Here is a 230,686-nt window from a genome sequence, read left to right as displayed (position 1 = left end):
CGCGGCCCCGGCCCAGCTCGCTGCCCCGGATGGTGATGACCTCGATGCCGTTGTCGCGCAGGAAGTTGTTGGTCGTGGTGTTGCGCTCGTAGGCGACGACCACGCCGGGCTCGACGGCCAGCGCGTTGCAGCCGTCGTCCCACTGCTCCCGCTCGGCGGCGTACACGTCCTGGGTCGGCGTGAGCACCTTGATGTCGTCGAGGCCGAGCGCGCGGGCGATGGCCCGGTGCATGTCCTCCGGCGGGTGGTCGGTGACCTTCAGCTCCTTCTCGGTGTCGCCCGGCTCGATCGTGTACGACGGCAGCATGCCGAGCCCGGCGTACTTGGTGAACACGCCCACGTCCACCATGGTCATGACCGTGTCGAGGTGCATGAAGGCGCGCGCCTTCGGCATGTTCAGCGCCACGATCCTCGTCACGGAGCCGGCCTGGAACAGCCGCTGGGCGAACATCTCGACGGCCTGCGGGCGGGTGCGCTCGCTCATGCCGACCAGCACGGCGCCGCGGCCGATGACCAGCACGTCGCCGCCCTCCAGCGTGGCCGGCGCGACCGCGTGGCCGGGCAGCCAGACGTGGAAGCCGCCCTTCTGCGGCACGCCGAAGCCGTCGGCGAACGTGGGGTGGTACTGGTAGACCGCCTCCATGTTCACGGTCTCGCGCATGCGGGCCTTCTTGCGCATCGCGTTGATCGAGACCCCGTCGTACACCCAGCACGAGGTGTCGCGCGTGAACAGGTGGTTGGGCAGCGGGGGCAGCACGAAGCCGTCCTCCGGCAGCGAGTGGTAGGCGACCGACTTGGGGTCGCAGCCCATCGCCGCGAGCTCCCTCTTGGTGATCCCGCCCGTCAGGTACGTCTGCAGGGTGGCCGAGTCCATCGCGTCGAGCGTGTTGCGCACGTCGTCCACCGCCAGGGGACCCATGAACCGCTCGTCCACGATCGCGTCCAGGATGTGCTTGCGCGCCTCGGGGATCTCGACCGTCTCGCGCAGCAGGTCGGCCAGGATGTGCACCTCGACGCCGCGACGGCGGAGCGCGTCCTGGAACTCCTCGTGCTCCTCCATCGCCCGCTGCACCCACAGGACGTCGTCGAACAGGAAATCGTCCTTGTTGGTGGGCGTCAGCCGCTTGAGCGCCAGGTCGGGCTTGTGCAGCAACACCTGCCGGAGCCGGCCCACCTCCGAATCGACATGGAACGTCATTGTCTGTCTCTTCCCCGAGGAGCGCGGTGTCACGCGGATGGCCCCGCCCTGTTGTGGCTGGTGACGCCTGGTAATGTGAGTGCGGCCAACACCCTTTAAGACCCGTCCCGTGAGGCGGGAAAGGTGGTGAATTCCCCATGTCCGAATCCAGGGCCGTCCTCGAGGGCCCGGACATCCATCGGGCGCTGACCCGCATCGCGCACGAGATCCTCGAGCGCACGAAGGGCGCCGGCGAAGTCGTCCTTCTCGGCATCCCGACCCGAGGCGCCACGCTGGCGCGCCGCCTCGGCGACCGCATCGAGCAGTTCGAAGGGGTCAAGATCCCCGTCGGCTCGATCGACATCACGATGTACCGCGACGACCTGCGGCTCAAGCCCGCCCGGCCGCTCGGCCGCACCGAGCTGCCGCCCGACGGCATCGACGGCAAGACCGTGGTGCTGGTCGACGACGTCCTCTACTCCGGCCGCACCGTGCGCGCCGCGCTCGACGCGCTCAACGACCTCGGCCGGCCGACCTCCGTGCAGCTGGCCACGCTCGTCGACCGGGGCCACCGGGAGCTGCCCATCCGCGCCGACTACGTCGGCAAGAACCTGCCGACCGCGAAGAGCGAGAAGGTCAAGGTCTACCTGGAGGAGACCGACGGGCGCGAGGCCGTCCTGCTGATCAAGGAGGGCGCCAAGTGAACCGCCACCTCATCTCCGCCGGCGACCTCACCAAGGACGACGCGCTGCTCATCCTCGACACCGCCGAGGAGCTGGCGAGGGTCTCGGAACGTTCCATCAAGAAGCTGCCCACGCTGCGCGGACGCACCGTGGTCAACCTGTTCTTCGAGGACTCCACCCGCACGCGCATCTCGTTCGAGGCCGCGGCCAAGCGCCTGTCGGCCGACGTGATCAACTTCTCGGCGAAGGGGTCGAGCGTCTCCAAGGGCGAGTCGCTCAAGGACACCGCGCTCACCCTGGAGGCCATGGGCGCCGACGCGGTCGTCATCCGGCACGGCTCCTCAGGCGCTCCGCACCGCCTGGCCACCTGGGTGCGCGGCAGCGTCGTCAACGCCGGCGACGGCACCCACGAGCACCCCACGCAGGCGCTGCTCGACGCGTTCTCGATGCGCCGCCGCCTCGGCGGCCTCGACGGGCGCCGCATCACGATCGTCGGCGACGTGCTGCACAGCCGGGTCGCCCGCTCCAACGTGCTGCTGCTGGCCACCCTCGGCGCCGACGTCACGCTGGTGGCGCCGCCCACGCTGCTGCCGGTCTCGGTCGGCAGCTGGCCCTGCGAGGTCTCCTACGACCTCGACGCGGCGCTGCCGAAGTCCGACGCGGTGATGATGCTGCGGGTGCAGAAGGAGCGGATGAACGCCGCGTACTTCCCCAGCGAGCGCGAGTACTCCCGCCGCTACGGCCTCGACCGCGACCGGTTCGCCAAGATGCCCGACGAGGCCATCGTGATGCACCCCGGCCCGATGAACCGGGGCATGGAGATCGCCGCCGAGGTGGCCGACTCCCCGCGCTCGACCATCGTCGAGCAGGTCGCCAACGGGGTGACCATCCGCATGGCCGTCCTGTACCTGCTGCTCGGGGGAGAGACCGTAGCATGATCATCAAGAATGTGCGGGTTCTCGGCGGGGAACCCGTGGACATCCGTGTCGAGGACGGCCTCATCGCCGAGATCGGGCCCGGTCTGAGCGGCGGCGAGGTCGTCGACGGCCGCGGCGCGATCGCCCTGCCCGGCCTCGTCGACCTGCACACCCACCTGCGCGAGCCCGGCCGCGAGGACGCCGAGACCGTCCTGACCGGCACCCAGTCCGCCGCCCGCGGCGGCTACACCGCGGTCCACGCCATGGCCAACACCTCGCCCGTCGCCGACACCGCCGGCGTGGTCGAGCAGGTGTGGCGGCTCGGCCGCGAGCACGGCCACTGCGACGTGCAGCCGGTCGGCGCGGTCACCGTCGGCCTGGAGGGCGTCCGGCTGGCCGAGCTGGGCGCGATGGCCGACTCCGCCGCCCGGGTCCGCGTCTTCTCCGACGACGGCAAGTGCGTCAGCGACGCGGTGCTCATGCGGCGCGCCCTGGAGTACGTCAAGGCGTTCGACGGCGTCGTCGCCCAGCACGCCCAGGAGCCGCGGCTGACCGAGGGCGCCCAGATGAACGAGGGCGTCGTCTCCGGCCGGCTCGGCCTGACCGGCTGGCCCGCGGTCGCCGAGGAGGCGATCATCGCCCGCGACTGCCTGCTGGCCGCGCACGTCGGCTCCCGCCTGCACGTGTGCCACGTCTCCACCGCCGGCTCGGTCGAGATCATCCGCTGGGCCAAGTCCAAGGGCTGGAACGTCACGGCCGAGGTCACCCCGCACCACCTGCTCCTCACCGACGACCTCGTCGAGGACTCCCCGGTGGGCGCCTACAACCCCATCTACAAGGTCAACCCGCCGCTGCGCACCCGCGCCGACGTCGAGGCGCTGCGCGACGCGCTGGCCGACGGCACGATCGACGTGGTCGCCACCGACCACGCCCCCCACCCGGTCGAGGACAAGGAGACCGAGTGGTCGGCCGCGGCCATGGGCATGATCGGCCTGGAGACGGCGCTCAGCGTGGTCCAGGAGGCCATGGTCGACACCGGCCTGCTCGACTGGGCCGGCGTGGCCGAGCGCATGTCGGCCGCCCCGGCGCGCATCGGCCGCCTGCCCGGCCACGGCCTCGCCCTGGAGGCCGGCGCGCCGGCCAACATCACCCTCTATGACCCGTCCGTCCGCACCCCGGTCGATCCGTCCGGCTACGCGTCCAAGAGCAGGAACACGCCCTACGAGGGCATGACGCTGCCGGGCCGCGTGGTGGCGACGTTCCTGCGCGGCCGGCCCACCGTCCTCGAAGGGAAGCTCACGTGACTCAAGCGGTGCTCGTACTGGAAGACGGCCGCGTCTTCCACGGGACCCCCTACGGCGCCGAGGGCGAGACGTTCGGCGAGATGGTCTTCAACACCGGCATGACCGGCTACCAGGAGACCCTGACCGACCCGTCCTACCACCGGCAGATCGTCGCGATGACGGCCCCGCACATCGGCAACACCGGCGTCAACGACGAGGACCCCGAGTCGGGCCGCGTGTGGGTGGCCGGCTACGTCGTGCGCGAGCCGTCCCGCGTCGTCTCCAGCTGGCGGGCCAACCGCTCGCTCGACGACTACCTCAAGGAGCAGGGCGTCGTCGGCATCGCCATCCCCGGCACCCGCGCCCTGACCCGCCACCTGCGCGAGCGCGGCGCCATGCGCGCCGGCATCTTCAGCGCGCCGCGCGAGCCGGTGGAGGCCCTGGTCGAGCGCGTACGCCAGGCGCCGGTCATGGAGGGCGCCGACCTGGCCGCCGAGGTGGCCACCGCCGAGCCGTACGTGGTGCCCGCCATCGGCGAGAAGCGCTACACGGTCGCGGCCGTCGACCTGGGCATCAAGGGCATGACCCCGCACCGCATGGCCGAGCGCGGCTGCGAGGTGCACGTGCTGCCCGCGACCGCCACCGCCGAGCAGATCCTCGGCCTGCGGCCCGACGGCGTGTTCTTCTCCAACGGCCCCGGCGACCCGGCCACCGCCGACGTCGAGCCGCTGCGGGAGGTGCTGGCGAGCGGCACCCCGTTCTTCGGCATCTGCTTCGGCAACCAGCTCTTCGGGCGCGCCCTCGGCCTGTCCACCTACAAGCTGCGCTACGGCCACCGCGGGGTCAACCAGCCGGTCCAGGACGTGCGCACGGGCAAGGTCGAGATCTCCGCGCACAACCACGGGTTCGCGGTCGAGGCGCCGCTCGACGGGCCGTTCGACACCCCGTTCGGTCCGGCCGAGGTCAGCCACGTCAACCTCAACGACCGCTGCGTGGAGGGCCTGCGCCTGCTCGACGGCCGCGCCTTCAGCGTCCAGTACCACCCGGAGGCCGCCGCCGGCCCCCACGACGCCGCCTATCTGTTCGACGAGTTCTGCGAGGTCATGAACCGTGCCCAAGCGTGAGGACATCAGGTCGGTCCTGGTGATCGGTTCCGGGCCGATCGTCATCGGACAGGCGTGCGAGTTCGACTACTCCGGCACCCAGGCCTGCCGCGTGCTGCGGGCCGAGGGGTTCCGGGTGATCCTGGTCAACAGCAACCCCGCCACGATCATGACGGACCCGGAGTTCGCCGACGCCACGTACGTCGAGCCGATCACCCCCGAGTACGTCGAGAAGATCATCGCCAAGGAGCGGCCCGACGCGCTGCTGCCGACCCTGGGCGGCCAGACCGCGCTCAACACCGCGGTCGCGCTGCACGAGTCGGGCGTGCTGGAGCGCTACGAGGTCGAGCTGATCGGCGCCGACTTCGACGCCATCCAGGCCGGCGAGAACCGCGAGCGGTTCAAGGAGATCGTCGCCAAGGTCGCCCGCGAGCACGGCCTGAACGCCGAGTCGGCCCGCTCGGTCATCTGCCACACCATGGACGACTGCCTGGCCGCCGCGGGAGAGCTGGGCTACCCGCTGGTGGTGCGGCCGTCGTTCACCATGGGCGGCGTGGGCTCCGGCTTCGCCTACGACGAGTCCGACCTGCGGCGCATCGCCGGCGCGGGCCTCGACGCGTCGCCGACCACCGAGGTGCTCCTGGAGGAGTCCATCCTCGGCTGGAAGGAGTACGAGCTGGAGGTCATGCGCGACAAGGCCGACAACGTCGTCATCGTGTGCTCCATCGAGAACATCGACCCGATGGGCGTCCACACCGGCGACAGCGTCACCGTCGCGCCCGCGCTGACGCTGACCGACCGCGAGTACCAGAACATGCGCGACGTGGCCATCGCGGTCATCCGCGAGGTCGGCGTCGACACCGGCGGCTGCAACATCCAGTTCGCGGTGGACCCGCGCACCGGCCGCATGATCGTCATCGAGATGAACCCGCGCGTGTCGCGCTCGTCCGCGCTGGCCTCCAAGGCGACCGGCTTCCCCATCGCGAAGATCGCCGCCAAGCTGGCCATCGGCTACACCCTCGACGAGATCCCCAACGACATCACCCGCGAGACCCCGGCCTCCTTCGAGCCGACCCTCGACTACATCGTGGTCAAGGTGCCGCGCTTCGCCTTCGAGAAGTTCCGCGGCGCCGACCGCACCCTGACCACGCACATGAAGTCCGTGGGCGAGGCCATGGCCATCGGCCGCTCCTTCCCCGAGGCGCTGCAGAAGGCGCTGCGCTCGCTGGAGAAGTCCGGCTCGGCGTTCTCCTGGGCGCCCGGCGAGCTGCCCGCCAAGGAGGAGCTGCTGGACGCCTGCCGCACCCCGCACGACGGGCGGCTGCGCACCATGCAGCAGGCCATCCGGGCCGGCGCCACGGCCGCGGAGCTGTACGAGGCGACCAGCGTCGACCCGTGGTTCATCGACCAGCTCTTCCTGCTCGACGAGGAGGCCGCCGAGCTGGGCGCGGCGACCGAGCTGACCGCCGCCGTGCTGGAGCGGGCCAAGCGCCACGGCTTCAGCGACGCGCAGATCGGTGAGATCCGCGGCGTCGGCGAGGCGCGGGTGCGCGACCTGCGCCACGCCCTCGGCGTCCGCCCCGTCTACAACACGGTCGACACGTGCGCCGCCGAGTTCGCCGCGAAGACCCCGTACCTCTACTCGACCTACGACGAGGAGAACGAGGTCCCCGCCGGCGAGCGGCCGAAGGTGATCATCCTCGGCTCCGGCCCCAACCGCATCGGGCAGGGCATCGAGTTCGACTACGCGTGCGTGCACGCCTCGTTCGAGCTGTCGCGGGCCGGGTTCGAGACCGTCATGGTCAACTGCAACCCCGAGACGGTCTCCACCGACTACGACACCTCCGACCGGCTCTACTTCGAGCCGCTCACGCTGGAGGACGTCCTGGAGGTGGTCCACGCCGAGCAGCAGACGGGCCCGGTCGTGGGCGTCATCGTCCAGCTCGGCGGGCAGACGCCGCTGGGCCTGGCCCAGGCGCTCAAGGACGCCGGCGTGCCCGTCGTCGGCACCTCGCCCGAGTCGATCCACCTGGCCGAGGAGCGCGGCGCGTTCGGCCGCGTCCTGGCCGAGGCCGGCCTGCCCGCGCCCAAGCACGGCACCGCCACCACCGTGGCCGGCGCGCTGAGCGTGGCGGGGGAGATCGGCTACCCCGTGCTGGTGCGGCCGTCGTACGTGCTGGGCGGCGCCGGCATGGCGATCGTCTACGACGACGAGACGCTGAGCCGGTACATGGCGGCCCAGGAGGGCGGCCACCCCGTGCTGGTCGACAAGTTCCTCGACGAGGCCATCGAGATCGACGTCGACGCGCTGTTCGACGGCGAGGAGCTCTACCTCGGCGGCGTCATGGAGCACATCGAGGAGGCCGGCATCCACTCCGGCGACTCGGCGTGCGCTCTGCCGCCCATCACGCTCGGCAGCCACGACATCAAGCGCATCCGCGCCGCCACCGAGGGCATCGCCCGCGGCGTCGGCGTGCGCGGCCTGCTCAACGTCCAGTACGCGATGTCGGCCGGCGTGCTGTACGTCCTGGAGGCCAACCCGCGGGCCAGCCGCACCGTGCCGTTCGTCTCCAAGGCCACCGCGGTGCCGCTGGCCAAGGCGGCGGCCCGGGTCATGCTCGGCGCGACGGTCGCCGAGCTGCGCGCCGAGGGCATGCTGCCGGCCGAGGGCGACGGCGGCACGCTGCCCATGGAGGCGGCCATCGCGGTCAAGGAGGCGGTGCTGCCCTTCAACCGCTTCCGCGGCGTCGACACCGTGCTCGGGCCGGAGATGCGCTCCACCGGCGAGGTCATGGGCATCGACCGGTTCTTCGGCGTCGCCTACGCCAAGTCCCAGGCCGCCGCCTACGGCGAGCTGCCCACCAAGGGACGCGCGTTCGTGTCGGTGGCCAACCGCGACAAGCGTGCGATGATCTTCCCGGTGCGGGCGCTGGCCGACCTCGGCTTCGAGATCCTCGCCACCGAGGGCACGGCCGAGGTGCTGCGCCGCAACGGCGTCCATGCCAAGATCGTGCGCAAGCACAGCGAGGGGCCCGGGCCCGGAGGTGAACCGACGATCGTGCAGTGCATCCTCGACGGCGAGGTGGACCTGATCGTCAACACGCCGTTCGGCAGCCCGGGGCAGTCCGGCCCGCGTCTCGACGGGTACGACATCCGCACCGCGGCGGTGCTGCGCGGCGTCCCGTGCATCACCACGGTCTCCGGACTCGCGGCGGCCGCCGCGGGCATCCAGGCCATCGTCCGGGGCGATGTGGGCGTACGGTCCCTCCAGGAGCACGCGCAGGCGCTGCGGGGCTAGCAGGGGGCCCAGGGCGGCCCACAGGAGGTGAAGGAGACTGGCCGGCACTCCGGTGCAGGTGACGGGCACGGTGCTGACGACGCGCCGCGTCGACGCCTACCATGCGCTGACGGTGGTGGCGCCCGGCATCGCCGAGCGCCACCGGCCCGGCCACTTCGTGTCCGTCGCCGTCGGCGGGCCGCGCACGTCCATGATCACCCGCCGGGCGTTCACCGTCCACGACGTCAAGCCCGACTACGGCGGCACGGTGGAGCTGGTCTTCACCGTGCGCGGCCCCGGCACGGCCTGGCTGGCCGAGCGGCGCGCCCGCGACACGCTCGACCTGGTCGGGCCGCTCGGCCGGCCGTTCCCGCTGCCGCGCGACCCCGTCCACTGTGTGCTCGTCGGCGACGAGTACGGCGCGGCGGTGCTGTTCCCGGTGGCCGACGCCCTCATGGAGCGCGGCTGCCGGGTCGACTTCCTGCTCGGCGGCGCGAGCGCCGACCGGGTCTTCGGCGCCATGCGGGCCCGGCGCATGGCCGCCACCACCACGCTCACCACCGAGGACGGCTCGCTGGGGCTGCGCGGCAAGGTCACCGACGCGCTGCCGTCGGTGATCGCCGACACCCGCGCCGACGCCGTCTACGCCTGCGGCCCCATGGACACGCTGCGGGCGGTCACGGCCGTGGCGATGGAGTTCGACATCCCGGTGCAGGTGGCGGTGGAGGAGGCGATGGCCTGCGGGATCGGCGTGTGCATGACGTGCGTGCTGCCGGTCATCGGCGACGACGGGGTGACCCGGATGGTGCGCGCCTGCGCCGACGGGCCGGTCTTCCGGGGGGAGCGGGTGCGCTTCGAGGACGTCGGGACGATCCCGTTCGACGCCCTGGGCGCGCCCGGGGGCGGTGCCCGCCATGCCGGCTGAGCACCGGGGGGTCGTGCCCGACACGTCCCTGGAGCGCCGGGGATCGTGTCCGCCGCGCCGGTCGGGCGCCGGAGGGGCGTGCGCGACATGCCGGCCGGCGACCGTCCCGCGCGGGCGCGGGCGCGGGTGAGGTGACATGCCCGTCGACATGCGCACGTTCCTCGCGCACGTGGAGCTCGCCAACCCCGTCACCACCGCCGCCGGCTGCGCCGCCTCGGGACGCGAGCTGGCCCAGTTCTTCGACCTGCACCGGCTCGGGGCGCTGACCACCCGGTCCGTCACCATGGCGCCGCGCGCGGGCCGTCCCACGCCGCGCATGGCCGAGACCGCCTCCGGCATGCTCAACGCCGTCGGCCTCCAGGGCCCCGGCATCGACGCCTTCCTCGAACGCGAGCTGCCCTGGCTGGCCCAGCGCGGCATCAGGACCATCGTCTCCGTCGGCGGCGGCACCGTCGCGGAGTACTCCGAGCTGGCCCGCAGGCTCGCCGACGCGCCCGGCGTCACCGCGCTCGAGGTCAACCTGTCGTGCCCGAACATCGAGGACCGCGGCCGGGTCTTCGCCCGCGAGGGGGCCGCCGCGGCCGAGGTGATCGCCTCTGTGCGCTCCATCATGCGCTACGACGTCCCGGTGGTGGCCAAGCTGGCCCCGGACGTCGCCGACATCGTGTCCGTCGCCCGCGCCTGCGTGGACGCCGGCGCCGACGCCCTGTCCATGATCAACAATCCGCTCGGCATGGCCATCGACACCGTGGCGCTGCGGCCGTCGCTGGCCGCCGTGACCGGCGGGCTGTCGGGTCCGGCCATCCTGCCGCTGGCCGTACGGTGTGTGTGGCAGGTGCACGCCGCGCTGCCCGGCGTGCCGCTGATCGGCGTCGGCGGCGTCATGACCGGCGACGACGCCTTCCAGCTCATCCTGGCGGGCGCCTGCGCGGTCGGGGTGGGCACGGCGCTGTTCCACGACCCGTACGCGTGCCTGCGGATCGAGCGCGAGCTGGAGGACCTGCTCCAGGCGCGCGGATTCCAGCGGCTGGCCGACGCCGTCGGCCTGGCCCACCGTCCGCCGGGGAGCGCCCCCCGGCACCTGCTCGTCGACTCTGAGGAGAGCTCCCCGTGACGCCCGCACCCATCGCCGTCGCCCTCGACGCCCCTGACCTGGAGACCGCCGCCCGCTGGGCCGGGCTGGTGACCCCGCACGTCAGCACCGTCAAGGTCGGCCTGGAGCTGTACCTGCGCTACGGGCCCGACGTCATCGCCTCCGTACGCGGAGCCAGCGGCGTGCGCGTCTTCCTCGACCTGAAGCTGCACGACATCCCCAACACGGTCGCCGGGGCCGCCAGGGCCGTCTCCCGGCTGCGCCCGGCCATCCTGACCGTCCACGCGACGGGCGGCCCCAAGATGATCCGGGCGGCCGTGGAGGCCGCCCCGCACACCCAGATCGCCTCCGTGACGGTCCTGACCTCGCTCGGCGAGGCCGACCTGGCCGCCATCGGCCTGGCGGGGCCGGCCGACGACGCGGTGCGGCGGCTGGCCGCCATGTCGGTCGAGGCCGGCGCCACGGCGCTCGTGTGCAGCCCCAACGAGGTGGCGGCGGTCCGGGCCGAGGTGGGGCCGGACATCACGCTCATCACGCCGGGGGTGCGCCCGGCGGGGGCCGACGCGCAGGACCAGGCCCGGGTGGCGACGCCGGAGCAGGCGCTCGCGGACGGCGCCGACCTGCTGGTGATCGGGCGGCCCATCACGGCCGCCCCGGACCCGGGGGCCGCGGCCGCCTCGATCGCCGCCGCCCTGCGCCGCACGACGCCCTCCTGAACCGCGGGCGATCTCTCGACGCTCTCCTGAACCGTCGGCGGCCCCTCGACGCCTTCCTGAACCGCCGGCGGTCTCTCGACGTCGTCCTGCACCGCGAGCGGTCTCTCGACGCCCTCTGAGCCCGCGCCCTTGGCGAGCCCTGCGCCCCAGGGGCCCGTGCCGCGTCGTGCCGTGCCGTGCCGCGAGCCACGCGCCGCCGAGAGCCCCGCTTCAAGCCGCGCGCTGCCGGGCGCGCCGCGTCAGTGTGCGCCGCTTCAGTGTGCGCCGCGTCCGTGTGCCCGGAGGCGGCTCCAGGCCGACGCTCGGGGCCGTCGGGCCTCCGGGTGAGCGCGGGACGTCTCAGCCTCGCCCTGGGCCCTCTGAAGGCCGCTACCGGTGCCGCCGCACCTCGCCGACGCCGTCTCGGGTCGCCCCGGAGCCGCCGCCCCGCGTGCGGACGGCGCTCAGAGTCGCGTACCGGAGCGGAACGGTGTGTCGCGGAGGGTCGCGGAGGGTCGCGCCGCGGAGGACGCCGTGCCGGTCCCGGAGGGCCGGTCCGCCGCCCCGCCGGCGGCAGACCGCGCCGCGAAGCACGGTCTGCCGGACGCCGTCCCCACGCGCGGCCACAAGATCGACGCGAAGGCGTGACGAGGCCGCGCGGAGCCGGCGTCCCCCAGGCCGGGGAGCGTCCCCACGAACAAGATCAAATCTTGCCACAAGCCTCGCCGGAACGCGACTCCGGCGGGTTTGGGACGCCGTCCGACGTGGGGTTTCGGACATAGAGATCGCCAATAATGCGATCATCGTCCCTTTTCGCGCCGGAGCTCCCGAGCGTCGCGGGACGTCGGAAGTGCAAGCGATTTCATCAGCACACCGTAGTGTCATGGCCACACAAAGTGACGAAGTTGACTTTGTCAGGAGAGAAACTGGACTTGGCGTTGCTTAGGGGCTGATGACCAGCTAGTTTCCAGTGCCGTCCGAGTACGTCGACAAGAAATTCGAGGTGACCCGGCGTGGCTCTTCCTCCCCTGACCCCTGAGCAGCGCGCCGCAGCCCTGGAGAAGGCTGCCAAGGCCCGTAAAGAGCGTGCCGAGGTCAAGAACCGGCTCAAGCACGGCGCGGTATCTCTGGCTGAGGTGCTCAAGGATGGGCAGACCGACGACGTCATCGGCAAGATGAAGGTCTCGGCTCTGTTGGAATCGCTCCCCGGCGTGGGCAAGGTCCGCGCCAAGCAGCTCATGGAGCGGCTCGCCATCGCCGAGTCCCGCCGCGTGCGGGGTCTCGGCGCGAACCAGAGGGCTTCCCTCGAGCGCGAGTTCGGTGGCAACGAGAGCTAGTCTCTGTTCCACACGAAAGCGCAGGTTCGACGGGGGGTAGGAAGGTGACCGAGAGGTCCTGGTCCGGCGATGCAAGGGCCCGAGAGGCGGTCCGCGCCGGGACGAAGGTCGACTTCCTCCCCTCCGGTGACAGGCGCCTGACGGTTCTCTCGGGACCGTCGGGCGTCGGCAAGTCCACGGTCGTCGCCGAGATCCGGCGGGCACACCCCGAGGTGTGGCTGTCGGTCTCGGTGACCACCCGCAGGCCCCGGCCCGGCGAGGTCAACGGGCTGCACTACTTCTTCGTCGACGGGGCCGAGTTCGACCGGCTCGTCGAGGCGGGGGAGCTGCTGGAGTGGGCCGAGTTCGCCGGCAACCGCTACGGCACGCCGCGCGCGGCCGTGCTGGACAAGCTCGCCGCGGGCGTCCCCACCCTGCTGGAGATCGACCTGGAGGGCGCCAGGCAGGTCCGCCGGACCATGCCGGACGCGCTGCTCGTCTTCCTCGCCCCGCCCAGCTGGGAGGAGCTCGAGAAGCGGCTGCGCGGACGCGGCACCGAGCCCGAGGACGTCATCGCCCGCCGCCTGGAGGCGGGGCGGATCGAGATGGCGGCCGAGCAGGAGTTCGACCTCACCCTGGTGAACACGGATGTCAAAGACGTGTGCCATCGGCTGATAGCCTTGATGACCGACCCTCTGGGGGTCACGACAACCACCAACCGAGAGGTCTGACCATCGTGGCAAGCACGGCCCCGGTCGCCGAGGGCATCACCAACCCTCCGATCGACGCGCTGCTCGACATCGTCGACAGCAAGTACTCCCTGGTCATCATGGGCGCCAAGCGCGCTCGCCAGATCAACGCCTACTACTCCCAGCTCGGCGAGGGCCTGCTGGAGTACGTCGGCCCGCTGGTCGAGACGCACGCCCAGGAGAAGCCGCTGTCCATCGCGCTGCGCGAGGTCTCCGAGGGCCTGCTCAACGCCGAGCCCATCGAAGGCGCGGTCTGACCCCTTCGATGAAGGTCGTCCTCTGATGAAGGTCGTCCTCGGCGTCAGCGGCGGCATCGCCGCCTACAAGGCGTGTGAGCTCCTGCGGCTCTTCACCGAGTCGGGACACGAGGTGCGGGTCGTGCCGACCCGTGAGGCGCTGCGATTCGTGGGCGAGCCCACCTGGGCCGCCCTGTCCGGCCATCCGGTGTCGTCCGAGGTGTGGGACGACGTCCACGAGGTGCCCCATGTCCGCATCGGCCAGGGCGCCGACCTCGTCGTGGTCGCGCCCGCGACCGCCGACGTGCTCGCCAGGGCCGCCCACGGGCTGGCCGGCGACCTGCTCACCAACACCCTGCTGACCGCCCGGTGCCCCGTGGTGTTCGCCCCCGCGATGCACACCGAGATGTGGCAGCACCCCGCCACCCGCGCCAACGTCGCGACGCTGCGCGAGCGGGGCTCCATCGTGATCGACCCGGCCGTGGGTCGGCTCACCGGCGCCGACACCGGGCCCGGCCGCCTGCCCGACCCGGCCGAGATCTTCCAGGTGTGCCTGCGCGTGCTGCGCGGCCGCCCCCGCGACCTGGCGGGACGCAAGGTGGTGATCTCCGCCGGCGGCACCCGCGAGCCCATCGACCCGGTCCGCTACATCGGCAACCGCTCCTCCGGCCTGCAGGGCTACGCCCTGGCCCGCACGGCCGTGGCCAGGGGCGCCGAGGTCACCGTGGTCGCCGCCAACGTCGCCCTGCCCGACCCGGCCGGCGCCACGGTGGTGCGCGTCGAGTCCACGGCCGAGCTGCGCGACGCCGTGCTCACCGCGGCGCCCGGCGCCGACGTGGTGGTCATGGCGGCGGCCGTCGCCGACTTCCGGCCCGCCGTCCGGCACGACTCCAAGATCAAGAAGACGGACGGGGAGCCGGAGGCCATCGCCCTGGTCAAGAACCCGGACGTGCTGGCGGAGCTGGGGCAGTCACGGGGGGCGCGCGGGCCGTACCCGGAGGTGATCGTCGGCTTCGCGGCCGAGACCGACGACGTGCTGGCCAACGGCCAGGCCAAGCTCGCCCGCAAGGGCTGCGACCTGCTCGTCGTCAACGAGGTCGGCCCCGGCCTCGCCTTCGGCACCCCTGACAACGCCGCCGTCGTCCTCGTCGCCGGTGGAGAGCCCGTCGAGGTGCCGCGCGGCCCCAAGGAGGACGTCGCCGACGTCGTCTGGGACCTCGTCGCCTCCCGTCTCGCCTGAGCGTCGCTGGAGCCCCGCTTCCGGACCGGTCGATTACCGGATCGGCTGTTGCGGCACCCCTTCGGGCTGCGGATACTTGGCACGAGGGGGGACCCGATGCCGGTGAGTTCCGCTGTCAGGGATCGTTGCAGGACGCTGCTCGGCCAGCAGGAGCAGATCCTCTACGTCTTCCCCGCGCTGTCCATCGGCCCGCCCGGAGCCGCCAACTTCCTCATCGTCGTCACGGACAAGGCCATCTCGGTGCTCGCCACCCGCATGCTCAGGACCGACCGTCCCGTCTCCGTCCACGCCGCCTTCCCGCGCCACACCCGGCTCGGGCCGATCATGCAGGCGCCACGCCCCGTGATCGAGCTCGGGTCCATGGCGTTCGAGGTCGACGAGGAGTACGCGGCGGTCGTGGCCGCGGCCGACGCCGAGATCTTCGCCCCCGAGACCCTTCCTCCCGATCCCTTGCCCGATCTGTGAAGTCCCTGTTCGCGTGGCGGTTTCGCGACCGGAGTGCGGGTAGGGCTAGACTTTCGCGAGGCCCTGGCCCGTACAGCAGCCGGAGCCGCACATCCGTCAGCAGCCGCTGCATGAGGAGCCACTGAGTTGTCACGCCGCCTGTTCACCTCGGAGTCGGTCACCGAGGGCCACCCGGACAAGATCGCTGACCAGATCAGTGACGCGATTCTCGACACCATGCTCAAGGACGACCCCAAGAGCCGGGTCGCCGTCGAGACGTTGATCACCACCGGCCAGGTCCACGTCGCGGGCGAGGTGACGACCGAGACCTACGTCGACATCCCCGGCGTCATCCGCGAGAAGATCCTGGAGATCGGTTACGACGCCTCCCACAAGGGCTTCGACGGCGCCTCGTGCGGCGTTTCGGTGTCCATCGGCGCGCAGTCGCCCGACATCGCCCAGGGCGTCGACGACGCCTACGAGCACCGCGTCGGCGGCGACGGCGACGAGCTCGACCGGCAGGGCGCCGGCGACCAGGGCCTCATGTTCGGCTACGCCTGCCGCGAGACCCCCGAGCTGATGCCGCTGCCGATCACGCTGGCCCACCGGCTCGCCAAGCGCCTGGCCGACGTGCGCAAGTCCGGCACCGTGCCCTACCTGCGTCCCGACGGCAAGACCCAGGTCACCATCGAGTACGACGGCGACCAGCCGGTCCGCCTCGACACCGTCGTGGTCTCCACGCAGCACGCGGCCGAGATCGACCTCAAGGAGATGCTGACGCCCGACATCAAGGAGCACGTGGTCGACCCCGTGCTCGCGGGCCTCGACATCGACACCGAGGGCTACCGCCTGCTGGTCAACCCGACCGGCCGCTTCGAGATCGGCGGCCCGATGGGCGACGCCGGCCTCACCGGCCGCAAGATCATCATCGACACCTACGGCGGCATGGCCCGCCACGGCGGCGGCGCCTTCTCCGGCAAGGACCCGTCCAAGGTGGACCGCTCGGCCGCCTACGCGATGCGCTGGGTCGCCAAGAACGTCGTGGCCGCCGGCCTGGCCGACCGCTGCGAGGTCCAGGTCGCCTACGCCATCGGCAAGGCCCAGCCGGTCGGCCTGTTCGTCGAGTGCTTCGGCACCGAGAAGCTGGCGGTGGAGAAGATCCAGGAGGCCGTCCTCCAGGTCTTCGACCTCCGCCCGGCCGCGATCATCCGCGACCTCGACCTGCTGCGCCCGATCTACTCGGAGACGGCCGCCTACGGCCACTTCGGCCGCGAGGGCTTCTCCTGGGAGTCCACGGACCGCGCCGAGGCTCTGCGCGCCGCCGCCGGCCTCTGAGCCCGCGGCTCTTCCGCGACGGATGCCGCGTTCCGCTTCGGCGGGGCGCGGCATCCGCGCGTCCGGCTCCGCCGCCCCCGACCGGAGGGTCGGGGGCCGGCGCGGCCTCGTGGCGCCGGTACGTGGTGCGGGACGGTGTCGCGTGGGCTGGTGCCGTCTTCGGGTGATAGGCGGGTATCCGGTGGTCTCCTCCCCTCCCGGCGGCGACGGGCGCTCCTGGGGCGGGGGAGTGCGGTCACGGGCTGGGCCTGGAGCCGGTTCGTCCGGGCGGCCCTCACGCGCGGCCGGGCGGGCCGTGCGCCCGGGGTGGGCCGCCCGCGGGCGGACGGGGAACCCTGGCGTGGTCTTGCAGGTGGCGGGGTTCTGGTAGACGTAGTCCGTGACCGACTCAGACGACGCCCTGCTGCCGCTCGACGCCGTGCGGCCCGCGGTGGCGCCGTCCAAGGGGGCGCCGGTTCCCGCCCCTGACCTGCCGGTGGCCAGGGTGGCGGTCGACAACCCGCTGCCCCACCTCGACCGGCCCTTCGACTACCTGGTGCCCGCCTCGATGCACGAGAGCGCGCAGCCCGGGGTGCGGGTGCGGGTGCGGTTCGCCGGCAAGCTGGTCGACGGGTTCCTTCTCGAACGGGTCGGGCAGAGTGAGCACGCCGGGGCGCTCACCGCCCTGGAGCGCGTGGTCTCCCCCGAACGGGTGCTGACGCCCGAGATCGCGGGCCTGGCCAGGGCGGTCGCCGACCGGTACGCGGGCACCCTGGCCGACGTCCTGCGCCTGGCCGTCCCGCCGCGCCACGCCAAGGCCGAGGCCGAGACCCCGGCCCCCGTTCCCGCCTCCTCGGAGGTCCCCGAAGCACCGGCTCCTGTCTCGTCGGGGGTCTCCGAAGCACCGGCTCCCGACTCCTCGGGCTTCCCCGGGCGGCCCGCTCCGGGGACTTCCTCGGGCGTTCCCGACGTACCGGCTGCCTCTTCCTCAGGCGGCTCCGGAGCACAGGCGCACGCCACCTCAGTCATCCCCGAGGCGCACACCGCCTCAGACATCCCCGAGGCGCACGCCGCCTCAGGCGTCCCCGAGGCGGACGCGGGCGAGGCGGCGGGCCCCTGGGCCTCGTACCCCGCCGGCACGTCCTTCCTGGCCGCCCTGCGGGACGGCAGGGCACCGCGGGCCGTCTGGCAGGCCCTGCCGGGCGCCCGCGGGTGGGCGCCGGAGATCGCCCAGGCCGTGCGGGCCACCCTGGACGGCGGCAGGGGCGCCGTCGTCGTCGTCCCCGACGGCCGTGACGTGGCCCTGGCCGACGCCGCCCTGTCCGAGGCGCTGGAGCCCGGCGACCACGTGGCGCTCACCGCCGACCTCGGCCCCGCCGAGCGCTACCGCCGCTGGCTGCGCCTGCTCCGCGGCCAGGCGCGGGCGGTGGTGGGCACGCGGGCCGCGATGTTCGCCCCCGTGGCCGGGCTCGGGCTGGTGGCCATCTGGGACGACGGCGACGACCTGCACGCCGAACGGCTCGCCCCCTACCCGCACGCCCGCGAGGTGCTGGCGCTGCGCGCCCACCGCTCGGGCGCGGCCATGCTCATCGGCGGCCACACCCGCACCGCCGAGGCCACCCAGCTCATCGCCGCCCGCTGGGCGCGGCCGATCGTGGCCGACCGCCGGACCGTGCGGAGCCTCGCCCCCCGCGTACGTCCGGCCGGCGAGGACGCCGAGCTGGCCAAGGACCAGGCGGCGCGCGCGGCGCGGCTGCCCAGCCTGGCCTGGCGGGCGCTGCGCCAGGGCCTGGAGGAGGGGCCGGTGCTGGTGCAGGTGCCGCGGCGCGGCTACCTGCCCGCCGTGGCGTGCCAGCAGTGCCGCGCGCCGGCCCGGTGCGCCATGCCCCCCACCCGCCTCGCCGACCGGCCCGCCCAGCTGGGCGTCTCCGGCGACGCGCAGCTGTGTCACGGACCTCTCGCCCTGCGCGCCGGCCACGCGGCCCCGTTCTGCCGCTGGTGCGGGCGCGTGGATCCCGGCTGGAGGTGTCCGCACTGCGGCGGGGCGCGGTTGCGGGCCGTGGTCGTCGGGGCCCGGCGCACCGCCGAGGAGCTGGGCCGCGCCTTCCCCTCGACCCCGGTGCGCACGTCGGGCCGTGACGGCGTGCTGGCCTCCGTGCCCGCCGCGCGTGCCCTCGTCGTCGCCACCCCGGGCGCGGAGCCGGTCGCCGAGGGCGGCTACGCCGCCGCCGTCCTGCTCGACGCGTGGTCGCTGCTCGGCCGGGCCGACCTGCGGGCCTCGGAGGAGGCGCTGCGCCGCTGGATGAACGCCGCCGCCCTGCTCCGTCCCGCCGCCGAGCTGGTGGTGCTGGCCGACGCGGGGCTGCCGGCCGTCCAGGCGCTGCTGCGCTGGGATCCGATCACGCACGCCGAACGCGAGCTGGCCGACCGTGCCGAGCTGGGGTTCCCGCCCGCGGTGCGGATGGCGACGCTCACGGGCGCCTCCGCCGCGGTGCGGCAGATGCTCGACGAGGTACGGCTGCCCGCGGAGGCGCAGGTGCTCGGACCGGTGCCGATCGACGAGGCCGGACAGGAACGCGCCATGATCCGCGTGCCACGCCCGGGAGGAGCGGTGCTGGCCGCGGCGCTCAAAGGGGCCAGCGGAGTGCGCGCGGCGCGTAAGGCGCCGGATGTCGTGAGGGTGAGTGTCGACCCGCTCGACCTGATTTAGGCCGTTTCCCCGATTCGCTCATCCGTAAGTCAGCCGTTAGCGTGCCTTTGTGTCGATCGAATGGGTGAACCAGGCCATCGACGACCTGCGTGCTTGGGGACGGGCGCGGGGAGTCGAGGTGGACGCGGACGAGGTCCGTCTGCTCTGCGACTACGCCAGCGACTACCTCGACGTCAACGAGCCGGGCGACTTCACCCCCGCGACCTTCGACGAGCTGCTGCTGTCCATCTACCCGCGCAAGGTGATCACCCCGCCCGAGAGCGCCCCGCAGACCGTGGCCGCCGCCCGCACCCTGGTCGACTACCTCCAGGACAACGGCGAGGTGAGCGCCGCCACCGCCGGGGCCATGCGCGAGCGCATCGACGACATCGCGCCCCGCATGTCCGAGGCGCTGGCCGACGAGTCCAACTTCGGCATGGCCAAGAGCCTGTTCAGCTCCATCGGGCCCGAGTCCCTGGAGCAGTCGGTCGCGATCCCGTCCGGCGAGCTGCCCGACCTGGGGGAGGCGCCGTGCGACTGCCCGGGGTGCTCGCCGCTGCCCGGCGTCCGGCTCGCCGCGCCCGGCGAGCTGCTGGAGGCGCTGGCGCGCGTGCCGCTCTGGACGGCGCTGCGGCAGGACGCTCCGGAGGAGCCGTACCGGGAGCTGGCGGTCGGCCTGCGACGGCACCTCGACGCGTACTACGACGCCGGCCGCTTCGGTGACGAGGGCGACGACGAGGACGGGAACGGCGGCGAGGACGGGGACGAGGCGTTGCGGCTGTGGGCCGGCGCGGTCGCCTACCTCGTGGACCAGGACACCCGCGGCGCGGTCACCGGCAGCGCGGAGCTGGACGAGGAGCTCTACGACCTGTTCGACATGCTCTACCGGCTGCGCACCCGGGTGCCGGTCGCCGTCATCGGCGACTACCTCCAGGAGGTCGTGGACGACGGCGACGTGGACGTGCCCGCGACCCTCGACCGGCTGGCCTGGTGCGGGCTGATCGAGATGGCGCCCGACCCGCCCGGGACGCTCCCGCCCCGGGGGACGCGGGCGGGCGGTGGAGGCGCCGCCCCGCCGGTCGGCACGGGCACGGCCCCGGGAGGCCGGCCGATGGCGCCCGTCGCGGGCCGCATCGGCGTCGCCGTTCTCCCCGGGGCCGACGCCCCGCACACGGCCGGGGGCCGCCGGGTCCTCGGCTTCCAGCGTGGGACGTCCGCCCACCGCGGCCCCGGCCGCCCGCCCAGGAGCGGCGGGCAACCGGCCGGAGCGGGTGGGCAGGCGTCCGGATCGGGCGGGGAACCGGCCGATGGCGATGGACGTCGCACTGGCCTCGGCGCAGAGGAGGCCGCGTCGGGCGGACGGCCTGCCGGCCTCGGCGGGGAAGCGGCTGCATCGGGCGGACGGCCTGCCGGCATCGGCGGGGAAGCGGCTGCACCGGGCGGTCCGCCCGCCCGCTTCGGCGGGGAGGCGGCCGCGCGGGGTGGACGACCGGAGACGGCCCGGGGTGCGACCCGGTGGAGCGGCTCGGCCGGGCTGACGCCCCTCGCCGTGTGGGCGCTGCGCGAGCACTACCTGGCGCTCGGCATCGACGCCCCCGAAGCGCCCGACCTGGCCGAGTCCGACGCCACCGGCCTCGTCGGGGGCCTGCTCGACGGCGTGCCCACCGAGATGGCCGAGGACGACATCGCCCGCTGGCTCAGCCGCCGCACCCCCGGCGAGGCCGCCGCCCAGCTCCTCACGGCCGCGTCCGGCGCGCCCGCCGTGGCCCGCGGCATCGCCGTCACCATCGTCGACCGCCTCGGCGCCGAGGCCGAACCCGCGGTGCGCGCCTGCCTCGACGACGCCGAGCTGCGCCCGCACGCCATCCACTGGCTCACCTCCCGGGGCCTGCCCGCCCCCGCGCTCACCCAGGACGAGCTGCTCTGGGTCAGCGTCGACATGCTGGCCCTGGCCATGCCCGCGGCCCAGGAGGACCCCGACGTCTTCGCCGAGAACATGGCCGCCTCCGGCCCGCCCGCCCACCTCATCGAGGAGATGTGGCGGGTCGACCACCCCGACGTGGTGGACGTGCTCGAACTCCTCGGCCGTTCCATCCCCGACGGGACGGTCGCCAAGGCGGCGCGCAAGGCCGCCTTCAAGGCCCGATCCCGGGCCATCAGGTAGAACCCCGGCGAACCCGGCCGGGATCCGCGATGAGTACGTCCCTGTGACTCGTGTGCAGTAAGTTTCCTGGGTGGCCAACAATGTCTTCGACCTCGCCGAGCTGCGCAAGCTGATCGATGAGCAGCCCGCCATGCCGCCGCGGCCGCCGCAGGAGGCGGCCGAGGAGCACGAGGCCCTGACGTTCCCGCCCGTGACGCTCGTGCCCGACGCCCGGCTGGCCCGCCTGGTGCCCGCCGTGCCCCTCGTGGCCGACGCCATCCGCCTCACCGCGTGGACCGGCACCCGTCCCGTCACCCCCGAAGGGCTGCTCGCCGAGGCCGACGCCGCCGCCGCTGCCGAGACCCTCGGCGTCGACGCGGCGCGGCTGCGCCTCATCTGGATCGTCGCGGTCAACACCGGCCTGCTGCAGATCGTCCGCGGCCAGGCCCTGCGCGGCCCGCTGCCCGAGATGCTGACCGTCGAGGCGACGCTGGAGTTCTGGGACGGCGTGGTCATGGACGTCCTCGACCGCGCCGACGAGGGGCTGACCGGCTCGGCCGTGGTCGACGAGCACCTCGCCGAGATGCTGGCCACCATCTACTCCGTGCGCTCCGGCGTGGCCGTGGCCAACCTCGCCCGCGGCATCCTCCAGTCCCACGAGGTCGCCTGCGAGCCCGGCACGGTGCAGCTGCGCCGCCTGGCCGCCTCGCTGCCCGCCGAGCTGCTGGAGGCGCTGTCCCTGCTCGCGTACTGCGGCCTGGTCGAGCAGACCGAGGCCGGCCGTACGGCGCTCACGCCGCTCGGCGTGTGGGCGATCCGCCGCGACCTGGTGCGCGAGGGCCACGACGCGCCCACGGCCGCCGAGGTGGAGGTGTTCGCCGACCTGTCCGCCGCCGAGCTGGTGGAGGCGCTGGTCAAGGGCACGGCCACGCAGAGCGCCGTGGCGGGCTGGCTGGAGCGGCGTCCCCCCGAGGAGGCCGCCCGCGAGCTCATCGAGATCGCCGCCGAGGGCACGGCCGGGCAGCGTGGCGCCGTCGGCGCGATCCTGGAGGAGCTCGGGCCCGAGGCCGAGAAGCCCCTGCGCGAGGCCCTGGAGCTGCCGCTGATGCGCCGCTACGCCGCGTCCTGGCTGCACATCCGCGACCTCGACGCCCCGGCGCTGAGCGCCGACGACCACACCTGGATCGCGGTCGACTCCCTCGCGGCCCTCATGCACCTGTCCGGCCACGCCGCCGGGCGGCTCGACCCGCCCGAGCCCGGCGAGGACCTGATCCGGCTCGTCGGCGAGATGCCCGCCGTCGGCCATCCCGACACGATCGCCGTCCTCGACATGCTCGCCTCCGCCCACGACGACCCGGCGGTCGTCAAGGCGGCGCGCAAGGCGGCGATGAAGGCGCGATCCGTCGAGCACACTAAACTGGGCTCACCCCATCCAAGCGAAACGGAGTGACCCCTTGGCGATCCAGTCGATCCGGCTGTTCGGAGACCCGGTGCTGCGCACCCCGGCGGCCCCGGTCGTCGACTTCGACAAGGAGCTCCGCAAGCTGGTCAAGGACCTCACCGACACGATGATGGACGCGCCGGGCGCGGGCCTGGCCGCCCCGCAGATCGGCGTCGGGCTGCGCGTGTTCACGTACTACGTGGACGACCAGCTCGGCCACCTGATCAACCCCGACCTCGACCTGTCGTCCGAGATGGACGAGGAGGGCGAGGAGGGCTGCCTGTCCTTCCCGGGGCTGACCTACCCGACGCCGCGCGCCGTCCGCGCCGTGGCCAAGGGCTTCGACATGCACGGCGAGCCGGTCGTCCTCGAAGGCACCGACCTGATGGCGCGCTGCTTCCAGCACGAGACCGACCACCTCGACGGCATCCTGTTCATCGACCGGATGGACCCCAAGCAGCGCAAGCTGGCCATGAAGGCCATCCGCGAGGCGGAGTGGAGCGGCCTGTCCGCGCCGACGGTCAAGTTCTCGCCGCACGCCACCGGCGGAAAGGCGCTGTGAGCCGATGCGCCTGGTCTTCGCGGGCACGCCCGACACGGCGCTGCCGTCGCTGCGCGCGCTGATCGACTCGCCGCGGCACGACGTGGTGGCCGTCGTCACCCGCCCCGACGCCCAGTCGGGCCGGGGCCGCAAGGTCCACCCGTCGCCGGTCGCCGAGCTGGCCGAAGAGGCGGGCATCCCGGTGCTGCGCCCCGCCAAGGCCGGCGACCCCGAGTTCCTGAAGCGGCTGGCCGAGCTGGAGCCCGACTGCTGCCCCGTGGTCGCCTACGGCGCGCTGCTGTCCCAGTCGGCGCTCGACGTGCCCCGCCACGGCTGGATCAACCTGCATTTTTCGATCCTGCCCGCCTGGCGCGGAGCCGCCCCCGTGCAGCACGCCATCCTGCACGGCGACGAGATCACCGGCGCCTCGACGTTCCAGATCGTCAAAGAGCTGGACGCCGGACCCGTCTACGGCGTGGTCACCGAGGAGGTGCGGCCCGACGACACCAGCGGCGCCCTCCTCGACCGGCTCGCCCAGTCCGGGGCGGGGCTGCTCGCGGCCACGCTCGACGGCGTCGAGGACGGCACCCTGGAGGCCCGCCCGCAGCCGTCCGACGGGGTGAGCATCGCCCCCAAGATCAACGTCGTGGACGCCGAGATCGACTGGTCGGCGCCCGCCATGCGGGTCGACCGGCTCGTCCGGGCCTGCACCCCCAACCCTGGGGCGTGGACCACGTTCCGTGGCCAGCGGCTGAAGGTCGGCCGCGTCACTCCGGCGCCGTCCGCCGGAAGCCTCGCCCCGGGCGCCATCGCCGCGGGCAAGCATTCCGTGCTCGTCGGCACCGCCACCCACCCGGTCGAGCTGGGCGAGGTGCAGCCGCAGGGCAAGCGGGTGATGAGCGCGGGGGAGTGGGCGCGGGGCGCGCGCGTGGAGAGCGGCGACCGGTTCGAGTGACCGGAGCACGCCGCTGACCCCGTGGCCCTCGGGAGTGCCGCGCCGCCGCGCGTCGCGGGCGTTCGATGGTCATCGGCCCGCGCGTGAGGCGCTCGGCCTGAGCCGGCCGAGCGGTGACCGGTGGGCGGGGACGACGGCGGCAGGGCGTACCGTTGGCCGACATGTGTCCGGCGGGCCTGCCGGGTGGTGACGGCACACAGATGTGGTGACGGCACACAGATGAGGGAAAGCCGGAGGGGATGAGCACCAGCGGGGGCCGTGGGCCCGAGGACCGCGGCACCGGCCGCGAAGGCAGCGGCGGAGCGGGCCGGGACACGGGGCGCGAAGGCGGCCGCGGTTCCGGACGTGACGCGTGGCGCGACTCCGGCGCGGGCCGAGGGTCGGGAACGGGCCGAGGGTCCGGCACGGGCCGGGGAGCCGGTGCGGGCGGACGGGCCGGTACGGGCCGAGGAGCCGGTGCAGGTCGCGGGGCCGGTGCAGGTCGCGGCGCCGGTACAGGCCGAGGAGCTGGTACGGGCCGAGGAGCCGGTGCGGGTCGCGTGGGCGGCACCGGAAGCGGCGCGGGTCGTGACGCGGGTCGCGGGTCTGGCGCGGGTCGTGACGCGGGTCGCGGGTCTGGCGCGGTTCGTGATGCGGGTCGCGCGTCTGGTCAGACCGGTCGGCGGGGCGGTGCGTCCGGTCAGCAGACGCGTTCGTCCGGTGAATCGGGAGGTTCGTCGGGTCAGCAGGGTGATCACTCCAGGCAGCGGGGTGGTCTGTCCGGTGGACGGGGCGATGCGGGAAGCGGGCCGCGTGGGGGCGGGCGTGGTCGTGGCGGGGCCGGGCGGGCACAGCGTGACCCCGCGCGCAACGCCGCGTTCGACGTCATGCGCGCCGTGGACGAGCGCGACGCCTACGCCAACCTCCTCACCCCGCGCCTCCTGCGTGAGCGCGGGCTGAAGGGCCGCGACGCCGCCCTGGCCACCGAGCTCGCCTACGGCACCCTGCGCGGCCTCGGCACGTACGATGCGATCATCGCGATCTGCAGCGACCGCGCGCCCGACCCCGCCGTGCGCGACGCCCTGCGGCTCGGCGCCCACCAGCTCCTCCGCATGCGCGTCCCGCCGCACGCCGCCGTGGGCACCACGGTCGACCTGGTACGGCAGCGCGTCGGACCGGGCGCGGCCAAGTTCGTCAACGCCGTGCTGCGCAAGATCGCCTCTCGCACGCTCGAAGAGTGGCTGCCCATCGTGGCGCCCGACCTCGCCGACGACCCGTCCGGGCACCTCGCGGTCGTCCACAGCCACCCGCGCTGGGTGGTCAGCGCCTTCCGCGACGCGCTCGGCAGCGGCATCGAGGAGACCGCCGAACTCCTCGCCGCCGACAACGCCCGGCCCCTGGTCACGCTGGTGGCCCGGCCGGGACGCGCCACCCGTCGCGAGCTGCTGGACGCGGGCGCCGAGCCCACCCGCTATTCGCCGTACGGCGCGTACCTGACAGAGGGCGACCCCGGGCAGATCGCGGCGGTCGCCGAGACCCGCGCGGCCGTGCAGGACGAGGCCAGCCAGCTCGTGGCCCTCGCCCTGACCCGCGTCCCGCTCGGCCCGCCACCCTCGCCACGGCCCGGTTCGGCCGAGGGCGAGCTGTGGCTCGACATGTGCGCCGGTCCCGGCGGCAAGGCGGGCCTGCTCGACGCCGTGGCGGTGTACGGCGACACCGCGTACGGCGACACCGCGTACGGCGACACCGCGTACGGCGACACCGCGTACGGCGACACCGCGTACAGCGACACGGAGCACCGGCACACGGCGAGTGTTCCCGGCGACGTAGAGGACGTCGCCGGAAGCCGATCTGCCGAGGGCGCACAGGACGGGCGTCCCGCAGCGTCGCCGGCCGCTGGTGCCGAAGGCGGCCCGTCTGTGCCGGGCTCCGAAGGCGCCGAGGGGGGTGGGGCCGTCTCCGGGGTGGCTGAGGGCGGCCGGGGTGTGCCGTTGCGCGATGGTGCCGAGGGCGGGCGGCCCGTCGCGTTCCCCGGTGGGGCGCGGTTGCTCGCCGCCGATGTGCAGCAGCACCGGGCTCGGCTCGTGGCGCAGACCACCGCGCACGCCGGAGTGATCACCGCCGACGGCGCGCGGCCCGCCTGGCGGCCCGGCGCGTTCGACCGCGTCATGCTCGACGCGCCCTGCACGGGTCTGGGCGCGTTGCGGCGCAGACCCGAGGCACGGTGGCGGCGCGACCCCGCCAGCGTCGCCGAGCTGGGACGCCTCCAGCGCACCCTGCTGAACACCGCCCTGGACGCCACCCGTCCCGGCGGCGTGGTCGCGTACGTCACCTGCTCCCCGCACCTCGCGGAGACCCGGGTCGTGGTCGGCGACGTGATCGCGCGCCGCGACGACGTGGAGCAGCTCGACGCCCGCGACTACCTGCCCGAGGTCGACGGCCTGGGCGACGGCCCGCACGCCCAGTTCTGGCCGCACCGGCACGGCACCGACGCGATGTTCCTGGCGCTGCTTCGCAAGCGCGCGTGACATCGCCGCCCGGGTGGGGCCGCGGTACCAGGGGGAGCCGCGGTATGGGGGAGCCGCGGTATGGGGGCGCGGCGCCCCCACGGTGTGCGGCCCCCCGAGGTGAGCGCGGGAAGGGGCTCGGCCCCCCGAGGTGAGCGCGGGAAGGGGCTCGGCCCCGCGAGGTGAGCGCGGGAAGGGGCTCGGCCTGCGGCGTGTGCGGGAAGGGGCCCGGCCTGCGGCGTGTGGGGGAAGGCGCTGGAGGAAGGGCGGGGGCGCGCGCCGGGGCGGGGTTCAATAGACTCGGCACATCATGGCCGTACAGATCTCGCCCAGCATCCTGTCCGCCGACTTCGCCCGGCTCGCCGACGAGGCCGCGGCGGTGCCCAACGCCGACTGGCTGCACGTCGACGTGATGGACTACCACTTCGTGCCCAACCTCACGCTCGGCCTGCCCGTCGTGGAGTCGCTGCGCAAGGCCACGTCCCTGCCGCTCGACTGCCACCTCATGATCGAGGACCCCGACCGATGGGCGCCCGCCTACGCCGAGGCGGGGGCGGGCAGCGTCACCATCCACGCCGAGGCCGCCAAGGCGCCCGTGCGCACGCTGCGCCAGATCCGCTCCCTCGGCGCGCGGGCGGCGCTCGCCCTCAACCCGGGCACCGCCGTCGAGCCGTACGAGGGGTTGTTCGGCGAGATCGACATGCTGCTGCTCATGACGGTCGAGCCGGGGTTCGGCGGCCAGGAGTTCCTCGACATGGTGCTGCCGAAGATCCGCACCGCGCGCTCCCTCGTCGAGCGGCACGGCGGGCAGATCTGGATCCAGGTGGACGGCGGGGTCACCACCGAGACCATCGAGCGGGTCGCCGAGGCGGGGGCGGACGTCTTCGTCGCGGGCAGCGCCGTGTACGGAGCCAGCGACCCCTCCGCGGCCGTGGACGCCCTCCGTGCCCAGGCCGAGACCGTCACCGGCTGAGCCGAGCGCGCCGGCGCCCAGGCGGAGACCGTCACCGGCTGAGCCGAGCGCTCCGGCGCCCAGGCCGAGACGCCGGGATCGCGGCGCGCTGACGTGCGGGTGCTCGCGCCGCGACGGCTTCGTGACCCGCCAATGTGACCTACGCCATTGCGCCCGAGCCCGTACCCCCGGATCATCATGATCTCCGGGTGATCGGCGGCACAGTGGCTGCGGAGGTGCGCGAGTGGAGTACGTGCGGGTCGGGTGCGCCTGGCTGATCGCGGTGGTCTTCGCCATCACGGCGGTGTCCAAGGCGCGGGATCTGAGCGGGTTCGCCCGTTCGCTGCCGGATCTCGTCCCCGTGAGCCGCGCCCTGAGACGCCCTCTGGCGGTGCTGGTGGCGGCGCTGGAAGGGCTCGTGGCGCTCCTGGTGGCCGTGCCGCTGCTCGCCGGGGCGCCCGATGTCGCGGCGTTCGGCCTGGCACTGGCCTTCGTGCTGCTGGCGGCGTTCACCGTGGCGATCGCGGTGGCGCTGCGGCGCGGACGGCGCGCCCCCTGCCGCTGCTTCGGCGCGTCCGCCGCCCCGCTCGGGCCCCGCCATCTCGTCCGGAACGGCCTGCTGATCACCGCCACGCTGCTCGGCCTCGCCCTTCCCCTGGGGACGCCCGCGCTGGCCGGGGCCGTCGTGGCGGGCGTCGCGGGGCTGATCGGCGCCATCCTCGTCGCCGCGTTCGACGACCTCGTCGACCTCTTCGCCGGCGCCTGACACCCGGCGGCGCCTACCCCGTCACCGACGCGTCGGTGACGGGCGGCACGTGAAGCGTGACGCGAACGCCGCTGTCACCTGGCGAAGTGACATAAAGCCCTCCAGACCTGGGTAACTGCCCACTTATGGCGGATCATGGCCTTTTCGGCCCCCGTTCGGTGACCTGGCGGGTGATGGGGGAGCCGATCCTGCTCGTCGGCGGCCTGCGCGCGCTCCTCATGCAGGGGCTGCACCCCCGCGCCATGCGCGGCGTCCTCCAGCACTCCTCCCTCATGGACCCCTCCGAGGCGTGGTCGCGGTTCGTGCGCACCACCGAGTTCGTCCGCATCCGTACGTACGGGAGCCACGCCGAGGTGGAACGGGCGGCCCGGCGCGTCCGCAAGATCCACTCCAGCCTGACCGCGTACGACCCGGACACCGGGGAGGAGTACCGCCTCGACGAGCCCGAGGCGCTGCGGTGGGTGCACGTCGGCGAGGTGGACTCCTACCTGTCGGTGGCGCGGCGCGGCGGGGTCCGGCTCACCGACGCCGAGGCCGACACGTTCGTGGCCGAGTGGCGGCGCGCGGCCGAGGTGGTCGGGCTCGCGCCCGACAGCGTCCCCGGCACGGTCGCCGAGATGCGCGACTACATCGAGGCCCAGCGTCCGGGCCTGCGCTTCGTGCCCGAGGCCGCGCATCCCCTGCGCCTGTCGCTGAACGCCCCGCTCCCGCTCATCCTCACGCCCCTGCGCCCGGCGCTGCCGGCCCTCACCCTGCTCGCGTTCGCGACCATGCCGCGCTGGGCGCGCCGCCTGTACGGGCTGCCCGCCACCCCGGTCGGCGACCTGTGGGCGACGGCCACGCTGCGCGCCCTGCACACCGGGCTCGGAATCATCCCGGCCCAGGTCCGATACTCCCCGGCGGCCCGCGAGGCCCGGCGCATCATGGCCGCGTGAGCCCCTTCCCTTCATTTGACCAAGCGACCGCTTGGTTGCCATAGTGGGGGGTGGGCGCATGTCGCTTCGGCGGCATGGCAAACTGGTACAAGAACAGAGCTAGCGTGCTCCGGGGTCGGTGAAACTCCGAACCGGCGGTTACAGTCCGCGACCCGGCCGATGCCATCGGCCGGTTGACCCGGTGGAATTCCGGGACCGACGGTCAAAGTCCGGATGGGAGGAAGCGCGCGGGTGTCCGGCGATCGCCGGGCGCCTCTGTGATGCGTACGCGCATCGTCCGATCCCCCGGGGCCCGCCATGGCCGAGAGCCGATGGCGAGGAGGAGACCCGGGGTGGAGACCAGGGACACGGCGCGCACCACCGACCCCGCACGCGACCCCCATGTCGCCGAGTCCGCGACCCGTGAGCACGTCGCCGAGTCCGCGACCCGTGAGCATGCCGCCGAGCCGGCGACTCACGAGCATGTCGCGGATGCCGCGAATCCCGCGACCGATGCCGGCGTAGCCGCTCCCGCGACGGACGCCGGCGCCGTCCCGGCTGACGCCCCTACCGCCGCCGGTTCCGCCGGCGACGCCCGCCACATGGCGCGCGCCGTCGAGCTCGCCGCCCGCGGTCACGGCGCCACCAGCCCCAACCCCGTCGTCGGCTGCGTCATCCTCGACGCCGCCGGCCGGGTCGCGGGCGAGGGGTTCCACGCGTACGCCGGCGGCCCGCACGCCGAGGTCGTCGCGCTGCGGCAGGCCGGAGAGCGGGCGCGCGGTGGCACCGCCTACGTGACGCTGGAGCCGTGCGACCACACCGGACGCACCGGGCCGTGCAGCCGGGCGCTGCTCGCCGCCGGGATCGCCCGCGTGGTGGTCGCCGTGCCCGACCCCACCCCGAAGGCGGCCGGGGGGACGGCCCGGTTGCGCGAGCACGGCGTCGCCGTCGAGACGGGGCTGCTCGCCGAGGAGGCCGAGCGGGTCAACGCCGAGTGGCTGACGTACGCGCGGCTGGGCAGGCCCCACGTCACGTGGAAGTTCGCCGCCACGCTCGACGGGCGCTCGGCCGCCGCCGACGGCAGCAGCCAGTGGATCACCTCGCCCGAGGCGCGGGCCGACGTCCACCGGCTGCGGGCCCGGGCCGACGCCATCATGGCGGGCATCGGCACCGTCCTCGCCGACGACCCTCGCCTCACCGCCCGCCCGGAACCACCCCGAGCAAGCCCGGAACCGCCCCGAGCGAGCCCGGAACCGCCCCGAGGACGGCCGCCGCTGCGGGTGGTCGTCGACTCCGAGGGCCGCACCCCGCCCACCGCCCGCGTCCTGGACGGCGAGGCCCCCACGCTGCTGGCCCTGGCCCCCGAAGCCCCCGCACCCGTACCCGACGGCTCCCGGTCCGACGGCTCCCGGTCCGACGGCTCCCGGTCCGACGGCTCCCGGTCCGACGGCTCCCGGTCCGACGGCTCCCGGTCCGACGGCTCGCGGTCCGACGGCTCCTGGGCCGTCGGCGTCGTCCGCGTCCCCCGCCACCCCGGCGGCGGGCTCGACCTCGGCCTGCTGCTGCGCGAGCTGGCCCGGCGCGAGATCGTCAGCGTCTTCCTCGAAGGCGGCCCGGCCCTGGCCGGCTCCTTCCTCCGGCAGGGCCTCATCGACCGGGTCGTCGCCTACGTCGCGCCCGCCCTGCTCGGCTCCGGCGCCGCCGCCCTCGGCGACGCCGGCGTCACCGGCATCGCCGGCATCCACCGTCTCGTGCTGGACGACGTCACCCGCGTCGGCCCCGACCTCCGCCTGACCGCCCGCACCGCCGGGCCCGGCCTCCCCCGTAAGGAGCAGTGATGTTCACCGGAATCATCGAGGAGAAGGGCGAGGTCGCCGCCCTCGTCCAGGCCGGCGGCTCCGCCCGGCTGTCCGTGCGCGGCCCGCTCGTCACCTCCGACGCCTCCCACGGTGACTCCATCGCCGTCAACGGCGTCTGCCTGACGGTGGTCGAGGTCGACGGCGACGTGTTCACCGTGGACGTGATGCGCGAGTCGCTCGACCGCACCTCCCTCGGCGCGCTGGAGGAGGGCGCGGCCGTCAACCTGGAGCGGGCCGTGCGCGCCGACCAGCGCCTCGGCGGCCACATCGTGCAGGGCCACGTGGACGGCACCGCCGTGCTGCTGTCGCGCGACCCCGGCGAACGCTGGGACGACCTGCGCTTCTCCCTCCCGCAGGCGCTCGCCCGCTACGTGGCCGAGAAGGGCTCCATCGCGATCGACGGAATCAGCCTGACCGTCACGACGGTTGACGACGACAGCTTCGGCGTGAGTCTCATCCCGACCACGCTGCAGCTGACCACGATGGGCGAGCTCAAGGTCGGCGACCTGGTCAACCTCGAGGTCGACGTGATCGCGAAGTATGTCGAAAGGCTGGTGGTCAGGCAGTGAACTGGGCAGAGGCCGGATTCAACGTGTTCGGCACCCACGTGCTCTATACGGACCTGGTCGGCAACATCGCCGCCCTGGCCACGGTGGTGCTGGCGATGCGCAAATCCCTGTGGACCTGGCCCGTGCAGCTCACCGGCGCGGTGCTGCTGTTCGTCGCCTCGATCAACGCCCACATCACCGGCAACGCCCTGAAGCAGGCGCTGTTCGGGGTGCTGGCGATCTACGGCTGGTGGGCGTGGCGGCGCGGCACCCAGCAGGGCTCCGGCCTGCCGGTGCGGCCGGCGACCGCCAGGGAACGCACCTGGCTGGTCACCGTCATGCTGGCCGGCACCGCCGTCGTCGGCGTGCTGTTCTACGTGACCCACCTGTCGTGGGGGGCGGCCGTGCCGCTGCCCAAGGGCGCCTTCCTGGTGGCCGCCGACGCCTACATCTTCGTCGGCAGCGCGGTCGCCACCTGGGCGCAGGGCAGGGCCCTGGTCGACTTCTGGATCGTGTGGGTGGCCGTCGACCTCGTGGGCGTGCCGCTGGCGTTCAGCTCCGGGCTCGTGGTGTCCGGCGCCGTGTACGGGGTGTTCTTCCTGCTGGTGCTGTGGGGGTTCGTCAAATGGCTCAGGGAGTACCGGGCGCGCGTGGCGACCGGCGACGCCGTGGCGGTGGCGTCGTGAGCGGCATCAGGCTCGACCCGGTCGAGCGGGCCATCGCCGACATCCGCGAGGGCCGGCCGGTCGTCGTCGTGGACGACGAGAACCGCGAGAACGAGGGCGACCTCATCTTCGCCGCCGGCCGGGCCACCCCGGAGCTGTGCACGTTCATGATCCGGCACACCAGCGGCATGATCTGCGTGGCCATGGAGGGCCGCGACCTCGACCGGCTGGGCCTGCCGCTCATGGTGGCGCAGAACAACGAGCGCATGCGCACCGCGTACACGATCACCGTGGACGCCCGCGACGGCGTCACCACCGGCATCTCCGCGGCCGACCGCGCGAAGACCATCCGGACCCTGGCCGACTCCGCGACCGAGCCGAACGAGCTGGTCCGGCCCGGCCACATCTTCCCGCTGCGCTACGAGCGGGGCGGCGTGCTGGCCCGGCGCGGCCACACCGAGGCGGCCGTGGACCTCGCCCGGCTCGCCGGGCTGTCACCGGCCGGGGCGCTGGCCGAGATCGTCAACGACGACGGCACCATGGCCCGGCTGCCCCGGCTGCGCGCCTTCGCCGATGAGCACGGCCTGGCCCTCATCACCATCGAGCAGCTCGTCGACCACCGGCGCCGCGCCGAGAGCATGGTCACCCGGGTCGCCGAGACCAACGTGCCCACCGCGTACGGCATGTGGCGGGCCTTCGGCTACGCCAGCGCCGTCGACGGCGGCGAGCACGTCGCCCTCGTCTACGGCGACCTGGCCGGCGGCGACGACGTCCTCGTCCGCGCCCACTCCGAGTGCCTGACCGGCGACGTGTTCGGCTCGCTGCGCTGCGACTGCGGCCCGCAGCTCGACCACGCGATGGCCGCGATCGCCGAGGAGGGCCGCGGCGTGGTCGTCTACCTGCGCGGCCACGAGGGCCGCGGCATCGGCCTGCTGGCCAAGCTCAAGGCGTACAGCCTCCAGGACAACGGCAGCGACACCGTGGACGCCAACCTGGAGCTGGGGCTGCCGGTGGACGCCCGCGAGTTCTCCAACGCCGGGCAGATCCTCGCCGACCTCGGCGTCAAGTCGATCCGGCTGCTCACCAACAACCCGGCCAAGCTCGCCGGCATGGACGGCTACGGCATCGAGGTGCTGGGCCGCGAGCCCATGCCCGTGGCCATGAACCCCTACAACGAGCGGTACCTCAAGGCCAAGCGCGAACGCCTCGGCCACGACATCTCGGAGGCTTCATGAGCGGCGAGGGACGTCCCGCGGGCACGGCGGCGCCGGACGCGTCCGGACTGAGGGTCGGCGTGGTGGCCGCGAGCTGGCACGCCAAGATCACCGACCAGCTCGTGGCGCGGGCCGTGCGGGCGTGCGACGACAGCGGCGCCACCGCCACCGTCGTGCGGGTGCCGGGGTCGCTGGAGATCCCGGTCGTGGCGCAGGCGCTGGCCCGCCGCTGCGACGCCGTCGTGGCGCTCGGCGCGGTCATCCGCGGCGAGACAGCCCACTTCGACTACGTCTGCGACTCGGTGACCGCCGGGCTGACCCGGATCTCGCTCGACGAGAGCACCCCGGTCGGCAACGGCGTGCTCACCTGCGAGACGCTCGACCAGGCCCTCGACCGGGCCGGGCTGCCCGGCAGCAAGGAGGACAAGGGGTACGAGTCGGCGGTGGCGGCGCTGGAGACGGCACTCCTCCTGCGGGACCTCGCCTGAGCTGTTGTAGGTTCGACGCGTGCCCGAGCCCGTGCCCGTCCCGAGCCTGCCCGTCACCTGGCGTCCGAGCCGGGGAAGGATCGTCCCGTACGTCTTCGCCGTGGTCGTCGTCGTGGGGGCGGTGCTGATGGCGCTGTTCATCGCCGAGCCGTTCATGCTCGCCGACCGCGTCGCGTTCGTGGTGTTCGGTCTGGCGGTGGCGTGGGTGCTGCACCTGCTCGGGCGGGTGCGCGTCCAGGCCGACGAGGAGGGCCTGACGATCGTCAACGTCCTGCGCACGCACCGCTACACCTGGCCCGAGGTCATCGACGTCACGCTGCTCGTCGGCGACCCCTGGCCCCGGATCGACTTCTCCGACGGCCGCACGATCGGCGCGATGGGCATCCAGGGCTCGGAGAAGGCCCGCGCCCGCCGCGCCACGGCGGAGCTCGCCGCGCTCATCCGCGAGCGCGGCGAGGCCGGCGAGGAGTGATCCCTCCTCGCCGGGCTCAGCGCTCGTCGACGAGCCGGCCGTTCAGGGCGGTGGCGTCCCTGGTGAGGGCCATGGCCAGCGGCGCCTCCGGGAAGGTGGGGATGGCGGCGAAGGCCGCGCCCATCTGCTCGCCGGTCTCCCAGTGCCAGGTGTCGCTGTAGGTGCCGTCCTCCAGCCGGATCAGCACGGTGTGGGTGAGGCCGGGGTGTCCCTTCCGTACGGTGGCGATCAGCGAGGCGCGGCGGGCCAGGAACTCCTCGAGGTCGGCGTCGGCGACGGAGTAGCGGTGCGAGCGGACGACGGACATGGCGATGTCTCCTTCGGGTGCGGGGGGTGGGTTCACCAGCTGCCGGCGACCTGGCGGATCGGGGCGTTGAGGCGGTTGAAGAGGTTGGTGACCGCGGTCATGAGCAGGATCGAGGCGAGCTGCCGCTCGTCGAAGTGGTCGGCGGCGTTGTCCCAGATCTCGTCGGGGACGGCGTCGGCGCGGTCGGCCAGCCGGGTCGAGGCCTCGGCCAGCTCCAGCGCGGCCCGCTCGGCGTCGGTGTAGTACGGGGCCTCGCGCCAGGCGGCGACCAGGCCGACGCGCTCGTCGCTCGCGCCGAGCTTGCGCAGGTTCTTCAGGCCGGCGTCGACGCAGAAGCTGCAGCCGTTGATCTGGCTGACCCGCAGGTGGATCATCTCCATGAGCTCCTGGGGGAGGCCCTGCGACTGGGCGGCCTTCATCAGCTCCATGATCGGCTTCATCGCCGTGGGGATGATCGTGGCGGGGTTCTTCATCCGGGCTTCCATCGTGTGCTCCTCTGCCGTGTTCCCGGTCGTTCCGGTGGGACCAGAGTGTCTGCCCGGATTGATACATTCGCGATGCGCGCACGATGCGATGGTGATGGGGGGACGATGCTGCGCTTCACCCTTCTCGGTCCCGTCCAGCTGGTCGCCGGCGACGCGCCGGTGACGGGCGTCGCCCCACGTCACCGGGCCGTGCTGGCCTACCTCCTGCTCAACGCCGGCCGGGTGATCAGCATCGAGCGGCTCATCGAGGCGATGTGGGGGCACGACCGGCCCGACACGGCCCGTTCGCAGATCCACGCCTCGATCACCGCGATCCGCAAGGTGCTGCGGGGCGCGGGGGCCGGCGGGCTCCTGGAGACGCGGGCCGGCGGCTACGTCGCCCAGCCGGAGCCCGGCCAGGTCGACGCGCACGCGTTCACCGAGCGGGTGGCCGCCGGCGACCTGCGCGCGGCCCTGGACCTGTGGCGCGGCGAGGCGCTGGAGGACGTGCACGCGCACTACGTCACCGGTGTCCGCGACCTCTGGAACGACCGGCGGCTGTCGGCGTACGAGCGCCTGGTGGAGGGCGAGCTGGCCGCCGGGCGGCACGGCGACCTGCTCGACGAGCTCGCCGCCCAGGTGAGCGCCAACCCGCTGCGCGAGAGGCTCAACGGCCACCTCGTGCTGGCCCTGCACCGGGCGGGCCGGCAGGCCGACGCTCTGGCGGCGGCGCGCGCCTACCGGACGGCTCTGGCGGAGGAGCAGGGGCTGGACCCCGGGCACGCGTTCACCGAGCTGGAGCGGGCCGTCCTGGCCGACGACCCCGCGCTGCGCCCGCCCGCCGCGACGCCGCCCGCCGCGACGCCAGTCGCCCCGGCCCCGCCCGCCGTGGCGCCGCCCGCCTCCGGCCCGCCGCGCCGCTCCACCTACCTGCCGTACGACATCCCCGACTTCTCCGGACGGACCGCCGAGCTGGAGCGGCTCGTGACCGAGCGGTCGGCGGTCGTCACGATCGACGGCATGGCCGGGGTCGGCAAGACCACGCTCGCCGTCCACGTGGCCCACCGGCTGGCCGAGCGCTATCCGGACGGCCGGCTGTTCATCGACCTGCAGGCCCACACCGCCGGCCGGGAGCCGGTCGACGCCGCCGCCGCGCTGGAGACCCTGCTGCGCCAGCTCGGCGTGCCCGCCGACCGCATCCCGCCCACCCCGGCCGAACGCGGCGCCCTGTGGCGCGCCGAGCTGGCCGGCCGCCGCGTGCTCGCCGTCCTGGACAACGCCCTCGACGCCGACCACGTACGCCCCCTGCTGCCGGGGCACTCCGACACCCTCGTCCTGATCACCAGCAGGCGGCGGCTCGTCGACCTCGACGGGGCCCACGCGCTGTCGGTCGACACGCTGGGCGAGCAGGACGGCGCCGAGCTGTTCGAACGGATCGTGGGCGAGCGCGCCAGCCGCGAGCCCGGCGCCGTGCGCGAGGTGCTGCGGCTGTGCGGGCACCTGCCGCTCGCCATCCGCCTGTCGGCCGCCCGCCTCCAGCACCGCCCGCGCTGGAGCGTGTCCTACCTGGCCGACCGGCTGCACGACCACCGCCGGCTCCTCAACGGGGTGTCGGCGGCCTTCGCCCTGTCCTACGAGCAGCTCGACCCGGCCGAACAGCGCATGTTCCGCCTGCTCGGGCTGGTGCCCGGGCGCGACATCGACCCGTACGGCGCGGCGGCGCTGGCCGGCGTCCCGGAGGAGGAGGCGGAGGAGCTGCTGGAGGGCCTGCTCGACGCCCACATGCTGCTGCAGCTCGAACCCGGCCGGTACACCTTCCACGACCTGCTGCGCGAGCACGCCCGCTCGATCGCCGAGGACGACGGCGCGGTCCTGCGGCTGCTCACCTACTACCTGCACCGCGCCCGCGCGGCGATCGACCGGCTCTACCCGCACAGCGTCGCCCAGCGGGAGGGCATCCCGCAGCCGGCCACCCCGGTCGCGCCCGTCCGCGACGCCGCGCAGGCGCTCGCCTGGCTCGACGCCGAACGCGCCAACATCATCGCCACCGCCGTCCACGGCCCCGAGGTGTGCCTGGGCATGCTCGCCCTGGCGATGCGCCCCTACCTCGACCGGCAGGCGCACCACGACGACGCCCTGACGCTGCACACGCTGACGCTCCGCCGCAGCCGCAAGCTGGGCCAGCGCGAGGTCGAGGAGCGGGCCCTGACCGACCTGGCGTGGACGTACTGGCGGCTCGGCGAGTACGAGCGGGCCGAGGAGCACGCGCGCCAGGCCCTCGACGCGTGCGAGCGGGCCGGCGACCGGGCCCGGGCCCTGCTCACGCTGGGCAACGTGGCGCTGCGCCGGCGCCAGGACGCCCAGGCGGAGCGGTACCTCGCGCAGGCGCTCGACCTCACCCGGATCGGCGCCGACCCCTGGGGCGAGGCCCACGTGCTCGGCATCCTCGCCCTCGCCCTCGACCGGGCCGGCCGTCCGGAGGAGGCCCGCCGCCATCTCGACCTGGCGCTCGCGCTGCACCGCAAGGTCGGCAACCCGGCCGGCGAGGCGCTGATCCTCGACCACCTCGGCGTCGTCCTCCGCCGCCAGGGCGACCTGGCGCGGGCCCGCGCCCGGCACGCGCAGGCCGCGGCCCTGCACCGCGGGCTCGGCAGCGCCGGCGACGAGGCGTCCGCGCTCAACGGGCTGGCCGAGGCGGCGGGCGACCCGGCCCGGGCGGTCGAGGAGCACACGGCCGCGCTCGCGCTCGCCGACCTGACCCGCCACCGGCCGGAGCAGGCGCGCGCCCACGACGGCCTGGCCCGCGCCCACCTCGCCCTCGGCGACGAGGAACGGGCCCGCGAGCACGGACGGCTGGCGCTGCGCCTGTACGAGGAGCTCGGCGTCCCGGAGGCCGGGGAGGTCCGCTCCTTCCTGGAGGAGTCTTTGCGTGAGCGATGCCTTGCCGTGAGTAGTCGGGCCCTGTGACGAATATCGCCACGGCGGCTCGGCGCGTAGCCTGAAAGCGTGCTGGGGCGGACGGGTGAGGCGAAGGGCGCGGCCGGCGTGGCGGCGGGCATCGAATCGCCGGGCAGGCTCGCCGAGCTGCTCGACCGGCAGGCGTACCTCGCCGACGAGGGGCTGGCCACGGCCGCGTTCCTGGCGCTGCGGATGGGCCGGCCGCTGTTCCTCGAGGGCGAGGCCGGCGTCGGCAAGACCGAGCTGGCCAAGGCGCTCGCCGCGCTGCTGGAGGCGCCGCTGATCCGGCTGCAGTGCTACGAGGGCCTCGACGCCGCCCAGGCCCTGTACGACTGGGACTTCGCCCGCCAGCTCCTCCACCTCAAGGCCGCCGAGGCCGCCGGCGTCACCGACGTGGGCCGCCTGGAGGGCGAGATCTACGACCGGCGCTTCCTCATCGCCCGGCCGCTGCTCAAGGCCCTGGAGACGGGGCCGAGCGTGCTGCTGGTGGACGAGATCGACCGGGCCGACGACGAGTTCGAGGCGTTCCTGCTGGAGGTGCTGTCCGACTACACGATCTCCATCCCCGAGCTCGGCACCGTGCGCGCGGCGACGCCGCCGGTCGTCGTGGTCACCTCCAACCGCACCCGCGAGGTCCACGACGCGCTCAAGCGCCGCTGCCTCTACCACTGGCTGGAGCACCCGGGCTTCGACCGGGAGGTGGCGATCCTGCTGCGCCGGCTGCCCGGCTGCACCGAGACGCTGGCCGCGCAGGTCGCGCGGGCCGCCGCCCGGCTGCGGGGCGCCGACCTGGTCAAGCCGCCGGGCGTGGCCGAGACGCTCGACTGGACCGAGGCGCTGCTGACCCTCGGCGCCAAGGAACTGGACCCCGACCGGGCCGCCGCCACCCTGGGGGCCGCGCTGAAGTACCGCGAGGACGTCGAGAGCGTCCTGTCGCGTGGGCTGCTGCGCCATGAGTGAGGCCGCCGGCGGGCTGGCCGCCACCATGACCGGGTTCGCGCGCACCCTGCGGGCGGCCGGGGTCGGCGCCGACCACGAGCGGACCCGCGCCCTGCTGAGCGCCCTGTGCCACCTCGACGTGACCCGCCCGGCGGACCTCTACTGGGCCGGCCGCCTCACGCTGTGCGCCGGCCCCGACGACCTGCCCCGCTACGACCGCTGCTTCCAGGCGTACTTCGGCGGGCGCACCGCCTCCCGGAGGCCGGCCGGGACGGTGACCGTCACCCGCCACACCCTCGCCCTCGGCGAGGAGGCCGGCGACGACACGGGGGAAGGCGAGGACGCGGGCGCCCCGGGCAGCGCCAGCCGCACGGAGCTGCTGCGCCACCGCGACGTCGCCGCGCTCACCGAGGCCGAGCGGGCCGAGGTGCACCGCATGCTGGCGATGCTGAGCGCCGGGCGCGCGGTGCGCCGCTCCCGGCGCTTCGAGCCGGCCGCCCGGGGCCGGCTCGACCAGCGGCGCACCATCCGCGAGGCGCTGCGCAAGGGCGACGTGGCCCGCCTGCTGCGCAGGAGCCACACCGTGCGGCCGCGCGGCGTCGTGCTGTTCGTGGACGTCAGCGGGTCGATGGCCCCGTACGCCGAGACGCTGCTGCGCTTCGCGCACGCCCTGGTCAGGAGCCGGCCGCGGGCCACCCGCGTCTACTCGGTCGGCACCCGGCTCACCCCGATCACCGCCGAGCTGCGCCACCGCGACCCCGGCACGGCCCTGGACGCGGCGTCGCGGGCCATCCCCGACTGGAGCGGCGGCACCCGGCTCGGCGAGGAGCTGAAGGAGTTCCTCGGCCGGCGCCACGCCCGCGGCGACATCGTGGTGATCGCCTCGGACGGCTGGGAGCGCGGCGACCCGAGCCTGCTCGGCGCGCAGGTGGCCCGGCTGGCCCGCCAGGCGTACCGGGTGATCTGGGTCAACCCACACAAGGGGTACGAGGACTACGAGCCGCTGACGGGGGGCATGCGCGCCGCCCTGCCGTACCTCGACGACCTGGTGGCCGGGCACAGCCTGGCCGCCTACGAGGCCCTCAGCGAAAGGCTCGCCCATGCGTGACGTGCTGCCCGAGATCATGCGGTGGTGGAGGTCGGGACTCAGGTTCGGGCTGGCGACCGTGGTCAGCACGTTCGCCAGCGCGCCCCGGCCCCCCGGTGCCGCGATGGCGGTGCGGGGCGACGAGGTGGTCGGCAGCGTGTCGGGCGGCTGCGTCGAGGGCGCGGTGTTCGACCTGGCCGCCGAGATCGACGAGCCGGTCCTCCAGCGGTACGGCGTGACCGACGACGACGCGTTCGCCGTGGGCCTGACCTGCGGCGGCATCATCGACATCCTGGTCGAGCCGGTGTCCATCGAGACGTACCCGGAGCTCGGCGACATCGCCCGCTCGGTGGCGGCGCACGAGCCGGTCGCGGTGGCCACCGTCGTGTCCGGGCCCGGCCGGATGGGCGCCCGCCGCGTCGTCTGGCCGGACCGCTCGTCCGGGACTCTCGGGCTCGACCGGCTCGACGAGGCCGTGGACGACGACGCGCGCGGCATGCTGGCCCAGGGCGTCACCGGGATCAGGAGGTACGGCCCACGGGGCGAGCGGCGGCTGGACGAGCTGGCCGTGTTCGTCCACTCGTTCGCGCCGCCGCCCCGCCTGCTGGTGTTCGGCGCGATCGACTTCGCCGCCGCGGTGGCCCGGCTCGGCAAGTTCCTCGGCTACCACGTGACCGTCTGCGACGCCCGGCCGGTCTTCGCGACGCCCAAGCGCTTCCCGGAGGCCGACGCGGTGGTGGTCAAGTGGCCGCACGACTACCTCGCCTCGACCACCGTGGACGAGCGCACGGTCATCTGCGTGCTCACCCACGACCCGAAGTTCGACGTGCCGCTGCTGGAGGTGGCGCTGCGCACCCCCGCCGGGTACGTCGGGGCGATGGGCTCGCGCCGCACCCACGAGGACCGGCTGGCCCGGCTGCGCGAGGCCGGCCTGGCGGAGGAGGAGCTCGCCCGGCTGCGCTCGCCCATCGGCCTCGACCTGGGCGCCCGCACCCCCGAGGAGACGGCCGTGTCGATCGCGGCCGAGCTGATCCAGCTCCGGTGGGGCGGCTCCGGCCGGCCGCTCAGCGACACCGCGGGCCGCATCCACCACGAGGCGTCGTGAACGTGCGGGGCTCGCGCGTGGCCGGGCTGCTGCTCGCGGCCGGCGAGGGCTCCCGGCTCGGCACCCCGAAGGCGCTGGTCGAGCATGAGGGCGAGCGGCTGGTCGACCGGGGGGTGCGGCTGCTGGAGGAGGGCGGCTGCCACCCCGTGGTCGTCGTGGTGGGCGCGGCGACCGTCCAGGTGCGCGGCGCGGTCGTGGTGCGCAACCCCGGCTGGCGCTCCGGCATGGGATCGTCGCTGCGGGTCGGGCTGGCGGCGCTGCCCGAGCAGGCCGAGGCGGTCGTGGTGGCGCTGGTGGACCAGCCGTTCATCCGCCCGGAGGCGGTGCGCGCCCTGGTCGCGAGCGGCGCGCGGCTGGCCGTCGCCACCTACGGCGGGCGGCGGCGCAACCCGGTGCTGCTGTCGCGGGGCGACTTCGCCGAGGTGGCCCGGCTGGCGGTGGGCGACGTCGGCGCCCGGCCCTTCATCAAGGCGCACCCGGAGCTGGTGAGCGAGGTGCCGTGCGACGGCCTCGGCGACCCCGCCGACATCGACACCCCCGCCGACCTCGGCAGGCTGACCCAGGACGGCTAGAGGCGGAAGGACGCCGTGGCCGCGCGGTGGTCGCTGCCCGTCGCCGGGGCCACCCCCGCCTCGGTCGCCGTCATCCCCTTGTACAGGATGTGGTCGGGCCGGGTGATCGGGAACGACGACGGCCAGGTGAAGCCGAACCCCCGTCCCGCCTCCTGCTGCGCGTCCAGCAGCGGCGGCGTCAGCCCCCGCATGCCGCGGTCGGTGGTGGCGGTGTTGAGGTCGCCGAGCAGCAGGATCCGCTTGCTCGTGTCGGCGTCGATCAGCCGGCGCGCCGCGGCCAGCGACTCGTCGCGCGAGGCGGTCTGCCCGGGCCGGGCCGAGGCCAGGTGCATGACGTACACGGTCACGTCGCCCTTGGGGGTGTCGACCACCGCGCGCAGCGCCCGCACCCAGCCCATGCCTACGTCGAGCGGCTTGGAGCGGCGGATCGGGTGGCGGCTCCACAGCCCGACCGTGCTGACCGTGTAGTGGTGGGGGAACAGGGTGTTCAGCCGCTTGGCGGCCGGCCCGCCGGATGTCAGCTCCTGCGCGGCCAGCAGGTCGAGGCCCTCGGCGATGGAGCGGACGGCGGCGCCGGAGGAGTCGTTGGTGACGCCGACGTTCACCGTGCCGACCGACAGGTCGGAGCGCCCGCCGGGCGAGGACCGTAAGAGGGCCGGGCCGAACATCACCGCCCACACCAGGCCCGGCACCAGCGCCGCCACCGCGGCCAGGCGCGAGCGGGCCAGGGCCGCCGCGCCGAGCAGGACGGGGACGGCCCAGCCGAGCCAGGGAAGGAGGCTCTCCAGGACGGGCGTGAAGCCCCCCATCGCGGGGATCAGCCGATGCCCCGCCAGCACCACGGCCACCACGGCCGCCCCCGCCACGACGATCCGCCCGACGATCCTCTTCAGCATCGGCCCCTCTCCGAGATCCGCACCAGGCTAGCCGGTCGCCGCGCCGCGCGCGGACACGCTAATCTGTTGCCCTCGCAACGGAATAACATTCGGTATCGGGAGCCCGGCAATGCGCATCGGTATGGCACTCAACTACTCGGGCGGCTTCAAGGAGACGGTCGCCGAGCTGGCCGACTACGAGAAGGCCGGGCTCGACATCGTCTTCGTGGCCGAGGCCTACAGCTTCGACGCGGTCAGCCAGATGGGATACATCGCGGCGCGGACCGAGCGGCTGGAGATCGCCTCCGGCATCCTGCCGATCTACTCGCGCACGCCCACCCTGCTCGCCATGACGGCCGCCGGCATGGACTACGTCTCCGACGGGCGGTTCACCCTCGGCCTCGGCGCCTCCGGCCCGCAGGTCGTCGAGGGCTTCCACGGGGTGCCGTACACCGCGCCGCTCGGCCGTACCCGGGAGGTCATCGAGATCTGCCGCCAGGTGTGGCGGCGCGAGCGCGTGCGCTACGAGGGCCGCCACTACACGCTGCCCCTCCCGCCGGAGCAGGGCACGGGGCTCGGCAAGCCGCTCAAGCTCATCAACCACCCGGTGCGCCCGCGCATCCCCATCGTCGTGGCCGCCATCGGCCCCAAGAACGTCCAGCTGGCCGCCGAGCTCGCCGAGGGCTGGGAGCCGATCTTCTACCTGCCGGAGAAGGCCGGCGCGGTGTGGGGCGAGGCGCTGGCGGCGGGCAAGGCCCGGCGCGATCCCGAGCTGGGCGAGCTCGACGTCATCGCCCAGGCGTCGCTGGCCATCGGCGACGACGTGGCCGGGCTGCTGGAGTTCGGCCGGCCGATGGCGGCCCTCTACATCGGCGGCATGGGCGCCAAGGGCAAGAACTTCTACAACGACCTGGCCCGCCGCTACGGTTACGAGAAGGAGGCCGAGCAGATCCAGGAGCTGTACCTCGACGGCAAGAAGGACGAGGCCGCCGCGCTCGTGCCGGACGAGCTGCTGCGCAACATCTCGCTGATCGGCGACGAGGGCTTCGTGCGCGACCGCGTCCAGGTGATGCGGGAGTCCGGCGTGACGACGCTCAACGTCGCGCCGCTCGGGCGCACGCACGAGGAGCGTGTGCGGCTCATCGAGCGCATCAAGGACATCGCCGGCTGAGCCTGCTGACCGGCTGAGCCCGCTGAGCGGCTGAGCCGGCTGTGTGCGGCCAGGACCCGGCCCGCTGTGACGACGATCACCGCGGGCCGGGGAATGCGGCCGTGGAGGTGGCGTGTTGAACACGCTCGTGAGGTTTTCTGTGGTGATCGTGCGGCTCGTCGAGCGCCTGCACATCGACCTGTGCCGGGTCCTGGGGTCTCTCTGTCGCTGATCGCGCTCTGACGCGCTCGATCGCCGATCCCCCTTTGTGGCATCTCGTGCCACCTTGTGCCACGCCACCCCCGGGCACCACCTCCCTGACCGCATGAGGCGCGCGCCGCCGTGCCCGTCCGTACCTCCGGAGTCTTCCGTCGTGAAGAGATTCAGCTTCTCCCTTCAACTTCTGCTGGGCCTCGTGCTCGGCGTCGCCCTCGGCTTCGCCGCCAAGATCTGGGACGTCGCCTGGCTCGCCGAGACCCTGACCAAGGTCGGCCAGATCTTCGTCCAGCTCCTCAAGCTCGCCGTGCCGCCGCTGGTGTTCACCGCCGTGCTGGTCAGCGTGGCGAACCTGCGCAACGTCAACGGCGCCGCCCGGCTGGCCACCAAGACGCTGCTGTGGTTCCTCGCCACCGCCGCCGTGGCCGTCGGCTTCGCCATCGCGCTCGGCCTGGTGATCAACCCCGGCCAGGGCGTCACCCTCGACACCGGCGCCGCCAAGGCCGTCGACACCGAGGGCGCGGGCACCTGGCTCGACTTCGTCACCGGCATCCTGCCCACGAACGTGGTCACCGCCTTCAGCGAGATGAACGTCCTGCAGATCGTCTTCCTCGGGGCCGTCCTCGGCGCCGCCGCCCTCGCGGTCGGCGAGAAGGCCGAGCCGTTCCTCGCGCTCAGCCGCTCCGTCCTGGAGCTGGTGCAGAAGGCGCTGTGGTGGGTGATCCGCCTGGCCCCCATCGGCACCGCCGGCCTCATCGGCAAGGCCGTGTCCACCTACGGCTGGGAGCTGCTCGCGCCGCTCGCCAAGTTCAGCGTCGCCGTGTACGCCGGCTGCTTCATCGTGCTGCTGGCCGTCTACCCGGTGCTGCTGTCGGTCTGGGGCAAGGTCAACCCGCTGACCTTCTACCGCAACGCCTGGCCCGCCATCGAGCTGGCCTTCGTCTCCCGTTCGTCGGTCGGCACGCTGCCGCTGACCCAGCGCGTCACCATCGAGCGCAACGGCGTGGACGCCGACTACGCCTCCTTCGCGGTGCCGTTCGGCGCCACCACCAAGATGGACGGCTGCGCCTCGGTCTACCCGGCCCTGGCCGCCATCTTCGTGGCCCAGGTCTTCAACGTGCCGCTGGGCGTGGGCGAGTACCTGCTGATCGCGTTCGTCTCGGTCGTCGGCTCGGCCGCCACGGCCGGCCTCACGGGCGCGACGGTGATGCTCACGCTGACGCTGAGCACGCTCGGCCTGCCGCTGGAGGGCGTCGGCCTGCTGCTGGCGATCGACCCGATCCTCGACATGATCCGCACCGCGACCAACGTCACGGGGCAGATGGTCGTGCCGGTGCTGGTGGCCCGCTCGGAGGGCCGCCTGGACGAGGCGGTGTTCAACGCGGCGCCGCAGGAGCTGGACGCGCGACGGCCGGAGCGCCCGGCCGGCGCCCCGGAGCCGGCCGCGGCCTGAGGTCCGGTGCGACGTGAAGGGCGGGAAGCCATGGGCTTCCCGCCCTTCACGTTGTCTTGCCGGGTCATGCCGAGGGTGGGCGTGCCGCCGGGGTAGGCGTGGCCGGCCTGCGGGGATGTGGCCCGGGAAGGCCGAACCCGGCCACCGGGCGGCGGACACACCCGGCATCGAAAGGAACACCATGACCCTGCAGATCGTCAAGACCGACATCCAGCCCGGCGAGCGCGCCAGCTGGGGCTACTTCACCGGATGCGGAGACATGATCCTCGACGTGGGCGCGTCGTGGATCACCCCCGACTCGCAGGTGTCCGCCTCGATCGTGGAGGTGGACGACGACAACGTTCCCAAGATGGGAGCCGCGCGCATGACCGTCCGCAACGTCCAGCCCTACCAGGGGGGCATCCAGACCTGGGTCAGCATCGAGTGGGACAGCCCCCTGCGCGTACGGGTCAGCCACTTCTACGACTAGTGGTCACAGGACTTCGAAGCGGCCGCCGGGGACCAGCCGTTCCACGGCGGCCGCCGCCTCGTCAAGGATCGGGCTGGGCAGGGGGCCCGGGAGCTTCTACGCTCCGTTCGTGGCGGACATCAGCTATCTCGACGCGTGGGGCATGTGGCTGGACGGCAGGTCGGCGCTGGGCCACGACCTCCTCGGTCTGCCGGTGATCTGGTGGGGTCGCTTCGGCAAGATCCTCTCGTTCGTGTCGGGCGCGACGGTCGTCGTCGATCTCGTCGGCCCCGAGAAGCTGTCCCGCTACGGCGAACGCCTGGCGAGGTTCATGGCGCGCAGGCCCAGCCGGAAGACCTTCGTCGTCGGTCTCCTCACGGGGGGAGCCGTCATCGTCGTCACCGAGCCGATCGGGGTGCCCTGGCCGGTGGAGTTCGTGCTCGGGAGCACGCTCGGGGGCGCCGCGGGCATGCTCTCCTTCAGGCTCGGCTGCACGCTGCAGCGTCCCGACTTCCCGGTCGCCATGCGGTGGGTGTCCCTGGGGCTGTTCGTGGTCGGCTTCCACTTCGACCTGCTCGCCTCATGACCCCGCCTCGCGCGAGTGCCGGGGACGCGCGCGAGGCGGGGTCAGCGGATCACACGTCGATGACGTAGATCTGCAGGTCCCACTTCGGCGGCACCGATACGCACCTGTAGCCGCCGATGTCGCCGGCGTCCAGCAGGGCCTCTCCCGCGGTGATGCAGTTGCGCTGGGTCGAGTAATAGCCGAAGTGGTGCCAGCCCTCCGCGTGCGCGGGCGTGGCGGCCAGGCCGAAGGAAAGCGCGGCCCCGGCCGCGGCGGTCGCGATCACCGTGCGCATTCTCATTCTGCTGAACTCCTTCATCCGGTTGGCGTGCTCAGTAGTAGAGGTAGAAGTCGTAACGGGAGCCCGAGGGCTTGCACGAGAAGTCCAGGGCCGCGCCGTTCGCCAGGGCGTTGACGCCGGCCTTCACGCAGTCGCCGTAGTACGCGTAGCTGCCCATCAGGTGCCAGGCCTCGGTGGCCTGGGCGGAAGCGGCCGAAGCGGGACCGGCCATGGCGCCGGCCACCAGCCCGCCGGCCATCAGCGCTGCCGCGGCCAGACGACGAGGGCTCATCCTCTTCCTTCCTTTCGTGGAGAAGTCCGGGACAGCCCTCAGAATGTTTCCGCGCTCTTGGAGGTCACTTGTGGATCACTGGGAGCCCGGCGCGGGGAAGGACTCAGGGGGCGGCGGCGCGAAGGAACGCCTCGGCGAACGCGCGCGCGGCCTCCTCCACCGGGGGCAGGGCGTCGCCCAGCGCGTCCGAGAGCACGGGGCGGAACAGCATGTGCGCCGCCATCGGGCCGAGCATGAGCTGGACGAGCAGCGGCACGGGGAGCGGCCGCAGCCGGCCGGCCTCGATCTGCGCGGTGAACAGCGTGCCGAAGCTGTCGAACATCCGGGGCAGGCCGGCCTTCAGCATCCGGGCGGCCGTGCCGTCGGGACGGCTGAACAGGTCGCCGAAGATGGCCGGCAGCACCCGGGGCTCCCGGGTGAACGCCTCGGCCAGCGCGCGGTAGACGGCGTGGACCGTGTCCTCGACGCCCTCCGGGGGGTGGGCGGCCAGCGCCTCCAGGTCGAGGACGGGGACGTACCGGTCGAACACGCCGGCGATCAGGCCGTCACGGCCGCCGAAGACCGCGTGCAGGCTGGTCGGCGAGCACTGGGCGGCGGCCGCGACGGCGTCGAGGGTGACCGCGCCGAGCCCGTCGCGGGCGACCAGCGTGGCCGCCGCCTCGATGGCCCGCTCCCGGACCGGTGGGCGCCCGCCGGGATCGACCCCGGCCGCCCGCACCGCCTCGTCCAGCGTGGCCCGCGACCCGCCGAGCCTCCTCAGCAGGGTGCTGCGCGAGATGCCGGCGGCCGCCGCGATCGCGCTCAACGGCACCTCGGCGACGTCCCTGCCGTGCCGCTCGGCGGCCGCCAGCGCGGCTTCGACCAGCGCCCTGTCCATGAACCGTGATGGTATCGCTTCCTATCTGAACCTCATATGTGTATCGTCTCCAATAGGTACTCATCAGATGATGAATTCCGATGCAGGTTCAGGCACGACCCGCAGGAGAAGGGACTGTCATGACCGTCGAGAAGACCGGAGTCCTGGTGTGCGGCGGCGGACCGGCCGGGATGATGCTGGGACTGCTGCTGGCCCGGGCGGGCGTCGAGGTCACCGTGCTGGAGAAGCACGGCGACTTCCTGCGCGACTTCCGGGGTGACACCGTCCATCCCGCCACCATCCGGCTCATGGACGAGCTCGGCCTCGGCGAGGCCTTCCGCGCCCTGCCGCAGAGCCGCCTGGGCAACGTCTCGCTGCCCACCCCCGACGGCGACCTGGTGACGCTGGGCGACTTCGCGACGCTGCCCGCGCCCTACGACCACATCGCGATGGTGCCCCAGTGGGACCTGCTCAACCTGCTGGCCAAGGCCGCCGGCGAGGAGCCCGGGTTCACGCTGCGCATGGAGACGGAGGCCACCGGCTTGGTCAGGGACGGCGACCGGGTCGTCGGCGTCCGGTACCGCACCGAGGACGGCCGCGAAGGGGAGATCCGCGCCGAGCTGACCGTGGGCTGCGACGGCAGGCACTCCACGCTGCGCCGGGAGGCGCGGCTGACGCCCCGGGAGTTCCGGGTGCCGTTCGACGTCTGGTGGTTCCGCCTGCCCCGGCCGCCCGCCGAACGGAGCGTCCCGGCCGGCGTGACGCCGGTCGCGCGGGGTTCCGAGCTGCTGCTGTGCCTGACCCGCCCGGACTACTACCAGGTGGCCTACCTCACCGCGAAGGGCTCCGACGCGCGGCTGCGCAGGGAGGGCGTCGAGCGCTTCCGCGAACGGATCGTCCGGCTGCGCCCCGACTTCGCCGACCGGGTGGACCAGCTCGCGAGCATGGACGACGTCCACGTGCTCGACGTCAAGCTCAACCGGCTCCGGCGCTGGTACCGCGACGGCCTGCTGCTCATCGGCGACGCCGCGCACGCCATGTCGCCCGCCGGGGGCGTGGGCATCAACCTGGCCATCCAGGACGCCGTGGCCGCCGCCGCCCTGCTCGCCGGGCCCCTGCGGCGGCACGCCGTCACCGTCGCCGACCTGGCGGCCGTGCAGCGGCGCAGGCAGCCGCCCACCGTGATCGTCCAGGGCGCCCAGCGGCTGCTCCAGCGCGCCATGTTCGACATGGGGGCCACGGGCAGGAGGCCCGGCCCGCCCAGGTCCCTGCTCCTCCTCCTGCGCGCCTTCCCCTGGCTGCGCGCGATCCCGGCCCGGTTCGTCGGCTTCGGTCCCCGGCCGGAGCACGCCCCCGCCTTCGCCCGCAGGAGCCCCCGGCTCACCAGCCCTTGACCGCCTCTCACGGCGGCGCGCCTCGCAATCGGGACCTCGGAGGACGGCTGGGGCCCTATGGTTGGTCGAAAATGCCGTTTCTGGAGTTATTGGCGGGGATATGTCGGACGAAGCGCCGTCCATGGTCGCTGGCCGGTACCGGCTCGACGAGCGCATCGGCAACGGGCCGATGGGAGAGGTGTGGCGGGGGTACGACACGCGTGCCGACTGGACCGTGGCGGTGAAACTGCTCCGGTCCGGAGCCGCCACCCGGGAGGTGCTCCAGCGGCACGCCGAGGCCGTGGCCCGGGTCATCCACCCCAACGTGGCCATGGTGCTCGACGTGGGCGACGAGGACGGCACGCCGTACCTCGTGACGGAGTTCCTCGGCGGTGAGAGCCTGGGCGAGGAGCTGGCCACGCGCGGGCCGCTGCCCGTGACGGAGGCGTGCGACCTCGTCGGGCAGGCCGCCGCCGGGCTGGACGCCGCCCACCGCGTCGGCGTGGTCCACGGGCAGGTCGGCCCGGGCAGCTTCCGCCGGGCCGGCAGCGGGGTGCTCAAGGTCGTCGGGTTCGGGGTGGCGGGGATCGCCGTCCCGCCGACCCGGTACACCGCTCCCGAGCAGGCCGCGGGCCGCCCGGCCGAGGCCGCCTCGGACCTGTACGCCCTGGGCTGCGTGTGCTACGAGCTGCTGTGCGGACGCCCGCCGTTCGAGGACGCCCCGGAGGAGGGGCGCGTCGCCGAGCCGGCGCCGCCGAGCCGCCACCGGGCCGAGGTGCCCGCCGAGCTCGACCGGCTCGTGCTCTCGATGCTCGCCGCCGACCCCGCCGCCCGGCCCTCCGGCGGCGAACCGGTGCGGCGGGCGCTGGCGGCCATCGCCCGCCCCCGTCCCCAGACGCCCCCGCCCGGCGCGCAGTCCGCCGCCGAGTCCGCGGCGTCCCACGGCGCGCCTCCGGGCGGCCCGGTGACCGCCCCGCACGGCGCGGCCCCGCACGCGGCCGGCCCGCTCCCCGCGCCGCCCGGCGGGGGAGCGCACCAGCCGCCGCGGGCCGGCGACACCGCCGTCTACGACGCCCTCCCGCCCGACGGCCGCGAGCCCGCCTCCAACCGCAAGCTCTTCGTGCAGCTCGGCGTCGCGCTCGCGGTGATCGCGGCCGTCACCGTCGCGTTCGTGGTGTGGGGCGGCTCCAAGGAGACGCCCACCGCCGCCCCCACCCCGACCCCGGCCGCCACGCTGGAGACCCCCGAGTTCCCCACCTTCGCGCCGGCCACGCCCCCGTCGAGCACCCCTCAGGTCCTCACCCCGTCGGCCGGGCCCAGCTCCCTCCAGGAGACCGCCCAGCCCAAGGCCACGCTGAGCAGCGGCGCCGTCCCGCCGGGCGGGTGGTCGGCGTGGGTGTGGGCGTTCGAGAACTCCGTGACGGCCCAGCGGGCCGTCGGCGACATGAACCCGCGCCTGGCCGACAAGACCGTCAAGCAGATCAGGAAGGCGGCCAAGAGCTTCGAGCGGGGCCGCGAGGACCAGGGCCGCGCCCAGATCAGGGAGGTCATGGCCGAGCTCAGGCAGGCCCAGGCCCGGGGCGAGGTGCCGGCCTCCGGCCCCCTGCCCGACTTCCTGGGGGACTGGCGGCTCTGACGTACATTGACGCCATGACGATCCTCTCCGAGCGGCGGGCCAGGCTGGCCGCGGCCCTGCCCGCCCACGGCGTCGAGACCCTCCTCGTCACCTCCCGCGTCAACGTGCGCTACCTCACCGGCCTCGACAGCTCCAACGCCGCCGTGCTCGTCGCGGCCGACGGCTCGGCGCGGCTGGCCACCGACAACCGGTACGTGGAGCGGGCGCAGGCCCTCGACGTGCCGGTCGTCGAGGCCGTCGACACGGCCGGCGCGCTGGCCGTGCCGGGCACGGGCATCGAGGCCGCGAGCATGAGCGTCGCCACCTACCGGCGGTTGCTCGACCGCCTGGGCGGCGACGCGCTCGTGCCCCTGGAGCATGTCGTCGAGGGGCTGCGCGCCGTCAAGGACGAGGACGAGCTGGAACTGCTGCGCACCGCCTGCGCCATCACCGACCAGGCCTTCGCCGACGTCTGCGGCGCCATCCGGCCCGGCATGACCGAGCGCGAGGTCGCCCGCGTCCTGGAGGCGCGCATGGCCGAGCTCGGCGCCGCCCGCCCCTCGTTCGAGACCATCGTCGCGGCCGGCGAGAACGGCTCCGTTCCGCACCACGTCCCCACCGGCCGGCCGCTCATGGCGGGCGACCTGGTCACCCTCGACTTCGGCGCCGTCTACGAGGGCTACCACGCCGACATGACCCGCACCGTCTCCCTCGGCGAGCCCGCCGCCTGGCAGCGCGAGCTGTACGACCTGGTCGCCGCCGCCCAGCGCGCGGGCCGCGAGGCCCTGGCCCCCGGCGCCGACGTCCGCGAGGTGGACGCGGCGGCCCGCTCCGTCATCGAGCGCGCCGGGCACGGCGGCCACTTCCGGCACGGCCTGGGCCACGGCGTCGGCCTGGAGATCCACGAGGAGCCGTTCCTGGGCCCGTCACGGACCGGTAGACTAGAGGATCGAGTTCCGATCACCGTCGAGCCGGGGGTCTACCTGCCCGGTCAGGGCGGCGTTCGCATCGAGGACACCCTCGTGACACGTGAGGGCGAGCCGGAACTCCTCACGAAGACGACCAAGGAGCTGCTCGTCCTTTAGAGCGGCCGCACGCGGGAGAAAACGAGTGGCGACGACCAACGACCTCAAGAACGGCATGGTGCTGAAGCTCGACGGCGGAGAGCTGTGGGCCGTTGTGGAGTTCCAGCACGTCAAGCCGGGCAAGGGCGGTGCGTTCGTGCGCACCAAGCTCAAGAACGTGCTGTCCGGCAAGGTCGTGGACAAGACCTTCAACGCCGGCGTGAAGGTCGACGTGGCCAACGTCGACAAGCGCGAGATGCAGTACTCCTACCGGGACGGCGACGACTTCGTGTTCATGGACACCGAGACCTACGACATGGTCAACGTGTCCGCCCGCACGGTCGGCGACGCCGCCAACTACATGCTGGAGAACACCCTGGCCACGGTGGCCTTCAACGAGGGCGCCGCGCTCTACGTCGACCTGCCCGCCGCGGTCGAGCTCACGATCGCCAACACCGAGCCCGGCCTGCAGGGCGACCGCTCCACCGGCGGCACCAAGCCGGCCACGCTGGAGACCGGCGCCGAGATCAAGGTGCCGCTGTTCATCACCACCGGCGAGAAGGTCAAGGTCGACACCCGCAGCGGCGAATACCTCGGCCGGGCCTGAGGTGTCGGCACGGGGCAAGGCACGCAGGCGCGCGCTCGACATCCTCTTCGAGTCCGAGATCCGCGGCGAGGATCCGCTCAAGATCCTCGCCGAGCGGGTGGAGCGGCAGGAGCCGCCGGTCAACGAGTACACCTCGGCCCTCGTCGAGGGCGTCGCCCGGCACCAGGCGCGCATCGACGAGCTGATCACCACCTACGCCGAGGGCTGGACCCTCGAGCGCATGCCCGCGGTCGACCGCAACCTCCTGCGCGGCGGCACGTACGAGCTGCTCTGGATGCCCGACGTGCCCGAGGGCGTGGTCATCAGCGAGTGGGTCCACCTGGCCGGCGAGCTGTCCACGGACGAGTCGCCGCAGTTCGTCAACGGGCTGCTGGCCCGCTTCAAGCAGCTCAAGCCCAGCCTGACCCTGTAGGGGCCCGGCGCGCGGATTTGACCTTCACGCGACGTCAACGTGTCTCATGGAGACATGAGGATCGGCGAGCTAGCCGCGCTGGTCGGGGTCTCCACCCGGACCGTGCGCCACTACCACCACATCGGCCTGCTTCCCGAGCCGGCGCGGCAGGCCAACGGCTACCGCGAGTACCGGCTCGCGGACGCGGTGACCCTGGCCCGCGTCCGGCAGCTCGCCCGGCTGGGGCTCTCCCTCGACGAGCTGCGCGACGCCCTGGCCGACGACGACGGCCGTGACCTGCGCGAGGTGCTCCAGGAACTGGACGCCGACCTCGCCAGGGAGCAGGAGGCGATCGCGGCCAGGCGGGCCCGCCTGGCCGTGCTGCTCGCCCGCGTGGAGGAGGGGTCCGGCGCCGCGCTCATGTCGGCCGACATGGCCGGCCTGCTGCGCGACCTGTCCCTCGACGGGTCGCGCTTCGCCGAGCTGGACCGCCAGATGCTGACGCTGGCCAGCGCCATGGGCGGCCCGGAGGGCGAGAGCGCGGTGATGGAGCTGATGCGGCCCCTCACCGAGCCCGACATGCTCGCCCGCGGGCTCGACCTCTACCGGCGGCTGGACGACCTCGCCGCCGCCGACCCGGACGACCCCCGGGTGGCCGGGCTCGCCGCCGACCTGGCCGGGCACATCCCGGACGCGATGGCGTCGGCGATGATCGACAACAGCCGTGACGCGGCGGCGGGCGGCTCGCCGGCGGCGGACGGCGACCGGTGGCTGGAGACGTTCGCGGCCGAGATGACACCCGCGCAGGCCGAGGTGCTGCGGCTGTTCATGGAGCGGCTGCGCGAGCGGGCGTCATGACGAGGATCGCGCGCGGCGCGCTGTACGCCGTCGTGCCCGCCGAGTGCCTGCTGGCCGTGCTGCTCGTGTCGGGGATCCGTCCGCCGGCCCTGCTGCTCGCGGGCGCGGAGACGGTCGCCGCGCTGGTGCTCGCGCTGGAGGCGGTCGTCGCCGGCCGGCTGTACCTGGCCGGGCGCCGGGCGGGCGCGAGCCGGCGGGGCGCGCTGTCGGCCACCGTCCACGCCCTGGTGCCGCCGTTGGTGCGCAGGCTGGTCGAGCTGGAGGCGCGGGGCCTGGCCGCCCTCGTCCTGTTCGTGGCCCGGCGCGGCCGTCCCCGGGTGCCGGCGGGCGCCGTCGCCGTCCCGTACGCGGGGGAGCAGGCGGCGCTCCAACTCGTCCTCACCTTCGCGCTGGCCATGGAGACCGTGGTGGTGGACCTGCTGCTCGTCTCCTTCGGGGTGCCCGCCGCGATCCGGCTGCCGGTGCTGCTGATCGACGCGTACGGGGTGCTGTTCTGCCTGGCCCTGGCCGCCTCCTGCGCGTTGCGGCCGCACCTGGTGAGCCGCGAGGAGCTGCGCGTCAGGTACGGCGAGTACCTCGACCTCCGCGTCCCGCGCGAGCTGATCGCCTCGGCCGCGGTGGCGCGCTCGTACAACGAGAAGCGCATGGTCGCGGTGGAGGACGGGCGGCTGCGGGTCGCGGTGGGATCCCAGACGAACGTTGCCGTCGAGCTGACCGCCCCCGTCACCGTCGTGCGCCCGCTCGGCGGCCGGGCCGAGGTCACGTCGGTGCGGTTCTTCGCCGCCGACCCCGCCGCCGTGGTCCGCGCCCTGCGCCCGGCCCCGGTGCCGTGACGGACGGCCCGCGTCCCCGCCCCCGCGCCGTGACGGTCCGTGTCCACGGCACCCGTGGCAGCACGTGGGAGGCGCGGGACGGCGTAGGCTGGGGCGCGTCGGAGGAGCGAGAAGGAGGCGAGCCGAGGTTGCGTGCTGAAGGCGTCACGAGGCCCCCGGCGGTGCGGACCGCCGTCGTCTGGGACGCGCTGCTGGCCGAGCTGGCCCGGCTGGGCGAGACCACCGGGCGCGAGCGGCTCGACATCGTCGACGCCGGCGGCGGCACCGGAGGGTTCGCCGTGCCGCTGGCCGAGCTGGGCCACACCGTCACGGTCGTCGACCCGAGCCCCGACTCGCTGGCCGCGCTGGAGCGCCGGGCCAAGGAGAAGGGCGTCGGCGTGCGCGGACTGCAGGGCGACCTCGCCGACCTGGCCGACCTGCTCGACCACGGGGGCGCCGACCTGGTGCTGTGCCACAGCGTGCTGGAGTACGTCGACGACCCGATCAGCGCGATGACCGCCGTCGCGGGGCTGCTGCGCCGGGGCGGCGCGGTGAGCGTGCTGGCGGCCAACCCGGTCGCGGCGGCCGTCCACCGCGCGCTGGCCGGTCACTTCGACGAGGCGCGGGCCGCGCTGGCCGACCCCGAGGGCCGGTGGGGCGACCGCGACCCCACCCCGCGCCGCTTCACCGCCGAGGCGCTGTCGGAGCTGCTGGCGGCCACGGGCTTCGCGGTGGGGGCCGTGCACGGCGTGCGGGTCTTCGCCGACCTCGTGCCCAGCCGGCTGGTCGACGGCGAGCCCGGCGCGGCGGAGGCGCTCGTGGCGCTGGAGCAGGCCGCGGCCGGTCATCCCGTGCTGCGCGACATCGCCACCCAGCTCCACGTCCTGGCCCGCCGCGGCTGACCCGCCGGACGGGCGCCGCCCGGGCGTTCGTACGGGTGTTCGGATAGAATCGAGGACGTGTCCCGCAAGCAGATCACCGGCATCGGCCCCGCTCCGCGGACCGGGGTCGATGACAGCGGCTGTCCGATCCTGCACGTCGACATGGACGCCTTCTTCGCGAGCGTCGAGCTGCTGGAGCGGCCGGAGCTGCGCGGCCGGCCGGTGATCGTCGGCTCGCCCGCCGGCCGCGGCGTGGTGCTCAGCGCCACCTACGAGGCCAGGGCCTACGGCGTGCACTCGGCGATGCCCATGAGCCGGGCCCGCCGGATCTGCCCGCAGGCCGTGATCATCCCGCCGAGCCACGGCAAGTACTCCGAGGTGTCGCGGGGCGTCATGGAGGTCTTCCACGCGATCACCCCGCTGGTCGAGCCGATCGCCTCCGACGAGGCGTTCCTCGACGTGGGCGGCGCCAGGCGCCGGCTCGGCCCGCCCGCGGCGATCGCCGCGATGATCCGCGAGCAGGTGCGCGAGCGCTACGGCATCACCTGCTCGGTGGGGGTGGCCGGCAGCAAGTTCGTCGCCAAGCTCGCCTCCAAGCAGTGCAAGCCCGACGGCCTGCTCGTCGTGCCCGAGGCCGAGGTGGTGGCGTTCCTGCACCCGCTGCCCGTGTCGGCGCTGTGGGGCGTCGGCGAGCGCACCGAGCAGGCTCTCGTGCGGCTCGGCATCCGCACGGTCGGCGACCTGGCCCGCGTGCCGCCCGCCACGCTCCGCCGCGAGCTGGGTCACGCCGTGGGCGGCCACCTGGCCGAGCTGGCCTGGGGCCGCGACGAGCGGTCGGTCACCGCCCACACGCCCGACAAGAGCATCGGCAACGAGGAGACGTTCGCCGCCGACGTCGACGACCCCGAGACCATCCGGCGCGAGCTGCTGCGCCTGTCCGAACGCGTGGCGGCGCGCATGCGCGCGGGCGGCCACGTCGGCCGCACCGTGAGCGTGAAGCTGCGCCGGGCCGACTTCACCACCATCACCCGCTCGCGCACCCTCAAGGAGCCGACCGACGTGGCCCAGGAGATCTACGCCACGGCCTGCGAGCTGTTCGAGGCGGCCGGGCTGGAGCGGGTGCGCCTTCGCCTCGTCGGTGTCAGGATGGAGAACCTCAGGCCCGCCGACTCGGCTGCGCGGCAGCTCAGTCTCGGCGAGCGGGAGACGGGATGGCGGGAGGCCGAACGCGCGATGGACAAGGCGATCCGCAGGTTCGGGCCCGACGCGGTGCTCCCGGCGTCGCTTGTGCGCGGCAGACTTGATGAAATGGAAGCATGACGCCGATGTCGTCGCCGATGTCACGAGTCGGGGGGAGTGTGGGGAGTGGTGCCTAGATGACCCACAATGGAGCTATGACGTCACCTCCGGTTTGGTCTGCGTTGGACGTTTGCTTTCGCCTACGTCTACAGCCTCGTATTCTGGGGATAACCGACCGCGAGGTCCGGACACCCCGTGTTCGTTGCCGTCTTCCCCGTCCTGGGGCCGTCCTTGGGAGGCGCCGTGCCGCTCTCTGAGCACGAGCAGCGCTTGCTCGACCAGATCGAGCAGGCACTCTACGCCGAGGATCCGAAGTGGGCCAACACCGTCAGGATCAGTGACCCCCGCAGCCACTACAAGCGCCGCCTGATCAAGGCCTCCATCGGCTTTGCGCTCGGGGTCGTGCTCCTCATGGTCGGTGTGGTGATCAACCTGATCCCGCTCGGCGTCGGCGGCTTCGTGGTCATGCTCGCCGCGTGTCTGTGGGGCCTGTCGAGCTGGAAGCGCATGAACGGCTTCGTCGACACCGCCTCCGGTTCCGCTCCCGCGCCGGGCAAGCAGGCCCGTCGCGGCGGCCGGGGCACGTTCATGGAGCGCATGGAAGAGCGCTGGCGCCGCCGTCACGACGAGCGCTGACCCGGACCCTTCCCGGCACGACCGTGCGGTCATCCCCCAGGAACGACCGCACGGCCACCCGCCGGTCCGGGCGCCTCCCGACACGGTCGTGCGGCCGTTCCCCGGGACGTCCCCCGGGAACGACCGCACGATCACGCGTGTCCCGTCACGACCCCTTCGGGGCCGCCCGGCGCAGCCGCAGGCTCTCCAGCCGGTCGAAGCCGTCCAGCAGCCCCTCGCCCAGCCGGCGCAACCGGCGCAAGGTCGAGGGCGGCAGCAGCACGGCGCGCACCCGCCGCCCCCGCGACACCGTCGCCGCCAGCGCCCGCCGGATCGTGCGCAGGTCCTGCCGCATCGGCCCGATCTCCCCGGGCGAGCGGGCGAACAGCGACCGCTCCACCGCCGACGCGACGGCCGCCAGGGCCGCCGCCGAGTCGGCGTCGAACTCGTACCGCTCGGCCAGCCTGCGCGCCAGCGCGCGCGGCGTCTCGCTGGCGCCGCGCTCCATCCCGTAGTCCAGCAGCAGGTCGTCGAGCTCCGCCCAGACGGCCGCCACGTTCGGCCGCCGCCCGGCCACGGCTCTGACGCCCGCACCGGAGCCGCCCTGGGGCGCGTCGGCCCCGTCCAGCCCGGACGGCGCGCCGCCAGTCCGTCCCGCGCCGTCGAGGCGGCGCAGCCGCCGCCCGCGCGTGAGCAGCCGCAGCGCGGCCGGCACCAGCAGGAGCAGCAGGAGCACGCCCGCCCCGATGCCCACGTAGGCGGGCCACGGCGCCGGCTCCTCGGCCGGCAGCCCGACCGGCTGCAGCGTGGCCTCGCGGTCCAGCTCGCGCGGGTTGGCCCGGCCCTGCGGCGACAGCGGCTCGTCGGCGGAGCTGCTCGTCGCGCCGGGCGTCGGCGTCGAACCGTCGCCCGTCCGGTCCGGCGGCGGCACGGTGTACGCGGGGACCCGGGCGCTGCCCTGACCCAGGGAGCCCGTCGGCGTCGGCTCGAACGGCAGCCAGCCCACGCCCTCGAAGTACAGCTCGGGCCAGGAGTGGGAGTCGTTCGTCCCCACCGTCCAGCGGTCGCCGACCTTCGTGCCGCCGGTGTAGCCGATCGCCACCCGCGACGGGATGCCCGCCAGCCTGGCCAGCACCGCCATCGACGCCGCGAACTGCTCGCAGTACCCGGCCCGGCTGCGCAGCAGGAAGTCCTTCAGCGCCGAGTTGCCGTGGCCCTGCGTCTGCAGGGTGTAGGTGAAGTTGCCGGTCTTGGTGAAGAACTCCTGGAGCTTGACCGCCGCGTCGTAGCTGGTGCGGGCCCCCTTGGTGACCTCGTCGGCCAGCGCCCGGATCTCCGGGGGCAGGTCGTCCGGCACCTTCAGGTAGCGGTCGTCGAGGTCGGGCCGCGACTGCGGCAGCGACTTCAGCAGCTCGCTGGTCGGCGCCGGCTCGCTGGTCGACACCTTGTACTCCAGGCCCGCGGCCTCCTCACGGGTGGAGAAGACCATGAGCGTGCCCACGTCGGCCCGCCAGTCGCCGTCCACCTGGATCTGCCGCGGCGGGTACGGCAACGGCAGGAACGACAGCTTCGCGATCTCGTCGCTGATCCGGATGTCGGTCACCACGTTCGCGACCGGCACGCCCCGGGACAGGCCCGGCGGCGGCGGGAGCGGCCCGTTCTCGGTCCGGTTGTCCGGCGACCCCTTGGGCTCGGTCATGCCGAACTGGTCGCCGTCGAACGTGTCGAGCGCGTAGATGCGCAGGTAGCGCGGCTTGTCGTCGCTGTTGGTGTACGACAGCACGACCCGCTGCTCCGGCAGCTCCAGCTGGCCCTTCAGGTTGGCGATCGGGTTGGGGATGCTGATGGAGTTGCCGGCACCCGCACCCCGGCCGCCCACGCCGAAGGTGAAGAACGACACCGGCTCCATCACCGGCAGCGCGGCCGGCACCAGCACGGCCAGCACCACCGCCGCGAACCCGATCCGCTTGCCCGACAGCCGCAGGCCCCGCGTGTCGGCGGTCTCCCGCACCCGGTCCGCGTCCTGCCGTGCCCGGCCCGCCGCGCCCGGCGGCTGCGGGGCGGCCGCGCGGGTGGTGCGGCGTACCAGCACCGCACGTCCCCAGTGGCCCACCCGCTCGCGGCCGTCGGCCAGCAGCAGGCCGAGGAAACCGGACGCGGCGATCACGAACGCCGGCCAGCTGATCGGGTCCGCCAGGATCGTCGCCGGCACCGTGGCCAGCGCCAGCAGCGGCAGCCCGGCCAGCGCCGCCCGCCGCATCCGCGCCGCGAGCAGGTCCACCAGCAGCGCGATGAGCCCCACGCCGCCGCAGGTGAGCAGCGTGATACCGGCGTTGGCGGGCACCGGCGCGGCGAAGCGCTGGATGTCGGTCCACCCGGACCCGAACAGCCGGGCCAGCTCCACGACCGACGCCTTGGTCGGCACCACCCACGCCCACGCCTTGCCGGCGGCGAACGACGCGGTCAGGTAGACCCACAGCGCGACCGCGCCCACCGGCGGCGCCGCCCACAGGGGCAGCGACAGCCGTCCGCTCAGCATGCTCGCGGCGAGGACCGCGAGCACCGCGCCCAGCGTCCCCCAGAACCACGAACCGCCCTCGAACAGCGGATAGAGCAGGATCGCCGCGCAGAACGTGGCCACCGCCGCCGCGACCGACAGCCTCATGCCGTACCTCCCGCCGGGCTCAGCGCGTATCTGCCGCGGTTGGCGGCCGCCTGCCACACGGAGGCGATCGACGTGCCCGCGGGCAGCCGCACGATGCGCCAGCCGTAACCGCTGAGCACGGCCTGCACCGCCTGGTAGTCCTCGTTCGAACCGGGCTCGCTGCCGCTCCAGGTGTCCACGTCCAGCAGCACCGCCACGCCCGTGATGCCGCTGTGCCGCACCCTCCCCAGCTCCCGGGCCTCCTCCGGGTCGAGGGAGCCGAGCACGGCCACGACCAGCCCGTCGCCGCCGCCCTGCCGCAGCGCCGAGACCGCCATGTCCAGCGAGCGGACCGGGCTCTGCCGCACCACGGCGAGCGTGTCGAGCAGCGACCAGCTCAGGCCCGTGTCCGTCAGGTGCTCGGCGCCCTGGTCGGTGACCAGGCGCAGGCCGAGGCCCTCGTGAGCGAGATGCACGCCGATGGAGGCCGCGGCCGAGACCGCCACCTCGAACGACGAGCGCGGCCCTTCACCGCGGTGGGCGTGACGGCGCGTGTCGAGCAGGAGCGCGCCGCGGCTCTGCCACTGCTGCTCCTCGCGGCGCACCATCAGCTCGCCGCGCCGCGCCGTGGAGCGCCAGTGGACCCGGCGCAGGTCGTCGCCCTGCCGGTACTCGCGCGGGGCCACGTCGTCGTCTCCGGCCGCGGCCACGCTGCGGGTACGGCTGTCGCCGCCGCCCGTCCACTCGCCGGACAGCCGTACGTGCGGCAGCGGCACGACCTGCGGCGTCACCACCAGCGTGTCGGCGATCGTGAACGAACGCGACAGCTCCACCAGCCCGAACGGGTCGGTGATGCGCACCGACAGCGGCCCGATCGTGTAACGGCCGCGCAGGTCGGAGCGGACCCGGTAGTCGATCTCGCGGACGCCCCTGGCCTCCACTTTGTCGAGCACGAACCGGGGCCGCACGCCCAGCGCGTACGGCACGGTGTCCTCGATGAGCAGCAGCCCGGTGGGCAGGCGGGTGACGTTCTCCAGGCGCAGCGTCACGGTGGCCTCCCCGCCCACCTCGGCCCTGGCCGGGTCCAGCCGCCTGGCGCAGCTCAGCCGGTACCGGGTGCGCGCCGCCACCATGGCGGCCAGCAACGGCAGCGCCGCCACCAGCACCCCGATCCGGAACAGGTCGTTCTCTCCCAGCAGGACCGCCATCACCAGCGCCGCGACACCGGAGGCGAGGAACGAGCGGCCCCTCGCGGTGAGCGCCCGCAGCCCCGCTCTCACGACGCCCTGGTCTCCGGCACGGGCACGCGCCGGACGAGGTCGGTCACCACCTGCTCCGGCAGGCGGCGCTGGCCCTGGGCCTCGACGCTCGGCAGCAGCCGGTGCGCCAGCACGGGCACGGCCAGGTCCTGCAGGTCGTCCGGGATGACGTAGTCGCGGCCGGCCAGCGCGGCGTGCGCCCGCGCGGCGCGCACGAGCTGCAGCGTCGAGCGGGGCGAGGCGCCGAGCCGCAGGTCGGGGGAGTGGCGGGTGGCGACGACCAGGTCGATGGCGTACTTCTTGACCGGCTGCGACACGTACACGCCGCGCACCGCCTCGATGAGCGCCCGCACCTCGGCCGTCGTCGCGACCGGCTGCAGCTTGTCCAGCGGGGAGGCGCCGCCGTGGACGTCGAGCATCTCCAGCTCGGCGTGCGGCTCGGGGTAACCCATCGCGACGCGGGCGGTGAAGCGGTCACGCTGCGCCTCGGGGAGGGGATAGGTGCCCTCCATCTCGATGGGGTTCTGGGTGGCGATCACCATGAACGGGCTGTCGAGCTGGTACGTCACGCCGTCCACCGTGACCTGGTGCTCCTCCATGCACTCCAGGAGGGCCGACTGGGTCTTCGGGGAGGCGCGGTTGATCTCGTCGCCGACCACGATGTTGGCGAAGACGGGGCCGGGCTTGAACTCGAACTCGCGCGTCTGCTGGTTGTAGGCGCTGACGCCGGTGATGTCGCTCGGCAGCAGGTCGGGGGTGAACTGCACGCGGCGCACCGGGCAGTCGATGGAGCGCGCCAGCGCCTTGGCCAGCATGGTCTTGCCGACGCCCGGCACGTCCTCGATCAGCAGGTGACCCTCGGCGAGCAGGACGGTCAGGGTGAGGCGGACGGCGTCGCTCTTCCCCTCCACCACGGACTCGACGGCCTCGCGGATCCGGTGCGCTGTGGAGACCAGCTCGTCGAGCTGGGGAGGGACGTCATGGGTAACTGCCACCAGGCCTCCATGAGAAGAAGTGCGACGGTCGTCCCTAGTGGCGGGCAAGCCATTGCGGGAGCCATGCCGTTCCTTTTCCATTGTGTGTACGACCCTACGATGCTGCGGGTTGTGGGGCGACTTTTGCCGATTTTCCAGAGAACTTGGACGATGTCCTGTTCTTGTGCCATAGCGGTGCGAATCCAGTGACATCGCGGCTACCATGCGCGCCCCACTTTTCCCCACGCCCGTTCCTTCGCGCGTCCGGCTCCGCTTGCCTGCCGTTCCTGCGCGCGTTCCGACACGCCCGTGGCCGCCCACGCCCCCTCCGCGCCCCCCACCTCGCCCCACCGCTCTGACCTGCGGAAACGCGAAACGATCAGGCTGTGACATGGGGTTGAATCAGTTGACGGTGGGGAGAAGTGGAGTATGGTGGTGCGCAGTGGAGGGCCGGTGCGCCAGCGTCGAGCGCTTCACTAGGCACGGGAGGTGGGGCCGATGTTCCTCGGCACCCATCAACCGCGTCTGGACGACAAGGGACGGCTGTTCCTGCCGGCTAAGTACCGTGAGGAGCTGGCGGAGGGTCTTGTGATCACCAAAGGCCAGGAGCGATGCCTCTACGTCTTTCCCGTGGAGGAGTTCCAGCACATTACCGAGGCTCTCAGCACCGCCCCGGTCACCGCCAAGGCGGTGCGTGATTACAGCCGCGTCTTCTTCGCCAGCGCGTCCGACGAGACCCCCGACAAGCAGGGCCGCATCACCATCCCGCAGAGCCTGCGGCAGTATGCCGGCCTGCAACGCGACTGCGTCGTCATCGGGGCCAACACCCGGTTGGAGATCTGGGACGCGCAGGCGTGGGACACCTATCTCAGCGCTCAGGAGCAGGCGTTCGCCGACCTGTCGGAGGAGGTGCTGCCAGGGATCCTGTAGAAGCCACGGTAGATCCGTCGGAGATGTCGTTCGGCGAGGTCTCCACCCGCAACCACTGCCGGCCAGCTGATGCACCTTCCCCGGTGTCAGATGGCGGGCGTCCACGAAGAGGGTGCGGATGGGGACCTGGCCGGGCGGCGCCGGGTGGGGACCCAGGAAGGGCCGATAGGATCGCCGACCGCGTCATCCGCGAGCAAGGACGCGAGAGGGGGGTTGGAGATGAGCGACGCCACAGGCAACGGCGGTCACGTTCCGGTCATGCTCGACCGCGTACTGGAGCTGCTGGCTCCGGCGCTGGGCGGTGATCGTCCCGTGGTCGTCGACGCCAACCTCGGCCTCGGTGGCCACTCGGAGGCCCTGCTCGCCGCCCATCCGGCGCTCCACCTGATCGGCATCGACCGCGACCCTTTCGCGATCGACTTCTCCACGCGCCGGCTCGCCCCGTACGCGGAGCGGACCACCCTGGTCCACGCCTCCTCCGACCAGCTCGCCGAGGTGGTCGCCACCACCGGCGCCGCCCTCGGCCGCACCACGGTCGACGGCGTGCTGTTCGACCTGGGGGTCTCCTCGCCGCAGCTCGACGAGGCCGAGCGCGGGTTCGCGTACTCCTATGACGCCCCGCTGGACATGCGGATGGACACCGAGCAGGAGCTCACGGCGGAGAAGGTGGTCAATACCTACTCGGCCGGGGAGCTAACGCGCATCCTCCGTGATTATGGCGAGGAACGGTTCGCACCGCGTGTCGCGGGCCTAATTGTCAAGGAAAGGGCCAAGGAGGCCATAACGTCGACGAAGCGGCTCGCGGAGATCGTGCGGCAGGCGATTCCGGCCGCGACCCGGCGCACCGGGGGCAACCCCGCCAAGAGGACTTTCCAAGCGCTGCGCATCGAGGTCAACGCGGAGCTCGCCGCCCTGGAGGCGGCGCTGCCCGCGGCCCTCGACGCGCTGGCGCTCGGGGGGAGAGTCGTCGTGCTCTCCTACCACTCCCTGGAGGACCGGCTCACCAAGCAGGTCCTCACGGCGCGAACCAGGGACACCAGCCCACCCGGGCTCCCCGTCCCGCTGCCGGCGCACCAGCCGCGGTTCCGCCTGGTGACGAGGGGGGCCGAGCTCCCCAGCGAAGAAGAGCTGGCCCGCAACCCGCGGGCTGCCTCGGCCCGGCTACGGGCGGCAGAGAGGATCCGTGTTGACGACCACGACTGAGCAGGAGACCAGGCGGCGCGCGTCCGCCCGCGGCACCGTGCTCGAGCCCGCCGCGCCCGGCACCGCCACGCCCGACGGCGCGTCCGACACCGGCGCGCCCGGAGCGGGCGCGTCCGGTTCCGCCGCTTCGGGTGGTGGCGCGTCCAGGGCGGGCGCGTCCGGCCGCGGTGCCTCCGGTTCCGCCGCCTCGGACGCCGACACGCCGGTCATCACGCTGCCCGACTTCACCTCTCCCGACTTCAGCTCGCCCGACCGGCCGCCGGCCGGTTCGTCGCGGCCGGGCACGGCGAGGTCCGGTGCGCGCGGCGGGGTCAAGGGCGGGGCCGGCACGGGCCGGCGCAGGCCCGCGCCCGCCCAGCAGCCCAAGAACGGCACCCGCACGCTCACCGGCCCCGCCGGCACGTCACCCGCCGCGCCGCCCGCGCGGCCGTCCGCCGAGCCCACGACGAGACCGGGTCCCGGCACGGGCCCCGGCCAGGAGCCGTCGCCTTCGGCGCGCCCGGTCCCGCGTCCGCGTCCGTCCGCCGAGCCCGCCTCCCGCCGGGACCGGAGCGAGCGCGCCGCCCGTCCCGCGGCCCGGGGCGTCCCGGCCCGCCGCCGTCAGCGGGCGCCGTTCGTGCTGCTCGTCGTCGGGCTGCTCTGCGGCGGCCTGGTGAGCCTGCTGCTGCTCAACACCGTGCTCGCCCAGGACTCGATCACCGCCTCGCGGCTGCGTGGCGAGATCGCCGCCGCCCGCCAGCACAACGACCGGCTCAAGCAGGTGATCGAGGAGGAGACCCAGGCGGCCGTCATCGCCAGGCGGGCCGAGGACCAGGGGCTCCACCTCGACAACAGCATCAACCCGCTCACGCTCGGCGACACCGGCAAGGGCGCCGCCAAGCCCGGCACGGGCACGGAGACCGGCACCCCGGCCACCGACGGCACCGGCACCCCGGCCACGAAGGGCGCCACCACCGGCACCGCCACCACCGGCACGCCGACCGGCGGCACGGCCGAGACCGGCAGGACCGGCGCCACCACGGGCACCACGTCCGGCACGACGTCCGGCACCACGGCGGTGACCGGCGGCGAGGGCCGTCCGGCCGGCACGTCCGGCGGTGAGGCGCGTACGGGTGGCACATCCGGGGACGACGCCCGGACCGGTGACGCGTCCGGCGGTGAGGCCGGCGGCACGTCCGATGCCACGGCCGGGCAGGGCGCCGAGGGCGGCGTCCCGGCCGACGCCGGGCGGGTGGGCCGGACCCGGTGAGGGAGACAGGCGGCAGGGGCCAGGGGCCCGGCCGTGGCGGGGGCGGCGCCGGCTCTCAGGGAGGGCCCGGCGCCGCCCGTCGTACGCCCGGCGGTCCTGGAAGGCCGGGCAGGCAGACGGGTGCGTCCCGTTCGGAGGGGACGGGGCGCGCGCCGTCCGACGACCGGCACGATCCCCGGCACCGCCACGACCCGTTCGACCTGCCCTTCGATCTGTCCTCCGGCGGCTCGCCCGGCGACGACCCGGACGACCGGCCGCGCGGCCGCACCTCCCGTGACCGCACGCCCCAGGACCCGCCCCGTGACCGCACGCCCCAGGACCCGCCCCGCACCCGCGCGCCGCAGGACACGGCGGGCAGCCGTGCCCGCCGCGACCCGGACGACGAGCCGGGGCCGCGTGGCCGCCTGCGCCGGATCCACGACGACGACCCGCGCGACCTCGCCGCGGGACGCGCGCGCCGCGACCGTGACGGCGCCGGGCGGGACGCCGCGCCGCGTGCCCGCGCGGGCCGTGAGCGTGACGACGCCGCGCGGGACGCCGCTCCCCGGGGACGCCTGCGCCGTGACCCCGACGGAGAAGCACAGGGCCCCGCACGGGGCCGTACGCGCCGGGACTGGGAAGGTGACCCGCTGGACCTGCCACACGGCCGCGGGCCGGAAGACGGCGCGCGCGGGCGGTCGGGCGGCCGCTCGGCCGACGACCGGATGAACACCCGCCAGGACCGGCCGGGCGGCGGCGCCGGGCGCGACTCCGGCGGCGGCCGCCGCTCCCGCCAGGACGACGGCGAGCCGGCGGACTGGGACCCGCTGGCCGGTTCCGCCCGCTCCAGGCGCGCCGCCCAGGACCGCGACGACGATCTGCCGCCCCTCAGGGGACGCGGCGAGACCCCGTCGGCGCGCGCCCGCCGCCAGGACGACGGCGACGGCCCGCGTGCCCGCTCCCGCCAGGAGCCCCTGGGGCGGGTCATCCGCGGCCGTCAGGACGACGACTCCGCGCCCGGCCGTGGCCGCGCGCGCGGCGAGAGCCCCGCCTCCGGCGGCCCCGCGCGGAGCGAGACCGGCGAGCCGGGCGGCCGGCTGCGCGGCGGGACGGACGGCCGACTGCGCGGCGGAGCACGGGGCGAGACGGACGGCGGAGCACGGGACGAGGCGGACGACAGAGCACGGGGCGGAGCGGACGGCGGAATGCGGGGCCGGGCGGACGGCGGAATGCGCGGCGCGAGCGGCGGAGCGCGCGGCGCGAGTGGCGCGAGCGGTGGCCGGGCCCGCGACGAGGCCGAGAGGCCGTCCGGGCGCGGCCGCCTGCGCCAGGACGGCGCTCAGGGACCAGCAGCGGGCCGGGCCTCCTCACAGGACCCCGACCCACGCGACCCCCGCAGCCGCGACTCGCGCGACCGTGACCCCCGCGACCCCCGCGACCGCGACCCCCGTGACCCGCGCGACCGTGACCCGCGCGACCGCGTGCCTCGTGACCGCGACCCTCGTGAGCGCGACCCCCGCGACCGCGACCGCGACCCCCGTGACCGGGGCGGCGCGCGTGGTCGGGCCGCCGCGCAGGAGCGCGACCCCCGCGGACGTCCCCCCAAGGACGCCCCAGGCCGCGCCACCGGCCCGCGCAGGAGCGCTCCGCGCCGCGGGCCCGCGAGCCCGCTCGCCCGCGGCGTGGGCGCGCTGCTGTCCCGCATGCCCGGAGCCCGCGACGCCTGGAGCCACGACGGCCGGGACCCCGACGGCCGGGGCCCGGGCGGGGGAGGGCGCGGCGGCGGTCCCGGGTCGGGGCGCAGGCCGCCGTCCCGCCCCGCCAGGCCGCCCCTCGTGCTGCGCCTCGGCAGCCCGCGCCGGCGCATCAACGTCGGCCTCATCGGCATGACGTTCATCCTGTCGATCTTCGCCGGCCGGCTGATCCAGATGCAGGGCCTCGACTCCAAGGTGTACGAGGCGCGGGCCGCCAGCCAGCGCCTGCAGACCCAGCAGATCCCCGCCAAGCGCGGCACGATCACCGACGCCGGCGGACACCCGCTGGCCGTCACCGCCGAGGCGCGCGAGATCGCCATCGACCCCAGCGTGGTGCCCCCCACCGCGCGTGCCGCGGTCGCCCAGGCACTGGCCGCCCACCTCGGCAGGACCGAGCAGGAGATGGCGGCCAAGCTGGCCGTGACCGGCACCCGCTACCAGCTCCTGGCCAGGGACGTCGACCCCGTCGTGGCCGCCCGCCTGCTCAAGGGCGGCGTGCCGGGCCTGACGGCGAAGAAGACCTACCGGCGCCTCTACCCGGCGGGCGATCTGGCGGGCAGCCTCATCGGGTTCGTCGGCGACGAGGGCAAGGGCCTCGGCGGCATCGAGGCGGCCAAGAACTCCCTGCTGGCCGGCCGAGACGGCGAGCAGCGGGCCGAGACGGGCCGCGACGGCCAGCCCATCCCCATGACCAGCACCCAGCGCACCGCCCCGGTCGACGGCCGCGACGTGCGGCTGACCATCGACCGCGACATCCAGTGGGCCGCCCAGCGGGCCCTGGCCGCGCAGGTGAAGGAGGCGGGCGCGAGCAGCGGCACCGTCATCGTCATGGACGTGCGGACGGCGCAGATCATCGCCATGGCCAACGCCCCCGAGCTCGACCTGAACAACTGGGGCGACGCCCCGCCCGGCCTGTACGTCAACCGGGCCGCCGCCGACGTGTTCGAGCCCGGCAGCACCAACAAGGTCATCACCGCGGCGGCGACGCTGGAGGCCGGCGTGGTCAGCCCCGACACGGTCTTCCAGGTCAAGGACAACATCAAGTGCGCCGACCGGGTGCTGCGCGACGCCCACCCGCACCCGGCGGAGGCGATGACGTTCCGCGAGGCCATGGCGCAGTCCAGCAACGTCGCGACCATCATGGCCGCCCGCAAGATCGGCAGCGAGCGGCTCTACCGCATGCTCAAGGCGTTCGGTTTCGGTGCGACTCCCGGGGGCGGCGTGCCCGGCGCCAGCGCGGGCCTGCTGCCCGACTACAAGACCTGGTCCGGCAGCCAGAGCTGCACGGTCGCCTACGGCCAGGGCGTGTCGGTGACCGCGCTGCAGATGGCCAGCGTGTACCAGACGATCGCCAACGGCGGCGTGAAGATCGAGCCGCAGATCGTGGCCGGCACGACGGACGCGTCGGGGCGGTTCGTCCCCTCCGCCCCGGGCAGGAAGACGCGCGTGGTCAGTGAGCGGACGGCCGAGGAGATCACCACCATGCTGGAGGCCGCGGTGAGCGCCCAGGGCACGGGCGAGCTCGCCGCCATCCCCGGTTACCGGGTGGCGGGCAAGACGGGCACCGCGGACCGCTACGATCAGCAGTTGGGCCGTTACGACGGATACACGGCCTCGTTCGTGGGCTTCAGCCCCGCCGACGCGCCCCGGCTGGTGGTGCTGTCGGTGCTGCAGAACCCGAAGAACGGACACTTCGGCGGGCAGATCGCCGCGCCCGTGTTCAAGGATGTGATGACGTTCGCCATCAAGAGCAGGAAGATCCCGCCCACGGGTTCCACCGCCCCCGCGGTGCGGACGCGCGCGGGACAGTGACCAGGGAGGGTACGCTGCCGCCGTGCGTCCCCCGTCGTCTATGCGTCCAACGACCAGTCCGCCCCGCCCGCTGACCGGGCTGGCGACCATGCTCGACGCCGAGTCCGGCTCGGCGAGGTCGCCCCATGCCGCGCTGACCGGTGTCACCATCGACTCGCGCGAGGTCCAGCGCGGCGACCTGTACGTCGCCCTGGCCGGCAGCACGGCCCACGGCGCGGCCTTCGCGGCGCAGGCCATGGCGCGCGGCGCCGTGGCGATCCTCACCGACGAGGCGGGCCGCGAGCGGGCCGTCGCCACCGGGCTGCCGGTGCTGGTCGTGCCCGACCCGCGCGCCCTGCTCGGGCAGGTCGCCTCCTGGGTGTACGGCCAGCCGGCCCGCGACGTCCAGGTGCTCGGCGTCACCGGCACCAGCGGCAAGTCCACCACCACGTTCCTGCTGGAGGCGGGGCTGCGGGCGGCCGGCCACACCACGGGCCTGGTCGGCGGCGTCGAGATCCACGCGGGCGACCTGGTGTTCCAGCCGCGGCTGACCACGCCCGAGGCGTCCGACCTGCACGGCCTGTTCGCGCTCATGCGCGAGCGCGGCGTGACGGCGGCGGCCATGGAGGTCTCCAGCCACGCCCTGGCGCTCGGCCGCGTCGACGGCGTCCACTACGACGTGGCGCTGTTCACCAACCTGTCGCAGGACCACCTGGACTTCCACAAGGACCTCGACGACTACTTCTCCGCCAAGGCCCGGCTGTTCCAGCCCGAGATGTGCCGGGCGGGCGTCACCAACTACGACGACCCGCACGGCCGCGAGCTGCTGGCGCGGGCCAAGGTGCCGATGACGACGTTCTCGGCGCTCGGCAACCCGGAGGCGGCCTGGCGGGCGCTCGACACGCGGCTCGGCGCCGACGGCAGCGCCTTCCGCGTGGTGGGCCCCGGCGGGGTCGAGGCCGACGCGCAGATCTCGCTGCCCGGCCCGTTCAACGTCGCCAACGCGCTCGGCGCCGTCGTCACCCTCGTCGAGGCCGGCGTGCCGCTCCAGACGGCCGTCCACGGCGTCGGCACGATGACCGGGGTGCCCGGCCGCATGGAGCGGGTCACGGGCGCCGGCGACGACTTCCAGGCCGTGGTCGACTACTCGCACAAACCGGGCGCGGTGGAGTCGGTGCTGCTGTCGCTGCGCGAGGTCACCGCCGGGCGGCTCACGGTGGTGCTCGGCTGCGGCGGCGACCGCGACACGGGCAAGCGGCCCCTCATGGGCGAGGCCGCGGCCCGGCTGGCCGATGTGGCGATTTTCACCAGCGACAATCCCCGTTCGGAGGATCCGCTGGCCATCCTGGCCGCGATGATGGAGGGAGCGCTCCGCGTTCCGCGGCACGACCGCGCTCATGTGATCATTGAGCCTGACCGCGCGGCCGCGATCGAGCTGGCGGTCGGCCAGGCCGGCCGCGGCGACGTGATCGTGGTGGCGGGCAAGGGCCATGAGCAGGGTCAGTACATTTCAGGCGAGGTGATCCCCTTCGACGACCGCGAGGTCGTCGCCCGGGCGATCGACGCACGCAAGGAAAGCAGGAAGCACGCATGATCCCGTTGCCTCTGGCCAGGATCGCCGAGATCACCTCGGGGGCCCTGTCGGGCATGGCCGACCCCCGCGCGGTGGTCCGCGGTCCGGTGGTGATCGACTCGCGGGACGTCCGACCGGGATCGCTGTTCGTCGCCTTCAAGGGCGCGCGCGTGGACGGTCACGACTACGCCGCCCAGGCGGTGCGGGCCGGGGCCGTCGCGGTGCTCGCGAGCCGGGCGGTCGACGCGCCCGCGGTCGTGGTGCCCGACACCGCCGCCGCGCTGGCCGCCCTGGCCACCGTGCAGAGCGCGGCCCTGCCCGGCGCCACCGTGATCGGCGTGACCGGCTCGGCCGGCAAGACCACCACCAAGGACCTCCTGGCCCGGCTGACCGCCCGCATGGGGGCCACGATCGCGCCGGTCGGCTCGTTCAACAACGAGATCGGCCACCCGCTGACCGTGCTCCGGGCCGACCACGAGACCCGGTTCATGGTGCTGGAGCTCAGCGCCCGCAACATCGGCCACATCCGCGCGCTCACCCGCATCGCGCCGCCGCGCATCGGCGTGGTCCTCAACGTCGGCACCGCCCACCTCGGCGTGTTCGGCGGCAAGGAGGCCATCGCCAAGGCCAAGGGCGAGCTGGTCGAGGCGCTGCCGCGCGACGGCGTCGCGGTGCTCAACGCCGACGACCCGCTGGTACGCGCGATGGCCGAGCGCACCGAGGCGCGGGTCACGCTGTTCGGCCGCGCGCCGGAGGCCGCCATCCGGGCCGAGGACGTCACCTTCGACGAGCGCGGCCGGGGCTCCTACACGCTGACCACGCCGTCCGGCTCCGCCCGGATCTCGCTGCAGCTGTACGGCGAGCCCGCGGTCGAGAACTCGCTGGCCGCCGCCGCGGCGGCCTACGAGCTGGGCCTGCCGGTCGCGACCATCGCCGCGGAGCTGAGCGAGGCGACCCCGCGCAGCCGCTGGCGCATGGAGGTCACCGACCGGCCCGACGGCGTCACCGTGATCAACGACGCCTACAACGCCAACCCCGACTCGATGCGGGCCGCGTTCGCCGCGCTCGGCAACCTCGGCCGGGGCCGGCGGCGCTTCGCCGTCATCGCCGCCCTGCGCGAGCTGGGCGAGGACTCCACGGAGCTCAACACCGACCTGGGCCGCCTGGCGGGCGGCGCGGGCCTGTCCGGGCTGGTGGTCGCCGGCCCGGAGGCCGACCCGGTGCTGGAGGGGGCGTACGCGGCGACCGGCCGCGCCGGCGCCTCGTCCGCGGCGGGCCGCGCTGAGGGCGCCCCGTCCGCGGCGACCGGCGGCGACGGAGCCCCGGCCGCGTCCCAGGAGAGCCCCACCCACCCGGGAGACATGTCCCCAACCGAGGACATGTCCGGAACGGGCGAGATGCCGATCGTGCACGTGCCCGACGCGGAGGCCGCCGCCGCGCAGGTGTCGCGGTGGCTGCGGCCCGGCGACGTCGTGCTCGTCAAGGGACCCCGCGCGATGAGCCTTGAGAGGACGGCCGAGCTGCTGCTCGGGGGTGCCACCCAGTGAACAACATCATCATCGCCGGCGCGGTGGGACTCATCCTGTCGATGCTCGGCACCCCCCTGGCCATCCGGCTGCTCTCCCGTCGTGGCTACGGCCAGGAGATCCGCGAGGAGGGGCCGTCCGGCCACTACGACAAGCGCGGCACCCCCACCATGGGCGGCATCGTCATCGTGCTGGCCTCGCTGCTGGCCTACGGCGGCTCCCACCTGGCCATGCTGTCGCCGCCCACCGTCTCGGGCCTGCTGGTGCTGTTCCTCATGACCGGCCTCGGCGCGGTCGGCTTCCTCGACGACTTCATCAAGATCTACAAGCAGCGCAGCCTGGGCCTGCGCAGCGGCGCCAAGGCGCTGGGCCAGCTCGTCGTCGGAGCCGTCTTCGCGGTGATGGTGACGCAGCAGCCCAACGTCTACGGCATCACGCCCGCCGAGCCGCGCCTGTCGTTCCTGCGCGACTTCGGGCCGCCCCTCACCATCGTCGGGTTCACCATCTGGGTGCTGATCATGATCGTCGGCTTCTCCAACGCGGTGAACCTCACCGACGGCCTCGACGGTCTGGCCAGCGGCGCGACCGGCGTCGTGCTCGCCGCGTACGTGCTGATCGGCAACTGGCAGCTGCGCAACAACTGCATCGACCAGCTCGGCCCCAACTGCTACTGGGTGCGCGACCCCCTCGACCTGGCCGTGGTGGCCGCCGCCGTGCTCGGGGCGCTCATCGGCTTCCTGTGGTGGAACGCGCCCCCCGCCAAGATCTTCATGGGCGACACCGGCTCGCTCGCGCTGGGCGGCGTGCTGGCCGGTCTGGCCATCGCCACCCGCACCCAGCTCCTGCTCATCATCCTCGCCGGCCTGTGCGTGATCATCACCCTGTCGGTGATCATCCAGGTGGGCTTCTTCAAGATGACCGGCAAACGCGTGTTCCGGATGGCGCCGCTGCAGCACCACTTCGAGCTGAAGGGCTGGGCCGAGACCACGATCGTGGTCCGGTTCTGGCTGATCGCCATGCTGTGCGCCGCGCTCGGCCTCGGCCTGTTCTACGTCGAGTGGATGCCGCGATGACCCCCGTCAGGCCGTCGCGTCCGGCGGGCGGAGCCGGCGCGTGAGCGGGCTCACCTGCGTCGCCGGGCTCGGCGTGTCCGGCACCGCCGTCGCCGAGGTGCTCGCCGCCCGGGGGGAGCGGGTCGTGGTCGTGGAGGCCGTCGAGGGGGAGCGGCAGCGCCGCGCCGCCGGCGAGCTGGCCGCGCTGGGCGTCGAGACCCGCTTCGGCGCCATGGACCTGCCCGAGGGCGTCACCCGGCTGGTCACCACCGGCTGGGCGCCCCACCACCCGCTGATCGCCGCCGCGCTGCGGGCCGGCGTCGAGGTGGTCGGCGAGGTGGAGCTGGCCTGGCGGCTGCGGCCCGCCGGCGCGGCGCCCTGGCTCGCCCTGACCGGCACCAACGGCAAGACCACCGCCGTGCGCATGCTCACCTCCATCCTGCTGGCCGGCGGCCGCCGCGCCGCGGCCGTGGGCAACGTCGGCGAGCCCGTCATCCGGGCCGTCACCCGCACGGGGGACGAGGCGTACGACACGCTGGCCGTCGAGCTGTCCAGCTTCCAGCTGCACTGGTCGGGCTCCCTGGCGCCGCTGGCCGCCGCGGTCCTCAACGTCGCGCCCGACCACCTCGACTGGCACGGCTCCATGGAGGCCTACGCCGCCGCCAAGGGCCGCATCTTCGAACGCGCCGGCACCGTCGTCTACAACGCCGACGACCCCGAGGCGACCCGGCTGGCCGAGCCGTACCCGCGCGCCGTCGGCTTCACGCTGCGCGTGCCGCGGCCCGGGCAGGTCGGCGTGGTCGAGGACCTCCTCGTGGACCGGGCCTTCGTCGCCGACCCGGTGGAGGCGGCCGAGGAGCTCGCCACCCTGGCCGACGTGCGCCCGCTCGCCCCGCACAACGTCGCCAACGCGCTGGCCGCCGCCGCGCTCGCCCGCGCCGCCGGCCTGCCCGCCTCCGCCGTACGCCAGGGCCTGCGCGACTTCACGCCCGACCCGCACCGCCTGCAGCACGTCGCCCGCCGCGGCGAGGTGGACTACGTCGACGACTCCAAGGCCACCAACCCGCACGCCGCCGCCGCGGCCCTGTCGTCCTACCCGTCGATCGTGTGGATCGCGGGCGGCCAGCTCAAGGGCGCCGACGTGGACGACCTGGTGCGCCGGGCCGCGCCCAGGCTGCGCGGGGCGGTGCTGCTGGGCGCCGACCGCGGCGTGATCGCCGAAGCACTCGCGCGACACGCCCCGGATGTCCCCGTCGTGGACATCTCCTCCCAAGACACTGGTGCGATGGACGAAGTCGTCACCGAAGCCGCCCGTCTGGCCCGCCCGGGTGACACCGTGCTGCTCTCGCCGGCCGGGGCGTCGCTCGACATGTTCGCGGGGTACCCGGCCCGGGGGGAGGCCTTCGCGCGTGCCGTACACGGGCTGAAGGCCGCCACGTGAGCGCCACCAGCACCGAGGACCGGCCGCGCCAGAGCGCCGTCGAGGGGCCGTCGAGCTGGGCGCGCGATCAGCTCGCCGCGCTCCGGGAGCTGCTGGGCAAGCCGCTGACCACCTACTACCTGATCCTCGGCTGCAGCGCCCTGCTGCTCGCGCTGGGGCTGATGATGGTGCTGTCGGCCTCCAGCATCGAGGCGATGCAGAAGACCGGCAACCCGTTCTCCTGGTTCATCAAGCAGTCGTTCTCGGCCGCGCTCGGCGTGCTGGTCATGTGGGGCTGCTCCCGGCTGCCGCACCGGTTCTTCCGGTGGGCCGGCTACCCGCTCATGGCGTTGTCGATCATCGCGCTGGTCATGGTGCTGTTCATCGGCTCCTCCGAGCTGGGCGCGCAGCGATGGATCTACGTCGGCCCGCTGACCCTCCAGCCGTCCGAGCCGGCCAAGCTGGGGCTCGCGCTGTGGGGGGCCGACCTGCTGGCCCGGCGCGCCCGGCACGGCCGCATCGAGTGGCGGCACATGCTGATCCCGCTCATGCCCGGCACGGCCATCCTGGCCGTCATGGTCATGCTCGGCCGCGACCTCGGCACCACGCTCGTGCTGTTCATGATCTTCCTGGCGCTGCTGTGGGTGGTGGGGGCGCCGATCAAGCTGTTCGCCGGCATCCTGTCGCTGGCCGTGCTCGCCGCGATCATCATGATCAAGGTGGAGCCGTACCGGATGGCCCGCATCGGCGCGTTCCTCGACCCGTGGGCCGACGCGCAGGGCGCCGGCTACCAGGCCGTGCAGGGGCAGATCGCGATGGGCTCCGGCGGCTGGTTCGGGCTCGGCCTCGGCAGCAGCCGGGCCAAGTGGAGCTGGCTGCCCCACGGCGAGAGCGACTTCATCTTCGCCATCCTCGGCGAGGAGCTCGGCCTGATGGGCACGCTGGTCGTCGTGGCGCTGTTCGGGCTGCTCGGGTACGCGGGGCTGCGGGTCGCCACCCGGGTCAACGACGCGTTCGTCCGGCTGGCCGCCGCCGCGATCGTGGCCTGGATCGCCGGTCAGGCCATCGTCAACATGGGCGCCGTCCTCGGCGTGCTGCCCATCACCGGCATCCCGCTGCCGCTGGTCTCGTACGGCGGGTCGGCCCTGCTGCCGACACTCGCCGCGCTCGGCATGCTGCTGTCGTTCGCCAAACGCGAGCCCGGCGCCCGCGAGGCCCTCGCGGCCCGTGGCCCCGGACCGGCCGCCCGGGCCCTAAGCTGGCTGGGCCTCGGACGCGCCGCCAGGGCCGGATCCCGGGCCGGATCCCGGGCCGGATCCAGGGCCGGGCGCGGGGCCCGGCGCTGAGGCGCCGCGCGGCGGGGCATGACGTGAGAGACGGGACGCTGGGCACGACGTGAGGGAGTGGACATGAGGGTGGTCCTCGCCGGTGGCGGGACGGCCGGCCACATCGAGCCGGCGCTCGCCCTTGCCGACGCGCTGCGCCGCCTCGACCCGGGCGTCGGCATCACGTGCGTGGGCACCGAGCGCGGCCTGGAGACGCAGCTCGTCCCGGCCCGCGGCTACGACCTGGAGCTGGTGCCGGCCGTGCCGCTGCCCCGGGCCCTCACCCCGCGGCTGCTCACCGTGCCCGGCCGGCTGGCGGGCGCCGTCAACGCCGTCGCCGCCGTGCTCGACCGCGTGTCCGCCGACATCCTCGTGGGCTTCGGCGGGTACGTCGCCACGCCCGCCTACCTGGCCGCCAAGCGGCGCGGCCTGCCGATCGTGGTCCACGAGGCCAACCCGCGCCCCGGCCTGGCCAACCGGCTCGGCGCGCGGCTGGCCGACCACGTCTTCAGCGGCTTCCCCGAGCCGGCCCTGGCCGGCGCCGCGTACATCGGCACGCCGCTGCGCCGCGAGATCGCCACCCTCGACCGGCTGTCCACGGGCGACAAGGCCCGCTCCTGGTTCGGGCTGGAGAACGACCGGCCGACGCTGCTCGTCTTCGGCGGCTCCCGGGGCGCCAGGTCGCTCAACCAGGCGGCGCTGGCCGCCGCGCCCGCGTTGCGCGCCGCCGGCATCCAGGTGCTGCACGTGCTCGGGCCGAACAACGTCCCCGACCACGAGCCGCCGCCCGGCGACCCCCAGTACGTCCTGCTGCCCTACGTCGACCGCATGGACCTCGCCTACGCCGCCGCCGACCTCGCCCTGTGCCGCGGCGGGGCGCTGACCTGCGCCGAGCTGACCGCGGTGGGGCTGCCCGCGGCGTACGTGCCGCTGCCGCACGGCAACGGCGAGCAGCGTGTCAACGCCGAGCGCATCGTGGCGGGCGGCGGCGGTCTCGTGGTCGACGACGCGGACCTGTCCGCCGAGTGGATCGTCCACCACCTGCTGCCGATCCTGCGCGACCCCGAGCGGGTCGCCGTCATGTCGGAGGCGGCCGCACGCTTCGGCCGCAAGGACGCCGATATCATGCTCGCGAGGAAAGTCTTGGAGATAGCCGGATGAGTCTGGTCAAGCTGGTCGAGCCCATCGCCGCCGAGGACCTGGGCCGGGTCCACTTCATCGGCATCGGCGGCGCGGGGATGTCGGGCATCGCCCGCATCCTGCTCAAGCGCGGCGTGCGCGTGTCCGGCAGCGACGCGCGCAGCAGCGACCTGGTCGGCGAGCTGCGCCGGCTCGGCGCCACCGTGCACATCGGGCACGCCGCCTCCCACATCAAGGACGTCGACACCGTCGTCGTCTCCACCGCGATCCGCGACTCCAACCCCGAGCTGGGGGAGGCGCTCAAGCAGGGGCTGCGCATCATCCCGCGCGCCGCCGCGCTCGCCTCGGTGATGGCCGGCCGCACGGCCGTGGCCGTCGCCGGCACCCACGGCAAGACCACCACCACCTCGATGCTGACCGTGGCGCTGCAGAAGTGCGGCGCCGACCCGTCCTACTGCGTCGGTGGCCAGCTCGTCACCACCGGGCTCGGCGCCGACGAGGGCTCCGGCGAGGTGTTCGTCGCCGAGGCCGACGAGAGCGACGGCTCGTTCCTCATGCTGGCGCCCGACATCGCCGTGGTCACCAACGTCGAGGCCGACCACCTCGACAACTACGGCGACCCGCGCGCCGTCCACGACAGCTTCGCCCGTTTCGGCGAGCGGATCGGCTCGCTGCTCATCGCCTGCGCCGACGACCCCGGCGCGGCCGAGATGGCGCAGGCCGCCCGGGCGCGCGGCCTGCGGGTGCGCACCTATGGCGAGACGGGCGAGCTGCGCGTGACGGACGTGCGGCCCGACGGGTTCGGCACGCGCTTCACCGTCGAGGGACGCGGCGAGGTCAGGCTGGCCGTGCCCGGGGCCCACAACGCGCTCAACGCCACCGCGGTGATCGCCGTGGCCGACGAGCTGGGCCTGCCGTTCGAGGAGATCAGGGACGGGCTGGCGGCCTTCGGCGGGGCCAAGCGGCGCTTCGAGGCCAAGGGCGAGGCGGGCGGCGTCGCCGTGTTCGACAGCTACGCCCACCACCCGACCGAGCTGGCGGCCGACCTTCGGGCGGCGCGCGACGTGGTGGCCTCCTACTCCGGCGACGGGCGGGTCGTCGCGATCTTCCAGCCCCACCTGTACTCGCGCACCCGGTTCTTCGCCGACGACTTCGGCGCGGCGCTCGGGCTGGCCGACGAGGTGATCGTGCTCGACGTCTACGGCGCGCGCGAGGACCCCGAGCCGGGCGTGTCGGGGGCGATGGTCGCGGGCCGCGTGCCGCTGCCCGCCGAGCGGGTCGCGTACGAGCCGGACCGCGCCGCCGTCCCGGGCCTCGCGGCGTCGCGCGCGCGGCCGGGCGACATCGTGCTCACCATGGGCGCCGGGGACGTGACGGAGCTGGGTCCCCGGATCCTGGCGGAGCTCTCGGACCGCTGACGCCCGCACGGGTCACCTCCGGCCGCGCCGCGGGCCGCCCGGCGGAGTCCTCGCCCGGTGGGGCCCGGTCGGACACCGGGCGGCGCGGACCGCGGGCGGCGGGCGCGCCTCGGGCGGCGCGGGCGGGGCTCGGCGTAGGTTCGTGCCGTGATCGGGTCGGATGATCGTGCAGCCGGGGGAGTGATGAGGGCGCGGACGGCGTTGCTGGTGCTGCTGACCGTGGGCGTGGTCGGCGTCGCGGCGTGGCTGGTGTTCTTCTCGCCCGTCCTCGGCGTCCGCTCCGTGGAGATCGTGGGAAATCTCACAGTGCCCGAGGACCGGGTCAAGGAGAAGGCCGCGGTGCCCTCCCAGCACCCGCTGGCCACGGTCGACCTGGAGGGGGTCGAGGCCCGGGTCCTGACCCTGCCGCAGCTGGCCACGGCCAAGGCCGAGCGGGTCTGGCCGGGGACGCTGCGCATCCGGGTCACCGAGCGCCGTCCGGTCGCCTCCCTGCCCGTCGGCGGCCGGGCCGCGCTGGTCGACGCGCACGGCGTGGTGATCGAGGTCAGGGACCTGGCCCCGGCGTGGCTGCCGGTGCTCAAGGTGGACCGGCCGGCCGCGGGCGACCCGGCGACGATGGCCGCGCTCAAGGTCGTCCAGTCGCTGCCCGGCTCGCTGGCGGGCAAGGTGCGCCAGGTGAGCGCCACCACGGCCGAGGGCGTGTCGCTGGAGCTGACCGACGGCCGCACGGTCTTCTGGGGCGGCGCCGAGCGCGGCGCGGAGAAGGCGCGCATCCTCGCGCGGGTGCTGGGGCGCAAGGCCGACGTCTACGACGTCAGCTCGCCGGACGTCGTCACCCTCAAGTGATCTTATCGCGAGGCATCTGGTAATGATCCTTACCGGTCGCCGGGCGGACGCGTTTCCGCCGTCCGATCAGCGGGGGCGCGAGAGGTTCGCCGCGCCTGTGCGCGCCGGCGGCCCGGGCGTGAGAGCCTGTAGGCGGGACGTACGGCGGAGGGGTGCCCCGACCTGGCGAGATCACAGAGCGAAACGGACAGCCCGCGACACGCCGGACGCGCTTGCGGCGCGGTTAGTTGACCCGCCCGGAGCGTAACTCCTACTGTCCGTATCAATCCTCAGGTTGACATAAATCTGAATCTCAACTTGAGGTTGAGACTTACCCGAACTGAGAACGCGGAGACATCCGCACCGAAATGGCAAGTAAACGAGCGGAAAGGCCCCTCGTCGTGGCAGCACCGCAGAACTACCTCGCGGTCATCAAGGTCGTCGGCATCGGCGGCGGCGGAGTCAACGCCGTCAACCGGATGATCGAAGAGGGACTCAAGGGCGTCGAGTTCATCGCGATAAACACCGACGCCCAGGCGCTGCTGATGAGTGACGCCGACGTCAAACTCGACGTGGGCCGCGAGCTCACGCGCGGACTGGGCGCCGGCGCCAACCCCGACGTGGGGCGCAAGGCGGCGGAAGACCATCGTGAGGAGATCGAGGAGGTCCTCAAGGGGGCCGACATGGTCTTCGTGACGGCCGGCGAGGGAGGTGGCACCGGCACGGGCGGCGCGCCCGTCGTGGCCAACATCGCCCGGTCCCTCGGCGCCCTCACCATCGGCGTCGTGACCCGGCCGTTCAGCTTCGAGGGCCGGCGCCGCGCCATGCAGGCCGAGGCCGGCATCGAGACGCTGCGCGACGAGGTCGACACCCTCATCGTGATCCCCAACGACCGGCTGCTGTCGATCTCCGACCGGCAGGTGAGCGTGCTCGACGCGTTCAAGGCGGCCGACCAGGTGCTGCTGTCCGGTGTCCAGGGCATCACCGACCTGATCACCACGCCCGGTCTGATCAACCTCGACTTCGCCGACGTCAAGTCGGTCATGTCCGGCGCCGGCTCGGCGCTCATGGGCATCGGCCACGCGCGCGGCGACGACCGTTCGGTCGCGGCGGCCGAGATGGCGGTCTCCAGCCCGCTGCTGGAGGCGAGCATCGACGGCGCCCACGGCGTGCTGCTGTCGATCGCGGGCGGGTCCGACCTGGGCCTGTTCGAGATCAACGAGGCGGCGCAGCTCGTGTCGATGGCCGCGGCGCCCGACGCCAACATCATCTTCGGCACGGTCATCGACGACGCCCTGGGCGACGAGGTGCGCGTCACCGTCATCGCCGCCGGCTTCGACGACGTGCCGCCGCCGGTGGAGAAGCTGCCGCGCCCGCAGAGCCGCCCCGCCGCCCAGGCCGCGCCGCCGGTCTCCTCGCCGGTACGGCCCAGCGTGGCCCCGCCGACCGTGAAGGCCGAGCCCGCGCCCCGGCCGGAGCCGCGCGCCGAGGTCCGTCCCGAGCCGAGGCCGGACTTCCGGCCGGAGCCGAGGCCCGACTTCCGGCCCGAGCCCCGTCCCGAGCTGCGGCCCGAGCCGCGGCCGGAGCTGCGGGCCGAGCCGATGCGGCCGGTGGAGAGCGTCCCCGAGCCCGCGCCCGACCCCGAGCCGGTCGCCGTGGCCGAGGAGCCGCCGAGCCCCGTCTCGATCCCGCGGCCCACGCCCGAGCCGGCCAACCCGCCCACCCCGATCACCTCCCGCATGTCGGAGCCGGTCAAGCGCCGCCCGGTCGTCTTCGAGGAGCAGGAGGAGGAGCTCGACGTCCCCGACTTCCTCAAGTGACCGTCGCGCCCTCGCCGCTCCGCTCCCCATCAAGGGGACGGCGGAGCGGCGCCGCTGTGTGCGGGGGCGCCCCGGGCCGTACGGGACGGTCGCGATGATCGGCCCGGTCGGCGGGGACGGACGGGCACCGGGCATGATGGGGGCCGGCGGGAAGCCGCGGACGGCCCCGTGACTGAGACGGGACGAACAGGGCAGTCCCGAAGTCCTGAGGGAAAGGGACAGGCGCGATGAGGCGGGACGAGATCGCGGCCGGGCTGGCCGACGTGGAGCGGCGGATCGCGGACGCGTGCCGGGCGGCCGGGCGCGACCGCGGCGAGGTCACCCTCATCGCCGTCACCAAGACCCGCCCCGTCGAGGACGTGCGGATCCTGGCCGAGCTGGGCGTGCGCGACGTCGGCGAGAACCGCGACCAGGAAGCCGCGCCCAAGGCCCACGAGCTGGCCGCGCTGCCCCTGACCTGGCACTTCGTCGGCCAGTTGCAGACCAACAAGGCGCGCTCCGTCGCCGGCTACGCCGACGTCGTCCACTCCGTCGACCGCCTGCGCCTGGCCGCCGCCCTCAGCAAGGAGGCGGGGCGGCTGGGCCGGGAGGTCGGCTGCCTCGTCCAGGTGTCGCTGGACGACGACCCGGCCCGGGGCGGCGCCCTGCCGGCCGACGTGCCGGCGCTGGCCGACCAGATCGCCGCGCTCGGCCACGTCTGGCTCGGCGGCGTCATGGCCGTGGCGCCGCTGGGCGAGGACCCGGGCAAGGCGTTCGCCCGGCTGCGCGAGGTGGCGCAGGTCGTGCAGGAGAGCCACCCGCGCGCCACCATGATATCGGCGGGGATGAGCGACGATCTGGCGGAGGCCGTCGCGCACGGCGCGACACACGTGCGGATCGGTACGGCGTTGCTCGGCCGTCGCAAGCCCTTCGTCAGGTAATGTCCCCTCAAGTGGGCTTCAGGCCCGCGCATCCAGTAGAGGTCGATCAGCGGTGAGCTTCAAGGGGGTACGGCTACCGCCTCGGGCGCTGCGACAGGCCCGAGCGAGTGCGACCATGAGCAGGAGGACGACGTAGCGATGGCCGGCGCGATGCGCAAGATGGCGGTCTACCTCGGTCTCGTGGAGGACGACCGTTACGAGAGGTACGACACCTACCCGGACGAGTACGCCTACGAGGACGAGGCCCCGCGCACCGGCGAGGAGCGGCCCGTGGCGGTCCAGGACCGCGACGAGGAGACCGACCCGGGCGTCCCCGCGCCCCGGCCCGCCACGACCGTCCTGGAGCGCCGTACGACCGATCTGGCCCGCATCACCACGCTCCACCCCCGCACCTACAACGAGGCGCGGACGATCGGGGAGCACTTCCGCGACGGCACCCCCGTCATCATGAATCTGACCGAGATGGTTGACAGCGACGCCAAGCGCCTGGTCGATTTCGCGGCAGGTCTGGTCTTTGGCCTACACGGCAACATCGAACGTGTTACCAACAAGGTGTTCCTGTTGTCCCCTGCCAATGTCGAGGTGACCGCCGAGGACAAGGCTCGAATCGCGGAACGCGGGTTCTTCAACCAGAGTTAGAGTCTCTGTATGCCTATCGCACCCGACCGGGTCTCGCCGAGGCCCGCAGGGCACACCAGAAGGGGAGGCGCGGCCAGCCCGTGGCGATCGTAAGTCAGATCTTGGTCGTCGTCCTGTCGCTCTACCTGGTGCTGCTCATCGGCAGGATGATCTTTGAGACGGTCCAGGCGTTCGCCCGGCAGTGGCGGCCCACCGGGGTCGTGCTGGTGCTGGCCGAAGCCACATACACCGCAACAGACCCACCCCTCAAGTTCCTCCGCCGTTTCATTCCTCCGCTCCGGTTGGGTACGGTGGCCTTTGACCTGAGCTTCACAGTCCTCTTCATCGTGGTCCTGCTCCTGATCCAGATCGTGGGATGGATGGGCCGGTGAGGAAGACCGCGGGGCACCGGTCGAGATCCAACTCGTGTCCGCGCTGAAGTGATTCGGGATCCCCGTCCCTCCGGACAGACTCCAAGCGCGCCAAGGAGACCAAAAGATGCCGCTGACGCCCGCTGACGTGCGGAACAAGCAGTTCAGTACGACCCGGTTGCGACCGGGCTACGACGAGGAAGAGGTCGACGCCTTTCTCGACGAAGTCGAGGCCGAGCTCGACCGCCTGATCCAAGAGAACGAGGAGCTGCGCGCCAAGCTGGGCGAGTGCCTGCGCGGGAAGGTGCCGGGCGGCATGAGCATGCCCATGGCCTCCGCGCCGGTGCAGGAGCAGCCCAAGCCCGAGATGATGGCGCCCCCGCAGCCCGAGCCCATGCGGGCCCCGGAGCCGCAGCCCCAGCCCCAGCCGGTCCCCGTGGCCATGAACATGCCTCCCGCCGAGGACAACATGGACACCGCGGCCCGCGTGCTCGCCCTGGCCCAGCAGACCGCCGACCAGGCGATCGCCGACGCCCGGCGCGAGGCCGACGAGACCGTCACCCGCGCCCGCCGCGAGGCCGACGAGATCCTCACCAAGGCCCGCCGCCAGGCCGAGCAGGTCATCGGCGACGCCCGCGCCCGCGCCGAGACGCTGGAGCGCGACGCGCAGGAGCGCCACCGCCAGGCCATGGGCTCCCTCGTCCAGACCCGCGACGAGCTGGAGCGCAAGGTCGAGGAGCTGCGCAGCTTCGAGCGTGAGTACCGCAGCCGTCTCAAGCTGTACCTGGAGAACCAGCTCGCCGAGCTCAACGTCTCCGCCGAGGGCAGCGGTGCCTTCCCGGTGATGTCGGGTGGCCCGGCGGCCGCCGCTCCGGCCATGTCCCACGCCGTTCCCCAGGGCGCTCAGCAGCCGCTCCCCGGCGGCCCGAGCCCGTTCGGCGGCGACGGCCCGCAGGGCGCTTTCCCCGGCGGTGACGGTCCTCACAACGACCGCCGGTAAAGTAACGGGTCGACCACCAGGCCCGTCACTTCGAAAGAGCCCTCTGTGATCCTCATCAGCGCTGGTTTGGTGCTCGCGGCGGTCGTGCTGCTGATCGCGGGCTTCGTCGCGGCCAAGGTGTACCTCATCATGTGGTCCATCGTGGTCAGCGTGCTGTCCGCGCTGTTCCTGGTGATCGGGGCCTTCCTGCGGCGTCACGAGCTGTTCCCCAGTGGTGGGCGGGCCGCCGAGCCGGCCGTCCCCCCGGTGGGGCACGTGCCGCCCGGCATGCCGTACGGCCAGACCGGCCCGACGGTCGTGCCGCAGACCGGCCCGACGGGAGCGTCGCCGTCCCCGCGTCCGCGGGTGCAGCAGACGGCGACCGTCCCCGCGTCCGCCCCGCGCCGCACGCCGGCGACGGGGATCTCCCCCGACGCGCTCGTCCTGGTGATCCCGGGGCGCAAGCGTTACCACGTCGCGGGGTGCCGCCAGCTGGTCGGCCGGGATCACGAAGAGCTCACCTACGAGGAGGCGCGCGAGGAGGGCTTCACGCCCTGCACGACGTGCCTGCCCGACGCCGCCCTCGGCGGACGGCAGCTGCCTCCCGCCGCCGACCCCGAACCGGCCTCCACCGGATCCACGACGTCGTCCGCCCCCCCGGCGTCGTCCGGTCCGGCCGCCGCCGGCTCCAAGGTCTCCAAGGTCTCCACGGTCTCCACGGGCAGCCGCGCCGAGCCGGCCGGCTCCGAGGAGCCCGACGACTCCTCCGCCTCCACGCGGATCCTGCGCCCGCCGGCCCCCACCGGCACGGGCCGTCCGCCCGCCGCGCCGAAGCCCGCCGCGCCTGCCGCGAAGGCTTCCACCCCCGGCACGGATCCCGCCGCCAAGCCCGGCTCCGCACGGCCCTCCGAGCCCGCCTCGGGCTCCGGTCCCAGGCCCGGCTCGAAGCCCGGCACGACCGCCTCTGGTTCTGCCGCCGCCTCCGCCGTTTCCGGTTCCGCCGCCTCCCGCTCCGGTGGCGCGGGCTCGTCCGCCCCGGCCAAGCCCGGCGCGGAGCGCCCCTCCTCCTCTTCCTCCTCCGCCTCGCCGTCCTCCGGCCCCGGCCGCGCTTCCGGTGAGGCCGCCAAGGGTGAGGCCGCCGAGCCGTACGCGTGGTTCGCCCGTCCGGCGTCCGAGGGCACGGGCACGACCGGCAAGGACGCACCCAAGAAGACTTCCGGCGGCGCCTCGGGCGCCTCCGCCAAGGACGCCCCAGGTGAGGACACCCCTGGGGACACGTCCGGCAAGGACACATCCGGCAACGACGCGCCCGGCAAGGACACGGCCGCTGAGAGCACGCCCGGAAAGGGCTCGTCCGGCAAGGGCGCGCCTGGCAAGAGCGGGCCCGGCGCGGGCGGCTCGGTCGAGGCCAGGCCGGGCGCGGGCAGGCCGGCCGCGCGACCTTCGGCCGCCGCTTCCGGAGCGGGCTCCGGTGACGACGAGGACGACGACCAGCAGACCTCTCCTTCGGTGGCGTTCACCCCGCCGCCCGCGCGTGGCCCCAAGGCGTCCGCCGGCCCGTCCGCCCCGGCGGGCTCCCGGCCGGGCGAGGCGACCCAGATCTTCCCGGTCCGCTCCGAGGGGGTCGCCAGGCCCGCCACGGGCGCTGAGGCCAAGGACCGGGCGCTGGAGCGGCCTTCGGCGGCCGACGACGAGCAGGGGCCGGAGACGCGGCCGCAGCGCGCCGTGTCCGCCACCGGTGAGCCGATCGAGCCGCCCGCCCGCAAGCCGGGGGCACGGGACGTCCCGGTCCGGCCCGCGTCGGCCTCCGAGTCCTCCGCGAAGCCGAAGGGCCCGCTCCCGGGCGACGCGTCCTCGGGTGCGAAGGCCCCCGCGACGAGGAGCGCGTCCTCGGGCGAGAAGACTCCGGCCTCGGGTGGAGCGTCCTCGGGCGCCAAGACTCCCGTCTCGGGAGCTGCCTCCTCGGGCGCCAAGGCCCCGGCCTCGGGTGGGGCGTCTTCGGACGCCAAGACCCCGGTCTCGGGTCCTCCCTCCTCGGGTGCGAAGACCCCGGTGCCGGGGGCCGGTTCCTCGGGTGCGAAGAGCGGTCAGGGTGCCGCGGGTGACGCCTCCGGAAGCGAGCCGCCCTCCAAGGGCACGGGCGCGGCGGGCAAGACAGCGGGCAAGGCGGCGGGCACGGCCGGCGAGACGGCGACCGGCGCCTCGGGCGGCCCCGGTGGGCCATCAGCCCCCAAGACGTCCACGTCCGCCGCCAAGGGCCCGTCGTCCGCCGCCAAGAGCTCGTCGCCCGCCGCCAAGGGCTCGACGGCCGACGGCGAGAACTCCGCCTCGGACGCGGCGGAGCCCAGCTCGGGCGCGAAGGACTCCGCAGCCGGGAGCGCGGCGACCGGCGCCAAGGTCTCGAGCACCGAGAAGACCTCCGGCGGGCCGAAGGAGGCGTCCACCGGCGCCAAGGGCGGGTCCGGCTCCGAGGAGTCGTCCAAGGGCACCAAGGCGGCCTCCGGCGGGGCCGCGAACGGTTCCGCCCCGGTCAAGGTGATCGAGGGGACGAGCCGCTACCACGCCACCGCCTGCCCCCTCGTCCGTGCCATGGGCGGCTCGGGCGTCCTCACCATGACCCTCGCCGAGGCCGAGGAGGCCGAGCTGACGAGCTGCTCGGTCTGCCGCGAGGACGACGACACCGACGACTGACGGTCCCGGCACCCCGGCCCGCGTCGCGCGAGCCGGGGCACTCCTCGTAGCTGGCACACCCCCGAGACGCGAACGGCGGGACACCCCTGAGACGCAAACGGCGGGACACCCCGAAGGGGTGCCCCGCCGTCCCGAAGGCTCGGTCAGACGCGCCGCAGTTGGAAGGTCAGGCCCAGGTCCGCGTCCTCGTGGACCGGCAGGCCGTCCTGCGCCCCCTCCGTGACGGACGTGGCCAGCACCTCTTCGGCCACCAGCGACCCGCCCGACGTCAGGGCGGTCGCCAGGTCGGCGTTGGACGACGTCCACCACAGCGCGATCCGGTCCGTGATCGACAGGCCCGACGCCTTGCGGGCCTCCTGCACCAGGCGGATCACCTCGCGCAGCAGCCCGGCCCGGCGCAGCTCGTCCGTGAGCTCCAGGTCGAGGGCGACCGTCTCACCGGTGCCGGTGTCGATCGCGCCCGTCTCCACGGCCCAGCCGGAGCGCGGCTGCTCGGTGACGATCACCTCGTCGGGGCCGAGCGCGACCTCGCCCAGCTCGCCCGCCTCCAGCGTGACGGTGCCGCCGCCGCGCAGCGTGCGGGCCACCGACGCGGCGTCGGCCGCGCCGACCGCCGCCGCCACCACCTTGGTCTGCGAGCCGAACCGCTTGCCGAGCGCCCGGAAGTTCGGCTTCACCGTGTACGACACGAGGTCGGCGCTGAAGCCGGACATGTCCTCCAGGGCCTGGACGTTCAGCTCGTCGGCGATGAGGTCGCGCAGCTCGGCCGGGAGCGCCGGCCAGCCGTGCGCGCCGACCAGGGCCCGCCGCAGCGGCTGCCGGGTCTTGACGCCCGAGGAGGCGCGGGCCGAGCGGCCCAGCTCCACCAGGCGGCGCACCAGCGCCATCTGCTCCGACAGCGCCGGGTCCAGCAGCTCCTCGCGGGTGCCCGGCCACGAGGCCAGGTGCACCGAGGCGGGGGCGTCCTCGCCGCGCAGCACGTCCCACAGGTAGTCGGTGACGAACGGCGCGATCGGCGCCATCAGCCGGGTGACCGTCTCCAGGCACTCGTACAGCGTCGCGAACGCCTCCCGCGAGCCCTGCCAGAAGCGGCGGCGCGAGCGGCGCACGTACCAGTTGGACAGGTCGTCGAGGAAGTCGGCCAGGCGGCGGCCCGCCCGCTGCGTGTCGTACTCGTCGAGCGAGGCCGTCACCTCGGCGACCGTGCGGTGCAGCTCGGCCAGTGCCCACCGGTCGAGCAGCGGCCGCTCGGACGCCGGCGGCGCGGCGGCCAGCATCGCGGGCGACCACGACTCGGCGTTGGCGTACAGGGTGAAGAAGGAGGCGGTGTTCCAGTAGGTCAGCAGGACCTTCCGGACGATCTCCTCCAGCGCGTTGTGGCCGACGCGGCGGGCCGCCCACGGCGAGCCGGAGCAGGCCATGAACCAGCGCAGCGCGTCGGCGCCGTGCTGGTCCATCAGCGGGATCGGCTCCAGCACGTTGCCGAGGTGCTTGCTCATCTTGCGGCCGTCCTCGGCCAGGATGAGGCCCAGGCACAGCACGTTCTCGTACGACGACTGCCCGAACACCAGCGTGCCGACGGCCATGAGCGAGTAGAACCAGCCGCGCGTCTGGTCGGTGGCCTCGCAGATGAACTGCGCCGGGTAGACGCCCTCCGGCTTGCCCCGCGCGCCCCACTGGGCGAACGGCATCGAGCCCGAGTCGTACCAGGCGTCGATCACGTCCGGCACCCGGCGCGCCTCCGCCCCGCACTCGGGGCAGGGGAAGGTGACGTCGTCCACGTACGGGCGGTGCGGGTCGAGCGCGGAGACGTCGCGCCCGGCGAGCGTGCCGAGCTCCTCCATCGACCCGACGCAGGTGACGTGCGACTCGTCCTCGCCGCACACCCACAGCGGCAGCGGCGTGCCCCAGTAGCGGGAGCGCGACAGCGACCAGTCGACGTTGTTGCGCAGCCACTCGCCGAACCGGCCCCACTTGATGGTCTCGGGGAACCAGTTGGTCTTCGCGTTCTCGGCCAGCATCGCGTCCTTGACCGCGGTGGTGCGGATATACCAGGACGGGAGCGCGTAGTAGAGCAGCGGGGTGTGGCAGCGCCAGCAGTGCGGGTAGCTGTGCTCGAAGTGGCCGCCGCGGAACAGCAGGCCGCGGGCCCGCAGGTCCTCGGTCAGCTCCTCGTCGGCGTCCTTGAAGAACCGCCCGCCGACCATGGGCACGTCGTCGAGGAAGCGGCCGTCGGGCCCGATCGGGTTGACCACCGGCATGTCGTACCGCTTGATCACCGCCATGTCGTCGGCGCCGAACGCCGGCGCCTGGTGGACCAGGCCGGTGCCGTCCTCGACCGTCACGTAGTCGCCGAGCACCACGTAGTGGGCACCCGGGATGTCGACCAGGTCGAACGGCCGGGAGTAGGAGGTGTGCTCCAGCTCGCGGCCGGTGAAACGGGCCACTTCGGTGGCGCCGTCGCCCAGCACCGACAGCAGCGGCTCGGCCACCACCAGCACCTCGCCGTCGGCGGTGCGGGCGGCGACGTAGGTCACGTCGGGGTGGACGGCGACCGCGGTGTTGGACACGAGCGTCCACGGCGTGGTGGTCCAGATGAGCAGCGAGGCGCCCAGCTCGGCCAGCCGCCCGGAGGTGGCGGGCATGCGGACGTACACCGACGGGCTGGAGACGGTCTCGTAGCCGCCCGGCTGGCCCAGCTCGTGGTCGGACAGGCCGGTGCCGCAGCGCGGGCAGTACGGCGTGATGCGGAAGTCGCGGAACAGCAGGCCCTTGTCGAAGACGACCTTGAGCGACCACCAGACCGACTCGATGTACGACGGGTCCATCGTCCGGTAGGCGGTGGACAGGTCGATCCAGTAGCCCATGCGCTCGGTCATCTGCTCGAAGGCGTCGACGTGGCGCAGCACCGACTCGCGGCACTTGGCGTTGAACTCGGCGATGCCGTACGCCTCGATGTCCTTCTTGCCGGTGAGGCCGAGCTCCTTCTCGATGCCGACCTCGACCGGCAGGCCGTGGCAGTCCCAGCCGGCCTTGCGCGGCACGCTGAACCCCTGCATCGACTTGTAGCGGGGGAACAGGTCCTTGAAGACGCGGGCCTCGACGTGGTGGACGCCGGGCAGGCCGTTGGCCGTGGGCGGGCCCTCGTAGAAGACCCAGGCGGGGTTGCCGTCGTTCTGCTCGACGGAGCGCTCGAAGACCTTCCCGTCCCGCCACCGGTCGAGGACCTCACGCTCGAGCGCGGGCAGGTCGACCTGCGCGGGAAGAGAGCGGAAACTAGGGGAAGACATCTGGGGCGCGCCTCCACGCGGTCACTGTCCAACAGGGCTGCGTGAAGGGACGAAGCCGTGCGGCTCCGCGGTACCACCCTTCTTGACCCCGAGAGTGCGGGGCCCACTTCATTGGTCTGCTGCCGGGTCTAATGAGCTCCGGGGGAGCCGTTCTTCCGGCGGCTCCGGGGTGATATCCCTCACATTCGAGGGCCCCATCGACGCCTTGCAGATTCACACCATAACGCAGAGCGGGACCCGGGTCTTCCCGGTTTCCCTGGTGAGGCCCCTGGCTCCGGTACGGAACTCGTAAACGGCGACAAAGTTGCGGGAATGGACTGCCCGCCGGAGGAGTTGAAGGCGCGCGGCGGGATAGTACGGGAGAGGTAAACGGGGCGGCGGGTCGTTTGCCGTTCCGTTATAGGGCACCTAAGCTGCCCGCACCACTCATGGCCTTGATCAGCATGGAGGCACTCATGGCGGCAGTCACGCAGACCACCACTCCCTCGATGTGGTCGGACGAGGAGCTGGCCGAGGTACGCGGCACGCTGCAGCGCGAGATCGACGAGCTCAACGCGGACATCCGCCGTCATGAGTCCGAGATCGCCTCGGGTGATGTGACCCAGGGCGCCGGTGACGACCAGGCGGACGCCGGCGCCAAGACGTACGAGCGGGAACGCGAGATCGCCCTTACCCTGAATGCGCGCGACCTGGTCGCGCAGAACGAACGTGCGATCGCCCGGATCGACGCAGGGACCTATGGAGTGTGCGAATCGTGCCACAAGCCGATCGGCAAGGAGCGCCTGCAGGCGTTCCCGAGGGCGACGCTGTGCGTGGCCTGCAAGCAGAAGGAGGAGCGCCGGTAGCGACGCGGCGCGCCCGCCTCGTCGTCATCCTGGTGGCGCTGGCCGTCGTCGTCTACGTGGCCGACCTCGTCAGCAAGACGGTCGTGCTGCGGACGCTGGAGGGCAAGGCGCCCCTGGTCGTCGTCCCGGACGTGCTGCAGCTCCGGGTGATCTTCAATTCCGGTGCCGCGTTCAGCATCGGCACCGGAATGACGATAGTCTTCACCTTCATCGCCGTCGGCGTCGTGGTCGCGATCATCCGCACGGCCCGCAAGCTGCGCAGCCTGCCGTGGGCGATCACGCTGGGGCTGCTGCTCGGCGGGGCGCTCGGCAACCTGACCGACCGGCTGCTGCGCTACCCGTCGGGGTTCGGCAGGAGCACGCAGTTCCAGGGGCACGTGGTCGACTTCATCGAGGTCCTGCCCGGGCACTTCCCGGTGATCGACTACTTCCCGGTGTTCAACGTGGCCGACTCGTCGATCGTCTGCGGCGGGGTCCTGGCCGTGTTCCTGGCCTGGCGCGGCTACCAGATCGACGGGACGAGGGAGGGCAAGTGAGCGAGCACCGCAGCCTGCCCGTGCCCGACGGGCTGGAGGGCGAGCGCCTGGACGCCGCCCTGTCCCGGCTGTTCGGCTTCTCCCGCACCCGGGCGGCCGAGCTGATCGGCGCCGGCGAGGTGACGGTCGACGGCCGCGAGCCGGCCAAGTCCGACCGCGTCCACGCGGGCGCCTGGCTGGAGGTCACGCTGCCGCCCCCGGTCGCCACGCCCATGCCCGTCGCCGAGCCGGTGCCCGGCATGCGGGTGGTGTACGAGGACGACGACATCGTCGTGGTGAACAAGCCGATCGGCGTCGCCGCGCACCCCACGGTCGGCTGGACCGGCCCCACCGTGATCGGCGGGCTGCTCGGCTCCGGTCACACGATCGCCACCAGTGGCGCCGCCGAGCGCCAGGGCATCGTGCACCGGCTCGACGCCAACACCACCGGCGCCATGGTCGTCGCCAAGAGCGAGCACGCCTACTCCCACCTCAAGCGCGCCTTCAAGGAGCGCACGGTCGACAAGCGCTACCACGCGCTGGTGCAGGGCCACCCCGACCCGTTCCGGGGCACGGTGGACGCCCCCATCGACCGGCACCCGTCGGGCGACGGCCGGTTCGCGGTCGTGGCGGGCGGCAAGCCGTCGGTCACGCACTACGACACGATCGAGGCGTTCCGGGCGGCGTCGCTGCTGGACATCAAGCTGGAGACGGGCCGCACCCACCAGATCCGGGTGCACATGTCGGCGCTGCGCCATCCCTGCGTGGGCGATCTGCTGTACGGCGCCGACCCCACGCTGGCCGCGCGCCTCGGCGTCGGGCGGCAGTGGCTGCACGCGGTGTCGCTCGGGTTCGAGCACCCGTCGAGCGGCGAGTGGATCTCGTTCCAGACCGACTACCCCGAGGACCTGCAGAAGGCCCTCGACATCGTCCGCGCCGAGTCCTGACCGGGCCGCGCTCTCGGTGGCCGGGCCTGCGCCTGACCGCGCCAGACCTTTCGTGGCCGGGCCTGCTCCTGACTGCGCCAGGTCCTCCGTGGCGCAGCGTTCGTGGCGGGGCCTGCTCCTGACCGGGCCTCGGCCCTCCGCCGTCAGGCGTGCTTGGAGCCCTTGGCCTTCTTGGGCTTCTTGAGCGTACGGCCCGTGCCGGCCGGGTCCACCTGGCCGGGCTCACGCGACGCCTGCTCGTCGGCCTTCTTCGACGTGCCGGGCGTCGGCTTCTTCGTCGCCTTGACGGAGGGCTTCGCCGTGGGCTTCCTGGTGGGGGTCCGCGTGGGCTTCCTGGTGGGCTTCGTCGCCTTGGCGGTGGGCTCGGCCGTGGGCTCGCGCGTGGGTCTCGACGTGGGCTCGCGGGAGGGGCCGCCGGTGGGCGCGGTGCCCTGCCGTACGGGCCGCCTGCCGGAGGGGGTGGCCGGCGTGCTCGTCCTGTGCTCGGTGGCGGGCTCCGTGCCGGGCTTCGTGGCGGGCGCCGACGGCACCGCGGAGGAGACCACGGCGGGAACCGTCGCCGGCGTGCGGGCGCGGCCGGTCGGCTGGTTCGTCCACCAGGCGGCGCCGCCCGTGAGGACGGCGACGGCCGCGGCCCCCGCGACGAGCGCCGCCAGCGGCGGCCTGCGCCTGCGGACGGCCGCCGGGACGGGCGCGGGGCGACCCGCCTCGGCCGGCGGAGGATCGGTGGGATCGGCGAATGCGGAGAGTGCGCCGGGTGCGGCGCCCATGGCCTGCTCGCGCGGCGCGTCCTGGGCGGCGACGGCGCCAGGGGCGGTCAGGCCGCCCGCCGGGACGGCGACCGGGGCCGTCGGCTCCGGCGCGTTGCCCGCGACGACCGCGTGCAGCCGCCACCGCGCCTCGTCCAGGCTCATCCGCTGCGCCGGGTCCTTGCGCAGCAGCCCGAGCAGCACCGGCCCGAGCGCGCCCGCGCGGGCCAGCGGTGGCGGCTCGGAGTGCAGCACCGCCCCCAGCGTGGCCAGCGCGTGCGCCCGCTGGAAGGGGGAGTGGCCCTCCACGGCCACGTACAGGGTCACGCCGAGCGACCACAGGTCCGACTCCGGCATGGCCTGGCCGCCCGCGGCCCGCTCCGGCGCCATGAAGGCGGGCGTGCCGACGAGGATGCCGGTCCTGGTGACGGGCGCCTCGTCCTCCGTGGTGGCGATGCCGAAGTCGGTCAGCACCGCCCGGCCGTCCTCGGCGAGCAGCACGTTGTCCGGCTTGACGTCGCGGTGCAGGACGCCCGCCGCGTGCGCGGCGCGCAGCGCCTCCAGCAGCTGCAGGCCGATCTCCGCCACCCGGCCCGGGGGCAGCGGGCCCTCCTCGCGCACCAGCTCGCCCAGCGTCCGCGACCGGACGAGCTGCATGACGATCCACGGGTGGCCGCCCTCCTCCAGCACGTCGTAGACGGCCGCCACGCCGGGGTGCGCGACCCGCCCCGCGGCGCGCGCCTCGCGGAAGGTCCGCACGCTGAACACGTCGCGCTCCGGACCGTTGAGGTCAGGGGGCGGATGGATCTCCTTGACGGCCACGTCACGGCCGAGCACCTCGTCGTGGGCATGCCAGACCGTGCCCATGCCGCCCTGGCCTATGGTCCTGAGCAGCCGGTATCGTCCACCGACCATTACCGCTGAATCGGACATGCGGGCCGTCTACCCGATAAAGTCCCTCCCAAGCACGCACCTCGCCGGATTAAAGACCGGCCGTCAGAGGGCGGCGAAGGTGCCGGTGAAGGTGTCGAAGTAGCGGCGGTCGCGGCTCCACCTGGAGTCGGGGGCCTCCCAGTACAGCGCGTACGGCCGCCCGTCCGCCGTGCGGAACCCGCGGTTGAGGACGTGCACGATCGCGCCGTCGCGCCGCCACGTGTACTCCCAGTCGGCCGCCGGCCGCCCCAGGAACGTGGTCGGCTCGATGGCGATGCGGCGGTAGCCGGGGAACTCGCCCCGGCCGAGGATCTCCTTCTCCAGCCCCTGCCAGTGCCGCACGGGCCCGGGCCAGGCGCCCTCGGGCACGGTCCACTCGACGATGAACGCCCCCGGGACGCCGGGGCCGCGCACGGTCACGCTGTCGCGGGTGGAGCTCTTGACGACCGTCCAGCCCCGCGGGACGGCCATCGAGAAGCCCCCCTCCGCGTTCCGGTACGCGCGCCAGCCCGCCGGCACGGCCACGCCGTTCTCACCTTGGGTGGCGGTCGCGCTCGGCTCGGGCGTCGCGGTGGGACGGCGGGCCGGCCCGGTGGCCTTCCCCGTGGCGGTGGCGGTGGCGGTGGGGGTGGGGGTGGCCCGGCCCGTCGGGCCCGTCAGCGCGGACGAACCGCCGTCACCTCCCAGCAGGCCGTTCGCGCGGACCGCCAGCAGCGTGCCGCCCGCGGCGAGCACGGCGGCCAGGACGATCGCGGCGGGCACCATGAGCCGCCGCCGCGCGGGCGGCCGGACCCGGGAGGCGGAGACGGGGACCGTGCGGCCGGAAGGGGCGGGGGCGGAGGCGATCGCCCCCAGCAGGTGCGCCGCCTCGCCCGCCGGCATCCGGGCCGCCGGGTGGCGGCGCATCAGCCCCATGATCACCGGAGTGAGGGCGCCCGCGCGGACCGGCGGCGCCGGGTCGTCGCGCAGGACGGCCGCCACCGTGGCCGCCCACGAGTCGCGCCGGTACGCCGGCGCGCCCTCCACGGCCGCGTACAGCGTCGCGCCCAGCGACCACAGGTCGGACTCCGGCCGCGCCGGTTCGCCGTTGAGCCGCTCGGGCGGCATGTACGCGGGCGTGCCCACGAGCCCGCCCGTGGCGGTCAGCCCCGGCTCGGCGTCCAGGGTGGCGATGCCGAAGTCGGTCAGCACGACCCGGCCGTCGTGCGCGAGCAGCACGTTCTCGGGCTTGACGTCGCGGTGCAGGACGCCGGTGGCGTGGGCGGCGCGCAGCGCGCCGAGCACCCGCTCGCCGATGAGCGCCACCCGCTCGACCGGCAGCGGCCCCTGCTCGGCCAGCACCTGCGCCAGCGACCGCGACGGGACGAGCTGCATGACGATCCACGGCCGCCCGTCCTCTTCGACGACGTCGTGGATCACCACCACCGACGGGTGGTCCAGGCGGCCGGCCGCCCGCGCCTCGCGGATGGTGCGCCGGTTGAGGTCGGCCCGCTTGTCGTCGCCGACGCCGGTGTAGCGCACCTCCTTGACCGCGACCGTGCGGTCGAGCAGCCGGTCGTGGGCGCGCCAGACCACGCCCATGCCGCCCTCGCCCAGCGGCTCGATGAGGCGGTAGCGACCGCCGACCTCCCTGCTCACGCGGCGCAGCCTACTTCGCGGGCTTGAAGGTGGCGCAGAAGCCCTCGAAGAAGTGGTAGTCGTCCTCCCAGTGGTCCTTCAGCGTGTGCCAGTAGATGGCGTACGCCTTCCCGTTCTCGGTGACGAAGCCACGGTTGCGGACCCGGGTCGGGCCCGTGTTGGTGTTCCACGTGAAGTCCCAGTCGGCCGCGGCCTTCTGGTAGTCGACCTTCTTGATGCCGAGCTTGTGGTAGCCGCCGAAGTTGTTCTTGAGGGAGGGCTCCTGCTTCTTCCAGTCCTTGTAGGGGTCCCCGCCCGCCTTCTTCGCCGTCTCGATCATGAGGTACGCGTTGGGAGCCCCGCCCGGCCCCTTGAACAGGACCTGCCGTCCCCGGCGGTCCCAGACGTCCCAGCCCTTGGGCAGGCCGACGGAGAAGCCCCACTTCTTGTCCTTGTACATCTTCCAGCCCTTGGGCAGAGCGTCGGCCGGATCGGGCGTCTTGTCCTCGGTGGGTGCCGGCGAGGCGGTGGGGGTGGGCGTCGCCGACGGGGACGCGGGCTGCGAGGCCGAAGGGGACGCCGGGGCCGACGCGGACGGCGACGCCGCGGTGGAGCCCTTCGCGGACGCGGCGGGCCCCGTGGCCGAGGCGCTGGCCGTCTTCTCCGGGCGGTCGTCGGGGGCCGAGTTCAGGCCCAGGTAGCCGCCCACGCCGGCGACCAGCGCCACGGCGGCGGCCGCGGCGACGACCGGGCCCATGCGGCGGCCCGGCTCGGACCGCGAGGAGCCGACCGTGGCCTCGTCCGCCTGCTCCGGCTCGGGGCCGGCCGCGGTGATGCGCACGCCGGTCTCGGGCAGGGCCGGCTCGTGGCCGGAGCCCTTCGCGCCTCCTAACCCGGAGGCGCGGGGCGCGGGGGCCGCCGGCTCGGGGGCGAGCAGGTTGGGGTCGGTCGGCGTGTCGTCCTCGACGGGCGCCGCCGGCCGGACCGGCGGCGGCGCCTGGCGGCCGAAGCGGCGGCGGGGCCGCGTCCCGGCCTCGGCGGGCGGCTGGGCGGGCAGCTGCGCGGTCGCCGCCGGCAGCTGCGCCGTGGGGGCGGGGGCGGGCGGCTGCTGCAGCACCGGCGGCGTGATGACCTGGCGCAGCATCCGCGCCGTCTCCTCGTACGAGGGCCGCTGGATCGGCTCCTTGGCGAGCAGCAGGTCGATCACCTCGGCCAGCGGGCCCGCGTGCGGCGCGGGGTCCGGCGGGTCGGTGAGGACGGCGTGCATGGTGGCCAGCGCCATGCCGCGCTCGTGCGGCGAGCGGCCCTCCAGGGCCGTGTAGAGCGTCGCGCCGAGCGACCACAGGTCGGACTCGCGCCGCGCCGGCAGGCCCTTGAGCCGCTCGGGCGCGATGAACGCCGGGGTGCCGGCCAGGCCGGTCACCGTGAGCTGCGTCTCGGTCTCCAGCGTGGCGATGCCGAAGTCGGTCAGCACCACCCGGCCGTCGTCGGCGAGCAGCACGTTCTCGGGCTTGACGTCGCGGTGCAGCACGCCCGCCTCGTGCGCCCGGTGCAGCGCCTCCAGCACGGCCAGGCCGATCTCGGCGACCCGGCGCGGCTTCAGCGGCCCGTCCTGCTTGATGACCGCGCCCAGCGAGCGCGACGGGACGAGCTGCATGACGATCCAGGGCCGGTCGTCCTCCTCGATCACGTCGTGCACGACGATCACGTTGGGGTGCTCGAACCTGGCCGCCGCCCTCGCCTCGCGCATCGTGCGCCGGTTGAGGAGCTGCACCTCGTCGCCCAGCGCGGCGGCGTAGCGGACCTCCTTGACCGCGACCTCACGGTCGAGGAGCTCGTCATAGGCCCGCCACACGATGCCCATGCCACCCTTGCCGATGGGTTCCTGCAGCTGGTAGCGGCCGGCGATGCGGCGTCCGTCCCGTTTGCGATCCGACATCAACGGCCTCAAACCCTCCCTCTAGGCCAAGAAATACTCCCATAGCGAGGGATCAACGGCGACTCGCCTGAAGGACAGTCCGCCATGTGAGAAGCACAGTCCAGCAGGTGGAGGGCGGGTGTAGGGTTTCGGACATGACTTGTCGCCACGCGTTTACCGAGCCGGCTCCGGGAGAGCCGGTCGTGAGCTAGCGACCACCTGGAGTCGGCACCGGCAGAGACGCCTCGTCTCTGCCTTTTTCGTTTCGCCGGCTCCGGCGAGCCGGCCCTGGATGAGGAGCCGAGATGTCATCGACCTTGGAACGCCGCGTGGTCACGCTGGGCGGGGCGCGCGTGGGCGCGGGACCCGCGGTGGTGATCGCGGGCCGGATCAGCCTGCGCGCCCGCCCGGCCGCGGGCCCGCACGACGCCCGCGCGGACGGGTGGCCGCCCCGGGAGGCCGACACGGGCCGCACGGGACGCCTGGGCGCCGGCCGGGAGCACCGGCCGGCCGGGAGGGTGCCGCTCGTGGAGCCCGCGGACGCCGGCGACCTGCCCGCCGTCGCGGCGCGGGCCGACGGCGTGGTGATCGGCGCGTCCTGGACGCGCGACATCCCGCTGGTGCGGGCCGCCGCGACCCTGGGCCTGCCCGTGGTGGTGGAACGGCGGCCGTCGGCGTCCCTGGAGGAGTGGCTGGGGCTGGCCGACTACTGCGCGCTGGAGGGTGGCGGTGAGGTGATCCTGTGCGAGACCGGCCGGCTCGACCTGGGGCTGCTGCGGGCGGCCCGGGAGGCGTCGGGCCGCCCGGTGGTGGCCGACGTCACAGGACGGCCCGAGCTGTCGGCCGCCGCGGTCGCGGCGGGCGCCGACGGCCTCGTCCTGGGCGGGCTCCCGGCGGCCCAGGGGGCGCACGGGGCCGGCGGCGGCGACGCGCACGGGCTTGGCGGCGACGACGCGTACGGGCATGGCCGCGACGACACGCACGGGCACGGGGGCGACCACGCGCATGGACACGGCGGCGACGGCGCGTACCGGATGGAGGTCGTGGACCCGGCGGAGCTGCGGGCGGCGCGGGAGGCCGTGACGCTCGTGGGGGCGCTGCTGCGGCCCGAGACGCCCGCCACGCTGCCGGAGTGCCGTGAGGCGATCGACCGGGTCGACGCGGCCCTGGCGACGCTCCTGGAGCGGCGCGCCGCGCTGGCGGGCGTCGTGCAGACGCTCAAGCCGGTCGGCGGGTTCGCGGGCCGCGACATGGAGCGCGAGCGGTCGCTGGTCGCGCGCATGGCCCGCCGCGCCCCCACGCTGGGCGAGGAGCGCCTGGCGCCCGTCATGAACGCGGTCATCGAGGCGGGCCTCCACCTGGCCGAGGAACGCCGCCGCGCGTGACGCCGCAGCACCGGGCCGGCTAGGCGCCGCTCACGGCCGGGAGAGGACGACGTTGTTCAGCGGGCGCCCCGGCCCCGTGACGATCTGGCGGTCGACCAGCTCCGCGAGGCGCCGGTAGCCGGCGCCCGTCGGGTGGAAGCTGCGGCTGTCCACGCTCAGCTCCTTGACGTGCACGATGAGCCGGTTCAGGTACGGCTGAGCCGTGCCCGCCTCGTGGCCGTCGAACGCGTCGTAGGCGTCCACGAACTCCACGCTCCCCGGCCCGCCGAACGCCGCGACCGCCCGGTCGAAGCCCGTCGCCACCTCCCGCATGACGTCGTTGAGCCGCCGGGTGACGCGGTTGAGCCAGAGCTGGTCCTCGACGCCGAGGTTGTCCACGCGGTCGGCGGGGCGGGCCGGGAACGGCCTCGGGTAGCCGAGCACGACGATCCGGGCCTGCGGGGCGCGCGAGCGCAGCTCCCGCAGCACGCCGTGCAGGCTCGACCGCAGCCCGTCGACGCGCCGCGCCACCTCGGCGTCCTGGTCCACGCACGCCGACGACCAGGGCAGCTTGACGATGCAGGCGGTCAGCACGCGGGCGAACCCGGCGTCGTTGCCGCCGATGGTGACCGTCACCAGGCTGGTCGAGCGGTCCACCCGGGCCACCTGGGGGCGCTGGCCGTGCTGGCCGCGCAGGAGCTGGCCGGTGGTGGCGCCGCTGCACGCCCAGAAGCCCGCGCCGCCGCCGAAACGGTGGGCGCCCGCCACCAGCGGCACGTACGAGCCCCGCGCCCGGTGGCAGGGGGCCGCGCCCTCCCCGGCCGGCAACCGCCCCGGGTCGGGCTTCCCGCCGGTCCCGCCGCCGTCCTCGCCGTCCTGCCCGGCCGGGGCGTACACGCCCTCGCCGGAGGAGTACGAGTCGCCCAGTCCCGCGTACGAGCCGCTCAGCGCGGCCTGGACGGCCGTCAGCCGGGTCACCCGGGGAAGACTCCCCGCGGGCGGCGCCGTGGCCGGACAGCCGGTCTGGAGCGCCGCGCACGCCAGCCCGCCGTACCACCCGAGAGGAAGCCCCGCGACGGCGACGAGCACGCCCAGCAGGGCGGCCGTCACCATGGGAACGATGCCGACGATCCCGCGCCTTTCCAGCCTTGCCTCCCGAAAGCCCCCGCGGCGGCCGGAACGCCCGATCCGCCGGACCGCACGAGCAGCGTAACCGGCGCCGCGCCGCGCGGCACGCCCCCGAACGGAAGGCTGGCGGGAGGGTAGGCGGACTGTCGGTGGGGAGCACTAAAGTCGGAGCGCAAACCATCAGACCGGGAGGCGTCGCTCCATGTCGTCCAGCGACTCGTTCGTCCATCTGCACGTGCACACCGAGTACTCCATGCTCGACGGTGCCGCACGGTTGAAGCAGATGTTCAAACAGGTCGGCGAGCTGGGCATGCCGGCGATCGCGATCACCGACCACGGCAACATGCACGGCGCCTACGACTTCTACAAGCAGGCGACCGGCGCGGGCGTCAAGCCGATCATCGGCATCGAGGCGTACGTCTCGCCGGAGCTGCGCCACAACAAGAAGCCGGTCCTGTGGGGCGAGCCGCACCAGAAGAAGGACGACGTCTCCGCGGGCGGCTACTACACGCACATGACGATCTGGGCCCGCGACAAGACCGGCCTGCACAACCTGATGCGGCTGTCCTCGCGCGCCTACACCGAGGGCTTCGTCCGCAAGTGGCCGCGCATGGACGCCGAGATCCTCGCCCAGCACGCCGAGGGGCTGATGGCGACCACCGGCTGCCCCTCGGGCGAGGTGCAGACGCGGCTGCGGCTCGGCCAGTACGACGAGGCCCTGAAGGCCGCGGCGAAGTACCAGGAGATCTTCGGCCGGGACAACTACTTCCTGGAGATCATGGACCACGGCCTCGAGATCGAGCGCCGCGTCCGCGACGGGCTGACCAGGATCAGCAGGGAGCTGTCGATCCCGCCGCTGGTCACCAACGACTCCCACTACACCTACGAGTCCGACGCCGCCTCCCACGACGCCCTCCTCTGCATCCAGACGGGCAAGCAGCTGTCCGACCCCGACCGGTTCCGCTTCGACGGCACGGGCTACTACATCAAGAGCGCCGACGAGATGCGCGCGGTCGACTCCTCCGACCTGTGGGCCGAGGGCTGCCGCAACACGCTGCTGGTGGCGGAGAAGGTCGATCCGACCGGGTTCTTCCAGCACAAGAACCTCATGCCGACCTTCCCCGTCCCCGACGGCATGACGGAGGAGGAGTACTTCCGGCAGGAGGTCTGGAAGGGCCTGGAGCGCCGTTTCCCCGGCGGCGTGGACGAGGAGCACCGCGCCTGGGCGGAGAACGAGCTCGGCGTCATCATCCAGATGGGCTTCCCGAGCTACTTCCTCGTGGTCGCCGACTTCATCATGTGGGCCAAGAACAACGGCATCCGCGTCGGCCCCGGCCGAGGCTCGGCGGCCGGCTCCCTGGTGGCCTACGCGCTGGGCATCACCGACCTCGACCCGATCCCGCACGGCCTGATCTTCGAGCGGTTCCTCAACCCCGAGCGCGTCTCCATGCCCGACGTCGACATCGACTTCGACGAGCGTCGCCGCGCCGACGTGATCCGCTACGTGACCGAGAAGTGGGGCGCCGACAAGGTCGCCATGATCGCCACGTTCGGCACCATCAAGGCGAAGGCCGCCATCAAGGACGCCGGCCGCGTCCTCGGCTACCCCTACGCCCTCGGCGACCGGGTCTCCAAGGCCTTCCCGCCCGCCGTCATGGGCAAGGACATCCCGCTGGCGGGCATCTTCGACAAGGACCACCCGCGCTACGCCGAAGCGGGGGAGCTGCGCCGCCTCTACGAGGAGGACGTCGACGTCAAGGCGACGATGGACCTCGGCAAGGGCCTGGAGGGCCTGATCAGGCAGACCGGCGTGCACGCCGCCGGCGTCATCATGTCGTCGGAGGTGCTGACCGACTACATCCCGATCATGCGCCGCGACTCCGACGGCGCGATCATCACGCAGTTCGACTACCCGACCTGCGAGACGCTCGGCCTGCTGAAGATGGACTTCCTGGGCCTGCGCAACCTCACGATCATCGATGACTGCCTCAAGGCCATCGAGGCCACCACCGGCGAGCAGATCGAGCTGCTCGACCTGCCGCTCGACGACCCGAAGACGTACGAGCTGCTGGCCCGCGGCGACACGCTGGGCATCTTCCAGCTCGACGGCGGCGGCATGCGCTCGCTGATGCGCCTGATGCGTCCCGACAACTTCGAGGACATCTCCGCCGCCCTCGCGCTCTACCGTCCCGGCCCGATGGGCGCCAACTCCCACACCAACTACGCGCTGCGCAAGAACGGCCTCCAGGAGATCGTCCCGATCCATCCGGAGCTGGAGGAGCCGCTCAAGGACATCCTCGACACGACCTACGGCCTGATCGTCTACCAGGAGCAGGTCATGGCCATCGCGCAGCGGGTCGCCGGCTACTCGCTGGGCGGCGCCGACCTGCTGCGCCGCGCGATGGGCAAGAAGAAGAAGTCGGAGCTGGACAAGCAGTACGAGTTCTTCGAGAAGGGCATGAAGGACAACGGCTTCTCCGCCGCCGCCATCAAGGCCCTGTGGGACATCCTGCTGCCGTTCTCCGACTACGCCTTCAACAAGGCGCACACCGCCGGTTACGGCCTCGTCGCCTACTGGACCGCCTACCTGAAGGCCAACTACCCGGCCGCCTACATGGCCGCCCTGCTGACCAGCGTCAAGGACGACAAGGACAAGTCGGCCCTCTACCTCAACGAGTGCCGCCGCATGGGCATCAAGGTGTTCCCGCCGGACGTCAACGACTCCGACTTCGACTTCACCCCGCGCGGCACCGACATCCGCTTCGGCCTGTCGGCGGTGCGCAACGTCGGCGGCAACGTCGTCGACGGCATCATCGCGGCGCGCAAGGCGAAGGGCCGCTTCGCCGACTTCAAGGACTTCCTGCGCAAGGTGCCGGCGATCGTCTGCAACAAGCGGGTGATCGAGTCGCTGATCAAGGCGGGCGCGTTCGACTCGCTGGGGCACGTGCGCAAGGGCCTGGTCATGGTGCACGAGCAGGCCGTGGACGCGATCATCGACATCAAGAAGAACGAGGCCATCGGCCAGGACTCCCTGTTCGGCGCGATCGACGGCGGCGAGGACCAGACGTTCGACGTGCAGATCCCGGTCGGCGAGTGGGACAAGAACACGCTGCTGCAGTTCGAGCGGGAGATGCTCGGCCTGTACGTGTCGGACCATCCGCTGTTCGGCGTGGAGCACATCCTCGCCTCCGGCGCCGACTGCACCATCGCCGCCCTGCAGGACGAGAGCCGGTCCGACGGGCAGATCGTCACCGTGGGCGGCATCCTCAGCGGCGTGCAGCGAAAGATCACCAAGAAGGGCGACACCTGGGTGCTGACCCAGCTGGAGGACCTCGAAGGCTCGATCGAGGTGATGGTCTTCCCGTCGGCCTACCAGCTCTGCTCCACGATCCTGGCCGAGGACGCGATCGTCTTCGTCAAGGGCCGCATCGACAAGCGCGAGGACGTCGCCAAGATCATCGCGATGGAGGTGACCGCGCCCGACCTCACCCAGGAGGCGGGCGGACCACTGCTGGTGAGCCTGCCGCTCAACCGGTGCACGCCTCCGGTGGTGGGACGGCTGAAGGAGATCCTCACCACCCATCCCGGCACGTCCGAGGTGCACCTCCAGGTCCACAACGGGCCGAGGACCACGGTCATGCGGGTCGAGGACCGGCTGCGGGTGACGCCGTCGCCGGCCCTGATGGGTGACCTCAAGCAGCTCCTCGGGCCGGCCTGCCTCGGCGGCTGAACCGGGCGACGGCCGCTCGCCGGCGGATGCGGTCGAGCACGGACGGCCCACCCTTCGCGGGGCCGCCCGTGGGCGAGGCGTCCCTCGTCACGGACGCCTTCTCGGGCCGTCCGGGGAGGGCCCGCTCCTGGCCGGAGGCGCCTTCTCGGGTCGGCCGGGGAGGGGCCGCCCCTGGTCGGAGGCGCCTTCTCGGGTCGCATGAGGAGGGTGCTGCTCGTCACGGACGCCTTCTCGGGTCGCAGGGGAGGGCTCGTTGCTCCTCCGGGAGGCTTGCTCGGGCGCCCGCGGACGGCAAGCTCTCCGCAGGGGGCGCTGTCTCGGGGCGCCCCGGAGGGGGCTTCTTGGGGGTGCCTTCTCGGGGCGCCGCGTAGGACTCGAGCCTCTCGGGGCACCGGGCGGTGGCCGCCCAGGGGCACGTCCTGGGGGAGTCCGCCGTGGGGAGGCGCCTCGCGGGCGCACGCGCTGGGCGAGGAAGCGGAGCGCCGACGAGCCGGGTCTCTGCCTCGGACGGGGAGCGCAGGAGGCGGGGACGTCCGGGAGGCGGGGGCGTCCGGGAGGCGGGGGACTCGGCCGGCTGGGGTGGGGCGGCGGGGAGGCTGGACGTGGTGCGCGGCGTCACGGTGGGGCAGGATCGGAGGGTGAGCGAACCGTACTACCTCACCGCCGCCGAGATGGCCCGCCTGGTGCGCACCCGGCAGGTGAGCGCCGTCGAGCTGCTCCAGGTGTGCCTCGACCGGATCGAGCAGGTCAACCCGCGGGTCAACGCCGTCGTCACCCTGGCCGCCGAGCAGGCCATGGACGCCGCGAAGGCGGCCGACGCGACGGAGCCGGCCGGGCCGCTGCACGGCGTGCCCGTGGCGCACAAGGACCTGGTCGACACGGCCGGCATCCGCACCACGTACGGATCGCCCCAGTACGCCCGGCACGTGCCCGACGCCGACGACCTGATCGTGCGGCGGCTCAGGCGCGCCGGCGCGATCAGCGTGGGCAAGACCAACACCCCCGAGTTCGGCACCGGCTCCCACACGGTCAACGAGGTGTTCGGCGCGACCCGCAACCCGTACGACCTGTCCCGCTCGGCGGGAGGCAGCAGCGGCGGCGCGGCGGCGGCGCTGGCCGCAGGCATGGTGCCGCTCGCCGACGGCTCCGACATGGGCGGCTCCCTGCGCAACCCCGCCTCCTTCTGCAACGTCGTCGGCCTGCGCCCCACCCCCGGTCGGGTGCCCGAACCGTCCGACACCGCCGCCTGGTACACCCTGTCGGTCCAGGGCCCGATGGCGCGCACGGTCGGCGACGTGACGCTGATGATGTCGGCCATCGCCGGGTTCGACCCCCGCTCGCCGTTCGCGATCACGGAGGACTTCGCCCCCGACCCGGAGGAGGGCGTCGCCGGGCTGCGGGTGGCCTGGAGCCCCGACCTGGGGGGTCTGCCCGTGGACCCGGCGACGGCGGCGGTCACGGCGGGCGCTCCCGCCGTGTTCGAGCGGCTCGGGGCGCGGGTGGAGCAGGTGGAGCTGGACCTGTCCGACGCCGAGGACGCCTTCCGCGTCTACCGGGCCTGGTACTACGCCCTCGCGTTCGGCGACCTGACCGGCCTCGGCCCCAACACCCGCTGGAACGTCGAGCGGGGCCGCGAGATCACCGGCGCCGACCTGGCCCGCGCCGAGCGGCTGCGCAGCGGCCTCTACCAGCGCATGGCCGCCTTCTTCGACATCTACGACGTGCTGATCGCGCCGGTCAGCCAGGTGCCGCCGTTCCCGGTCGAGGAGCCGTACGTCAAGGAGATCGACGGCGTGCCCATGCCCGACTACCTGGCCTGGATGCGCTCGGCGTACTGGATCAGCGTCCTGCACGCGCCGGCCGCGTCGGTCCCGGCCGGGTTCACCGGCGAGGGGCTGCCGGTGGGCGTGCAGATCGTGGGGCGGCCGTTCGCCGACGCCAAGGTGCTGCGGGTGGCCGCCGCGTTCGAGAGCGCCACGGGTCACGGCCTGCGCCGCCCGCCCCTGTGAGGTCCCGGCCGGTGAGGCTCAGCCGAGCCCAGGCGGGTCCCCCACCCCGTATGGCGTCCGCAGCGGCGACTCACGGTAGCCGTGCATGCCCTCCATCAGCCCGAAGACCGCCACCGCGCACAGCGGCCAGGCCACCAGCACACCGCGGGCGGTCAGCTGCAGCGAGCCCGCCACCACCTTCGCGCCCGGCGTGGCGGCGGCCTCGACGGTCACCGCCCCCAGCGTGAACGTCGAACCCACCCACAACGTGACGAACGCCGCTACCGCTCCGCCCGCGCACAGGCCCAGCAGCACCGGCAGCCGGTCGTGGCGGCTGAGGAACCAGCCGGCGGCCCCGCAGGCCACGCCCAGCCCGCCGGTGATCACCGCGAACCAGCCGTCCGCGGCGATCAGCGCCTGCGTGGTCGGGTCGGCCAGCACCGGCCCCTGCCCCGTCACCTGGTACGGCGCGCGGGGAGCGAGCGCGGACCACAGCAGCCCGGCGAGCACGGCGAGGGCGGCGACGGCGAGGACGGTGACCGCGAACGCCCGCACTTGCCTCGCCACGCGATTCCCTCCCACATGCGCCACTGAACCGGCTCACCGGAACAGGTCGATGGTATCTCCCGGTTAGGCTCGCTTCGTGAATCACGATGAGGTCTGGCTGATCGATCCCTCCGGCCCGCTGCGCGGGGACGTCGAGGTGCGCGGCTCCAAGAACGCGGTCTCCAAGCACATGGTCGCCGCCATGCTCGGCGGCACCGAGAGCACGATCCAGAACGCCCCGGAGGTGGGCGAGGTCGGCATCACCGCGGCCATGCTGGAGTCCCTCGGCATCCACGTGGAGATCACGGAGAAGGAGATCCGCGTCGAGCGGGGCGCGGAGATCCGGCCGCGCGTGCCCGACGCGTTCACCGGCCTGAACCGGATCCCGATCCTCATGCTCGGCCCCCTGCTGCACCTGGCCGGCGAGGCGTTCGTGCCGCTGGTCGGCGGCGACCCGATCGGGCGGCGGCCGGTCAACTTCCACGTCGAGGCGCTGCGCGCGATGGGCGCCGAGGTCGAGGTGGGCGACGGCGGGATCTTCGCCAAGGCCACCCGGCTGCGCGGCGCCCGGCTGGAGCTGCCGTACCCGAGCGTCGGCGCGACCGAGACGATCCTCATGTCGGCCGTGCTGGCCGAGGGCAAGACCGTGGTGAAGAACGCCGCCATGGAGCCCGAGGTGGTCGAGCTGGCGCTGTTCCTGCAGCGCATGGGGGCCAGGATCGAGCTCTCGCCCGACCGCCGGATCGTCATCGAGGGCGTCGAGCGGCTGCGCGGCGCGTCGATCTGGCTGGCCGGCGACCGCATCGAGGCGTTCTCGTACCTGGCCGCCGGCCTGATCACCGGGGGAGAGGTGCGGGTGCACGGCTGCCCGCAGGACCGCCTGGTCACCGCGATCACCACGCTGGCCCGGATGGGCGCCCGCTTCGACATCAACGACGAGTACCTGTGCGCCACCGCGCCGCCCGAGGGGCTGCGCTCGGCGGCCGTCCAGACCGACACCCACCCCGGTTTCATGACCGACTGGCAGACGCCGCTCATGGTGCTGTTCACCCAGAGCAACGGCATGTCGGTGCTGCACGAGACGGTCTTCGAGAACCGCCTGGTGTACGTGCCGGCGCTGCAGCGGATGGGCTGCGAGATCGAGGTGTTCGACCAGTGCCTGGGCGGGCCCGCCTGCCGCTACCACGACACCAACGCCCGGCACTCGGCCGTGGTGCGCGGCGTGTCCAGGCTCAAGGGCGCCGACGTGACGCTGCCCGACATCCGCGCGGGCTTCTCCGCGGTGCTGGCCGCCGCGGTGGCCGACGGGACGTCCACGCTGCGCGGCGTCCACCACATCGTGCGCGGATACCACAAGCCGTTCGAGCAGTTCGTGTCCCTGGGTCTGAACATCCGCCGGGAAGAGTAAAGGTGTCGGATCCCCGGGTTTGCCGGGGATCGCGGCGCCGCAGACCGACTGCGTGAGAGTGTTGCGATGTGTGAGCGCCCTGGGGCTCGTGGGAGCGCTCTGCGGGGTGCTGGCCGCCTCGATGGCCGCGCCCGTCGTCAGCGGCGCCGGGCTCGCCGCCAAGAACGTCGCGCACACCTTCAGCCAGCTCCCGCCGGCGCCGCGCGAGGAGCCGCTGTCGGAGGTGACGCGGCTGCTCGACCGCAACGGCAAGCCGTTCGCCCAGTTCTACCAGGCCAACCGGCGGGCGATCCCGCTCACCCGGGTGGCGCCCGTCATGCGGCAGGCCATCGTCGCCATCGAGGACGCCCGCTTCTACGAGCACGGCGGCATGGACGTGCGCGGCACGCTCCGGGCGCTGCTCACCAACACCTCGGCCGGCGGCATCCGGCAGGGCGGCTCCTCGCTCACCCAGCAGCTCGTCAAGAACATCCTGGTCGAGAGCGCCCGCACCGAGGCGGAGCGCGACCGGGCGCGCGCCCCCAACCTCGCCCGTAAGATCACCGAGCTGCGCCTGGCCCTCGCGATGGAGAAGAAGTACAGCAAGGACGAGATCCTGGAGCGGTACCTCAACATCGCCTACTTCGGCGCGGGCGCGCACGGCGTGGAGGCGGCGGCCCGGCGCTTCTTCTCCACCACGGCCGCCGACCTCACACTGCCGCAGGCGGCCACGCTGGCCGGCGCCGTGCGCATGCCGTACTCGACGGACCCGTCGATCGGCCCGGCGCAGCGGGCGCGGCTGAAGGAGCGGCGCGACCTGGTGCTGGACCGGATGGCCGAGCTGCGCCTGGTGGACGCGCGGGAGGCCGCCGCCGCCAAGCGCAGCCCGCTCGGCATCCAGCTGCGGCCCGAGCCCGGCGGGTGCGCCCAGAGCAGGTACCCGTACTACTGCGTGTACGTGCAGCGCGAGCTGCTCACCAACGAGGCGTTCGGCGCCACCGCGCGCGAGCGGCGGGCCCGGCTCGCCACCGGCGGACTGGTGATCAAGACCGCGCTGGACCCGGTGGCGCAGCGGGCCGCCGAGCGGGCCATCCGCGCCCGGGTCGACGCCCGCGACACCCAGGTGGCCGCCGAGGCCATGGTCGAGCCGGGCACGGGACGCATCCGGGCGATGGCGGCCAGCAAGGACTTCGGCCGCAACCCCGGCGACCGCAAGAACGGGACGCGGACGACGTTCAACCTGGTGGCCGACATGGCCCACGGCGGCGGGATGGGGCTCCAGGCGGGGTCCACGTTCAAGGCGTTCACGCTGGCGACGGCGCTGCAGCAGGGCTGGCGCTTCGACCAGGGCTTCCAGACCCCCGGCGTGCTCGTGCCGTCGCAGGGCTACCGCGACTGCCGCGGCCGGGCCGTCAACGCGCCCAGCGTGCGGGTACACAACGCCAGCGGGGAGGGCGAGGGCGGCCCGTACAGCCTGTCCACCGGCACGTGGAAGTCGGTGAACATCTTCTACATGATGCTGGAGCGCAAGGTCGGCCTGTGCAACGTGGTGCGGACCGCGAGGTCGCTCGGCATCGCCCGCGCCGACGGCCGGCCGCTGCGCGAGGTGCCGACGTTCACGCTGGGCGTCAACGAGATGGACCCGGTGACGGTGGCGGCGGCGTTCGCGGGGTTCGCGGCGCGCGGCCGGTACTGCCGGCCGCTGGCCATCGTGGACATCACCGGCCGCGACGGCCGGACCGCCCACGTGCGGCCCACCTGCCAGCAGGCGCTGGACCGCAAGGTCGCCGACGCCGTCAACCACGTGCTGCAGGGCGTCTTCGACAAGGGCACGATGACCGGGCAGGGCATCGGCCGGCCCGCCGCCGGCAAGACGGGCACCAACAACGGCTACACCTCGGCCTGGTTCGCCGGCTACACGCCGGAGCTCGCGGCGGCGGTCAGCGTGGGCGACATCCGGGGCTCCTACCGGTATCCGCTGCGCGGGGTGCAGATCGGCGGCGAGTACTACGGGTCGGTCCAGGGGGCGTCGCTGCCGGGGCCGATCTGGGTGGACTCGATGGAGGCGGCGCTGCGCGACGTCCCGGCGGGCGACTTCCACCCCGCCGACATGTCCCGCTTCGGCGGCGGCTTCACGCCGGGGCTGAAGGAGGCCGAGGAGGCCGAGCAGATCCGGGCGATGCTGCGCAGGCAGCGGCAGTGGCTGCGGTGGGCGCGCCGCCACGGGCACCAGCTGTGGCCGCCCGGCGCCGACGTGCTGGGCACGCCGGGAGACCGCCGCCCGCGCTCCTCGGGGCGGACGGGGGTGGCGCCGATGGGCCAGGGCACGGCCGTGCCTGGTGCCGCGGTGCCGGGTGCCGTCGTGCCGGGCGCCGTCGTGCCGGGGACGGGCGCTGCGGGCGCCGCGGCACCGCGGGCCGCCGCACCGCGCGCCGGCGTGCCACGGGCCGCCGTACCGGGAGCGGCCCTGCCGCGGGCGGTCCCGCCCGGGACTACGGGACGGTAGGGCCCGGGACGGTCCCGCCCGGGACCACAGGTCGGCGGGGTCTGTCCCGTCCGGGGCCGCAGGGCGGCGGGGCCCGGGACTTCAGGGCGGCGGGGCCCGGGACTTCAGGGCGGCGGGGCTTGGGACTTCGGGGTGGCGGGGCCGGGGCTCAGCGTTTGGCGATGGGGGAGGTCACCGCGCGCGTGAGCGCGACGAGGTTGGCGGGCGCGGTCTCGATCTGGAGCCCGCGCCGGCCCGCCGAGAAGTAGATCGTCTCGAACTCCAGCGCCGACGCGTCGACCACCGTGGGCAACTGCTTGCGCTGCCCGAGCGGGCTGATGCCGCCCACGACGTAGCCGGTCACCCGCTCCACCTTCGCCGCCTCCGCCATGGCGGCGCGCTTGCCGCCCAGGGCCGAGGCCAGCGCCTTGAGGTCGAGCCGGCCCGCCACCGGCACGACCGCCACCGCGAGCCCGCTCTCGGTCTCGGCCACGAGCGTCTTGAAGATCCGCTCGTACGGCACGCCGAGGGCGTCGGCGGCCTCCTCGCCGTACGCCTGGGCGGCGGGGTCGTGGTCGTACGGGTGCAGCGTGAAGTCGGCCTTGGCCTTGGTCAGCGCCACCGTGGCCGGGGTGCCCCCCGGCGCCTTCGCCTTGCCCACGTCTCGACCTCCGGACGATCTCGGAATCTACTTTGTAAAGGCGCCCGGCCGTGAGGGCGCCCGGTCTCAGGCGCCGCGGTGGAAACGGCGGTGCAGCTCGCGTACCTCCTCGTCGAGCCCCGGCACGGGGCCCTCCACGACGACGCGCGGCGCGACCTCGGAGACCGGCAGCGGACGCACCGGGGGCTCCGGCACGCCGAGCTCGGCCAGCCAGCTCACGAGCTGCGCCGAGGAGGCGACGTAGACGATGCGGCCGAGCCCGACCCACCCGTGCGCGGCGGCGCACATGGGGCAGTGCTCGCCGGAGGTGTAGACGGTCGCGGCGGCTCGCTCCCCGGGCGTCAGGTGGGCGGCCGACCAGCGCGCCAGCTCGAACTCCGGATGCCTCGTGTGGTCGCCCCCGGCCACCCGGTTGTGGTCCTCGGCCAGGACCTTCCCCTCGCCGGACACCAGCACGGAGCCGAACGGCTCGTCACCCACGGACAGGGCCTCGGCGGCCAGTTCCACACAGCGGCGCAGATGCCGCAGCTCTTCCTCACGCACCACGACGGCCACCTCCCGTTCACGCCCGATCCGCGGGTCCGCCCGATCGCCGGGCCATCGTATCGGCGGTCGCCAGGCTTGACGGGATCCAGGTGTCCGCATGGTGGACCGAACAGGACCCACTGGTCGGACTCCGTAGACTGGGAGGGTGATTTCCCGTATCGACTTGCGCGGTTCCCTGCCGGGGGACCTGCGCGACGTGCTGCCCCGCGCCGAACTCGACGTCGAGGCCGCCCTGGACAAGGTGCGGCCCATCTGCGAGGCGGTCCGCCATCATGGGGCCGCGGCGGTGCGGGAGCTGACCGCCAGGTTCGACGGGGTGGAGATCGAGCGGGCGCGGGTTCCGCGCGAGGCGCTGCGCGAGGCGCTGGCCGGGCTGCGGCCCGAGGTGCGCGCGGCGCTGGAGGAGTCGATCCGGCGCGCCCGGCTGGTCCACCGCGACCAGCGCCGCGCCGACGTGACGACGCAGGTGGTGCCGGGCGGCACGGTCACCGAGCGGTGGGTGCCGGTCGACCGGGTGGGCCTGTACGTGCCGGGCGGGCGCGCGGTCTACCCGTCCAGCGTGGTGATGAACGTCGTCCCGGCCCAGGAGGCGGGGGTGGCGTCGCTGGCGGTGACGAGCCCGGCGCAGAAGGAGTTCGGCGGGCTGCCGCACCCGACGATCCTGGCGGCGTGCGAGCTGCTGGGCGTGGACGAGGTGTACGCGGTGGGCGGCGCCCAGGCGGTGGCCATGTTCGCCTACGGCACGGAGGAGTGCCCGGCGGTCACCATGGTGACCGGTCCTGGCAACATCTGGGTGACGGCGGCCAAGCGGCTGCTCAAGGGCCTCATCGGCATCGACTCCGAGGCGGGGCCGACGGAGATCGCGATCCTGGCCGACGAGACGGCCGACCCGGTGCACGTGGCGGCCGACCTGATCAGCCAGGCCGAGCACGACGTGATCGCCGCGGCGGTGCTGGTGACCGACAGCGTCGAGCTGGCCGAGGCGGTGGAGAAGGAGCTGCCGGCCCAGGTGGAGGCGACCAAGCACTCCGAGCGGATCGCCGAGGCGCTGCGCGGCCGGCAGTCCGGGATCGTGCTGGTGGACGGCCTGGACGAGGGCGTGGAGGTGGTCAACGCCTACGCGGCCGAACACCTGGAGATCCACACGGCCGACGCGGCCGCGGTGGCGGCCCGGATCCGCAACGCGGGCGCGATCTTCGTGGGCACGTACGCGCCGGTCTCGCTGGGCGACTACCTGGCCGGGTCCAACCACGTGCTGCCGACCAGCGGCTGCGCCTGCCACTCCAGCGGCCTGTCGGTGCAGACGTTCCTGCGCGGCATCCATGTGATCGACTACACCCGTGAGGCGCTGGCCGAGGCCGCCGCGCACGTGTCGGTGCTGGCCGACGCCGAGGACCTGCCGGCGCACGGGGCGGCCGTGCGGGCCCGCTTCGACTGGCGGGTCCCGTCATGACCCCGGGTGAGCTGACCTTGGACGATTTGCCGATCCGCGACGACCTGCGGGGCCGGACGCCGTACGGCGCGCCCCAGATCGACGTGCCGGTGCGGCTGAACACCAACGAGAACCCCTATCCGCCCTCCCCGGAGCTGGTCGCCGAGCTGGCCGAGGAGGTGCGGCGGGGCGCGGGTGAGCTCAACCGCTACCCCGACCGCGACGCGTCGGCGCTGCGCGCCGACCTGGCGGCCTATCTGGGGCACGGGCTCGACGCGAGCCGGGTGTGGGCGGCCAACGGCTCCAACGAGGTGCTCCAGCAGATCCTGCAGGCGTTCGGCGGTTACGGCCGTTCGGCGCTGGGGTTCGAGCCGTCGTACTCGATGCACCCGATCATCACGACGGGCACGAGCACCGAGTGGATCGGGGGCGTGCGGGAGGACGACTTCTCGCTCGACCCGGCCAAGGCGGCGGCCGCGGTGGAGGAGCACCGGCCGGACATCGTGTTCCTGACCTCGCCGAACAATCCGACCGGCACGGCGTTGCCGCTGGAGACGATCGCGCGGGTGCTGGAGGCGGCTCCGGGCATGGTGGTGGTGGACGAGGCGTACGCGGAGTTCGCGCGGGAGGGCACGCCGTCGGCGCTGAGCCTGCTGCCGTCGCACCCGCGGCTGATCGTGACGCGGACGATGTCGAAGGCGTTCGCGATGGCCGGCACCCGGCTGGGCTACCTCGCGGCGCACCCGGCGGTGATCGAGGCGCTGCTGCTGGTGCGCCTGCCGTACCACCTGTCGACGCTGACGCAGGCGGCGGCGCGTGTGGCGCTGCGGCACCGCGTGGAGCTGCTGGGCACGGTGGACGCGCTGCGGCGCGAGCGTGACGCGACGGTCGAGTGGCTGCGCGGCAAGGGGTTGACGGTCGCCGACTCCGACGCGAATTTCGTACTGTTCGGCCGGTTCCCGGAGCGCCGTGCGGTCTGGGAGGGCCTGCTGGAGAGGGGCGTGCTCATCCGTGAGGTGGGGCCGCCCGAGTGGCTGCGCGTGTCGATCGGCACCGGCGAGGAGATGGCGGCGTTCCGCGCCGCGATGGAGGGGGTTCTGTGAGTCGGGTCGGCCGCGTGGAGCGTGTGACGAAGGAGACGTCGGTCCTGGTCGAGGTGGGTCTCGACGGCACCGGGCGGGTGGACGTGGCGACCGGCGTGGGGTTCTTCGACCACATGCTGGCGCAGCTGGGCAAGCACGGGCTGTTCGACCTGACGGTCAAGACCGAGGGTGACCTGCACATCGACGCGCACCACACGATCGAGGACACGGCGCTGGCGCTGGGTGCGGCGTTCCGCGAGGCGTTGGGCGACAAGTCGGGCATCCGGCGTTTCGGCAGTGCGTCGTGCCCGCTGGACGAGTCGCTGGCGCAGGTCACGGTCGATCTGTCCGGCCGTCCGTACCTCGTGCACTCCGAGCCCGAGGGCATGGCGCCGATGATCGGCCCCGAGTACGACACGACGATGACCCGGCACATCCTGGAGTCGCTGGTCGCGCAGGCGGCGATCTGCCTGCACGTGCACGTCCCGTACGGGCGCAACGCCCACCACATCGTCGAGGCCCAGTTCAAGGCCCTGGCCAGGGCGCTGCGGGAGGCGTCGGAGCTCGACCCGCGGGCGAGCGGGGTGCCGAGTACCAAGGGCGTCCTATGAGTGACAACACGCTGTCGATCGCGATGATGTTCATCGGCCTGTTCCTGGTCGGTGGGGTGGTCTCGCTGGTCAAGCAGGGGCTCAAGGCGGGCGCCGCCATCTGCGCGGTCGGCGCGGCGCTGGCGATCACGGCAGGGGTGATGTGGTGGTGAAGCGCGTGGTGGTGCTCGACTACGGGTCGGGCAACCTGCGTTCGGCCGAGCGCGCGCTGGCCCGGGTCGGCGCCGACGTGACCGTGACGTCCGACCTGGACGCGGCCATGGAGGCCGACGGGCTCGTGGTGCCCGGTGTGGGGGCGTTCGCGGCGTGCATGGCGGGCCTGCGCGGGGTGCGCGGCGAGCAGGTCGTCGGCCGCCGCCTGGCCGGCGGGCGGCCGGTGCTGGGCATCTGCGTGGGCATGCAGATCCTGTTCGCCAAGGGCGTCGAGCACGGGGTGGAGACCGAGGGCTGCGGCGAGTGGCCGGGCACGGTCGAGCGGCTGGAGGCCCCGGTGCTGCCGCACATGGGGTGGAACACGGTCAAGGCGCCCGAGGGCAGCGTGCTGTTCCGGGGGCTGGACGCCGACACGCGGTTCTACTTCGTGCACTCCTACGGCGTGCGGGAGTGGGAGCTGCGGCCGGGCCCCGGGTTCGCCGAGCCGCTGGTGACGTGGGCCGAGCACGGGGTGCCGTTCGTGGCCGCGGCCGAGAACGGCCCGCTCATGGCGACGCAGTTCCATCCGGAGAAGTCCGGCGACGCGGGCGCCGCGCTGCTGACCAACTGGCTCGGCGTCCTGTGAGCGGCGGCCGCGCCGCCGCGGCGTCCCGCTGCCGTGAGTAAGGAGCGGGCGCGGCGTCGCGCGGAGCGTGAGGCGGCGCGGGAGCGCGCCGCCTCGCGCAACGAGGAGCGTCAGGCGCGTGCCGCCCGCCGGCGGGCCGTGGTGGCCCGTCTCACGCCCCGCCCCGTGCGCTTCGCCCGGCAGGGCGGCCTGCGCGCCCGTCGCCGCCGTGCGCAGAACGCCGTCGTGGCACTCGCGTTCGCGCTCGTCCAGGTGATGGTATGGCTGGTGTGGGCCTCCCTCGCCGTCAGCTTCGGCGTCCTGGTCCTGTCCCTGCTGCTCGTCCCTGTTGTGATGACCCTTGCCTTCGACCGGAGGATCTGATGTCGCTCGTACTCCTTCCCGCTGTGGACGTCGCGGACGGCCAGGCCGTACGCCTGGTCCAGGGTGAGGCCGGGACCGAGACCGGCTACGGCGAGCCGCTGGCCGCCGCGCTGGCCTGGCAGGAGGCGGGGGCGGAGTGGATCCATCTGGTCGACCTCGACGCCGCGTTCGGCCGGGGCTCCAACCGTGCGCTGATCACCGACATGATCGGCCGGCTGGACGTGAACGTGGAGCTGTCCGGCGGCATCCGCGACGACGAGTCGCTGGCCGCCGCGCTGGCCACCGGGTGCCGCCGCGTGAACATCGGCACGGCCGCCCTGGAGAACCCCGAGTGGTGCCGCAGGATCATCGCCGAACACGGCGACAAGATCGCGGTCGGTCTGGACGTGCGCGGCACCACGCTGGCGGCGCGCGGCTGGACCGAGGAGGGCGGTGACCTGTGGGAGGTGCTGGAGCGGCTGGAGGCCGACGGCTGCCCCCGCTACGTCGTCACCGACGTCACCAAGGACGGCACGCTGCGCGGTCCCAACCTCGACCTGCTGCGCCAGGTGTGTGCCCGCACCGACAAGCCGGTCGTGGCCAGCGGGGGAGTGTCCTCGCTGGACGACCTGGTGGCGCTGTCGCGGCTCGTGCCGGACGGCGTCGAGGGCGCCATTGTCGGCAGGGCCCTGTACGCCCAGGCGTTCACGCTCGAGAGCGCCCTGGTCGCTGTTCGCGGTTAGAGGGTAGGAGGGGCCGTGGTGAGCAGCATGAGTATGGAGAGCACCGGTTCGCGGGTGTTCTCCGGCGGCGTGTGGGAGGAGCGGTACGGCTACTCCCGCGCTGTCGTGATAGGGGACCGGGTCATCGTGTCGGGCTGCACCGCCACGATCGACGGCGAGGTCCGGCATGTCGGCGACGCCTACCGGCAGAGCCTCACGGCGATGGGCATCGCGCTCGGCGCCGTGGAGCTGGCCGGCCTGACCAAGGAGGACGTGGTGATGGTGCGCTACTACGTGGTGGACCAGCGTCACTTCGACCTGGTCGGCCGGGCCATCGGGGAGGTGTTCGGCGAGGTCCGTCCCGCCTGCACGGGCGTGCGGGTCGCCGGCCTGGTGGACCCGCGCATGCTGGTCGAGATCGAGATTGAGGCGATGCGCGCATGACCGTGGCCGTCAGGGTGATCCCCTGCCTGGACGTCGACGCCGGCCGGGTGGTCAAGGGCGTCAACTTCGCCAACCTGCGCGACGCGGGCGACCCCGTCGAGCTGGCCAGGCGCTACGACGCGGAGGGCGCCGACGAGCTGACCTTCCTCGACATCACCGCCTCCTCCGGTGAGCGGGACACGATGCTGGACGTGGTCCGCAGGACCGCCGAGCAGGTGTTCATCCCGCTGACCGTGGGCGGCGGCATCCGCTCGGTGGACGACGTGGACCGGCTGCTGCGGGCGGGGGCCGACAAGGTCTCGCTCAACACGGCGGCCATCGCCCGTCCCGAACTGCTGACCGAGGCGTCGCGGCGTTTCGGCGCGCAGTGCGTGGTGCTGTCGGTGGACGCGCGCCGGGCGCCCGGCACGCCGAGCGGGTTCGAGGTGACCACGCACGGCGGGCGGCGCGGCACGGGCCTCGACGCGGTGGAGTGGGCGGCGCGCGGCGAGGAGCTGGGCGTGGGCGAGATCCTGCTCAACTCGATGGACGGCGACGGCACGCGCGAGGGTTACGACCTGGAGATGCTGCGCGCGGTGCGGGCCGTGGTGCACGTCCCGGTGATCGCCAGCGGCGGCGCCGGACGGCTGGAGGACTTCCCGCCGGCGGTGGAGGCGGGCGCGGACGCGGTGCTGGCGGCGTCGGTGTTCCACTTCGGCACCCTCAAGATCGCCGACGTGAAGGAGACGCTCCGCACGGCGGGTTATCCGGTGCGCTAGACAAGGGCTTCGAAGCGCGGTGTTCGCATGATCGCGCTTGGAACGGTGCGGCTCGGGCTGTGCGGGGCTTCACAGCGCGGTCCTCACATGCGCGCGCTTCGCGCGATGAGGCTCGGGCTGTGACAGGGGGGGAGCCGAGCTCCCCCGCACCCCCTTTGCCGGGGCCTCCCGGCCAATGCCGGGACGTCAAGAGATCTGCGTGGTTGTCAAGGGGGAGCTGATAAGGGCGAAGCTCCTGTAAGACGAGGTCAGCGTCAGGCCGTACACGGCCTCGAGTTGCTCGCTCCTGGCCAGGGTTTCCGGCGTGAAAGGCATCTTGCCCTCGAAGGAGTGCAGTGCGATGCCCTCCACCAAGTGTGGAGATTTTCTCCAGGCGGTGTCGAATTCTGATGAAATCTGTCAAAGGATCTGGACGGAGAGTCCGGCGCGGGTCAGAATCCGACTGAAGATCACCGAAACAAACCCGGTACCCCCCATAGGCCGCCCTCCGAAGCCGCCACGGCGCCGTCGGAGCGGACCCGTGCGGCCGCATGCACCACGGCGTGCTGAACGCCCACCAGATCGCCCGATTCGTCACCCGTAGCCCTCCGTTCACCCCCCACATCGGGAGAGGTCATGGACGCACCGAGTGAGTTAGATCTGCCCGAAACCCACTGGAATCGTTTTCAGCAACCAGCGCGCCCCTCGCCGTGGCCGCGGCGGCTGGCGACCGTGCTGGCCGTCGTCATGATCGCGCCGCTGGCGTACGCGATGCCCGCGAGCGCGGCGCCACGTTCGGCCCCCGTCGTACGGAACGAGAGCCCGGTGCGCGGGCGGCCCGTACCGGTGCTGCCCAGGACGGTCGACCAGGCGGAGAAACAGGCGTGGAAGGCGCCGCCGGGCGTCACCTGGCCGAAACCGCAGGCCGTCGAGCTGGACACCACGGGCAGGACACGGACCCTGGCCGCCGGCTTCCCGGTGCGGGCCACCACGCCGAAGACAGCTGCCAAGACGACCGGCGAGCCGAGGACGGCCGCCCAGGAGACGGCCGGCGAGCCGAAGACGGCCGCCCAGGAGACGGCCGCTCCGAAGGCGGATGCCGCGCCCGAACGGGTCCGCGTCGAACTGCTCGACACCGCCAAGACCGGCATGCTCGGGCTCGCGATGCGGGTGACGCCGGGCCAGGGCATCGCGGCGAGGTCCGGCCGGACACGCCTGGAGATCGACTACTCGGGTTTCCGCTACGCCTCCGGCGGTGACTACGCCTCGCGGCTGCGCCTGGTGAAGCTGCAGGACTGCGCGCTGGCCCCCACCACGGGCGGCGCGGCCACCGGAGCCTGCCCGCTGCCGGAGCCGGTGCCGTCCGAGAACGACACCAAGGCCGGCACCATCAGCGCCGACCTGGACCTGCCGGCGCTGTACGCGGTGACGGCCGCGGCCTCGGGCCCGGCGGGCGACCACTCCGCCACCTCGCTCGCGCCGTCGGCCGAGTGGAGCGTCGGCGCCCAGTCGGGTGACTTCGGCTGGAGCTACGAGCTGCGGGCGCCGCCGGCGCTCGGCGGTGACGAGCCGGAGATGACGGTCGCCTACTCCGCGCAGAGCGTGGACGGCCGCACCGCCTCGACCAACAACCAGCCATCGTGGGTCGGAGAGGGCTTCGAGCTCAACCCGGGCGGCTTCATCGAGCGCCAGTACAAGTCCTGCATGCTCGACGGCAAGAAGACCGGCGACCTGTGCTGGGACGGCGAGAACGTCACCCTGTCCCTCGGCGGCTCGGCGGTCGAGCTGATCAAGGACGCCACGACCAAGCAGTGGCGGCCCAAGCGCGACGACGGTACCCGCGTCGAGTACCTCAAGGGCGCCGTCAACGGCGACAACGACGGCGAGTACTGGCGCGTCACCACGGCCGACGGCACCCAGTACACCTTCGGCCTGAACCGGCTGCCCGGCTGGGTGTCCGGCAAGCCGGAGACCAAGTCGGTGCAGACGGTGCCGGTGTTCGGCAACAACAGCGGGGAGCCCTGCTACAACAGCACCCCGGCCGACGCCTGGTGCCAGCAGGCGTACCGGTGGAACCTCGACCTGTCGGTCGACACCCACGGCAACGCGATCACGTACTGGTACGAGACCGAGAAGAACTACTACGGCCGCAACATGAAGCCCGAGCTGGGCACCGTGTACACGCGTGGCGGCTACCTGACCCGCATCGACTACGGCTACCTGCAGGGCGAGCTGTTCACCCGGTCGCCCGCGGCCCGCGTCGTCTTCGACGTCGCCGAGCGGTGCGTCCCCGGCGGGACGGTCACCTGCGCCGCCGACCAGTTCACGAAGGAGAACGCGAGTCACTGGCCCGACGTCCCCTTCGACCAGGTCTGCGACGCCGGCGTCAAGTGCACCGACCGGCTCGCGCCGACGTTCTTCACCCGCAAGCGGCTGGCCAAGGTCACCACGCAGATCGTCAACGCCACGGGCGGCTACAACCCGGTGGACTCCTGGACGCTGACCCACCAGTTCCCCGCCTCCGGTGACGGCATGAGCCCGGCGCTGTGGCTGGCGTCCATCCAGCAGACCGGACATGTGGGCGGCACGGTCACGCTGCCCAAGGTCACGTTCACCGGCGTCCAGCTTCCCAACCGGGTGGACGCCGACGAGGGCCGCGCCCCGCTGGTCAAGTGGCGGGTCCAGACGGTGAACAACGAGAACGGCGGAGAGCTGCGGGTCAGCTACTCGGCCGCCGACTGCAAGCCCGGCGACGTGCCCGCCGCCGACAAGAACACCAGGCTGTGCTTCCCGCAGCGCTGGGCGCCGCCGAACGAGGGCGAGGTCACCGACTGGTTCCACAAGTACGTGGTCACGCAGACCGTCGAGGTGGACCGGGTCGCCGGATCGCCGTGGGTGGTCACCGACTACGAGTACCTCGACGGAGCCGCCTGGCACTTCACCGACAGCAACCTGGTCAAGCCGGCCCACCGCACGTGGTCCGACTGGCGCGGGTTCGGCCGGGTGCGGGTGCGCCAGGGCGACGGGAAGGACGTCAAGCGCACGCTGACGGAGTTCCGGTACTTCCGCGGCATGGACGGCGACAAGCTGGCCGACGGATCCAAGCGCGACGTCCAGGTCGTGGACTCCGAGGGCGGCAAGATCGACGACCTCGACCAGTACGCGGGCCTGGAACGGGAGGAGATCCTGCACGACGGCGACGGCGGCCCGATCGTGACCGCGACGACAGAGGAGCCGTGGTCGCTCAAGACCGCCGAGTCCACGCAGGGCGGTGTCACCAAGGCGGCGTACATCGTCGAACCGAAGTCGATGGTCACCCGCACGGCCCTGGAGGGCGGGAAGTGGCGGCGCACCGGCGAGACCCGCGCCTACGACGAGCACGGCCTGCTCACCCAGGTGGAGGAGCAGAACGACCTGGCCACCACCGACGACGACCAGTGTGTGCGCTACACCTACGCCCGCAACAGCACGGCCTGGATGCTCGACTACGAGAGCCGGATCCAGAAGGTCGCCGCGGGGTGCGGCACCGCCGTGTCCACGCTGGCCGCGGGTGACATCATCTCCGACGAACGCGTGCAGTACGACAGCAGGCCGTACGGGCAGGGCCCGGTCAAGGGCGACATCACCACGATCCAGGAGGTGGTCTCCGGGGACGGCACGACCGTCACCAACTCCGTCCTGACCTACGACGCTTACGGGCGCACGACCAGCGAGACCGACGCGGTCGGCACCACGGTCAAAACCACCTACACGCCGGCCTCCGGCGCGCCGGCGACCGAGGTCAAGGAGACCAACCCCCTGGGCCACGAGGAGCGCACCCTTCTCGAACCCGCCTGGGGCCGGCCGGTGGCCGAGATCGACGCGAACGGCAAGCGCGTCGACATGGAGTACGACGCGCTCGGCCGCCTGGTCAAGGTGTGGCAGTCCGACCGGAGCAAGGCGGCGGGCCAGTCGCCCAGCACCGAGTACTCCTACCTGACCCGCCCCGACGGTCCCAGCGTCGTCACCACGAAAACCCTGAGGGCCGACGGCGGCTACACCACCAGCCACGAGCTGTACGACGGGCTGCTGCGCGAGCGGCAGACCCAGGAGCCCGCGCCGCGTGACGACCAGACGCAGGACCCGGCGCTGCGTGACGGGCGCACCGTCACCGACACCTTCTACAACTCTCTCGGCGAGGTGGCCAGGAGCAACGGCGGCTACTTCAGTCCCGGCGCCCCCTCCACCGACCTGCTCGCGGTGGCCGACACGGACGTGCCGAGCCAGCTCGGCTACGTCTACGACGGGACCGGCGAGGTCACCGCCCAGGTGCTGCGGGCCAAGGGCGTCGAGAAGTGGCGGGCCACGGCCACGACGCAGGGTGACCGGGTGCACATCACGCCCCCGCCCGGCGGCACCGCCACGACCCGCATCGGCGACGCCGACGACCGGCTCATCGAGCTGCGGCAGTACGAGGGCGCCACGCCGACCGGCGAGTACGACGCGACGAAGTACACCTACGACGCCGCGGGCCGGCTCGCCACGGTGACCGACCCGGCCGGCAACGTCTGGCGGCACCACTACGACCTGCGGGGCCGTGAGATCAAGACGGAGGACCCCGACAAGGGCGTCACCACGTTCACCTACAACGACGCCGACGAGCTGCTCACCTCCACCGACGCGCGCGGCAAGACCCTCGCCTACGTCTACGACGAGCTGGGCCGCAAGAAGGAGCTGCGCGAGGGCTCCAAGGACGGGCCGCTGCTCGCCTCGTGGGAGTACGACAAGCTGGCCAAGGGGCACCAGAACGCCGCGATCCGCTACGTCGGCGGCCAGGCGTACAAGGCGGAGATCAACGCGATCGACTCCGACTACCGCGCCCTGCGGGAGACCGTCACCATCCCCGAGCGGGAAGGCAAGCTCGCCGGGACGTACGTGCTCAACACCCGCTACACCCTCGACGACGAGGTCCAGTCGGTCAGCTTCCCCGCCGGAGGCGGCCTGGCCGACGAGCAGGTCGTCTACGACTACGACGAACTGGGCCAGCCCACCAAGGTGACCGGCTTGTCGTCGTACGTCACGGCCGCCCGCTACTCCAAGCTCGGAGAGGTGCTGCAGTACGAGCTGAGCACGGGCGGCAGGAAGAGCTGGCTCACCTACACCCACGACGAGGTCACCCAGCGGCTGACCCGGACGCGGCTGGACCGCGAGTCCGAGCCGGCGGCCGACCTGGACCTCAACTACACCTACGACCCCGCCGGCAACCTCACCAAGATCAGCGACAAGGGCGCGCGCGGCCCCGACACGCAGTGCTTCACCTACGACCACCTGCGCCGGCTGACCTCGGCGTGGACCGCCACCGACGACTGCGCCTCCGGCAGCCCGCAGCCGGACAAGATCGGCGGCGTGGCCCCGTACGCGACCAGCTACGCCTACGACGTCACGGGCAACCGGACGAAGGAGACGCAGCACGCGTTCGGCGGGCGCCAGGAGTCGGTCCGCACCTTCACCTACCCCAAGGCCGGCGAGAAGCAGCCGCACGCGCTGCAGACCGTCGGGGCGGACGTGTTCGAGTACGACCCGACCGGCAACACCACCAGGCGCAAGGTCGGCACCTCCGACCAGACCCTGACCTGGGACGCCGAGGGCAACCTGGAGTCGGTCACCGAGGCGGGCAAGACCACGTCGTTCGTCTACGACGCCGACGGCGACCGGCTGATCCGCCGGACGCCGACCGACACCACCCTCTACATCGATGACATGGAGCTGCGCCTCGACACCGCCAAGGACGTCGTCGAGCAGACCCGCTACTACACCATCAACGGCGAGCCCGTCGCGGTGCGCACGCCGGACAACCAGGTCTACTTCCTGGCCGGCGACCACCAGGGCACGGCCCTGGCCGCGGTCAACGCCGGCAGCGGCGACCTGGCGGTCCGCAGGCTGACGCCGTTCGGCGAGGACCGCGGCTCGCCACCGGAGTGGTGGCCGGGCCAGCGCGGCTTCGTCGGCGGCGTCAAGGACCAGTCGATCGGCCTGGTCCAGCTCGGCGCCCGCGAGTACGACGCCAGGAACGGCCGGTTCCTGTCGGTCGACCCCGTCATCGACGAGGAGGACCCGCAGCAGCTCAACGCCTACGCCTACGCCAACAACAGCCCCGTCACCATGAGCGACGCCGACGGGCAGTGGGTGTGGATCATCGTCGCGGTGGTGGGCAGGTTCGCGGCGCGGCAACTGGCGAAGAAGCTCGCCCAGCAGGCGGCACGCCGCGAGGCCATCCGCCTGGCCAGGCAGCGCGCCATCGCCAGGGCCAAGGCGCTGGCCCGCGAGCAGGCCAGGAAGAGGGCCCTGGCCAAGGCCAAGAAGGAGGCCGAGCAGAAGGCAAAGCGGAAGGCGAAGGAGCTGGCCAGGAGGAAGAAGGCGGAGGAGGCCAAGAAGAAGGCGGAGGAGGCGCGCAAGAAGGCCGCGGAGGCGGCCCGCAAACGCCGGGCCGCCAAGGCCAAACGCCAGGCCAAGCAGGCCGCGCGCCGGACCCTGCGGCACGTGAAGAAGAAGACCGGCGGGCGCGTGACCAGGCTCCCGCGCTATGAACGCCAGCGGCCGGGCCGCCGGCCGACCAGTCATAGGGCGGGGCAGCGGCAGTCGCCGCCCAAGTCGGCCCGCTCGCGCGCCGCGAGACCGGGGCAGGTGTACGGCAACAACGGCGTGGCACAGCCGACCCAGTCGGTGACGGTGTTCCGCAACGGCAAGATGTACCCGGACGGTGCGCCCCCGCCGAACCTGACCGGGCCCTCGGGCTCGGGGCAGGGCTTGAGGCAGGACTACAAACCGCAGGAACTGGAACCGCCGGAGACACGGACCGGCACGATCAGCGACGCCGGCTTCCGGATGATCCGTTACTTCGACCAGAGCGGACTGGACGACTTCTTCGGAGGCCTGTTCTGAGGTGTGAGGGGCTCCACGGCACGGACCTCGCACGGGCGCGCTCCGCGCGATGAGGCTCGGGCTGTGACAGCGGGGGAGCCGAGCTCCCCCGCACCCCCTTGCCGGGCCTAGCTGCCCGCCGGGCCTCGATCTCGCTGGGCCGGTCGAGACCAGAGGAACGCCAGCCGGCCTGCTGCCGGCCGTCGACGAAGGACCTGCGCGGGCGCTGCTGCCGGCGACAAGCCTTCTGACGTCTGCCTTGCATCAGCAGAGACCCGGCCGGCCAAGTTCTCCTCGCACCGGATCCATCCCAGACGTACACCTCACTGGCCCGCTGGCCGTCCTAGTCCCCGCCGGTACCGATACGCCCACTCCGACGCCGACCGGCGGGCCGTCCAGCGGCGATGATCCACGCTTCCGGACCTGCGGGGAGGCCAACGCCGCGGGGTATGGCCCGCACTATCGCGGCCGCGACCCCGAGTGCTCCTGGTATCAGGACCGAGACGGTGAAGGCGTGGTCTGCGAGCGGTAGATGTACGGTGTCGCCGACCTTTCTCAGGGGTGCGGGCCGGCGACAAGCTGCACGTGCTTCTCTCGTGCCTCGTCGGCGTCGTCCTGATGCTGTTGTGCCCTCAGTACGGTCGGCGACCGTGTTCAGGCGCGCTCGCGCTCGGCCCGCCGCCGGACCAGTTCCTCGATGGCGCTCGGCAGGGTCGTCTCGAAGTCGATCAGCTTGGCCCACGTCGGGGTGACCACGATGCGGACCATGCCGTCGTAGAGCGAGCGGATCTCGGCCTCCCACGCGACCCGCTGCTCGGGCGTCATCTCGTACGAGCCGTTCATCTGGAGGTACTCCTCCGGGATGCCGTCGACGACGTCCAGTTCGGCCCGGCCGCGGATGAGCAGGATCTTGGGCGGGTGCACCTCGGTGTCGATCGTCAGGGCGACCATCGGGTTCTCGCGCAGAGCGGGGAGCTTCGGGGCGTTCTTCGTCGTGCACATGACGATCTCCGAACCGTTCCAGGTGAACGCGATCGGGACGTTCCGCGGCGTGCCGTCCTTGGCCACGTACGCCAGCCGGGTCACGTCGCGCGCCAGCAGCTCTCGGCTGATCGGCCGGTCCAGGATCTCGGTGATCTCGTTCGCTCGCATGGCGGTCCCTTCAGGGTCGTTGTCGTGATCCGTCCCAGGGACGGAGCCGCCGGAGCATTCTCGACATCCGCCGCCCCCGAGTTCTCGATTTTTCCCCGGCCGCCACCGCTACTCATCACCATCCCGCACCGGGTCCGGCTGGTGGTCGACGCGGCCCGACGTCGCGTAGACGGCGGTCAGCGCACCGGAAGGCGGAGCGGCTCTGCCGATCTAAAGAACGGCGAAGGCTTTTTTGAGAGGCGTACGAAGCCCAGCCAGGCTGCTACAGCCTCTGACCTGCGGTGAGCGCTCGCACTTACCGCCCGGGTTTTTTTCGACGGTTCTCCGGCCGTCGCGAGAGCCGCCGCCCCAGCGACCGCCAGCACGCCGAACACCACCTGGGAGATCGTCGGCAGCTCGCTGAAATTGGCCGCCACCCCCGCGAACATGGTGCCCGCCGACAGTGTGACCAGCGTGCCCCGGTTCGATCGTCTCTCGGGGCCTCGCCGCCTCGCCCGCCCTCCCATGGGGACAAACTAACCGCCGTCCGTGGCTGACACGACGTGAACGCCGGAACCCGGCATCCTCCCCGAACGGCCGAACGGCCGGACGCCCGCACCTTCTCTGCTCGCTGACCAAGGCGGTCGGCAGGGGACTGCTCATCTCCCCGGACGGGCCCGGCGCTCACGGAGGGTGGGAGCGAGCAGGACGATCGCGGCCACCGAGACCAGGAGGAACGCGGCGACGGCCACCTTCAGCGGGCCAGGCGCGTCCCCGGCGGTGAGGCCGGGCACCGCGACCAGGGCGGACAGCGCCCTGCTGGCGACGACCGCCCGGACGGCGCCGCGGCTCCCACTCCGCCAGGCCGGTACCAGGCCGGCCAGGGTGATCAGGCCGAGCGGCACCGCGATGACGGCGGCGATCGGCGGCACGCCCGGCGTCCCGGCGGTGGCCAGGTCGGACACGCCCAGCAGGCCCGCCAGGGCGAGCCCCGTGGTGACGAGGCCGGTTCTCATCGCAGGCCCCCGTCCTCGCGCGTGCCGCCGGGGCGGATGGACCCGGCCCGGTGCCGGGCGAAGGCGAGCGCCGCGGCGCCGAAGCCCACCGCGGTCAGCCCCCAGGCCAGGCCGTCGAGCGCGGCGTTCGGTACGACGGCGGCGAACACGGCGTGCAGGGGCTGGGAGACGATCAGCACGATCCCTGCCCAGGCCGGGACGGTCCGGCCGCGCCACAGGGCGGCCCCGAGCAGAGCCACGCCGAGGATGTGGCCGAGCACGAACAGCGTGGTGGCCGCCGAGACGGCGGGCAGAGCGTGCAGGCCGTCGAGAAGTCGTGCGGCCGCACCGGGGTCGAGGCCGTCGCGGACCGCCGACAGCGCGAGGTGGTCGCCGATGCCCACGGCGTACAGCGAGGAGAAGCCGGCGACGGCCAGCACCAGCCCGGCCGTCCCCAGGGCGGGGGCGCGCCGGACGGCGAGCAGGCCGATCGCGATCGTCCCGGGCACCAGGGTCAGGGCGGCGGCGAAGGCGAGCCACAGCACAGCGCTCTGCGCGTCCTGGTGGGCGGCGACCTTGCCGACGAGCCGGGCCGGGCCGTCGGCCGTGGAGTAGGGCAGGATGGCGCGCAGGATCGCGACGGCCAGCGGGCCGACCGGGATGAGCAGGGCGAACGCGGCGCGCGACGGCGGGACGGCCTTCCGCGTGGTCGCGGACGTGGCGGTGGTCATGGAAGAGCCTCCGGAATCGTCGGGGGTGGAGGTCGATGTCCGAAGCGTCGGCTTTCGCCGTTCCCGGGCGCATGGGCCGGGGCCGCCGGCGGGCCGGGAGGATGTCCCGGCCGTCCAGGAGCGCACACCCACGACAAACGGGTCCGGGCGCCCCATCATGTGCTCATGACAGCGGGTGACTCCTCCGACTCGCGGGCGGGGGCACGGTGGCCGGGCGTGCTGTCGGCCGGGCTCTTCGGCCTCGCCGTCGTCGAGGTCGCCGTCTCCGTGCTCGGCGGGGCGGTGGCGGGGATGACCTGGACCGAGGCGTGGGACCGCTTCGTCGTGACGAACGCGGCGATGGGCCTGTCGTTCCCGGTCGGCGGTGTCCTGGTGGCCTGGCACCGGCCCCGCAACCCGGTCGGCTGGCTGCTGCTGGCCGCCGGGATCGGGCACGCCACGACGGCCGCGCTCGTTCCCCTCGCCGAGGCCGGTGTGCGCGACGGCTGGCCGATCGGCCTGAACCGCACGCTCGTCACCGTCGCCGCGTGGGCGTGGCCGTGGTCGATCGGGTTGTGCCTGCCGCTGGTCCTGCAGCTCTTCCCCGACGGCCGTCCCGTCTTCCGGCGGCTGATGTGGGCCACGGTGGTGACCTCGCCGCTCTTCGTGCTGGAGATGGGCGCCGGCCCGGACCCCGTGGTCGCCGGGCTGTCCGGCCACCTGGTCATCCACGCGGACCTCGACGCGCTCTGGACGGCGGTCGAGGTGCGCGGCGTGGTCGCCGTGGCGATCGGCCTGGTGGCGCTGGTGGTGCGCTACCGGCGCGGGGACGAGCGGCGGCGCCGTCAGCTGCTGTGGCTCATGCAGGCGGTGCTGCTCGTCCTCATCGTGATGGTGCCGTGGGGCGTCCTGCGGAACGCGCCGGTCCACGTGCTGCTCGCGATCCCGCTCGTCCCCGCCGCGATGACCGTGGCGATCCTGCGCCACCAGTTGCTCGACATCCGGCTGGTGGTGTCGAGGACGGTGCTGTACGCGCTGCTCACGGCCGTCGTCGTCGCCTCGTACGTCGCTCTGGTGGCCCTGTTCGACGGCGTGATGCGGCGTGAGGTGGGGCTGGGCGGTTCGGCGGCGGCCACCGTGCTGATCGCCGTGGGGTTCAATCCGGTGCGGGTACGGCTCCAGCGGGTCGTGGACCGGATCCTGTACGGGGACCGCGCCGATCCCGTGCGGGCGGTGTCCCGGGTCGGGGCGCGGCTGGACACCGGTCTTCCCGGGGTGCTGGAGGCCGTACGGGAGGCGCTGCGCCTGCCGTTCGCCGCCCTCCGCGTCGACAACACCGAGGTGGCGTCCTGCGGCGCCGCGCCCGAACTGCTGCACACGATCCCGCTCACCTACGGCGGGGTACGGGTGGGCGAGCTGGTCATCGGGCTCCGTGCGGGTGAGAAACGCCTCGGCGGCCCGGACCGCGCGGTCCTGGAGCTGCTGGCGGCGCCGCTCTCGGTGGCGGTGCACGCGGTCGCCCTCTCCGAGCAGCTGCAGCGCTCGCGCGAGGCCCTGGTGGCGGCCCGCGAGGAGGAACGGCGGCGCCTGCGCCGCGATCTGCACGACGGCCTGGGCCCGGTGCTGACCGGCGTGACGTTCAAGGCCGACGCCGCGGGCAACCTGCTGGCCACCGACCCCGGCTCGGCCCGGGCTCTCCTCGCCGAACTGCGCGCCGAGGCCACCCAGGCCATCGACGACATCCGGCGGCTGGTCCACGACCTTCGGCCGCCGGCCCTGGACGACCTCGGGCTGGCCGGCGCGATCCGGCAGCGCGCCGCCCAGCTCGAACGCCCCGGCATGACGGTACGCGTCGAGGCCGCCGACCTGCCCGCCCTGCCCGCGGCTGTCGAGGCGGCGGCGTACCGGATCGCGGTGGAGGCCCTCACCAACGCGGTGCGGCACTCCGGCGCGGGCCGGGTGCGCGTACGGATCCGCGCCGACGGGCACCCGGCCGCGGCCGGGCCGGCCACCCGCTGCCTGCACGTCGAGGTGGCCGACGACGGCACCGGTTCCGGCGGCGCGTGGCGGCCGGGAGTCGGCATGCGTTCGATGCGCGAGCGCGCCGCCGAGCTGGGCGGCACCTGCACCGCGGGCGCCGCGCCCACCGGCGGCGGCCGGGTGGCCGCCACGTTACCCTTGGGGGCACCATGATCAGGATCGTGCTGGCCGACGACCATCCGGTGGTGCGCAGCGGCCTGCGCGCGCTCCTGGACTCCATCAGCGGCCTGACCGTGGTGGCGGAGGCGGCCGACGGTCACGCCGCCGTCCGCGAGGCGGTGGCGCGCAAGCCCGACGTCCTGGTCATGGACATCCGGATGCCGCACCTGGACGGCATCGAGGCCACCCGCCGGATCGCCCAGGCGGCGCCCGGGGTCGCGGTGCTCATGCTCACCATGTACGAGGACGACGACTCGGTGTTCTCCGCGATGCGTGCCGGTGCCCGCGGCTATCTGCTCAAGGGCGCCCAGCAGGACGAGATCGCCCGCGCCATCCACGCCGTTGCCGGCGGCCAGGCCATCTTCGGCCCCGGTGTGGCCCGCCGGGTGCTGGGCTTCTTCGCCGCCCCGCCGGTCGTCCAGGAGCCCTTCCCCGAGCTCACCGACCGCGAGCGTGAGGTTCTCGACCTCATCGCCGCCGGCCGTCCCAACGGCGAGATCGCCCGCCGCCTGGCCATCGCTCCGAAAACGGTCGCCAACCACATCTCCAGCATCTTCACCAAGCTCCAGGTGGCCGACCGCGCCGAGGCGATCATCCGAGCCCGCGACGCCGGGCTCGGCCGCCTCTGACCCGCCGGCGCGGCCCTCGGTTCATCCGGTGGTCACCGACGCCGGGTGGCGCGCACGACGACGTCGTGCAGGGGGACCGCTCGGTCCCCGCGGCCGGTGAGCGTGCGGTGGTGCTCCTCGGCGGTGACGATCTCCCACGCCGCGCCGTCGAGGCGCGCGGTGACGGCCGCGGCGGTGGCCGACGCCTCGGCGGGAGGGTGGTGACCGTGGCCGGTGGAGCCGGGGATGTCCAGGTGCCCGACGATGAGCAGCGTGCCGCCGGGAGCCACCCATCCCGCGATGCGGTCGTAGAACTCCAGCTGGGGCATCGCCGGGTGGGCGTAGTGGGTCATGACCAGGTCGAACCGCTCATCGGGGCTCCAGACGCGCAGATCCGCCTCGACCCACCGCAGGCGCTCGCCCGCCCCGCCCGCCCCGCCGGCCCCGCTGGCCGCCGCGCGTGCGGCGGCGCGGGCGAGGGCCTCGGACGAGATGTCGGCCGCGGTGACGTGCCAGCCCCGGGCGGCGAGCCAGATCGCCTCGGCGCCGCCGCCGCACCCCGCGTCCAGTGCCGTGCCGGGGGTCAGCCCGCCGGTCTCACGCGCGAGGTACGGGTTCGGCGGGTTGCCGCCCATGGACCCGGCGCCCCCGTCGCGCCATCGCCGCTCCCAGAAGTCCTTGTCGAACGCGTGCGTCATCGGCCGTCCTCTCGTCGCCTCGGTACGCGCATCATGGTGCTGAGGGGCCGGGCGGATGAGCAAACGTTGTTGCCGATCGGCAAAAATGGGTGGGTGGACGACGCCATGGACCGCACCCTTGACGCCGTGGGGCCGAGGCTGAAGCGCCTTCGGCTGCAGCGGGACGTCACCCTCGCCGGCCTCGCGAAGGAGACCGGGATCTCGGTCAGCACCTTGTCCCGGCTGGAGGCGGGTCTGCGCCGCCCGACGCTGGAGCAGCTGCTTCCCCTCGCCCGCGCCCACGGGGTCACGCTCGACGAGCTCGTCGACGCGCCGCCGACCGGCGACCCGCGCGTCAACCTGCGTCCGATCCCCTGCGGCGACGGCTCGGTCGTGCTGCCGCTGACCCGCAGGCCCGGAGGAATCCAGGCCTACAAGTTCGTCATCCCGGCCGGGAGCGACGCCGCCGAGCCCCGGTTGCGCACCCACGAGGGCTACGACTGGGTCTATGTCCTCAACGGTGAGCTCCGCCTCGTCCTCGGGGAGCACGACCTCACGCTCCGGCCCGGGGAGGCCGCGGAGTTCGACACGCGTACCCCGCACTGGTTCGGGGCCGGCGGCGCCGGTCCCGTCGAGTTCCTGAGTCTCATCGGGAGACAAGGCGAACGCGCGCACGTCCGCGCGGCACCCAGGCGCGGCCCGGCCGAGGCGTGAGGCCCGGGCGCCCCTCAGGAGCGGTCCGGCGCCTGGCTGCCGGGTTCGTGCCGGCGCCCCGAGGCGCCGGCAAGGGAGCGCACCAGCGCCACGGCGTCGTCCAGGAGCCGTCTCTCGGCCTGGCTCAGCGTCGGGTTCGCGGCCCGTGCTCTCAGCGGCGTCTCCAGGTCGATGGCATGGTCGGCATCGCTGAGCAGGGAGCCCAGGACCGCGTGGGCCAGCGGCGCCTCCGCCCGCCGGCTCACCGCGGCCTCCGCCAGGATCAGCGCGGACATCCCCCAGTCCAGCGCGGGATCCCCCTCCCCGGCGTCGGCCCAGTCGATCACCATCGGCCCGTCGGGCGTGAGCATCACGTTCTCCGGGTGCAGGTCGAGGTGGAGGACACGATCCGCCGGATCGGCCGAGATCCGCGCCGGGAGAGCATGCAGACGACGCAGCAGGGTCGCCAGGGTCGCGCCGGCCTCCTCCGGGGTGATCACGCCGTGCTGGAGCGCCTCGACCATGGTCGGGCCGGACAACCGTTCCATGATCAGGTCTCTGTCCGCGGCCGATCTGACGCGCGGCACCGGATACCCCTGGCAGGAGAGGTGGCGCATGACGGCCGCCTCGGCGGAGGGGTCACCGCCGTCCCGGTATCGGCGCAGCACCCAGGCGTCGTCGATCACGAACACGTCGGCGGTGCGGCCTGAGCCGAGGAGGGAGCCGGTCTGCATGCGAGGAGCATAGGGCGCACGACGGTGCGAACCTCAACTGCCTCACGGTTCCGTGCGGACCGCCGGCCACGACGCTCCTCACCGGCCGTCCTGCCCGATGACGTCCGCGATCCACGACCGGTAGTGGGTGACGTCGGTCCAGATGCCGGCTCCCGGCCTGCCGTCGGGCGTGGTGGCGCAGCCGGCGGCGCCTCCGGAGCGCTGGTCCTCGTCGTCGCCGTCGCGCGAGGTGGCGCCGATCAGCTCCCACCGGCCGGCCACGCGCCGGACCTGCGGACCGCCCGAGTCGCCGTTGCAGGCGTTGGCCGCCGCGCCGGAGAGCGCGCCGGTGCAGACCTCGGTGCCGTGGTCGAGGGACGTGCACCGCTGGTCGGCCAGGCGTACGGTGTCGAGCTCCCGCAGCTGCTGAGGGCCTCCTCCGCAGGTCCGGCGGTAGTCGCAGGTCATGCCCCAGCCGATGACGCGGGTCGGCTCGCCCACCCGGCCGGGGCCGTCGGCGATGGGGACGGGCGTCTGGGGGACTCGCCGGTCGAGCTTGACCAGCGCGAGATCTCCCTCGGGGACCCTGCCGAGGCGGGGATCGTAGCGGTGGGGGTAGGTGATGACGCGCTCGACGCCGGCGACGGAGCCGCCCTCGTCGCGGTCGAGGGACCCGACGCGCACCCGGGTCTTGCCGGGCTTCAGCAGGCCTTCGCAGTGGGCGGCGGTGACGACCCAGTCGGGGGAGACGAGCGAGCCGCCGCAGTGGTGCGCGGGCAGCGACGGCAGCCGGAGGGAGACCATGAACGAGTAGGTCTCGCTCGCCGTTCGCCCGCCGATGATGGCGGCGTGGTCGGCGCCCGCCCCGGCGGCCTGGGGCGTCCCCTGGAGGGGGGTCGTGGCGGCGGCCGTACCGGCAGAGATCAGGGCGATCCCGGCGGCCATGCCCGTGGCGAGCAGCGCGGCTCGCTTCCTGATTGTCGTGAACACACACATCTCCATGGGGTACGTCCGGTGGGGGCGGAGGTGTGGCCAGGGGGTTGTGCGGGCCAGGCTACCTGCGGTTTTGCGCGGAAGCGAGGCGGGCGGGTCGCGGCTCGGTCCCGCTCGACGGCTCCCTGCGGACGTCCGAAGACGTACAGCTGCTTTTCGTCGGTCCCGACGGTCGCCCTGTCGTGGTGGTCGCCTGCCAGGGGTTAGGCGATGGCGGCCAGGCCCGCTTCGGCGATTCTGATGTCGTCGCTCCAGTGGCCGCCGCAGACCCCGATGCCACCGATCGGGTGGCCGCCCGCGGTGATGGGGATGCCGCCGCCGAAGGTGACGATCCGGTCGATCTGGGCGGGGACGCCTGTGGCCAGCGGGGCGTCGTCCTTGATGAAGTCGTGCCAGGCCTGGGTGGTCATGCCGAATCCGGCGGCGGTGCAGGCCTTGTCGGTAGTGACCTGGATGGTGATGTGCGGAGCGCCGTCCATGCGGGCGAAGGCGTTCAGGTGCCCGGCGGCGTCCACCACCGCGACGGAGTAACGCTGGTCGGTGACCTCGGCGGCGGCGATGGCGGCCTCGATGACGGCGCGGGCGGCCTGGTTGGTCAGGATCGCGGTGAACGCGGGGCCGTAGCCGACGCTCGCGATCAGGGCGCCCAGGATCGGCGGGGTGGCCGAGGCGACGGCGTTCTGGGCGGTGTTCTGAATGCCCAGCGCGCGCCCGGACCAGGCGCGTCCGGCATGTTCGGCCACGGCGGCGAAGGCCAGGCCGTTGGGGCTGACGGAGCCGTGAGCCGACCCGATCCGCCCACCAGCCGGCCGCCAGGCGGATGGCGGCTCCGCCGACCTGCCCGGCGGCCAGCAGGCGTCCGGCGGTGACGGGGTCGAAGTGCTGGGCGTCCACCAGGAACACCAGCGCGAAGGTGGCCACGGTGAACTGCGGCACGATCAGCAGGGAGCTGGCGGCGTGGATGCGCCACAGCACCGGGGTGCGATACGGCGAACCGGGACGTGCGCCTTGTCCTGCGGCCGCCCGCTGCGGGTCGCGGACCAGCGCCACCACCAGTGCGGCGGCGACCAGGCAGCGAGCGGCTGCCCGGACGTGTCGCCGTCGCCTGATCGGCCACCGGCGCGCCTATGCCGGTGCAGGCCGGTGTCGAGTCGGTCGGCTGGGTGGCCCGCTCGCCGGTTCGGTCAGGGTGCAGTCCACGCCGGGGCGGCACGGTCCGCTCCACCAGGCCGTTGCGCTCCAGCATGCGCGGGTTCTGGGTGAGCATCTTGTGGCTGATGCCGTCGATCTCGTCGCGCAGCTCGCTGAAGCTCGACGCCTACCGGCAGGTGTCGATCGCGACGGGGTCGAAACCGGTCTTCGTCGCCGGGCAGGTCGCCTGGGACGCCGACGGGGTCACGGTCGGCGCCGGCGACCTGGCCGCCCAGGTGAGCAGTGCCACCTCAGCTTCGCCACCGCCCTGCGGGGGCGGCGAAGCTGGGGGTCACCCCGGTGCCGCCGGCCACGCTGCTGGGCGTCGCGGCGCTGGACGTCCCCGAGCACCTGGTTGAGATCGAGGCCACCGCGGTCATCGACTGAGCGGGGCCGGCAGCCCTGCGGCGCCGGTCGTCACGGCGCCGCGCAGGCGGCGATCCTCGCGTGGTCCTCCTCGGTGAGCGGCCGCAGCAGTCCCGCGTTCTCCCGCGCGAACTTCTGCACGAGCGGCTGCAGGTTCTGGACGGACGCGGTGACGTAGATCGAGGACACGCCCGCGCTCACGTCGACGCCGGCCGGAATGGGAACCGTCATGCTCGACTGGTCCCCGTTGGCCGTCGCGGGGAGGAGGCGGCGGAGGTTGGACACCTGGGCCTGGGTGATCCCCGCCCCCCTGAGGGACAGCAGCACGATCCCCGTCAGGATCAGGCCGCCGACGACGGTGACGATCGCCACCCGGTCCGACCCGTTCACCCGGACGCGCATGAAGGGACCGAGCTCGAACTCCACGTTGTTGGGCTGGTTGTCGGCCTGCGCCTGAATGACGACGTCTTCCTCCTCGTTGCCGGCCTCCGCGGAATCATTGTGCTTCCACGGAGTGATGACGAATTGGTCCACGTCCGCCAGTGAATATGCGTTGAACGCCAATGTGACGTCGAACTTCTCCAGCTTCGGGATGAGGATGCTCGATCCTTTGAGTTTGTCGCCCATGGCGGGCGGGAAGTAAAGGCCGACCCCGTCCTCGAATGATTGATTGACCGCCCAGATGTGGCTGTTCTCGTCCTGCCAGAAAATCACCTGGCCGATCTTCTGGTTGGCTCCGGTGCCGGTCGGGCCGAAATGCGCGAACCCGTCGCGGCCCTGGATCGTCCCCGCGATCTTGCCGATCGTCGTGGCGACGGAGAGAGCAGTGTCCAGCCAGCCCATGATGAACTCCTCCAGTCATGATTTCCTTCGGCCGAGCCCGGCCGCCATGTGCGCCGAAACTATCAGCGCGGTCCGGCTCGGGGCCGGTTCGCCCCGGACGGCTTCTGCCTGTTTCGGCAAGATCTTCCTTTTCGTGGCGGTGATTGGCCATGGTGATGTCGTGACCGATTCCACCCGCTGTGCCTCCCGGATTCATGGAAGTCGGCGTGATTGGCTTTTCATCGTCAATCGACTCCTTTTCGTCAGGAGGGCGCCATGCCTCTGGATCCCACACTCGCCAGCATCCACGTCGCGCTCGACGCCGATGGGCGCCTGGAGGCGTTCGCCCGAGGCGTCGACAGCACGCTGCAACACATCTGGCAGACCAGCCCCAACGGCGACTGGAGCCAGTGGGAGAGCCTCGGCGGCATGATCGTCACGGCCCCGACCGTCTTCCGCGACGGCCAGGCGCGCCTGGAGGTGTTCGCGCCGGGCATCGACAGCGGCGTCCGCCACATCCGGCAGACCGGCACGGGCGGATGGAGCGGGTGGGACGACCTCGGCGGCAAGTCTCTCGGCGGCGAGGTCGCGGTGTTCCAGAACGCGCAGGGACAGCTGGCCGCGTTCGTGCGCGGAGCCGACAACACCCTTCAGTACATCTGGCAGACCAGCCCGGACGGCGAATGGGGCGGGTGGAAGGACCTCGGCGGCCGGCTGCTCAGCGACCCGGCGGTGTTCCAGGACGCCGACGGGCGGCTGCAGGTGTTCGTCCGGTGGGCCGACGACGCCCTGTGGCACCTGGGACAGAGCAACGCCAACGGCGGCTGGGGCGAATGGCAGAGCCTCGGCGGCGTCCTGGCCGCCGGTCCGGCGGTGTTCCGGGACGCCGAGGGATGCCTGGAGGTGTTCGCGCACCGCTCCGACGACATGCTCAACCCGTTGTGGCACATCAGGCAGACCAGCCCCGACGGCGGCTGGGGCGAATGGCAGAGTCTCGGCGGGGACGTCCTCGGCGTCCCGGCGGTCCTCCAGGACCACTGGGGTCGCCTCGTCGTCCTGGCCCGTGGCGCCGACTCCGCCGTGTGGGAGATCTCCAAGACCGACGGCGCCTGGGGCACGTGGAGGTCACTCGGCGGGCAGGCGGCCGGTGACCCGGTTCTGGGTCGCAGCGCCGACGGCCGGCTGGAGGCCTTCTACCTCGGCTTCGACTCGGCCGTGTGGCACACGTGGCAGGGGGCGGACGGCGGGTGGAGGCCCGGCTGGGTCTCTCGCGGCGGCACCATCGCCAACTTCTGAACCCGTCCGGGACGTCGTGATCAGAGCGCCCGCTCCGCCTCCTGGGAGCCCTCGAACGCGCAGCGGATGAGGGTGTCCGCGGCGGCGCGGGCGTGCGCCGCCGCGTCCGGTTCGCCGGAGATGGCGGCCGTGGTCTGGGCGCCCTCGGCGAGCAGGACCAGCTGCGGGGCGAGATGCCCGGGGCCGCCCGCCTCGCGGACCAGCTCGGCGACGCGCCGCTGGAAGGACGCCTTCTGCTCCCGTACGGCCTCGGCGACCCGGTTGCTGTCGCCGCCGAGCTCGCCGAAGAAGTTGATGAAGGCGCAGCCGCGGAAGGTGTCCTCGCGGAACCACTCCGCCAGGAAGTCGAAGACCGCCAGCAGCCGATCGCGCGGCGTCCCGGCCCCGGAGACGGCGCCCGTGACGCCGGTGTCCCACTGGCGCGTACGGCGCCGGAGGACGGCCAGGACCAGGTCGTCCTTGGAGGGGAACAGCGCGTAGATGCGTTTCAGCGAGACGCCGGACTCGGTGCGGACGGTGTCCATGCCGACGGCCTGGACACCGTGGGCGTAGAACAGCCGGTCGGCGGTGGACACGACCCGTTCGCGCGCCGTCTCCTCGTCGATCACGGAACCTCCAACTTGCGCAGAGAACCATCGTTCTCTACTCTAGCGACAGACAGCGAGAGAACGACCGTTCTCCGCAGAAAGGGAGCGCCGTCATGGGCCACATCAAGGTCGGCACCGAGAACAGCACCGACATCGAGCTGTACTACGAGGACCAGGGGTCGGGTCAGCCCGTCGTCCTCATCCACGGCTACCCCCTGAACGGGCACAGCTGGGAGCGCCAGACCCGCGAGCTGCTGGCCGCCGGGTACCGGGTCATCACCTACGACCGCCGCGGCTTCGGCCAGTCCAGCAAGGTCGGCGGCGGCTACGACTACGACACCTTCGCCGCCGACCTCAACACCGTGCTGGAGACCCTGGACCTGCGCGAGGTCATCCTCGTCGGCTTCTCCATGGGCACCGGCGAGCTGGCCCGCTACGTGAAGAACCACGGCCACGAGCGGGTCGCCAAGCTCGCGTTCCTGGCGTCGCTGGAGCCGTTCCTGGTGGCGGCCGACGACAACCCCACCGGCGTGCCGCGGTCGGTGTTCGACGGCATCGAGGACGCCGCCCGGAGCGACCGCTACGCCTGGTTCACGCAGTTCTACAAGGACTTCTACAACCTGGACGAGAACCTGGGCACCAGGATCAGCCAGGAGGTCGTCACCGCGAACTGGAACACCGCCACCACCTCCGCCCCGGTCGCCGCCTACGCGGTGGTGCCGGCCTGGATCGAGGACTTCCGCGAGGACGTGGCCGCGGTGCGCGCCGCGGGCAAGCCGTCGCTGATCCTGCACGGCACCAAGGACAACATCCTGCCGATCGACTCCACCGGACGCCCCTTCCACCAGGCGTTCCCGGAGGCGGACTACGTCGAGGTCGAGGGCGCGCCGCACGGCCTGCTCTGGACGCACGCCGCCGAGGTCAACGAGGCGCTGCTGGCCTTCGTCGGCAAGTGACCCGGGCGGGGGTCAGCGCTCGCGGCGGCGCGGGCGCTCCCCGGCCAGCAGCTCGGCCAGGTGCACGGCGCGCGCCCGTGACCTCCTGCGCCGCAGGCCCTGGTCGAGCTGGCGGTAGCAGCCGGGGTTGACCACGGCCACGTAGTCCACCCCGGCCGCCTCGATCTCGTCCAGCTTGGCGTCCAGGACGCGCCGGCTGTCGCGGGGCCGGACCAGGGCGTAGGTGCCGGCCGCGCCGCAGCACGCGCCGGCCGACGGCAGCTCCACGTACGTGCCGATCCGCTCCAGCACCGCCCGCGGCTCGCGCCAGACGCCCAGGCCGTTGCGCAGGTGGCAGGAGTCCTGGAGGGCGATGCGCGGCCGGTCGGCCGCTTCCCCCGGGTCCCCGCCGGGCGGCGTGCGCGTGGCGGGCCGCGAGGGTTCCTCCCCGGCCGTCCCGTCGAGCCCGTCGCGCTCGTACGCGTACTGCGACAGCTCCTTGACCCGGTCGCGGCCGAGGACCGACGACAGGTGGGCCGCGCAGCCGCCCGAGGTGGTCACGATCGTGCCCGGCAGCCGGCGGCCCAGCTCCTCGGCCATCCGGCGGCCCCGGGCCGAGTCGCCGTTGTGGGCGTGCAGGGCGCCGCAGCAGCCCTGCGCCGCCGGGGCGGCCAGCTCGGGGAACAGCCGCCGGGCCGCCCGGCTCACCCTGGGGAACAGCGCGCGTTCGAAGCAGCCCAGCATCAGCGACGGACCCTGCGGCCCGCCCCGGGTGCGGGCGTGGCGGCGCGGCAGCCCGAGGAGCCGCACGCGCCAGCGGGCGTCGACCAGGATCATCAGCAGCCGGGCCACCAGCGGCCGGCCGCTGCCCTGCCACTGCTGGTCGCGCCACTCCTCCAGCAGGTCCCCGTACCGCACGCCGGCCGGGCAGACCGTCTCGCACGCCCGGCAGCCGAGGCAGAAGGACGCCTCCTCGCGCACCCGCGGGTCGTCGAGGGGCAGGGTGCCCTCGTCGAGGGCGCGCATGAGGTCGATGCGGCCGCGCGGCGAGGACGTCTCGTCCTTGGTCAGCGCGTACGTGGGGCAGGCCGGCAGGCAGAAGCCGCAGGCGATGCAGCGGTTGAGCAGGTCGGGGGTGAAGCCGGTCATGAGCCTGCCTTTCCGGGGTTGAGGATGCCCGCCGGGTCGAAGGCGGCCTTGATCCGGCGCTGCAGCTCGACCTGGGCGGCGCCGAGCCGCTCGGTCAGATAGGGGAGCTTGGCGGCGCCGACGCCGTGCTCTCCGGTGATGGTGCCGCCGAGCCGCATCGCCGTCCGGAAGATCTCGCCGAAGGCGCGGTGCGCCCGCTCGGCCGCCTCGTCGTCGCCCTTGTCGATGACGCACGTCGGGTGCAGGTTGCCGTCGCCGGCGTGCCCGAACGTGGCGATCGTGACGTCGTGCCGCTCGGCGATGTCCTCGATGTGGCCGACCATCTCGGCGATCCGGGGACGGGGCACGCCGACGTCCTCCAGGATGGTGATCGTGCCGAGCCGTGACAGCGCGGGCAGCGTGCAGCGGCGGGCGGCCAGCAGGGCCTCCGACTCGGCGGCGTGGCCGGCCACCGACACCTCGATCGCGCCGGTGTCGCGGCACAGCCCGGCCATGCGGTCGAGCCGGTGGGCGACGGCCGCGGGCTCGCCGTCGTCGCCGAAGATGAGCAGCGCTCCGGCGTCGCTCCTGAGCCCGAGCCGGGCGTGCCGCTCGACCGCGTCGACGCAGCGGGCGTCGAGGAACTCCAGGGTGGCCGGGACGATGCCGGCGGCGATGACGCGGGTCACGGCCCGTCCGGCGTCGGCCAGGGTGGGGAAGTAGGCCAGGCCGTTGCCGGCGCTCTCGGGGGCGGGCAGCAGGGCCAGCGTGACCTCGGTGATCACCCCGAGGGTGCCCTCGGAGCCGGTGAGCAGCCGGGTCAGGTCGTAGCCGGCGACGTCCTTCCAGAGCCGGCCGCCGGTGCGGACGACCTCGCCGGTGCCGAGCACCGCCTCCAGGCCCAGCACGTAGTTGCGGGTCACGCCGTACTTGAGACCGCGCAGCCCGCCGGCGCAGGTGGCGACGGTGCCGCCGATGGTGGCCACGCTCCTGCTGCCGGGGTCGGGCGCGTAGAGCAGGCCGTGGGCGGCGGCGGCGTCGGCGAGCGCGGCGGAGGTGACGCCGGGCTGGCAGACGGCGAGCAGTTCCTCGGCGCTGATCTCCAGGACGCGGTCGAGCCTGGTCAGGACCAGCACGATGCCGCCCTCCAGGGGGACGGTGGCCGAGCACAGGTTGGAGCCGGCGCCGCGGGGGACGACGGGGACGCCCCGCGCGGCGGCCAGCTTGAGCACGGCCGCGACCTCCTCGGTGGAGGCCGGGTGGACGACGGCGCCGGGCCGGGCGCGGAACAGGGGAGTGGCGTCCCGGGCGTAGGGGGTCACGTCGCCGTCGGCGTGCCGTACGTGCTCGGCGCCGACGATCGCGCGCAGCTCGCGCAGCGTGGCGGCGTCCAGCGGCTTCCCGGTCGCGGTGGTCTTCACGGGCATGGACCGCAACCTAACAGCATTCTGTATAGCGGTCTACTGTTCCATTATATGGAACGCCGATCACCGTGCTGTTGCGCGCCCCGGGCGGGCCGGAGGGTTGACAGCCGCATGCCGGGATGGTGTCCTATTCCCAATTCAGAACTGCATTCTGCGATACGGAATAGGCGCCATGCGGGAGGGACGACTCCGCCGGGACGCCCGGCCACCTCGCCCGGGCCGCGCGTCACCAGCGGGATCACCGCGGACGGGACCGCGAGGGACGCGCGGAGGACGCGGCACGACGCACCTCCTCTCCCGACCGCCGTTCCGTTCAACGGAATGATCATCGACAAAACAGACAGAAGGCTATACTCGCCACTTCAGCGGGCCCTCGGGCCCGCCGTGCTCCGCAAGGGAACAGCCCCATGGCACGCATCGTGTTCATCGGCGCCGGCAGCGTCGAATTCACCAAGAACGTCCTCTCGGACATCCTGACATTTCCAGAACTGGGGGAGTCCACCCTCGTCCTGCATGACATCGACGCCGACCGGCTGGCCACGGCCGAGGCCATGGCCACCTGGATGATGGGCGAGCTCGGCCTCGGCGCGAAGGTCGAGGCCCACCTCGACCGGCGCGCCGCCGTGGACGGCGCCGACTACGTCATCAACGAGATCGCCGTCGGCGGCCACGCCGCCACCGTGCGCGACTTCGAGATCCCGCGCCGCTACGGCCTGCGCCAGACGATCGCCGACACCCTCGGCATCGGCGGCATCTTCCGCGCCCTGCGCACCATCCCCGTCATGGTGCGACTCGGCGCGGACCTGGCCGAGCTGGCCCCGCACGCGCTGCTGCTCAGCTACACCAACCCGATGTCGATGATCCCGCGGGCCGTCTACGAGGGCAGCTCGTTCGACCGGGTCGTGGGCCTGTGCCACTCCGTGCGCGACACCCAGGCCCGCCTGGCCTCCCTCGTCGGCGTGCCGGAGGAGGAGATCTCGTTCGTCACCGCCGGGGTCAACCACCAGGCGTTCGTGCTCACCTTCGAGCGCGGCGGCCAGAGCCTCTACCCCGTGCTGGACGAGGTCATCGCCAACGACCCCGAGCTGCGCCGGACCGTCCGGGTGGAGATGTACCGGCGGCTGGGGCACTTCCCCACCGAGTCCAGCGAGCACGGCTCCGAGTACCTGCCCTGGTTCCTGCACCACGACGCCGAGGTGGAGCGCCTGCGCATCCCGATCGAGATCTACCTGCGGTGGTCGCAGGAGAACGTCGACACCTTCGAGGAGACCCGCCGCCGGCTGGCCGCCGGCGAGGGCGTGGAGATCGAGCCCGCCATGGAGCTGGCCTCGGAGGTCATCCACTCGATCGAGACGGGCACCCGCAGGATCGTCCACGGCAACGTCCGCAACGGCGGCCTGATCGGCAACCTGCCCGCCGCCGCCTGCGTCGAGGTGCCGTGCGTCGTGGACCGGGCCGGCGTGCGCCCCACCCGGATCGGCGACCTGCCGCCCCAGCTCGCCGCGCTCAACCAGACCTTCCTCAACGTCGGCGAGCTGACCGTGCGCGCCGCCCTCGAAGGCCGCCGCGACCACGTCTACCACGCGGCCATGCTGGACCCCAACACCTCCGCCACGCTGACGCTCCAGCAGATCCACGACATGGTGGACGAGATGATCGCCGCCCACGGCGACCTGCTTCCCGAGGGGATCCGATGAGACGCGCAGTGACCGCCGCGGCCGCCGCCCTGCTCCTGCCCGCCGCGCTGACCGCGTGCGGCGGCGACGGGACGCAGCAGCGGGCCGGCGGGCCCGTGGAGATCCTCATGTGGCACGGCCAGGAGGACACCTCCGCCAAGTCCATCGAGCGGCTCGTCGCCACGTACAACCAGACGCACACGGACGTCAAGGTGCAGATCACCTCCGGCGGCGTCACGGCCGACGGCATGCTGCCCAAGATCACCGCGGCGCTCACCTCGGACGCCCACCCCGACATCGCCTACCTGTACGGCTCGTGGGCGCCCAACATCGCGCGCAACCCCAAGACCGCCGACCTCACCCCGTACATCAAGGACCCCGCGGTGAAGTGGGACGACTTCTGGGCCGGCGAGCGCGCGACGGTCACGGTCGGCGGCAAGGTCATCGGCTTCCCCGCGGTGGTCGACAACATGGTCGTCCTCTACAACAAGAAACTGCTGGCCAAGGCCGGCCTCGAGCCGCCGTCGAAGGACTGGACGTGGGACGACTTCCGCGCCATGTCCAAGCGGGCCACCGACGCCCAGAAGGGGGTCTTCGGCACCACGTGGCCCATCAGCGGCGGCGAGGAGGCGGTGTGGGGCCTGTGGCCGCTGGTGTGGCAGGCCGGCGGCGAGATCCTCACGGCCGACAACAAGAAGGCGGCCTTCAACTCCGAGGCCGGGCGGCGCTCGCTCGACCTGCTGCGCGCCATGGCGGTGGACGACAAGTCCGTCTACCTCGACTCCAGCCCGGCCGAGAAGGGTCAGAAGCTGTTCGAGTCGGGGCGGCTCGCGTTCTTCCTGTCCGGCCCGTGGGTGCTGCCCGACCTGCAGGCGGCCGGGGTGGACTACGGCGTGGTCCAGCTCCCGGGCACCGCCGGCAACCACGAGACCATCTCCGGCCCCGACACCTGGACGGTCTTCGAGCACGACGAGCGGCGGGTCAAGGCCTCGGCCGCGTTCCTCGCCTGGCTCACCGCGCCCGAGCAGCAGCTCCAGTGGATGAAGGACACCGGCTCCCTGCCGATCCGGGCGTCGATCTCGCAGCAGCCCGGCTACGGCGACTACCTGAAGAAGTACCCCGGCATCGACGTCATCTCCGGCAACCTGGCCAACGCCAAGCGGGTGCGCCCGCCGACCACGTCGTACCCGCGCATCTCGTCGTTCGTCGCCGACGCCATCGCCAGGACCCTGCTCGGCAGGGCCGACGCCAAGTCGGCGCTGGACGAGGCGGCTGCCAAGACGGACGCGGCGCTCGCCGTGCCGGGCTCGTGACGAGCACCGCGACGGCCCTGAGCCGCGCCTCACGCCACACCACGCCGCCCGACCGGCGCAAACTGGCCGACAACATCACCGGCTGGACGTTCGCCGGGCCCGCCACGCTGATCATCCTCGGCTTCTCGCTGGTCCCGATGGCGTGGGCGCTCGCCCTGTCGTTCACGGACTCCGACCTCATGTCGCCGGGGCGCAACGTGGGGCTGGAGAACTACCGGGCGCTGGTCGCCGACCCGGTCTTCCACCAGGCGCTGCGCAACACCGCGCTGCTGCTGTTCCTGTACCTGCCGGCCTCGCTGGTGGCGGGCCTGGCCGTGGCGGTGCTGCTCAACCGCAAGGTGCGCGGCATCGGGTTCTACCGGACCTGCTTCCTCGTGCCGTACGTCGCCTCGGCCACCGCGGCCGGCCTGCTCATGGGTTACATCTTCGACCGCGACTTCGGCCTGTTCAACGGCATGCTGGTCAAGCTCGGCCTGCCGGCCCAGGGGCTGCTGAGCAGCCCGTCGCAGGCCATGCTCGTGCTGACCGTGATCTTCTTCTGGACGCGGTTCGGGTTCTCGGTGGTGATCTACCTGGCGGCGCTGCAGGAGATCAGCAAGGAGGTCGTGGAGGCGGCCGCCATCGACGGCGCGGGACGGTGGGCGACCTTCCGGCACGTCATCGTGCCGTCGGTACGGCACATGACGGTCTTCCTGGCGGTCTGGGGGATGATCGACGTGCTGCAGTTCTTCGACCTGGTCATGACGACCACGAAGGGCGGCCCGGCCAACGCCACGGTGACCATCGTCTACTACGTCTGGCAGCTCGCCTTCACCTACTTCACCGCCGGGTACGGCGCGGCCGTGGCGTACGTGCTGTTCGCCGGCACGCTCGTGCTGATCGTGGCCGGCCTGCTGCTCGCCCGGCGCAAGGGGGCGATGCGATGAGACGGCGCAGGCTTCCCAGCGGCTGGCACCTGGTGCTGGCCCCCATGTCGCTGGTCACCGTGCTGCCCTTCGTGTGGATGGTGCTCAGCTCGCTGATGACCCAGGCGGAGCTCAACCGGTTCCCGCCGCCGATCTGGCCCGACGCCGTCGACCTGGGCGGCTACCAGCGGGTGCTGGAGGGGTCGGACTTCCCGCGCTGGTTCCTCAACAGCGTCCTGGTCTCCGGGGCCATCGTGGTGGCCCAGGTGGTGCTGTGCGGCATGGCCGGCTACGCCTTCGCCCGCATCAGGTTCGTCGGCTCGCGGCTCGTGCTCGTCCTGGTCATCGCCACGGCGCTGATCCCGTTCCAGCTCACCGTCATCCCGACGTTCCTCATCTTCAACAAGGTGGGGCTGACCGACACGCTGGGCGCGCTGATCGTGCCGCAGCTCAGCTCGGCGGTGGGCATCTACCTGATGACGTCGTTCTTCCAGTCGTTCCCCAAGGAGCTGGAGGAGGCCGGCCGCATCGACGGCTGCTCGCGTTTCGCCGTGTTCTTCCGGGTGGTGCTGCCGGTGGCCAAGCCGGCGCTGGCCGCGCTGGCCGTCATCACCTTCATCACGGCCTGGAACGACCTGTTCTGGCCGCTGGTCGTCATCAACTCGGAGGCGAAGTACACCGTGCAGGTGGGGCTGACCACGTTCCAGGGCCAGCACCGCGCCGACTGGCCCGCCGTCATGGCGGGCACGGTGCTCACCACGCTGCCGGTGCTCGGCGTCTTCCTGTTCGGCCAGCGCCGCTTCATCCAGGCGCTGACCGGCGCGGTCAAGGGCTGAGGTCCCGTGCGGGCGGCTCTCGCCGCCCGCACGGGCTCCCCTGCACGGGTCACCCGCACGGGCTCACATGACGGCGAGCTGGCCGCCGTCGATGACGAGCTCGGTCCCGTGCACGAACGCCGCGTCGTCGGAGGCGAGGAACGCGTAGCCGGCGGCGACCTCCTCGGCCAGCCCCGCCCGGCCGAGCGGGATGTGGTCGCGCTCGTACGCCGAGACGAAGTCGCCCTCCAGCCCCGCCGCGATGGCGGAGTTGAGCGGCGTGCGGATGTAGCCGGGGCACAGCGCGTTGACCCGGATCCCGTGCCGGCCCAGCTCGACCGCCATCGTCTTCGTCAGCAGCAGCACGCCGGCCTTGGAGGCGTTGTAGTGGGCGTAGTCGCCCTCCCCGCCGATCCCGTTCGTGGAGGACATGTTGAGGATCACCCCGCCGCGGCCCTGCGTCACCAGCAGCCGCGCGGCGGCCTGGGCGACGAGGAACATGCCGCGCAGGTTGACCGCGACGACCCGGTCCCAGTGCTCCGGCGTGATCTCCAGGAACGGCTCGCGCCAGGCGGTGCCGGCGTTGTTGACCAGCACGTCCAGCCCGCCGAGCGCGGTCGCGGCGCCGTCGACCAGGCCGGTCGCGTCGCTCTCGGAGCTGACGTCGCCGGCCAGCCCGCTCACCTCGCCCAGCGGCGCCAGCTCGGCCACGGTCCGCTCCACCTCGCCGGGGTCCAGCCCGCCGATCACGACGCGGGAGCCCTCCTGGAGGAAGCGCCGGGCGGTGGCGGCGCCGATGCCGCTGCTGCCCCCGCTGATCAGCACCCTCTTGCCCGCAAGTCCACGCATGACGATCCCTTCTCCTGCTCTGTGCCCTTCGCCTGCTCGGCGCTCAGCGCACGGCGCCGCGGGCGGCGACGCGCAGTTCGGTGACGACCCGGCCGTCCTCGACACCGCACGCCACGTCGAACAGGTTCGTGACGGTGCAGGCGTGCCCCGGGATGAGCTGTACCCGGGTGCCGACCGGCAGCTCGCCGTCGTGGGCGTGCTCCGGGTCGAGCCGGGCGACGGCGTGCTCCTCGTTGAGGAAGTCCATGCGCAGCCACGGGATGCCGGCGGCCCGGATCCAGCCGGGCGAGCCGGCGTTGTCGGAGGTGAGGCACTTGGTACCGGCGTCGAGCACGACCCGGTCGGGGGAGGGGCGGGCGATGACGGTGGCCAGCACGCGCGAGGCCGCGCTCCGCTCGGTGGCGACGCCCAGGCGGATCATGGCGGTGTCGTTGAAGATGTAGGTGCCGGGCCGGATCTCGGTCACTCCGGCGACCCCGGCGACGTGCCGGGCGGTGGGGGTGCTGCCGACGCTGATCTCCCGCAGCTCGATGCCGTCGCGGGCGCACAGCTCGGCGGTGGCGACCAGGTCGGCGCCCTCGCGGCGGGAGACCTCGGCCAGCTCGGCGGGCGTGCGCGCGTGGTAGGCGTGCCCGGCCAGGGTGAGCAGCCCGACGACCTCGACGCCGGGGATCGCCGCGATCTCGGCGACCAGGTCGGCGGTGGGGCGTCCGGGCGGGCGGCCCAGCCGGTGCTGGCCGGTGTCGACCTCCACCAGCACCTCGACGGGCGAGCCGGTGCGCAGGCCGAGCCGGCCCAGGCCGGCGGCGACCTCGGGGGAGTCCAGGCTGACGCGCACCGTGGCGCGCTCGCGCAGCGCCTCCAGGCGCCGCACCTTGGGCTCGCCCCAGATCGGGAAGGCGAGCAGGATGTCGTCGATCCCGGCGTCGGCCATGATCTCGGCCTCGCCGAGCTTGGCGCACGTGATGCCGCGCGCCCCGGCCTCGATCTGCATGAGGGCCAGCTCCGGCATCTTGTGGGTCTTGACGTGGGGGCGCAGCGCCACGCCGTGGGTGGCGGCCACCTTCGCCATCTCGGCCACGTTGGCGCGGACCGCGCCCAGGTCGATGAGGAGTGCCGGGGTGTCGAGCTCGGGATACATGGTGTCCTCTCGGCCGCACGGATACGGCATGAAGCTAGCACTTGTTCCGCTTCATGGTCCAGCGTTCTGTTATGCGGAACATAGTGGCCGAGGCCGCTTTCGATGGCTTCCGGCGGGTCGTCAGAGCCCCGCCGGGCCGGCGTCCGGCTCTCTTCGGGAGTGGACGAGGGTGTGCCGGGCGGCGCCTCCGGGGTGGCGTTGCCGCCTGAAAGGCGGGGTCCCCTTGACAGGCCGCGGACGCGGATGATGTCCTGACAGCAATTCAGAATAGCGTTTCGCCATACGGAATACAACTCATTAGGAAGCAGGCAGATATGAGGCTAGGAACGGTCCGCGTCGGGGACGGAGCCAGGCTCCCCGCCGTGGAGAGGGACGGGCTCTGGCACGCCCTGGACATCCCGGCGGGCGTCACCCTCGAGGCGCTGCTCGCGCAGGGTCCCGGCGAGACGCGGCGCGCGGCCGACGGCGCCGTCGGGCCGCTGCCCGGCGCGGTGCCGGTGGCGCCGCTACGGCCGGGCAAGATCGTCGCCATCGGCCTCAACTACCTCGACCACATCCGCGAGACCGGGATGGACAAGCCCGCCCGCCCGCTGATGTTCGCCAAGTTCCCCTCCAGCGTGATCGGGCCCGGCGAGCCCATCGTCATCGACTCCGGGCTGACCGGCAGCGTCGACTGGGAGGTGGAGCTGGCCGCCGTCGTCGGCACGCCCCTGCGGCACGCCGGCCCCGCCGAGGCGCTGGCCGCGGTCGCCGGCTACACCGTGGCCAACGACGTCTCGGCCCGCGACCTGCAGTTCTCCGACGGCCAGTGGACGCGCGGCAAGAGCCTCGACACCTTCTGCCCCCTCGGTCCCGTCGTCGTGACCCCCGACGAGCTGGGCGACCCCCAGGGGCTGCGCCTGCGCACCGTGGTCAACGGCGAGACCGTGCAGGACTCCAGCACCGCGGAGATGCTCTTCGGCGTCGCCGAGCTGCTGTCGTTCTGCTCGGCCTCCTTCACCCTCGAACCCGGCGACGTCGTGCTCACCGGCACCCCGTGGGGCTGCGGCGCCTTCATGGACCCGCCGCGCTCCCTCAGCCCCGGTGACGTGGTCGAGGTGAGCGTGGAGGGCATCGGCGAGCTGCGCAACCCCGTCGTGGACGGCACCCGATGAGGGCGGTGGTGTTCACCGCGCCGGGCGTCGTCGAGATGCGCGAGGTGCCCGAGCCCGCGCCCGGCCCCGGCGAGGTCCTCGTCCACGTGGCCGCCTCCGGCATCTGCGGCAGCGAGCTGCACGGCGTGCGCACCCCCGGCTTCCGCGTGCCGCCGCTCGTCATGGGCCACGAGTTCGCCGGCAGCACCGACGACGGGAGCCGGGTGGTCGTCAACCCGATCCTGTCGTGCGGGCGCTGCGACCTGTGCGCAGCCGGCCTGCGCAACGTCTGCCGGGAGCGGCGCATCGTGGGCGTCCACACGCCCGGCGCGTTCGCCGAGCGGGTCGCCGTGCCCGCCGGGGCCCTCGTCCCGGTGCCCGACTCGCTCGGCTGGACGGCCGCCGGCGTCGTGGAGCCCGCGGCCAACGCCGTGCACGCCTGGGAGCTGGCCGGCGCACCCGCGGGCGTCCGGGTGGGCGTCATCGGGGCCGGCGCCATCGGGCTGGCCTGCCTGCTGGTCGCCAGGTCCAGTGGCGCCGCCCGGGTCGAGGTGGCCGACCGCTCCGAGGAGCGCCTGGCCGCCGCCTCCCGGCTCGGCGCCGACGCCGCCGTCTCCCGGCTGTCGGGCGAGTACGACGTCATCTTCGACGCGGTCGGGGCCGCCGTCACCCACGAGCAGTCGCTGGCCCTGCTGCGGCCCGGCGGGACGGCGCTCTGGCTCGGGCTGGCCGACAGCGACGCCGGGTTCGACGCGGCCGCACTGGTCCGGGGGGAGAAGCGGGTGCTCGGCTCCTTCGCCTACCGGGACGCCGACTTCGCCGCCGCCGTGGACCTCGTGGGACGGTGGGACCTGAGCTGGGTGGACACCTTCCCGCTGGAGGAGGGGGCCGAGGTGTTCACCGCCCTCATGAACGGCCGCGCGACCCCGGTCAAGGCGTTACTCGCGCCCTGACCGCGAAGGCCCTCCCATCCCGCCGCCGGGCCGCACCCTTGGACAGCCGGCACCCTCGGGACAGCCCGCATCTGGGGGCCGGCCGCATCTCAGTGACATCCCTCCGTCCGGGAAGGGCCATCCTCATCCCAGCGACCGCTCTCATCCGGAAGCGGACTCCCCGTCCCAGAGAGAAGCGTCATCCCCGGGGAGGGCCCCTGCCACCAAAGGCCGCATCCCACGGAAGGGCCGCATCCCACGGAAGGGCCAGATCCCCTGAGGGGCCGCATCCCGCCGAAAGCCCCCGCCCTCCGCCACCCCCCAGTCACCGCCGGCCCGAGCGCTCTCCGGCCGGGTCTCCGAACGTCTCGCGTCCCTCCTGAGACTCCGGCCGCGGTTCTCCCGCGTCGGTCAGCGGCGCGGGGGCGCCGTCGCCCTCCCCGCGCCCTCCGGCCGTTCTCCCGGGCTCCTCCGCGTCCGCCACGCGTGTCGTCCGCGTGGCGGGCGCGCTCATGTGCCCGCCCGGCGCTGGAAGGGAGGGGCGCCGGGCGGAGCTCAGCTGGCGTCGCGATAGGGGTTGGCGGGGAGGCCCTCGACGGAGGTACGGCAGCGCAGCAGCTCGCCGCCCGCCGCGCCGTCCCACGCGGTCGTCACGTACAGGTCGGTGAGGCCGGGGCCGCCGAAGGCGCAGCTCGTGACGTTGCGGACGGGGATCTCGACGGCCAGGTCCAGCCGCCCGTCCGGGCGCAGGCGCAGCACCGCTCCGCCGTCCCACAGGGCGACCCACACGTGACCTCGCGCGTCCACCGTGATGCCGTCGGGCTTGCCGCGCGTGATCTCGGCGAACGTCCGCCGCCCCGCGAGCCGCCCGTCGGCGGGGTCGTAGTCGAAGACGTCCACCCGGTTGGTGAGGGTGTCCACGTAGTAGCACAGCCGCTCGTCCGGGCTCCAGGCGATGCCGTTGGAGATGCCGACCCCGTCCAGCACCCGCTCCGCGCGGTGATCGGGGCCGAGCCGGTACAGGGCTCCGGCGCCCGGGGTGTCGTCCTCGGCCTTGGTGCCGGCGAAGAAGCGGCCCGCCCGGTCGCAGGCCCCGTCGTTCATGCGGTTGCCGGGCCGTTCGGCGGCGGTCACCGGCGCCACCACCTCCAGGCCGTCCACCACTGCCAGGCCGTCCACCATCTCCGGGTCGTCCGTCGCGGGCCGGTCCCAGGCGGGCTCGTCCAGCAGCGCGAAGCCGTCGCGCACGGCGAGCGCCAGCCCGCCGGCGGCCCGCGGGACCGCCACCCCGACGGGCTGCCCCACGCCGATCGCGGCGTGGGTGCCGTCGGCCGGGTCCAGGCGGCGCACCAGGCCCTGCGGGATGTCCACCCACAGCAGCGTGCCGGTGCGCTCGTCCCAGCGCGGCCCCTCGCCGAGCCGCGAAGACGGCACCGCGACGATCTCGGGCTCGGAGACCCCGGTCATCGGATCCTCCGGGAACGGCCGGCCGCACGAGGACACTTCAGGACAATCATCGAGACCTCATTCCGTTATGCAGAACGATCTTCCGCGCAGATGAGACGCGGAGTCGGGTGAGAGAGTGGCGACGTGGCGGAGGCGGGCAGCGGTCGCGCGGGCCGCGATCGGAGCGGGGTCACGGCCGCGACCGGGGCTGGGGGTCAGGACTCGCCGCGGGCGTAGAGACCGGAACCCGGTGCCGGCCTTGCCGCAGGCGGGGGGCCGGAACGCGGCACCGGCCCCGCGCCGGGGCGTGTGATCGGAATGCGCTGACGGCCTCGCGACGGATCGGGAGATCGGGGATCGGAAGTGGCGATGACCTCACGCGGGACCGGGGACGGGGATCAGAACTCGGCGATGGCCTTGGTCAGGGCCGTGCCGATCTCCTCCATGCGGGCCGGCGGCATGCGGTCCTTCAGTGCCGTCACGCTCACCGCGGCCACCGGCGTGGGCTTGCCCATGAACACCGGGGCGGCCACGCACCGCACGCTGGGCTCGTTCTCCTCCAGGTCGAGGGCGTAGCCGCGCTCGCGGATCAGCGCCATGTGGGCGGCCAGCTTCGCCGGGTTGGTGATGGTGGACCGGGTGGGCGCGGCGAGCGGCCCGTGGCGTTCGGCCCACGCCTTGATCGCCTCGTCGGTGGGGTAGGTCCAGGCCAGCAACGCCTTGCCGACGCCGGTGGCGTGCGCGGCGTTGCGCCCGCCCACCACCGACGTCATCGTGATCGCCCGCATCGTCTCGACCTTGTCCAGGTAGACGACCTCGGCGCCGTCGAGCGTGGCCATGTGCACCGTCTCGGCGAACTCCTCGCTGAGGCGCAGCAGCAGCCGGTGGATGACGGCGCGGACGTCCATGGTCTCGTAGAAGCGGAACGCGGTCGCGAGCATCTCCGTGCCGAGGAAGTACGGCCCGCCGGGATCGGGCTGCGCGGCGAACCCGCGGTGCTTGAGCGCGCCCAGCAGGCGGTGCAGCGAGCTCTTGGGCAGCCCCAGCCGGGTGGACAACTCGTCGATGGTCATGCCTCTGCTGTGCCTGCCGATCTCCTGCAGGATCAGCAGAGCGCGATCGACGCTGGTCACAGGCGACTGCGTACCGCTCACGGTTCCTCCTCCGACGGCCCGGTGGCCGGAGTTTTCCGAATCATGGAATGCTATCGCGTTGGGCGGAATGATGCCACCGTAGATCACCGCCCGGCGAGGCGGGCGTCAGAAGACCCGCATGTGGTGGAACAGCTCGTACGCCTCGTCCCTGGCCCCGAACGCTGCCGCCTCCGAGCGTTTGACCGCCAGGTAGGCATCGCGCCGCAGCGGGCCCAGCGCCTCCATGAGCATCTCGTCGGCCTCCAGCGCGTCGAGCGCCTCCTCCAGCGACGCCGGCAGCCGCCGATAGCGTCCCGGCCGGGTGTCGGGGTCCACGTCGACCGGCTCGCCGGGGTCGAGCTTGCGGCGCAGCCCGTCGAGGCCGGCGTGGATGACCGCCCCGAGCGACAGGTACGGGTTGGCCGAGGAGTCGGACGGCTTGAGCTCCAGGTTGGGCTCGCCGCCCTCGCCCAGCGGCGAGCAGATCCGTACGGCCGCCTCCCGGTTGTCGGGCCCGTGGACGGCGTACGCGCCGGCCCACGAGCGCGGCGCCAGGCGGCGGAAGGAGTTGACCGTGCCGCAGGTGAGCGCGGTCAGGGCGGGCAGGTGGGCGAGCAGCCCGCCGACGAAGCACTCCAGCTCCTCGCCGCCGTCGGCGAAGACGTTGCGCGAGTCCCGCCACAGCGACAGGTGCAGGTGCGCGCCGTTGCCCGCCTCGCCGGCGAGGGGCTTGGGGGCCAGCGTGGCCCACATCGCCATGCGCATCGCGACGCCGCGCACGGTCTCGCGGTACAGGACGTGGTTGTCGGCGGCCCGCAGCGCGGGGGCGTGCCGGATGGACAGCTCCTGCTGGCCCGGCCCGAGCTCGGGGTGGTAGTGCTCGACCCGGAGTCCCTGCGTCTCCAGCGCGCGGATGAGCTTGATCGTGTAGTCGTGCGCCGTGTCGAACCCGGTGCCCGCGTAGCAGAGGGTGTCGTCGATCGGCACGACGCGGTCGGGGCCGCCCGAGGGGTCGGGCAGGCGCCGTCCCAGGGTGAATTCGGGTTCGAAGGCCGCCATCAGCGTGTAGCCCTCGGCGGCCAGGGCCTCGATCGCGTCCTTGAGGAAGGTGCGCGAGCAGGCGTCCCAGGGCGAGCCGTCCTGCCGCCGCAGGTCCGAGAGCATCGCGGCGGCGCCCGGTGCGTACGGGAGCGGGACGTACGTCGCAGGGTCCGGGACGATGCGTACCTCACCCACCGGACCCATGTGCTCGACGTCCTGCAACTGATCGAGCATGTTCATCGCCATCATGGCCACCGTGTGCCCGATGCCCGTGGTGAGGCGCTCGGCCAGCCGCGACCGGGACGCCGCCTTGCCGCGGATCACCCCGCCGTGGTCGGCGTACAGGAAGCGGATGAGCTCGACGCCTTCGAGCTCGGCCCGCTCCAGGATGCGCCGCACGTGGGGATCAGGCTGGTTGACCTTGGTGGCGGTGAGGCGATCTCTCATCCTGTCTGCGTAACACGTTCCGGGGGTACGGGGAAGCGTCTGACGCGGACAGGAAGGCAGCTCACGCTAGAACATTGGTAAAGAAGACGGCCAACTGATTGGCTCCATGAACGATTCCGTCGAACACGCCGTTGACCGCGGACGCGGCCTGGGCCGGCCGGGTGAACAGGTAGAAGATCACAAAGGCCACGAGCACGTACGTGGCTACCTTCTTGACCTGCATGGGGGCCTCCTGCAGTCCATTCCCAGCCGTATATACCCGGATCTGGGCGATCACTGGCATCTTCTATGAAGATGTTCTTGATCCTAACCGGGGGGCTTCCTTCTCACGCCATGGTACGGATCACGGGACTAGCCGAGGGGGTATCAGAGTTGTTGCCCCGGTATGCCAGGCGCAGCAGGAGGTACGCCGGGAGCCCGACGGGCGACAGCAGGATCGTCAGCACCATGACCGGGACCATGAGCAGAGGGTGCACGCTCCGCTCCCTGCTGTCGAGGTAGATCCACCGGCCGAGGAACAGGTCCCAGGCGATGATCTGCGCCCACAGGGCGGCCAGGGCCTCCGGGGTGGCGACCAGGGCCGTCAGCCCGGCCAGCGAGGGTCTGGTGACGACCGGCCAGACCAGGCCGAGCACCGGAACCAGCAGGACGAGGTTCACCGCCAGGGCGGGCAGCACGACGAGCGGCGAGGCCGCCACCCTGCGGGTGACCGACCAGGTGGGGGCCAGGATCATCAGGGCCCAGAACGGCGCGGCGGCGTAGAAGCTCAGGTCGAACAGGGTCGCGGTGCTCATCGGTGACTCTCCGGTCGGACGGGGGACGGGACGCCGGCCCCGCCGGTGACGGCGGGACCGGACGACGTGCGGCGGGCGGCCGGGTTCCTTCCGCCCGGGTGCGGACGGGTCATCGGGCGGCGGCTTCCGCGGAGGCGGAGGCGGGGGCGGAGGCGGGGGTGGGAGCGGGGGCGGGGACGGGGACGGCCATGGGGACGTGCCTCGGGGCGCGGGTGCGGGTGGACGCCACCACGCCGGCGATCATCAGCAGGACCAGGGCGCCCGCCGCGGCCAGGGTGAGCCCGTCGGGGTGGATCAGCGACTGCCCGCGCTGCGCCTGCCACAGGACCAGCCCGAACACGCCCGCGTACCCGACGCCGGCGGTGATCGTCAGGCCCTGCCGTACCCGCTCGGGGGCGAGGACGGGGAAGCGGTGGGACAGGGCCGCGAGGGCGAGGGGCAGCAGCGGCAGGAGCTGCAGGGCGTGCATGCCGACGAAGTGCGGGACGCGCAGGTCGCCGGCGACGGTGCTCCAGCCGAGCAGCGGCAGGCCGGGCCCGCCGTCGGGGGCGGCGACGGTGTGGGCCCCGATGACGCCGCCGTCGACGCTCTGGCCGGGCCGCGGGCCGAGCATGAGGCCGCCGCTCGCGAGCCCCAGGGTGGAGACCACCAGCCCGAACCGGACCGCCCAGGTGGAGGGCCCGTCGGCCTGCCGGTCGAGCAGGACGGCGACGGCGGCGACGATGTTCGCCACCATCAACCCGATGATCATCATGCCCATGACGCCGAACAGGACGGCGTCGAACGGCGTGGCGGCGTTGAAGTGGCTGCGGTGGCCGCGGGCCGCCTGGAAGGTGATGACCGCGACCTCGGCGACCCCCGCCACGGCGAGGACGGTGCCGGCCATGCGGCCCCAGCGGCGCTCGCGGCGCTGCAACGACAGCAGCCAGGCCCAGGTGAAGGAGTAGAGCGCGACCGACATGGCGAACTTGAGCGGCTTGGCCCAGACGGGCACGCCGTCGAGTGTGCGGTCGTCCAGGACGAGCGCCATGGCGGTCACCACGGCGAGGACGGACATGAGCCCCGTCGAGACCATCAGCGGGCGGTGCCAGCGTGACATGACGTCTCCTTGGTTGGATAGCGGATAGTGCTACTTACTACTATCTATAGCTAAACTCTCCACTGTCCACAAGAGGGGAGTCACGGAAGTGCGCATGGCCGAGCTGAGCACGGACACGGGAGTGCCCGTCCCGACGATCAAGTACTACCTGCGGGAGGGTCTGCTGCCCCCGGGCCGGCCGGTCGGCCGCAACCAGGCCGACTACGGCCCCGAGCACGTCCGGCGGCTCAAGCTGGTCCGGGCGCTGGCCGAGTACGGCGGCCTGAGCATCGCCGCCATCGGCGAGCTGGTCCGGCACCTGGACGACCCGGAGATCAGCGACAACAACCTGCTCGGGCTCGGCCAGCTCATGGTCACCGCCCGTCAGGAGCCGCTGCCGGGGCCGCACGTCGAGCGGGCGCGGCGGGCGCTCGACGAGTTGTGCGCCCGCCGGGGCTGGAAGGACATGAGCGAGCATCCCGCGTACGCGACGCTGGTGGGGGTGATGGCGAGCCTGGAGGACCTCGGCCACGAGGCCATGCTCGCCTCGCTGCCCGAGTACGCGGAGGCCGCCGAGCTGATCGCCGAGGCCGACATGAGGGTCGTCGGCGAGCTGGGCGACCGGGAGCGGACGCTGGAGGTGGTGGTGCTGGGCACGCTGATGGGCGACACGCTGCTCACTGCGCTGCGCCGCCTCGCCCAGGCCAACGTCGCCCTGCGCCGCTACGGCCCGAAGTGACCTCCGCGCCTCGGCGAGGGCGCGCAGGCGCGCCCCGCGGGGGGCTCAGATGCCGAGGTGGGCGTCCTTGAGGCGGGAGATCGCCTCGGGGGCGCCCGTGAGCTCCACCCGCGCGTGCTCCTGCCGCCCGAAGCAGAACAGCAGCAGCTCCGGCGCCGGCCCGGTGACCTCCACCTTGGGGCCGATCCTCGGACCGCCGAGCGCCACGCCGCCGCCCGTCCGGTGCAGCACCACGCCCACCGGCGAGCGGCGCAGCATCAGCCGCCCGCCGGCCGACACGCGCTTCCACATGAGCCGGTCCAGGTCCTCGGGCATGGCGCGCGGCTCCCAGGCGGGCTGGGCCCGGCGCACGTCCTCGTGGTGGACGAACATCTCCAGCGTGTTGACCGCGTCGTCGAGGAACGGCACCAGCCCGTAGACACCGCCCGGCCTGCGCACCAGCCCCACCAGCTCCGGGTACGGGTGGCGGGCCTTCAGCGACTCCTGGACCGCGGCGGTGTGGCCCGCCAGCGGCTTGAGCGCGATGCCCGCCGCCGCGTCCGGCCGCCGCTCGCGCAGCACGAGGTGGGCGGCCAGGTCGTAGGTGGTCCACCCGTCGCACAGGGTCGGGGCGTCGGGGCCCAGCCGGTCCAGCAGGTCGCACAGAGCCGCGCGTTCGCCACGAGCGTGAGTCACGTCCCCACCCTACCCGCGGGGAATAACGTGTTGATCGGGAGTGATTGGGTGTAACGGACAACTCTGTCGCGACGGAAGGAAACCCATCGAGTGGCCAGCAAGGTGACCTCGGCCGTCATGCGTCAGGGACTGCGCGTCCTCGGAGTGGCGATCCGCGCGGAGAAGGCGGTGTTCGCCTCGGCCGTCCTGGCCAGCGCCCTGTACGGAGGCATGACCGTGGGCTCCGCCTGGGCCCTGGGCTGGGCCACCGAGCACGTCGTGCTGCCCGCCTTCTCCACGGGCTCCGCGACCGCCGGCGCCCTGTGGACCGGCGTGCTGCTGATCATGGGCGCGGCGCTGCTCAAGTCGATCGGCGTCGCCGGCCGGCGCATCCTGGCCGGGCTCATGCAGTACCGCATGCAGGCCCGTTCCCGCCGCGAGGTGACCAAGCAGTACCTGCGGCTGCCGCTCGCCTGGCACCACCGGCATCCCACCGGACAGCTCCTGTCCAACGCCAGCTCCGACGCCGAGGCCGCCTGGGCGCCGCTCGCGCCGCTGCCCATGGCCGTGGGCGTGGTCGTCATGCTCGTCACCGCGGCCGTCGCGATGGTCCTCACCGACCCGGCGCTCGCCGCCGTGGGCTTCCTGATCTTCCCGGCCATCGCCGTGCTCAACCTCGTCTACCAGCGCCGGCTCAGCCCGCTCGCCACCCGCGCCCAGCAACTGCGCGCCGAGGTCAGCGAGATCGCCCACGAGAGCTTCGACGGCGCGCTCGTCGTCAAGACCCTCGGCCGGGAGGAGCTGGAGACCGACCGGTTCCGGCGGCGCGCCGAGGAGCTGCGCGACGCCAACATCGCCGTCGGCCGGGTGCGCGGCCTGTTCGACCCGATGCTGGAGGCGCTGCCCACGCTGGGCGTGCTCGCCGTGCTCGGCGTCGGCGCCGCCCGGCTCGCGTCCGGCTCCATCGACCCGGGCGACCTGGTGCAGGTCGCCTACCTGTTCACCCTGCTCTCCTTCCCCATCCGGGCGCTCGGCTGGGTGCTCGCCGAGCTGCCGCGCAGCGTGGTCGGCTGGGAGCGGGTGCGGGCCGTGCTGGAGGCCAGCGGCTCCATGGAGTACGGCGCCGCCGCCCCGCCCGCGACGGCGGAGCCGGCCCGGCTGGAGGCGTCCGGCGTGTCCTACTCCTACGGCACCGGCCCGGAGGCCGCCGCCGTGGTCCGCGACGTGTCCTTCGCGGTGGAGCCGGGACGCACCGTCGCCCTGGTCGGCCCCACCGGATCCGGCAAGTCCACGCTGGTGCAGCTCCTCGTCCGGCTGGTGGACCCGGCGGAGGGGCGCGTGCTGCTCGACGGCGTGGACCTGCGCGAGCTGCCGTACGGCGCCGTGGCCGAGTCGGTCGCGCTGGTGCCGCAGCAGACGTTCCTGTTCGACGACACCGTGCGCGGCAACATCACGCTCGGCCTGTCCGTCAGCGACGAGGACGTGTGGGCGGCGCTGCGCCTGGCGCAGGCCGACGGGTTCGTGGCCCGCCTGGAGTCCGGCCTGGACACGCGGGTGGGGGAGCGGGGCGCGACCCTGTCCGGCGGCCAGCGGCAGCGGCTCGCGCTGGCCCGCGCGGTCGCCCGCCGGCCGCGCCTGCTCATCCTCGACGACGCCACCTCCAGCGTGGACCCGCAGGTCGAGGCGCGCATCCTGCACGGGCTGCGGGACGCGGCCGCCGCCTCCAGCGTGGTGGTCGTCGCGTACCGGATGGCCACGATCGCCCTGGCCGACGAGGTCGTCTACCTCGACCGGGGCCGCGTGGTGGACCACGGGACGCACGACGAGCTGCTCACGCGCTGCGAGGGCTACCGCAACCTGGTCACCGCCTACGAGCGTGAGGAGGCCGAGCGCGCCGCCCTCTCGGCCGAGGAGGAGGCCGCCCGCGGGGCGGCCGGGCCGGGAGCGGCCGATCGGGAAGCAGCCGGGCGGGCCGCCGTCGCGGCCGCCGAGGAAGAGGGGATCAACGCGTGAGCGACGTCCGGGGGATCGGCGCCAGCGCCGAACGCTCCGCGCTGGCCACCATCCGCCGCGGGCTGTCCCTGACGCCCGAGTTCCGCAAGGGACTCGCCGGGACGCTCGCCCTCGCGGTGGTGGCCACGGCCGGCAAGGTCATCGTGCCGATCGCGGTGCAGCAGACCATCGACACGGGCCTCAAGGACTCCTCGCCCGACGTCGGGTACGTCACGCGCGCCGTCCTGCTGTGCGCGGCGGCCGTCGTGCTGACCGCCCTGGCCGGCTACGTCATGAACGTCCGCCTCTACAAGGCGACCGAGTCGTCCCTGGCCACCCTGCGCGTGCGCGGCTTCCGCCACGTCCACGACCTGTCGGTGCTCACCCAGAACACCGAGCGGCGCGGCGCGCTGGTCTCCCGCGTCACCAACGACGTGGACCAGATCAGCACGTTCATGCAGTGGGGCGGGCTGATGATCATCGTGTCGCTCGGCCAGCTCCTCGTGGCCAGCGTCCTCATGCTCTTCTACTCCTGGCAGCTCACGCTGCTGGTGTGGGCGTGCTTCCTGCCGCTGATGATCGCCCTGCCGCGCTTCCAGCGGTGGCTGTCGGGCGCGTACACCTCGGTCCGCGAGCGCACCGGCGACATGCTCGCCGCCGTCAGCGAGTCCGTCGTCGGCGCCGCGGTCATCCGCGCGTACGCGGCCGAGCGGCGCACCGCGGAGCGCGTCGACAAGGCCGTGGACGCCAACAAGGCGGCCCAGACCCGGGCGCAGACCATCGTCGGCTTCGTCTTCCCGCTGACCGAGATCGTCGCCGCCCTCGCCATCTCCGGGATCGTGCTGCTCGGCGTCAGGCTCGGCCTGTCGGGCGACATCACGGCCGGCCGGCTGGTGGCGTTCCTGTTCCTCGTGACGCTGTTCGTCTCCCCGCTGCAGACCGCCACCGAAGTGCTCAACGAGGCCCAGAACGCCGTGGCCGGCTGGCGGCGCGTCCTCGGCGTGCTCGACACGCCGCCCGACGTCGCCGACCCGGGCGCCGACGGCGTGGAGCTGCCCCGCGGCCCCATCTCCGTCGCCTTCGAGGGCGTCCACTTCGCCTACCCCGGCGGCCCGCCCGTGCTGCGCGAGGTGACGGCCGTGATCCCGCCGCGCTCCCGCGTCGCCGTGGTGGGGGAGACGGGGTCCGGCAAGACCACGTTCGCCAAGCTGCTCACCCGGCTCATGGACCCCGTCTCCGGGCGCGTCACCGTCGACGGGCACGACCTGCGCGGCGTGCGCTTCTCCTCGCTGCGCGAGCGCATCGTCATGGTGCCGCAGGACGGTTTCCTGTTCGACGGCACGCTGGAGGACAACATCCGGTACGGCCGCCCGGCCGCCACCCGCGAGGAGATCGAGCTGGCCATGACCGAGCTGGGGCTGGCCGACTGGGTGGAGGGGCTGCCCGCCGGGCTCGCCACGCCCGTGGGGCAGCGCGGCGAGTCGCTGTCGGCCGGCGAGCGGCAGCTCGTCGCCCTGGCCCGCGCCTACCTCGCCGACCCCGACCTGCTCCTGCTCGACGAGGCCACCTCGGCCGTGGATCCGGCCACCGAGGTGCGCATCGCCCGGGCGCTGGAGGGCGTCACGCGTGGCCGCACGGCCATCTCCATCGCGCACCGCCTCTCGACCGCGGAGAACGCCGACGAGGTGCTGGTGTTCGACGGCGGCCGGCTGGTCCAGCGCGGCCCGCACGCCGAGCTCGTCCGGCAGGAGGACGGCGTCTACGCGGCCCTGCACGCCTCCTGGGTCTCCGCCGCCCGCTCCTGACCCGGCCGGCGAAGGGGCCGCGGTCTCAGCCCGCGCAGGTGGAGAACGTCACGCTGGTCCCGGCGGGCGTGGAGACGATGGTCACGTGGTCGCAGAGCAGCCGGGTCAGCCACAGCCCCCGGCCGCCCGTGTCGTAGCGCGACGGCGTCCGCTCGGACCCCATCCACCCCGGCGGCAGCCCCGGCCCCTCGTCGGTCACCTCGCACCACAGCCGGCCGTCCAGCGACCACAGCCGCAGCCGGCCGCTGCCGCCGCCGTGCAGCACCGCGTTCGTGGTGATCTCGTTCACCGCCAGCACGAAGTCCTCCAGCCGGCGGCCCGCCAGCCCCTCCGCCGCGGCGAACTGCGCCACCGCGCGCCGCACCACGGTGATGCGGCCCCGCGCGAAGCTCCGCACCAGCGCCGGCCTACCCACCGTCACCCCGGCGGACCGTCAGCAGCGCGTCGGCCCGCACCAGCCGCAGCACCCGCGCCACGGCCTCCCCGCACACCACGACCGTCGGGCGGCCCTGCCGGGCCAGCGCCGTCGCCGTGAGCAACTGCGCCGACCCGGCGTCGATGAACCCCAGCGCCGTCAGGTCGACGACCACCTCGCCGGGCTCGCGCTCCAGCGGCGCCAGCACCGAGGCCAGCGCCTGCCTGTTGGTCAGGTCCACGTCACCCGACAGCCGCAGGCCCGGCGGCCGGGACGTCGCGGCGTAGCGCAGCGCCGCCCGCTCCGGCGCGATCGGGTGGACCGACGCCGCCCGCTCCACCGCCTCACCGGAGAACAGTCGCAGGTCGTACTGGCACACCGACGCCAGCCGCCGCTCCCCGAACAGCGGGTTGGACACCGCCTCGCACGTCGTCTGCCGCGCCGGGTCGCCGGCCCCCCACGCCGCGTCCACCAGCGCGTACAGACCGGCGTAACCGTCCTGCCCGGCCTGCTCGACCGCGGCGCTCAGCCCCTTGAGCACCCGGCCCGGGTCCGGCCGCCCGCCGGTCAGGCTGCTGCGGCCGGCCGGCCGGATCACGACCCGGCCCTCCTCCTCCGCCCGCGCCAGCCCCGGCACGGCCGGGGCCAGCCAGCCCCTGGTCTGCTCGGGCGTGTGGGCGCAGGTGACGATGAGCACCCGGGCCCCGCGCCGCAGGCCGTTGGCGGTGAGCAGCCGGGTCGCCGAGATCCGCTCGCCCTCGCCCGCGAACGGCAGGCACACATGGTCACCCAGCTCCGGGTCCAGGACGGACCCCGCGACGTCCATCACGACCCTCCCCGGCGTTCGGCGGGCGTCCCGCCCCCTGTGCCGCTCCGACGACGACCGTACCGGGCCAGGCGCGATCACGTAGTGCACTCTTCAACGAACTCAGGGTGACGAGTCGTCGAACCCGGTACGGTGCTGAACACGGGACCGGCCCGCGGGGCCGGAGGGCGTCATGGGGAGCAGGGCGTGGACGTGCTGCGGATGACGCGGCGCAGGCACGGCGACCTGACGGTCGTCAGCCTCGCCGGTGAGGTGGACGTCGACAACTCGGGCCGGATGCGCACCTGCCTCGACGAGTCGGCCAGGGCGCGCGGCTGCCGGCTGGTCGTCGACCTGAGCGCGGTGACGTTCATCGACACGACCGGGCTGGGGGTGCTCGTGCGGGTCCGCGCCGACCTGCGCGAGCGCGAGGGGAGCATCGCCCTCGTCGCGCCCGGCGGTCAGGTGCTGCGCCGGCTGCGCCGCACCAACCTCGCGCCGCTGTTCCCCATCTACGCCACGCTCTCCCAGGCGCTGGCCTGACCGGGCGCTCCGGTGCGCCGGGCGGCCGGCGCGGCTGGTTGAATGGCGGCATGTCCCTCGACCCGAAGGTCGCCGAGCGGCTCAAGCGCAACGGCGACGGGCTGGTGCCCGCGATCGTCCAGCAGCACGACACGGGCGAGGTCCTCATGCTCGCCTGGATGGACGACGAGGCGCTGCATCGCACCCTCACCACCGGCAGGGCGACCTACTGGTCGCGCAGCCGGTCCGAGTACTGGGTGAAGGGCGCGACGTCGGGCAACGTCCAGCACGTCAAGGCGGTGTCGCTCGACTGTGACGGCGACACGCTGCTGGTGCAGGTCGACCAGGTGGGCGCCGCCTGCCACACGGGCGACCGCACCTGCTTCGACGCCGCCCCGCTGGAGGTGTCGGCCGCGCCATGACCGGCCCGCAGGACACCCCGGGCCCGCGGGACTCCTCGGGCCCGGACGACGCCGCCGCCCGTCCCGCCGCCGCCCGTCCTGACGCCGTCGCCCGTCCGAGCCAGGAGCCCGGTGACGCCCGTGACGCGGGAGCCGCCCGTGCGGCGGGGCGCGGGCGCGGTCGCGAGTTGTGGAGGTGGGTGGGCCTGACGGCCCTCGGCTGCACCCTGGTGCTGTTCGCCGCGACCCGCGCGTGGATCACCGTGCGCGCCGGGCACCCCGCGGGCGTGCCGGTCGGCGCGGGAGCCGACCCGGCGGCGCCGACGGGCGGCGAGCTGGCCCCCGTGCTGACGCCCCTCGCGCTGGCCGGTCTCGCGGGCGTGGTGGCGGCGCTGGCCTCGAAGGGGTTCACCCGCCGGGTGGTGGGGGCGCTGCTGACCCTGTGCGGCCTGGGCGCGGGGCTCGCCACCTGGCTGGCGGTCGCCGGTGACACCCCCGCGGGCTGGCTGCGCGAGCACGACGCGCTGCGCGGCCTCGGCTCGTTCTCCTGGGACGTCGTGGTGGTCTGGCCCGTGCTGGCCGGGCTCGGCGCGGCGCTGATGGTCGCGGGCGGGGTGCTCGCCGCCGTGCGCGGCCCGCGGTGGGCGGGCATGTCCGACCGCTACGAGCGCGCACCGGCGGCGGGCCGTCCCGAGGCCGCCGGCGACCGCGCCCTGTGGGACGCCCTCGACCGCGGCGACGACCCCACCTGAAGCCCCCTCGCGTTAGCGGGGTTTCGTGGTGGAACGGACCGTACTGGGGCCTCTGTCCTGGTCGCGGCTGTCGCGTGGAGGTTACAACTCGCCCTCGGTCCCCTGGCCCACCGGACCGCTGTTCCTTTTGTCAATAAGCTGCCCCTGCAACGGGCCACGACGACGGAGGATCGACATGGGGTACGGGGACCAGAGCGGCAGCGGCGGCTACGGCGCGCAGCCGCCTGGGGGAGGGTACGGCCAGCAGCCCCCGAGCCAGGGCGGCTACGGCCAGCAGTCGCCCAACGGCGGCTACGGCCAGCCGCCGGCCGGTGGCCAGGGCTACGGCCAGCAGCCCGGCGGCGGATACTCCGGCCAGCCCGGCAGCGGCGGTTACGGTTACGGCCAGCCCGGCTCGGGAGGGCAGGGATACGGCCAGCCCGGCTACGGCCAGCCCGGCTCGGGGCCGCAGGGGTACGGCCAGCAGGGCTACAGCCAGCCGAACCACGACCAGCAGGCGTACGGCCAGCAGGGCTACGGCCAGGCCTACGGTCAGGCCCCCTACGGCGGGTACGGCCCGGCGCAGCCGCGCAGCACCAACGGCCTGGCGGTCACCTCGCTCGTCCTCGGCATCGTCGGCCTGGTGTTCTGCGGCCTGACCAGCATCCCGGGTGCGATCCTCGGCCACATCGCGCTCAGCCGCATCAAGCGCACCGGCGAGGACGGCCAGGGCATGGCCATGGGCGGCCTGGTCACCTCCTACATCACGATCGTGCTGTGGCTGGTCCTGTGGCTGTTCTTCGGCGGCATGTGGCTCGCCCTCATCGGCGTCACCACGGCCGCCAGCACCTCTGGCTCGTACTGACGCCCCGAAGGGTTTCCTGACCCGTTCGGCGCCGTTGAGTGAAGTCCGCCGGTTGGTCACGGAGACTTCCGGTCTGATCACAAATTGTCCGCAAAGTGGATGTATTTCCACGTCCCGGGTGGTTTCTCGCTAGGCTGCCGCGCGCAACTCGCCAGAGATGGACACATGAGGAGTCACAGCATGAGCTACGGGAACCAGGGCGACGGCGGGTACGGCGCCCAGCCCCCCGGCGGCGGTTATGGCCAGCAGCCGCCCAGCGGCGGTGGTTACGGCCAGCAGCCGCCGAGCGGTGGCGGTTATGGCCAGCAGCCCCCGAGTGGCGGCGGTTATGGCCAGCAGCCGCCGAGCGGCGGTGGTTACGGCCAGCAGCCGCCGAGCGGCGGCGGCTATGGCGGTGGTTACGGCCAGCAGCCCCCCGGCGGGGGTTACGGCCAGCCCGGCGGTTACGGCGCCCCGCAGACCCCGCCGGACAACCACCTGGTGGCCGCCATCCTGACGACGCTCTTCTGCTGCCTCCCCCTGGGCATCGTCTCGATCGTGAAGTCGACGCAGGTCAACTCCAAGTGGCAGGTCGGCGACTACCAGGGCGCGGCGCAGGCGTCCGAGGAGGCCAAGACCTGGTGGAAGCGCGCGCTGATCGCCGGCATCATCTGGTGGGTCCTCGTGATCATCGGATACGTGGTGCTGTTCGTGGTCGTGGCGTCCCAGGTCCCGAGCTCGACGTACTGATGGGTATGGCGAACATCGAGCGGCGCGGCTCCGACCGGCTGCGGTCGGTGCTCGCGCCGCTCGGCGTCGCCGCCGCCGCGGGCGTGGTCTTCGCCGTGGTGGGCACGATCGACCCCAACGAGCCGGGGCACTATCCGACGTGCCCGTTCCTGTGGGCCACCGGCCTGTACTGCCCGGGCTGCGGCACGCTGCGCACCATCCACGCGCTGGCCCACCTCGACCCGGTCGCCGCGCTGGGCCTCAACCCGCTCGCCATGGCGATGATCCCGTTCCTGGTGTTCTGGTGGGGACGCTGGCTGGTGCGCGCCCTGCAGGGCCGCCCGCGCCGCACGAGCCTGGCCCACCCGGCGTGGCTGTGGGCGTTCCTCGTGCTCGTCCTCGTGTACTGGGTCGTCCGCAACCTGCCCTTCGGGGCGTTCCTCGCGCCCTAGCCGGGGTCGGTGGCGGAGCGATGCCGCCGGGGCCGATACCATCGCAGGGACAGGCCGGGAGCGGACGCGACGCGAACTTCCTGCCATCCCCTACTGCCGACCGGAGGGATCCCAAGCGCGTGAGTGAGCGGACGGAAGGACCGAGCGTCCTCGACGACATCCTCGACGGGGTGCGTGCCGACCTCGCCGCACGCCAGCAGGACGTGTCGCTCGACGACCTCAAGCGGCGGGCCGAGCGGGCTCCCGCCCCCCGCGACGCGCTCGCGGCGCTGGGCGGCGACCGGGTCTCGGTGATCGCCGAGGTCAAGCGCTCCAGCCCCTCCAAGGGCGCGCTCGCCGCGATCGCCGACCCCGCGGCGCTGGCCGCCGACTACGAGGAGGGCGGCGCGCACGTCATCAGCGTGCTCACCGAGCGCCGCAAGTTCGGCGGCAGCCTCGACGACCTCGCCTCCGTCCGCGCCCGGGTCGACATCCCGATCCTGCGCAAGGACTTCGTCCTCACCTCCTACCAGCTGTGGGAGGCCCGCGCCCACGGCGCCGACCTGGCGCTGCTCATGGTCGTCTGCCTGGAGCAGGAGGCGCTGGTCTCGCTGATCGAGCGGGCCACCTCCATCGGGCTCACCCCGCTGGTCGAGGTCCACACCGAGGAGGAGCTCGACCGCGCCCTGGCGGCGGGCGCCCGCGTCATCGGGGTCAACGCGCGCAACCTCAAGACACTCGAGGTCGACCGGGATGTCTTCGCCAAGATCGCGCCGAAGATCCCCGATAATGTCATCAAGATCGCGGAGTCGGGGGTGCGAGGGCCGCACGACCTGCTCGCCTACGCCCGCGCCGGGGCCGACGCGGTGCTGGTCGGCGAGAGCCTGGTCACCGGCAAGGACCCGCGCAGGGCGGTCGAGGCGCTGGTGACCGCCGGCGCCCACCCGGCCACGCGCCCCGACCACGGAGCAGAGGGACAGCAGTGACAGACGAAGGCTCCATCCTGACCGCCGCCGACCTGGCCGGCAACGGCGTCCACGGCGACGACCCCGACCGGCACGGCAAGTTCGGGATCTTCGGCGGGCGCTACGTGCCCGAGGCGCTGATCCCGGCGCTCGACGAGGTGGCCTCGGTCTACGAGAAGGCCAAGAGCGACGAGCAGTTCCTGCGCGAGTTCGACCACCTGCTGCGCACGTACGCGGGGCGGCCGACCACGCTGACCGACGTGCCGCGCTTCAGCGAGCAGGCCGGCGGCGCGCGGATCATCCTCAAGCGCGAGGACCTCACCCACACCGGCGCCCACAAGATCAACAACGTGATCGGCCAGGCGCTGCTGACCAAGCGGCTCGGCAAGAAGCGCGTCATCGCCGAGACCGGCGCCGGCCAGCACGGCGTGGCCACCGCCACCGCGGCGGCCCTGCTCGGCCTGGAGTGCGTCATCTACATGGGCGCGGTCGACTGCGAGCGCCAGGCGCTCAACGTGGCCCGCATGAAGCTGCTCGGCGCCACCGTGGTGCCGGTCCACAACGGCTCCCGCACGCTGAAGGACGCGATCAACGAGGCGTTCCGCGACTGGGTGACCAACGTCGACACCACCCACTACCTGTTCGGCACCGTGGCCGGGCCGCACCCGTTCCCCGAGATCGTGCGCGACTTCGCGCGGATCATCGGCGTCGAGGCGCGCCGCCAGATGCTGGAGCTGACCGGGCGGCTGCCCGACGCGGTCTGCGCCGCCGTCGGCGGCGGCAGCAACGCGATCGGCATCTTCCACGCCTTCATCGAGGACCGCGACGTCCAGCTGCACGGCTACGAGGCCGCCGGCCACGGCCTCGACAGCGGCGAGCACGCGCTCACCCTCACCGCCGGCTCCGTCGGCGTGCTGCACGGCTCGCGCACGTACGTGCTGCAGGACGACGAGGGCCAGACCATCGAGTCCCACTCGATCTCGGCCGGCCTCGACTACCCGGGCGTCGGCCCGGAGCACGCCTGGCTGAAGGACACCGGCCGCGCCACCTACCACGGGGTCACCGACGACGAGGCGATGGCCGCCTTCTCGCTGATGGCCAGGACCGAGGGCATCATCCCGGCCATCGAGTCGTCCCACGCGCTGGCCGGCGCGCTGCGGCTCGGCCGGGAGCTCGGGCCCGAGGCCACGATCCTGGTCAACCTGTCCGGCCGCGGCGACAAGGACATGGGCACGGCCATGAAGTACTTCAACCTCTGACACCGAGGCCCTTCGACGACGGGCCCTCCGGCACCGGGGCCCGTCCATCGGGGCCCTCCGGCACGGCGGGCCCCTCGCCGGGGACCGCGTGACGGCCCCGGCGAGCGGAACGGCCCAGGCCCGGGCGCACGCGTCGGCGGCGGCTCGATGACGGCACGACGGGTCGATGACGGCATGATGGGAAGGGCGGCGGCGAAGAGGCCACCGACCACCGAGAACGGACGATCATGACTACTCTTCAGACGGTGTTCGCCAAGGCGAAGGCGGACAACCGGGCCGCGCTGGTCGGCTACCTTCCCGCGGGCTTCCCGTCCAAGGACGGCGCCATCGCCGCCGCGGCCGCCCTCGTCGAGGCCGGCTGCGACGTCATCGAGATCGGCCTGCCCTACTCCGACCCGCTCATGGACGGCCCGACCATCCAGGACGCCGTCCACCGGTCGCTGACCAACGGCACCCGCATCGCCGACGTCATGCGCACCGTCGAGGGCGTGGCCGCCACCGGCGCGGCGACGCTCGTCATGACGTACTGGAACCCGATCGACCGCTACGGCGCCGAGCGGTTCGCCCGCGACCTGGCCAACGCGGGCGGCGTCGGCACCATCACGCCCGACCTGACGCCCGAGGAGTCGGGCCCGTGGCGCGAGGCGTCGGCCGCGGCGGGCATCGACACGGTGTTCCTCGTGGCGCCCAGCTCCACCGAGGAGCGCATCCAGGCGGTCGCCGACTGCTGCACCGGGTTCGTGTACGCCGCCTCCCTCATGGGCGTCACGGGCGCCAGGGAGTCGGTCAACGTCGCCGCCGAGGGACTGGTCAAGCGCACGCGCGCGCACACCGACCTGCCGGTGTGCGTGGGGCTCGGCGTCGGCACCGGCGCCCAGGCCGCCGAGGTGGCCGGCTACGCCGACGGCGTCATCGTGGGGTCGGCGTTCATCCGCCGCATGCTCGACGCGCCGGACGAGGCCGCGGGCCGCGCCTCGATCGCCGAGCTGGCCCGCGAGATGGCGCAGGGCGTCCGCTCCCGCGGCTGACGTCCCTCTCAGGACCGGCGCGCCCGGGCTCCCTCGCGGGGCCCGGGCGTGTGTCGTTCTCATGCCGGCGGCGATGCGTATTGACGCATAGGTGTTGCGAGATGTCAGTATCGCGGAGAGAGTCGGAGTTCCCGACGAAGGACACGTATGCGCCTTCCCGCCGCGCTCGCAGCCTCCCTCGCGTTATCCCTGCTGACCCCGTTCGCCCCCGCGCCCTCCGCCCTCGTGCCGCCCGCCCTTGTGCCACCCGCCCTCGTGCCGCCCGCCACGGCCGCGCAGGCGACCACGCCGCCGCCCACGACGGCACCCCGGCCCGACCCCACCCCGGCGCCCCGGCCCGACCCCACTCCGGCGCCACCCTCGTACGACCTGGCCTCGCCGGACCCGCGGCCCACCGGCGCCCCCGCTCCCACGCCCACCGCGCAGGCCATCGCCCCCGAGCCCGCCACCGTGGCCGAGCCCCTCACGATCTCCTCCGACCGGCTCACGGTCGATCTCGACCCCGCCTTCCCCCGGATCCTGCGCTACACCGACCGCGGCACCGGAGCCACGCTCGGCGGCAGCACCGGCGTGCCCGCCGTCGTCCTCAACGACCGGCCGTACGAGGTGACCGTCCGGCCGGCCGGCCGCGACGCCGCGAGCGCCCGCTACCGCCTCGCCTTCCCCGCCCTGCCCGGCGTGAGCCTGGAGGCGAGCGTCCGCGTGCGGGGCCGGGTGACGACGTTCGCCGTGGACGAGGTGGCCGACACCGCCGCCTTCCGCGTCACCACGATCGACCTGCCCGGCCACGGCCTCGTCTCCGTGGCGAGCGACGAGCCCGGCGCGGCCACCGCGTTCACCCGGCTCGACCCCAACTCCACGCGCACCGCCGACGTGTTCGCCGCCGTCACGCCGCGGACCGCGCCCGACGCCGCGCCGGTCGGGGCCACGTACGCGATCGTGAACACCGCCCGGCTGGCCGCCGCCGTCGAGTCGAACTCCACCTACGACCGCCCGGCCGGCCCCACCGACAAGGACGCCGCCCGCTTCTGGCACCAGGCCACGAAGGAGCCCGGCGGCACGGTCAGGGTGGGCGTGTGGAGCGGCCAGTGGACCCACCGGGCCACCGGCTCCCCGTTCACCGAGGAACGCCCCTGGGCCAAGGTCGTCGTCACCCCCGACGCCAACGGCGACGGCACCCTCGACTGGCAGGACGGCGCGCTCGCCTTCCACGAGATCGGCGTCAAGGCGCCCGGCGCGGACGCCACCAAGGACCGCGTCGTCACCCACATCCCGTTCAACTTCTCCAGCCAGGCCACCCACCCGTTCCTGCGCACCCTGGACGACGTCAAGCGGGTCTCGCTGGCCACCGACGGCCTCGGCCAGCTCGCCATCCTCAAGGGCTACCAGTCGGAGGGCCACGACTCGGCGCACCCCGACTACGGCGGCCACCACAACGAACGCGCCGGCGGCCTGGCCGACCTCAACACCCTGCTGAGGGAGGGCCGGCGGTGGAACGCCACGTTCGGCGCCCACGTCAACGCCACCGAGGCCTACCCCGAGGCGCACGCCTTCAGCGAGCAGCTCGCCGACCCCAAGGCCAAGGGCTGGGACTGGCTCGACCAGGCGTACCTCATCGACCAGCGCGGCGACCTCACCCGGGGCACGCTCGCCGCGCGGCTCAGGCGGCTGCGCGAGGAGACCGACCCCAACCTCGCGCTGCTGTACGTGGACGTGTTCCGGCCGTTCGGCTGGGTCGCCGACCGCACCGGCCGCGAGCTGGCCGCGCAGGGCTTCCAGGTCGCCACCGAGTGGTCCGACAAGCTCGAACGCACCTCCCTGTGGGCGCACTGGGCGAACGACCTCAACTACGGCGGCGCCACCAACAAGGGACTCAACTCGCAGATCATCCGCTTCATCCGCAACGGTGAGAAGGACGTCTGGAACGCCCACCCCATCCTGGGCAACGCCCGGATCGTCGAGTTCGAGGGCTGGACCGCGGAGAACGACTACACCGCCTTCCTCCGCAACATCTGGCAGCACAACCTGCCCGCCAAGTTCCTGCAGCGCCACCGCATCCTCGACTGGAACGCCGACGAGATCGTCTTCTCCGGCGGGGTGCGCGGCACCTCCTCCGGCGGCACGCGGCGGCTCTACGCGGGCGGCCACAAGGTCCTCGACGGGGGCGCGTACCTGCTGCCGTGGGACGGCCGCCTCTACCACTACAACGCCGCCGGAGGCGAGACCACCTGGGACGCCGACCGGCCGCTGACCGTCTACCGGCTCACCGACCAGGGACGGGTGCGGACCGGCGTCGTCACCCCCGTCGGCGGCCGGATCACGCTGCGCGCCGAGGCCGGCGTGGCCTACGTCCTCCACCCCGGCGCCGCGCCCGCCCCGCGCGACCCGCGATGGGGCGAGGGCAGCGGCGTGCGCGACCCCGGCTTCGGCGACGACCGGCTGCGCGGCTGGACGACCGCCGGCTCCGTGAGCGTCGAGACCGACGCGCTCGGCCGCCGCGTCGCCCTGCTCGGCGACGGCGCCCCGGCCGGCCTGGAACAGCGGTTGACGGGGCTGCGGCCCGGCCGGCCGTACACCGTGTCGGCCGCCGTCGAGGTCGAGCCCGGCCGCTCCCGCGCGACCACGCTGGAGGTGAGCGCGCCCGGCCTGCGCGAGAGCGTGACCCTCAGCCGCTCCACGGCCAGGAACTACATCGCCTCCGACGAGAAGCACGACACGTTCTTCCAGCGCGTTCCCGTGCGGTTCACGCCACGGGGCTCCACGGTGACGTTCCGGATCACCGCCGCGGGCGGGACCGGGCGGGTGCGCGTGGACGACGTGCGGCTCATGCCGACCGCCGCGCCGGAGACCGTGGGAGCCTTCGAGTCGCCGGAGCCCGGCTGGGGACCCTTCGTCAAGGGCGACGCCGGGGGAGCCTTCGACGCGCGCACCCACCTGGCCGAGCGGCACGAGCCGTACACGCAGGCGGGCTGGAACGGCAAGGCCGTCGACGACGTCATCGGCGGGCGGTTCTCGCTCAAGTCGCACGAGGAGCGGCGCGGCCTGGTCTACCGCACGCTCCCGTGGACGGCGCGGTTCGAGCCGGGCCACGCCTACGAGGTGTCGTTCCGCTACCAGAGCAGCCTGGCCGGGGCGTACGCCTGGGTGACCGGTTACGACAAGGGCGGCGACAGCGTCGAGACCCGCGCCACGCCGCTGCCGGAGCGGCGCGCGACCACCCGGTTCGCCGAGCGGGTGGACGCCGGCTGCGGCGACGTGTGGGTGGGGCTGCGCTCCCTCCAGGCCGAGCAGGAGGGGGCCGACCTGGTCCTCGACGACTTCGCCGTGCGGGACCTGGGGGAGCCGGCCGAGGCCCGGGCGTGCGCGTCGCTGACCGTCACGCCCGCGTCGCCGGTGTTCGAGCAGGGGGTGGCGGGCGACGTGGACGTGAGCTTCGTCAACCGCGAGGACGTGCCGGCCGTGGACGTCCGCGTGACGCCCGCCGTACCGGACGGGTGGACCGTCGCGGGAGGCGACGGACCGGCCACGGTGGAGCCGGGCGGCACGCTGAGGACCTCGTGGAAGGTGACGCCGCCGGCCGGCGCGCCGTACGGGAGCTACGAGATCGGGGCGACCGCCTCCTACACCGCCGCCGGGAGCCCGAGGACCGTCGCGGCGGCGGCCTCCGTGCGGACCCTCCCGCCGCCGCCCTCCGGCGACGCCTGGGCGAGCGACCTCGACTGGGTCGGCGCCGACAACGGCTGGGGACCGGCCGAGCGCGACCGCTCCAACGGCGACTCGGCGCCCGGCGACGGCCCGCCGCTGACGATCGGCGGCCAGGTGTTCGCCAAGGGCCTCGGCACGCACGCGCCCGCCCGCCTCCGCTACTTCCTCGGCGGCTCCTGCACGGCGTTCACGGCCTCCGTGGGCGTGGACGACTCGCAGGGCGCCCGGGGCTCGGTCCGGTTCACGGTGCTGGCCGACGGGGTGGTGAAGGCGGCCAGCGGGGTGCTGCGGGCGGCCGACGCGCCGTACGCGCTGGCGGCGGACGTCAGTGGTGCCCGATATGCCGAACTTGTCGTGGACGACGGCGGAGACGGCGTGGGAAACGACCACGCCGACTGGGGAGGCGCCCGTTTCCGCTGCTAGCCTGGATCTCGCCCGGGAGGACGCGAAACGCCAGGCGGGGCGCCTTTCCCGCCTTAACCGACGCTTATCGGCTCCGTGATCGGATGGTCTCCGGGTAACTGTGCGCATCCCAGCGCGGAGACAAGGAGAAGGCCCGTGATCGCGTCGTCTGCGTCACTGCCCGCGAGATCAGCGATACCCTTGGTGACGACCGTCGCCCGGCTCGTGCTGGGCGGGGTGCTGATCGCGGCAGGCTGGCTCAAGATCGGCAATCCGTCCGACAGCGTCGTGGCGGTCAAGGCGTACCAACTGCTGCCCGACTCGGTCGCCACGACCGTGGGCTACGGCCTGCCGATCATCGAGATCGTGGTCGGCGTGCTGCTGGTGGTCGGCCTGATGACGAAGGTCGCCGGGGTGATCGCGGCGCTGCTGATGCTGGCCTTCGTGTTCGGCATCGGCTGGGCGTGGGCCCACGGCCTGCGCATCGACTGCGGCTGTTTCGGGGGCGGCGGCGAACTGGGCGTCGGGCAGGAGCCGTCCTACCTGCTCGACATCCTGCGCGACTTCGGCCTCGTGCTGCTCGGCGTCTGGACCGTCCGCTTCGCGCCCGGCGCCTTCGCGCTCGACTCGACGCTCGGCCTGGCGGGCGACACGGGCGGCGACGGCCCGGCCGACGATGACGACCACGGCGAGGACGATCAGGACAAGGGGACACGGGCATGAGCAAGGGGGAACGGATGAAGACGACCGCACGTGAGAAGATCAAGCAGCAGCAGGCCGCCCAGCGTCAGCGCGAGAAGCGCCGGCGCGTGGTGACCTACGCGGCGGTGGGCGTCGTCGCGCTGGCCGCGATCGGGGGCGGCTGGCTGTACGCGGCCAGCAGGTCGCAGTCGGAGGAGGCGGCCGGCGGCGACCAGGCGCCGGTCACCGTGCAGTCCGACGGCTCGGTGGTGATGGCGAGGAGCGGCGTCGAGAAGCCCGTCCTCGACGTCTACGAGGACTTCCAGTGCCCCGCCTGCAAGCAGCTCGAGACCGTCAGCGGGCAGACGTTCAAGAACCTCGCCGCCGAGGGCAAGGCCAAGGTCGTCTACCACCCGATCTCGATCTTCCAGCGGGAGCCCACCCGTGGCAACTCCCTGCGGGCCGGCGCCGCCGCCCGCTGCGTCGCCGACGGCCGGCAGTGGCTGGCCTTCCACGACATCCTCTACAAGAACCAGCCGTCCGAGACCGTCGAGGGCTTCAAGACCAACGACCTGGTCACCTGGGGCAAGGAGGCCGGCGTGACCTCGCCCGACTTCGAGCAGTGCGTCACCTCGCAGAAGCACGCCCAGGCGCAGCTCTCCTACGCCGACAAGGTCATCAAGGAGCAGAAGATCGAGGGCACGCCCACCGTGAAGCTGAACGGCGTGGCCCTGGAGGGCAATGTCGCCTTCACGCCTCAGCAGCTACGCGATCAGGTCACGAAGGCGGCCAAGTAGCCTGACGTCCGCTACCCTCACCGACATGCCCCTTGCCTCGATTCCCAGCCCTTCCCAGGGGGTCTGGTACCTCGGAATCATCCCGATCCGGGCCTACGCCCTGTGCATCGTCACGGGCGTGATCGTCGCCGTCTGGCTGAGCGAGCGCCGCTGGCGCGCCCGCGGCGGCCAGAAGGGCACGATCATCGACATCGCCGTGCCCGCGGTGATCTTCGGCCTCATCGGCGGCCGGCTCTACCACGTCATCACCGACTGGCAGATGTACTTCGGCCCCCGGGCCATCAAGCCGGCCTACAAGGCGCTGTTCATCTGGGAGGGCGGCCTCGGCATCTGGGGCGCGATCGCCCTGGGCGCCGTGGGCGTGTGGATCGCCTGCCGCCGTCGCGGCCTGTCGCTGAGCGCCGTGGCCGACACGGTCGCGCCGGGCATCGCGTTCGCCCAGGCCATCGGGCGCTGGGGCAACTGGTTCAACCAGGAGCTGTACGGCGGGCCGACCACGCTGCCGTGGGGGCTGCAGATCGACCAGCAGCACGGCGGGGAGCCGGGGGTGCTCTACCACCCGACGTTCCTGTACGAGTCGCTGTGGAACGTGGCCCTCGGGTTCCTGCTGCTGTTCGTGGGCAGCAGGTACAAGTTGCGCCACGGGCGGCTGTTCGCCCTGTACGCGGCCGGCTACACCCTGGGGCGCTTCTGGGTCGAGGGCCTGCGCATCGACCCCGTGGGCGGCGTGGACCACGCCGTGACGTTCCTGGGCATGCGCCTCAACCAGTGGACCGCCCTCGTGGTGTTCGTCGGGGCGGTCGTCTACTTCTTCGCGACGCGTCACAAGGACACCGTGGAGCACGTGCTCCCGCCGGGGGTCCAGCCCCTGGCCGGGGGCGACGGGGCGGTCGCCGACCCGGCCCACCCCGCCGACCAGGCCGACGAGGCGGAGACCTCCGGCGAGGCGGGCCCGGAGAGTGCCGAGGCGGGCCCCGAGAGTACGGTGAAGACGGAGAGCACCGCGGAGGCGGAGGGCGAGCCCGAGGCGGAAGGGGCGGCCCGGGAGCCCGGTGAGCACGCCACGGCAGAGGAGAAGCACGCGCGATGACCGGACGCGCGGAGATGCACCACCAGCATCGCGACGTCACCGGCGGCTGGCTGCGGCCGTCGGTGTTCGGCGCGATGGACGGGCTGGTGTCCAACTTCGCGCTCATCGCCGGCGTCGCCGGTGGTTCCTCCGACGCCAAGGTCGTGCTCCTGGCCGGCGGCGCGGGCCTGGCGGCGGGCGCGTTCTCCATGGCCGGCGGCGAGTACGTGTCGGTGGCCAGCCAGCGTGAGCTGGCCCTGGCCGAGATCGCCGTCGAGCGGCGCGAGCTGCGGCGCAACCCCGAGGCCGAGCAGGCCGAGCTGGCCCAGGCCCTCGTCGACAAGGGCGTCCTGCCCGAGACCGCGGCCGAGGTGGCCGCCCAGATCTCCCGCGACCCCGAGCGCGCCCTGGAGGTGCACTCCCAGAACGAGCTCGGCGTCGATCCCCACTCCCTGCCCTCGCCCAGGCTGGCGGCCGTCTCGTCGTTCCTGTCGTTCGCGGCCGGCGCGCTGCTGCCGCTCGTGCCCTACCTGCTCGGCGCCACGAGCCTGGTGCTGTCGGCCGTGGTGTCCTGCGTGTCGCTGTTCGCCGCGGGCGCCCTGGTGTCCACGGTGACGGCCCGCAGCTGGTGGTTCTCCGGCCTGCGCCAGCTTCTCGTGGGCGCCCTGGCCGCCGCGCTCACCTTCGCCCTGGGCAACCTGATCGGAGCATCCGGCCTGTGACCACCACCAGGCAGGCGCCGCGCAAGCGGCGCCGTCCCCCGCGTTCGGACTGGCAGTTCCCCGTGCTCACCGACCTGGGGCTGGCGCCGAAGCACCAGAAGCTCATCGTGATCGTCGCCAGCGTCGTCGGGGTCGTCGCCGGCGCCTGCGGCCTCGTCCTCGCCATCGCCTCGCTCGGCACCTTCACCCCCGACCGGGAGCCCGGCGGCACGGTCGGCGGCGGCGCCGTGCTGCCCGCCACCTACGACGCCTGGTCCTCGCCGAAGCTGTTCCAGCCCGTCCTCGACCGGGCCAAGGACGCCAAGCCGCTCACCGACAAGGAGGTCTTCGCCCAGAAGACCCTCACCGGCGGCAAGAAGCTCACGCTCAAGCTCGCCGCCCGGAAGATCGACGCCGACTGCTCGGCCGCGGTGTGGGGCGAGGAGCTGCGCGCCAAGGTGGCCGACGCCGAGTGCAACCAGGCCGCCCGCGGCCTCTACACCAGCTCCGACGGCCGCTACATCGGCCAGTACACCCTGCTCAACCTGCGCGACGGCCAGGCCGCCGCCGACCTCGTGGAGTCGCTGAAGCTCGGCTACCGGGGCGGCTGGGTGCAGGCGCTGCCCGCGGGCTCGGCCGCGTTCCCCCGGGGCGGCTACTCCGAGGGCGCCGGCTACGCCCTCGGCCACTACGTCGGGCTGGTGTGGCTGGGCAGGACCGACGGGGCCGAGCCGACCGCCCGGGACGACTTCGTGGGGCTCGCGCTGACGCTGCGCGGCGCCGAGAAGGCCGTCTACCGCCGCGTCGTCACGATCACGGGACCGAAGTCCTGATGCGGCCCACCACAGGAACGGAGGCCTGATGCCGCGCCGTCTCATCGTCGCGCTGGCGGCCGTGGCCGGGCTCGCGGTGGCCGCCGCCGGTGCGTGGTTCTGGCTCGGCGGCGACGAGCCCCGGCCGGCCACGCTCCGCAGCGAGCGCACCTCGGCCCTCTACTCCCTCATCGACACGCGCCAGGCCGACTCCCGGCCGCTGACGGTCGACGAGGTCTTCACCGGCGGCACCGCCACGCTGGGCACGCTGCGGCGGGTGTCGGCCGAGCAGCTCGACGGCTGCGACGACGCGCTGTGGGGCGCCACGGCCACCGGCTGCACCCAGGCGTTGCGGGCCACGTACGAGGGGCCGGCGGGGGCGGCGGGCCAGTTCGTCATCTTCAACCTGGCCGACGGGCGCGCCGCCGACGCGCTGGTGGCGGCGCTGGGCAAGGACGGGTTCGTCCGGCCGGCGGTGTCCCTCGACGCCGCCCACAGCCGGGCCACGGCACGCGCGATGGGCCACTACGTCACCGTGAGCTGGGCGAGCACGCCGGGCGGCCGCGGTGCCGACCTGGTGCCGACGCTGATCGAGCTGGACAAGCTCGGCCAGGTGGTGCAGGCCCGGGTCGTCGCGGCGACCTGAGGCCGAACCGCGTACCCGCGGGCATCGGGTCTCAGGAGAGGTCGGGGGAGAGGTCGCGGGTGAGGGCGTCGAGGTCGGCGAGCCGCTGGGAGGCGTCGAGGCGGGCGGCCGTGGCGACGAGGACCAGCTCCGTGACCGCGATCTCGTGGGTGAGGGGCGCGATCGGCCCGGCCGCCTCGCGCGGCAGCCGTACCAGCACCTCGGCCTCGTCGGCCAGCGGCGACTCCCACGCGTCGGTCACGAGGATCAGCCGGGCCCCGCGTCCCCGCGCGGCCCGGACGAACCTGGCCGTGTCGGGGGAGTAGCGGCGGAAGTCGTAGGCGACCACCACGTCGGACGGCCCGAGGTCGAGCAGGGCCCGGGCGCGCTGGGGCGGCGTCCCGGGCACGCGGCGCGCCCCGGGGCGGAGACCGGCGAGCTGGCGTGCCAGGTAGTCGGCGGCCAGCTCGCTCAGCGGCCCGCCCAGCGCCCACACCGCGCGGGCCTCGGCCAGCCGTGTGGCGACGGCGTCCAGCAGCGGCGCTGTCATCGCGGCCAGCGTGCCCGCCAGCCCGGCCCGCAGTTCCTCGGCCGCCTGGCCGGTGTCGGGCGGCCGGGTGACGAACTCCCGCAGCCGTGACTGGTCCGCCTCGCGGGCGCCCGCCCGTACCGCTGCCTGGAAGTCGGCGAAGCCGGCGAACCCGAGCCGCCCGACCAGCCGCGAGGCGGTCGGCGGGCTCACACCGGCGCGCTCGGCGAGCGAACGCAACGACCCGAGCGCCGCGAACGGGTAGTCGTCGAGGATCACCCGGGCGATCGCCCGCTCGCCGGGGGGAAGCTCGGGATAGACCGCGCCGAGGCGGGCCGCCAGCGTGTCGGACTCCATGCTGACAGATGTTACACAATCTCGGATTTGGCCGTAACGATGAAACGAATGTTATGGTCCGTGGCATGAGCACCTGGCATGGTCTGATCGACAGCGCGTACCGGCGCTGGCTGCCCGTCACCGACGACACCCCCGCCGTCTCCCTCCACGAGGGCAACACACCGCTGCTCCGCTCCGCGCACCTGTCGGAGCTGACCGGCTGCGACGTGTGGCTGAAGGTCGAGGGCGCCAACCCGACGGGGTCGTTCAAGGACCGCGGCATGACCATCGCGGTCAGCCGGGCCGTCCAGGCCGGCGCCGAACTCGTCGTCTGCGCCTCCACCGGCAACACCAGCGCCTCGGCCGCCGCCTACGCCGCCCGCGCCGGGCTCGCCGCCGCCGTCCTCATCCCGCGCGGCGCCGTCGCGCTCGGCAAGCTCGGCCAGGCCGTCCGGTACGGGGCGCGCGTCGTGGAGATCGACGGCACCTTCGACGACTGCCTGCGCGTGGCCCGCGAGCTGGCCGCCCACCATCCCGTCGCGCTGGTCAACTCGGTACGCAACGAGCTGCGGCTCGCCGGGCAGCGGACCGTGGCGTACGAGATCGTCGACGCCCTCGGCGACGCGCCCGACATCCACTGCCTGCCGGTCGGCAACGGCGGCAACATCACCGCCACCTGGCAGGGCTACCGGACCTACGCCGCCGAGGGCCCGGCCACCCGCCTCCCGCGCCTGTGGGGCTTCCAGGCGGCCGGCGCCGCCCCTCTCGTCACGGGCGCGCCCGTCGCCGAGCCCGCCACGGCCGCCAGCGCCATCCGCGTCGGCAACCCCGCCACCTGGGACGGCGCCGTCGCGGCCCGCGACGAGTCGGGCGGCCTGATCGCGGCGGTCACCGACGAGCAGATCTTCGACGCCTACCGCATGATTGCCCGCCACGACGGCGTCTTCGCCGAACCCGCCTCCGCCGCGGGCGTCGCCGGCCTGCTCGACCAGCACGGGCGGGGCGGCGTCCCGGCGGGCTCGCGCGTCGTCATCACGCTCAGCGGCGACGGACTCAAGGACCCGGACGCCTCCCTGCGCGACGGCTACGCCTCCACGCGGACGGGCGCAGCCACGGGCGAGGTGGCCAGGGCCCTGCACCTGGCGGCCTGACCCCCGGCGCCCGCCGGCTGCCCGGCTGACGCACCCCGCTTGCGTTCGACAGAACATGACGGGAAGCGCATTTTAGGCACCGCTCCGCGTGTCGCGGATGCCGCGGGGGAGGATCCCCCCGCAGCGTCGCACGCGCGAAAGGAAATGCCGCGATGGGCCAGAACGCCGATCCGCAGATCATCGTCCCCGTTCCCACACCGTTCGGGGACGCCATCGGCATCTCCTGGTGCACGGTCTCCGACAGCGACTCCCGGCTGGTCATCTCCGGATTCAGCGAGGACGGAAAGGCGGCCGGCAGCCTGACGGCGGGGTTCTCGGGCGGCATCGAGCTGGACATGGCGGCAGGGTCCGAGCGGGTCACGCTCAAGGGCGGCATCTCGGCCTCGTCCAGGTACCTCTACGAGATCGTCGGTCAGGAGGACGGGCATTCCGGGCGCTTCATCATCCATGACGACGACTCCACCGGCAATCCGGACTTCACCCAGCTGACTCAGGCGTGGGCCGGCCTGGCCGACTCGTTCATCACCGTCGGTTACGCCCTCGGCAACGGGGCCGGAGGCGGTGATCAGCGGCGCGCCTCCTGCCGGATGCTCGCGGCGGGTGTCCTCCTGGAGGGCGTCAACTTCACCATCGACTCCGGTCCCGGGGGATGGAGCAGACTGGGGGACGCCGCACTCGCCTATCTCAGCGACGACTGCGGCTCCGCTTCGGCGTGAGACGGGGCGGGGACCAGCGATGAAAGGCTACGACTTCGAGGGGCCCGCGCTGGAGCTCGGGGCCCTGGTGCGTGCGGACGGCGCCGCCGACCCCTCCGAGCCGATCCGGATCCCCCTCGGCATGCTCAACCGGCACGGGCTGGTGGCCGGCGCCACCGGGACCGGCAAGACCAAGACCCTCCAGCTCATGGCGGAGCAGCTCGCGGCCCACGGAGTCCCGGTCTTCCTCGCCGACGTCAAGGGCGACCTGTCGGGACTGGCCTCGCCGGGCGCCGCCTCCGACCGGGTCACCCGGCGAGCCGCCGAGGTCGGGCAGACCTGGACCCCGGCGGCGTGCCCGGCGGAGTTCTACTCCCTGGGCGGGCTCGGGTCCGGCGTCCCGATCCGCGCCACGATGACGGCCTTCGGGCCGGCCCTGCTGGCCAAGGTCCTCGGGCTCAACGAGACGCAGGAGTCGTCACTCGGGCTGATCTTCTATTTCGCCGACAAGAACGGCATGCCGCTGCTCGACCTGAAGGACCTCATCGCGGTCATCCGGTACCTGACCGGCACACCCGAGGCGCTGCGCGGGATCGGCGGGCTCTCGGCGGCCACGGCCGGGGTCATCCTGCGCGCCTTGACCAACTTCGAGGCGCAGGGCGCGGACGCGTTCTTCGGCGAGCCGGAGTTCGACGTGCGCGACCTGCTCCGGGTGACGCCGGACGGCCAGGGCACGGTCTCCATCCTTGAACTGCCCGCCGTACAGGACCGGCCGCAGCTCTTCTCCACCTTCCTGATGTGGCTGCTCGCCGACCTCTTCCACGAGCTGCCCGAGGTGGGCGACCTCGACAAGCCGAAGCTCGTGTTCTTCTTCGACGAGGCGCATCTGCTGTTCGACGACGCCTCCAAGGCGTTCCTGCAGTCGATCGCGCAGACCGTGCGGCTCATCCGGTCGAAGGGCGTGGGCGTGTTCTTCGTCACCCAGACGCCCGACGACGTGCCGGCCGACGTGCTCGCCCAGCTCGGGGCGCGCGTGCAGCACGCCCTGCGCGCCTTCACCCCGCAGGACGCCAAGGCGCTGCGGTCCACCGTCTCCACCTTCCCCGCCTCCTCCTACGACCTGGAGCGGCTGCTCACCGAGCTCGGCATCGGCGAGGCCGTCGTCACGGTCCTGTCCGAGACGGGGGCGCCCACGCCGGTGGCCTGGACGCGCCTGCGCGCGCCTCGCACGCTCATGGCCCCGTCGAGCCCGGACGTGGTCGCGGGCCTCATCGCCGCCTCGCCGCTCCAGCGGAAGTACGGTACGGCGGTGGACCGGGAGTCGGCGTACGAGCTGCTGTCGGCGAAGCTGACCGCCGCGACCTCCGCGTCTCCGCCCTCGCCGTCACGGTCGCCGTCACCGTCGCCCGACACCCGCCGCGAGCGGGAGGCGCGCGAGGAGCCGGAGCCGAAGCCGTCGATGCTGGAGAGCGTGCTGGAGTCGAAGGAGTTCCGCTCCATGGCGCGGTCGGCGGCCTCCGCGTTCGGCCGGGAGATCACCCGAACCCTCTTCGGCACGGCCCGCCGCGGCCGACGACGCTGAACGCACGCTGCCTCGCGGGTGATCTGATGTCCGATGAATCGCCGGAGCTGCCGCATACGATCATGCGCATATGAGCGACATCACCGAACCCCCGATCGCCCGGGTGGACGTCGTGCGCGAGACCCTTCACGGCATCACGATCGAGGACCCCTACCGCTGGATGGAGACCGAAGGCGAGGAGTTCCGCCACTGGCTGGACGGCCAGGCCAGGCACGCCCGCGAGCACCTGGACGCCCTGCCGCACCGCGCCGGCCTGCTGACCCGGATCCGCGAACTGGGCAGTGCGCTCACGCGGTACTTCGGCCTCGCGATGGCAGCGGACAAGGTCTTCGCCCTGGTACGCGAGCCGGACGCCCGTGTGCCGGTGCTGACGGTGACCGAGGCCGGCGGAGCGAGCAGGGTCCTGTTCGACCCCGGCACGGTGCCCGGCGACGGGCACCACGCCATCGACTGGTACGTGCCCTCCCCCGACGGCCGCCACATCGCCTGCGCCGTCTCCGCCTCCGGGTCGGAGGACAGCTCCATCCACGTGATCGACGCCGGCTCCGGAGCCCTGCGGGAGACGATCCCGCCCACGACGCGTTTCGCCTTCCTGAGCTGGCTGGAGGACAGCCGGTCGTTCGTCTATCACCGCTACGCAGAGCAGCACCTGTTGGACAGCCGCACCTTCCTGCACCACCTGGGCGCCGACCCGGCACAGGACACGGTGGTGCTGGCCCGCGGCCTCAACCCCCGCATCGAGCTGACCCCGCGAGACCGGCCCTTCCTGGTGGTGCCGCCACACGGCGAGTGGATGCTGGCGATCATCTCCCACGACGCGCTCAGCCCCTGGCCCTGGACCAGCGAGCAGCTGAGCGACTGCACGATATACGTGGCGCCGCGGACCGGGCTGGCCGACCCGGCCGCCTGCCCGTGGCGGCTGGTCGCGGGCGTGGCGGACGGCGTGACCACCTTCGCCACCAGCCACGACACTCTCTACCTGGTCTCCCACCGGGACGCGCCGCGCTCCCGCGTGCTGGCCGTTCCCCTTGCCGCACCCGATCTGTCCCGAGCCCGGGTGGTCGTGCCCGCGGGTGAGCGGGTGGTGGAGTCGGTGCGGGTGGTGGGCGACCGGCTGCTGGTGCGCGATCTCGACGGCGGCGTCAGCCGGGTACGGCACGCGCCCCTGTCCGGTGGCGAGCCCGCCGACCTCACGATGCCGGTGGACGGCACCATCCTGGAGTGGACCACCCACCCGACGCGGCCCGAAGCCCTGCTGCTGGTGGCCGGCTGGACCGACGCGCCGCGGCTCTACCGCTACGACGGCCAGTCCCTCCAGGACACCGGGCTGGCGCCCCGCTCACTGGTGGACTTCGGCGACGTGCACGTCCGTATCTGCACGTGCCCGCGAGGGACAGGACGCCGATCCCGCTCACGGTCATCCACCACAAGGACCTGGAGCTGGACGGCGACAACCCGGCCGTGCTCACCGGCTACGGCTCCCACGGGTTCATCGACCTGCCGGAGTTCCGTCCCGAGATGCTCGCCTGGTACGAGCGTGGCGGCGTCTACGCCGTCGCGCACCTGCGCGGCGGCGGCGCCTACGGCCGCGAGTGGCACGAGGCCGGGCGCGGCGCGCGCAAGGAGGCCACCATCACGGACTTCATCGACTGCGCCGAGCATCTCATCGCCCTCGGCTACACCCGCCCGGGACGACTGGCCGCCGAGGGCGCCAGCAGCGGCGGCATCCCCACCGGCGGCGCGCTGGTGCGCCGCCCCGATCTGTGGGCCGCCATGGCGATCCAGGTGCCCACGGTGAACGCCACGCGCAACGAGTTCACCGAGAGCGGGCCGATCAACGTTCCGGAGTTCGGCAGCGTCACCACCGAGGAGGGCCTGCGTGCCCTGCTGATCATCGACGCCTACCTGCGGGTTCGGGACGGTGTGCCGTACCCGGCGGTGCTGCTGACCACCGGCCTGCGCGACGCGCGGGTACCGCCGTGGCAGCCGGCGAAGCTGGCCGCCCGCCTGCAGGCGGCCACGGCCTCCGGCCGGCCGGTGCTGATGCGCGTCGAGGAGAACGGCGGCCATGGCGCCGGCTCGACCAGAGACCAGGAGCAGGCCCTGCTCGCCGATGTGCTGGCCTTCATCCTGCACGCCTCCGACGGGTCATGATGCTGTCGCCTCGCCCACCAGGCCGTATCCCATGTTGGTGCGGCCGGCGGGAGTGCTGGGCCTAGATCGCGATGGGCAGCGTCTCGATCCAGCAGTCGGCGACATGGGCCGCGAGCGTGGCTTTCGCCTCCTCCGCGTCCTCGGGGGTCAGGAACACTCCGGAGCCGGAGATCTCGGGCTCGTCGCCGAGCTGGACACGGGTCATGACGACGTAGACGTGGCGATACCGCTCCCGGCGGACCCGCTGGTGGTCTTCGCCGCCGCGGAGGGCTTCGATCAGATCGGTGGCCGAGGCGACGCCGAACCCGGCGTCGGCGCCCGGCAGGGGCGTGGTGGGCCACCGCGTGTCGCCGGCGAAGACGTCGTTGAAGAAGCTTCGGCGCGTGGGAGCGAGGACGTCTTCGTGCCAGCCGACCGCCATGCTGATGATGTAGTCGGTCTCTCCCCGGCTCTCCAGCAGGAAGACGCGGTCACCGGGACCGAACGTGATGGTGGGGTAGGTGGCCTTGACGCGTTCGGCCACGTCCGCGGGGGCGACTCTGATCAGCAGGCCGTGATATCTGTCCCGGATGCGCATGACCTCCGCGGGCTTGAAGAGCACCTCGACGGTGGTGTTCCGCGGAAGCCCGCCGGCCCCGTCGGAGCTTCCGCTGCTGCGGAACAGCGCCTGGCCGTGGCTCACGGTGTAGGCCCACAGCGTGAACTCACGCCGGCTACGGAAGAGCTCCTCGCCGGGCGGAAGCTGCTGGTCGGTGTCGAACCAGGCCTTGATCGTCATGCGGGTCAGGATCGCGGCCCGGAGGATCGGCGGTCAACCGCCGCTGTACCTCCGAGGAGCCGGGCGCGGCTGGGCCGGTGGGCGCTGTCAGCCCGCAGCGGACAGGCGGGACGGGGTCCCCCGATGCTGACAGCATCACCGGCATGAAAGGCGTCGCGGCCCTCGCCAACCCCCGCTTCCGGCTGCTGCTGCTCGGGCAGACGGCCGCGGTCGTGGGCGAGCAGATGTTCGCCGTCGCGATCACCGTGTCGGTCCTCCGCGCCGGTGGCGACGCGGTCTCGCTCGGGCTGGTCCTCGCCGCGCGCGGCGTCACGCTCGTCGCGTTCCTGCCCGTCGGCGGCGTGTGGGCCGACCGGGTGCCGCGGCGACGCCTGGTGATGGCGGCCTACGGCGCCCAGGCGCTCCTGGCCGGAGCGCTGGCCCTGCCCGCCACGCCCTCGATCTGGGGCGCGGCGGCCGTGGTCCTGCTGGCCGGCGTCGCGGAGGCGTTCGTCCGGCCCGCGTTCAACGGGCTCCTGCGCGGCGTTCTCACCGACGACGAGCGCGTCTCGGGCAGGTCGCTGGTCGGCGTGTCGATCCGCACCGGCGTCATGGCAGGTCCGGCCGTGTGCGTGGGGCTGGTCGCCGTGGCCGGGACCCGGGTGGCGTACGCGATCACCATGGTGGTCTTCGCGGCCACCGTCGTGGCGCTCCGCCGGGTCAGGGAGCCGCGGCGGACCCCGGCGCCGCGCGCGTCGTTCGCCGAGGACGTCCGCGCCGGCCTCGCCGAGGCGCGGCGCCGCCCCTGGGTGCGCGCCATCCTGGTCTTCTCCGCGGTCAACCTCGTGTTCGTCGTGGCTCCGACACAGGTGCTGCTGCCCGTCGTGAGCACCGCCGCGTTCGGATCGCCCGCCGTGTACGGCGTGGCGCTCACGTGCTACGGGATCGGCGGCCTGGCCGGCGGCCTGGTGACCCTGGCATGGCGGCCCCGCGCCGTGGGGGTCGTGGCGTTGGCCGCGATCGCCCTGTACGCGGCGGCGCCTCTGTCCCTGCTGCTGGCGCCGTCGCCGCCGCCGGTCTTCGTGGCGTACGCGGTCGCCGGGGCGGGGGTGGAGATCTACGCGATCCACTGGGAGGTCGCCCTGCAGCGCGAGATCCCCGACCGGCTGATCGGACGGATCAGCTCGTTCGCCTGGCTGTGCGGTTTCGGGCTCATGCCGTTCGGCCAGGCGCTGACCGGGCCGCTGGCCGGGCTCGCGGGCCCCGGCGCGGTGCTCGCGGGCGCGGCGGCCGTCATCCTCCTGGTGCCCCCGGCGCTGCTCCTGGTACGGGGCATGGCGCGGTTCCGCACGCCCGGCGACATCCCGGACGCCGATCCCGTGAGCAGGTGACGACGGTCATCCGGGGCGTCATCGCCTGGCGGAGGCGCGGCTGCGGTACTCCCGCAGCAGGGTCAGCAGGACGGCGACACCCGTGACGATCGCGAGCGCGTGCTCGGCCACGGCCACGCCGCGATACTCGTACGGCCGGTACACGCCGGGCAGCAGCACCCACAGCAGCTTCCACGACCCCCAGGCGAACAGCGAACCCGAGGCGACGAAACCGGCGGCCATGGGCAGCCACAGCGGCGTCCGCGCGCCGCCCCGCCGGCTGAGCGCCCACCCGCTCCAGGCCGCCAGAGCCGCGCACAGCGCGCCGTCGCCGACCAGGACCCGCGCGTTCGCGTCCCACCCGCCCAGGGCCGCCGGATCCAGGCCGGCCGTCCCGCCCGCCGCCCAGTACGACCACACCACGGCGAGCGCCGCCGCCGGGAGCGCCGCCCACGCGCGACCCGCCTCCGGCCCCGGCCGGCCCACCCGTCCCGCGAACGCGTGCGGCCACCGCTCCGCCAGGTAGAGCGGCAGGGCGACGACCAGCCCCACCGCCATCCCGGCGAACCCCACCGAGAGGAACACCGCCTCCCACGCCGGCATGGCCGCGCCGTCGCCCGGCGCGGCCGGTTCCCGCTCCAGGAAGCCGCTGACCAGCATGTACGGCAGCAGGGACACGAGGAAGCCGCTGCCGATCCAGGCGAACGGCAGCACCAGCCAGGCCGGCACCCGCATGCCCCACGGCTGCCCGAGCGCCAGGCCGAGGGTGATCCCGGTCAGCGCCATCACGACCGTGACCAGGTTGAGCAGCACCCAGTCGGCCGTGCCGTGACGCAGCTCCAGGACGATCCAGACGATCTTCACCATGAGGTAGAGGGACATCGAGCCCGCCGCGGTGTACGCGGCGACGCGGCGCAGCGCCGTGCGCCTGCGGCTCCCGGCGTCCCGGATGCCGGCGCCCTGGATGCCGGCGTCGCGGCGGCCGGCGCTTTCGCTGGTGACGCCGCGGCTCCTGGCGCCGCGGTCCCCTGCTTCGGCGTGCATGGTCATGAGCATGTCGGCCGGACGGCCATCCGCGCCTCCCCGGGAAGGGGCATGCGCTTCCCCCGCCGGGGGGAGGGCCGTCGGCCCCGGGGCCGAAGGAGAAGTGCTGCTACGTCACTCGCGTGTCAAAGGGTCGCTGGTCCGTGGCAGGCGTCCCGTCCGTCAGGGGGCTACCGGCCCGTCGTAGGCGTCACTCGTCCGTCAGGGCGGTCTCGTCGACGAGGCCGCGCAGGCGGGCGTTGGCGTGTTCGAGGGCGAGGAGGGCGGTCTCGCGCTGCTCGTCGCTCACCCCGCCCATCGCCTCCTCCGCGAGCTCGGCCCAGGCCCGCTCGATCCGGGGGACCAGCGCGTGACCGGCCTCCGTGACGACGATGCGCACCTGGCGGCGGTCCGTGGGCACCGGCTCGCGGCGGAACCAGCCGCCGCCCTCCAGCCGGGCGAGGCTGCGCGTGGCGGTCGGGGGTTCGATCCCGAGCCGGGCCGCGAGCTCCGAGACCGTGATCCCGTCCGGCTCCTGCGCGAGGAACCACAGCATGACGTCCTGCCCCGGGTGCAGCCCGAGCGCCGCCAGCTTGCGGGCCTTCGCGGCGCGGTAGAGCTTGCTCATCTTGTTCAGCGCCCGGTTGACGCGGATCGCCTCGGTCGTGTCCACGAGGCCATCCTATAGATGTATAGTCGGCTAATAAGTAGTCGGCTAAATATATGGAGGGCACATGGATCTGGGACTCGCAGGACGCGTGGTCCTGGTCACCGGGGCTTCCGGCGGCATCGGCCCGGCGATCGCCACGACGTTCGCCCGCGAGGGCGCACTGGTCGCCGCGGGATGGCACAGCGACGAGGAAGGCGCCCGCGGCCTGGTCGAGGAGATCGCGAGCTCCGGCGGGAAGGCCGTCGCGGTGCGCGTCGACCAGAGCGACCCGGGGTCGATCGCGTCGGCGGTCGCCGAGGTCGAGCGTGAGCTGGGCGCCGTGGCGGTCCTCGTCGCCAACGCGGTGGCCTGGCCGGAGAGAGGCCCGGAGACCTGGCAGACGCTCAACGACGGCTTCGCCGCGAACGTGACCGGGACGCTGATGCTGGTCGACGCGGTGCTCCCCGGAATGCGGAACGCCGGGTGGGGACGGCTGGTGCTGATCTCGTCCGACGTGGTGGACCAGCCGGTTCCGGCGGGAGTGACGTACCCGGCGGCCAAGGGCGCGCTGGAGACGGCCGCGAAGGTGCTCGCCGTCAGGGAGGCCGGGCACGGCGTGCTCACGAACGTCGTACGGCCCGGCTTCACCCTCACCGACCGGGTGCTGTCCACGCCGTGGCTCGGCCAGGACGCCGTGGACGCCGAGAGCGCGCAGACGCCGACGGGCCGGATCTGCACGCCGGAGGACGTGGCGTCGGCGGCGGCCTACCTCGGCTCGGCGGCCAACGGGCACGTCAACGGCGAGATCCTGTCCGTGGCGGGCGGGCGGCACCTCACCCGCTAGGACGCCGGACCGCCTCGCCAGGACGGCGTGAGGCCTCGGTAGGACGCCGGACTGCCTCGGTAGGACGGCGCACGGCCTCGGTAGGACGGCGCACGGCCTCGGTAGGACGGCGGACGGCGCGGGCCGCGGTCAGCGCCGTATCGGCTGGATGTAGGCGGTCGCCGTCGCCGTGGCCACCAGCCTCCCGTCGGGGCCGGTCAGCTCGCCCGCGAGGAAGCACACCTCTCTGCCGCGCCGTACGACCCGGCCCCGCCCCACGAGCCGTCCGGGGCGGGCCGGGCGGAGGAACTGGACCTGGAGGTCGAGCGTCGGCGCGAACTGGCCGGCCGGGAGCGTGAGGACGAGCGCCGGACCCATGGTGTCGTCGAGCATCGCGGCCAGGAAGCCGCCCTGGACCACGCCCACGGGGTTGGTGAACTGCTCACCGGCCTCGAACGCCACCTCGATCGTGCCCTGCTCGGGGTCCACCGCGACGAGCTGCCACCCCAGGGTGGCCGCCGCGGGCGACGGTGGGAGGCGCCCCGTGATCATGTCCCAGATCGGTCCACGCCGGTCGGCGTCCGTGTCCGTGCCCGTGCCCGTGGCGGGTCGGCCGGTGTGCGTGTCCATGGGACGCATTCAACAGCGCCCCACCGACATTCTCCGGCCGGCACCCGAGGCGGCTCACGGGGGGCGGCTCACCCCTCGACCGTCAGGACGGCGCAGGGCTCGGGTGAGTCCGGCGTGAGGACGCCCAGGGTGAGAGGGGCGTCCTCGATCCGCCGCAGCCGCGCGGCCTGGCCGCAGAACAGCGGCCTCCGGATGCGGTGCCGCATCCGTTCCACCCGGCCGCCGTGCCCCTCCAGCCGGAGCATCTCCGCCAGCGCGAGCGTCATCAGCGGCCCGTGCACCACCAGGCCGGGATAGCCCTCGACGCGGGTGGCGTACGGCCAGTCGTAGTGGATGCGGTGCGGGTTGGAGGTCGCCGCGCTGAACCGCATGAGCAGCACCGGGTCCGTGGCGAGGTCCCAGGCCCACGCGCCGGTCCGGGTGAGGGGCGCGCCGGAGGGGGGCGCGGGCTCCCGCCGGGCCTCCGATGGCGGGGCGGCTGCGCGATCCCGGTAGACGAGGTCCTGCCGCTCCTCGATCGCGAGCCGGCCGCCCTCGTCGTACAACCTGGTGGCGACGGACACGACGACGAGCGGACCGGAGCGCCCCGGCTTCTCGGCGACCGACTCGACGGACGACTCCCGGCGCACCGTCGCGCCCACCGCAAGCGGGGCGTGGAAGGCGACCTCGCCGCCCGCGAACATCCGCCGCGGCAGCTCGACAGGCGGCAGGAACGTCCCGCGCGCCGGATGGCCGTCCGGGCCCAGCGTGGAGGAACGGGGCCAGCGGGCCAGGGCGAGCCAGTGCCACAGGGGCGGCAGGGGGTCCCCGGGGCCGATCGGCGGCGTGCCGTCGTCGAACAGGGCCACCAGCGCCGCCACGGGACCCGGGTCGACCGTCTCCGTCGTCGTGACCGTGTGCGGCTCCCATCGGGACAGGGGGTCCGGGCTCATCGGCGCCCGCCGCCGGAGACGACCGCCATCCTGCCGCTGCCCAGCGTCACTCCGCCTCCCCCCCGTCGTCGCATGGCCCGATGACGCCGTCGTCCCTCAGCGTCGCCAGCTCCTCGGCCGACAGGCCCAGCTCGGCCCGCAGCACCTCGCCGGTGTGCCGGCCCACCGGTGGAGCCGGGGCCGGGGGCGCCTGCCGGCCGTCCATCACCACGGGTGAGCCGGGCGCCCAGTGCCGGCCGACCCCCGGCTGGACGAGCTCCGCCATCAGCGGATCGTCCCGCAGCGCGTCGCCGGCGGCAAGATCGGCGAAGCTCCGGTACGCCGACCACAGCACGCGCGTGGGCCGCAGGGCCGCCTCGGCCTCGGCCAGCGTCCGCGCGCCGAACCAGCCCGCGAGCAGCTCGGCCAGCAGCCCGCGATGCCGGTGACGCTCGGCCTCCTCGCCGAAGTCCGCTCCGAGCGCGCGGGCCAGCGCCGCGACCGCCTCGGTGAGGCCGGTCGTGGCGACGAGGTCGCGCCAGTGCCGGGCCGTGAGCGCCACGATCATGAGCCGGCCGCCGTCCGAGGTGGCGAAGTCGCGGCCGAAGGTGCCGTGGACGTGGTTGCCGCAGCGCTCCCGCGGCGTGCCGTTGACCTGCGCCTCGGCGAGGTAGCCGAGGTTACCGGCGGTCGCCAGGGCGACGTCCTCCAGCGCGACCCGCACCTGCTGCCCCTCACCGGTCAGCAGCCGGTGCCGTTCGGCGGCCAGCAGCCCGGTCGCCAGGTAGAGGCCGGCGGCGACGTCCCAGGCGGGCACGACGCTGTTGACCGGCCGCGGGTCGCCCTCCGGCCCGGTCAGCAGGGGGAACCCGGTGGCCGCCTGGACGGTGTAGTCCACCGCGGCCCCGCCGTCGCGGCGGCCGGTGAGCAGCACGTGGATCACGTCGGGGCGGCGCTCCCGCAACCGCTCGTGGCGCAGCTCGGGGAACCCCTCGACGTTCATGATCACGATCCCGCCGCGTGCCCCGCCGCTGACGACCAGGTCGGCGACGAGCCGGCGCCCCGCCTCGCGCGACAGGTCCACCTCGACGGCGCGCTTGCCCTTGTTCAGCCCCGACCAGTACAGGCTCGTCCCGCTCGCGGCCCGCGGCAGCCGGGTGCGGTCGGGCGCGCCGCCGATCGGCTCGACCCGGATCACGTCCGCGCCCAGCTGGGCCAGCGTCATGCCGGTCAGCGGGGTGGCCACGTACCCGGAGATCTCGACGACCCGCATGCCGCGCAGCGGCTGTGAGGGCCGCCCGGCCGGACGGTCCGGTGCCGCCTCTGACGCTTCGCTGTCCACTCGTCTGCTCGTCTCCTGACGTGGTCGGTCGCGGCTCGGAGCCACGTACGGCGTACGACGTCCAGGAGTGTCGTGCCCCGCTCGGTGAGCGCGTAGTCCGGCGGGCGTGTCCAGGGCCGGTCAGAGGGCGGCCGCGGCGGCGGCCAGGGCGGCGCCCGCGTCCGTGATCGGCTCGCCGTGCCCGACGCAGGCGACCTGCACGTCGAGCCGCGCCAGCCGGGCGAACGAGCGCAGCGTCGCGGCGCGGTCCAGGTTGAACACCCCGGGCATCACCTGTCCGCCGACGTGCGCCACGGTGTCCCCGGTGAACAGCACCCCCGGGCCGGGCAGGTGGACGGCGACGCTCCCGTCGGTGTGGCCGGGCGTGGCGACCACGCGGGCGCCGCCGCCGAAGTCGATCACGTTCCCGTCCTCCAGTTCGCGGTCCACGCGGCAGGGCGGCGCGGGCGGCAGCAGGTGGGCGCCCAAGTGGCGGTGCAGGGCGCGCTCCTCGTCGGTGAACGCGGGCGGCGGGCCGGGCACGTCCCCGCGGATCACCGGGGCCTCCCGCCGGTGCGCCATCACGGTCACCTCGCCCCAGCCCGCGATCTCGGCCGCCGCGCCGCAGTGATCCTCGTGGAAGTGGGTGAGCACGACCTGCCGCACCTCGTCCGTACGGCGGCCGAGCCGGCGCAGCGCCTCGGCGATGTCCGGCCCTGAGGTGGCGATGCCGGTGTCGACGAGCGTCAGCGCGCCCCCGTCGTCCCACACGTACATCTGCCCGAACTCCAGCACCACCATGTGCAGCTCCGGGCGGATCCCCACGATGTCCATGCCCTGTCCTCTCTCACGCATGACCGGGTTCCCAGCGAAGCGGCTCGCCGGCCGGGCCGTCCAACAGCGGTCGCGCCCGCATTGACAACCGGTGGTTGTCGGTCCAGGCTCGTCCGCCATGGACGTGGACATCCATGGCCTCCGGGCGTTCGCCGTCGCCGCCGAGGAGCTGCACTTCGGGCGGGCCGCCGTGCGGCTGCACCTCAGCCAGCAGGCGCTGTCGAAGCGGATCCGCAGGCTGGAGGACGCGCTCGGGACGCGGCTGTTCGAGCGGACCACGCGCAGCGTGGAGCTGACCGCGGCCGGGCGCCGGTTCCTGCCGCGGGCCGTGGAGGCCGTGTCCGCGTTCGACCGGGCCGTGGACTCCGTGCGGACGGGCGGCGAGCCGCTGCGCGTGGACGTCTACGACGAGCGGTTCACCCCGTTGCGGATGCTCCGCGAGGCGAGCGCGGCGGCCGAGCCGCCCCTGCGGATCGAGCTGAGCATGCGGCAGGGGCTGTCCGCGGCGCTGCCCGCCCTGCGGCGCGGGGAGATCGACGCCGCGTTCGGCCGGGTGCACGACACGCCGCGGCCCTGGCCGGCCGAGCTCGCCTGCCGGCTCGTACGGCTGGAGCCGCTGGACGCGTTCGTGCCCGCCGACCACCTCCTGACCGGCCGGGAGGCGCTGCGGCCCGCCGACCTGAGGGAGCACGGGATCGCCATGCCGGACCCGGCGGGGGCCGAGGAGTGGCGCGGTTACCTGACGCGCCTGTGCGAGCGGTTCGGCCTCCCGCTCCGCTTCACCGAGCCGGCCATCGGGCAGTGGCACCTGGTCGAGCTGTTCCTGCGCGAGAAGGCCGCGGTGGGGCTGGGGGAGCGGAGCATCGACGCGGGAGGCAGCGGGCTGCGCCGCGTCCCGATCGTCGAGCCGGAGATCCTCATGCCCTGGTGGATCGTGTGGCGGCGCCGCGATCCCCCGCCCCCGCTGCGCACGCTGCTGCGGCGGCTGGGCCGCGGCCCCCGGCTCCCCGCGCCCGCCGACCCGCTGCGGTGGGTGCCCGACGCCGACCGCCGCCCCGTGGACGCCTGACCGGCCCGCGCCCGCGCCCGCCGCCTGGCCGCGCTCACCCGGCCCGCGCCCGCCCGGGCCCGCCGGGCGTCACGCGACGGTGATGACCAGCTTGGCGCGGGCGTGCTCGACCTCCATGTGCCGGATCGCGGCGGGCGCCTCGTTCAGCGGGTACGAGCGCTCGATCACCGGCGTGACCTTCCCGGCCTCGGCGAGCTCCCGCAGCGCGGCGAGGTTCTCCCAGCGCGGCGCGGGCCCCATGACCGGCACGAGCCGCTGGCGGACGAACGGCCTGACCGCCATCGCCTTGAAGAGCAGCCCCATCGCCCCGAGGACGCCGCCCGGCTCGCCCCCGCCGGCCAGCAGGAGCGTCCCCGTCGGGGTCACCGCGCGGCGCAGGTCGGACAGTCCGCGGGTCGCCACTCCGTCGAAGACGACGTCGTAGCGCCGCCCCGTCCGGGTGAAGTCCTCGCGGGTGTAGTCGATCACGTGCTCCGCGCCGAGCGACCTGGCCAGGTCGGCGTTGCGGGCCCGGCACACGGCGGTCACCTCGGCCCCGAGCGCCGCCGCGACCTGGACGGCGAAGGTCCCCACGCCGCCCGACGCGCCGTTGATGAGCACCTTCTGCCCCGGCCGGACCCGTCCGGCGTCGCGCAGGCCCAGCAGCGCGGTGTTGGCCGCCAGCGGCATCGCCGCCGCCTGCTCGAACGTCAGGTTGGCCGGCTTGAGGTCCACCGCGCCGGCGCGGGCGCACACGTACTCGGCGAACGTCCCGTCGGCCTCCCCGTACACCTCGTCACCGGGACGCAGCCGCGTCACCTCGCGGCCGACGGCCTCCACCCGCCCGGCGAAGTCCCTGCCCCGGATCGGCATCCTGGGTCCGCGCAGCCCCATGACCACGCGCGGCACGTACGGGTGGCCGCGCATGAAGTGCCAGTCGTAGGCGTTGACCGAGGCGGCGTGGACCCGCACCAGCACCTCGTCGGCGGCGGGCGACGGCTTGTCCACCTCCCTCAGCTCGAGGACGGCGGGCGGGCCGTAACGGTCCTGGACGATCGCCTTCATCGGGCCTCCACGGGCGCGCGAGACAGGTGCGGCATGAGGTGGGGCCGTCCCCGAACATCGGTCCCAGCGGCAGCGTAGGCGGGCGGTCTCCGCCCGGACATCGGGGACGGCCCCCGGGCGACCCTGGGGCGACCCTGAGGCGCGCCTCACCCCTGCCCGGACGTCTCCTCCTGTCGCCGCGCGGCCAGGGCGCGGACGGCGTCGACCACGGCCGAGCGGCGGCGGGCCAGGGCCGTCCGCTCGTCGTCCTCGTCCAGGACCAGGCGGCAGAGCTGCGGCACCGCGAAGTTCCACGCCACCAGGCCGAGCAGCGTGAACATCCAGTCCTGGGCCGCGCGGGTGCGCGCCGGCTCGGCCAGGTCGGCGGCGACGCCCGCGCCGACCAGCTCGCGCACGTTGTCCCGGTACGCGGCGCGCCGCTCGTCCTCGCCCAGCACCGCTCCCGGCCCGCTCTCCAGCGCCTCCCACAGCAGCAGCCGGATCAGCTCCGGATGCTCCTGGTACCAGTCGAAGAGCTGCCCGACGGACTCGCCCAGCGCGTTCGGGTCGATCGAGCTGCTGTGGCACACCTCGTCCACCTTGGCGCGCACGACCGCGCCGAACAACTTCTCCTTGCCGCCGAAGTAGAGGTAGATGGCCTGCTTGTTGGCCTTGGCGGTGGCGGCGATCCGCTCGACCCGCGCCCCGGCCAGGCCGTGGGCGGCGAACTCGTCGGTGGCGGCGTCGAAGATGCGCCGCCGGGTGGCCTCCGCGTCGTAGCTCATGCCCTGAATTAAACCATCCAGTTGACTTGAGCGCGGCGGTGTGCGCAGAATCTAAACCAACCGGATGGTTTACTTGCTGAGAGGGCCTGATGATGTCTGCTGTCACCGCCATTCCCGTGCGTTCACCCCTGCCCGACGGGCTGGCCGGCTCGACCGCCGTGATCGTGGGCGGCACCTCGGGGATCGGCCTGGCCGCCGCGACCCTGCTGCGCCGCCTCGGCGGCCGGGTGGTGCTGGTCGGCCGCGACCCCGGGCGGCTGGCCGCCGCCGTCGCCCGGGTCCGCGACGAGAACCCGGACGCGGGCACGGACGTGCTGGGCGTGGCCGCCGACGGTGCCGACGAGGCGGCGCTCGCGGAGGCGTTCGACCTGGCCGGCTCCGTGGACCACGTGCTCGTGACCAGCGGCGGCCTCACCGGCGCGGGGCCCGTCACGGACGTGTCGGCCGGCGACCTGCGCGCGGCCTTCGAGGAGCGCGTCGTGGGCGCCTTCACCGCCGCCCGGCTGGCCGCCGCGCGGCTCCCGGAGGGCGGCACGCTCACGCTCACCTCCGGCACGTACGTGATCCGTCCCGTGCCCGGCATGGCGGGGCCGCTCGCGTCCATCGGCGGCGTCGAGACCTTCACCCGGGCGCTCGCCGTCGAGCTGGCCCCCCGCCGCCTGCGGGTGAACGCCGTCCGCTACGGCGTCGTGGACACGCCGCTGATGCGCGGCGCCTCGGGGCTGGCCACCGACGCCGCCATGGCCGCCGCCGGGGCCGGCACGCTGCTCGGCAGGTACGGCACGGCGGAGGAGGCCGCCGCCTCCGCGCTGTTCCTCATGGCCAACCCGTACGTCACCGGCCAGGTGATCACCGTGGACGGCGGCCAGAGCCTGGTGTGACCGAGGCGCGGGGGTGCGTCAGCCGTTCTCGCCGGCCCGGCGCACCGCCTCGTCGATGATCTCCTCGGCGCACGCCCGGGGCTCCCAGCCCCGGGTGTTGGTGCTCTTGCCGGGCTCCAGGTCCTTGTAGACGTCGAAGAAGTGGCCGATCTCGTTGAGCACGTACCACTGGACGTCCTCCAGGTCGCGCACGTGGTCGGCGCGCGGGTCGCCGGCGGGGACGCAGAGGATCTTCGCGTCCGGGCCGTGCTCGTCATTCATCCAGAACGCCGCGATCGGCCGCGCGCAGATCACGCACCCGGGGAACGTGGGCGTGTCCAGGAGCACCATGGCGTCCAGCGGGTCGCCGTCCTCGGCCAGGGTGTGGGTGACGTAGCCGTAGTCGTAGGGGTAGGCGGTCGAGGTGAACAGCAGCCGGTCCAGCCGGATCCGCTGCTTGGCCTGGTCCATCTCGTACTTGTTGCGCGAGCCCCCGGGCGTCTCCACGACCACGTCGACACGCATCCCGGCACCCCCTTACGGCGCTCCTCCCATGATAAGTCGGCCCCGCGAGGGCGAGCGGATCAGGGCTGGGGTCCCTACCATGAGCGGTATGGACGATCTCCCGGTGTACGACGTGGTGCTCCTCCCGCCACCGGACGTCAACGCCCGATCCGCCGACCTGAGCCGGAGCTGCGCCGAACCGGCGCCCACGGAGTTCGTCCTGCGCGAGGACGGGCCCTATCCGCACATCTCGCTGTACATGGCCAACCTCACGCCCGGCGATCGCGCCGAGGCGGTCCGGCTGCTGCGCGGCATCGCCGCGCGCACCCCCGCGCTCCACCTGGCGGGCGACCGGTTCGCGGGCAACGAGCACGGCATGTTCGAGCTGTTCTACGTCAAGACGGACGCCGTCACCCGGCTGCAGGAGGACGTCATCGCCGCCGTCGCCCCGCTGCGCACGGGGCTGCGCCGCCTCGACCCGGTCGGCCGGGTGCTCGCCGAGCACCGGCGCACCGCCCCGCCGCCGGCCCGCGACAACCTCGACCGGTACGGCTACGACGAGGTGGGCGAGCTGTTCCGCCCGCACATCACGATCACGCGGTTCCGGGACCGGGCGTGGCGGCCGGGGGACGGGGCGCTGCCGCCGGCCGCGGAGTTCACCGCGACCTACGACACGCTGGCCCTGTGCGTGATGGGCGGGCACGGCACCTGCACGGAGCTGGTGGAGACGTTCGCCCTGGCCGCCGATCCGGCGCCCGTGGCGTCGTAGCGCCGCCGCCGCTCCCCGCCGGGAGCCGGGCCCCCTCCTGCGGAAGGGGCCCGGCGGGCTTCGGTCAGTGCCCGGCGGGCGCCGGTCAGTGCCCGGCGGGCGCCGGTCAGTGTCCGGCAGCGGCGATGCGGTAGGCGCGGATCACGGTCTGCTCGACCGCGTCGCCGGCGGTGTCCACGGCCCTGGCCCGCAGCGACACGAAGCCGTCCCCGGCCGGATGGCGCAGGACGGCCCGCCCGTGGCGGAACTCGGCGGCGGCCCAGGTGGCGCCGTCGTCGTAGGAGACCTCCACGGCCAGCTCGCGGTTCCGTCCGGCGCCGCTCCCCGGCAGGGCCCGCACGGAGACCGGCACGGTGAAGCGGCGGCCCGCCGGCGCGGTGTTCGCCGCGTCGAGGGCGGGCGCGAAGGTGACCACGGACACGGGCAGGCGCGTGAGCTCGCCCGCGGTCGCCGGGCGGCCCGAGCGGAACGTCCACGCCGCCGACACGCGGGTGGACAGCGTGGCGGGCTCGCCGCGCACCGCCTCGGCGAGCAGCCGGTACGACGCCTGCCCGGCGGGCACCGCGAACCGCGCGGCCAGCGACGGCGCCTCGCCGACCAGGCCGCCGTCGCGGTAGAGGGCGGTGTGCTCCGTGGCCCGCGAGGACCAGCCCGTGGAGCCGCGCCCGTCGCCGAACAGCCACAGGTCCGCCGTGATCTCGTCGCCGGTGCGGGAGACGCCGTCGCCGTCCGCGCGCCCGTACGGCAGTGACGGGCCGAAGACGCCGCGGTTCCAGCGCTCCTCGGTGACGCGGCCCGCCGGGTAGCGGGTGGGGGCGGAGCGGAAGGTGTTGAGCCGGCCGTCCTTGCCGTACTCGTCCAGGACGTGCCGCCAGCGGACGCCGTCGTCGGTGTTGACGTGCTCGGTCCGTACGGACGGCGTGGCGAACGTCTCGGCGAACCGGGCGGAGAAGACCTCGCCGTCGCGCGGCCACGGCACGCTCGCCGCCTCCGCCTCCGCGTCCGGCAGGTGCCGGGCGTAGTCCCTGCGGACCACGGCCAGCTCCTCGTCCGTCACGGCCCGGTCGAAGCCGGTGATCATGCCGCCGCGCCGGACCCAGGCCAGCCGGTAGGCGTCGGTGCCGAGCCAGCTCGCCGTCACCAGGGTCAGGGCGCCGTCGTAGGCGCGGTCGGGCCCGAGCTGGGCGGTGAAGATCCGGTCGAGCCGCTTGCCGATCCAGCCGCGACTGAGCACCTGGCCGCCGGGGCCCTGGGTCTGGAAGACGACATGCGCACCCGCCAGGGTGGCGTCGGACGCGGGCGGCCGGATCGAGATCGGCCGGCCGAGCCGGGCGTCGGCCCGGACGGTCCGGTCCCGGTCCAGGGCCACGCCCGGGTGCACCAGCCGGGTGACCCCGTCCGCGCCGAGGACGGCGGTGTCCACGAGCCAGGTGCCCTTCGGCAGCCGGAACGTGGAGGTGGGCGTGCCCGTCCCGCCGAACACCACGACGACCGGGTGCGGGGCGTCGAGCCGGGCGAGCGACATCTCGAAGTCGGCCGTCGGCGCGCCGCTCCGGCCGGTGTGCTCGATGGTCAGGTCGTAGCTCTCGACCTCCTTCTCCACGCCCACCGGCGTGCTGACGGGCAGCCCGTCCGGCCCGGTGGCCACGACGTGGCCGCCCGTGAACCCGTCGGGCGCGTCGGCGCGGGTGTCGGACGTGACCGTGGCCTCGGCCGTGCCGCCCGCCGGCACGGTCAGGGTGCGGGGCGTCACGGTGAACGCGGCGCCGGCCCGCGCCTCCAGGGTGAGCGTGACCGGCCGGTCGCCGTGGTTGCGGTAGGTCAGCGTCCTCGTGACGGGCTGGTCGTCGCCGTGCGGCCAGGACTGCACGCCGTAGCCGAGGCCCGCGGGCCACGCGGTGACGGTCTGGGTGGTGGCGTGGTCGGCGTCGACCCGCCCGGCGCCCTGGCCGAAGACGCCGGTGCGCGGGTCCGGCTTGGCCGAGGCCATCAGCGCGGCCTTGAGCTCGCCGGCCTTCCAGCCGGGGTGGGCGCCCGCCACCAGGGCCGCCGTGCCGGCGACGTGCGGGGTGGCCATCGAGGTGCCGGACATGGTGACGTACGGGCCGGTGCCCGGGCTGTCCTTGCCCCGGGCGGCGGTGATGTCCACGCCGGGCGCGGTGATGTCGGGCTTGAGACCGCCGTCGCCGACGCGGGGCCCGCGGTTGGAGAAGGGGGCCAGGGCGTCCGCGCCGTCCACCGCTCCGACGGCCAGCGCGGCGTCGGAGCTCGCGGGGGAGCTGACCGCCCGGTCCGCGCCGTCGTTGCCCGCGGCCACCACGAACAGCGTGCCGTAGCGCTCGGTGAGCGTCCGGACGGCCTGCTCCAGCGGGTCGTCCTCCGGCGTGTCGGCCCGGCCCAGACTCAGGTTGACCACCTGGGCGCCCTGCTCGGCCGCCCACTGCATGCCGGCCAGGATCGCCGAGTCGGAGCAGAACCGCGACGCGCACACCTTGCCGTCGAGCAGGGTCGCGTCGGGGGCGACGCCGCGGTACCTCCCGCCGGAGGCCGCCCCGCTGCCGGCGATCGTCGAGGCCACGTGGGTACCGTGGCCGACCACGTCCCGCTCGTCGGGCTCCTCGGTGAAGTCGGCCCGCGCGGCCACCTTGCCGGCCAGGTCGGGATGGGTGGCGTCGACGCCGCTGTCGAGCACGGCGACCTTGACGCCCGCGCCGGTGAGACCGCGCGCCCAGGCGGCGGGCGCGCCGATCCGGGGGACGCTGGTGTCGAGCGCGAGGGGGTTGAGCCCGTCCAGCCAGACCTTGCTCCCGCCCCGCACGCTCTGCCCCGTCGCGCCCAGTCCGGCCCTGAGGTCCTGCCAGAAGCGGGCCGCGTCCTTGCGGTCCTGCTGGACGGCGTAGCCGCCGATCGCGGCCAGGCTCCTGGCGTTCGCGCCGCCGCGCAGGGTCCGCGGCCGGGCGGCGCCGGTGACGATGAGCGGCAGCGCCGCCCGCCGGTCGTCGTAGCCGTACTCCAGCAGCGTGGACACCTCGAACAGGCGCGGGTCCAGCCGGCCCGCCCCGAGCAGGGGGACGACGTCGGACGGCACGACGCTCAGCCGCCCGCCCGACGTCCCGGTGCGGAACGCGACGTCCTCGCGTCCCGGGGCGGGTCTGATCGTCGCGGTGAGGCCGCCGGTGACGGTGACCCTGTCACCCGTGATCAACGTCACCGTACGGGTGCCCGACACCGGTGCGGAGACCGGTGAGAAGGCCGGTGCCGTGGCCGAGGCCGGTGCGGCCGAGGCCGGTGAGGAAGGGAGTATCGCGGCGGCGAGGATCAGGACCCCCGCCGCCTTCGTTCTGTCGCGCACTCTGGGTCGCTCCGGATCATCGACAGTGGATCACTGGATATCCACCGATGCCGGAAAAAACTTCACGGCCCGCCCGTACGGCGGGCGGCCGGTCAGCCCGGAAGCGTGCCGGACAGCGCGGCGACCGTGGCGGCGACCTCGCCGGGGAGCGCCGAGAGCCGGTGCAGCGGCGCCTCCAGCGGCGTCAGCCCCTCGGCCCACGGGGCGGCCTGCCGGATCAGCGCGCGCGCCTCGTTCTTGGTGAGCGTCGTGCCCTGCTCCCTGGCCAGGGCGATGAGCGCCTCGCGCCAGGTGTTGGCCAGCCGCCCGTGGGCGTTGTCGAGGACGCGCCGCAGCACCGCCCTCGCCGCGTCGTCCGGCTGCGGCCGGCGCGTGGCGTCCACGGTCTCGCCCGTGACCGTCGTCGCGTACACCTCGGACAGGAAGCCGGGCAGCGGGCCGGGCGGGGCGGACAGGACGGCCCGCACCTGCTCGGCCCGGGTGGCCAGGAGCAGGCGCGGCAGCGCCGCCTCCAGGCCGGGCGGCACCGCGACGGCCACCCGGCGGACGGCCGCCGCGTACGGCTTGGCCAGCCACGTGGTGAGCTTGACCCGCGGCTGCGGCAGCTCCTTGGGCCAGTCGCCGACCAGCAGGTCGGCGCCCTCCGCGGCCCCGGCCGGCACCGGCGAACCGGCGGCGGCCGACTCGACCGACTGCGGGCCCTGCGTGTAGATGGCGGTCGAGAGCCGCTCGACGCGGGCGGCCACCGCGGGCCGGGTGCGGGAGGTGGGCCGCAGCACGTACAGGTCGGCGGCCGAGCCGATGGCCTCCGCGCCGTCGTAGCGGTTGAAGTCGGGGTAGATCGCCTCGTTGACGAGGTTGAGCGCGGCCAGCGCCCCCTGCACCTTCAGCGCCAGGGCGGGCGTGCGCTCGCTCGCCCCGTACGCCAGCAGCACCCGCCCGTCGGGCTTGAGCCCCTCCAGGGCGCGCGCCACGAACAGTCCGATCCCCTCCGGCGTGTACGGCGGGTCGGTGACGGCCAGGTCGTGGTCCAGGGCGGACGGCGGCAAGCCGAGCCGCAGGTCGGCCCAGCGGGTGCGCACCCCGAGGCCCTGCGCGTCGATGTGGCGCAGGATGCGCTCGTCGATGTCGACGACCGTGACGTCCGTCTCGGGGTGGACGAGCTTGACGGCCAGCGAGGTCAGGTCGTGGTCGCCCACGCACAGCAGGCGCGCCCCGGGCAGCCAGAACCGGGCGCCCAGCAGCAGCGCCCGGCGCAGCACGGTCTCGGGCGTGGCCGCGACGTGGTCGAGCGCCTGGCGCGAGCGCGGCCCGGAGGCGACGAAGGCGGTCAGCCGCTCCAGCGCGTGCTCGTAGTGGGGCAGCAGGTGAGCGACCGGGTCGGCCGGCGGCGGCGCCATGGCCAGCAGGTCCTGGTAGGCGGGGGAGTCGGCGGGCGGCACCCGGAACCGGTCGCCGGAGCGCTCCAGCCGCACCTCGCGCAGCAGGGCCTCGACCGTGCGCCGGGAGGTGGCGCTGTCGCGCACCAGGTCGGCCAGGGTCCACCACTGGCCGTCGCACAGGAGGGTGAGGGCGTGCCTGAGCCGCCTGCTGTCCACCCCGGCCTCGCTGAGCAGCCGTTCCAGCCCGTCACGGTCCATGAGTGCAACCCTATCGGCCCGCGTGCATGGGAATGCGGCCATGGTTTACGGTGTTGCGTCAGTGGAAATGCCCAGCTCCAGATAGGGGCAATGTTCGCAATGCGGACAGAGCGGGCACCATGTGAGATGGGTGCGGTAACCTCTACGCACAACGCAGCAGGGCCAACGTCGTCCCCGCCTGTTGAGCAGTACTGAACAGACGATGACGACGGGAGGGATTCAATGCCTGCTGCCCGCCTCGGGTTCCCCGAGCCCCAGGGCCTCTACCACCCCGCCAACGAGCATGACGCCTGCGGTGTGGCCATGGTGGCCGACGTCGCCGGCCGCCGTGGGCACGGGATCGTGGTGAAGGCGCTGACGGCCCTGCTCAATCTCGACCACAGGGGGGCCAAGGGTAGCGAGCCGGACACCGGTGACGGAGCCGGCATCCTCACGCAGATCCCCGACGCCTTCCTGCGCGCGAACGTGCCCTTCGAGCTGCCCGAGGCCGGGCGCTACGCCGCCGGCATGGCGTTCCTGCCGGCCGGCGAGGAGGAGCGCGCCGCCGCCGTGCGGCTGATCGAGGAGATCGCGGCCGAGGAGCGCCTGACCGTGCTCGGCTGGCGCGAGGTGCCGGTCGACCGGGCCCTGCCGGGGCCCAGCGCGCGGGCGGTCATGCCGCACTTCGCGCAGCTGTTCGTCGCCGGCCCGGCCGGCGAGTCGGGCATCGAGCTCGACCGGCTGGCCTTCTGCCTGCGCAAGCGCGCCGAGCACGAGGCCCGCGTCTACTTCCCCTCGCTGAGCGCCCGGACGATCGTCTACAAGGGCATGCTCACCCCGGAGCAGGTCGAGCCGTTCTTCCCCGACCTGAGCGACGAGCGGTACGAGACGGCCATCGCGCTGGTCCACTCCCGCTTCTCCACCAACACCTTCCCGAGCTGGCCGCTGGCCCACCCCTACCGCTACATCGCCCACAACGGCGAGATCAACACGGTCAAGGGCAACCGCAACTGGATGCGCGCCCGCGAGGCGATGCTGGCCTCCGCCCACATCCCGGGCGACATCTCGCGGCTCTTCCCGATCTGCGACCCGGACGGCAGCGACACCGCCAGCTTCGACGAGGCCCTGGAGCTGCTGCACATCGGCGGCCGGAGCCTGCCGCACGCGGTGCTCATGATGATCCCCGAGGCGTGGGAGAACCACACCGAGATGGACCCGGCCCGCCGGGCCTTCTACGAGTTCCACTCCTCGATGATGGAGGCGTGGGACGGCCCCGCCTCGATCACCTTCACCGACGGCACGCTGGCCGGCGCCGTCCTCGACCGCAACGGCCTGCGCCCCGGCCGCTTCTGGGTCACCGCCGACGGCCTCGTCGTGCTGGCCTCCGAGGCGGGCGTGCTCGACTTCGCCCCCGGCGACGTGGTCCGCAAGGGCCGCCTGCAGCCCGGCCGGATGTTCCTCATCGACACCGCCCGCGGCAAGATCATCGAGGACGACGAGATCAAGGCCGAGCTCGCCGCCGAGCTGCCGTACGAGGACTGGCTGCACGCCGGCCTGGTCCGCTTCGAGGAGCTGCCCGCCCGCCAGCGGGAGATCCCCACCCACGAGGCGCTGATCAAGCGCCAGCAGACCTTCGGCTACACCGAGGAGGAGCTGCGGATCATCCTGAGCCCGATGGCCAGGACCGGCGCCGAGCCGATCGGCTCGATGGGCACCGACACGCCCGTCGCCGTGCTCAGCGAGAAGCCGCGGCTGCTGTTCGACTACTTCACGCAGCTCTTCGCCCAGGTCACCAACCCGCCGCTGGACGCCATCCGCGAGGAGCTGGTCACCTCGCTGGCCAGCGTTCTCGGCCCCGAGGGCAACCTGCTCGACCCCGGCCCCACCTCCTGCCGCCAGCTCGTCCTGCCGTACCCGGTGATCGACAACGACGAGCTCGCGAAGATCATCCACATCAACGACGAGGGCGACCTGCCCGGCTTCCACCCGCACGTCGTCTCCGGCCTCTACCAGGTCTCGGGCGGCGGCGAGGCGCTGCTCCACCGCCTGGAGGAGATCCGCGCCGAGGTGTCCGAGGCGATCGCGGACGGCGCGCGGATCATCGTGCTGTCCGACCGCGGCTCCTCCGCCGAGCTCGCCCCGATCCCGTCGCTGCTGCTGACCGGCGCGGTCCACCACCACCTGATCCAGGAGAAGACCCGCACCAAGATCGGCCTGGTCATCGAGACCGGCGAGGCCCGCGAGTGCCACCACATGGCGCTGCTCATCGGCTACGGCGCCGGCGCGGTCAACCCGTACCTCGCGATCGAGACCGTCGAGGACCTCGTCGAGACCGGCGTGATCCCGGGCGACCGGCGCAAGGCCGTCCGCAACCTCATCAAGGCGTACGGCAAGGGCGTCATCAAGGTCATGTCCAAGATGGGCGTGTCCACCGTGGCCTCCTACACCGGCGCGCAGATCTTCGAGGCGCTCGGCCTGAGCCAGGAGGTCATCGACTCCTGCTTCACCGGCACCACCTCCCGGCTCGGCGGCGTCGGCTTCGACGTGCTGGCCCGCGAGGTCGCCGAGCGGCACCGCCACGCCTACCCGCGCGTGCCCAACGCGCACCGCAGCCTCCAGATCGGCGGCGAGTACCAGTGGCGGCGCGAGGGCGAGCCGCACCTGTTCAACCCCGAGACGGTCTTCAAGCTCCAGCACGCCACCAGGACCCGCCGCTACGAGATCTTCAAGGAGTACACCGACCTGGTGGACTCCCAGTCCGAACGGCTGATGACCCTGCGCGGCCTGTTCAGGTTCAAGTCGGACCGGACGCCGATCCCCATCGAGGAGGTCGAGCCGGTCTCCGAGATCGTCAAGCGGTTCTCCACCGGCGCGATGTCGTACGGCTCGATCTCGCGCGAGGCGCACGAGACGCTCGCCATCGCGATGAACCGCCTGGGCGGCAAGTCCAACACCGGCGAGGGCGGCGAGGACCCCGAGCGCCTGTACGACCCCGAGCGCAGGTCGGCCATCAAGCAGGTGGCCTCCGGCCGCTTCGGCGTCACCAGCGAGTACCTCGTCAACGCCGCCGACCTGCAGATCAAGATGGCCCAGGGCGCCAAGCCCGGCGAGGGCGGCCAGCTTCCCGGCCACAAGGTCTACCCGTGGGTGGCCAAGACCCGGCACTCCACGCCCGGCGTCGGCCTCATCTCGCCGCCGCCGCACCACGACATCTACTCGATCGAGGACCTCGCCCAGCTCATCCACGACCTGAAGAACTCCAACCCCGAGGCGCGCGTGCACGTCAAGCTCGTCGCCGAGGTCGGGGTCGGCACGGTCGCGGCGGGCGTGTCCAAGGCCCACGCCGACGTGGTGCTCATCTCCGGCCACGACGGCGGCACCGGCGCCTCCCCGCTGACCTCGCTCAAGCACGCGGGCGCCCCCTGGGAGCTCGGCCTAGCCGAGACCCAGCAGACGCTGCTGCTCAACGGGCTGCGCGACCGCATCGTCGTGCAGGTCGACGGCCAGCTCAAGACCGGCCGCGACGTCGTCATCGCCGCCCTGCTCGGCGCCGAGGAGTACGGCTTCGCCACCGCTCCGCTCGTGGTGTCCGGCTGCGTGATGATGCGGGTCTGCCACCTCGACACCTGCCCCGTGGGCGTCGCCACGCAGAACCCCGAGCTGCGCAAGCGCTTCAGCGGCAAGCCCGAGTTCGTGGTGAACTTCTTCGAGTTCATCGCCGAGGAGATCCGCGAGTACCTCGCCGAGCTGGGCTTCCGCTCCCTGGACGAGGCCATCGGCCACGTCGAGCTGCTCGACGTGTCGGCGGCCGAGAACCACTGGAAGGCGAGCGGGCTCGACCTGTCGCCGATCCTGCACCGGCCCGAGCTGCCCGAGGGCACCCCGCTGCGGCGCACGGCCGAGCAGGACCACGGGCTGCGGCACGCCCTGGACAACACGCTCATCCAGCTCGCCGAGGGCGCGCTGGAGCACGGCACCCCGGTCACGCTGGAACTGCCCATCCGCAACGTCAACCGCACGGTCGGCACCATGCTCGGCCACCAGGTGACCAAGCGGTACGGCGGAGCCGGCCTGCCCGACAACACGATCGACATCTCGTTCACCGGCTCGGCCGGCAACTCGTTCGGCGCCTTCGTGCCCCGCGGCGTCACGCTGCGGCTGTCCGGCGACGCCAACGACTACCTCGGCAAGGGCCTGTCCGGCGGCCGCCTCACGGTCCGCCCGCACGACGAGGCGCCGCTCGACGGCCACATCATCGCCGGCAACGTCGCCCTGTACGGCGCGACCTCCGGCGAGGTGTTCGTCCGCGGCGTCGTCGGCGAGCGGTTCTGCGTGCGCAACTCCGGCGCCACCGCGGTCGTCGAGGGCGTCGGCGACCACGGCTGCGAGTACATGACCGGCGGCCGGGCCGTCGTCCTCGGGCCCACCGGCCGCAACTTCGCGGCCGGCATGTCCGGCGGCGTCGCCTACCTGCTGGACCTGCGGCCCGAGCGGGTCAACCGCGAGATGGTGGCCATCGAGGAGCTCACCGAGGAGGACGCCGAGTTCCTGCGCGAGACGGTCGAGAAGCACTTCGCCGAGACCGGCTCGCCGGCGGCCAAGGAGCTGCTCGCCGACTGGGGCTCCGCGCTCGGCCGGTTCGGCAAGGTCATGCCGACCGACTACAAGAGGGTCCTGCGCGCGGCCGAGGCCGCCCGCATCGAGGGCCGCGACGTCGACGAGGCGGTCATGTCCGCCGCGGTGCAGGGTTAAGGGAGGCGTAACCGATGGCCGACCCCAAGGGGTTTCTCACGTACGACCGCGAGCTGCCGGCGCGCCGCCCCGTGGACGTCCGCATCAGCGACTGGCAGGAGGTCTACCAGGACTTCCCGCAGGACAAGCTGACGAAGCAGGCGGCCCGCTGCATGGACTGCGGCATCCCGTTCTGCCACAACGGCTGCCCGCTCGGCAACCTCATCCCCGAGTGGAACGACCTCGTCTACCGCACCGACTGGCGCGAGGCGATCGAGCGGCTGCACGCCACCAACAACTTCCCGGAGTTCACCGGCCGGCTCTGCCCCGCCCCGTGCGAGGCGGCGTGCGTGCTCGGCATCAACTCCGACCCGGTGGCGATCAAGCGGGTCGAGGTCGAGATCATCGACCGGGCGTTCGCCGAGGGCTGGGTGACGCCCCAGCCGCCGGCCCGCAAGACCGGCAAGCGCGTCGCCGTGGTCGGCTCCGGCCCCGCCGGGCTGGCCGCCGCCCAGCAGCTCACCCGGGCCGGGCATGACGTGGTGGTCTTCGAGCGGGCCGACCGCATCGGCGGCCTGCTGCGCTACGGCATCCCCGAGTTCAAGATGGAGAAGCGGCACATCGACCGCCGCCTCGCCCAGATGCGGGCCGAGGGCACCGAGTTCCGCACCGGCGTCAACGTCGGCGTGGACGTCACGGCCGCCGAGCTCCGCGAGCAGTTCGACGCGGTCGTGCTGTCGGGCGGCGCCACCCAGTGGCGCGACCTGCCCGTCCCGGGCCGCGACCTGAACGGCGTCCACCAGGCGATGGAGTACCTGCCGCTGTCCAACAAGGTGCAGGAGGGCGACTTGGCCGAGTCGCCCATCACGGCCGAGGGCAAGCACGTCGTCGTCATCGGCGGCGGCGACACCGGCGCCGACTGCATCGGCACCGCCATCCGCCAGGGCGCGCTCTCGGTCACCCAGCTGGAGATCATGCCGAGGCCGCCGGCGGCGCGGCCGGGCAGCCAGCCGTGGCCGACGTTCCCCATCCTGTTCAAGATGGAGAGCGCGCACGAGGAGCTGGCGGAGGGCGGCGGCGACCGTGTCTACGCCGTCTCCACCACCGAGTTCGTGGGCGACGAGGCCGGCAACGTCCGGGCGCTGCGCCTGGTCGAGGTCGAGGGCCCGCAGAACGGCTTCCGGCCGATCCCCGGCACCGAGCGGGAGATCCCGGCCGAGCTGGTCACCCTCTCCATGGGCTTCGTGGGCCCGGAGAAGGGCGCCCTGCTGGAGGACCTCGCCGAGGTCGCCGGCGACGGCTTCTACGACGCCAGGGGCAACGTCACGCGCGACAAGACGTACATGTCGAAGGTGGACGGCGTCTTCGTGGCGGGCGACATGGGCCGCGGCCAGTCGCTCATCGTCTGGGCCATCGCCGAGGGCCGGGCCGCCGCCTCCGGCGTCGACCGGTACCTGACGGGCGAGACGGCGCTGCCGTACCCGATCCTGCCGACGGCGCGCCCGCTCGTCTGACGCGCCGCCCCGCACGAGGAGCGCCCGCCCGGAACCTGTTCCGGGCGGGCGCTCCTCGTTTGTCGGGCCCTCGTCACCGCCAGGTCTTGTCAACCTATCGCTTGGTTGGTTGAGTGGTGTCGCACGGGCACCGGCGAAAGGACGAGCGGTGACGGATCACCCGGTCAGGCACGTCGTCGACCATCCGGTCAACGACGCCATCGATCTCACCAGCGGCGCCTTCTGGGGCCGCGACCCGCACGAGGAGCTGCGCTGGCTGCGGGAGAACGCCCCGGTCTACTGGGACGGGAACGTGTGGGGCGTCGCGTCCTACCGCGACGTCCGCCGGGTCTCGCTGAACCCCCGCGCGTTCTCCAACGCCCAGGGCATCCGGCCGGACTCCGGCCCCCTCCCCATGATGATCGACATGGACGACCCCGCGCACCTGCTGCGCCGCCGGCTCGTCAGCCGGGGCTTCACGCCCCGCCGCGTGGCCGCCCAGGCCGAGCGGATCCGGCGGCTGTGCGACCAGATCCTCGACCGGGTGTGCGAGCGCGGGGAGTGCGACTTCGTCTGGGACATCGCCGCGCCGCTCCCGCTGATCGTCATCGGCGACGCCCTCGGCGTGGCGCCCGAGGACCGCGACGCGCTGATGCGCTGGTCCGACGACATGCTGCGCGGCCTGGTCGGGCAGGCCGACAGCGAGCTGCTCGTCCGGGCCGGCGAGGCGTTCGAGCAGTACGAGGCGTACGCGACCCGGGTGATCGACGACCGGCGCGGCTGCCCCCGCGACGACCTCATCAGCACGCTCGTGCACGCGGAGGTGGACGGCGACCGCCTGGACCGCGACTCGCTGCTGTACGAGTGCCTGCTCATCCTCATCGGCGGCGACGAGACCACCCGCCACGTCCTTTCGGGAGGCGTGTACCAGCTCCTCGTCCACCCCGACCAGCGGCGCGCCCTGGCCGAGGACCCGGACCGGATCCCGGCGGCGGTGGAGGAGATGCTGCGCTGGGTCTCGCCGATCAAGAACATGAACCGCACCGTCGTCGCGGACACCGAGCTGGGCGGGCAGCGCCTGCGCGCGGGTGAGCAGGTCCTGCTGCTCTACCCGTCGGCCAACCGCGACGCGTCGGTGTTCGCCGACCCGTACCGCTTCGACGTGGCCCGCACCCCCAACGACCACATCGCCTTCGGCTTCGGCAGCCACTTCTGCCTGGGCAACAGCCTGGCCCGGCTGGAGGTCCGGACCATGGTCGAGCGGCTGCTGCGGCGGATGCCCGACATGGAGCCCGTCGGCGCGGGGGAGCCGGCGAGCCGTCCGGCCAACTTCATCTCCGGTTACGAGTCGATGCCCGTGCGCTTCACCCCCTCGGCGCCCGTCGGCGGATGAGTTGCATCCCGCGCCGTGTGCCGGAAGGATGCAAAATCTGCGTATGCGGGCGAATGGGGGAAATATGCGGGGACTTGTCGCTGGCCTCACGGCGCTCACCACGGCGGCCGCGATCGCCGCCTGTGCGCCCGCCGGCGCGCCCACCGCCGCCACCGCCGCCGCGCCGATGGCCTCCTACCTCGTCTTCTACGCCGGTGGGCACCAGAGGGACGCCCGCTCCGCCGTGGACCGCGCGGGCGGCAAGGCCGTCGGGGGCGACCCCAGGCTCGGCTACCTGATCGCCGAGGGCGGGGGTGACGCCTTCGTCGGCGCTCTGGGCGACGACCCGGCCGTCGTCGGCGTGTCCACCGACCGGGCCATCGGCTACGCCTCGTCCACCGGCGCCTCCTGGCGCGGCTTCCCCTCCGCCCTGTCCGACCCCGGGGCCGCCCTCACCGCTCCCGCCGCCTCCGCGGGCGGCGCGAGCCGCCTCGGCCCGCGGGCCTTCCCCGACGGGCCGTCGATCGCGGCCGGCGACTCCTCCGGCGAACCGCTGGCCTCCCGCCAGTGGGACATGCGGATGATCGGCGCCGACAAGGCGCACGCCAAGACGAACGGCACCAGGAAGGTGCTCGTCGGCATCATCGACACCGGCGTCGACGGCACCCACCCCGACATCGCCCCGAACTTCGACCGCGCCCTCAGCCGCAACTTCGTCACCGACCGTCCCAAGGACGGGAACGGCGACACCCTCGACGGCCCCTGCGAGGTCAGCGGCTGCAAGGACCCCGCCGACCGCGACGACGACGGCCACGGCACCCACGTGGCCAGCACCATCGGCTCGCCGATCAACGGCATCGGCGTCGCCGGCGTCGCCCCCGGCGTCAGCCTGGTCAACATCCGGGCCGGCCAGGACTCCGGGTACTTCTTCCTCAAGGCCAGCCTCGACGCGCTCACCTACGCCGGGGACATCGGCGTGGACGTCGTCAACATGAGCTACTACGTGGACCCGTGGCTGTTCAACTGCGCCCACAACAAGGCCGACAGCAAGAAGGAGCAACTGGAGCAGCGCGCCGTCGTCACCGGCATGCAGCGCGCCCTCGACTACGCCCGCAAGAAGGGCGTCACGCTGATCTCCGCCCTCGGCAATGGCGCCACCGACCTCGGCAAGCCCAAGCTGGACAAGGACAGCCCCGGCTACCCGCGCGGCGACGAGAAGATCCGCAAGGTCGACAACTCCTGCCTCAACGTGCCCGCCGAGTCCAAGGGCGTCATCTCGATCTCCTCCGTCGGCCCGTCCGGGCGCAAGGCCATCTACAGCGACTACGGGACCGAGCAGACGGACCTGGCGGCGCCCGGCGGCGACACCCTCGACGGCAAGGGCACCTCCGCCACCCGCGGCATCCTGGCCGCCGCCCCGGAGTCGGCGCTGCGCGCCGCCGGCAAGCTCGACGGCTCGGGCAAGCCCAAGTCCGCCGAGGTGGTCCGCGACTGCTCCAAGGGCGCCTGCTCGTACTACCAGTACATGGAGGGCACCTCCATGGCCGCGCCCCACGCCACCGGCGTCGCGGCCCTGCTCGTCAGCCGCTTCGGCAAGCCCGGCAAGGGCGGCCTCCAGCTCGACCCCGCCGAGACGCAGCGGCTGCTCTACGGCACTGCCCGGCACAAGGCGTGCCCGCGGCCCCGCGCGTACGTCTACAAGGTGTACGGCGAGAGCGAGACGCAGACCTGCGAGGGCGGCGAGTCCAAGAACGGCTTCTACGGCCACGGCGTCGTGGACGCGCTGCGGGCGGTTACCGTGAAGAGGTGATGTATCGCCTGGTCGCGGACCTGGCGATGGTGGTGCACTTCGCCTTCCTCGCCTACCTCGCCGTGGGCGGCTTCCTCGCCTGGAGGTGGAGGCGGACGATCTGGGCGCACGTGGCCGTCGTATGCTGGGCACTGCTGTCCGTCGTCGCGGGCGTCGACTGCCCGCTGACGGTCCTGGAAGACTGGGGCCGCCGCGGAGCCGGCCTGCCGGCTCTGCCTCCCAGCGGCTTCATCGACCACTACATCGAGGGAGTCGTCTACCCGGAGCAGTACACCGACGTGGCGCGCGCGGCCATCGCGGCCGTGATCGCGGTGAGCTACGGCGGCTACCTTCTCCGTCGTCCATGACTGCCAAGTGGTCTGTACCAATTAAGGTAGGACTCGTGACTCGTCGCGCGAAAATCGTCTGCACCCTAGGCCCCGCCACATCGTCCCCCGAACGCCTGCGCGAGCTGATCTCCGCCGGCATGGACGTGGCCCGGTTCAACCTCAGCCACGGCACCCACGAGGTGCACCGGGAGATCTACGACCGGGTCAGGGAGGTGGCGGCCGACCTCGGCCGCGGCGTAGGCGTGCTCGCCGACCTGCAGGGCCCCAAGATCCGGGTCGGCAAGTTCGAGGAGGGCCCGGTCCGGCTCGGCTTCGGCGACGTCTTCACCATCACCACCGAGGACGTGCCGGGCGACCGCGACCAGGTCTCCACGACGTACAAGGGGCTGCCGGGCGACGTGCGCCCCGGCGACACGATCCTCGTCGACGACGGCCGCCTCGTGCTGGAGGTCACCCGCGTCGACGGCGACCGGGTGATCACCCGCGTGGTCATCGGCGGCATGATCTCCGACAACAAGGGCCTCAACCTGCCGGGCGTCAACGTCAGCGCGCCCGCGCTCACCGACAAGGACGAGGCCGACCTGCGCTGGGCGCTGCGCACGGGCTTCGACATGATCGCCCTGTCGTTCGTCCGCCGCCCCTCCGACGCCGACGTGGTGCGCAACATCATGGAGCAGGAGGCCGTCCGCCTGCCCCTGCTCGCCAAGATCGAGAAGCCGCAGGCCGTCAACCGCCTGCCCGAGATCGTCGAGGCGTTCGACGGCATCATGGTCGCCCGCGGCGACCTCGGCGTGGAGCTGCCGCTGGAGCAGGTGCCGATCGTGCAGCGCCGCATCATCGAGCTGTGCCGCGAGAAGGCCCGCCCGGTCATCGTCGCCACCCAGATGCTCGACTCGATGATGAGCGCGCCGCGCCCCACCCGCGCCGAGGCGTCCGACGTCGCCTACGCGGTCATGGACGGCGCCGACGCGGTCATGCTCTCCGGCGAGACCTCGGTCGGCAGCTACCCGATCGAGGCCGTGTCCACCATGGACCGCATCGCGTGCGCCGCCGAGAAGCACTCGCTGCACGCCACCCACACCCTGGAGCGCATGCCCGAGACCACCGGCGGCGCCATCGCCCGGGCCGCGGCCGAGGTCGGCGCCATCGTCGGGGCCAAGGCCCTGGTGGCGTTCACCATGTCCGGCGAGACGGCCCGCCGCCTGGCCCGCTACCGCTCGCCGATCCCGCTGCTGGCCTTCACCTCGGCGCCGCACGTGCGCGGCCAGCTCTCGCTGACGTGGGGCGTGGAGACGTTCCACGTGCCGTTCGTCCACCACACCGACGACATGGTGCGGCAGGTCGAGGCGTCGCTGCTGTCGCTGGGCCGGCTGGAGAAGGGCGACAAGGTCGTCATCGTCGCCGGCTCCCCTCCCGGCACGCCCGGCTCCACCAACGCCCTGCGCGTCCACACCATCGGCTCCGCGGTCTCCCACGCCAGCTGAGCGCCCGGCGCTGCCGGGGCGGCCCGCCTCCTGGCCGGGCCGCCCCGCCGTCACGAGGGCGACAGTCCCGGGGCGCCCGGGCGGTGCCGCGGTGCGCCTACGGTAGGGGTATGCGGCTGACCGCCTTCACCGACATCTCCCTGCGCATCGTCATGCGGCTGGCCGTGGCCCGCCACGAGGAGCTGATGACCACCCGCGCCGTGGCGGGCCTGCTGGCCGTCCCGTACGCCCACGCCGCCAAGGCCGTGGCGCGGCTGAGCGAGCTCGGGCTGGTCGAGGCCCGGCGGGGGAGGGGCGGCGGCCTCCAGCTCACCGAGAAGGGGCGGCGCGCGTCGGTGGGCGCGATCGTCCGGGCCCTGGAGACCGCCGGGGACGTCGTCGGGTGCGAGGACACCCCGCCGTGCCCGCTGCGCGCCGCCTGCCGCCTGCGCACGGCCCTGCGCCAGGCCCAGGAGGCCTTCTACGCCTCGCTCGACGGCGTCACGGTCGCCTCGCTGGTGGAGTCCCCGACCGGACCGGCCCTGCTGTCCCTCACCGTGCCCGCCGTCCCCGGCGCCCCGGACCCCGCGCAGGCGGCTCCGGCCCTCTGACACGCGTTCCGGCGGTCCCGCCGGAGGGACCACCACCCCGGCCCCTTAATATGAATCTCAGATACCAATTATTTCTCGGGTCGGTCCTGTGCTGCCCGGAGCCGGAGGTCCCCCATGCTTTCCGCGGAAACCGCCGCGATCATCCGTGCCACGCTCCCCGTCGTCGGCGCGTCCCTCGACACGATCACCGAACGGTTCTACGCGACCATGTTCGCCGAGCGTCCGGAGCTGCTCGACGGGCTGTTCAACCGCGGCAACCAGCGCAGCGGCGAGCAGCGCAGGGCGCTGGCCGGCTCCATCGCGGCCTTCGCCGGGATGCTCCTGGAGCGCCCCGACGAGCGGCCGGACGCGCTGCTCGCGCGCGTCGCCCACAAGCACGCCGCGCTCGGCGTCACCGACGACCAGTACGTCATCGTCCACAAGTACCTCTTCGGCGCCATCGCCGAGGTGCTCGGCGACGCGGTGACGCCCGAGGTGGCCGCGGCCTGGGACGAGGTCTACTGGCTGATGGCCGGCGCGCTGATCGCCATGGAGTCCCGGCTCTACGCCGCGGCCGGCGCGAGCGGCGGCGTGACCTGGCGGCGCTGGCGGGTCGTCGAGCGGCGCGAGGAGACGGCCGACGTGATGTCGCTGCTGCTGCGCCCGGCCGACGGCGGACCCGTCCCGCCGGCCCTGCCGGGGCAGTACGTCAGCGTCCGGGTGACGATGCCCGACGGCGTCCGGCAGTCGCGCCAGTACACGCTGTCGGGGTGCGGCGCGGACGGGCTGCGCCGGATCACCGTCAAGCGGGTGCGCGCGGGAGAGCTGCCCGAGGGCGAGGTGTCCACGCTGCTGCACGCCACGGTCAGGCCGGGTGACGAGCTGACGCTGTCCGCCCCGTTCGGCGACGTGACGCTCCCCGGCGACGGGGGCGCGCCGGGGCGGGAGGACGCGCCGCTGGTCCTGGTGTCGGCCGGCATCGGGTGCACGCCCATCGTCGCGATGCTGGAGGCGCTGGCGGGCGCCCGTTCCGGCCGCCGCGTCCTCGTCCTGCACGCCGACACCTCGGAGCCCGCCCACGCGCTGCGCTCCGAGATGGCGCGCCTGGCGGACGAGCTGCCCGCGGGCGAGCGCGTCTTCTGGTACGAGAACCCGGCGGACGGCGGCGCGGGCGAGGCCGGCCGTGCTGACGGCGCGGACGGCGCCGGAGGCGCCGGGGAGGGCGTGCGGGCCGGGCGGATGGACCTGACCGGCGTCGAGATCCCCGAGGGGGCCGTCGCCTACCTGTGCGGGCCGCTGCCGTTCATGCGCGATGCCCGCGCCCAGCTCGTCGCGGCCGGCGTCGCGCCCCGTGACGTCCACTACGAGGTCTTCGGCCCCGACCTGTGGCTGGCGGCCGCCTGAGCGCGGGTTCGAGGCGGACGGCCGGGCCCCTCCGGAGGCCCGGCCGTCCGCGCGCCGGCGGGCGGCCGCGTCAGTTCTGGTGCAGGGCCGCGTTCAGCTCGATGCCCTGGCCCGTGCGCGGCACCGCCTCGACCGCGCCCGTCCGCGAGTTCCTGCGCAGCAGCAGGCCGTTGCTCCCGGACAGCTCCCTGGCCTTGACCACGCGCCCGTCGGGCAGGCCCACCTTGGTGCCGGCCGTCACGTACAGACCGGCCTCCACCACGCAGTCGTCGCCCAGCGAGATGCCCACCCCGGCGTTGGCGCCCAGCAGGCAGCGCTCGCCGATGGAGATGACCTCCTTGCCGCCGCCCGAGAGCGTGCCCATGATGGACGCGCCGCCGCCCACGTCCGAGCCGTCGCCCACGACCACGCCGGCCGAGATGCGGCCCTCCACCATCGAGGCGCCCAGCGTGCCGGCGTTGAAGTTCACGAAGCCCTCGTGCATCACGGTCGTGCCGCTGGCCAGGTGCGCGCCGAGCCGCACCCGGTCGGCGTCGGCGATGCGGACGCCCGCCGGGAGCACGTAGTCGACCATCCGCGGGAACTTGTCCACCCCGTACACCGTGACCGGGCCCCTGGCCCGCAGCCGCAGCCGCGTCTGCTCGAAGCCCTCGACCGCGCACGGCCCGTGGTTGGTCCAGGCCACGTTCGCCAGCACGCCGAACAACCCGTCCAGGTTCAGTCCGTGCGGCCTGACCAGGCGGGCCGACAGCAGGTGCAGCCTGAGGTAGGCGTCATGGGCGTCCGCGGGCGGCTCGGAGAGCTTGGCGATGCCGGTGCGCACCGCCACCACCTCCACGCCCCGCAGCGGGTCGGGCCCGACCAGGGAGGCGAGGTCGCCGGCCTCGGCGGCGTCGAGCCGCTCGGTGCCGGCCGCGGGCGGCTCGCCCAGCTCGGGGGCCGGGAACCAGGTGTCGAGAACGGTGCCGTCGGCGGCGACGGTGGCCAGGCCGATGCCGTACGCGCCGGTCACGGTGGGGTCGATAGCAGTCACGGGCACAAAATACCGTCACACGGCGCCGAGGTCGGCGGAGAGCCAGTGCTCGGGCCGCATCCGGAACGTCACCAGCGCCCGCGTGTCGGAGCCGCCCACGTAGCCGGGCAGCGCGTCGGCCGCCAGGTACCGGGCCGCGATCAGCGTGAGGTCCTCCGGCGTGCTGGGGCTGGACCCGACGACGGGGCCCTCGACCGACACGTACCGGTAGGTCGGGCTGGACCGCTGGACGAGCAGCGAGAAGCGGCCCGCCTTGCCGATCAGCCTGGCCTTGTGCGAGTCGCCGCCGGTGAGCAGGGACACCTCGCCGCCGGGGCTGTAGGCGTACCAGACGGGCACGACCAGCGGCGCCCGCCGCGTCCCGGCCTCGACCGACAGCGCCGCGATGTGCGCGCCGGCCAGGAACGCCTGCCGCTCGGCCTCGCTCAGCGCCATCGTCCCACCTCCTGCCGGGATACATCACCGCCGGCGACATTCCCTACGCCTGTCACACATGCCGCAATAGCCCCATATCGGGACGTCCCAAGGAGGTTTTACCGAAACTTGGGGCGATCCCACCCTGCCGGCCGGGCATGGGCCGTGCTCCCGACTGGCGGCTCCTCCGCGCACTGCCGACCTCGACCGGGGCGCCGCGCCTGTGGTCCACGCGCCCGGTCCGGGCCGGCGCCTCCCGCGACCGGCTGCCCGGCGTCGAAGGCGGCACCCGACGTGCTCATCGCGCAGCACGCCAAGGAGTTGCGGGAGGAGGGGATCTCGGTCAACGCCGCGACGCCACGGGCCGTGCGCCACGGACCTCTCCCGCCGCCTCGCGACGAACATCGCCCGCACGGCGGCGAACGGCCCCGGATCGCCGTGAGCGCCTGACCGCACTTCCTGCGGACGGCCCGAACGGCGGCTGCTTCGGCGAGACCGGCCCCGTGCCCCGATGGCGGGCCCTGTGCCCCGATGACGCGGTCCGTGCTGCGGTGATCGGGCGCCCTGAAGACGACCGAACCGCCCGGCGGTCGCGCCGAGCGGTTCGTCAGGTGCCTCGGGTGGGACTCGAACCCACACTGCGCGGGTTTTGAATCCGCTTCCTCTGCCAATTGGGATACCGAGGCAAAGACCCGGAAAAGCCCGGATCAACAGTCTCGCACGGCCAAAGCGTAGCCCAACTCGGCGGCCGGCCAGCACCGACGTGGCTCTAATCTAGCGGACATCTGTACTCTTCTGCTCGTGAGTACGCAGCGGCGAGTGGTGATCGCGGAAGACGAGGCGCTGATCCGCCTCGATCTCAAGGAGATGCTCGAGGAGGACGGCTACGTCGTCGTCGGGGAGGCCGGTGACGGTGAGCAGGCCATCAGGCTGGCCGCCGAGCTCAAGCCCGACCTCGTGATCCTCGACGTCAAGATGCCCGTCCTCGACGGCATCTCCGCCGCCGAGCGGATCGTGGCCGACCGGATCGCGCCGTGCCTCATCCTGACCGCCTTCTCCCAGCGCGACCTGGTCGAGCGGGCCAGGGACGCGGGGGCCATGGCCTACCTCGTCAAGCCGTTCACCAAGGCCGACCTCGTGCCCGCCATCGAGATGGCCGTCAGCCGGCACGAGGAGATGGTGGCGCTGAGCGCGGAGGTGTCCAGCCTGTCCGAGCGGCTGGAGACCCGCAAGCTGGTCGAGCGCGCCAAGGGGCTGCTCATGGCGGCCCACGGGTGGACCGAGCCGCAGGCGTTCCGGTGGATCCAGAAGGCGTCCATGGACCGCCGGCTGAGCATGCGCGAGGTCGCGCAGATCGTCATCGACGACGCGGCGCCCCGCGACTGACAGGCCGCGGCGCCCCGCACCTGACAGGCCGCGACGCCCTGTCCGGGAGACCGCGGCGCCCGCCTGAGCCGGTGCGCGGCCCCGGGGCTCACTTCTTCAGGCCGCACACCTCCAGCGCGTAGTCGATCAGCTCCTTCTGCCGGGCGGCCGGCGGCTGCACGATGACCACGCGCTCCTCGCCGCCGTCCACCGAGGCGCGCACGGGGAACAGGAACGCCTTCTTGGCCTCGGCGAACGCGTGCGGGTCGCAGCGGCCGGGGGAGAGCGCGATCGGCGCCTCGGCCCGCGCGGCCCCCGCCTCCAGGACCACCAGGGGCTTGGCCCCGCGGGCGGGCGTCACGATGTAGTGCGTCGTGCCGTCCACCGAGCCGACCGCCACCCGGCCCGCCCCGCGCCTGGTCAGCACGAGGGTCGCGCGCATCAGATCGCCGTCGCGCTTCCAGTCCGGGCCGAAGGAGATGTCGGCCGCCTGCTTGACGAGGAACGCCGAGCACTCGTCGTGCAGCAGCCGGGCCAGCAACGGGTCCGGGTGCGGCACCGGGAAGACGACCCTGCGCAGCGGCTCGGAGCCGACGCGGACGCGGGCCGCGACCGTGGCGGGCCGCACCTCCGGCAGTCCCTGGGGCGAGCAGTTCGCCTCGCCGTAGGGAATGCGGAGATCGGTGCGCTCGGTCCGCCCGATGGTGGAGTCCTTGCTTTCCGGTGGAAGGGTTTTGAATGACGGCGAGATCAGCTGGACATCGGCGAAATGCACAGGAGTGTCCGTGGTATTGCGGACAGCGACCTCGATGGCGTGCGCGGGCTCGTCGGAGCGCCATTGGGCCAGCGAGACGGACACCCCGTAGGGTGGGCGTGACGAGGGTTCGGCCGGTCTGCCGGGGCCACCGCAACCCGACAGCATAACCACCATGACCAGGGGGACCCTAATGTGCTTCACGGCACGCACATTAGGCAACCTTGAGCGGCTCTCGTAAGTTGAGGACTGGTTACGACTCCGCATCCAAGTGCCGACAGTTCAGGACGGCATCTGGTTCCAGGCCATGGCGGTTTTGTACGTTTCCGTCATTCGATCGGGAACGTCGGCGGTGCTGACCGATCCCGGCCTGGAGATGAAGGAGACACTTCATGGTCCGCATTGCTCCCGTGGGGCGGGCGCTGGCAGTCGCCGCTGCCGCCAGCCTCGCTCTTACGGCTTGCGGTGGTGGCAGCGACACCGCCACTCAGCCGTCCGAGTCCGCGGCGGCGCCGTCTTCCGCGGCCCCCGCGGCTAAGGGTGACGGCACGCTCACGCTTGGCACGCTACTGCCGCAGACGGGCTCGCTGGCCTTCCTCGGCCCGCCCGAGATCGCGGGTGTGGACGCTGCGCTCAAGGAGATCAACGAGGCCGGCGGCGTGCTCGGCAAGCCCGTTGTCAAGTACGACACCGACTCGGGTGACACGACCACCAACATCGCGTCGCAGTCGGTCGACAAGCTGCTCGCGCAGAAGGCCGACGCCATCATCGGCGCGGCGTCGTCCTCGGTGTCGGAGTCGGTGATCGACAAGATCACCGGTGCCGGTGTGATCCAGTTCTCGCCCGCCAACACCTCCGACAAGTTCACCACGATCGAGGACAAGGGCCTGTACTTCCGCACGTCCCCGCCGGACAAGCTGCAGGGCCGCGTGCTGGGCGACCTCGTGGTGGCCGACGGCAACGACACGGTCGGCATCCTCGCGATGCAGGACTCCTACGGCACCGGCCTGGCCGACCAGGTCTCCAAGACCATCACCGACTCCGGCGGCCAGGTCGTCGAGCGGGTCGACTACGACCCGAAGGCCGCCGACTTCTCCGCCGACGTGGCGAAGATCAAGGCCAAGAACCCGAAGGCCATCGTCCTCATCGGCTTCGAGGAGACCTCGAAGGTCGTGCAGGAGCTGGTCAAGCAGGGCATGCCGGCCAGCAAGCACAAGTGGTACATGGTCGACGGCAACACCTCCAACACGAACTACGTGAAGATGCCCAAGGGCACCCTCAAGGGAGTCAAGGGCACCATCCCGGGCGCGGCGGCTCCGGAGGAGTTCCAGAAGAAGCTCATGGCCACCAACCCGAAGCTGCAGGACTTCAGCTACGGGCCCGAGTCGTACGACGCGACCAACCTGCTCGCGCTGGCCGCCGAGGCCGCCAAGAGCGACGCCGGCACCGACATCGCCAAGAAGCTGGCCGAGGTCAGCAAGGGCGGCGAGAAGTGCAACGACTTCAAGTCGTGCGTGGAGCTGCTGAAGGCCGGCAAGGACATCGACTACGAGGGCGTCAGCGGCCCGGTCGAGTTCAACGACGCCGGTGACCCGGCCGTCGCCACGATCGGCATCTACCAGTACGGCGACGACAACAAGTACGCCACCAAGGCGCTCGAGTACCGCACCGGCAACATCGCCGGCTGACCGCTCGCGCGAAGCCTTCGAAGGGGCCCGGTCCGCGCGGACCGGGCCCCTTCGCCGTCTTCCGCGGGCTCTCCGCCGTCGTCCGGAACCCCCGGCCGTCCGCCGTCGTCCGGAACCCCCGGCCGTCCGCCGGGGTCAGGCGCAGCCGGCCCTGATCCGGTCCGCCGCGGCGCGGTACCTCTTCAGCAGCTCCACCTGCCGGGCGCGCGGCACGTCGGCGCGGGACAGCCCCGCCGTCGCGGCCTCGACGTCCTTCACGGCAGGCGCCAGCGAGCCGGGCAGGGCGGGGCCGTACTGCAGCGTGATGCCCCGGGCCTCGGCCAGGCGCCCCAGCACGGCGTCCTCGAAGTACTGCTCGTCCTCCTGCCCTCTGGGCCTCAGCAGGAGGTCGGCGTACCCGATGGCGGAGACGACCCGGGCGCACGGATCGTCGGTGGGGTCCCCGCCCGTGCTGTACCTGCCGGCCGTGGCGGCGGGCGTGTTCTGGCAGGCGGCGAGGATCGACAGGAGCGGCACGAGCAGCGTGGTCACCACGATTCGTCTCACACCCGTCATTGAAACGGCGGAGGAGCCCCCGTGGGGAGCCCCTCCGCCGTTGTGCGAGAACCGTTATGTCGCTTACGCGACTGTCACGCCTTGGCCAGGGTGCCGAGGTACAGCTCGATCACCTTGGGGTCGTTGGCGAGCTGCCGGCCGGTGCCGGTGTAGGCGTTGCGGCCCTGGTCGAGGACGTAGCCGCGGTGGCAGATCTGCAGGCAGCGCCGGGCGTTCTGCTCGACCATGATGACCGTGACGCCGGCCTTGTTGATCTGCTGGGCCTGGATGAACACGAGGTCCTGCAGCTTGGGCGACAGGCCGGCCGACGGCTCGTCGAGCAGCAGCACCGACGGCTCGGTCATGAGCGCGCGGGCCATGGCCACCATCTGCCGCTCGCCGCCCGACAGGGAGCCGGCGCGCTGCTTGCGCCGCTCCTTGAGCGCGGGGAACAGCTCGGCGACGAACTCGAAGCGCTCCTTGAACTTGCCGGGCACCTGGAAGGCGCCCATCTCGAGGTTCTCCTCGATGGTGAGGCTCGGGAAGACGTTGTTGGTCTGCGGGACGTAGCCCACGCCGCGCGAGACCAGCTGGTGCGCCTTCATGTTGGTGATGTCCTCACCCTTGAGCTTCACCGTGCCGCTGCGGATGGTGACGAGCCCGAACATGGCCTTGAGCAGCGTCGACTTGCCGGCGCCGTTGGGGCCGATGATGCCGATCAGCTCGCCCTCGCCGACGTACAGGTCGGAGCCGTTGAGGATGTTGACGCCGGGCAGGTAGCCGGCGATCAGCTCGTCGCAGCGCAGCAGGGCGCTCTGCGCGCCCTCCAGATGCGCGGTGCGGTCCGTGACGGCCTGCTGGGACGTCGCGGGCGCCTCGGCGGTCGCGGTCGTCGCAGAAGGAGTCTCGGGGGCCTCGGCGCCCTCCTGAGCGGGCTGCTCGGCCTTCGAGGACTCGGGGACGGTGTTCACTTCTGAGTCTCCTCCTCGATCTCCGCCTCGAGCTCCGCCTCCGCCTCGTGAAGCTGCTCCTGCAGCTCCGTCTCCGACAGCGGCGCGTCGTGGTGCGCGCCCAGGTAGGCGTCGATGACGCGTGGGTCGGACATGATGGTGTCCGGCGGCCCCTCGGCGATCACCGCGCCCTGGGCCATGACGATGACCCAGTCGCTGATGTCGCGGACCATGTCCATGTCGTGCTCGACGAACAGCACGGTCATACCCTGCTCGCGCAGGTCCTTCACGTGGCCGAGCAGCGACTGGGTCAGGGCCGGGTTGACGCCGGCCATGGGCTCGTCGAGCATGACCAGCTCGGGCTGGACCATGAGCGCGCGGGCCATCTCCAGCAGCTTGCGCTGGCCGCCCGACAGGGCCCCGGCGAAGTCGTCGCGCTTGGCGGCGAGCTTGAACCTGGTCAGCAGGTCCTCGGCCCGCTCGGTGATCTCGTCCTCCTGGCCGCGCCACAGGTTCGGCAGGAGCGCCCGGAAGAAGCTCTCGCCCTTCTGCCGCTGGGCGCCGAGACGCATGTTCTCCATGACGGTCAGCCGCGACAGCGCCTTGGTGAGCTGGAAGGTGCGGACCATGCCGGCGCGGGCCACCTTGTGGGCGGGCACGCCGTTCATCGGGCGGCCGTTGAACGTCCACTCGCCGGAGTCGGCGGTGTCGAAGCCGGTGAGCTGGTTGAAGAAGGTCGTCTTGCCGGCGCCGTTCGGGCCGATCAGCGCGGTGATGGAGCCGCGCTGGATCTCGACGTGCTCCACCTCGACGGCGGTCAGGCCGCCGAAGCGGCGCACCACCTTGTCCACCACGAGGATCGGGTCGGGCTTGGGCACGCCGGGGTCGCGGGCGAGGTCCTTGAACGCGGCCACGGCCGCGGCCTTGCGCTCGGTCGTCGCCGTCACGGTGTTGGTGCTGTCAGCGTGCATCGATTGCAATCTCCCTCTTGTCACCGAAGATGCCCTGTGGCCGGTAGACGAGCAAGAGGATGAGTCCGATGCCGACCAGGAGGAAGCGCACCGGGCCCACCTGGGTGGGCGCCATGAAGGGCAGGTAGCCGGCCTCGACCGCGCCGCTCAGGATGCCGTTGACCAGGACCAGCAGCACCCAGAAGATCATCGAGCCGACGACGGGGCCGAGCACGCGGGCCGCGCCGCCGAGGATGACGATCGTGTACGCGAAGAAGGTGGTCTCGGTGCCGAAGATGTCCGGCTGGACCGAGGCGAAGGCCAGGCCGTAGATGAAACCGCCGAGCGCGCCGATGACGCCGCCGAGGATGAGCGACTGCATCTTGTACGAGAAGACGTTCTTGCCGAGGGCGCGCACCGCGTCCTCGTCCTCGCGGATGGCCTTGAGCACGCGGCCCCACGGGCTCTTCATCAGCAGGTACACGATGAGGCACGACAGGGCGATGAGGAGCCAGCCCACGAACAGCACCCAGGTGACCCGGTTGTTGAAGGTGAACCAGCCGAAGCCGTAGTCGCCCTCCGGGAAGGGGTTGAGCGCGTAGAAGCCCTCGGAGAAGCCGCGCTGGCCGTCGGAGCCGCCGAAGACGTCCTTGAAGGCCACCGACCGGAAGATGAGCCGGATGATCTCGGCCGCGGCGATCGTGACGATGGCCAGGTAGTCGGCACGCAGGCGCAGGGTCGGGATGCCCAGGACGACCGCCAGCAGCACGGCGGCCAGCAGGCCGACGCCGATGCCGATCCAGAACGGCAGCCCGAGGACGGTGACGGTGACCGCGAGGCCGTAGCCGGCCACGGCCATGAACGCCGCCTGGCCGAAGTTCAGCAGGCCCGTGTAGCCGAAGTGGACGTTGATGCCGATGGCGGCGAGCGCGTAGAGCACCGTCTCGACGCCGACGGCGGCCTTGACGGTGGTGGAGATGATTGTTACCCAGTCCATGGTTCCCCCCGTCAGCCGATCCGCTCTCGGCGGCCGAGGATGCCCTGCGGCCGGAAGAGGAGCACGATGATGAGCACGGCGAGCGCGCCGACCGACTTGAGCTCCGGCGGCACCCAGAGGGTGGACAGCTGGATGAACAGGCCGACGATGAGGGAGCCGACGAGGGCGCCGAACGCGGTGCCGAGGCCGCCGAGCGTGACGCCGGCGAAGATGAGCAGCAGGATGTCCTGGCCCATCGTGTACTTCAGGTTCTGCGACAGGCCGAGCATGATGCCGGCCAGCGCGGCGATGGCGCCGCCCATGGTCCAGATGATGCGGATGACCCGGTCGACGTTGATGCCGGACGACGAGGCCAGCGCCGGGTTGTCGGCGACGGCGCGGGCCGCCTTGCCGGTGCGGGTGCGCAGCAGCGCGACGCCGACCACGATGAGGACGAGCAGCTCGATGCCCATGGCGACGAAGTTCTTGGGCGCCGCCGAGATCGGGCCGATCTCGATGCCGGGCTGGGCGGTGTACTGGGCGAACGCCTCGTTCTGGCCGCCGAAGAAGATGAGGAACACGTAGCGCAGGAACAGGGCCACGCCGATCGAGATGATCATCATTGCGATGGTGCCGGTGCCCCGCTTGCGCAGCGCGCCCCAGAAGAACCGGTCCTGCGCGTAGCCGAGGCCGCCCGCGAGGATCACCGCGATCACCGCGGCGGGGATGAGGTGCAGGCCGACGCCGACGTTGAAGGCGTAGGCCAGGATGGCGCCGAGCGTGACCAGCTCTCCGTGGGCGAAGTTGGTCAGGCCGGTCGTGCCGTAGATGAGCGACAGGCCGAGCGCCGCGAGGGCGATGATGAGGCCGAGGTTAAGGCCCTCGAAGGCGAGCTGCGCCGCCTGGGTCCAGAAGCTGCTCTCACCGCCCTCCTCCTGCGCGGGCTGCCCCGGGGCTCCCTTGGGCTGCAGGGCGAACAGCACGGTGGACATGTTGCCCTCGTACACTGTCGGGGTCCGGACGTTGCTCCCGCCTCGGACCGCCGCGTCCTTGGGCAGCGTGGCGACATCCAGCGTGACCTTGTACTTGCCGGGCTTGTCGACCGGCACCTGCCATGTACCTTGCGCGTTGGTGGTGGCCTCCGCGACGGGTTGTCCGCTTTCGGTGGTCACGACGATTTTCACGCCATTCACTGGCTGGCCTTGGAATGTGAGCGTTCCTCTGAGGCCCTGGTCCGCGGTGGCCGCCTGGGCCGGAGCGGTGAGCAGGAGGACGAGTCCACTCAGAAAGGCCGTGAACGCGATCACGGCTCTGCGCAATGGTGCTCCCTCTATTAGGTCAAGGCGGGGTATGGGTGCCCCTCCATCTCGACACGCGCGCATCGCAGGCAGAACTGGATGCTGTTGCGGGAGCTTATTGCGGGAAGGAGTGCCTTATCTATCGTCCGTCACCAATTAGTGACATGTGCGTGTCGCAGGTGTGAGCAAACAACGCAGCAGGTCAGGCGGTGAATCGTCGCTAACGCCGACGCCTCTGCTGTGACAGGCCGGTGACGGCCGGCCCCGCGCGCCGCGCCCGGCGCCGAGGCCGCGGACCCGTAACGAGAACGAGCCCGAGGGGCGACCTTTGGGACCGTGCGGGGCTTCCCCGGCCTCACACGTTATCTACTCGGTCGCCCCTGCGGGCTCTGCTCGGGAACAACGGTAGCGACCCACGGGGGCCCTGTGCAAAGGGAGACGTGAGCGCGTGGCGTTCAACGATCGCGCAACATACAGGTCAAACGAGACGTGCAGATGAGTCGTCCCTGGTCGTCGGTGATCTCGATGTGGTACGTCGCCAGCGTCCGGCCGCCGTGCAGCCGCGTGGCCACGCCCGTCACGTGACCGGAGGTGGCCGAGCGGTGATGGGTCGCGTTGAGCTCGATGCCGACCGCGATCCGCTCCGGGCCCGCGTGGATCGCCGCCCCCACCGACCCCAGCGTCTCGGCCAGCACCGCCGAGGCGCCGCCGTGCAGCAGCCCGTACGGCTGCGTGTTCCCCTCCACGGGCATGCGGGCCACCACGCGCTCCGCACCGGCCTCCACGAACTCGATGCCCATGCGCTGGGGGAGCGTGCCTTCGTGGAACGCCTCGAACATGCCGACGTCCAGGGGGTCCGTCTGTGTCAAGAGGTGGCCTCCAGTCTTCAGGGCAGCGGTTTTCTGTCGCAGTCGCAGACTAGGCTGCGGGTGTGCCGAAAGTTGAAGTGACCCCCAGCCGACCGTGCCTGCTGCTGCTCGACGGGCACTCGTTGGCCTACCGCGCCTTCTACGCGCTCAAGGACGCCAACCTGATGACCACCGATGGTCAGCACACCGAGGCGGTCTACGGGTTCACCTCGATGCTGACCAACATTTTGCGCGACGAGCAGCCCTCGCACGTGGCCGTGGCCTTCGACCGGTCCGAGCCCACGTTCCGGCACGAGGAGTACGCCGCCTACAAGGCCAACCGCAGCGAGACGCCCGAGGACTTCCGCGGCCAGATGCAGCTCATCCACGAGCTGCTCGACACGCTGCGCATCCCGCACCTGTCCAAGGCCGGCTACGAGGCCGACGACCTCATCGCCACGCTGGCCACCCGCGCCTCGGCCGAGGGCATGAACGTGCTGATCGTCACCGGCGACCGCGACGCGCTCCAGCTCGTCGACGAGCACGTCACCGTGCTCATGACCCGCCGCGGCATCAGCGACATGACCCGCTTCACGCCCGAGGCGGTCCAGGAGAAGTACGGCCTGACGCCCGCCCAGTACCCCGACTTCGCGGCGCTGCGCGGCGACCCCAGCGACAACCTGCTCAGCATCCCGAGCGTGGGCGAGAAGACCGCGGCCAAGTGGGTGCGCGAGTTCGGCTCGCTCACCGCGCTGATCGACCGGGTCGACGAGGTCAAGGGCAAGGTGGGCGACAAGCTGCGCGAGCACGTCGCCCAGGTGCTCATGAACCGCCGCCTCACCGAGCTGCTGCGCGACGTCGCCATCGACGTCGACCTGGCCGACCTCCAGCAGGGCGCCTGGGAGCGCGAGGAGGTCAACAAGCTGTTCGACACCCTCCAGATCCGCGGCGAGCTGCGCGAGCGCGTCTTCAAGACGCTCGGCACCGGCGAGCGCGAGCCCGACCAGGGCTTCGAGGTCGAGACCGTCCTGCTCGGCCCCGACCGGGTGGCCGGCTGGCTGGCCGCGATGCCCGCGGGCCGCGCCGGTCTCGCCTTCCGCGGCGCCTACGGCCGCGGCACCGGCCGGGTCGACGGCATCGCGATCGCCTCGCCCGACGGCACGGCCGCCCACATCGACCCGGTCAAGCTCACCGAGGCCGACGAGAGCGCGCTGCGCGCCTGGCTGGAGGACGAGGCCCGGCCCAAGGCCGTCCACGACGCCAAGGGCCCCATGCTGGCGCTGTGGTCGCAGGGCCTGACGCTGCGCGGGCTCGCGTGCGACACCGCGCTGGCCGCCTACCTCGCGATGCCGGGGCAGCGCACGTTCACGCTGGAAGACCTCGCCCGCCGCTACCTCAACCGCGACCTGCGGGCCGAGGAGGAGTCCGACGGCCAGGCCGCGCTGTTCGGCGATGACGAGGACGCCCCGGCCAAGGACCTCGCGCTGCGCGCGCACGTGGTGCGCGAGCTGGCCGACGCCCTGGAGAGCTTCCTGGCCGGGCGCGGCGGCACCCAGCTCCTGGCCGACGTGGAGCTGCCGCTGGTGACCGTGCTGGCCGAGATGGAGCGGGCCGGCATCGCCGTCGACAGCGCGTACTTCTCCGGCCTGGAGGCCGAGTTCGGCGCCGCGGTCAAGCACGCCGTGGAGGAGGCCCACCGGGTCGTCGGCGAGCAGTTCAACCTCGGCTCGCCCAAGCAGCTGCAGGAGATCCTCTTCGTCCGGCTCAACCTGCCCAAGACCAAGAAGATCAAGACCGGCTACAGCACCGACGCCGACCAGCTCGCCTGGCTCGCCACCCAGACCGAGCACGAGCTGCCGACCATCATGCTGCGCCACCGCGACCAGCAGAAGCTGCGCACCACCGTCGAGGGCCTCATCAAGGAGGTCGCCGACGACGGGCGCATCCACACCACGTTCAACCAGATCATCGCCGCCACCGGCCGGCTGTCGTCCGAGAAGCCCAACCTGCAGAACATCCCCATCCGCACCGCCGAGGGGCGGCGCATCCGGCAAGGCTTCGTGGTGGGCGAGGGCTACGAGACGCTGCTCACCGCCGACTACAGCCAGATCGAGCTGCGCATCATGGCCCACCTGTCGGGCGACGAGTCGCTGATCGAGGCGTTCGAGTCCGGCCACGACTTCCACCAGGCCACCGCGGCGCGCGTCTTCGACCTGCCGCCGGAGCAGGTCGACGGCGAGCTGCGGGCGCGCATCAAGGCCATGAACTACGGCCTCGCCTACGGCCTGTCCGACTTCGGGCTGTCCGGGCAGCTCAACATCCCGGTGGCCGAGGCGCGGGCGCTCAAGGAGGAGTACTTCCAGGAGTTCGGCGGGGTCCGCGACTTCCTGCAGGACATCGTCCGCCAGGCCCGCAACGACGGCTACACCGAGACCATCATGGGCCGCCGCCGCTACCTGCCCGACCTGACCAGCGACAACCGCCAGCGCCGCGAGATGGCCGAGCGGATGGCGCTCAACGCCCCGATCCAGGGCTCGGCCGCCGACATCATCAAGGTCGCCATGCTGCACGTCCGCCAGGCGATCGCCGAGGAGGGCCTGGCCTCGCGGATGCTGCTGCAGGTCCACGACGAGCTGGTGTTCGAGGTGGCGCCGGGCGAGCTGGAGGCGCTCAGGCAGCTCGTGTGCGACCAGATGAACGCGGCCTACCACCTGCGGGTGCCGCTGGAGGTGTCGGTCGGCGTGGGTCGTACGTGGGAGGACGCGGGGCACTGACGGTCGCGGCCGTGCGTCGCGGTTGTCCGTCGTAGGCGTCGGGACGGTTCGTGGCGCGCTCGTGATGGTGGCGGTCGTGACGGTGTGAGGTCGCGACGATTCGCGACGCTCGGGCGGCACGCCGGTCCGTCGGGTGACGCTATGCCTGGCCGGACCGGCGTGAGCGCGCCGCGGTCCGCCGTGCTCGCGCGCCTCTGTACGGCATGCCGTGGTTCCAGGGCCAGAACGCCAAGGGGCCAGAACGCCGAAAGGCCAGGACGTCAGGGGGCGAGAGAGCGACCGCCCGAGCCCCTGACGCCACCGACACCATCTGTCGCGCCCTCATGATCCGCGCTCTTCCATAACGCCTTGCCACGCCGAGAAGGCCCCCGCGACGCCGAGAAGGCCCGCGACGCCGAGAAGGCCCCTGCCACGCCACGAGAAAGCGCCCCTGCGACGCCGAGGCGGTGCGGTCCGCCACGCGCTCCCGCCTTCCTGACGCCTGGCCCTCCCGTGACCCAGCCGCGTTTCGCGACCCGCGGTGTTTCGTGGCCCGCCGCTCTTCGTAACCTGCGGTGTTCCACCACCCGCGCCCTTCCACCACCCGCGCCCTTCCACCACCCGCGCCCTTCCACCACCCGCGCCCTTCCACCACCCGCGCGCGCGTGCCGAGAGCGGGGGAAAAGGGGCCCAGCGGTCGGAGAGGTGGGCGCCGAAAGTGGGGGAGAGGTGTCCGGTTGTGTGCCGTGACGGGTGTTCTTCGCTGCGTCGGGCGGTTTTCTCGCGCTATAGCCGGGCAGATGGGCCTCCGTACGGAGGGCCGCTCTCCGGGTGGCCCTGCACTACTCTGAAGGCTAGGTCCCCCGAGTGCACGGGAGTTCTGTGCGGTCAGCGTCGTCCCTCCCCCCTGTCGTCGGCCCTCTCATCGGCGTCGCGAACGTCGTGGTGGTGGCCGTGGCCATCGTCGGCCTGACGGTGGTCCCCTCCAGCGGGGAGCCCGTCCCGCGCCCCCAGGCGGCCCTGGCGGCGCCACCGACCGCGAAACCGCCCCACGACCCCGCCCCGCCCCAGGGAACC

The 230,686-nt window shown here is 73.3% G+C and carries 202 protein-coding genes, 1 tRNA gene, 2 pseudogenes and 1 riboswitch (2 of these 206 only partly in view); of the genes and pseudogenes, 139 read left to right on the top strand and 66 right to left on the bottom strand.

What is annotated here, in order from left to right; genetic code table 11:
• Window positions 1-1,198: the 5' portion of an arginine deiminase gene (locus tag HT134_RS07295; protein ID WP_175599397.1), read on the bottom strand. The gene continues 47 nt to the left of window position 1, outside the view; 1,198 of the gene's 1,245 nt are visible here — the first part of the coding sequence; the start codon lies at window positions 1,196-1,198; the stop codon falls past the left edge of the window.
• Window positions 1,199-1,335: 137 nt separating this feature from the next.
• Here HT134_RS07295 and pyrR point away from each other — a divergent pair, with 137 nt between their 5' ends.
• The 29 genes from pyrR to HT134_RS07145 all read left to right on the top strand — a co-directional run bounded on the left by pyrR (window position 1,336) and on the right by HT134_RS07145 (window position 34,585).
• Window positions 1,336-1,881 carry a bifunctional pyr operon transcriptional regulator/uracil phosphoribosyltransferase PyrR gene (gene pyrR, locus HT134_RS07290; protein ID WP_175588778.1) on the top strand — a complete coding sequence of 182 codons (546 nt, stop codon included), beginning with the start codon at window positions 1,336-1,338 and terminating at the stop codon, window positions 1,879-1,881.
• The gene (locus HT134_RS07285; RefSeq protein WP_175599396.1) at window positions 1,878-2,798 is read left to right on the top strand and encodes an aspartate carbamoyltransferase catalytic subunit; all 921 of its coding nucleotides are present in this window, start codon (window positions 1,878-1,880) and stop codon (window positions 2,796-2,798) included. Before pyrR ends, HT134_RS07285 begins: the two co-directional genes overlap by 4 nt.
• Window positions 2,795-4,081 carry a dihydroorotase gene (locus tag HT134_RS07280; protein ID WP_175599395.1) on the top strand — a complete coding sequence of 429 codons (1,287 nt, stop codon included), beginning with the start codon at window positions 2,795-2,797 and terminating at the stop codon, window positions 4,079-4,081. Before HT134_RS07285 ends, HT134_RS07280 begins: the two co-directional genes overlap by 4 nt.
• Window positions 4,078-5,184 carry a glutamine-hydrolyzing carbamoyl-phosphate synthase small subunit gene (gene carA / locus HT134_RS07275; RefSeq protein ID WP_175599394.1) on the top strand — a complete coding sequence of 369 codons (1,107 nt, stop codon included), beginning with the start codon at window positions 4,078-4,080 and terminating at the stop codon, window positions 5,182-5,184. The genes HT134_RS07280 and carA overlap by 4 nt, the downstream gene beginning before the upstream one ends.
• Entirely contained in the window at window positions 5,171-8,461 is a 3,291-nt protein-coding gene (gene carB / locus HT134_RS07270; protein WP_175599393.1) for a carbamoyl-phosphate synthase large subunit, read from the top strand. Before carA ends, carB begins: the two co-directional genes overlap by 14 nt.
• A 52-nt stretch (window positions 8,462-8,513) precedes the next feature.
• Window positions 8,514-9,365: a dihydroorotate dehydrogenase electron transfer subunit gene (locus tag HT134_RS07265; RefSeq protein WP_312888011.1), complete on the top strand. Its 852-nt coding sequence runs from the start codon at window positions 8,514-8,516 to the stop codon at window positions 9,363-9,365.
• Window positions 9,366-9,501: 136 nt separating this feature from the next.
• Window positions 9,502-10,479 (top strand): dihydroorotate dehydrogenase, encoded by a 978-nt coding sequence (locus HT134_RS07260; RefSeq protein ID WP_175599392.1) that lies wholly within the window; start codon window positions 9,502-9,504, stop codon window positions 10,477-10,479.
• The gene (gene pyrF / locus HT134_RS07255; RefSeq protein ID WP_175599391.1) at window positions 10,476-11,174 is read left to right on the top strand and encodes an orotidine-5'-phosphate decarboxylase; all 699 of its coding nucleotides are present in this window, start codon (window positions 10,476-10,478) and stop codon (window positions 11,172-11,174) included. Before HT134_RS07260 ends, pyrF begins: the two co-directional genes overlap by 4 nt.
• Before the next feature lie 992 nt (window positions 11,175-12,166).
• Complete coding sequence (mihF, locus tag HT134_RS07250; RefSeq protein ID WP_020541698.1) at window positions 12,167-12,490, top strand: integration host factor, actinobacterial type; 324 nt, start codon at window positions 12,167-12,169, stop codon at window positions 12,488-12,490.
• A gap of 137 nt (window positions 12,491-12,627) precedes the next feature.
• Entirely contained in the window at window positions 12,628-13,200 is a 573-nt protein-coding gene (gene gmk / locus HT134_RS07245) for a guanylate kinase (RefSeq protein ID WP_217707669.1), read from the top strand.
• A gap of 5 nt (window positions 13,201-13,205) precedes the next feature.
• Window positions 13,206-13,475 (top strand): DNA-directed RNA polymerase subunit omega, encoded by a 270-nt coding sequence (gene rpoZ / locus HT134_RS07240; protein ID WP_175588770.1) that lies wholly within the window; start codon window positions 13,206-13,208, stop codon window positions 13,473-13,475.
• A gap of 25 nt (window positions 13,476-13,500) precedes the next feature.
• The gene (coaBC, locus tag HT134_RS07235; RefSeq protein WP_175599389.1) at window positions 13,501-14,694 is read left to right on the top strand and encodes a bifunctional phosphopantothenoylcysteine decarboxylase/phosphopantothenate--cysteine ligase CoaBC; all 1,194 of its coding nucleotides are present in this window, start codon (window positions 13,501-13,503) and stop codon (window positions 14,692-14,694) included.
• 96 nt (window positions 14,695-14,790) lie between these two features.
• Complete coding sequence (locus HT134_RS07230; protein WP_175588768.1) at window positions 14,791-15,159, top strand: hypothetical protein; 369 nt, start codon at window positions 14,791-14,793, stop codon at window positions 15,157-15,159.
• A gap of 126 nt (window positions 15,160-15,285) precedes the next feature.
• Complete coding sequence (gene metK / locus HT134_RS07225) at window positions 15,286-16,473, top strand: methionine adenosyltransferase (protein ID WP_175599388.1); 1,188 nt, start codon at window positions 15,286-15,288, stop codon at window positions 16,471-16,473.
• 379 nt (window positions 16,474-16,852) lie between these two features.
• Window positions 16,853-19,162 (top strand): primosomal protein N', encoded by a 2,310-nt coding sequence (locus HT134_RS07220; protein WP_175599387.1) that lies wholly within the window; start codon window positions 16,853-16,855, stop codon window positions 19,160-19,162.
• A 49-nt stretch (window positions 19,163-19,211) separates the two neighbouring features.
• Window positions 19,212-21,305, top strand: coding sequence for a hypothetical protein (locus HT134_RS45330; RefSeq protein ID WP_312888010.1), 2,094 nt, complete (start codon window positions 19,212-19,214; stop codon window positions 21,303-21,305).
• 70 nt (window positions 21,306-21,375) lie between these two features.
• The gene (locus HT134_RS07210; RefSeq protein ID WP_175599386.1) at window positions 21,376-22,734 is read left to right on the top strand and encodes a hypothetical protein; all 1,359 of its coding nucleotides are present in this window, start codon (window positions 21,376-21,378) and stop codon (window positions 22,732-22,734) included.
• A 4-nt stretch (window positions 22,735-22,738) separates the two neighbouring features.
• Window positions 22,739-23,287, top strand: coding sequence for a peptide deformylase (def, locus tag HT134_RS07205; RefSeq protein WP_175599385.1), 549 nt, complete (start codon window positions 22,739-22,741; stop codon window positions 23,285-23,287).
• A 4-nt stretch (window positions 23,288-23,291) separates the two neighbouring features.
• A complete protein-coding gene (gene fmt / locus HT134_RS07200) occupies window positions 23,292-24,221 on the top strand; it encodes a methionyl-tRNA formyltransferase (RefSeq protein WP_175599384.1) in 930 nt (309 codons plus the stop codon).
• 755 nt (window positions 24,222-24,976) lie between these two features.
• Window positions 24,977-26,728 (top strand): RsmB/NOP family class I SAM-dependent RNA methyltransferase, encoded by a 1,752-nt coding sequence (locus HT134_RS45325; RefSeq protein ID WP_376768083.1) that lies wholly within the window; start codon window positions 24,977-24,979, stop codon window positions 26,726-26,728.
• Between the two features lie 289 nt (window positions 26,729-27,017).
• On the top strand, window positions 27,018-27,680 hold the full coding sequence (rpe, locus tag HT134_RS07185; protein ID WP_175599383.1) for a ribulose-phosphate 3-epimerase: 663 nt from the start codon (window positions 27,018-27,020) through the stop codon (window positions 27,678-27,680).
• A gap of 223 nt (window positions 27,681-27,903) precedes the next feature.
• Window positions 27,904-28,425, top strand: coding sequence for a MauE/DoxX family redox-associated membrane protein (locus HT134_RS07180; protein WP_175599382.1), 522 nt, complete (start codon window positions 27,904-27,906; stop codon window positions 28,423-28,425).
• A 173-nt stretch (window positions 28,426-28,598) separates the two neighbouring features.
• Window positions 28,599-29,360, top strand: a complete 762-nt coding sequence (locus HT134_RS07175; RefSeq protein WP_246363562.1) for an oxygenase MpaB family protein — start codon at window positions 28,599-28,601, stop codon at window positions 29,358-29,360.
• A gap of 100 nt (window positions 29,361-29,460) precedes the next feature.
• A riboswitch (FMN riboswitch) is annotated at window positions 29,461-29,591 on the top strand.
• A 101-nt stretch (window positions 29,592-29,692) separates the two neighbouring features.
• Window positions 29,693-31,177 (top strand): bifunctional diaminohydroxyphosphoribosylaminopyrimidine deaminase/5-amino-6-(5-phosphoribosylamino)uracil reductase RibD, encoded by a 1,485-nt coding sequence (ribD, locus tag HT134_RS07170; RefSeq protein ID WP_312888009.1) that lies wholly within the window; start codon window positions 29,693-29,695, stop codon window positions 31,175-31,177.
• Window positions 31,177-31,767 (top strand): riboflavin synthase, encoded by a 591-nt coding sequence (locus HT134_RS07165; RefSeq protein ID WP_175599380.1) that lies wholly within the window; start codon window positions 31,177-31,179, stop codon window positions 31,765-31,767. The genes ribD and HT134_RS07165 overlap by 1 nt, the downstream gene beginning before the upstream one ends.
• Window positions 31,764-32,432, top strand: coding sequence for a nicotinamide mononucleotide transporter family protein (locus HT134_RS07160; protein ID WP_175599379.1), 669 nt, complete (start codon window positions 31,764-31,766; stop codon window positions 32,430-32,432). Before HT134_RS07165 ends, HT134_RS07160 begins: the two co-directional genes overlap by 4 nt.
• The gene (locus tag HT134_RS07155; protein ID WP_312888008.1) at window positions 32,429-33,646 is read left to right on the top strand and encodes a bifunctional 3,4-dihydroxy-2-butanone-4-phosphate synthase/GTP cyclohydrolase II; all 1,218 of its coding nucleotides are present in this window, start codon (window positions 32,429-32,431) and stop codon (window positions 33,644-33,646) included. The genes HT134_RS07160 and HT134_RS07155 overlap by 4 nt, the downstream gene beginning before the upstream one ends.
• Window positions 33,643-34,113, top strand: coding sequence for a 6,7-dimethyl-8-ribityllumazine synthase (gene ribH, locus HT134_RS07150; protein WP_175599377.1), 471 nt, complete (start codon window positions 33,643-33,645; stop codon window positions 34,111-34,113). The genes HT134_RS07155 and ribH overlap by 4 nt, the downstream gene beginning before the upstream one ends.
• 19 nt (window positions 34,114-34,132) lie before the next feature.
• A complete protein-coding gene (locus tag HT134_RS07145) occupies window positions 34,133-34,585 on the top strand; it encodes a PH domain-containing protein (protein ID WP_175599376.1) in 453 nt (150 codons plus the stop codon).
• Window positions 34,586-34,601: 16 nt separating this feature from the next.
• Here HT134_RS07145 and HT134_RS07140 read toward each other — a convergent pair whose 3' ends face one another.
• Both HT134_RS07140 and HT134_RS07135 read right to left on the bottom strand, forming a co-directional pair.
• A complete protein-coding gene (locus HT134_RS07140) occupies window positions 34,602-34,892 on the bottom strand; it encodes a hypothetical protein (RefSeq protein ID WP_175599375.1) in 291 nt (96 codons plus the stop codon).
• Between the two features lie 32 nt (window positions 34,893-34,924).
• Window positions 34,925-35,377, bottom strand: a complete 453-nt coding sequence (locus tag HT134_RS07135) for a carboxymuconolactone decarboxylase family protein (RefSeq protein ID WP_175599374.1) — start codon at window positions 35,375-35,377, stop codon at window positions 34,925-34,927.
• Window positions 35,378-35,482: 105 nt separating this feature from the next.
• Here HT134_RS07135 and HT134_RS07130 point away from each other — a divergent pair, with 105 nt between their 5' ends.
• From HT134_RS07130 to HT134_RS07110, 5 genes are read left to right on the top strand one after another with little or no spacing between them, the layout of a single operon-like run.
• Window positions 35,483-38,323, top strand: a complete 2,841-nt coding sequence (locus tag HT134_RS07130) for an AfsR/SARP family transcriptional regulator (protein WP_217707228.1) — start codon at window positions 35,483-35,485, stop codon at window positions 38,321-38,323.
• Window positions 38,324-38,362: 39 nt separating this feature from the next.
• Entirely contained in the window at window positions 38,363-39,274 is a 912-nt protein-coding gene (locus HT134_RS07125) for an AAA family ATPase (RefSeq protein ID WP_376768071.1), read from the top strand.
• The gene (locus HT134_RS07120) at window positions 39,267-40,361 is read left to right on the top strand and encodes a vWA domain-containing protein (RefSeq protein ID WP_175599373.1); all 1,095 of its coding nucleotides are present in this window, start codon (window positions 39,267-39,269) and stop codon (window positions 40,359-40,361) included. Before HT134_RS07125 ends, HT134_RS07120 begins: the two co-directional genes overlap by 8 nt.
• Window positions 40,354-41,445: an XdhC family protein gene (locus HT134_RS07115; RefSeq protein WP_175599372.1), complete on the top strand. Its 1,092-nt coding sequence runs from the start codon at window positions 40,354-40,356 to the stop codon at window positions 41,443-41,445. The genes HT134_RS07120 and HT134_RS07115 overlap by 8 nt, the downstream gene beginning before the upstream one ends.
• Window positions 41,442-42,017 (top strand): nucleotidyltransferase family protein, encoded by a 576-nt coding sequence (locus HT134_RS07110; protein WP_312888007.1) that lies wholly within the window; start codon window positions 41,442-41,444, stop codon window positions 42,015-42,017. Before HT134_RS07115 ends, HT134_RS07110 begins: the two co-directional genes overlap by 4 nt.
• Here HT134_RS07110 and HT134_RS07105 read toward each other — a convergent pair.
• Window positions 42,014-42,913: an endonuclease/exonuclease/phosphatase family protein gene (locus tag HT134_RS07105; RefSeq protein ID WP_217707227.1), complete on the bottom strand. Its 900-nt coding sequence runs from the start codon at window positions 42,911-42,913 to the stop codon at window positions 42,014-42,016. The two genes, HT134_RS07110 and HT134_RS07105, sit on opposite strands and share 4 nt — an antisense overlap.
• A gap of 109 nt (window positions 42,914-43,022) precedes the next feature.
• Between HT134_RS07105 and HT134_RS07100 the strand changes: the two genes are divergently transcribed.
• The 5 genes from HT134_RS07100 to HT134_RS07085 all read left to right on the top strand — a co-directional run bounded on the left by HT134_RS07100 (window position 43,023) and on the right by HT134_RS07085 (window position 46,745).
• Window positions 43,023-44,063: an LLM class F420-dependent oxidoreductase gene (locus HT134_RS07100; protein WP_175599371.1), complete on the top strand. Its 1,041-nt coding sequence runs from the start codon at window positions 43,023-43,025 to the stop codon at window positions 44,061-44,063.
• 112 nt (window positions 44,064-44,175) lie between these two features.
• Window positions 44,176-44,274, top strand: a complete 99-nt coding sequence (locus HT134_RS48030) for a putative leader peptide (protein ID WP_376768070.1) — start codon at window positions 44,176-44,178, stop codon at window positions 44,272-44,274.
• Between the two features lie 141 nt (window positions 44,275-44,415).
• On the top strand, window positions 44,416-45,711 hold the full coding sequence (locus HT134_RS07095; protein WP_175599370.1) for a dicarboxylate/amino acid:cation symporter: 1,296 nt from the start codon (window positions 44,416-44,418) through the stop codon (window positions 45,709-45,711).
• A 181-nt stretch (window positions 45,712-45,892) separates the two neighbouring features.
• A complete protein-coding gene (locus tag HT134_RS07090) occupies window positions 45,893-46,180 on the top strand; it encodes a hypothetical protein (RefSeq protein WP_175599369.1) in 288 nt (95 codons plus the stop codon).
• A 109-nt stretch (window positions 46,181-46,289) separates the two neighbouring features.
• On the top strand, window positions 46,290-46,745 hold the full coding sequence (locus tag HT134_RS07085) for a hypothetical protein (RefSeq protein WP_175599368.1): 456 nt from the start codon (window positions 46,290-46,292) through the stop codon (window positions 46,743-46,745).
• 49 nt (window positions 46,746-46,794) lie between these two features.
• Here HT134_RS07085 and HT134_RS07080 read toward each other — a convergent pair whose 3' ends face one another.
• From HT134_RS07080 to HT134_RS07070, 3 genes are all read right to left on the bottom strand, one after another.
• Window positions 46,795-47,025: a hypothetical protein gene (locus HT134_RS07080; RefSeq protein ID WP_175599367.1), complete on the bottom strand. Its 231-nt coding sequence runs from the start codon at window positions 47,023-47,025 to the stop codon at window positions 46,795-46,797.
• A 31-nt stretch (window positions 47,026-47,056) separates the two neighbouring features.
• Window positions 47,057-47,296 carry a hypothetical protein gene (locus tag HT134_RS07075; RefSeq protein WP_175599366.1) on the bottom strand — a complete coding sequence of 80 codons (240 nt, stop codon included), beginning with the start codon at window positions 47,294-47,296 and terminating at the stop codon, window positions 47,057-47,059.
• Between the two features lie 103 nt (window positions 47,297-47,399).
• On the bottom strand, window positions 47,400-48,173 hold the full coding sequence (locus HT134_RS07070; RefSeq protein WP_175599365.1) for a TetR/AcrR family transcriptional regulator: 774 nt from the start codon (window positions 48,171-48,173) through the stop codon (window positions 47,400-47,402).
• Between the two features lie 119 nt (window positions 48,174-48,292).
• Here HT134_RS07070 and HT134_RS07065 point away from each other — a divergent pair, with 119 nt between their 5' ends.
• The 10 genes from HT134_RS07065 to HT134_RS07020 all read left to right on the top strand — a co-directional run bounded on the left by HT134_RS07065 (window position 48,293) and on the right by HT134_RS07020 (window position 57,688).
• A complete protein-coding gene (locus tag HT134_RS07065) occupies window positions 48,293-49,546 on the top strand; it encodes an FAD-dependent oxidoreductase (RefSeq protein WP_175599364.1) in 1,254 nt (417 codons plus the stop codon).
• Between the two features lie 121 nt (window positions 49,547-49,667).
• On the top strand, window positions 49,668-51,161 hold the full coding sequence (locus HT134_RS07060; RefSeq protein ID WP_175599363.1) for a serine/threonine-protein kinase: 1,494 nt from the start codon (window positions 49,668-49,670) through the stop codon (window positions 51,159-51,161).
• 14 nt (window positions 51,162-51,175) lie between these two features.
• Entirely contained in the window at window positions 51,176-52,225 is a 1,050-nt protein-coding gene (locus tag HT134_RS07055) for a M24 family metallopeptidase (protein ID WP_175599362.1), read from the top strand.
• Between the two features lie 25 nt (window positions 52,226-52,250).
• On the top strand, window positions 52,251-52,811 hold the full coding sequence (efp, locus tag HT134_RS07050) for an elongation factor P (protein WP_175599361.1): 561 nt from the start codon (window positions 52,251-52,253) through the stop codon (window positions 52,809-52,811).
• A gap of 1 nt (window position 52,812) precedes the next feature.
• Window positions 52,813-53,223 carry a transcription antitermination factor NusB gene (gene nusB, locus HT134_RS07045; RefSeq protein ID WP_175599360.1) on the top strand — a complete coding sequence of 137 codons (411 nt, stop codon included), beginning with the start codon at window positions 52,813-52,815 and terminating at the stop codon, window positions 53,221-53,223.
• A 54-nt stretch (window positions 53,224-53,277) separates the two neighbouring features.
• Window positions 53,278-54,060, top strand: coding sequence for a MerR family transcriptional regulator (locus HT134_RS07040; RefSeq protein WP_175599359.1), 783 nt, complete (start codon window positions 53,278-53,280; stop codon window positions 54,058-54,060).
• Window positions 54,057-54,893: a hypothetical protein gene (locus tag HT134_RS07035; RefSeq protein ID WP_175599358.1), complete on the top strand. Its 837-nt coding sequence runs from the start codon at window positions 54,057-54,059 to the stop codon at window positions 54,891-54,893. The genes HT134_RS07040 and HT134_RS07035 overlap by 4 nt, the downstream gene beginning before the upstream one ends.
• 128 nt (window positions 54,894-55,021) lie before the next feature.
• Window positions 55,022-55,774: a methyltransferase domain-containing protein gene (locus HT134_RS07030; RefSeq protein ID WP_175599357.1), complete on the top strand. Its 753-nt coding sequence runs from the start codon at window positions 55,022-55,024 to the stop codon at window positions 55,772-55,774.
• A gap of 57 nt (window positions 55,775-55,831) precedes the next feature.
• Window positions 55,832-57,073: a DNA polymerase IV gene (locus tag HT134_RS07025; protein ID WP_175599356.1), complete on the top strand. Its 1,242-nt coding sequence runs from the start codon at window positions 55,832-55,834 to the stop codon at window positions 57,071-57,073.
• A 222-nt stretch (window positions 57,074-57,295) separates the two neighbouring features.
• Window positions 57,296-57,688, top strand: a complete 393-nt coding sequence (locus HT134_RS07020; protein WP_175599355.1) for an SCO2097 family morphological protein — start codon at window positions 57,296-57,298, stop codon at window positions 57,686-57,688.
• 145 nt (window positions 57,689-57,833) lie between these two features.
• Here HT134_RS07020 and HT134_RS07015 read toward each other — a convergent pair whose 3' ends face one another.
• The 3 genes from HT134_RS07015 to HT134_RS07005 are packed head-to-tail and all read right to left on the bottom strand — an operon-like array spanning window position 57,834 to window position 62,565.
• Window positions 57,834-60,332, bottom strand: coding sequence for a transglutaminase TgpA family protein (locus tag HT134_RS07015; protein WP_175599354.1), 2,499 nt, complete (start codon window positions 60,330-60,332; stop codon window positions 57,834-57,836).
• Window positions 60,329-61,591, bottom strand: coding sequence for a DUF58 domain-containing protein (locus HT134_RS07010; protein ID WP_175599353.1), 1,263 nt, complete (start codon window positions 61,589-61,591; stop codon window positions 60,329-60,331). Before HT134_RS07010 ends, HT134_RS07015 begins: the two co-directional genes overlap by 4 nt.
• Window positions 61,588-62,565, bottom strand: a complete 978-nt coding sequence (locus tag HT134_RS07005) for an AAA family ATPase (protein WP_175588723.1) — start codon at window positions 62,563-62,565, stop codon at window positions 61,588-61,590. The genes HT134_RS07010 and HT134_RS07005 overlap by 4 nt, the downstream gene beginning before the upstream one ends.
• 477 nt (window positions 62,566-63,042) lie before the next feature.
• Between HT134_RS07005 and mraZ the strand changes: the two genes are divergently transcribed.
• The 18 genes from mraZ (at window position 63,043) to HT134_RS06915 (ending at window position 87,128) form a co-directional block, all read left to right on the top strand.
• Window positions 63,043-63,474, top strand: a complete 432-nt coding sequence (mraZ, locus tag HT134_RS07000; protein ID WP_175599352.1) for a division/cell wall cluster transcriptional repressor MraZ — start codon at window positions 63,043-63,045, stop codon at window positions 63,472-63,474.
• 219 nt (window positions 63,475-63,693) lie between these two features.
• Window positions 63,694-64,677, top strand: a complete 984-nt coding sequence (gene rsmH / locus HT134_RS06995) for a 16S rRNA (cytosine(1402)-N(4))-methyltransferase RsmH (RefSeq protein ID WP_175599351.1) — start codon at window positions 63,694-63,696, stop codon at window positions 64,675-64,677.
• On the top strand, window positions 64,661-65,926 hold the full coding sequence (gene ftsL / locus HT134_RS06990; protein ID WP_175599350.1) for a cell division protein FtsL: 1,266 nt from the start codon (window positions 64,661-64,663) through the stop codon (window positions 65,924-65,926). The genes rsmH and ftsL overlap by 17 nt, the downstream gene beginning before the upstream one ends.
• Before the next feature lie 1,814 nt (window positions 65,927-67,740).
• Window positions 67,741-69,471 (top strand): peptidoglycan D,D-transpeptidase FtsI family protein, encoded by a 1,731-nt coding sequence (locus HT134_RS48280; RefSeq protein ID WP_446685757.1) that lies wholly within the window; start codon window positions 67,741-67,743, stop codon window positions 69,469-69,471.
• Window positions 69,472-69,511: 40 nt separating this feature from the next.
• Window positions 69,512-71,044: a UDP-N-acetylmuramoyl-L-alanyl-D-glutamate--2,6-diaminopimelate ligase gene (locus HT134_RS06980; protein WP_175599349.1), complete on the top strand. Its 1,533-nt coding sequence runs from the start codon at window positions 69,512-69,514 to the stop codon at window positions 71,042-71,044.
• Entirely contained in the window at window positions 71,041-72,570 is a 1,530-nt protein-coding gene (locus HT134_RS06975; protein ID WP_175599348.1) for a UDP-N-acetylmuramoyl-tripeptide--D-alanyl-D-alanine ligase, read from the top strand. Before HT134_RS06980 ends, HT134_RS06975 begins: the two co-directional genes overlap by 4 nt.
• On the top strand, window positions 72,567-73,622 hold the full coding sequence (gene mraY, locus HT134_RS06970) for a phospho-N-acetylmuramoyl-pentapeptide-transferase (RefSeq protein WP_175599347.1): 1,056 nt from the start codon (window positions 72,567-72,569) through the stop codon (window positions 73,620-73,622). Before HT134_RS06975 ends, mraY begins: the two co-directional genes overlap by 4 nt.
• A 40-nt stretch (window positions 73,623-73,662) precedes the next feature.
• Window positions 73,663-75,042, top strand: coding sequence for a UDP-N-acetylmuramoyl-L-alanine--D-glutamate ligase (gene murD / locus HT134_RS06965; RefSeq protein ID WP_175599346.1), 1,380 nt, complete (start codon window positions 73,663-73,665; stop codon window positions 75,040-75,042).
• Entirely contained in the window at window positions 75,039-76,367 is a 1,329-nt protein-coding gene (gene ftsW, locus HT134_RS06960; RefSeq protein ID WP_175599345.1) for a putative lipid II flippase FtsW, read from the top strand. Before murD ends, ftsW begins: the two co-directional genes overlap by 4 nt.
• 63 nt (window positions 76,368-76,430) lie before the next feature.
• Window positions 76,431-77,507 carry an undecaprenyldiphospho-muramoylpentapeptide beta-N-acetylglucosaminyltransferase gene (gene murG / locus HT134_RS06955; RefSeq protein ID WP_175599344.1) on the top strand — a complete coding sequence of 359 codons (1,077 nt, stop codon included), beginning with the start codon at window positions 76,431-76,433 and terminating at the stop codon, window positions 77,505-77,507.
• Window positions 77,504-78,904, top strand: a complete 1,401-nt coding sequence (gene murC / locus HT134_RS06950) for a UDP-N-acetylmuramate--L-alanine ligase (protein WP_175599343.1) — start codon at window positions 77,504-77,506, stop codon at window positions 78,902-78,904. The genes murG and murC overlap by 4 nt, the downstream gene beginning before the upstream one ends.
• A gap of 183 nt (window positions 78,905-79,087) precedes the next feature.
• On the top strand, window positions 79,088-79,750 hold the full coding sequence (locus tag HT134_RS06945) for a cell division protein FtsQ/DivIB (protein WP_175599342.1): 663 nt from the start codon (window positions 79,088-79,090) through the stop codon (window positions 79,748-79,750).
• A gap of 380 nt (window positions 79,751-80,130) precedes the next feature.
• A complete protein-coding gene (gene ftsZ, locus HT134_RS06940) occupies window positions 80,131-81,549 on the top strand; it encodes a cell division protein FtsZ (protein WP_175599341.1) in 1,419 nt (472 codons plus the stop codon).
• Window positions 81,550-81,776: 227 nt separating this feature from the next.
• Window positions 81,777-82,469 (top strand): YggS family pyridoxal phosphate-dependent enzyme, encoded by a 693-nt coding sequence (locus HT134_RS06935; protein WP_175599340.1) that lies wholly within the window; start codon window positions 81,777-81,779, stop codon window positions 82,467-82,469.
• Window positions 82,470-82,607: 138 nt separating this feature from the next.
• Complete coding sequence (locus tag HT134_RS06930; RefSeq protein ID WP_175599339.1) at window positions 82,608-83,108, top strand: cell division protein SepF; 501 nt, start codon at window positions 82,608-82,610, stop codon at window positions 83,106-83,108.
• Window positions 83,109-83,188: 80 nt separating this feature from the next.
• On the top strand, window positions 83,189-83,479 hold the full coding sequence (locus HT134_RS06925; RefSeq protein ID WP_175588708.1) for a YggT family protein: 291 nt from the start codon (window positions 83,189-83,191) through the stop codon (window positions 83,477-83,479).
• Window positions 83,480-83,585: 106 nt separating this feature from the next.
• Complete coding sequence (locus HT134_RS06920) at window positions 83,586-84,458, top strand: DivIVA domain-containing protein (protein ID WP_175599338.1); 873 nt, start codon at window positions 83,586-83,588, stop codon at window positions 84,456-84,458.
• Between the two features lie 45 nt (window positions 84,459-84,503).
• A complete protein-coding gene (locus HT134_RS06915; protein ID WP_175599337.1) occupies window positions 84,504-87,128 on the top strand; it encodes a hypothetical protein in 2,625 nt (874 codons plus the stop codon).
• 143 nt (window positions 87,129-87,271) lie between these two features.
• On the opposite strand, the gene ileS is transcribed toward HT134_RS06915, so the two are convergent.
• On the bottom strand, window positions 87,272-90,418 hold the full coding sequence (gene ileS / locus HT134_RS06910) for an isoleucine--tRNA ligase (protein WP_175599336.1): 3,147 nt from the start codon (window positions 90,416-90,418) through the stop codon (window positions 87,272-87,274).
• 455 nt (window positions 90,419-90,873) lie between these two features.
• Between ileS and HT134_RS06905 the strand changes: the two genes are divergently transcribed.
• From HT134_RS06905 to HT134_RS06895, 3 genes are read left to right on the top strand one after another with little or no spacing between them, the layout of a single operon-like run.
• Window positions 90,874-91,263 (top strand): TraR/DksA family transcriptional regulator, encoded by a 390-nt coding sequence (locus HT134_RS06905; protein WP_175588704.1) that lies wholly within the window; start codon window positions 90,874-90,876, stop codon window positions 91,261-91,263.
• Window positions 91,227-91,799 carry a signal peptidase II gene (gene lspA, locus HT134_RS06900; protein ID WP_312888004.1) on the top strand — a complete coding sequence of 191 codons (573 nt, stop codon included), beginning with the start codon at window positions 91,227-91,229 and terminating at the stop codon, window positions 91,797-91,799. Before HT134_RS06905 ends, lspA begins: the two co-directional genes overlap by 37 nt.
• Window positions 91,796-92,725, top strand: a complete 930-nt coding sequence (locus HT134_RS06895) for an RluA family pseudouridine synthase (RefSeq protein ID WP_175599334.1) — start codon at window positions 91,796-91,798, stop codon at window positions 92,723-92,725. Before lspA ends, HT134_RS06895 begins: the two co-directional genes overlap by 4 nt.
• A gap of 143 nt (window positions 92,726-92,868) precedes the next feature.
• On the opposite strand, the gene HT134_RS06890 is transcribed toward HT134_RS06895, so the two are convergent.
• From HT134_RS06890 to HT134_RS06880, 3 genes are all read right to left on the bottom strand, one after another.
• Complete coding sequence (locus HT134_RS06890) at window positions 92,869-94,389, bottom strand: serine/threonine-protein kinase (RefSeq protein ID WP_175599333.1); 1,521 nt, start codon at window positions 94,387-94,389, stop codon at window positions 92,869-92,871.
• 81 nt (window positions 94,390-94,470) lie between these two features.
• Window positions 94,471-96,045 (bottom strand): serine/threonine-protein kinase, encoded by a 1,575-nt coding sequence (locus tag HT134_RS06885; protein ID WP_175599332.1) that lies wholly within the window; start codon window positions 96,043-96,045, stop codon window positions 94,471-94,473.
• Window positions 96,046-96,055: 10 nt separating this feature from the next.
• Entirely contained in the window at window positions 96,056-97,963 is a 1,908-nt protein-coding gene (locus HT134_RS06880) for a serine/threonine-protein kinase (protein WP_175599331.1), read from the bottom strand.
• A gap of 284 nt (window positions 97,964-98,247) precedes the next feature.
• Between HT134_RS06880 and HT134_RS47560 the strand changes: the two genes are divergently transcribed.
• Window positions 98,248-99,327: a chorismate mutase gene (locus HT134_RS47560; RefSeq protein ID WP_175599330.1), complete on the top strand. Its 1,080-nt coding sequence runs from the start codon at window positions 98,248-98,250 to the stop codon at window positions 99,325-99,327.
• A gap of 30 nt (window positions 99,328-99,357) precedes the next feature.
• Here HT134_RS47560 and HT134_RS06870 read toward each other — a convergent pair whose 3' ends face one another.
• Entirely contained in the window at window positions 99,358-100,419 is a 1,062-nt protein-coding gene (locus HT134_RS06870; RefSeq protein WP_175599329.1) for an SGNH/GDSL hydrolase family protein, read from the bottom strand.
• A gap of 217 nt (window positions 100,420-100,636) precedes the next feature.
• Between HT134_RS06870 and dnaE the strand changes: the two genes are divergently transcribed.
• Both dnaE and HT134_RS06860 read left to right on the top strand, forming a co-directional pair.
• A complete protein-coding gene (gene dnaE / locus HT134_RS06865) occupies window positions 100,637-104,164 on the top strand; it encodes a DNA polymerase III subunit alpha (RefSeq protein ID WP_175599328.1) in 3,528 nt (1,175 codons plus the stop codon).
• Between the two features lie 638 nt (window positions 104,165-104,802).
• A complete protein-coding gene (locus HT134_RS06860) occupies window positions 104,803-106,173 on the top strand; it encodes an amidase (protein ID WP_175599327.1) in 1,371 nt (456 codons plus the stop codon).
• An 18-nt stretch (window positions 106,174-106,191) separates the two neighbouring features.
• Here the strand turns inward: HT134_RS06860 and HT134_RS06855 are convergent, their stop codons facing one another.
• Window positions 106,192-106,719 (bottom strand): hypothetical protein, encoded by a 528-nt coding sequence (locus tag HT134_RS06855; RefSeq protein WP_175599326.1) that lies wholly within the window; start codon window positions 106,717-106,719, stop codon window positions 106,192-106,194.
• A gap of 76 nt (window positions 106,720-106,795) precedes the next feature.
• On the opposite strand from HT134_RS06855, the gene murA reads away from it, so the two are divergent.
• Window positions 106,796-108,106: a UDP-N-acetylglucosamine 1-carboxyvinyltransferase gene (murA, locus tag HT134_RS06850; RefSeq protein ID WP_175599325.1), complete on the top strand. Its 1,311-nt coding sequence runs from the start codon at window positions 106,796-106,798 to the stop codon at window positions 108,104-108,106.
• 70 nt (window positions 108,107-108,176) lie between these two features.
• Window positions 108,177-110,591, top strand: coding sequence for a transglycosylase domain-containing protein (locus HT134_RS06845; protein WP_312888003.1), 2,415 nt, complete (start codon window positions 108,177-108,179; stop codon window positions 110,589-110,591).
• A 148-nt stretch (window positions 110,592-110,739) separates the two neighbouring features.
• Here HT134_RS06845 and ybaK read toward each other — a convergent pair whose 3' ends face one another.
• Window positions 110,740-111,231: a Cys-tRNA(Pro) deacylase gene (ybaK, locus tag HT134_RS06840; RefSeq protein ID WP_175599324.1), complete on the bottom strand. Its 492-nt coding sequence runs from the start codon at window positions 111,229-111,231 to the stop codon at window positions 110,740-110,742.
• Between the two features lie 66 nt (window positions 111,232-111,297).
• Window positions 111,298-111,777, bottom strand: coding sequence for a nucleoside deaminase (locus HT134_RS06835; RefSeq protein WP_312888002.1), 480 nt, complete (start codon window positions 111,775-111,777; stop codon window positions 111,298-111,300).
• Window positions 111,778-111,922: 145 nt separating this feature from the next.
• Between HT134_RS06835 and hisD the strand changes: the two genes are divergently transcribed.
• From hisD to hisF, 9 genes are read left to right on the top strand one after another with little or no spacing between them, the layout of a single operon-like run.
• Window positions 111,923-113,230, top strand: coding sequence for a histidinol dehydrogenase (hisD, locus tag HT134_RS06830; RefSeq protein WP_175599322.1), 1,308 nt, complete (start codon window positions 111,923-111,925; stop codon window positions 113,228-113,230).
• Entirely contained in the window at window positions 113,227-114,312 is a 1,086-nt protein-coding gene (locus HT134_RS06825; protein ID WP_175599321.1) for a histidinol-phosphate transaminase, read from the top strand. Before hisD ends, HT134_RS06825 begins: the two co-directional genes overlap by 4 nt.
• Window positions 114,309-114,902, top strand: coding sequence for an imidazoleglycerol-phosphate dehydratase HisB (gene hisB, locus HT134_RS06820; RefSeq protein WP_175599320.1), 594 nt, complete (start codon window positions 114,309-114,311; stop codon window positions 114,900-114,902). Before HT134_RS06825 ends, hisB begins: the two co-directional genes overlap by 4 nt.
• Complete coding sequence (locus HT134_RS06815; protein ID WP_175599319.1) at window positions 114,899-115,054, top strand: CG2302 family histidine operon protein; 156 nt, start codon at window positions 114,899-114,901, stop codon at window positions 115,052-115,054. Before hisB ends, HT134_RS06815 begins: the two co-directional genes overlap by 4 nt.
• Window positions 115,048-115,680, top strand: a complete 633-nt coding sequence (gene hisH, locus HT134_RS06810) for an imidazole glycerol phosphate synthase subunit HisH (RefSeq protein WP_312888001.1) — start codon at window positions 115,048-115,050, stop codon at window positions 115,678-115,680. Before HT134_RS06815 ends, hisH begins: the two co-directional genes overlap by 7 nt.
• A gap of 33 nt (window positions 115,681-115,713) precedes the next feature.
• Window positions 115,714-116,043: a hypothetical protein gene (locus tag HT134_RS06805; RefSeq protein WP_175599317.1), complete on the top strand. Its 330-nt coding sequence runs from the start codon at window positions 115,714-115,716 to the stop codon at window positions 116,041-116,043.
• On the top strand, window positions 116,043-116,765 hold the full coding sequence (gene priA / locus HT134_RS06800) for a bifunctional 1-(5-phosphoribosyl)-5-((5-phosphoribosylamino)methylideneamino)imidazole-4-carboxamide isomerase/phosphoribosylanthranilate isomerase PriA (RefSeq protein ID WP_175599316.1): 723 nt from the start codon (window positions 116,043-116,045) through the stop codon (window positions 116,763-116,765). Before HT134_RS06805 ends, priA begins: the two co-directional genes overlap by 1 nt.
• A 27-nt stretch (window positions 116,766-116,792) precedes the next feature.
• Window positions 116,793-117,188: a RidA family protein gene (locus tag HT134_RS06795; protein WP_175600189.1), complete on the top strand. Its 396-nt coding sequence runs from the start codon at window positions 116,793-116,795 to the stop codon at window positions 117,186-117,188.
• Window positions 117,185-117,946 carry an imidazole glycerol phosphate synthase subunit HisF gene (gene hisF, locus HT134_RS06790; protein WP_175599315.1) on the top strand — a complete coding sequence of 254 codons (762 nt, stop codon included), beginning with the start codon at window positions 117,185-117,187 and terminating at the stop codon, window positions 117,944-117,946. The genes HT134_RS06795 and hisF overlap by 4 nt, the downstream gene beginning before the upstream one ends.
• Window positions 117,947-118,132: 186 nt before the next feature.
• Here the strand turns inward: hisF and HT134_RS44625 are convergent, their stop codons facing one another.
• A complete protein-coding gene (locus HT134_RS44625) occupies window positions 118,133-118,300 on the bottom strand; it encodes a hypothetical protein (protein ID WP_217707223.1) in 168 nt (55 codons plus the stop codon).
• Between the two features lie 261 nt (window positions 118,301-118,561).
• On the opposite strand from HT134_RS44625, the gene HT134_RS06785 reads away from it, so the two are divergent.
• Window positions 118,562-124,846 carry an RHS repeat-associated core domain-containing protein gene (locus HT134_RS06785; RefSeq protein WP_175599314.1) on the top strand — a complete coding sequence of 2,095 codons (6,285 nt, stop codon included), beginning with the start codon at window positions 118,562-118,564 and terminating at the stop codon, window positions 124,844-124,846.
• A gap of 238 nt (window positions 124,847-125,084) precedes the next feature.
• Entirely contained in the window at window positions 125,085-125,357 is a 273-nt protein-coding gene (locus HT134_RS48025; RefSeq protein ID WP_217707222.1) for an excalibur calcium-binding domain-containing protein, read from the top strand.
• A gap of 122 nt (window positions 125,358-125,479) precedes the next feature.
• Here HT134_RS48025 and HT134_RS06775 read toward each other — a convergent pair whose 3' ends face one another.
• From HT134_RS06775 to HT134_RS06765, 3 genes are all read right to left on the bottom strand, one after another.
• The gene (locus HT134_RS06775; RefSeq protein ID WP_175599313.1) at window positions 125,480-125,977 is read right to left on the bottom strand and encodes a pyridoxamine 5'-phosphate oxidase family protein; all 498 of its coding nucleotides are present in this window, start codon (window positions 125,975-125,977) and stop codon (window positions 125,480-125,482) included.
• A 638-nt stretch (window positions 125,978-126,615) separates the two neighbouring features.
• On the bottom strand, window positions 126,616-126,972 hold the full coding sequence (locus HT134_RS06770) for a hypothetical protein (protein WP_175599312.1): 357 nt from the start codon (window positions 126,970-126,972) through the stop codon (window positions 126,616-126,618).
• The gene (locus tag HT134_RS06765) at window positions 126,969-127,682 is read right to left on the bottom strand and encodes a hypothetical protein (protein WP_175599311.1); all 714 of its coding nucleotides are present in this window, start codon (window positions 127,680-127,682) and stop codon (window positions 126,969-126,971) included. Before HT134_RS06765 ends, HT134_RS06770 begins: the two co-directional genes overlap by 4 nt.
• Before the next feature lie 165 nt (window positions 127,683-127,847).
• Here HT134_RS06765 and HT134_RS06760 point away from each other — a divergent pair, with 165 nt between their 5' ends.
• Window positions 127,848-129,854, top strand: a complete 2,007-nt coding sequence (locus HT134_RS06760; RefSeq protein WP_175599310.1) for a histidine kinase — start codon at window positions 127,848-127,850, stop codon at window positions 129,852-129,854.
• A complete protein-coding gene (locus tag HT134_RS06755) occupies window positions 129,851-130,489 on the top strand; it encodes a response regulator (protein ID WP_175599309.1) in 639 nt (212 codons plus the stop codon). The genes HT134_RS06760 and HT134_RS06755 overlap by 4 nt, the downstream gene beginning before the upstream one ends.
• Window positions 130,490-130,521: 32 nt before the next feature.
• Here the strand turns inward: HT134_RS06755 and HT134_RS06750 are convergent, their stop codons facing one another.
• Window positions 130,522-131,166 (bottom strand): class I SAM-dependent methyltransferase, encoded by a 645-nt coding sequence (locus HT134_RS06750; RefSeq protein ID WP_175599308.1) that lies wholly within the window; start codon window positions 131,164-131,166, stop codon window positions 130,522-130,524.
• Between the two features lie 105 nt (window positions 131,167-131,271).
• Here HT134_RS06750 and HT134_RS06745 point away from each other — a divergent pair, with 105 nt between their 5' ends.
• On the top strand, window positions 131,272-131,859 hold the full coding sequence (locus tag HT134_RS06745; RefSeq protein ID WP_246363561.1) for a helix-turn-helix domain-containing protein: 588 nt from the start codon (window positions 131,272-131,274) through the stop codon (window positions 131,857-131,859).
• Between the two features lie 14 nt (window positions 131,860-131,873).
• On the opposite strand, the gene HT134_RS06740 is transcribed toward HT134_RS06745, so the two are convergent.
• The 5 genes and pseudogenes from HT134_RS06740 to HT134_RS46775 all read right to left on the bottom strand — a co-directional run bounded on the left by HT134_RS06740 (window position 131,874) and on the right by HT134_RS46775 (window position 134,985).
• Window positions 131,874-132,572, bottom strand: coding sequence for a phosphotransferase (locus HT134_RS06740; protein WP_175599306.1), 699 nt, complete (start codon window positions 132,570-132,572; stop codon window positions 131,874-131,876).
• Window positions 132,573-132,650: 78 nt separating this feature from the next.
• Window positions 132,651-133,541: a S1 family peptidase gene (locus tag HT134_RS06735; RefSeq protein ID WP_217707220.1), complete on the bottom strand. Its 891-nt coding sequence runs from the start codon at window positions 133,539-133,541 to the stop codon at window positions 132,651-132,653.
• A gap of 206 nt (window positions 133,542-133,747) precedes the next feature.
• A complete protein-coding gene (locus HT134_RS06730) occupies window positions 133,748-134,287 on the bottom strand; it encodes a GlcG/HbpS family heme-binding protein (protein WP_217707219.1) in 540 nt (179 codons plus the stop codon).
• Window positions 134,288-134,748: 461 nt separating this feature from the next.
• Window positions 134,749-134,853: pseudogene (locus HT134_RS44620) on the bottom strand (winged helix-turn-helix transcriptional regulator); the annotation flags it as partial.
• A 9-nt stretch (window positions 134,854-134,862) separates the two neighbouring features.
• Window positions 134,863-134,985, bottom strand: coding sequence for a hypothetical protein (locus tag HT134_RS46775; protein ID WP_281387375.1), 123 nt, complete (start codon window positions 134,983-134,985; stop codon window positions 134,863-134,865).
• On the opposite strand from HT134_RS46775, the gene HT134_RS45310 reads away from it, so the two are divergent.
• Window positions 134,979-135,122 (top strand): RidA family protein, encoded by a 144-nt coding sequence (locus HT134_RS45310; RefSeq protein ID WP_246363560.1) that lies wholly within the window; start codon window positions 134,979-134,981, stop codon window positions 135,120-135,122. The genes HT134_RS46775 and HT134_RS45310 overlap by 7 nt on opposite strands.
• A 30-nt stretch (window positions 135,123-135,152) precedes the next feature.
• Here the strand turns inward: HT134_RS45310 and HT134_RS06715 are convergent, their stop codons facing one another.
• Window positions 135,153-135,944 carry a hypothetical protein gene (locus tag HT134_RS06715; RefSeq protein WP_175599305.1) on the bottom strand — a complete coding sequence of 264 codons (792 nt, stop codon included), beginning with the start codon at window positions 135,942-135,944 and terminating at the stop codon, window positions 135,153-135,155.
• Between the two features lie 255 nt (window positions 135,945-136,199).
• On the opposite strand from HT134_RS06715, the gene HT134_RS06710 reads away from it, so the two are divergent.
• Entirely contained in the window at window positions 136,200-137,219 is a 1,020-nt protein-coding gene (locus HT134_RS06710; protein ID WP_175599304.1) for a PLL family lectin, read from the top strand.
• Between the two features lie 20 nt (window positions 137,220-137,239).
• Here HT134_RS06710 and HT134_RS06705 read toward each other — a convergent pair whose 3' ends face one another.
• The gene (locus HT134_RS06705) at window positions 137,240-137,827 is read right to left on the bottom strand and encodes a TetR/AcrR family transcriptional regulator (protein WP_175599303.1); all 588 of its coding nucleotides are present in this window, start codon (window positions 137,825-137,827) and stop codon (window positions 137,240-137,242) included.
• A 92-nt stretch (window positions 137,828-137,919) separates the two neighbouring features.
• On the opposite strand from HT134_RS06705, the gene HT134_RS06700 reads away from it, so the two are divergent.
• On the top strand, window positions 137,920-138,762 hold the full coding sequence (locus HT134_RS06700; protein WP_175599302.1) for an alpha/beta fold hydrolase: 843 nt from the start codon (window positions 137,920-137,922) through the stop codon (window positions 138,760-138,762).
• A gap of 12 nt (window positions 138,763-138,774) precedes the next feature.
• Here the strand turns inward: HT134_RS06700 and HT134_RS06695 are convergent, their stop codons facing one another.
• Together HT134_RS06695 and HT134_RS06690 are read right to left on the bottom strand one after the other, a co-directional pair.
• Window positions 138,775-139,890, bottom strand: coding sequence for a (Fe-S)-binding protein (locus tag HT134_RS06695; RefSeq protein WP_175599301.1), 1,116 nt, complete (start codon window positions 139,888-139,890; stop codon window positions 138,775-138,777).
• On the bottom strand, window positions 139,887-141,296 hold the full coding sequence (locus tag HT134_RS06690) for an FAD-binding oxidoreductase (protein WP_175599300.1): 1,410 nt from the start codon (window positions 141,294-141,296) through the stop codon (window positions 139,887-139,889). Before HT134_RS06690 ends, HT134_RS06695 begins: the two co-directional genes overlap by 4 nt.
• A gap of 404 nt (window positions 141,297-141,700) precedes the next feature.
• Here HT134_RS06690 and HT134_RS06685 point away from each other — a divergent pair, with 404 nt between their 5' ends.
• From HT134_RS06685 to HT134_RS06670, 4 genes are read left to right on the top strand one after another with little or no spacing between them, the layout of a single operon-like run.
• Window positions 141,701-142,990 (top strand): alpha-glucosidase/alpha-galactosidase, encoded by a 1,290-nt coding sequence (locus tag HT134_RS06685; RefSeq protein ID WP_175599299.1) that lies wholly within the window; start codon window positions 141,701-141,703, stop codon window positions 142,988-142,990.
• A complete protein-coding gene (locus HT134_RS06680; protein WP_175599298.1) occupies window positions 142,987-144,282 on the top strand; it encodes an ABC transporter substrate-binding protein in 1,296 nt (431 codons plus the stop codon). Before HT134_RS06685 ends, HT134_RS06680 begins: the two co-directional genes overlap by 4 nt.
• Entirely contained in the window at window positions 144,279-145,208 is a 930-nt protein-coding gene (locus HT134_RS06675) for a carbohydrate ABC transporter permease (RefSeq protein ID WP_175599297.1), read from the top strand. Before HT134_RS06680 ends, HT134_RS06675 begins: the two co-directional genes overlap by 4 nt.
• On the top strand, window positions 145,205-146,023 hold the full coding sequence (locus tag HT134_RS06670; RefSeq protein ID WP_175599296.1) for a carbohydrate ABC transporter permease: 819 nt from the start codon (window positions 145,205-145,207) through the stop codon (window positions 146,021-146,023). The genes HT134_RS06675 and HT134_RS06670 overlap by 4 nt, the downstream gene beginning before the upstream one ends.
• A gap of 63 nt (window positions 146,024-146,086) precedes the next feature.
• Here the strand turns inward: HT134_RS06670 and HT134_RS06665 are convergent, their stop codons facing one another.
• Both HT134_RS06665 and HT134_RS06660 read right to left on the bottom strand, forming a co-directional pair.
• Complete coding sequence (locus HT134_RS06665; protein ID WP_175599295.1) at window positions 146,087-146,851, bottom strand: SDR family NAD(P)-dependent oxidoreductase; 765 nt, start codon at window positions 146,849-146,851, stop codon at window positions 146,087-146,089.
• Between the two features lie 43 nt (window positions 146,852-146,894).
• The gene (locus HT134_RS06660; RefSeq protein WP_175599294.1) at window positions 146,895-147,992 is read right to left on the bottom strand and encodes an alanine racemase; all 1,098 of its coding nucleotides are present in this window, start codon (window positions 147,990-147,992) and stop codon (window positions 146,895-146,897) included.
• A gap of 362 nt (window positions 147,993-148,354) precedes the next feature.
• Between HT134_RS06660 and HT134_RS06655 the strand changes: the two genes are divergently transcribed.
• Window positions 148,355-149,146: a fumarylacetoacetate hydrolase family protein gene (locus HT134_RS06655; protein WP_217707218.1), complete on the top strand. Its 792-nt coding sequence runs from the start codon at window positions 148,355-148,357 to the stop codon at window positions 149,144-149,146.
• Complete coding sequence (locus tag HT134_RS06650; RefSeq protein WP_175599292.1) at window positions 149,143-150,078, top strand: zinc-binding dehydrogenase; 936 nt, start codon at window positions 149,143-149,145, stop codon at window positions 150,076-150,078. The genes HT134_RS06655 and HT134_RS06650 overlap by 4 nt, the downstream gene beginning before the upstream one ends.
• 534 nt (window positions 150,079-150,612) lie before the next feature.
• On the opposite strand, the gene HT134_RS06645 is transcribed toward HT134_RS06650, so the two are convergent.
• From HT134_RS06645 to HT134_RS06620, 6 genes are all read right to left on the bottom strand, one after another.
• Complete coding sequence (locus tag HT134_RS06645) at window positions 150,613-151,524, bottom strand: SMP-30/gluconolactonase/LRE family protein (protein WP_175599291.1); 912 nt, start codon at window positions 151,522-151,524, stop codon at window positions 150,613-150,615.
• Between the two features lie 377 nt (window positions 151,525-151,901).
• Window positions 151,902-152,636, bottom strand: coding sequence for an IclR family transcriptional regulator (locus HT134_RS47555; RefSeq protein WP_217707217.1), 735 nt, complete (start codon window positions 152,634-152,636; stop codon window positions 151,902-151,904).
• A 126-nt stretch (window positions 152,637-152,762) separates the two neighbouring features.
• Window positions 152,763-154,124 carry a glutamine synthetase family protein gene (locus HT134_RS06635; RefSeq protein ID WP_175599289.1) on the bottom strand — a complete coding sequence of 454 codons (1,362 nt, stop codon included), beginning with the start codon at window positions 154,122-154,124 and terminating at the stop codon, window positions 152,763-152,765.
• Between the two features lie 61 nt (window positions 154,125-154,185).
• Window positions 154,186-154,401: a hypothetical protein gene (locus HT134_RS06630; RefSeq protein WP_175598176.1), complete on the bottom strand. Its 216-nt coding sequence runs from the start codon at window positions 154,399-154,401 to the stop codon at window positions 154,186-154,188.
• A 49-nt stretch (window positions 154,402-154,450) separates the two neighbouring features.
• Entirely contained in the window at window positions 154,451-154,918 is a 468-nt protein-coding gene (locus HT134_RS06625; protein ID WP_175599288.1) for an ABA4-like family protein, read from the bottom strand.
• Window positions 154,919-155,027: 109 nt separating this feature from the next.
• On the bottom strand, window positions 155,028-156,017 hold the full coding sequence (locus HT134_RS06620; RefSeq protein ID WP_175599287.1) for a hypothetical protein: 990 nt from the start codon (window positions 156,015-156,017) through the stop codon (window positions 155,028-155,030).
• A 94-nt stretch (window positions 156,018-156,111) separates the two neighbouring features.
• Between HT134_RS06620 and HT134_RS06615 the strand changes: the two genes are divergently transcribed.
• A complete protein-coding gene (locus HT134_RS06615; protein WP_217707216.1) occupies window positions 156,112-156,735 on the top strand; it encodes a MerR family transcriptional regulator in 624 nt (207 codons plus the stop codon).
• Window positions 156,736-156,780: 45 nt separating this feature from the next.
• Here HT134_RS06615 and HT134_RS06610 read toward each other — a convergent pair whose 3' ends face one another.
• Window positions 156,781-157,410, bottom strand: a complete 630-nt coding sequence (locus tag HT134_RS06610) for a TIGR03085 family metal-binding protein (RefSeq protein WP_175599285.1) — start codon at window positions 157,408-157,410, stop codon at window positions 156,781-156,783.
• A 117-nt stretch (window positions 157,411-157,527) separates the two neighbouring features.
• On the opposite strand from HT134_RS06610, the gene HT134_RS06605 reads away from it, so the two are divergent.
• Both HT134_RS06605 and HT134_RS06600 read left to right on the top strand, forming a co-directional pair.
• Window positions 157,528-159,402, top strand: a complete 1,875-nt coding sequence (locus HT134_RS06605) for an ABC transporter ATP-binding protein (protein WP_175600185.1) — start codon at window positions 157,528-157,530, stop codon at window positions 159,400-159,402.
• Window positions 159,399-161,186, top strand: a complete 1,788-nt coding sequence (locus tag HT134_RS06600) for an ABC transporter ATP-binding protein (RefSeq protein ID WP_175599284.1) — start codon at window positions 159,399-159,401, stop codon at window positions 161,184-161,186. Before HT134_RS06605 ends, HT134_RS06600 begins: the two co-directional genes overlap by 4 nt.
• Window positions 161,187-161,211: 25 nt before the next feature.
• On the opposite strand, the gene HT134_RS06595 is transcribed toward HT134_RS06600, so the two are convergent.
• Entirely contained in the window at window positions 161,212-161,607 is a 396-nt protein-coding gene (locus HT134_RS06595) for an ATP-binding protein (RefSeq protein ID WP_175599283.1), read from the bottom strand.
• Window positions 161,594-162,427: an MEDS domain-containing protein gene (locus tag HT134_RS06590; RefSeq protein ID WP_175599282.1), complete on the bottom strand. Its 834-nt coding sequence runs from the start codon at window positions 162,425-162,427 to the stop codon at window positions 161,594-161,596. The genes HT134_RS06595 and HT134_RS06590 overlap by 14 nt, the downstream gene beginning before the upstream one ends.
• 186 nt (window positions 162,428-162,613) lie before the next feature.
• On the opposite strand from HT134_RS06590, the gene HT134_RS06585 reads away from it, so the two are divergent.
• From HT134_RS06585 to HT134_RS06510, 16 genes are all read left to right on the top strand, one after another.
• On the top strand, window positions 162,614-162,949 hold the full coding sequence (locus HT134_RS06585; protein WP_217707215.1) for an STAS domain-containing protein: 336 nt from the start codon (window positions 162,614-162,616) through the stop codon (window positions 162,947-162,949).
• Between the two features lie 50 nt (window positions 162,950-162,999).
• Entirely contained in the window at window positions 163,000-163,350 is a 351-nt protein-coding gene (gene hisI / locus HT134_RS06580) for a phosphoribosyl-AMP cyclohydrolase (protein WP_175588649.1), read from the top strand.
• On the top strand, window positions 163,347-164,081 hold the full coding sequence (locus HT134_RS06575; protein ID WP_175599281.1) for a Trp biosynthesis-associated membrane protein: 735 nt from the start codon (window positions 163,347-163,349) through the stop codon (window positions 164,079-164,081). Before hisI ends, HT134_RS06575 begins: the two co-directional genes overlap by 4 nt.
• Before the next feature lie 175 nt (window positions 164,082-164,256).
• Window positions 164,257-164,925: a DUF4190 domain-containing protein gene (locus tag HT134_RS06570; protein WP_175599280.1), complete on the top strand. Its 669-nt coding sequence runs from the start codon at window positions 164,257-164,259 to the stop codon at window positions 164,923-164,925.
• Between the two features lie 180 nt (window positions 164,926-165,105).
• A complete protein-coding gene (locus HT134_RS06565) occupies window positions 165,106-165,654 on the top strand; it encodes a CD225/dispanin family protein (protein WP_175599279.1) in 549 nt (182 codons plus the stop codon).
• Window positions 165,655-165,659: 5 nt separating this feature from the next.
• Window positions 165,660-166,085: a DUF2752 domain-containing protein gene (locus HT134_RS06560; protein ID WP_217707214.1), complete on the top strand. Its 426-nt coding sequence runs from the start codon at window positions 165,660-165,662 to the stop codon at window positions 166,083-166,085.
• A gap of 119 nt (window positions 166,086-166,204) precedes the next feature.
• Window positions 166,205-167,050, top strand: a complete 846-nt coding sequence (gene trpC / locus HT134_RS06555) for an indole-3-glycerol phosphate synthase TrpC (protein ID WP_175599277.1) — start codon at window positions 166,205-166,207, stop codon at window positions 167,048-167,050.
• Window positions 167,051-167,082: 32 nt separating this feature from the next.
• On the top strand, window positions 167,083-168,288 hold the full coding sequence (gene trpB, locus HT134_RS06550) for a tryptophan synthase subunit beta (RefSeq protein WP_175600183.1): 1,206 nt from the start codon (window positions 167,083-167,085) through the stop codon (window positions 168,286-168,288).
• A gap of 227 nt (window positions 168,289-168,515) precedes the next feature.
• The gene (trpA, locus tag HT134_RS06545; RefSeq protein ID WP_175599276.1) at window positions 168,516-169,316 is read left to right on the top strand and encodes a tryptophan synthase subunit alpha; all 801 of its coding nucleotides are present in this window, start codon (window positions 168,516-168,518) and stop codon (window positions 169,314-169,316) included.
• 147 nt (window positions 169,317-169,463) lie between these two features.
• On the top strand, window positions 169,464-173,444 hold the full coding sequence (locus HT134_RS06540; protein ID WP_175599275.1) for an endo-alpha-N-acetylgalactosaminidase family protein: 3,981 nt from the start codon (window positions 169,464-169,466) through the stop codon (window positions 173,442-173,444).
• A gap of 183 nt (window positions 173,445-173,627) precedes the next feature.
• A complete protein-coding gene (locus tag HT134_RS06535; RefSeq protein ID WP_175599274.1) occupies window positions 173,628-174,146 on the top strand; it encodes a MauE/DoxX family redox-associated membrane protein in 519 nt (172 codons plus the stop codon).
• 14 nt (window positions 174,147-174,160) lie between these two features.
• Window positions 174,161-174,901 carry a DsbA family protein gene (locus HT134_RS06530; RefSeq protein WP_246363558.1) on the top strand — a complete coding sequence of 247 codons (741 nt, stop codon included), beginning with the start codon at window positions 174,161-174,163 and terminating at the stop codon, window positions 174,899-174,901.
• 25 nt (window positions 174,902-174,926) lie between these two features.
• Entirely contained in the window at window positions 174,927-175,991 is a 1,065-nt protein-coding gene (gene lgt, locus HT134_RS06525; RefSeq protein ID WP_175599272.1) for a prolipoprotein diacylglyceryl transferase, read from the top strand.
• Window positions 175,988-176,692: a VIT1/CCC1 transporter family protein gene (locus HT134_RS06520; protein WP_175599271.1), complete on the top strand. Its 705-nt coding sequence runs from the start codon at window positions 175,988-175,990 to the stop codon at window positions 176,690-176,692. The genes lgt and HT134_RS06520 overlap by 4 nt, the downstream gene beginning before the upstream one ends.
• Window positions 176,689-177,504: a hypothetical protein gene (locus HT134_RS06515; RefSeq protein WP_175599270.1), complete on the top strand. Its 816-nt coding sequence runs from the start codon at window positions 176,689-176,691 to the stop codon at window positions 177,502-177,504. Before HT134_RS06520 ends, HT134_RS06515 begins: the two co-directional genes overlap by 4 nt.
• A gap of 28 nt (window positions 177,505-177,532) precedes the next feature.
• Entirely contained in the window at window positions 177,533-178,129 is a 597-nt protein-coding gene (locus tag HT134_RS06510; protein WP_175599269.1) for a hypothetical protein, read from the top strand.
• 31 nt (window positions 178,130-178,160) lie between these two features.
• Here HT134_RS06510 and HT134_RS06505 read toward each other — a convergent pair whose 3' ends face one another.
• Entirely contained in the window at window positions 178,161-178,994 is an 834-nt protein-coding gene (locus HT134_RS06505; RefSeq protein ID WP_175599268.1) for a MurR/RpiR family transcriptional regulator, read from the bottom strand.
• 65 nt (window positions 178,995-179,059) lie between these two features.
• On the opposite strand from HT134_RS06505, the gene thrC reads away from it, so the two are divergent.
• The 5 genes and pseudogenes from thrC (at window position 179,060) to HT134_RS45305 (ending at window position 184,555) form a co-directional block, all read left to right on the top strand.
• Complete coding sequence (thrC, locus tag HT134_RS06500) at window positions 179,060-180,124, top strand: threonine synthase (RefSeq protein ID WP_175599267.1); 1,065 nt, start codon at window positions 179,060-179,062, stop codon at window positions 180,122-180,124.
• Between the two features lie 152 nt (window positions 180,125-180,276).
• Window positions 180,277-180,840, top strand: coding sequence for a hypothetical protein (locus HT134_RS06495; protein WP_175599266.1), 564 nt, complete (start codon window positions 180,277-180,279; stop codon window positions 180,838-180,840).
• A 19-nt stretch (window positions 180,841-180,859) separates the two neighbouring features.
• Complete coding sequence (locus HT134_RS06490; protein ID WP_175599265.1) at window positions 180,860-182,401, top strand: helicase HerA-like domain-containing protein; 1,542 nt, start codon at window positions 180,860-180,862, stop codon at window positions 182,399-182,401.
• 70 nt (window positions 182,402-182,471) lie between these two features.
• Window positions 182,472-183,698, top strand: a pseudogene (locus tag HT134_RS06485) (prolyl oligopeptidase family protein); the annotation flags it as partial.
• Window positions 183,699-183,919: 221 nt separating this feature from the next.
• Window positions 183,920-184,555, top strand: a complete 636-nt coding sequence (locus tag HT134_RS45305) for a prolyl oligopeptidase family serine peptidase (RefSeq protein WP_246363557.1) — start codon at window positions 183,920-183,922, stop codon at window positions 184,553-184,555.
• 61 nt (window positions 184,556-184,616) lie between these two features.
• On the opposite strand, the gene HT134_RS06475 is transcribed toward HT134_RS45305, so the two are convergent.
• Window positions 184,617-185,333, bottom strand: coding sequence for a hypothetical protein (locus HT134_RS06475; protein WP_175599263.1), 717 nt, complete (start codon window positions 185,331-185,333; stop codon window positions 184,617-184,619).
• A gap of 143 nt (window positions 185,334-185,476) precedes the next feature.
• Here HT134_RS06475 and HT134_RS06470 point away from each other — a divergent pair, with 143 nt between their 5' ends.
• Window positions 185,477-186,703, top strand: coding sequence for an MFS transporter (locus HT134_RS06470; protein WP_175599262.1), 1,227 nt, complete (start codon window positions 185,477-185,479; stop codon window positions 186,701-186,703).
• 18 nt (window positions 186,704-186,721) lie between these two features.
• Here the strand turns inward: HT134_RS06470 and HT134_RS06465 are convergent, their stop codons facing one another.
• Both HT134_RS06465 and HT134_RS06460 read right to left on the bottom strand, forming a co-directional pair.
• A complete protein-coding gene (locus HT134_RS06465; protein WP_217707213.1) occupies window positions 186,722-187,726 on the bottom strand; it encodes a hypothetical protein in 1,005 nt (334 codons plus the stop codon).
• A 190-nt stretch (window positions 187,727-187,916) separates the two neighbouring features.
• Window positions 187,917-188,378, bottom strand: a complete 462-nt coding sequence (locus HT134_RS06460; RefSeq protein ID WP_175599261.1) for a MarR family winged helix-turn-helix transcriptional regulator — start codon at window positions 188,376-188,378, stop codon at window positions 187,917-187,919.
• Window positions 188,379-188,439: 61 nt separating this feature from the next.
• Between HT134_RS06460 and HT134_RS06455 the strand changes: the two genes are divergently transcribed.
• Complete coding sequence (locus HT134_RS06455) at window positions 188,440-189,198, top strand: SDR family NAD(P)-dependent oxidoreductase (protein ID WP_175599260.1); 759 nt, start codon at window positions 188,440-188,442, stop codon at window positions 189,196-189,198.
• Window positions 189,199-189,327: 129 nt separating this feature from the next.
• On the opposite strand, the gene HT134_RS06450 is transcribed toward HT134_RS06455, so the two are convergent.
• The 4 genes from HT134_RS06450 to HT134_RS06435 form a co-directional block, all read right to left on the bottom strand.
• The gene (locus HT134_RS06450) at window positions 189,328-189,807 is read right to left on the bottom strand and encodes a PaaI family thioesterase (protein ID WP_175599259.1); all 480 of its coding nucleotides are present in this window, start codon (window positions 189,805-189,807) and stop codon (window positions 189,328-189,330) included.
• A gap of 68 nt (window positions 189,808-189,875) precedes the next feature.
• Window positions 189,876-190,739 (bottom strand): HTD2 family dehydratase, encoded by an 864-nt coding sequence (locus tag HT134_RS06445; RefSeq protein WP_175599258.1) that lies wholly within the window; start codon window positions 190,737-190,739, stop codon window positions 189,876-189,878.
• Window positions 190,740-190,785: 46 nt separating this feature from the next.
• Entirely contained in the window at window positions 190,786-192,060 is a 1,275-nt protein-coding gene (locus HT134_RS06440) for a CoA transferase (protein WP_312888000.1), read from the bottom strand.
• Between the two features lie 120 nt (window positions 192,061-192,180).
• Window positions 192,181-192,894 (bottom strand): MBL fold metallo-hydrolase, encoded by a 714-nt coding sequence (locus HT134_RS06435; RefSeq protein ID WP_246363556.1) that lies wholly within the window; start codon window positions 192,892-192,894, stop codon window positions 192,181-192,183.
• 97 nt (window positions 192,895-192,991) lie between these two features.
• Between HT134_RS06435 and HT134_RS06430 the strand changes: the two genes are divergently transcribed.
• Entirely contained in the window at window positions 192,992-193,942 is a 951-nt protein-coding gene (locus tag HT134_RS06430; protein WP_175599257.1) for a LysR family transcriptional regulator, read from the top strand.
• A 69-nt stretch (window positions 193,943-194,011) separates the two neighbouring features.
• On the opposite strand, the gene HT134_RS06425 is transcribed toward HT134_RS06430, so the two are convergent.
• Together HT134_RS06425 and HT134_RS06420 are read right to left on the bottom strand one after the other, a co-directional pair.
• Window positions 194,012-194,986, bottom strand: a complete 975-nt coding sequence (locus tag HT134_RS06425) for an NAD(P)-dependent alcohol dehydrogenase (RefSeq protein ID WP_175599256.1) — start codon at window positions 194,984-194,986, stop codon at window positions 194,012-194,014.
• A 146-nt stretch (window positions 194,987-195,132) separates the two neighbouring features.
• On the bottom strand, window positions 195,133-195,750 hold the full coding sequence (locus HT134_RS06420; protein ID WP_175599255.1) for a TetR/AcrR family transcriptional regulator: 618 nt from the start codon (window positions 195,748-195,750) through the stop codon (window positions 195,133-195,135).
• A 116-nt stretch (window positions 195,751-195,866) separates the two neighbouring features.
• On the opposite strand from HT134_RS06420, the gene HT134_RS06415 reads away from it, so the two are divergent.
• The gene (locus HT134_RS06415) at window positions 195,867-196,631 is read left to right on the top strand and encodes an SDR family NAD(P)-dependent oxidoreductase (protein WP_312887999.1); all 765 of its coding nucleotides are present in this window, start codon (window positions 195,867-195,869) and stop codon (window positions 196,629-196,631) included.
• 18 nt (window positions 196,632-196,649) lie between these two features.
• Here HT134_RS06415 and HT134_RS06410 read toward each other — a convergent pair whose 3' ends face one another.
• Entirely contained in the window at window positions 196,650-197,135 is a 486-nt protein-coding gene (locus HT134_RS06410; RefSeq protein WP_175599253.1) for an inorganic diphosphatase, read from the bottom strand.
• Window positions 197,136-197,223: 88 nt separating this feature from the next.
• On the opposite strand from HT134_RS06410, the gene HT134_RS06405 reads away from it, so the two are divergent.
• Window positions 197,224-197,883 carry a hypothetical protein gene (locus HT134_RS06405; protein ID WP_175599252.1) on the top strand — a complete coding sequence of 220 codons (660 nt, stop codon included), beginning with the start codon at window positions 197,224-197,226 and terminating at the stop codon, window positions 197,881-197,883.
• Window positions 197,884-197,989: 106 nt separating this feature from the next.
• Here the strand turns inward: HT134_RS06405 and HT134_RS06400 are convergent, their stop codons facing one another.
• Both HT134_RS06400 and HT134_RS06395 read right to left on the bottom strand, forming a co-directional pair.
• A complete protein-coding gene (locus HT134_RS06400) occupies window positions 197,990-201,235 on the bottom strand; it encodes a S8 family serine peptidase (RefSeq protein ID WP_175599251.1) in 3,246 nt (1,081 codons plus the stop codon).
• A 92-nt stretch (window positions 201,236-201,327) separates the two neighbouring features.
• Complete coding sequence (locus HT134_RS06395; protein WP_246363555.1) at window positions 201,328-202,875, bottom strand: bis-aminopropyl spermidine synthase family protein; 1,548 nt, start codon at window positions 202,873-202,875, stop codon at window positions 201,328-201,330.
• A gap of 222 nt (window positions 202,876-203,097) precedes the next feature.
• Here HT134_RS06395 and gltB point away from each other — a divergent pair, with 222 nt between their 5' ends.
• The 8 genes from gltB to HT134_RS06355 all read left to right on the top strand — a co-directional run bounded on the left by gltB (window position 203,098) and on the right by HT134_RS06355 (window position 216,046).
• Window positions 203,098-207,606, top strand: a complete 4,509-nt coding sequence (gltB, locus tag HT134_RS06390) for a glutamate synthase large subunit (RefSeq protein ID WP_175599250.1) — start codon at window positions 203,098-203,100, stop codon at window positions 207,604-207,606.
• A 14-nt stretch (window positions 207,607-207,620) separates the two neighbouring features.
• Complete coding sequence (locus tag HT134_RS06385) at window positions 207,621-209,099, top strand: glutamate synthase subunit beta (protein ID WP_175599249.1); 1,479 nt, start codon at window positions 207,621-207,623, stop codon at window positions 209,097-209,099.
• 148 nt (window positions 209,100-209,247) lie between these two features.
• Entirely contained in the window at window positions 209,248-210,471 is a 1,224-nt protein-coding gene (locus tag HT134_RS47550) for a cytochrome P450 (protein ID WP_175599248.1), read from the top strand.
• Between the two features lie 64 nt (window positions 210,472-210,535).
• Window positions 210,536-212,260: a S8 family peptidase gene (locus tag HT134_RS06375; protein ID WP_175599247.1), complete on the top strand. Its 1,725-nt coding sequence runs from the start codon at window positions 210,536-210,538 to the stop codon at window positions 212,258-212,260.
• Window positions 212,260-212,607 carry a DUF2784 domain-containing protein gene (locus HT134_RS06370; RefSeq protein WP_217707637.1) on the top strand — a complete coding sequence of 116 codons (348 nt, stop codon included), beginning with the start codon at window positions 212,260-212,262 and terminating at the stop codon, window positions 212,605-212,607. Before HT134_RS06375 ends, HT134_RS06370 begins: the two co-directional genes overlap by 1 nt.
• A gap of 35 nt (window positions 212,608-212,642) precedes the next feature.
• A complete protein-coding gene (gene pyk / locus HT134_RS06365) occupies window positions 212,643-214,073 on the top strand; it encodes a pyruvate kinase (protein WP_175599245.1) in 1,431 nt (476 codons plus the stop codon).
• Between the two features lie 110 nt (window positions 214,074-214,183).
• Window positions 214,184-214,663, top strand: coding sequence for an RrF2 family transcriptional regulator (locus HT134_RS06360; protein ID WP_175599244.1), 480 nt, complete (start codon window positions 214,184-214,186; stop codon window positions 214,661-214,663).
• A 114-nt stretch (window positions 214,664-214,777) separates the two neighbouring features.
• Window positions 214,778-216,046 carry a globin domain-containing protein gene (locus HT134_RS06355; protein WP_175599243.1) on the top strand — a complete coding sequence of 423 codons (1,269 nt, stop codon included), beginning with the start codon at window positions 214,778-214,780 and terminating at the stop codon, window positions 216,044-216,046.
• Window positions 216,047-216,116: 70 nt separating this feature from the next.
• On the opposite strand, the gene dapD is transcribed toward HT134_RS06355, so the two are convergent.
• From dapD to HT134_RS06340, 3 genes are all read right to left on the bottom strand, one after another.
• On the bottom strand, window positions 216,117-217,079 hold the full coding sequence (dapD, locus tag HT134_RS06350; RefSeq protein ID WP_312887998.1) for a 2,3,4,5-tetrahydropyridine-2,6-dicarboxylate N-succinyltransferase: 963 nt from the start codon (window positions 217,077-217,079) through the stop codon (window positions 216,117-216,119).
• Between the two features lie 15 nt (window positions 217,080-217,094).
• Window positions 217,095-217,514 (bottom strand): pyridoxamine 5'-phosphate oxidase family protein, encoded by a 420-nt coding sequence (locus tag HT134_RS06345; protein WP_175599241.1) that lies wholly within the window; start codon window positions 217,512-217,514, stop codon window positions 217,095-217,097.
• A 591-nt stretch (window positions 217,515-218,105) separates the two neighbouring features.
• Window positions 218,106-218,179 (bottom strand) — tRNA-Leu (locus HT134_RS06340).
• 115 nt (window positions 218,180-218,294) lie between these two features.
• Here HT134_RS06340 and HT134_RS06335 point away from each other — a divergent pair.
• Complete coding sequence (locus HT134_RS06335) at window positions 218,295-218,879, top strand: ANTAR domain-containing response regulator (protein WP_312887997.1); 585 nt, start codon at window positions 218,295-218,297, stop codon at window positions 218,877-218,879.
• Window positions 218,880-218,967: 88 nt separating this feature from the next.
• On the opposite strand, the gene HT134_RS06330 is transcribed toward HT134_RS06335, so the two are convergent.
• Window positions 218,968-219,633, bottom strand: coding sequence for a hypothetical protein (locus HT134_RS06330; RefSeq protein WP_175599240.1), 666 nt, complete (start codon window positions 219,631-219,633; stop codon window positions 218,968-218,970).
• A gap of 371 nt (window positions 219,634-220,004) precedes the next feature.
• On the opposite strand from HT134_RS06330, the gene HT134_RS06325 reads away from it, so the two are divergent.
• Window positions 220,005-221,300, top strand: coding sequence for an ABC transporter substrate-binding protein (locus HT134_RS06325; protein WP_175599239.1), 1,296 nt, complete (start codon window positions 220,005-220,007; stop codon window positions 221,298-221,300).
• A gap of 135 nt (window positions 221,301-221,435) precedes the next feature.
• Here HT134_RS06325 and HT134_RS06320 read toward each other — a convergent pair whose 3' ends face one another.
• The 6 genes from HT134_RS06320 to HT134_RS06295 all read right to left on the bottom strand — a co-directional run bounded on the left by HT134_RS06320 (window position 221,436) and on the right by HT134_RS06295 (window position 226,847).
• Window positions 221,436-221,846, bottom strand: coding sequence for a hypothetical protein (locus HT134_RS06320; protein ID WP_175599238.1), 411 nt, complete (start codon window positions 221,844-221,846; stop codon window positions 221,436-221,438).
• Window positions 221,847-221,929: 83 nt separating this feature from the next.
• Window positions 221,930-222,805 carry an ABC transporter ATP-binding protein gene (locus tag HT134_RS06315; protein ID WP_376768069.1) on the bottom strand — a complete coding sequence of 292 codons (876 nt, stop codon included), beginning with the start codon at window positions 222,803-222,805 and terminating at the stop codon, window positions 221,930-221,932.
• Window positions 222,802-223,755, bottom strand: a complete 954-nt coding sequence (locus HT134_RS06310; RefSeq protein ID WP_175599237.1) for an ABC transporter ATP-binding protein — start codon at window positions 223,753-223,755, stop codon at window positions 222,802-222,804. The genes HT134_RS06315 and HT134_RS06310 overlap by 4 nt, the downstream gene beginning before the upstream one ends.
• Entirely contained in the window at window positions 223,745-224,731 is a 987-nt protein-coding gene (locus HT134_RS06305; RefSeq protein WP_175599236.1) for a branched-chain amino acid ABC transporter permease, read from the bottom strand. The genes HT134_RS06310 and HT134_RS06305 overlap by 11 nt, the downstream gene beginning before the upstream one ends.
• An 11-nt stretch (window positions 224,732-224,742) precedes the next feature.
• Window positions 224,743-225,882, bottom strand: coding sequence for a branched-chain amino acid ABC transporter permease (locus HT134_RS06300; protein WP_312887996.1), 1,140 nt, complete (start codon window positions 225,880-225,882; stop codon window positions 224,743-224,745).
• A 581-nt stretch (window positions 225,883-226,463) separates the two neighbouring features.
• Complete coding sequence (locus HT134_RS06295; RefSeq protein ID WP_175600176.1) at window positions 226,464-226,847, bottom strand: PaaI family thioesterase; 384 nt, start codon at window positions 226,845-226,847, stop codon at window positions 226,464-226,466.
• A gap of 92 nt (window positions 226,848-226,939) precedes the next feature.
• Between HT134_RS06295 and polA the strand changes: the two genes are divergently transcribed.
• Window positions 226,940-229,630, top strand: coding sequence for a DNA polymerase I (gene polA / locus HT134_RS06290; RefSeq protein WP_175599234.1), 2,691 nt, complete (start codon window positions 226,940-226,942; stop codon window positions 229,628-229,630).
• Window positions 229,631-230,557: 927 nt separating this feature from the next.
• On the top strand, window positions 230,558-230,686 hold the 5' portion of the coding sequence (locus tag HT134_RS06285) for a polysaccharide deacetylase family protein (RefSeq protein WP_312887995.1). 954 nt of this gene lie beyond the right edge of the window; 129 of the gene's 1,083 nt are visible here — the first part of the coding sequence; it begins with the start codon at window positions 230,558-230,560; its stop codon lies beyond the right edge, outside the window.

Source organism: Nonomuraea rhodomycinica (assembly GCF_013363995.1).
Taxonomy (GTDB): Bacteria; Actinomycetota; Actinomycetes; order Streptosporangiales; family Streptosporangiaceae; genus Nonomuraea; species Nonomuraea rhodomycinica.
The sequence above is the reverse complement of the archived record's forward strand: the minus strand, read 5'-3'. Positions and strand labels throughout refer to the sequence as shown.

Excerpts from the sequence above, each read along its gene's own strand:
- pyrR (WP_175588778.1), top strand. The coding sequence starts at position 1,336 with ATGTCCGAATCCAGGGCCGTCCTCGAGGGCCCGGACATCCATCGGGCG.
- HT134_RS07280 (WP_175599395.1), top strand. The coding sequence starts at position 2,795 with ATGATCATCAAGAATGTGCGGGTTCTCGGCGGGGAACCCGTGGACATC.
- HT134_RS07260 (WP_175599392.1), top strand. The coding sequence starts at position 9,502 with ATGCCCGTCGACATGCGCACGTTCCTCGCGCACGTGGAGCTCGCCAAC.
- coaBC (WP_175599389.1), top strand. The coding sequence starts at position 13,501 with ATGAAGGTCGTCCTCGGCGTCAGCGGCGGCATCGCCGCCTACAAGGCG.
- HT134_RS07230 (WP_175588768.1), top strand. The coding sequence starts at position 14,791 with ATGCCGGTGAGTTCCGCTGTCAGGGATCGTTGCAGGACGCTGCTCGGC.
- fmt (WP_175599384.1), top strand. The coding sequence starts at position 23,292 with ATGCGCCTGGTCTTCGCGGGCACGCCCGACACGGCGCTGCCGTCGCTG.
- rpe (WP_175599383.1), top strand. The coding sequence starts at position 27,018 with ATGGCCGTACAGATCTCGCCCAGCATCCTGTCCGCCGACTTCGCCCGG.
- HT134_RS07175 (WP_246363562.1), top strand. The coding sequence starts at position 28,599 with ATGGGGGAGCCGATCCTGCTCGTCGGCGGCCTGCGCGCGCTCCTCATG.
- HT134_RS07165 (WP_175599380.1), top strand. The coding sequence starts at position 31,177 with ATGTTCACCGGAATCATCGAGGAGAAGGGCGAGGTCGCCGCCCTCGTC.
- ribH (WP_175599377.1), top strand. The coding sequence starts at position 33,643 with ATGAGCGGCGAGGGACGTCCCGCGGGCACGGCGGCGCCGGACGCGTCC.
- HT134_RS07140 (WP_175599375.1), bottom strand. The coding sequence starts at position 34,892 with ATGTCCGTCGTCCGCTCGCACCGCTACTCCGTCGCCGACGCCGACCTC.
- HT134_RS07135 (WP_175599374.1), bottom strand. The coding sequence starts at position 35,377 with ATGGAAGCCCGGATGAAGAACCCCGCCACGATCATCCCCACGGCGATG.
- HT134_RS07130 (WP_217707228.1), top strand. The coding sequence starts at position 35,483 with ATGCTGCGCTTCACCCTTCTCGGTCCCGTCCAGCTGGTCGCCGGCGAC.
- HT134_RS07120 (WP_175599373.1), top strand. The coding sequence starts at position 39,267 with ATGAGTGAGGCCGCCGGCGGGCTGGCCGCCACCATGACCGGGTTCGCG.
- HT134_RS07115 (WP_175599372.1), top strand. The coding sequence starts at position 40,354 with ATGCGTGACGTGCTGCCCGAGATCATGCGGTGGTGGAGGTCGGGACTC.
- HT134_RS07105 (WP_217707227.1), bottom strand. The coding sequence starts at position 42,913 with ATGCTGAAGAGGATCGTCGGGCGGATCGTCGTGGCGGGGGCGGCCGTG.
- HT134_RS07100 (WP_175599371.1), top strand. The coding sequence starts at position 43,023 with ATGCGCATCGGTATGGCACTCAACTACTCGGGCGGCTTCAAGGAGACG.
- HT134_RS07090 (WP_175599369.1), top strand. The coding sequence starts at position 45,893 with ATGACCCTGCAGATCGTCAAGACCGACATCCAGCCCGGCGAGCGCGCC.
- HT134_RS07080 (WP_175599367.1), bottom strand. The coding sequence starts at position 47,025 with ATGAGAATGCGCACGGTGATCGCGACCGCCGCGGCCGGGGCCGCGCTT.
- HT134_RS07075 (WP_175599366.1), bottom strand. The coding sequence starts at position 47,296 with ATGAGCCCTCGTCGTCTGGCCGCGGCAGCGCTGATGGCCGGCGGGCTG.
- HT134_RS07070 (WP_175599365.1), bottom strand. The coding sequence starts at position 48,173 with ATGGACAGGGCGCTGGTCGAAGCCGCGCTGGCGGCCGCCGAGCGGCAC.
- HT134_RS07065 (WP_175599364.1), top strand. The coding sequence starts at position 48,293 with ATGACCGTCGAGAAGACCGGAGTCCTGGTGTGCGGCGGCGGACCGGCC.
- HT134_RS07060 (WP_175599363.1), top strand. The coding sequence starts at position 49,668 with ATGGTCGCTGGCCGGTACCGGCTCGACGAGCGCATCGGCAACGGGCCG.
- HT134_RS07055 (WP_175599362.1), top strand. The coding sequence starts at position 51,176 with ATGACGATCCTCTCCGAGCGGCGGGCCAGGCTGGCCGCGGCCCTGCCC.
- HT134_RS07040 (WP_175599359.1), top strand. The coding sequence starts at position 53,278 with ATGAGGATCGGCGAGCTAGCCGCGCTGGTCGGGGTCTCCACCCGGACC.
- HT134_RS07035 (WP_175599358.1), top strand. The coding sequence starts at position 54,057 with ATGACGAGGATCGCGCGCGGCGCGCTGTACGCCGTCGTGCCCGCCGAG.
- HT134_RS07015 (WP_175599354.1), bottom strand. The coding sequence starts at position 60,332 with ATGAGGCTGTCGGTCGCGGCGGCGGTGGCCACGTTCTGCGCGGCGATC.
- mraZ (WP_175599352.1), top strand. The coding sequence starts at position 63,043 with ATGTTCCTCGGCACCCATCAACCGCGTCTGGACGACAAGGGACGGCTG.
- rsmH (WP_175599351.1), top strand. The coding sequence starts at position 63,694 with ATGAGCGACGCCACAGGCAACGGCGGTCACGTTCCGGTCATGCTCGAC.
- HT134_RS06980 (WP_175599349.1), top strand. The coding sequence starts at position 69,512 with ATGCGTCCAACGACCAGTCCGCCCCGCCCGCTGACCGGGCTGGCGACC.
- HT134_RS06975 (WP_175599348.1), top strand. The coding sequence starts at position 71,041 with ATGATCCCGTTGCCTCTGGCCAGGATCGCCGAGATCACCTCGGGGGCC.
- murG (WP_175599344.1), top strand. The coding sequence starts at position 76,431 with ATGAGGGTGGTCCTCGCCGGTGGCGGGACGGCCGGCCACATCGAGCCG.
- murC (WP_175599343.1), top strand. The coding sequence starts at position 77,504 with ATGAGTCTGGTCAAGCTGGTCGAGCCCATCGCCGCCGAGGACCTGGGC.
- HT134_RS06945 (WP_175599342.1), top strand. The coding sequence starts at position 79,088 with ATGAGGGCGCGGACGGCGTTGCTGGTGCTGCTGACCGTGGGCGTGGTC.
- HT134_RS06935 (WP_175599340.1), top strand. The coding sequence starts at position 81,777 with ATGAGGCGGGACGAGATCGCGGCCGGGCTGGCCGACGTGGAGCGGCGG.
- HT134_RS06930 (WP_175599339.1), top strand. The coding sequence starts at position 82,608 with ATGGCCGGCGCGATGCGCAAGATGGCGGTCTACCTCGGTCTCGTGGAG.
- HT134_RS06920 (WP_175599338.1), top strand. The coding sequence starts at position 83,586 with ATGCCGCTGACGCCCGCTGACGTGCGGAACAAGCAGTTCAGTACGACC.
- ileS (WP_175599336.1), bottom strand. The coding sequence starts at position 90,418 with ATGTCTTCCCCTAGTTTCCGCTCTCTTCCCGCGCAGGTCGACCTGCCC.
- HT134_RS06905 (WP_175588704.1), top strand. The coding sequence starts at position 90,874 with ATGGCGGCAGTCACGCAGACCACCACTCCCTCGATGTGGTCGGACGAG.
- HT134_RS06890 (WP_175599333.1), bottom strand. The coding sequence starts at position 94,389 with ATGGTCGGTGGACGATACCGGCTGCTCAGGACCATAGGCCAGGGCGGC.
- HT134_RS06880 (WP_175599331.1), bottom strand. The coding sequence starts at position 97,963 with ATGTCGGATCGCAAACGGGACGGACGCCGCATCGCCGGCCGCTACCAG.
- HT134_RS47560 (WP_175599330.1), top strand. The coding sequence starts at position 98,248 with ATGTCATCGACCTTGGAACGCCGCGTGGTCACGCTGGGCGGGGCGCGC.
- HT134_RS06870 (WP_175599329.1), bottom strand. The coding sequence starts at position 100,419 with ATGGTGACGGCCGCCCTGCTGGGCGTGCTCGTCGCCGTCGCGGGGCTT.
- dnaE (WP_175599328.1), top strand. The coding sequence starts at position 100,637 with ATGTCGTCCAGCGACTCGTTCGTCCATCTGCACGTGCACACCGAGTAC.
- HT134_RS06825 (WP_175599321.1), top strand. The coding sequence starts at position 113,227 with ATGACCCCGGGTGAGCTGACCTTGGACGATTTGCCGATCCGCGACGAC.
- HT134_RS06815 (WP_175599319.1), top strand. The coding sequence starts at position 114,899 with ATGAGTGACAACACGCTGTCGATCGCGATGATGTTCATCGGCCTGTTC.
- priA (WP_175599316.1), top strand. The coding sequence starts at position 116,043 with ATGTCGCTCGTACTCCTTCCCGCTGTGGACGTCGCGGACGGCCAGGCC.
- HT134_RS06795 (WP_175600189.1), top strand. The coding sequence starts at position 116,793 with ATGAGTATGGAGAGCACCGGTTCGCGGGTGTTCTCCGGCGGCGTGTGG.
- hisF (WP_175599315.1), top strand. The coding sequence starts at position 117,185 with ATGACCGTGGCCGTCAGGGTGATCCCCTGCCTGGACGTCGACGCCGGC.
- HT134_RS06785 (WP_175599314.1), top strand. The coding sequence starts at position 118,562 with ATGGACGCACCGAGTGAGTTAGATCTGCCCGAAACCCACTGGAATCGT.
- HT134_RS06775 (WP_175599313.1), bottom strand. The coding sequence starts at position 125,977 with ATGCGAGCGAACGAGATCACCGAGATCCTGGACCGGCCGATCAGCCGA.
- HT134_RS06770 (WP_175599312.1), bottom strand. The coding sequence starts at position 126,972 with ATGAGAACCGGCCTCGTCACCACGGGGCTCGCCCTGGCGGGCCTGCTG.
- HT134_RS06765 (WP_175599311.1), bottom strand. The coding sequence starts at position 127,682 with ATGACCACCGCCACGTCCGCGACCACGCGGAAGGCCGTCCCGCCGTCG.
- HT134_RS06760 (WP_175599310.1), top strand. The coding sequence starts at position 127,848 with ATGACAGCGGGTGACTCCTCCGACTCGCGGGCGGGGGCACGGTGGCCG.
- HT134_RS06755 (WP_175599309.1), top strand. The coding sequence starts at position 129,851 with ATGATCAGGATCGTGCTGGCCGACGACCATCCGGTGGTGCGCAGCGGC.
- HT134_RS06750 (WP_175599308.1), bottom strand. The coding sequence starts at position 131,166 with ATGACGCACGCGTTCGACAAGGACTTCTGGGAGCGGCGATGGCGCGAC.
- HT134_RS06745 (WP_246363561.1), top strand. The coding sequence starts at position 131,272 with ATGGACCGCACCCTTGACGCCGTGGGGCCGAGGCTGAAGCGCCTTCGG.
- HT134_RS06740 (WP_175599306.1), bottom strand. The coding sequence starts at position 132,572 with ATGCAGACCGGCTCCCTCCTCGGCTCAGGCCGCACCGCCGACGTGTTC.
- HT134_RS06715 (WP_175599305.1), bottom strand. The coding sequence starts at position 135,944 with ATGGGCTGGCTGGACACTGCTCTCTCCGTCGCCACGACGATCGGCAAG.
- HT134_RS06710 (WP_175599304.1), top strand. The coding sequence starts at position 136,200 with ATGCCTCTGGATCCCACACTCGCCAGCATCCACGTCGCGCTCGACGCC.
- HT134_RS06700 (WP_175599302.1), top strand. The coding sequence starts at position 137,920 with ATGGGCCACATCAAGGTCGGCACCGAGAACAGCACCGACATCGAGCTG.
- HT134_RS06695 (WP_175599301.1), bottom strand. The coding sequence starts at position 139,890 with ATGACCGGCTTCACCCCCGACCTGCTCAACCGCTGCATCGCCTGCGGC.
- HT134_RS06690 (WP_175599300.1), bottom strand. The coding sequence starts at position 141,296 with ATGCCCGTGAAGACCACCGCGACCGGGAAGCCGCTGGACGCCGCCACG.
- HT134_RS06685 (WP_175599299.1), top strand. The coding sequence starts at position 141,701 with ATGGCACGCATCGTGTTCATCGGCGCCGGCAGCGTCGAATTCACCAAG.
- HT134_RS06680 (WP_175599298.1), top strand. The coding sequence starts at position 142,987 with ATGAGACGCGCAGTGACCGCCGCGGCCGCCGCCCTGCTCCTGCCCGCC.
- HT134_RS06670 (WP_175599296.1), top strand. The coding sequence starts at position 145,205 with ATGAGACGGCGCAGGCTTCCCAGCGGCTGGCACCTGGTGCTGGCCCCC.
- HT134_RS06665 (WP_175599295.1), bottom strand. The coding sequence starts at position 146,851 with ATGCGTGGACTTGCGGGCAAGAGGGTGCTGATCAGCGGGGGCAGCAGC.
- HT134_RS06660 (WP_175599294.1), bottom strand. The coding sequence starts at position 147,992 with ATGTATCCCGAGCTCGACACCCCGGCACTCCTCATCGACCTGGGCGCG.
- HT134_RS06650 (WP_175599292.1), top strand. The coding sequence starts at position 149,143 with ATGAGGGCGGTGGTGTTCACCGCGCCGGGCGTCGTCGAGATGCGCGAG.
- HT134_RS06645 (WP_175599291.1), bottom strand. The coding sequence starts at position 151,524 with ATGACCGGGGTCTCCGAGCCCGAGATCGTCGCGGTGCCGTCTTCGCGG.
- HT134_RS06635 (WP_175599289.1), bottom strand. The coding sequence starts at position 154,124 with ATGAGAGATCGCCTCACCGCCACCAAGGTCAACCAGCCTGATCCCCAC.
- HT134_RS06625 (WP_175599288.1), bottom strand. The coding sequence starts at position 154,918 with ATGAGCACCGCGACCCTGTTCGACCTGAGCTTCTACGCCGCCGCGCCG.
- HT134_RS06620 (WP_175599287.1), bottom strand. The coding sequence starts at position 156,017 with ATGTCACGCTGGCACCGCCCGCTGATGGTCTCGACGGGGCTCATGTCC.
- HT134_RS06615 (WP_217707216.1), top strand. The coding sequence starts at position 156,112 with ATGGCCGAGCTGAGCACGGACACGGGAGTGCCCGTCCCGACGATCAAG.
- HT134_RS06605 (WP_175600185.1), top strand. The coding sequence starts at position 157,528 with ATGCGTCAGGGACTGCGCGTCCTCGGAGTGGCGATCCGCGCGGAGAAG.
- HT134_RS06590 (WP_175599282.1), bottom strand. The coding sequence starts at position 162,427 with ATGGACGTCGCGGGGTCCGTCCTGGACCCGGAGCTGGGTGACCATGTG.
- hisI (WP_175588649.1), top strand. The coding sequence starts at position 163,000 with ATGTCCCTCGACCCGAAGGTCGCCGAGCGGCTCAAGCGCAACGGCGAC.
- HT134_RS06575 (WP_175599281.1), top strand. The coding sequence starts at position 163,347 with ATGACCGGCCCGCAGGACACCCCGGGCCCGCGGGACTCCTCGGGCCCG.
- HT134_RS06570 (WP_175599280.1), top strand. The coding sequence starts at position 164,257 with ATGGGGTACGGGGACCAGAGCGGCAGCGGCGGCTACGGCGCGCAGCCG.
- HT134_RS06565 (WP_175599279.1), top strand. The coding sequence starts at position 165,106 with ATGAGCTACGGGAACCAGGGCGACGGCGGGTACGGCGCCCAGCCCCCC.
- HT134_RS06560 (WP_217707214.1), top strand. The coding sequence starts at position 165,660 with ATGGCGAACATCGAGCGGCGCGGCTCCGACCGGCTGCGGTCGGTGCTC.
- trpA (WP_175599276.1), top strand. The coding sequence starts at position 168,516 with ATGACTACTCTTCAGACGGTGTTCGCCAAGGCGAAGGCGGACAACCGG.
- HT134_RS06540 (WP_175599275.1), top strand. The coding sequence starts at position 169,464 with ATGCGCCTTCCCGCCGCGCTCGCAGCCTCCCTCGCGTTATCCCTGCTG.
- HT134_RS06530 (WP_246363558.1), top strand. The coding sequence starts at position 174,161 with ATGAAGACGACCGCACGTGAGAAGATCAAGCAGCAGCAGGCCGCCCAG.
- lgt (WP_175599272.1), top strand. The coding sequence starts at position 174,927 with ATGCCCCTTGCCTCGATTCCCAGCCCTTCCCAGGGGGTCTGGTACCTC.
- HT134_RS06520 (WP_175599271.1), top strand. The coding sequence starts at position 175,988 with ATGACCGGACGCGCGGAGATGCACCACCAGCATCGCGACGTCACCGGC.
- HT134_RS06510 (WP_175599269.1), top strand. The coding sequence starts at position 177,533 with ATGCCGCGCCGTCTCATCGTCGCGCTGGCGGCCGTGGCCGGGCTCGCG.
- HT134_RS06505 (WP_175599268.1), bottom strand. The coding sequence starts at position 178,994 with ATGGAGTCCGACACGCTGGCGGCCCGCCTCGGCGCGGTCTATCCCGAG.
- thrC (WP_175599267.1), top strand. The coding sequence starts at position 179,060 with ATGAGCACCTGGCATGGTCTGATCGACAGCGCGTACCGGCGCTGGCTG.
- HT134_RS06495 (WP_175599266.1), top strand. The coding sequence starts at position 180,277 with ATGGGCCAGAACGCCGATCCGCAGATCATCGTCCCCGTTCCCACACCG.
- HT134_RS06490 (WP_175599265.1), top strand. The coding sequence starts at position 180,860 with ATGAAAGGCTACGACTTCGAGGGGCCCGCGCTGGAGCTCGGGGCCCTG.
- HT134_RS45305 (WP_246363557.1), top strand. The coding sequence starts at position 183,920 with ATGCTCGCCTGGTACGAGCGTGGCGGCGTCTACGCCGTCGCGCACCTG.
- HT134_RS06475 (WP_175599263.1), bottom strand. The coding sequence starts at position 185,333 with ATGACGATCAAGGCCTGGTTCGACACCGACCAGCAGCTTCCGCCCGGC.
- HT134_RS06470 (WP_175599262.1), top strand. The coding sequence starts at position 185,477 with ATGAAAGGCGTCGCGGCCCTCGCCAACCCCCGCTTCCGGCTGCTGCTG.
- HT134_RS06465 (WP_217707213.1), bottom strand. The coding sequence starts at position 187,726 with ATGCACGCCGAAGCAGGGGACCGCGGCGCCAGGAGCCGCGGCGTCACC.
- HT134_RS06455 (WP_175599260.1), top strand. The coding sequence starts at position 188,440 with ATGGATCTGGGACTCGCAGGACGCGTGGTCCTGGTCACCGGGGCTTCC.
- HT134_RS06450 (WP_175599259.1), bottom strand. The coding sequence starts at position 189,807 with ATGGACACGCACACCGGCCGACCCGCCACGGGCACGGGCACGGACACG.
- HT134_RS06445 (WP_175599258.1), bottom strand. The coding sequence starts at position 190,739 with ATGAGCCCGGACCCCCTGTCCCGATGGGAGCCGCACACGGTCACGACG.
- HT134_RS06435 (WP_246363556.1), bottom strand. The coding sequence starts at position 192,894 with ATGCGTGAGAGAGGACAGGGCATGGACATCGTGGGGATCCGCCCGGAG.
- HT134_RS06430 (WP_175599257.1), top strand. The coding sequence starts at position 192,992 with ATGGACGTGGACATCCATGGCCTCCGGGCGTTCGCCGTCGCCGCCGAG.
- HT134_RS06425 (WP_175599256.1), bottom strand. The coding sequence starts at position 194,986 with ATGAAGGCGATCGTCCAGGACCGTTACGGCCCGCCCGCCGTCCTCGAG.
- HT134_RS06420 (WP_175599255.1), bottom strand. The coding sequence starts at position 195,750 with ATGAGCTACGACGCGGAGGCCACCCGGCGGCGCATCTTCGACGCCGCC.
- HT134_RS06410 (WP_175599253.1), bottom strand. The coding sequence starts at position 197,135 with ATGCGTGTCGACGTGGTCGTGGAGACGCCCGGGGGCTCGCGCAACAAG.
- HT134_RS06405 (WP_175599252.1), top strand. The coding sequence starts at position 197,224 with ATGGACGATCTCCCGGTGTACGACGTGGTGCTCCTCCCGCCACCGGAC.
- HT134_RS06395 (WP_246363555.1), bottom strand. The coding sequence starts at position 202,875 with ATGGACCGTGACGGGCTGGAACGGCTGCTCAGCGAGGCCGGGGTGGAC.
- gltB (WP_175599250.1), top strand. The coding sequence starts at position 203,098 with ATGCCTGCTGCCCGCCTCGGGTTCCCCGAGCCCCAGGGCCTCTACCAC.
- HT134_RS06385 (WP_175599249.1), top strand. The coding sequence starts at position 207,621 with ATGGCCGACCCCAAGGGGTTTCTCACGTACGACCGCGAGCTGCCGGCG.
- HT134_RS06375 (WP_175599247.1), top strand. The coding sequence starts at position 210,536 with ATGCGGGGACTTGTCGCTGGCCTCACGGCGCTCACCACGGCGGCCGCG.
- HT134_RS06370 (WP_217707637.1), top strand. The coding sequence starts at position 212,260 with ATGTATCGCCTGGTCGCGGACCTGGCGATGGTGGTGCACTTCGCCTTC.
- HT134_RS06360 (WP_175599244.1), top strand. The coding sequence starts at position 214,184 with ATGCGGCTGACCGCCTTCACCGACATCTCCCTGCGCATCGTCATGCGG.
- HT134_RS06355 (WP_175599243.1), top strand. The coding sequence starts at position 214,778 with ATGCTTTCCGCGGAAACCGCCGCGATCATCCGTGCCACGCTCCCCGTC.
- HT134_RS06345 (WP_175599241.1), bottom strand. The coding sequence starts at position 217,514 with ATGGCGCTGAGCGAGGCCGAGCGGCAGGCGTTCCTGGCCGGCGCGCAC.
- HT134_RS06325 (WP_175599239.1), top strand. The coding sequence starts at position 220,005 with ATGGTCCGCATTGCTCCCGTGGGGCGGGCGCTGGCAGTCGCCGCTGCC.
- HT134_RS06310 (WP_175599237.1), bottom strand. The coding sequence starts at position 223,755 with ATGCACGCTGACAGCACCAACACCGTGACGGCGACGACCGAGCGCAAG.
- HT134_RS06305 (WP_175599236.1), bottom strand. The coding sequence starts at position 224,731 with ATGGACTGGGTAACAATCATCTCCACCACCGTCAAGGCCGCCGTCGGC.
- HT134_RS06295 (WP_175600176.1), bottom strand. The coding sequence starts at position 226,847 with ATGTTCGAGGCGTTCCACGAAGGCACGCTCCCCCAGCGCATGGGCATC.